A 230,686-nucleotide genomic window follows, 5' to 3' on the forward strand; every position below is an offset into this window, starting at 1 on the left:
AATTCGTGCATTAGGGAAAATTTCTAAAAACGGTCATGTATTAAAAGGATTTAAACCAGTTCTTTGGTGTACAAGTTGTCGTTCAGCTCTTGCTGAAGCAGAAGTAGAGTATAAAAATAAAGTATCCTCTTCTGTATATGTTAAATTTTTGGCAGAAAATGAAGAAAAGCTAATTAAAAAGTTTTCTTTAATAAGACATCATTCTGGTCGAGGTAATATTTCAATTGTTATATGGACGACTACTTTATGGACATTACCAGCAAATCGAGCAGTTTGTTTGTGTGCTGAGATAGAATATTCCCTTATTCAAATTGAAGCATATAAAACGCACCCAGCACAGCGTCTCATTATCGCTTCTGAGCTTTTAATAGAAGTAATGAAGCATTCTAATATCAAACATTTTTATACTCTTGGTATTGTTAAGGGAGAGAGTTTAAAATTTTTTAAGTTTAAGCATCCATTTTATAATTTTACTGTTCCTGTTGTATTTGGGAATCATGTCACAATTGATTCGGGTACAGGTATTGTCCATACAGCTCCAGGCCATGGTCAAGAAGACTTTATTGTTGCAAAAAATTATAATTTAGAAATTTCAAATCCAGTAGGTTCAGATGGTATTTACTTGCCTGATACTGAGTTATTGGCTGGTCATCATATTTTTAAATCAGATAATGTAATTCTCGATATACTAGAAAAACATAACGCACTATTGAGTTATTCTCCTCATAAGCATAGTTATCCACATTGTTGGCGTCATAATACACCAATTATTTTTCGGGCAACTAAGCAATGGTTTATTTCAATGGATAAAACTAGCTTGCGTGAAAAAATGCTCCAAGAAATTAAAAATGTTCATTGGTTACCTAAATGGGGAGAAAATCGTATTGCAGGAATGATTGAAGAGCGCCCGGAGTGGTGTATTTCTCGTCAACGTATTTGGGGAGTTCCAATTGCTTTTTTTATTCATAAAGAGACAGAAGAGCTCCATCCAAATACTTCTTATTTTATAGAACAAATTGCAAAATTAGTTGAAAAAAATGGTATTCAAGCGTGGTGGGATCTTGATACTTCAGATTTTTTAACTGTTAACGATGCAAAGAATTATGAAAAAACATTTGATACATTGGATGTTTGGTTTGATTCAGGGGTAACACATTATTCTATTATAGATATTCGTGAAGGATATGATAGAAAGAAAGCAGATCTTTATTTAGAAGGTTCTGATCAACATCGTGGTTGGTTCCAATCTTCTTTAATTTCATCACTCGCTATGAAAAATAAAGCTCCATATAAGGCTGTTTTAACTCATGGTTTTGTTGTAGATAACCATGGACGTAAAATGTCTAAATCTCTTGGCAACGTTGTTTCTCCTAAAGATATGATTAATAAGTTAGGTGCCGATATTCTTCGTTTATGGGTTGCGTCAACAGATTATACTGGTTTAGTAACTATTTCTAATGAAATTTTAAAGCAATCTTCCGATACCTATCGTCGTATTCGTAATACGGCCCGGTTTTTTTTAGCTAACTTAAATGGTTTTAATCCTGAAACAGATTTAATTTCTTCAGGTAATATGGTTGCACTTGATCGTTGGGCTGTTGCACGAGTATTTGCTTCACAAAAAGAGATTATTAAAGCTTATGATAAGTATGATATTCATAGGGTCACTCAATGTTTAATGCATTTTTGTTCTATTGAAATGGGTTCATTTTATTTAGATATCATTAAAGATCGTCAATATACTGCAAAAAGTGGAGGACATGCTCAAAGAAGTTGTCAAACTACACTGTATTATGCTGTAGAAGCACTCGTTCGTTGGATAGCACCAATCATGTCATTCACGGCTGATGAAATTTGGAATGAAATGCCTGGTGTACGTGATAAGTTTGTTTTTACTGGTGAATGGTATGAAAAGTTATTTGATCTTTCAGAAGAAGAAGAATTAAATCACGATTTTTGGGATGAAATTCAGATAGTTCGTTCAGAGGTAAATAAACTGTTAGAGGATGCTCGTAGAAAGAAAATTATTGGTAGTGCATTGCAAGCAGAAATTACCTTATATACTGATGATTCGTTAGCTAATAGGCTTAATAAACTTAAAAGTGAGTTACGTTTTGTTTTATTAACATCTAAAGCTAAAGTAAAAAATATTGCTGAAAAAACTGATACTGCTCAAGCAACAGAAGTTGCTAATTTATTTATTAAAGTAGTTAGAACAAAAGCTAAAAAATGTGATCGATGTTGGCATTATGTATCTGATGTTGGTAGCGTAAAAGGATATGAGAAAATATGTGTTCGCTGTATATCTAATATGCATGGTAAAGGAGAAATTCGTCGATTTGCCTGATTAAGACTTTATCATTAAAGGTGAAAGTTTTAATTAGAATATTTTTGGAGGAAAGGATGAATCAAGGAAGATTTAGACGAAAACAGTCTGGTATTTCCTGGTTATGTTTGTCAATTTTAGTATTTCTGGTTGATATTAGTATTAAATTTTTTATCATGGATAATATGGGATATGGTTGGGAAAATCGCGTTGAGATTTTCCCATTTTTTGATTTTCTTTATATTCATAATTATGGTGCTGCATTTGGTTTTTTAAGTGATCAAAATGGTTGGCAGCGTTGGTTATTTATTGGTAGTGCTTTAATAATAATAATCATATTAATTTATTGGGTAGTTTTTTTTAATCAAAGCAAATGGAATAATATTGCTTATTCATTAATTATTGGCGGTGCATTAGGTAATTTGTTAGATCGCTGTATTCATGGTTTTGTAGTGGATTACCTTTATTTTTATTTAGGAAATTACCATTGGCCAGCATTTAATTTTGCTGATTCATGCATTTTTATTGGTGTTATTATAATAATTTTATTAGATTCTTTTAAGAAAAGTTATTAGTTACCTTACTATTAAGTTAATTCTCTTTTAAGAAAGGAGAATCATTTAAATGAAAATTGTGTTAGCTAATCCGCGTGGATTTTGTGCTGGCGTTGAGCGCGCTGTTAATATAGTTAAATGTGCGTTGGAGATATATCAGGCCCCAGTTTATGTTCGTCATGAGATAGTTCACAATCGTTTTGTGGTAGATGATTTAAAACAGCGTGGTGCTATTTTTGTTGAAGAGTTGAACGAAGTACCTAATAACAGTATCGTCGTTTTCTCAGCTCATGGTGTTTCAAAGACAGTACGTAAGAAAGCAAAAGAACAATCGTTAACAGTATTTGATGCCACTTGTCCATTAGTAAAAAAGGTTCATATGGAAGTTGCTCGTGCAAGCCGTAAACATATGGAGATTGTATTAATTGGACACTCTGGTCATCCTGAAGTTCAGGGTACGATGGGTCACTATACTAGTCATATTGGTGGTATATATTTGATAGAAGTACTTTCAGATATAAAAAAGTTCTTAAAGAGTAAGATAAAAGATCCAAATAATCTTTGCTATGTTACTCAAACTACTTTATCTGTAAATGAAACGAAAGAGATTATTAATGAATTAAATCGTATTTTTCCAAATATTCAAGGCCCTAAAAAGGATGATATTTGTTATGCTACTCAGAATCGGCAAGATGCTGTACATAAGCTTGCTAGTTATACTGATTTAGTTATTGTTGTTGGTTCTAACAATTCTTCTAATTCTACTCGTCTTAAAGAAATTGCGGAAAATTTGGGTATACCTAGTTATTTAGTTGATTGTCCAGAAAATATTAAATTAGAATGGCTTAAAGGTAAACTTAAAGTTGGGGTTACAGCTGGAGCTTCTGCACCTCAGGAATTAGTAGACCAAATTGTTGAACGTATTAAAATCTCAGGAGAATTTGTTACTGAACAACTTTCAGGTTGTAAAGAAACTGTATTTTTTGAATTACCTAAAGAATTGGAACCTCGATAATTTAAATGATAGCAAATAGCCTGTCTTCTTTATCGTTGATATTTGTTTTGACATTCGTAAATTATGTGTTTACTTTTTATTTTTAAGTATAGCTATTGCATAAGGAATTATTATGATTGTTGAACTAAACAAATTGCGTAATCAAATAGATACCATTGATCAACAAGTTTTGAATTTGCTTTCAAAACGTTTTTTTTTGGTAAAAAAGATCTGTAGATTTAAGCATAAATACGGATTACCATTTTATTCACCAGATAGAGAAGCATTTATTCTTAAAGAACGTTCTGATGAAGCAATAAAACTAGGTCTTTCTCCTCAATTTATTCGAGATATTCTTTCTCAGATTATAAATGAGTCTATGCGTTGTATCTCACGTAAAGAGTGAATTATTTTTTTACATCTTCTAAAGATGATTAAATAGTTGATCTTTCTGAATCTTTCCATTACTGCTAAATTCGTTTTATTAACTAATGAATTGTTAGATGCTACTTATTATAAAAGTACAATCAAGAAGAATTGACTATGAGTCAACTTTTTGAAAGGTACTATCGATAAATTTTTCAAATTAGTTCCCAAAATTAATTGTAGATGGACTCTTTACGTTACCTAATAGTAATAATAGTAACCGATGACTACAATTCTCCTATTTTTAATAAAAACTGATGTTTATTTAAATATTACTGATAGGAAGTAGTATTTATTTTTTTATTGCTAAACTTTTAATTTGTACACCTTCAGGTGTACCGGTAATAATTATATCTGCACCTCGGTTAGCAAATAGTCCTACTGTTACAACACCTGTTATAGCATTAATTTGATTTTCTAGTGATTTTGCATCATTAATTTTGAGATTGTATACATCAACAATAACATTATTGTTATCAGTAATTGTTCCTGCTCGGTATACTGGATCTCCACCAAGTTTTAATAATTGGCGTGCGACGTAGGAACGAGCCATAGGAATGATTTCAACTGGAAGGGGGAAATTGCCAAGAATATTAACTAGCTTAGTTTTATCGACAATACAAACAAATGTTTCTGAAATAGCTGAGATAATTTTTTCTCGAGTTAATGCTGCTCCACCTCCCTTAATCATATCAAAGCTTGGGTTAATTTCATCTGCACTATCAATATAAGTATTTAACTTAATAACGTCATTACAATCAAATACTTTGATTCCTAAAGATTTTAACTTTTTAGTGGAGATATTAGAGCTCGATACAGCCCCTTTAATTTTATCCTTAACTGAAGCTAAAGCATCAATGAAGTAATTAACTGTAGAACCTGTGCCAATTCCGATTATGCTACCTTCTTCTACGTACTTTAATGCTGCTACAGCAGCTGATTTTTTCATTTCATCTTGTGTCATGCTCATTCTCCTAATTTCTAATGTGAACGGTAATCTACATAGTTCTAAAATTAGATGATGAATGAGTTTAGCATTGTGGCTAGATTAATCTAGGGCTTACATTGCCAGATTTGGCTTGGTGTCACTATTTTAGTTAAGGGCATATCCCAGGATTCTATTGAAAGTTTATTGCTATACTGAAAATCATAAGCAAGTCCAATTAATGTTGGTGAAACATCTTTTATTTTAGCAGCTTTAAATGTTCTGTCGTAATAACCGCCACCCATACCAATCCTATAACCCAATGCATTAAAGCTAACTAATGGAGTACAAATAAGATCTAATTGATTTATTGGTCTTATAATTTTTTTTTTAAGTTTTGGCTCTAGAATTCCATATCTATTTTTAGTCATTAATGTATCTTTTTCATAAGATAGAAAAAGCAGATGACCTTCAAGAAAAGGATGTATCACAGGTAAATAAGTTTGTTTCTTATTTTGCCAAAGCCATTTCACAAGTGGAGTCGTATCTATTTCACCATCAAACGAAATATATAAAGCGATATGCTGGCAATGAATTAATTCTGGTAAGGTTAAAAAACGAGCAAGCAGATTAAAGCTTGCTTGATATTGCTCATTTTTGCATAGTAGATTACGTTTAAAACGAATTTGTTTCCTTAGATTTTGACGTGAAGACATAGTCTAACTAACCTGAAACAGTTAACATTCTCATAAATGAGAATCATAACTATGAATTTTATTGCGCCAGGTTTACTTTACAAAGCGCATTTTCTAATGATTTTGCCAGTAATTTTATTCGTTCTTTAATTTTATTGTTTTCCTGTAATTCATAGCAAACATTCAAAGCTGCAAAAGTTAAAAGCTGTACCTCATTAGTCACTTTAGTACGTTTTATCATTTCTTTCAATCTATTGTCTAAATCTTTTGCAGCTTCAATAAGAGAATCTTCTTGCCCAGATGGACAGCTTACTCGGGTTAGTTTACCTAAAATTTCAACGTTTACTGCTTGATTACTCATATCGATAAGCTCTTTTTTTATGCTATTGTTAAATTAATCGGAACGCTAGCAATATAACTGTTGAATCAAAAACTATAAAAAAATCTCCAGTAACATTCAAGTTTTTCATTAAAATCAAGATAAAAATATAAAATATACAATGAAAGGTCAATAATACAAGCTAGTTAATTAATAGAAAAACGAGTTCTAGTCTCTTTAATCGAGGATAAGTAGTTAATCGTTTTTATACTTAAATTGACTAAATAAATTTAGAATTGTTAGTTTTATTTGTACATTATAATTTCTATAAATTAGTTAGCTTTAAAATTAATTTTTTAAAAAAATGCATTTTTATCACATATTTTTAAAGGATTCCTAAAGTTGTTAATAAATGAGTGTTCAGTCTATGAAAAAATTTGATGTAATAATTGCTGGCGGTGGAATAGTTGGAGTAACTTTCGCCTTATCGCTTAATGTATTAAGTAACGAAAAATTCTCTATCGCATTAATTGAGCCTTTTAAAAATACCCTAAATCGTTCTATTGCTTTGTCACATGGAACGGTAGAATTAATGAAAAAATTTAAGCTCTGGGAAGCTATTATTGATATTGCAACACCTATTAATCAGATCCAGATTTCAGAACGTTCAAATTTAGGTATAGTGAATATTTGTACCGAAAACTATTTTATTGACGCTATAGGGTATGTAGTTGAGTTGTCTCATGTATTGGACATTTATTATAATCGGTTAAAGAAAATGAATAATATCGAATTATTTTTTCAAAATCAGTAACTGGTGTTAAGCAAAAAATAGATAAAGTAAAAATTATTCTAACGGATTCTAAACAGCTAACAGCAAAGTTATTAGTTGCTGCTGATGGTTCTATTTCTGCTTGTTGTAAAAAAATTAGATTAGATTATCAAGAATATGATTTTAAACAAGCGGCAGTAGTTGCTAAGATTATTTCAAGTGAAAAAAATAATGGTATGGCATTCAAGCGTTTTACTAAATCTGGTTCCATTGCATTGCTACCAATAAGTAGCAATAATTTCTCTTTAGTTTGGTGTTTATCTCCAAATTTAGCAAGAGAAGTTATGTTTTATAATGAGGAGAAATTTTTAGATAGTTTACAAAAAGAATTTGGTTGGTATTTAGGTAAATTATTAAAAGCTAGCAATAAAGCTACTTATCCTTTGTATTTAAGGTATCAAAGAAAAAATATTTCTCATCGTTTTGCAATTATTGGGAATGCTGCTCAAACATTACATCCTATGGCAGCTCAAGGCTTTAATTTAGGTATGCGTGACGTTGCTAGTTTAGCCGAAGAAATTATATCATCACCTCATGATATAGGTGATTATGATAACTTGATACGTTTTAATAAACATAGAAATGCAGATAGACAAGCTACAATTAAATTAACTTCAAGTTTAGTCAAACTCTTTGCAAGTAATTCACTGTCAATAAAAATTGGTAGAAGTGTTGGTTTATTTGCTATAGAGAACATTTTCTTTTTGAAAATGTCTTTATTACATCGTATGTTAGGTTTTGTTAATCATTAACTTTTCTTTGGAGTAATTCACAAATGATTCAGAGTGTTGATATTATCATTGTAGGTGCTGGAATGGTGGGTTTAACACTTGCAGCTGCTTTAAAAAATTCAGAACTTAGAATTGCATTAATTGATAAAAAAGTGCCAGAAACTTTTTTAGATGCAACTCCTGATATTCGTGTATCTGCTCTTAACTGTTCTAGTATGACTATTCTTAAAAACTTAGGTGTTTGGTCTGATTTTTTGGAAAAACAAATATTCCCGTATTCCTCAATGGAAGTATGGGAAAAGGATAGTTTTGCACATATTGAATTTAATGCAAATCCATTAATTTATCCTAATCTTGGATATATAGTAGAAAATAGACTAACTAGGATTTCTTTGATTAAGACATTGAAAAAACAAAGAAATGTTTATTTTTTCATGTCGACTGGTTGTTTCTCAATAACTATTGGAGAACATGAAGTTTGGCTTACATTAGATAATGGAAATATTCTTACTGCAAAATTACTAGTAGGTGCTGATGGTGCTAATTCTTGGATCCGTAAGGAAATGGATATTCCCTTAACATATTGGGATTATGGGCACAACGCAATTGTAGCAAATGTTCAGACTCAAAACGATCATGAATCTATAGTTCGCCAAATATTTACCTCACAAGGAACTTTAGCATTTTTACCTATATCCAATGAATATATAAGTTCTATTGTTTGGTCAACAGACTCTGGTCGTGCAAAGCAATTAGTATATATATCTGATGATGAATTTAATAAATGCTTAACTGAAGAGTTTGATGCGTATTTAGGATTGTGCCAAGTAATTACTAAACGTGTTATCTATCCACTTAGAATGCGTTATGCCAGAGATTTTGTGGTTGAACGTGCAGTATTAATTGGTGATGCCGCCCATACTATCCATTCATTAGCAGGACAAGGTGTCAACTTAGGTTTATTAGATGCTGCTAGCTTAGCAGAAGAAATATTAGCTTTATCTAGGAAGGGAAAAGATTTTGGTAAAAGGAGAAATTTACGTCAGTATGAACGATGGAGAAAAACCGAGGCTGTGAAAATGATTGCTTTAATGCAGTCTTTTAGAGATTTATTTCAAGGTAGTAATCCTATTAAAAAATTAATCCGTGGTTTTGGGATGGAATTCACTAATCGATTTCCTTATATAAAAGATGAAATTATAAGGCAAGCTTTAGGAGTTAAAGGTAATTTGCCTAAATTGGCTACTAGTTTTTTAAAATAAAATAAAATTTCTTTAAGAACGTTAGTATAGGTTTCTCTTTCTTTGATTAAGTAAACTAAATATTTAAGAATTTATGTTTTACGTAGTTTCTTGTTTTTTATCAGGATAGTAAGGTAATGGTTGAATATACCAAAATTGATTAGGTTGTGATGTTAAACGAAACTTTGTATTGATACTAAGATCTTTTGGAGCTACCAATAATCCAATTCCATAAGAATTTTCAAACTGATAACTTTCTAATAGTTGTCCTGCTTTTCGCCAGTTTTTACCAATTGCACGATCCAGTAGAATACATTTTTCCGTTTCTATCGGTTTTTCTACTGTTCCTTTAAGTATATACATAGTTTTTTTATTATTTCCTCGATATTTTGATCTTGCGATGGTTTCCTGACCAGTATAACAACCTTTAGTAAAACTAATTCCATTTAGTAAATCTAAATTCACTGACTGTGGAATATAGGTGTTTTGTTGCCCTTTTTTGATAATTGGTAAACCAGATTCAATATCAAAACGTGTCCAAATAGTTCCGTCTGTTACTATAGCATCAGTATTAGTAAGTAATACTTTAGCTGATGCTTTATCGACTAGTAATAACCATCGTTTATCATCAATTTTTATTGCCGTTCCATTTTTTATACTTCTAACATTAGTATAATCATCTGAGATGCAATCAATAAAATTTGTGGCTTGATTGCCAATAATACCAAATAAAACTTCTTTACTTTGCTCTATGCGAACTTTAGAAAAAACAGCATATTTCTGCATTTCAGTTAATGTTTTTGGAATACTTGAAATATGCTGAAACATTGCATAGCCTTTTTTATGATGGAATAAACGGAATATACTCCATACTTTCCCTTTTGCATTACAATAGGCACCTAATGTTGATTCATTTTTTGTTAATTTTATTACATCACAAGTAAGTTGACCTTGTAAATATGATTCTTTCTCTCTTCCTGTTATAGTTATGCAACCCCAAGAGCTTAGGTAACTAATAATTAAACTTGGTAAGTTGGTTTCAGTTTTAAGAGATAGTGGAGTGAACGAATTATACCAGTCCATATATTTAACCTAATACTATTTTATTCATTAAAACTACTCATAAAAAACAATTGAATTTAGAATGATTTCTTGATAATAAACATGCTGTTTAAACCCTTTTAAGAGTAACATGATGAAAAATTTCTATACTAGAAGAGAAAAGTCTCGTATTGAGTGGGCGTGTCGTCGAGGAATGTTGGAACTTGACATTATTATTACATCTTTTTTTGAAAATTGTTTTGATGAACTTACTCAAAATGAAAAACGTAGCTTTGCTACATTATTAGAATATTCTGATCCAGATCTTTTCTCTTGGATTATAGGATACAGTCGTAGTAAAAACTTAGAGCATGCTTTATTAGTCGATAAAATCATTTCTTATAATTTAAATCAAGGATATTAATATTTTTTTCTTTTTGGTATCAAAATAGTTGGAGCAGTATTATTTTGTAGTTCTGGGTAATCAAGTGTATAATGTAATCCTCTGCTTTCTTTTCGCTTCATTGCACATTGCACCATAAGTTCTGAGACTTGAAGCAAATTACGAAGTTCTAGCAAATTATTTGATACTTTAAAATTGCTATAATATTCACATATCTCTTTTTGAAGTAATTCAATTCGACGAAGTGCTCGTGCTAGGCGTTTATTAGTTCGAACTATCCCCATATAATCCCACATTAGCAAACGAAGCTCTCTCCAATTATGTTGTATAACAATTTCTTCATCTGAACAAGTTACTTGACTATCATCCCATTCAGGTAATTTTTTAGGCAATTCTTTCTTTCTTAATTTTTTGATAATTTCTTGTGAAGCAGACCAGGCATATACAATACATTCCAGCAGTGAGTTAGAGGCTATTCGATTTGCACCATGTAGACCAGTATAGCTAACTTCTCCAATTGCGTATAACTGACTTAAATCAGTTTGTCCTTTTTGATTAACTATAATACCTCCGCAAGTGTAGTGTGCAGCCGGTACGATTGGTATGAGTTCTTTTGTCATATCAATGCAAAGATTCTGTAAACGAATATGAGTAGAAGGAAAATGTTTTTTAATGAAATCAATAGATTTATGGGTGATATCTAGATACATGCACTCTTCTCCCAAACGCTTCATCTCGAAATCAATAGCACGTGCTACAATATCTCTCGGTGCTAATTCAGCTCGTTTATCAAACTCAATCATAAAACGAGTACCATCAATCCTTTTTAAGTAAGCACCTTCCCCACGTAATGCTTCAGTTAATAGTAAATTTTTTGCCTTAGGGTGAAATAGGCAAGTAGGGTGAAATTGATTAAATTCTAAATTTGCTACGCGACATCCTGCACGCCATGCCATGGCTATCCCATCTCCAGAAGAAATATCAGGGTTTGAAGTATACTGATACACTTTAGATGCACCGCCAGTAGCTAGAACAATAAATTGTGCACGAATATTTTCTACATATTCATATCTTCTGTTCCAAATATAAGCACCGACTACCTTGTTATGTTCTCCGCCTATTTTATCTTCAGTAATCAGATCGATCGCATTGCAATATTCTAATATAGTAATGTTAGAATGATTATATGCATTATTTTGTAAGGAGTTTTGCATCACCATCCCTGTAGTATCAGCAGAATGGAGTATTCTTCGGTGACTATGACCTCCTTCTTGTGTAAGATGATAACGGGGTTTTTTTCCATTATTCTCTTCACGATCAAATAGAACTCCATTATCTATTAACCATTGCACACATGGTTTAGCATTATTGGCAATAAATTTTACAGTATCATCTTCGCAAAGGCCTGCTCCAGCAATTTTTGTATCCTGTATATGAGATTCAATACTATCTGATTCATCAAATACAGCAGCAATTCCGCCTTGTGCATAATAAGTAGCACCTTCGTTAAGTGAACTTTTACTGAGTATAATAACCTTACCATATGGGGCAACTTGTAAAGCTAGAGATAGACCCGCTGCTCCACTACCTATCACTAATACATCACATTGATGTTCACGGTTTATATTCATAAATTTATTAATAACCTGTATTATAATTAACTTAACCGATTGGAAATATTATGCAAGAATCAAACTATCATGATTCTGTTACAAAATTTTAAAATGTCAGTCCTTTTTAAAATTAGATATCAAACGGAGAAGTCATCTTGATAATAATATATATTCTTTAAACTAGATTTAATAGAATCGTTTCAAATTTGTATTAAATACTGATACTATCCAACGGAAAAATCAATATTGAATATTATGAGCTTAATATTCTTGTGATGCTTAGTTATGAAAAGTTTTTTTGCCTATTGGTATATAATCAAATTAATATATCAAATATAAATAAATTTATTTTATTCCTACTCAGAGTAAATGTTCCCTACATACTTAGAAAATAGGAGATTTTATTAAAATGGCAAAGGCACTCGCTACTGTAATTGAGGTTGAGCTTTTTGATGTAAATTATAATGCTAAGTTACGTTTTCAAAAAAAACCTAATTGTTTTAGTTGTTTGTCAGAAAAAAGTTGTGGGTTTAAAGTCCTTTCAGAAACTATAGGTAATAAATATTTCTATTGGACAGTAGTGACTTCAAAACCTGTTAAGGTAGGAGAAATAGTCGAAATAGCTTTTCCAGATAGAAGTTTATTTCAATTAGAGATTATTATTTATTTTCTGCCAATATTATTTCTTATCGTTGGTTCACTAACTGGGGAGTATTTATCTCCTTCCATATTGATAAAAGCTGAATACGCAAGCATATTATTCGCATTATTCTTCTTCATTTTAGGAATAGGTTTAGCAAAGTATTTTTCTTTTCTTAAAGAAAAAACATTTCAAAATCAAGTTATTTTGTTGAGAGTATTAGGAAAATTAATTATTTAAGTTGAAAATTTTGTGTGTTTTTTTAGAAATTTAGTAAAATCTTTATATAAATCCAGTCTAGTTATCTGAAATCTATGAAGCATATTCGTAATTTTTCTATTATCGCCCATATTGATCATGGTAAGTCAACTCTTTCAGATCGGTTCATTCAAATTTGTGGTGGATTAAGTGAACGTGAAATGGAAAACCAAGTTCTTGATTCAATGGATTTGGAGCGTGAACGTGGCATTACCATTAAAGCTCAAAGTGTAACATTAGATTATTGTGCAAAAGATGGTAAAACTTATCAATTGAATTTTATTGATACTCCAGGACATGTAGATTTTTCTTATGAAGTTTCACGTTCTTTATCAGCTTGTGAAGGTGCACTACTTGTTATTGATGCCAGTCAAGGTGTAGAAGCACAAACTATTGCTAATTGTTATGCAGCAGTTGAACTTGGTTTAGAAGTTATTCCAGTTTTAAATAAGATTGATTTACCAGTTTCAGAACCTAAACGTGTAGCTTTGGAGATAGAAAAAATTATTGGTATTGATGCGATGGAGGCAACATATTGTTCAGCCAAAACTGGTCTAGGTATATCAGAAGTTTTAGAAACTATTGTAAAAAAAGTTCCTTCACCTAAAGGTAAGTTAGGTGCTTTAACGCAGGCATTAATTATTGATTCTTGGTTTGATTCCTACTTGGGTATTATTTCCTTGGTAAGAGTTAAGAATGGTATTTTAAAGAAAAAAGATAAAATTAAAGTAATGAGTACTGGACAAGTTTGGAGTATTGAAAAGATTGGTATCTTTACACCTAAACGGATAGATACTGATGCACTAAAAACGGGGGAAGTAGGTTGGGTTGCTTGTGGAATCAAAGATATTTTAGGTGCTCCTGTTGGGGATACTTTAACACACGAGAAATTTTCTAGCGAAAAACCACTACCAGGTTTCAAAAAAATAAAACCTCAAGTTTATTCTGGCTTGTTCCCTGTGTTATCTAAAGATTATGAAAACTTCCGTGATGCTTTAGGAAAGTTAAGTTTAAATGATGGTTCTTTATTTTATGAACCAGAAAATTCAGTAGCGCTGGGTTTTGGGTTTCGTTGCGGTTTTCTTGGTATGTTACATATGGAAATTATTCAAGAACGTCTAAAACGTGAATATCATCTTGATATTATTACGACAATCCCAACTGTAGTTTACCAAGTTGAACAAAATGATGGTATGGTCTTATATATTGATAGTCCAACTAAATTTCCGGCAGTAAATGATATTAAATATATTTTTGAACCCATTGCCCGTTGCAATATTTTAGTCCCAGCTAATTATGTAGGTAATGTAATTACCTTGTGTGTGGATAAGCGTGGCAAGCAACTGGATATGGTTTATTATGGTAATCAAGTTTCCTTGATTTATGATATTCCAATGGCAGAAGTCGTATCAGATTTTTTTGATCGTTTAAAATCAACTTCACGTGGTTACGCATCTTTAGAGTATAATTTTGATCATTTTGAAAAATCTGATATGGTACGAGTTGATATTTTACTCAATAACAATAAAGTTGATGCGCTAGCTGTTATCATTCATAAAGAACATTCGCAATCTAGAGGACGTTTTTTAGTTGAAAAAATGAAAGAGTTGATTCCTCGTCAGATGTTTGATATTGCTATTCAAGCAGCTATTGGCAATCATATTATTGCTCGATCAACTATCAAGCAGTTACGAAAGAATGTGATTGCGAAATGTTATGGTGGTGATGTAAGTCGCAAAAAAAAGCTTCTAAAGAAGCAAAAGGAAGGTAAAAAACGTATGAAACAAATTGGGAATGTAGAACTTCCTCAAGAAGTCTTTTTGTCAATTCTCCATGTTGGTAAAAATTGAACTCTTTGTATGAGAAATTAATGTGAAAAAATTAGTTGATATAGACTAATTTTTATTAGATAAGGTTAGCGTAATGGCACATACATTTTCACTCATTTTAGTTTTTATAACTTTATTGACTGGAGCAATTTGGATATTAGATCGTTTTTTTTTGAATAGGCAACATTTTCAAAAACATTCACAAAATTCTAGTGTATTGATTAAGGCACCTGTTCGACCTTGGTGGATTGAAAACAGTATTTCTATTTTCCCTATTGTCGCATTTGTTCTTTTTTTTCGTTCTTTTTTGTATGAACCTTTCCAAATTCCATCAGGTTCTATGATGCCAACATTGTTAGTAGGAGATTTTATTCTTGTAGAAAAGTATTCTTATGGTTTAAAAGATCCAGTTTGGCGTACTCAATTGATTAACACAGGCAAACCAGAACGTGGGGACCTTGTTGTATTTAAATATCCTAGTCAACCAAATATAGATTATATTAAACGAGTAGTGGGTTTACCTGGTGATACTATTCGGTATAGTGCCAACAAAGAAATTTATATTAAAAAGAAAGATGAAGTTCATTTTACTCAGATAAAGTTATTTAATTTTTACAAAAGTTCATTTATTCAAAATGGAGTACATTTATTTCAATTTGATGAGAAGTTAGGTGACATTAACCATCAAATTTTAATAAATCCGTTACGTAGTGATTATGTTGAGATATATGCAACTAGTAATGGTATTAATACATGGGTAGTTCCTGACGATCAATATTTTGTTATGGGTGACAATCGTGATAACAGTTCAGATAGTCGTTATTGGGGATTCGTTCCAAAAGCAAATTTAGTGGGTAAAGCAGTAGCTATTTGGATTAGTTTTGAGTTTGGACGTAATACAGACAGTATTTTCCCTCAGTGGATTCCAACTAATATACGTTTCCAACGAATTGGTAGGATTAATTAATCTGACTAATTGGTTATTTGAAATAAATTGAGAAAGTATGAATCCTCCAGTTTCTAAATTAGAAAGAAGAATAGGATATAAATTTACTAGCGATAACTTAATTCATTTAGCATTAACTCATCGTAGTGCAAATATAAAGCACAATGAGCGTCTTGAGTTTTTGGGAGATTCAATTTTGAGTTTTGTTATTGCAGATAATCTTTATTATCGTTTCCCAACAGTGAGTGAAGGTGATATGAGTCGTATGCGTGCAACCTTAGTTCGTGGTAATACATTGGCTGAGTTAGGTCGTGAATTTAAGTTAGGGAATTACTTAAAATTAGGATTAGGTGAATTTAAAAATAGGGGGTTTCTAAGAGATTCAATTTTAGCTAATGTTGTAGAGGCAATTATTGGTGCTGTTTATTTGGATAGTGATATTGAAATGGTACGTCTCATTGTCCTAAGTTGGTATCGAACTCGTCTAGAAGTAATTAAGCCAGGTATATCACAAAAAGATCCTAAAACGCGGTTGCAAGAATCTCTTCAAAGTAAAAAGAAACCTTTACCAATTTATACAATAATTAAAATTAAAGGCGAAGCTCATAATCAACAATTTACAGTATCTTGTAATATCGAAGGGATTAAGAATTTTATAATTGGTAAAGGTACTAGTCGTCGCAAAGCTGAACAAGAAGCTGCTAAAATAGCGCTTGGATTGCCTGAAATGAGCATATAAAATTATTTGAGGTTTATGTTTCATTGAAAAATAAAAAATCTAGTGTAAATAATCTACAGTATTGCGGTTTTATTGCTATAATTGGTCGTCCAAATGTTGGTAAGTCAACTTTGATGAACAGTATACTAGGTCAAAAAATCTCTATTACTTCTTGCAAACCACAAACTACTCGTCATCGCATTATTGGTATTGATACTGAAGAAAATTATCAATCAATTTATCTTGATACTCCTGGATTCCAGATTAAAGAAAAGAGCGCTATTAACCGTGTAATGAATCATGTAGCAAATAATTCACTGCATCATGCAGATTTGCTAATTTTTTTAGTTGATGCATTGAAATGGACTAAAGATGATGAGCGTCTGTTAATTAAATTAAAAAACTGCAATATTCCAGTAATACTTTGTATAAATAAAGTTGATTGTTTAAAAGATAGAAGTAGGGTGATGCTGCAAATGCAAGAAGTATCAATTAAGATGAATTTTACTACAATTATTCCCATTTCAGCAAAGTATAGTAGAAACATTGATATATTAAAAAAATATGTCCGTAGATATCTACCAAAATCCATGCATCATTTCCCTAGTAAGGATATAATACATTGTTCTCAAAGTTTTATGGCATCTGAAATTTTACGAGAAAAATTGATGCGTTTTACAGGTGATGAATTACCCTATTCTTTAACTGTAAAGATTGAAGATTTTGATTATAACACTGTTACTAGTATTTTATTTATTAATGCCCTTATTTTAGTTGAACGTAATGCTCAGAAAAAAATAGTAATCGGTAAATATGGAAAAAAAATTAAGACCATTGGTTCTGCAGCGCGGATTGATATGCAAAAAGCATTTAGTTGTCAAGTGTATTTAAAAACTTGGGTAAAAGTACAACTTGGTTGGACTAATAATCAAAGTAGATTATCTGAATTAGGTTATTTAGATTATTTATAAATACCTTTAATGTAATTAAGTAAAAAAACAGATAACTTAAATATGTTCTTAATAATTTGAATTTATCGTACTGGATTAGATTAAAGGTGATTGTTTGGATGAATTTCAACGTTGTTTTATTATACATCGTCGCCTGCATGGTGAATCTAGTTTAATCTTAAATATTTTTAGTGAGTTATATGGATGTATGACTCTAATATCAAAAGGTGTTCGTGTTCGTAAGCGTTCTAATTTGAAAGGTATTTTACAACCTTTTACTCCTTTGTTACTTTGTTGGTCTGGTAATTTTGGTTCATTGAAAACTTTGATTCAGGCTGAGCCTATAAGTATTGGATTACCATTATCTGGTATTAATCTTTATTCAGCGATGTATATTAATGAGCTTATAGGTCGGTTATTGATGCAAGAGGTAGCAATGCCCGGTTTATTTTATAATTATCTATCTGTTTTAACTAAACTTGCACAGGAAGATAACCCAGAACCGGCGTTAAGATGCTTTGAATTAGAGTTGCTCTCTGCTATAGGTTATGGAGTAAATTTTCTTTACTGTGAGGAAACAGGTTTCCCAATTAATCCTAACATGTTATATCGCTATTCTAGTCAGAAAGGGTTCATTATATCAATAATAAAGGATGATGCAACTTTTTTAGGAAATGAACTTCTTTTAATGAACAAACGCCAATTTATAACTAAAGAACAGTTAAGAGTAGCAAAACGATTTACTCGGATAGCATTAAAACCTCATATTGGAAATAAACCATTAAAAAGTAGGGAACTGTTTTTTAGAAAAAATTTATCTCATAGGAGTGTTAAAGAATGAATTCTGTATACTTAGGAGTTAACATTGATCATATTGCTACTTTGCGTAATGTAAGAAGAGAAAAGTATCCTGATCCTGTTCATGCTGCAGGAGTTGCTGAGAAAGCAGGTGCTGATAGTATCACTATCCATTTACGCGAAGATCGTCGTCATATTCTAGAGAATGATCTCTATCTTTTACGTCAGACTTTACAAACTCGTATGAATTTAGAAATTGCAGTATCAGATGAAATGCTTAAAATTGCTTTAAATGCTAAACCTGAATCTGTATGTTTTGTTCCTGAAAAACGTGAAGAATTAACAACAGAGGGGGGATTAGATATCAAAAAAATTTCATCAAGATAAAAAAAGCGACAGAAATATTAACTTCTTCAGGAATTACAGTATCGTTATTTATTGATGCTGATCGTGAACAAATTAATGCAGCAAAAGAGTGTTCTGTTTCTTTTATTGAATTACATACAGGTCATTATGCTAATGCTCAAACAAAAAAAGAAAAAGAAGATGCATTAAAAAAAATTGCAATAGGAGCAAGTTATGCAAGTGAACTCAATATATCAGTCAATGCTGGTCATGGTCTAACCTATCATAATGTAAATCAAATTGCTGCTTTGCCAGAGATTTATGAACTAAACATCGGTCATGCAATTATAGCAAGGGCATTATTTGATGGTTTACAAAAAGCAGTTTCTGATATGAAAACGATTATAAGAGCATCTAGGGAATCACACTAAAGTATGGCAATTATAGGTTTAGGAGTTGATATTATAGAAATAAAAAGGATAGAAAAAGCGTTGGTTCGTTTTGGAATGTCATTTACGCATCGGATTTTAACAGATTTGGAAGTTGAAAGTTATAATAGATTAAGACGGAAAGAAAGGTTTCTAGCCAAACGTTTTGCAGTGAAAGAGGCAGCAGCGAAAGCATTGGGGGTAGGTGTTGCTCATGGAGTTTCTTTTCATGATTTTATTGTTAGTAATAATGATAGCGGACAGCCTATTTTAAAGCTAATAAATAAAGCTGAAGAGATAGCTTCATCTATCAATGTTGCTTTTAATCACATCTCTATCTCTGATGAATATCATTATGCTATGGCAACAGTTATCTTTGAATCATAAGTTTTGAAATATCTCTTAGAATTCCTCTTTTCTTTTCTTTTTACTTTTTCTTGAATAAAAGTTATTGTTATCCGGAATACTATGCATGATTTTATCATGTTAGCATATTTTTGTTCCTTTAAATTATTAGATATTTGATAAAATATTTAGGATTTCAATATGGTAGCGATAAGAAACACACACCTAAGTTCTGACAGACAGTTTGATTTAGAACAATGGATAGCTTGTCTCGGTCAAAATACAGAAACTAGCAAGTGTTTAAAAGAGGTTTATCGTCATTGTGAAAGAGTCATTTCTAATCATGAGAAAGGTGATTTACTATTATGGCGTGGTCGTGAAATGATTGAAATCTTGATTACTTTATCAATGGATAAAATGACGTTGATTTCTGCTCAATTATTTCCTATTTTTTCAAGTAATCAGCTTTATGCAAAAGTATTAGAAAAACATTATGATAAAGATATTATTAAAGTAATTTATGGTGTAAAACAAATGGCAATTGTTACGCAGCTTAATCTAAATTTGAAAGGTGATAGAATATCAGGTCAAATTGATAGTTTGCGTCGTATGTTATTAGCAATGGTTGAAGATTTTCGTTGTGTTTTAATTAAATTAGCTGAATGTATTGTTAATTTACTTGAAGTTAAAGAAGCTCCAGATTATATACGTAAAGCAGTTTCTAAGGAGTGTGCTCAGATTTATGCTCCATTAGCAAGTCGTTTGGGTATAGGTCAATTTAAATGGGAAATTGAAGATTATTCATTTCGTTATCAGCAACCAGATACTTATAAGTTAATTGCAAGACAGTTGTCAGAACGTCGTATTGTTCGAGAAGAATATATTAAAAAATTTATTGATAATCTTACAACGCAAATGAGTGTTTTTCGTATTAATGTTAAGGTTAGTGGTCGTCCTAAGCATATATATAGTATATGGAAAAAAATGCAAAAAAAAGGTTTAGATTTCAATGAACTGTTTGATGTTCGGGCTGTTCGAATTATAGCTGAAACATTAGAAGATTGTTATGCTGTATTAGGTATAATTCATACTAAATATAATTATTTGCCAAGCGAATTTGATGATTATATTGCTAATCCTAAAAGTAATGGTTATCAGTCAATCCATACTGTTATATTGGGTCCAGAAGAAAAAACTATAGAAATTCAGATACGTACCGAAAAGATGCATATAGATTCTGAGTTAGGTATTGCTGCTCATTGGAAATATAAGGAAGGTAACAATCAAGGTCTGAGTGAATGTGATAAGAAAATCATTTGGTTACGTAAATTACTCGATTGGCAAGAAGAAATGTTAAATTCTAGAGAATTATTTCATCAATTACGCAGTCAAATTTTTACTGATCGTGTCTATACTTTTACTCCAAAAGGGAATATTGTTGACTTACCAATAGGATCTACGCCTTTAGATTTTGCTTATCACATTCACTCAGAAATTGGTCATCGTTGTGTTGGAGTTAAAGTCAATGGTTGTATTGTACCATTTACTCATAAATTAATGATGGGAGATCAAGTTGAAATTATAACACAAAGAGAAGCTACTCCATCTCGTGATTGGTTAAATTTATCTAATGGGTTTATTTATTCAAATCGTGCACGTTCTAAAATTAATGCTTGGTTTCATAAAAAAAATCGTCAGAAAAATATTGAATCAGGTCGAGAATTTTTAGGAAATGAATTGATAAAAATTGGAAGCACTTTAAAGCAGGTAAATATTTCTGTTTTGAAGCGATTTCATTTGAATACTTTTGATGAATTATATCTTGGTGTTGGTACAGGGAAATTACGTATTAATCAAATTATTAATTATATTAATAATTTCTTAATACAAAGGAAAACTGTCACTGAAGAAAATAGACATATATTAAAAAAACTCAATAGATTTAAAAAGGATGATTTATCAGTAAATAAATTTAGTAATTCTGCTATTACTGTTGAAGGTGTTGATAATTTAATGATTCATCTTGCTCGTTGTTGTACTCCAATTCCTGGCGATAATATTAAAGGTTATATTACTCAAGGTCGAGGCATTTCAGTGCATCGTAATGATTGCGATCAGTTAGAAGAACTTAGATTACACGACCCAAAACGTATTATTAATACGATATGGGATAGCAATAGGTTAATTGGTACTTATATTTTAACAGTTCGTATTGAAGCCATCGAACGCATCGGATTACTTAGAGATATAATAAGTATTCTTGATAATGAAAAAGTAAAGGTCAGCAATATAAGGAGTAACTCTGATTATAATCGTCAAATTTTGGTCATAGATCTTGATCTAGAAGTTTCTGATGTTGAGATGTTGTTGCCAGTTTCAAGGTATCTTGAAAAAGTTAAGAATGTAATTTTAGTTAGACGATTATAACCTAGTATTTATTGGTAATAATATAGTTTATTTTGATGATTTTTACTTTAATTTTAATTTTGAGAAATATCTTAGAAAAGTTATACTTATTCATCTAGTGTTATTAGATAGTATTCTACAGTTAGTATGTTTACGTTGTAGTGATAAAAACCTTTTGTTACACTTTCTGCAAGGTTCCAAGTTTCTTTAGTTAAGGATAAAAACATTTCAATTAATGTTAGGTTCAGTATGGCTACAAATTATATTTTTGTCACCGGTGGTGTTGTTTCCTCTTTAGGTAAGGGTATCGCAGCAGCTTCTTTAGCTTCTATTTTAGAAGCCCGTGGTCTCAAAGTAACACTTATGAAACTTGATCCTTATATCAATGTTGATCCTGGTACTATGAGTCCAACTCAACACGGTGAGGTTTTTGTTACAGAAGATGGAGCTGAAACTGATCTTGATCTTGGTCACTATGAGCGGTTTATTCGTACTAAGATGACTAGGAGTAATAATTTTACAACAGGCCGTGTCTATGCTGATGTTTTACGTAAAGAACGTCGTGGTGATTACCTAGGTGCAACAGTTCAAGTAATTCCACATATAACTAATTCAATTAAGGATCGTGTAATTTTAGGTTCTAAAAAATATGATATTGCTATTGTTGAGATTGGAGGTACTGTTGGTGATATTGAATCTTTGCCGTTTATGGAAGCGATTCGACAATTAGCTGTTGAGTTAGGTCGAGGGTATACTATGTTTATGCATTTAACTTTAGTACCTTATCTAGCATCGGCAGGTGAAGTAAAAACTAAACCAACACAGCATTCTGTTAAGGAACTTTTATCGATAGGTATTCAACCAGATATTTTAATTTGCCGTTCAGATCGTATTCTTCCAGCAAACGAACGTAAAAAGATTGCACTTTTTTGTAATGTACCGGAAAAGGCAGTAATTTCGGTAAAAGATGTTGATTCAATTTATAAGATTCCTCAATTAATTAAAGCTCAGTATCTTGATGATTTAGTGTGTGATCACTTTAAAATCAATGCTCCTGAAGCAAATCTTTCTGAATGGGAGCAAGTAATTTATGAAGAAGCAAATCCAACAGGTGAAATAACTGTTGGATTAATTGGTAAGTACACTGAACTGCCAGATGCGTATAAATCTGTCAATGAAGCATTAAAACATGCAGGACTTAAAAATCGTCTGAGTATTAATATCCATTATATTGATTCTCAAGATGTAGAAAATAGAGGTATAGAAATTTTCAATGGTTTAGATTCTATTTTAGTTCCAGGTGGTTTTGGTGATCGTGGTATTGAAGGTAAAATTCGAGCCGCTCAGTACGCACGTGAGAATAATGTTCCCTATCTAGGAATTTGTTTAGGTATGCAAGTTGCCTTAATTGAATATGCACGTAATGTTGTAGGTATGCAAGGTGCTCATTCAACAGAGTTTGATAAAAAAACAAAGTATCCGGTAGTAGGACTAATAACAGAATGGATAAATGGTGAAGGGGAAATTGAAGAACGTACGGAAAATTCCTATCTTGGAGGTACTATGCGTCTTGGCCTACAGTTATGTTACTTAGAAAAAGGAACAAAAACGTATGAAGTATATGGCAATAGAAAGATTTATGAACGTCATCGTCATCGTTATGAGGTAAATAATAATTTTCGTTTACAAATTGAAAGCGCTGGTCTAAAAGTATCTGGTTTATCTGCAGATAAAAAACTAGTTGAAGTAATTGAAAATCCAGATCATCCATGGTTCATAGCCGCACAATTTCATCCTGAGTTTACTTCTACACCTCGTGATGGACACCCTTTATTTACTAGTTTTGTGAAAACCGCAAGGCAATTTCAGCGTGGTGATAGGTATTAAAATTAATTATATGTTTATTAATCTTATTTTTATAATAAATTAGAGAGAAAATTAATGTCTAAGATTGTTAAAATTCAAGGTCGTGAAATTATTGATTCACGTGGGAATCCTACTGTAGAGGCTGAAGTACATTTAGAAGGTGGTTTTGCAGGTATGGCCTCTGTTCCGTCTGGTGCATCTACTGGTTCTCGTGAAGCGCTTGAGTTACGTGATGGAGATAGTCGCTTCCTAGGGAAAGGTGTTCTTAAAGCTGTCTCATCTATTAATAAAGCAATTTCTGAAGTTTTACTTGGTAAAGATGCAACAGAACAGTCCTATATTGATGAACTTATGATTAAGCTAGATGGTACTGAAAATAAATCTCAGCTTGGTGCTAATGCTATTTTAGCTGTTTCTTTAGCTAATGCAAAGGCAGCAGCTGCCTTTAAAAACATGCCTTTGTATAAGCATATTGCTGATTTAAATGGGACTTCTGGTCAATTTTCTATGCCTTTGCCAATGATGAATATTATTAATGGAGGCGCACATGCTAATAATAATATTGATATTCAGGAATTTATGATTCAACCAGTGTCTGCTAGAAGTTTTAAAGAAGCCATATGTATTGGTTCAGAAGTTTTTCATAATTTAGCCAAAGTCCTCAGATTAGAAGGATTAAGTACTGCAGTTGGTGATGAAGGTGGTTTTTCTCCTAATTTAACCTCTAATATTGCTGCTTTAGATATTATTAAAGAGGCAGTAGAAACATCTGGTTATGTATTAGGTAAAGATATTACTTTAGCTATGGATTGTGCTGCATCTGAATTTTACGATAAAATATCTGATCATTATCATATGAAAGGAGAAAATAGAATCTTTTCTTCTAAAGAATTAAATCATTATTTAGAAGATTTAACTAAACAGTATCCTATAATATCTATTGAAGATGGTCTTGATGAATCAGATTGGGATGGCTTTAAGTACCAAACGAAACTATTAGGGAATAAAGTTCAGTTAGTAGGTGATGATTTATTTGTTACTAATACTAAAATTTTTTCTCAAGGTATAGAGAAAGGTATTGCTAATTCTATTTTGATAAAATGTAACCAAATTGGTTCTTTAACAGAAACTTTAGCTGCTATTAAGATGGCTAAAAATGCAGGTTATGCTGTTATAATATCTCATCGTTCTGGTGAAACTGAGGATGTAACTATCTCTGACCTATCAGTAGGAACAGCTTCAGGTCAGATTAAAACAGGTTCTGTTAGTCGTTCTGACCGAGTTGCTAAATATAATCAACTTATTCGTATAGAAGAAATGTTAGGTGAACGCGCTGTCTATAATGGTCTTAAAGAAGTTAAATGTCAGTTTTAATATATTTATTAATAGCATTAATTCGAAGTTTTTTAATCTTCATTTTAATTTCTTTCCCTTGCATATTATTTTGAATAATAGTGCTTATATTTACTGATAAAGCAGCTTGGTAAGCGGAAAGAAAAAACTCTCCTTGTGGATAAGAATGTGTTTTAATTTGTAACTCCATTCCTGCTGTTTGCTGGATAGCTTGGCAGCAGGTAATTAGCTGTTGTAAGCGTTTTGGTTTTCTCCAAACATTTGCTCTGTCAAGAATTTCGAGTATTTTAGATGCATATAATGTATTACCTTGGCATATATATTGGTATTCTTCACATACTAATACAGCTAATTCTTTAAATTTATTAGGTGCTTTTATTCGATTTAATATTTTTTTAATTATTTGTTTTCTAACATGGTTTTTAAAATTAATTTGATTATCTAGGTACTGGATTTGCGCGGCAAATCGGACAGATAATGATGTAGACAGTAATGCTATTTGTTTTGCAATAATAAGAGGAAAGATTTTGCTATTTTGTTTTTTTGAAAATTCAAATGCAGAATGTAGTTCTGGAATAATTTCTTTAAGGGCTCCGCATTGATATAGGACAGATAAAAATACATCAGGATTATTAGTTTTTAAAGATTTATGCCATTCTTGCCAAATTCTTTCTGGTGTTAATTGTTTTAATTCGCCTGAACTACTTATTTGAGTCATAATCTTAATAGTTTTAGGTTCTATTTTAAATCCTAAATATGCAAGTTTTGCAGCAAATCTAGCTACTCTTAGTACACGTAATGGATCTTCTGAAAATGCATCAGAGACATGACGAAGAATCCGGTTGTCTAAATCTTTTTGTCCATTGTATGGATCAATAATTGTTCCAATATTATTTTTAGCTATTGCATTAATAGTTAGATCTCGACGCATCAAATCTTCTTCCAATGTAACATCAGAAGAAAAATAACATTCAAATTCAGTATGTCCTATTCCAGTTTTTTTTCTCGTCTTGCTAAGGAGTATTCCTGTTTATTTTTAGAATGTAAAAAGACAGGAAAATTTTTCCCAACAGGAATAAAACCTTGAGATAGCATTTCTTTTGGTGAACTTCCTACCACTACCCAGTCCATATCATTTACATCAATATTTAGCAATTGATCTCGTACAGCGCCACCAACTAAGTATACTTGCATTTGTTTTTTCCATATTTACTAATAGGTTAGATTTTAAAAAAGATAACTAAAATATTAATTTAAAGAAACGACAGCATATAAATTAGACTATTTTTTAGTATCTTATTGGTATGTTTTTATTAATTTTTTAGTATTTTCAATAGCTGTTTTTAATCTCAATTTTTGATAGGCTTGTAATTGGATTTTTAGAGATTCTTTAACTATTCGTTTATTATGTGGATATTTATTTTGGATTTTCTGAGTACGATTAATTGCCGCTATCCAAGCTCTTCTTTTTAAGTAAAAATAAGCTATTGCTAAATGATGTTCTGCTAATCGATTTTCAAGTTCAAATATATATCTTTTAGCGTCTTTAGCATAAGAACTAGTTGGATAACGTTCTAGTAATTGTTTGAAATCAGTTATAGATATGTTTGTTAGTTCAGTGTCTCGATCGCTTCGATTAATACGGAAGAAATCATACAATTTGTTTTTGTCTTGTTTCATATGTGTTAAACCTTGCATATATAATACCCAATCCATTTTCTCATGAGCTGAATTCCATTGAGAAAAACGTTTGATGTTAGCAAGAGCAAATGTCAAATCATTATTTCTATAGTAAGCATAAATAAGATCTAATTGTATTTGTTTAGCATATGGAGATAAAGGATGAAGATAATGTAATTCTTCTAGTTTTTTAATAGAAACTGACCAGTTAGAAGAATTTAAAATATTTTCTCTTTCTAAGTAAGAGTCAGAAGATTCAATATTAGGAACTATTTCTTTATGCATTGAACAACCAAACAATAACAATAATGTAAATAAATATGATAAAACTTTCTTTTTCATATATAAGAATATATTTCCTTGCATTTAAATAATTGCAATTTCTATTATTAATTAATAGTAGTGCTGGATATAATAGTTCAGATTATCCCATAATAGTGGTTGTTGATCTCATAATTTTTAAAAAAGTTCAAATATGTTCAATCAGATTAAATTAATAGATATAGTAAAAAATAATCAGTCAGGACAAAGATTAGATCAAACTGCAACTGAATTATTTAGTGATTTTTCTCGTTCTCTTATAAAAAAATGGCTTTTAGATGGCAAAGTGTATGTTAATAATTTAATAATTACCAAACCTAGTACCAAGGTAAAAATGGGACAAACAATCAGAATTGAACTTGAGTTTCAGAATAAAAAGCAACACTTGGAAGCTCAAAATATTTTTCTTGATATTGTTTATGAAGATAATTATCTTTTAGTGATAAATAAACCGCGTGATTTTGTTGTTCATCCTGGTGCTGGAACGTATGATGGTACTTTGCTGAATGCATTGCTTTATCATTACCCAGGTATTGAAAAAATACCGAGAGCTGGTATTGTTCATCGTTTGGATAAAAATACTACAGGTTTAATGATTATCGCAAAAACATTACCATCATATACATATTTTGTTCAGGAATTTCAAAAAAGAAATATTATTCGTGAATATGAAGCCATTGTTATTGGTACAATTACTTTTTCTGGAAAAATTGATGAGCCTATTTCTCGTCATTCAACTAAACGTACTTTAATGGCTGTTTCTCCAATAGGTAAGTATGCAATTACTCATTATCAAGTAATTGAATGTTTTCGTGAATATACTCACCTTCACTTGCGTTTAGAAACAGGACGTACTCATCAGATTCGTGTTCATATGTCTTATTTACAACATCCTTTGTTAGGTGATTATTCTTATGGTGCTTACATGAAAATTCCAAAAGGAGCTTCAAAAACATTAGTTGAAATGATTCGTGCTTTTGATCGTCAGGCTTTACATGCTAGTACCCTTAAATTTAAGCATCCAATAACAGGAAAAATGATGAAGTTTCATTCCTCTTTACCCAGCGATATCCTTTCAATGATAAAAATTTTTCGTGAGGATATTAGATCTTATAATTTATAAACATATGTTCAGTTATATCATTCCTAATTGGGTAGTGCCTAAACATGTTAAAGCTATATCATCAACTCGAGTTGGTGGTTTTTCTTCCTTTCCATACAATGAATTAAACCTTTCCATTCATGTTGGAGATGATTTGGATTTAGTTCATAAAAATCGCCAGTATTTAACAAAACTGACTGCTATGCCATCATATCCTGTTTGGCTTAAACAGACTCATTCAAATTGCGTGGAAGAAGTATTTTATCCACCTATTGATATACTAAAAGCTGATGGAATTTTCACTCAATCTGATAATATTATTTGTGCTGTGATGACGGCTGATTGCCTTCCTATTTTGCTTACTGATATACGAGGTACTCAAATTGCTGCATTGCATGCTGGTTGGAGGGGTCTTGCTAATGGCATAATTGAGAATGCGTTAAATAAATTTGATGGAGAGGTTATTGCTTGGTTAGGCCCTACAATTAGTGATTCATTTTTTGAAGTCGGAGAAGAAGTCATACAGGCATTTGTTGATGCTGATATTAGTATGTTTCAATCTTTTCAATTGAAACAATCTGTTAATAAATATCTAGTTAACCTACCTTTACTAGCAAGCAAATTACTTCATAAAATAGGTGTAACAAAGGTAGTCAATAGTGGGTTATGTACTTTCAATAATGATTGTTTTTTTTCTTATCGGCGAGATGGTGTTACTGGACGTCAGGCCTCTTTTATTTGGATTGAAGATTAATACCCTAAATTATAAACGTAAAAAAGGTAATTTATTTTTTAATTAAATTGCTTTAAGAGAGTTGAGATGCATCTGGATAGGTTTACTGATAAATTACAATTAGCTATTTCTAATAGTTATGATTTAGCATTAAGTCATCTTCATAAATATATAGAACCCATACATTTAATGCGTGCATTACTGGATGATCGAAGTGCAAATTCTATTCGTGTTTTATTAACTATGCTAGATATTGATATTTTTCAAATGAATTCAAGATTAAATTTCTTTTTAGAAAATGTATCAAAGGCAAGTAGTATTGATAATGAACTGAAATTTTCTAGTTCTATAGGACGATTATTTAATTTATGTAATCTTATAGCAAAAAAACGTCAAGATTCTTATATATCACCTGAAGTATTTTTACTTGCAGCAATTGAAGATAACGGCGTTCTAGGTATTTTGTTAAAAAAATTTTATCTAACAGAAGAAAAACTATTAGATGTAATAGAGCAAATGCATAAAAGTAAGCAAATTAATATTAGCAATACTAAAGAATTAAAAGGAGTATTAAACAAGTTTACTATTGATTTAACAAAGCATGCAAAGGAAGGAAAGATTGACCCTGTAATTGGTAGAAATAATGAAATTCGTCGGACTATACAAATACTACAAAGAAGAAGTAAAAATAATCCAGTTATTATTGGAAAGCCTGGTGTAGGGAAAACTGCTATTGTTGAAGGGTTAGCACAACGTATTGTAAATAATGAAGTTCCAGAAGGATTGATAGGAAAACGTCTTCTTATTCTTGATATGGTAGCACTTATAACTGGTGCAAAATATAGAGCTGAATTTGAAGAACGTCTTAAATCAGTATTGAATGAAATTTTTCATCAAGAAGGTAATATAATACTTTTTATTGATGAGTTGCATACTATAGCAGGTGTAGGTAAATCTGAAGATGCAATAGATGCTGGAAATATATTAAAACTAGCTCTTTCTCGTAGTGAATTACATTGTGTAGGTGCGACAACTTTAGATAAATATTGTCAGTATATTGAAAAAGATCCTGCTATTGAGCGTCGTTTTCAAAAAATTTTAATCGATGAACCTACAGTAAACGATACTATTTCAATATTACGTGGTCTAAAAGAGCGTTATGAACTTTATCACCATGTCGAAATTACAGATCTTGCTATTGTAGCATCAGCTAGTTTATCACATCGTTATATTTCAGATCGGCAATTGCCAGATAAAGCTATCGACTTAATGGATGAAGCAGCATCAAGTATTCGTATGCAAATTGATTCTAAACCAAAATCTTTAGTTCAGCTTGAACGAAAAATTATTCAACTTAAAATTGAGCAAAAAGCATTAAATAGTAAAAATGATATGGTTAGTAAGAAGCGATTAGAGACTATTAAATTAGAATTAAAAGATAAAGAAAATGCTTTTTCTAAACTGGAAAAAATATGGAATTCGGAAAAAGCAATGTTATCAGATGCTCAATATATGAAGAGTGCATTAGAGCAAGCTCGAATAGATATGGAATGTGCAGCTCGAATTGCTGATTTAAATAGAATGTCAGAGTTACAGTATAGCCGTATTCCTAAGTTAGAAAGGCAATTAAAGCAAATTATTCAATCTGAAATAAAAGAATCAACACTGTTACGTAATAAAGTAACTGACCATGAAATTGCAGAAGTACTTTCTAAGCAAACAGGTATTCCGGTATGTCAAATACTTACAGAAGAAAAAGAAAAATTACTTTGTATGGAAAATTTCCTACATCAGAGGGTCATTGGTCAAAGCAAAGCTATAAAGGTGGTATCTGATGCTATTAGACGAAATAGATGTGGTTTATCTGATCCAAATAAACCAGTAGGAACATTTCTATTTTTAGGACAAACTGGGGTGGGGAAAACAAAACTTTGTAAAGTATTAGCATATTTTATGTTTAACAGTGAAGATTCTTTAATTCGTCTAGATATGTCAGAGTTTATGGAAAAACATTCTGTTGCTCGTTTAGTTGGTGCTCCTCCAGGTTATGTTGGTTATGAAAATGGTGGTTATTTAACAGAAGCTGTACGTAGAAAACCTTATTCTGTAATATTATTAGATGAGATAGAAAAGGCACACCCTGATATATTCAATATTTTATTGCAGGTGCTTGATGATGGGCGTTTAACAGACTCTCAGGGCCGTACTGTTAATTTTCGTAATACAGTTATAATTATGACATCCAATTTAGGATCAGAATGGATTCAAAGAAATACAGTTCTAGATTACCAAGAAATTAAAAATGAAATCATGGGTCTACTTAATAAACAATTCCGTCCAGAATTTTTAAATAGAATAGATGAAAATGTTGTATTTAATCCTCTTACTATAGATAATATAAAAAAAATTGCAAAGATTGAGTTAGAAAATTTGATTAATCGTATGGAAATAAATGGTTACGAACTTAATGTATCGAACGATGTTTTAGATTTAATTGCTCAAATTGGTTTTGACCCGCTATTTGGCGCAAGACAATTAAAGAGAGCGATACAACAAAAAATAGAAAACCAACTCGCCAGAGTAATTCTCTCTGATGAATTTTATAGAGATAAAAAATAAAATTACTAGTTAAAAAAAATGCAATTTCCGTTAGTTAAATGAAACTATTATTGAAAAATTTATCTTTTTAATGCATTTTAGTCAGTTCCGCTATTTCACGAGTTTGATTAATGATAAATTTTATGTTTCTCGCACCTGCACCAACTAAGTTTCCTGAATTCAGATATTCAATACCCCCAGCATAATCTGTTAAAATAGCACCAGCCTCTCTAGCAATTAGTATCCCTGCAGCTATATCCCAAGGTTTTAAAGCTAATTCAAAATAAGCATCAATCCGACTTGCTGCAAGGTAACAAAGATCTAAAGCTGCAGAACCAGTACAGCGTATTCCAGAAAAATTAGTCAGCATAGAAGTCATTATCTTTATGTAAGAATCAGAGTATTTTTTATTTTTAAATAGGAAGTTAGTCGCTACAATCATATTTTTTAGTTCCTTAACTTCTTTAATACGGATACGTGTATTGTTTAATCTCGCACCTGCCCCACGTTGAGCTGTAAATAATTCATTAAGCATTGGATCATATACACAGGCAACCTCGGCTTTATTATTTATACTAGCTGCAATTGATACTGCAAAATGTGGTAAGGATTTTATAAAATTTTTTGTTCCATCTAGTGGATCAATATACCATTGCACATTGCTGTGATTCCCCTTGATAAATCCCACTTCTTCTGAAAGAATGGAATGTGTAGGATATGCATTTTGAATAATATCAATGATTATAATTTCCGCTTCTTTATCTATATTTGTGACGAAGTCATTTGGTCCTTTTTGAGTTAATTTGAGTTTACCAAAATTTGAGAAGGACTTAGTGATATGGTTACCTGCCTTTCTTGCAGCACGAATCGCAATATTAAGCATTGGATGCATATAACTCTCCTCTCTATTATATTAGAGAATAATACTTTTGAAGCAAGTGTACTATGATTCTCAAAAAATGGAAGTATAGAATTCACAGAAAACTATACTTTTTCTGGCATCACTAGAAGAAATTAATAACATTGTTTGAGTATTCAATATTTGTTATCTTATTTTGGATTACACACTATAATACTTGACTATTTTAGTCAGGTATGTAAAAATCCTTCCCATGTAAAAGAAATCTAATATTTTGCTATGAAACTTACCTCTAGAGGAAGATATGCAACAACTGCTATGTTAGATCTAGCATTGTATTCAAGAGAAAGAGCGGTATCTCTTTCAGATATATCAGAACGCCAAGGTATTTCGCTTCCTTATTTAGGGCAGTTATTTTCAAAATTACGTAAGTCAGGGTTAGTTATTAGTATTCGTGGTCCAGGAGGTGGTTATAAACTTGGTGCAGATTCATTTGAAATTTCAATTGGTACTATAATTACTGCCGTAGATGGATCTGTTGATATAACGAAGTGTAATGGAAAAACAGATTGTCGAGCTGGTGCACCTTGTTTAACGCATGCATTATGGAAAGAGTTAGGTTCACGTATTAGTGAGCTTTTACATACTATTACACTAGGTGAACTTATGAATAATACTCAACTGCTTGAAATTTCAAATATTTTCAAGTAAAAGTTCTATTTAAATTAGCCATCTTCCATGATAATTTTTATTTTTTGGAGTAAAAAATGAAATTACCTATTTATTTTGATTATTCAGCTACATGTCCTGTTGATCCCCGTGTTGCTAAGAAAATGATTCAATATATGACAATGGATGGTAATTTTGGTAATCCTGCATCTCGTTCTCATCGATATGGTTGGCAGGCAGAAGAGGCAGTTGACTTAGCTCGTGAGCAAATTGCAAATCTGCTAAATGCGGATCCTCGTGAAGTTATATTTACATCAGGCGCAACAGAATCTGATAATCTTGCAATCAAAGGTGTTGCTCATTTTTACAATAAAAAGGGTAAGCATATTGTTACTTGTAAAACAGAGCATAAGGCTGTGCTTGATCCATGTCGTAAACTGGAACGAGAGGGATTTGAAGTAACTTATATTAAGCCTGAAGTTAATGGAATTATTGATCTTAATAAGCTGCAATCAGCTATACGGAAGGATACTATATTAGTTTCTATTATGCATGTAAACAATGAGATAGGCGTAATTCAAGATATTGCATCTATTGGTGATTTATGTCGTGAGCATAAAGCTATTTTTCATATTGATGCAGCACAGTCTGCGGGAAAGCTTCCTATTGATGTACAAAAGTTACATGCAGATCTAATTTCCCTATCTGCACATAAAATTTATGGTCCTAAAGGTATTGGAGCGCTTTATATCCGTCGAAAACCGCGTATTCGTTTAGAAGCACAAATGCATGGTGGTGGTCATGAACGTGGTTTTCGTTCTGGTACATTAGCTACTCATCAAGTAGTTGGAATGGGAGAGGCTTTCCGTATTGCCAAAGAAGATATGCAGAAAGATTTAATACATGCCAAGAAGTTACGTAACATTTTCTTAAATGGTATTGAAAATATGGAAGCAGTAACAATTAATGGTGATTTAAAGCAACGATTGCCTAATAACTTAAATATTAGTTTTGCTTTTGTTGAAGGTGAATCCTTATTGATGTCTTTGAAAGACCTTGCTGTATCATCAGGTAGCGCATGTACTTCAATTAGTTTAGAACCATCATACGTATTACGCGCGTTAGGTCTTAATGATGAGCTTGCACATAGTTCAGTTCGTTTTTCATTTGGTCGGTTTACAACGGAAAAGGAAGTTGAATATGCAGTACGTCAAATTTGTATTTCAGTGAAGAAGTTGCGTAATATGTCTCCTCTTTGGGATATGTATAAAGATGGTGTTGATTTAAACTCTTTTGAATGGGTTCATCATTAAATAATAATTTCAATATCATGACATGATAAGTAAATAAAAAGGATATTAGTTAGAGGTTAAGTCATTAGAGGTAAAGTTAAAGGTTATGGCATATAGCGAAAAAGTAATTGATCACTATGAAAATCCAAGAAATGTAGGCTCCTTTGATAAAGAAGATCCAAATGTAGGAAGTAGTATGGTTGGTGCTCCAGCATGTGGTGACGTTATGAAACTGCAAATTAAGGTAACATCTAAAGGTATTATTGAAGATGCTAGATTTAAAACGTATGGTTGTGGTAGTGCAATTGCCTCTAGTTCATTGATTACTGAATGGGTTAAAGGTAAAAGTATTGATGAAGCAATTTCTATTAAAAATATAGAAATTGCTGAAGAGTTAGAGCTTCCTCCTGTAAAGATTCATTGTTCTATTTTAGCTGAAGATGCAATTAAAGCAGCAATTGAAGATTATAAAAAAAACATTTTACTGCTTAAAAAGATAGCATTTAGCATTCTAACCTGATTTAGAGAGTTTTATATGGCAATCACGATGACAGAAATAGCAGCTAGAAGGATTAAAAGTTGCCTAAAAAATAGAGGTTCGGGTATTGGTTTACGGGTTGGTATAAAAGCCTCTGGTTGTTCTGGGATGACATATTTTCTAGAGGTTGCTGATACACTGAATAAAGATGATAAGGTCTTTGAATGTTGCATGGGAGTAAAACTAATTATTGATTCTAGAAGTTTGCTCCATCTTGATGGAACCAAACTCAATTATGTTAAAAATGGCTTGAATGAAGGTTTTGAATTTGATAATCCAAATGTAAAAAGTAAGTGTGGTTGTGGTGAAAGCTTTAATGTTTAATGTTTAATGTTTAATGTTGTTTTATTTTTTATTAAAAAACTTAGGTCTGAGAACTGTTTTTGATGAATTATTTTGAATTGTTTGGTTTGCCAGTGCAATTTGGATTGGATAAGGTTTCTCTTTCTATTAAATTTAGAAAACTCCAGAGATGTTTTCATCCAGATAATTTTATAATTGCTTCAGAAGAGAAGCGTTCAGCAGCATTTAAAAAAACTTTGCAACTTAATGATGCATATCGAGTTTTAAAGTCTCCTATCAGTCGCGCTGAATACTTGTTAGCTGAAAAGGGCATACAAATTTCTAGACAAAAACCATTTAAAGACACTGAATTTTTAGTGAAGCATATAGAATTACATGATGAATTAGATCAACTATCTTTTGGTACTAATCCAAAATCTGCTCTTGCAGATTTTGATGGTAAGATTAGTAATTTATATGAACATCATTTGGTATTACTAGAACAGGAATTTCAGGATAATATGTGGATAAAAGCAGAAAGACGAGTTAATCAACTTAAATTTCTTGATAAATTAAAAAACCGGATTGAGCAAATTGAAGATCAATTATTTAACTAGATTCTAGGATAAAGAAAATAGGACATATTCATATATGGCATTAGTTCAAATTTCAGAACCTGTTCAAAACCATTCTTTGAATAAAAATAAATCTTCTGCAGGAATAGATTTTGGTACTACAAATTCATTAGTAGCTATTGTTAAAAATGGAGAAGTAAGAACTTGCTTAGATAATGAAAATCGAAGTGTTCTTCCCTCTATTGTCCATTATACACATAAGGATGTATTAGTAGGTTATAATGCAAAAGAAAAAGGCCAATCTGATTCTAATAGTACTATTACTTCTATAAAGCGATTTATTGGGCGTACACTTGATGATATTCGCTTGCGATATTCATTTTTGCCTTATTCATTCAAAAAAGGAACTGGTGGTTTGCCAGTGTTTCAAACTAATCAAGGCGATAAAAGTTCTATACAAATTTCATCTGATATTTTAAAGGTCCTTAGTTATCGAGCTAAGAAAGCATTAGGTAGTGAACTTGACGGGGTGGTCATTACAGTACCAGCCTATTTTGATGATGCTCAACGTATGAGCACTAAAAATGCAGCAGCTGTTGCTGGTCTTAATGTTTTACGTCTGTTAAATGAACCAACTGCAGCAGCTATTGCTTATGGTTTAGAATCAACAAGTAAAGAAGGCATTATTGTAGTTTATGATTTAGGTGGTGGTACATTTGATATTTCAATTTTACGATTATCATCAGGTATTTTTGAAGTTTTATCAACTGGAGGAAACTCTGAGTTAGGTGGAGATGATTTTGATTATTTGATTGCAGAGCATCTTCTTAATAAAATTAATCTAGAGGGCGAATTATCTGCTGAACAGAGTCGTATATTGCTTGATGTTGCAACTAATGCAAAAATATCTTTATCTAATGTAACTTCAGTTGAAGTTTCAATTTTTGGTTGGACTGGAATCATCACTTGTGAAGACTTGAATAAGATTATAAAACCTTTAGTAAAGCAAACTTTACTAATATGTAATAGAGCTTTAAAAGATGCAGAAGTTGATGTACAGGAAATTATGGAAGTAATTATGGTAGGGGGTTCAACTCGTATTCCATTAGTACGTGAAATGGTTGCTAATTTTTTTAGTCGTACTCCATTAACTAGTATTAATCCTGATGAAGTTGTAGCAATTGGTGCCGCTATTCAGGCTGATCTTTTAGTTGGTAATAAACTAAATGTAAATGCAAAAAATATGCTTTTATTAGATGTCACCCCTTTATCTTTAGGAATTGAAACTGCAGGTGGTTTAGTTGAGAAAATTATTCCACGCAATACTACGATTCCAGTAGAAAGATCACAAGAGTTTACAACATTTAAGGATGCTCAAACAGCAATAACTATTCATGTCGTTCAAGGTGAACGTGAAATGGTTAGTAACTGTCGCTCATTAGCTAAATTTACTCTGAAAGTTCCACCTATGATTGCGGGCATTGCTCGTATTCAAGTAATTTACCAAGTTGATGCTGATGGTTTATTGTCTATTACTGCTGTTGAAAAAAGTACTGGAAAGAAAGTAGCCATTCAAGTGAAGCATTCCTTTGCTTTTAGTAATGATGAAATTCATGAAATATTGAGAAAATCTTTGCGTTATAATAAACAAGATATAAATGCTCGTGCCCTTGCAGAACAAAGAGTAAAGGCGGAGCGTATTATTGATAGTCTGATTAAAGCGATTCAAATCGATGGTGATAAAATGTTATCGGATTTTGAAAAGGATGAACTATTTAATGCAATTAATAAATTAACTAAACTTTCTAACGGTATTAGTGTTGATAAAATTAGAAATGGAATAAAAAAATTAGATGATGCTAGCACAGACTTTGCTACTCGTCGAATAAATAAGTCAATTAAAAAACTCTTGTCAGGAAAATCAATTAACGATATTTAAGAGATCAAATGTCAAAAATTATTATTTTACCAAATGAGAAATTTTGTCCAAGTGGAGTGGTATTAGAAGCAAAACCTAGTGAGTTACTTCTTGATGTAGCCTTGAGATATGGCATAGATATTGAGCATGCTTGTGAAAAATCATGCGCATGTACCACTTGTCATGTCATTATTCATGAAGGGTTTGATTCTTTAGAACCAAGTGATGAATTAGAAGACGATATGTTAGATAAAGCATGGGGACTTGATCCTCAATCACGTCTTTCTTGTCAAGCTAAAATCCTTGATGTAGATTTAGTGATAGAGATTCCTAAATATACATTAAATCATATATCTGAGAGATATTAGTAATCATTAGATTGATTATTTCAAAATTAGGTATCTTTATCCAAATTAAATGAGGTAATTTATAATGAAATGGACAGATTCACGTGATATTGCAATTGAGTTATATAACGCATTTCCTGATATTAATCCAAAAACGGTGCGGTTTACTGATTTGTATCGTTGGATTTTAGAGTTAGATGATTTTGATGATGATCCTAATCATTCAAATGAAAAGATTTTAGAAGCTATTATTTTATGTTGGATAGACGAATCAGAAAACTAAGGTGTATTTTTTATTTTGATTATTTCTCTTTTTAGGTTAAGTTTGAGTATCCTCCTTCTATTACTAGAAGTGTTTTTATCTTAATGAAGAAAAAAATTTTAAAGTAAATTTAATAAGGATGATTAAATGAGCCCTTTAGAAAGAACATTTTCTATTATTAAGCCTGATGCAGTAAAAAGGAATTTGATTGGTGAAATTTTTTTCCGAATTGAAAAAGCTGGTTTTCAAATTATTGCGGTTAAAATGCTTCATCTAACTGAAAAACAAGTAGATCATTTTTATTTTGAGCATAAGGATAAAGATTTTTTTCTTGAACTTAAACAATTCATGACTTCTGGTCCTGTTATTATTCAAGTTTTAGAGGGGGAAAATGCGGTTATTCGTTACCGTGAGTTGATAGGTACAATACCTCCTGAAACAGCAGTATGTGGGACAATTCGATCTGACTATGCTTTAGATATTTGTCATAATTCTATTCATGGTTCAGATACTTTGGAATCTGCTGCTCGTGAAATTAATTTTTTTTTCTCTTCCTCTGAAATTTATTCACGCCATCTTTGTGGGTATGAGGGTACATAATTATTAATATTGTAAATTTATTTGATTTTGATCGTTCAAGTTTGCGTAGTTTTTTTGTCGAAGAATTAAAAGAAAAAGCGTTTCGTGCTGAGCAAGTAATGAAGTGGATTTACCACTTTGGTGTGAATGATTTTGATAAAATGACTAATCTAAATAAAAAATTAATAAAGAAATTAAAGTTTAGATGTAAAATTCAAGCACCTTTGATTTGCAAAACAAAATATTCTATTGATGGCACTATAAAATGGCTTATGCGAGTTGGTGATCAAAATATTGAAACTGTGTATATTCCTGAAAATGCTCGTGCTACATTATGTGTTTCTTCTCAAGTAGGTTGTGCACTTAATTGTTCATTTTGTTCAACAGCACAGCAAGGTTTTAATAGGAATCTTAAAGTATCTGAAATAATTGGACAAGTTTGGCAGGCAGCACGTGAAATTGTTATGAAAAAACAGTTTTCTTATTATCCAATTAGTAATATAGTAATTATGGGAATGGGAGAGCCCTTACTCAATGTAAAAAATCTCCTACCAGCTTTGCGTTTAATGCTAGATGATTTTGCTTTTGGCTTATCAAAACGTCATGTTACTGTTTCAACTTCGGGTATTGTGTCAGGTATTAATAAAATGACCGGTAATATAGATGTAGCTCTGGCTCTTTCTTTACATGCGCCTAATGATACATTACGCAATAGCATCATGTCTATAAATCATCGTTGGGGGATCAAAGAGTTGCTCGAATCGGTCCGTCGTTATATTAGTTCTTCACACGCTAATCGTGGAAAAGTTACACTAGAATATGTGCTTTTGGATCATATTAATGACGAAGTAGACCATGCTTGTGAACTAGCTGAGTTGATGAAAGATACACCATGCAAGATTAATCTGATTCCTTTTAATTCATATCCAGGTTCTATTTATAATAGAACGAGTAGTTCTAGAATGTCTCGTTTTTTCAAAAAATTAATAGAATATAATTATACTGTTACAGTGCGAAAAATTCGTGGTGCTGATATTGATGCTGCATGTGGACAGTTAGTGGGAGGGTTTATTGATCGAACTAGTCGAGATAATAGTATAATAAACGCTAAATTAATTCCATAAATAAGTAAAACAGCTATTCTAGATTTGTATTATTTTTTAATAAAGTTTAAAAAACATCGATTAGTTATTTACTTTATTTCTACAAGTTCTTTTTAAATACAAGAATCTATATTAAAATGGTAGGTTGGATTTAAATAGTAGAATGCTCAGTTTCAAAATCAGTCAAAGAATAAATAAAAAAATGAGTACTGAACAACAGAAAGAAAAAATTGGAACTATATTAAAAGTTCACCGAAAAAAACTTGGTTTTTCTCAAAAAGATATTGCAGATCGACTAAAATTGCGTTTATTTGTTATCCAAAGCATTGAAGAAAATCAGTTTACATCTAGTCAAGCAGTAACGTTTATTCGTGGTTACTTACGTTCATATGCTAAGGTGATCGGTCTAGATGAATCAATTGTATCCTATGCTTTAAAAAATTATGGTGAAATTCAATATCAAGAATATAGAATGTTAAGTTTTTCAAAAAAAAAAACTAAACAAGACCGTCGTGATAGTTGGATTATGATGCTCACATGGGGAATATTTTCTATGATTATCGCTATTTCCTTTTTTTGGTGGTGGCAACAGAAAGAACAAAGCAGACTTGCTGTAACTCTTGGTGATAATACGAGAATATTTTCTTCAACCCAAGAAACAGGACAATTAGCTAATAATAGTCACTTTACTAATATTATGTTAAGCTCTAATGTACTTGATGAGCCTACTATTGAAAAAATGGTAGTGTCTAAAGCCACTAATAATGAAAATTTAGATGAATTTTCATCTATTAAAGAGTTAGATACTTCTTTAGAACTAGCTTTAGTTAAAGACGAATTATTCCCTATTTCTCTGGAATCTAGAGATAAAAAAATACTTACGATGTCATTTCAATCTGATTGTTGGATACAAGTTAAGGATTCCTCTGGAAGATTGCTATCTACAGGGATAAAAAAAGCAGGTCACAATTTAGAATTAATTAGTGTACTACCATTGAATATTATTTTGGGTGTCCCAGAAAGTGTATCCATGACATTTGCGGGTAAATCTATTGACCTATCTAGATACACCTCAGGTAAAGTAGCTAGATTCACTTTAGCTTAAAAAAGTAACATGCAATATACTGTTTCTATAAAACGTCGCCCTTCTACTCGTATTTATGTTGGTCATGTTCCCATTGGTGATGGTGCTCCCATATCAGTACAATCTATGACAAATACTAGAACGACAGATGTTAACGCAACTGTTACTCAGATTCATAATTTAGAGAAAGTTGGTGCGGATATTGTTCGTATTTCAATACCAACTATGGATGCTGCTGAAGCTTTTAAATTAATTAAGAAGCAAGTATCTATCCCATTAGTGGCAGATATTCATTTTGATTATCGTATTGCCCTTCAGGTAGCTAAATATGGTGTCGATTGTTTGCGTATAAATCCTGGTAATATTGGTAATAAAATGAGGGTTCGTTCTATTGTAGATTGTGCTCGCGATAAAAATATTCCAATTCGTATTGGTGTAAATAGTGGTTCAGTTGAAAAAGATATTCAATTGAAATATGGGGAATTAACACCATCTGCTTTAGTCGATTCAGCAATGAGACATATTGATATTCTTGATAGTTTAAACTTTTCACAATTTAAAGTCAGTGTAAAATCATCTAATATTTTTCTTGCTATTGATTCATACCGTCTTCTTTCAAGAAAAATAGATCAACCATTACATTTAGGTATTACTGAAGCTGGTGGTAGACGCGCTGGTACTGTTAAATCTTCTTTGGCTTTAGGTTTATTACTTATGCAGGGAATTGGTGATACCTTACGCATTTCATTAGCTGCAGATCCTGTTGAAGAAATTAAAGTTGGTTTTGATATACTAAAATCTTTACGAATTCGTTCCAGAGGCATTAATTTTATTGCTTGTCCAAGTTGTTCGCGTCAAGAGTTTGATGTAATTGGAACTGTTAATGCTTTGGAGAAGCGTCTTGAGGATATTATAACTTCAATGGATGTATCCATTATTGGTTGTGTTGTTAATGGGCCAGGTGAAGCTAAGCTTTCTCATTTAGGTCTAGCTGGACTCCATAAAAAAAGTACTCTTTATGAAGATGGGAATCGTCAAAAAGAGCGAATAAATAATGATAAGCTTATAAGTCAGCTAGAAAAAAAAATTCGGATTAAGGCATCAATGCTTGATAAAAAAAATCGTATTGATGTTACCGAAAATTAAATACTTATAATTAATAATAACTATATTACGGTAATTTTTTGTGATAAAAAAAATTCAAGCAATTCGCGGTATGAATGATTGTCTTCCAAGACAATCTTCTCTTTGGCAAAAGCTAGAGCATATTATTAGAAACGTAATTGGTGAATATGGTTATAGTGAGATACGTATTCCAATAGTTGAAATGACTGATTTATTTAGTCGTTCTATTGGTGAAGTCACCGATATTGTTGAAAAAGAAATGTATACTTTTAAGGATCATAATGGTGAAAGTTTAACATTACGTCCTGAAGGCACAGCTGGTTGTGTACGAGCTGGTATTGAAAATGGCTTATTATATAATCAAGAACAACGCTTATGGTATATGGGGCCTATGTTTCGTCATGAGCGTCCACAAAAAGGTCGTTATCGTCAGTTCCATCAATTTGGAGCTGAAGTATTTGGTTTAGAGGGGCCTAATATTGATGTAGAGCTAATCCTGATGCTTTCACGTCTTTGGTATGAATTAGGTATTGATAAATATATTCATTTAGAATTACACTCCCTAGGTTCTTTAGAGACTCGTATAAGATATCGTAGTGTTTTAATATCATATTTAGAAAAGCATATTGACTTGTTAGATCAGATATCAAGACAGAGAATGTATGTTAATCCGCTACGTGTTTTTGATACTAAAAATCCCAGTATTCAAAATATATTAGATAATGCACCTAATCTTTCTGAATACTTAGATGAAGATTCACATAAACATTTTATTAGTTTATGTGAATCTTTAGATTCACTTGGTATTAAGTATACTATTAATACTCGTTTAGTTCGTGGATTAGATTATTATAATCGTACTGTATTTGAATGGGTAACTGAAATTTTAGGAACACAGGGTACCGTTTGTGGAGGTGGACGTTACGACAGTTTAGTTGAACAGCTTGGTGGGAAAGCGACCCCTGCTATTGGTTTTGCTATTGGACTTGAACGTTTAGTTTTAATGCTAGAAAAACTTAAGTTAACTAAAGTTCATCGCACTGTTGATGTGTACATAGTAGCTTCTTCCAAGTATGCTACGCTTCCCTCTATAAAACTTGCTAATCAGCTTCGTGAAGAAATCCCTGGCTTACGTATAATGAATGATTTTAGTGGTACTAGCTTTAAGAAACAATTTAAACGTGCAGATAGGTTTGGTGCTGCTGTAGCTTTAGTTCTTGGCGCACGAGAGGTTTCTGATATGACAGTAGTGGTTAAGGACCTTTTGTCTGGTAATCAAAATATTTGCTTTCAAAGAGACTTATCTGTTCAGATAAAAAAGTTAGTTAATAAGAAGATAAATGTAGATATAAATTATTAATTATTTTATAAATAGTATAGGAACAATAGAACGTTGTTTGGTTTTGTTAAAGAAAAACCAATTATGACCGTTAAAAAAAAATGGTATAGTTATGCTTGGATTGTTTTTTTTATTGTCATAATAGGTTTAGCTATTTTATGCAGCTGGATTTATTACCAAGATATCATTTTTAGAAAACAGGAAATAGTTTCTCAAGAATATGTGAATCTCATTTCAGAGCTAAAAGTGCAGACTGAGAGTAATATAAATCAAATTGAGAACTTTATTGATTCAAATAAGCATTCTGAATATTCTATATTAACAGCATTACAATTGGCTAAAGTAGCGGTAGAAGCAGGTAATTTTGATGAAGCATTATCCCGGTTACAATGGGCTAAAACCAATACTAGAGATAAAACATTAAGCTCAATTATTTCTTATCGTATTGCTCGTATTCAACTTGAGCAAGCTGATTTTGACGCTGCTATTTTTGAATTATCTGCTATCAAAGTTCAGCTTTGGGAAAGCAGAGTTAAAGAACTTCACGGTGATATTTTGTTAAGAAAAGGCGATATAGAATCTGCACGTTCTATGTATGTCCAAGCTTTAAAGACAAGACAACAAGGGGACCAAATCTTAAAAATGAAATTAAATGATTTGGGTCATATAGGGTTAGATATACATGAACACTAAAAAGAGAATTGGTAGTATTTTTATTCTTATAGTATGTATGCATGTTTTTCTAAGTCTAGGTTGTGTTCAGGTAAAAGATCTAGCTACTTCTTCATTTTCTTACAAAAATAGCAAAAATGAGATTATACAACTGCAGGAATGGAAAACATCCGTTGGTGAAGGGGTTGGATATCATATCTCAAAATTAAGTCCAAAGTATGCTTATGGAAAAATTTATATAGCAAGCAGAAGTGGTTTAGTTAAAGCATTAGATCCAAAAAATGGACATACGCTATGGGAAACCAGTCTTGAGGAAAATAATATTTCAGCTCGTTTATCTGGTGGAATTTCAGCCGCGTACGGAAAATTATTTATTGGTAGTGAAAACGGTAAATTAATATCATTAGACGCTCAGACTGGTAAGCTAATATGGAATGTTAGGATTGGTAGTGAATTGCTTACTGCCCCCGTTACCAGCAATAATATGGTAATAGTTAATACTAATCAAGGTATGTTGCTTTCATTAGATCAACAAACAGGTCAACAAAATTGGATTATTAGTACTACAGTACCAAACATTAGTTTGCGTGGGGATAGTGTTCCTGTAATTGGTTTTGATACCGTTTTTTGGGGAACTACAGATGGTTTTTTAGCTGCAGCAAACCTAGAACAAGGAAAATTAATTTGGAAAAAAGCAATTAGAAAAACGACTAGTAAAAAGAATATGAAGGTTAATCATATTGTGGATATAGATGCATCACCATTGCTTTTAGGAAATACGATTTTTGTAATAGGTGTTAATACTCAGTTAGTTGCCATCGATTTGAATTCTGGCCAATTTATTTGGGAAAGCCCTTATTCTTCTGAAAAAGATATACAGAGCGATGGTAATCGTATATTCATTACAACTGATAATAATTGTCTTGTAGCCGTAGATATAAAGAATGGAAATGAAATTTGGAAAAATGAACAACTAAGAGATCGTGTTGTAACTGATCCAAAAATTATTAAGGAATATCTTGTCGTTGGGGATAATAAAGGTTATTTACATTGGATTGATCGAAGAACTGGTGAGTTTATTACTCAATATAGAGTTCATTATAGTGGTTTTTCAGTTGGACCAATTGAACTTCCTGAGGGATATTTATTAACTACACGTAATGGAGAAGTAAGGAAATTTAAGATTAATTAGATCATGTGTTATTATTTTAAATTTATATTCATATATAAATAGGTTAACTTTAGTTAGACTATTGTAATTTAAAACCTTGTTCTTTCTTTTTACTTAAGCATATTAAACTAGAAATTCATATTGACAAGAGGTTTTATGCTCCCTGTTTTTGCTATTATTGGTCGTCCTAATGTTGGTAAATCGACTTTGTTTAATCGATTAACTCATACTAGGGAGGCACTTGTTGCTAATTTCCCCGGTTTGACACGTGATCGTAAATACGGTCGTGCTAAATATGATAACCAATCATTCATAGTAGTTGATACTGGTGGTATTGATAATGCTAATGTTCAGAAAAGTTTAGAAAGCAAAATAGTCAAGCAGACATCAACTGCAATTAATGAGGCTGATGTCGTATTGTTTATATTGGATGCCCGTGTAGGTTTAACAATTAAAGATCAACTAATTTCTAAACATTTACATCGAATTAAAAAAACAACTATACTTGTAGTCAATAAAATTGAGGGTATTGATTCTGGTGTTGCAATATCAGAATTTTGGCAATTAGGTTTTAAGTGTATCTTTCCAATTTCTGCATTGAATGGTCATGGTATAAAAATTCTTATTGAGTATGGATTGAATTTATTTTCTAACGCATTGATTCATCAGGATCATATAACAAAGGAGAAATCTAGCTCCTTAATGGTACCCTCGATTAAGCTTGCCATTATTGGTCGTCCTAATGTTGGTAAATCGACTTTAATAAATCGTATTTTGGGCAAAGAACGTGTCATAGTAGATAATATAGCAGGAACTACACGTGATTCTATTTATATTCCAACAAAACGAAATGGACATAAGTATATATTAATTGATACAGCTGGTATACGACGTCGTAAAAATATTGATGAAATAGCCGAAAAATTTTCAGTAATTAAAACACTAGCATCGGTAAAAGATTCTAATGTTGTTTTGTTTATTATAGATGCTCATGAACATATCTCTGAGCAAGACTTAAGTATACTTGGTATGATATTAAATACTGGTTGCTCCATTGTAATTGTTGTTAACAAGTGGGATGCTTTATCTAAAGAAAAAAAAATATATCTGAGGAAAGAACTAGATCGTCGGTTACACTTTATTAATTTTGTTCGTATTCACTTTATTTCAGCTCTTCATGGTAATGGGATTAGATCTGTATTTAAATCTGTACAGGAATCTTATAAAGCTGCAACTATGCGTCTTGGTGCTTCAACATTAACGCGTATCTTAAAAATGGCAACTTCTGATCATCAACCACCAATAGTAGGTCTTCATCGAGTAAAATTGAAGTACGCACATCCTGGTGGCTATAATCCTCCAGTTGTAGTGATTCATGGCAATTTACTTAATGGGATCCCAGATTCTTACAAACGTTACTTGGTAAATTATTATCGTAAATCTTTAGGGATTATAGGAACACCTATTCATATTAAATTTCATAATAGTGATAATCCATTTAGTGTTAAATTAAAATAAAGTTAAAGAAATCTCCAGTTATTGCTTTTTATCTTGTTTCAAAAATAATATGGTTTAATTCACAGTAGACAGAATTTCTCCATCAAATAGTTTTGTTTTTAATTGATCTCCAGTTTTTATTTTGCAACTAGAGCGAAGTATAATTCCTTCTTTTGTTTGTGTAATTGAATAGCCACGTTTCAGAGTAGCTATGGGGCTGATAGCGTTTAATGCTTCTAGAATTAAAGAAAATTGATACTGATTATTAAGCAATTTTTTTTTAGTAATATCAATTAATTTTTGTTCATCATATATTAGTTGTTTTTCTAGTTTTTCTAAAAGATTTTTTGGGGAATATAATTTTAATTCTTGTTTGTTGCGCTGATTTTTTTGTTTACAGTTAGAAATGTAGTTTTTAATTAGATAATTTAAAGAACTTTCTAGAATATCTAGTCGTTGATATTCTTTATTAATTTGATAATTTGGATGTTTTTTTTCTAGACTATGATAATACTCAGTTATTTTTTTCTGTTGAAGAAATAGATGATGTTGGATAGTGCTAACTATTTTATAATATATATTCATTAAATTTTTTTCTTGGTTTTTTCTATCATGACTAACCATTTCTGCCGCTACTGAAGGTGTTGATGCACGGATATCGGATACTAAATCAGTGATGGTTACATCTGTTTCATGACCGATAGCACTAATTATTGGTATTTTGCTATTAGCAATAGTACGTGCAACTCTTTCCTGGTTAAAAGAGGACAAATCTTCTAAAGAACCACCACCTCGTGCAATGATAATTACATCACATTCATTACGGTTATTAGCTAGAAGAATTGCTTCTGATATTTTTAGTACCGCATGAGCACCTTGAACTACAGTAGGGTAGATTATTATTGATAGATTAGGGTCACGACGTTTTAGCACCTTGAGTATATCAAAAAGAGCGGCTCCAGTTTTTGAAGTAATTATTCCAACATTTTTAAGCTTTTTAGGTATTTTTTTCTTACAGAGACTTGAGAATAATCCTTCATTTTTTAATTTGATTTTTAATTCATAAAACTCTTGTTGAAGTCTTCCTTCACCTTTTATCTGCATATTTTGTATTATTAACTGATAATCTCCACGAGGTTCATAAACAGAGAGACGAGCCTTAACTATCACTGCTTCACCATTTTTAGGTTTGAAATTTACTCGCATATTATTGTTTTTAAACATTGCACACTTGATTTGAGCATGAGCGTCTTTTAGTGTAAAATACCAGTGGCCAGATATTGGCATGGATAGGTTGGATATTTCACCCACTAAGCAAAGGAAGCCAATTTTATTTTCAAGAAGCGTCTTAACTTCAGAGTTAAGACGAGATACAGTAAAAATATTCTGATTGGTTGAAAAAAGCATATTTTCATTTCTTTTATTTAGAATATAATTTTGAGATACCTAACATACTGTGACATTTAAATGCAAATAAAAAGTATAAAAATTTCTAGTACAGATTTTTCTTTGTGTATAATGTCGTACTAATTTAATTAGCTTTGTTGCAGTAGTTGATGATGATACGGATGCAATAAGTTAGTTAATTTTTGTTACGTGAATAATTTTGTTATGAGATATTTATAGATGCTACGAATTGCAAAAGAGGCCTTAACTTTTGACGATGTCTTACTCGTCCCAGCAGAATCAAGTATTCTTCCTAATGCTGCTGATCTCCGTACTCAGCTTACTAAGGATATTATGTTAAATATTCCAATGGTATCAGCATCTATGGATACCGTAACAGAAGCTCGTTTGGCAATTGCCCTTGCTCAAGAAGGTGGTATTGGTTTTATTCATAAAAACATGTCAATTGAAAAACAAGCAGAGCAGGTCCATTTAGTAAAAATTTTTGAAACAGGTGTAATATCTTCTCCTATTACTGTTCAACCAGACGCTACGATATCAGACGTTATATCATTAACAGAAAAACATGGTTTTGCTGGTTTCCCCGTAGTTACTGACAATAGTGAACTTGTCGGTATTATTACCGGTCGTGATATTCGTTTTGTTACAGATCTTTCTAAAAAAGTCGAAACTGTTATGACTAGAAAAGAATCTTTGGTAGCCGTTAAGGAAAGAACATCTCGCAAAGAAGTTGAAGAGGAAATGCATAAAGCTCGAGTAGAGAAAGTATTAGTAGTAAATGATAAGTTTCAATTAACGGGTATGATCACTGCAAAAGATTTTCATAAAGCAGAATCTAAACCTAATGCATGTAAAGATTCTAAAGGTCGATTACGTGTTGGTGCTGCTGTTAGTGCTACTATACATAATCAAGAACGAGTAGAGGCATTGATTAAAGCAGGTGTTGATGTATTGCTTATAGATTCTTCTCATGGGCATTCTTTAGGAGTTTTAAATTGTATTCGTGAGACTCGTTCTGCATATCCAGATCTTGATATTGTTGCTGGTAATGTTGCAACATCTTCTGGTGCTTTAGCATTGATTGAAGCAGGTGTTAGTGCAGTTAAAGTAGGTATTGGTCCTGGTTCTATTTGCACTACTCGGATTGTAACTGGTGTGGGTATTCCTCAAATTACTGCTATTTCTGATTCTGCATCAGTAGCAGAAAAACATGGTATTCCTGTTATAGCGGATGGGGGAATTCGTTTTTCTGGTGATATATGCAAAGCAATTGTAGCAGGAGCATCATGTGTTATGGTCGGTTCAATGTTTGCTGGTACTGATGAAGCTCCAGGTGAAATTATTTTATATCAAGGTCGCTCTTATAAAACATATCGTGGTATGGGTTCATTAGCTGCTATGTTCCAAGGTTCTTCAGATCGTTATTTTCAATCTAGTGATTCATCTGATAAACTGGTCCCTGAAGGAATTGAAGGTCGAATTTCATATAAAGGCTATCTAAAAGAAATAATTTACCAGCAAATGGGTGGTCTTCGTTCAAGCATGGGTTTAACAGGTTCCTCAACAATTGAAGATATGCGTACTAAGGTTCAGCTAGTTCGTATTTCAGGAGCAGGAATGACAGAATCACATGTGCATGATGTGCAGATTACAAAAGAAGCGCCTAATTATCGTTTGGGATAATTTAATCAGATTTAATTATTTAATAAGTCAAAAATAGAATATAATTCTCAATTAAGAATAATTAAATAGATATTGTAGTTATAGTGGATTTTAGCTCTATTTTTTCTTTTATTTTATAGTTAGTTTCATGAAATAGCTCCAGTGCAATCTGCAATTTAATCCTGATTTGTAATTTTAATAAGACTATCTAAAGATGAGTAAGAATATTTCTAATCAGTGCATTTTAATCTTAGATTTTGGCTCTCAGTATACACAATTAATAGCTCGGCGTGTTCGTGAGATAGGTGTTTATTGCAAATTGATGAATTGGAATGCAGACAAAGAAGATATTTACCAATTTAATCCTCGCGGTATTATTTTATCTGGTGGTCCTGAAAGCGTAACAAAAATTAATTCTCCACGTATTTCACAATATATATTTGATTCTGGTGTCCCAATATTTGGTATATGTTATGGCATGCAAGTGATGGCTGAACAGTTAGGAGGAAAGGTTATATCTTCTGATTATCGAGAGTTTGGTTATGCATCTGTTAAGATTACCAATAATTCTAATTTATTATTTCAAGGTCTTAAAGAGATTCAGGATGTTTGGATGAGTCATGGGGACCAAGTTATTAAAATTCCGGATAATTTTCTTAAAATTGCAGAAACTAATTCATGTTTTTATTCAGCAATAGCAGATGAAGAAAAAAAGTATTATGGTGTTCAATTTCATCCAGAGGTAACTCATACTAAAAATGGTGTTAAAATATTAGCAAATTTCGTATTGAACATATGTAATTGTAAGCGTTTATGGACTTCCAGTTTTATTATTGAAAATGCGATTACTTATATTAAAAACCTTGTAGGTAAAGATGAAGTTATTCTTGGTTTGTCAGGAGGTCTTGATTCTTCTGTAACAGCTATGCTTGTACAGAAAGCAATTGGCAATAAATTAACTTGTGTATTTATTGATAATGGTCTTCTTCGTTTAAATGAATCTATCGAGCTTATGGCAATGTTTAGTAGCCAATTCCATTTTAAAATTATTCATGTTAATGCAGAAGATCGTTTTCTTTCAGCGCTAAAAGGTATACATGATCCAGAAAAAAAGCGCATGATCATCGGCTCTATATTTATTGATGTTTTTAATGAAGAAGCTAAAAAACTTAAAAATGCTAATTGGTTAGCCCAAGGTACAATTTATCCAGATATTATTGAATCTGCTGCTTCCAAGATAGGAAAATCACATTCTATTAAGTCTCATCATAATGTAGCGGGTCTTCCTGATAGTATGGAAATGGGTCTTGTTGAGCCTTTAAGGGAATTATTTAAAGATGAAGTTCGTCAAATTGGTTTAGAACTAGGCCTTCCTAGTAATATGCTTTATCGTCATCCTTTTCCAGGTCCAGGGTTAGCGGTTCGTGTTCTTGGTGAGATTAAGAAAGAATATTGTGATTTATTGCGAAAAACAGACATTATTTTTATACAAGAATTGTATCGGGCTAAGTTATATGACAAGGTTTCTCAAGCATTCTGTGTATTTCTTCCTATACGTTCTGTTGGTGTAATGGGAGACACTCGTAAATATGATTGGGTTATTTCATTACGTGCTGTTGAAACGATTGATTTTATGACAGCACGTTGGGCACATTTACCATACGATTTTTTAAATAAGGTTTCTAATCGAATTATTAATGAAGTAGAAGGTATTTCACGTGTTGTCTACGATATTTCTGGAAAACCACCTGCAACCATTGAATGGGAATGAATTAAATCACTAAATTAGTTAACTTAAAATATCTAGTTTTAAAAATATATTGATCAAGGTGAAATATTTTATTCATGGACGTACATTAAAAATTGCGTTTGGTTTATTATATAGCAATGTTCAATTTAAAAGTAAAATTATCGTTTTTTATGTTTAAATATATCTATACTCCTATCTATTCTTACCTAAGAAATTACACTTACTTCCATTTTTTAGTAGTTATCAATCAATCACTCAAGATTGCTACAGCTTTATTTTTTACGCTTGTAAATAAAATTTGCTAGAGTAAAACATATAGAATGATTGGAGTTTTAATGTTTTTTTTAGATAAATTATAAATCTGTTAACTTATTACCTGATAATCAATTAATACAATAGGGAAATGTTTATGCAGTCATTAATCAATTATTTAGATGGAATTATCTGGAGCCCTGCTTTAGTTTATTTATGTTTAGGGGCTGGTTTATTTTATTCAATTATAACCAGATTTGTTCAGGTTCGTCATTTTATTGAAATGTGGAGATTATTATTTTTTGGAAAATCCTCTGATAAAGGTATTTCTTCTTTTCAAGCTATGTCTGTATCATTGTCTGGTCGTGTAGGGACTGGTAATATTGCAGGTGTTGCTTCAGCTATTGGTTTTGGTGGCCCTGGTGCAATGTTTTGGATGTGGATGGTTGCTTTATTTGGTGCAGCTACAGCATATATAGAATCTACGCTTGCTCAAATCTATAAAGAAGACGATGGTAAAGAGTTTCGTGGTGGTCCTGCTTATTACATTGAAAAAACAATAGGAATCAAAAGCTATTCTTGGATTTTTGCTCTTGTGAGTATTGTATCTTGTGGGATACTTCTTCCAGGTGTTCAATCTAATAGTATTGCTCATGCAGTAGAAGCTGCATTAGGTCCAGTTCTAATAATTGAAAGTTTTTTTGGTACATTTAGTTTTGTAAAATTTTCTACAGGGTTAATTATTTCTATTCTTCTTGCTAGCATCATTTTTGGTGGCGTAAAACGTATTGCAAATTTTACAAAAATTGCAGTGCCTTTTATGGCATTAGGCTATATGATTGTAGCTTTTATCGTTATAGCTTTAAATTTCTCAGAAATACCTCGTGTTTTTTATATGATTATAAATGATGCATTTAGTCCGATGGCAGGTATTGGAGCAGCTATTGGTTGGGGTGTTAAACGTGGTGTTTATTCTAATGAAGCAGGTCAAGGTACTGGTCCTCATGCTGCTGCAGCAGCAAATGTTGAACACCCTACTCAACAAGGTCTTGTGCAATCTTTTTCTATTTACATTGATACTTTATTAGTGTGTTCTGCAACTGGCTTTATGATTCTTATCACTAATGCTTATAATGTTTATGGAATAGATGGTAGACTTATAATACAAAATTTAGCAGATAATGTTAGTGCAAATGGACCTATTTTTACACAAATTGCTATTGAAAGAGCTCTGCCTGGAATAGATAGGTTATTTGTTTCATTAGCATTGTTCTTTTTTGCTTTTACTACTATACTTGCCTACTATTATATCGCAGAAACTAATATTGCCTACATTTATCGTACTATAAAAGTTAAAGGGTTAATGACTATATTGAAGATAGTGTTAATAACTGCTGTGTTCTACGGTACCTTAGAAGAAGCTGAATTGGCATGGACAATGGGTGATCTTGGTGTTGGTTTAATGGCCTGGTGCAACGTTGTAAGTATGCTGATTATTTTTTTCATTTCTAAACCAGCTATAAAGTCTCTTATAGATTATGAAGATCAAAAAAGAAAAGGCATAGTTAAGTATACTTTTAATCCAGTAAAATTAGGTATTAAAGGTGCAAGTTATTGGGAAGAAAAATTAAATAAAAAAAGTAGTTAAATAAGATAATTTAAATAGTATTATTCCAAACTTTAGCTAATTTAATATGATTATAATGCCTATGTATACCTCTTTTTCAATTTGTTTAAAAAACTTAATTCTAAATTTTCTTTTTTTAAGGTTTATTTTGAATATAACATTACCGCCTGTATGGGGCGGACAATATGAAATTAAAAATAGGTCGATGTAATTATCAAAACCTTGATGGTTGGTATTGTGATCAACCATCCGGTAGATCTGGCCTATGTTATTGGCATGATCCCTTAATTGATAAAAGTAATGACGATATAAAGGACGACATTGAAGAATGGGCTACTACTGGTAGGCCTTTAGATGGTTTTCAATTAGCTAGAACATATTTAGTAGATCTTAATTTGGTTAATAAAGGAAATCAATTTGGTTTTTCTTGTCGGAATGCAGATTTTTATCGTGCTGATTTAAGTCAAGCGCATTTTTTTCGATTAGATTTACGAGGTTCATCTTTAATGAAGTGTAAGTTAGTTTGCGCTAATTTACATTGTGCCAAATTAGATAATTGTAATTTATTAGGTGCCGATTTATCTCGTGCTCGTCTTGAAAATATTCATTGGGGGAAAGGGCTAAAACAAGAACGAGAGGTGTTAGTAAACCTAAACAAAAATGATGAAAACCTCATTTCACTTTATCAAGAAGCAGAAGAAGTATGTCGGAATATTAGAAAACAGTGTGATAAGCAAGGTTTATTTGAAACAGCTGGCTCCTTTTTTCAAAAGGAAATGCGTTTCAGGCGTTATCAAACACCATTGATTAGCGCACGCAGAGCCATCTCTAAGCTTGTTGATATTTTTTGTGGTTATGGTGAATCTCCAGCGAAAGTTATTTTATTTTCCTTGTTTTTAATAATGTCTTGTTCCGTTGCATATTTTATCTTAGGTACTGCTGCAATAGAAAATCTATCTCATTCTCATATTGAGAATAGCTGGGAGCGTTATGCATTTGAATTTCTAAACGCAATTTATTTTAGCGTTGTTACATTTACCACTTTAGGTTACGGAGACATATACCCAGTTGGTATTGCCAAGCTTGTGGCGACACTGGAAGCTTTTATTGGAAACTTTACTATGGCGCTTTTTGTAGTGGTTTTTGTAAAAAAATGACTAGGTAGCCTTAAAAAAAACATTCAAACAAATAAAAACGTATCATATTGATTTTTAACTTGAACTTGGTCTTGGTGGAGCTGGCGGGAGTCGAACCCGCGTCCAAAAACTATCCATAATCAGCACTACATGCTTAGTCAATTTTTTAGAATTCACCAATGCTTGCGAATCGACAGCGCATTGCACAAAAGGCTAACCTGATTTAATTTCACCCTTTATCTTTCAGGCAAAGATACTGAGCTAGCGCGTTTTAGTTTAAATCTCCCATGAATCCTCGTCTTAACGAGCCAAAGCTGAGTAGGGAGAGCAATAAACAGTTTATTAAGCTGCTAATGCGTAGTTTTCGTCGTTTGCGACTATTTTAATGTGGCTTTTAACGTGGCAAACCACCCCACGACATGCACCTCAAACTTCAAAATTTTTGTCGAATCCTGGAACAGCCCCAATACTCTCTCCTACTGAAATGGTACCGATAAAAATATAGTTTGTCTAGTTCTTCTAACAAGAATTTTTATTTTTATTAACGTAGTTTGCTTTTCATAATTCTTGCTTTTTCACGAGCCCAATCTTTTTCTTTAAAATCAAGACGTTTATCATGTCTTTTTTTCCCTTTTGCAACACCAATTTTAATTTTTATCCATGAACGAACCCAATATACTGATAGTGCTATTAGAGTCATGCTTTTTTTATTAATAGAACCAAATAGGCTATCTAACTCAATACGTTTCAGCAGTAATTTACGAATACGGTTTGGATTTTTAGTTATATGAGAGCATGCTTGATTCAAAGGAGATATAACCATTCCACTAATAAAAGCTTCATTTTTTCGTATAAAAACATAGCTTCCTACAATATTAGTTTTTCTATGACGAAGGGACTTAACTTCCCATCCATATAACGCTAAACCAGCTTCCATTTCTTCACTAATAGAATATTCATATTGAGCTTGTTTGTTAAAAGTAATTATATTGCTATGGGTTTTCCCTTTTTTTTTATCATAATCTTTCCATCATGTGATTTAATTTTTGTATAAGAAATTCTGTAGTTACCATTACAATCAATAAAAATAACATATGTTTCACATTTTTAAAAAAATATGAGGGATAGATATTATGAATCGAGTCAGTTATTCCGAATTAGTCTCATTTAGCGTAGAAGAAATGTTTGATTTAGTAAAAGATGTAGCTAGGTATCCAGAATTTTTACCTAGTTGCTCAGGTTCTTCTATAATTGAATCTTCTGATAGTCAAATGATTGCTTCTATTAATGTATCTAGATTAGGCATTACTAAAACTTTTATAACATCAAATACACTTATTGCTAGTTCTTCTATTATCATGAATTTAATTGATGGTCCTTTTAAAATTTTAAAAGGGGGATGGAATTTTGTTTTGCTCAATAAAACAGCCTGCCAGGTAAAGTTAGAATTAGAGTTTGAGTTTTCAAATAGATTGATTGAACTAGCATTTAATGCTTTTTTAATTGAATCTGCTAATAGTATAGTAAATGCTTTTACTAAACGAGCTAAACAGGTATATGGATGCTGTGAAAATTCAAGTTAATATAATTAATGTTGAGGTTGTATATGCGCTTCCTCATGAACAACAAGTATTTTATTTATCAGTTCATAAAAGCATGACTATAGAAAATATTATTAAGCAGTCTGGAATATTAAAATTATATCCAGAAATCAATTTTCTTAAAAATAAAATAGGAATATTTGGTCGAAATGTAACATTAGACTCAAAAGCACAAAATGAAGATCGTATTGAAATTTATCGGCCTTTGCTTGGTGACCCTAAAGAAATACGAATCAAGAGAATAAAACAGAATCGTAAATAAGGTGTTTCTAAGATTTAACCTATTAATAATATTTGAATTAAATATTATTAAAAAATAAATTAATTGCAAAGTCCCCAGAAAAATCAATAAGTTTTTCCGATGAATTAAAATTCAGAATTAGATTTTTTTGCACTGGATTATTGTGATTCTTAGCATAATAATAGATATAATACCAAGTATTAATGTGATTATTTTCAATTAACATTGGGGAACCCATAATATATCGAACTTGTTCTTTAGACATGCCAAATCTTAGTTTATCTACAGATTTTTGTTCAACATAATTGCCTTGCCTAATATCAATGCGGTAAACGAGCCTTTGAAGACTCGAACAACCCATTAATGAGATAACGGATATGAGTAGTAATAAGCAAGAAAAAATAATTTTTTAAATATCACTATTAAAATTCTTCTGAATAGTATTTTTTATATAAATCAACTTAATTAGTTTAAGAATTTAAATAAAATAAAGTGTTCCGATTATAACAGTAATACTAAATTATAAAAGTGACATATTCTCGATAACTATTTTTTTAACATGATTTGTTTAACCAACCTAATTTATTACGTAATACATGATAATAGTTATAACTTCTAGGATGAAGTAAATGTAGAAAATTGCTATTTTGGTAGATAAGTATTTCATCACCAGGTGATACTAACAAGGAGTTTTGTCCATCACAGATTATTTCTTGATTACCATAGTTATTAGAAGATACAATAAGTCTTATTATATGCTTGCTATTGATCACTAAAGGTCTACTTGATAGTGTATGTGGGGACATTGGTACTAAAGTTATAGCGTTTAAATCAGGAGATACAATTGGACCTCCACTTGATAGTGAGTAAGCAGTTGAACCTGTTGGTGTAGATATAATTAGACCATCCGATCGTTGAGAAAAAGCAAAAGTATCATCGATATAGACTTCGAATTCGATCATGTGAGCTACTTGACTTGAATGCAATACAGCTTCGTTTAGTGCTAAATTTTGGCTTTTTATCTGTTTATGATGATAAATTTCAGTTTCTAATAAAAACCGTTTTTCAACGAAGTATTTTCCGGCAAGCACATCTTTTAAAATCAATCGAAGATTTTCAGGGTCTATAGCTGTCAAAAATCCTAGATTGCCACGATTTATACCAATTACGAGAATATTAGACCTTGAGAGAACACGTGCTGCTCCAAGCATATTACCATCTCCGCCTACGACAATTGCTAGTTCAGCTTTCTTTCCAAGCTCTATAAGATTTAAAAATTTTTTTCTTGGTATATCGATATCATGCAGAGTTTCACTTAATCTATCATCAACAAAAACTTGGTAGCCTATTGAAGTTAACCAGGGATATAGTTCCTTATGGGTTTCTATTGCTTGTTGATTTTTTACTTTACCAATAATAGCAATCGTATTAAATATTTTTTTCATAAATTTTCCATATTCATTAGACTTGAATCAAAAATCTTTATCCCCATAATAAATGCAAGTCACCTGTTAGTGCGAATTTTTGTGTGATTTAAATTTAGCAGTTTAATACTGGCATATGTCAGATTCAGGAGATATCATGAACAAAGAAGAAAACAAGAGTAGTGAAAATACTGTACAATCAGAACAATTAAGTGAAAATACTGTACAATCAGAACAATTAAGTGAAAATACTGTACAATCAGAACAATTAAAAGTTCAAGATAAAAGTACTAAACAGGAAAAAGAACATTCACAAGATCAGGAGGCTGATCTTCTAAAAAACACTAATGTTAATGTTACATTAAATGAACAGTCTCAAATTAATGATTACAAGGTTAAAATTGCTCAATTAGAGATTCAATTACTTGCAAGTAAAGCCAAACAAGAAGAACAGAAAGGATTACTTCTACGTGCAAAAGCAGAAGTAGAAAATATGCGTCGTCGTACAGAAGTTGAGATTAATAAAGCCCATAAGTATGCTTTGAACAAATTTTCAGAAGAGTTATTGCCAGTTATTGATAATTTAGAACGTGCTATTCAATCAGGTGATATTAAAAATGAATTTATAAAACCAATTCTTGAAGGTGTGGAATTGACTTATAGAACATTTATAGAGGTTATTGCTAAATTTGGTTTAAAAGAGATTAACCCTGAAAAGGGTGAAGGGTTTAATCCAGAATTTCATCAAGCAATGTCAATTGAAGAAAACAGCAATCATACATCAAATGTGATTATGAATGTAATGCAAAAAGGTTATGAATTAAATGGTCGTGTGCTACGTCCTGCTATGGTTGTAGTGACAAAGTAGTTGATTTTTACCCGTGTTAAATATTGTTTTTATCAGATTTGATTACTTTCAAGGTGTTAGGAATCTAGTGAAACATTTCTAATTCTTAAAATTTAAAACTGTATGCATTTATTTAATATATAGTTTAAGTGAAAAGATAGATTAAATATTTATTGAAGTTAGTTTCTATTTTCTCAGTTAACATAATGATATTATAAAATGGTTTTTTTTAATATTCCCCCTTGAAAAGTCTCAATGCGCCCTTATCTATGGTCCATATGGAAGCAAACATGATTGTTATTGTTTGAAAATTAAGGGTTACCAGATTGCTTTTTTCCCTCGTACCTATGTATGGGAAAAGGATATGGGAAAAGGGTGAAGATAAAAATTTATTCGGAGATAGCCTGATGGGCAAAATCATTGGTATTGATTTGGGTACTACTAATTCTTGTGTTGCTGTTCTAGATGGTAACAAATCGCGCGTCATAGAAAATGCTGAGGGTGAGCGTACAACAGCATCGGTAATTGCATATACAGATGGCGAAACCTTAGTTGGCCAGCCAGCGAAGCGTCAAGCAGTTACAAATCCTACAAATACGCTTTTTGCAATTAAGCGTTTAATCGGTCGTCGTTTTGAAGATAAAGAGGTACAACGTGATATTGGCATTATGCCTTTTAATATCGTAAAGGCAGATAATGGAGATGCTTGGGTTGAAGCTCGAGGTAAAAAGATGGCTGCTCCTCAGGTATCTGCTGAGGTGCTAAAAAAAATGAAAAAAACTGCTGAAGATTTTTTGGGTGAAGAAATAGACGGTGCAGTTATCACAGTTCCTGCTTATTTTAATGATGCTCAACGTCAAGCAACTAAAGATGCTGGACGAATTGCAGGTCTTGAAGTTAAGCGCATTATCAATGAGCCAACAGCTGCAGCTTTAGCATATGGTTTAGATAAAAAAGCTGGCGATCGTACTATTGCTGTATATGATCTTGGTGGTGGTACGTTTGATATTTCTATTATAGAAATTGATGATGTTGAAGGTGAGCAAACTTTTGAAGTTCTAGCAACTAATGGTGATACTCATCTTGGTGGTGAAGATTTTGATAATCGTTTGATTAACTATTTAGTTAAAGAGTTTAAAAAAGAGCAAGGATTGGATCTTAAGAATGACCCTCTTGCTATGCAACGTGTAAAAGAATCAGCAGAGAAAGCGAAAATTGAATTGTCTTCTGCACAACAAACTGATGTTAATTTACCTTATATTACTGCCGATTCCACTGGTCCTAAGCATATGAATGTTAAGGTAACTCGAGCGAAGCTAGAGTCCTTAGTAGAGGACTTAGTTCAGCGATCTCTTGAGCCATTAACAGTTGCTTTATCAGATGCAAATCTTTCTGTAAGTGATATTAATGATATTATTCTTGTTGGGGGTCAAACTCGCATGCCGATGGTTCAGACTAAAGTAGCTGAATTTTTTGGTAAAGAAGCAAGAAGAGATGTAAATCCTGATGAAGCAGTAGCTATGGGAGCTGCAGTTCAAGGAGGGGTATTAGCTGGTGATGTAAAGGATGTGCTTTTATTAGATGTGACGCCTTTATCACTAGGTATTGAGACTATGGGAGGCATAATGACTAAGCTAGTTGAAAAAAACACGACTATCCCCACTAAGGCTAATCAAGTTTTTTCAACGGCAGAAGATAATCAAAGTGCAGTGACTATTCATGTTCTTCAAGGTGAACGTAAACAAGCAACTTATAATAAGTCGTTAGGTCAATTTAATTTAGAGGGCATTCAGCCAGCACCTCGTGGAATGCCACAGATTGAAGTAACTTTTGATTTAGATGCTGATGGTATTTTACACGTGTCTGCAAAAGATAAGCAAACTGGTAAGGAACAGAAAATTACTATTCAGGCATCAGGTGGTTTAGGTGAAGAAGAAATTAAGAAAATGGTCCAAGAAGCTGAAATTAATAAAGAAGCTGATAAAAAGTTTGAAGAATTAGCAACTGCACGTAACCATGCAGATCAAATTATTCATAGTACTCAAAAACAAATGGAAGAAGTTAGTGAAGCTCTTTCTTCTGATGAAAAAGAAAAAATTAATGCATCGATTAAAGAATTAGAAGATGCAAAAAAAACTAGTAATAAGGAAGCTATAAATGCTAAGGTTCAAGCCTTAATGATAGCTTCAAAAAAACTAATGGAAGTTTCTCAAAAACAAGCTAAGCAAACAAGCAAAAGTTCTAAAACTGATAGCGGAAAAAATTCTTCTTCTAAAGAAGATAATGTTGTAGATGCAGAGTTTGAAGAAGTAGAAGACGGAAAAAAGTAAACTATTAAAACATTTTTCCCCTCCGTGTATATATCAGATTTTTGTTTGATGCGGGCGTTTGAAATAACTCATTCGCCCGTATGCTCTTATTATATTCTATTTTACAAGGCGATTTTTTATTGGAGATAAATAATTAACGACATGCATAATGTCGTTATATTAGCGGGGAATTGGTGACAAATAGTATGTCAAAACGTGATTTTTATGAAGTATTAGGTATTACTCGTGATGCATCTGAACGTGATATTAAAAAAGCCTATAAACGATTAGCAATGAAATTTCATCCTGACCGTAACCAAGGGGATAAGTATGCTGCAGATAAATTTAAAGAAATTAAAGAGGCGTATGAAGTTTTGCTAGATCCGCAAAAAAAAATGTCGTATGACCAATATGGTCATTCTGCTTTTGATCAAGGAGGAATGGGTACCGGTTTTAATAGTAGCAATCAAGGTGATTTTGGTGATATTTTTGGTGATGTATTTGGTGATATTTTTGGTGGAGGACGTCGGACTGGACAAGCTCATTCTCAGCATCGTGGAGCTGACTTACGTTATAATATAGAGTTATCTTTAGAGGAAGCAGTTCGTGGGGTATCAAAAGAAATAGAGGTTCCAACACTAGTTCAGTGTGATTCATGTCGGGGTACTGGTGCTAAAAACGGTTCATCTCCAAAAAATTGTTCAACTTGTCATGGACATGGTCAAATTCAAATGCGTCAGGGATTCTTTGCTGTACAACAAACTTGTCCTACATGTCATGGTCAAGGTAAGATAATTCAAGATCCATGTAATATTTGTCACGGTCAAGGTAGAATACAAAAGAGTAAAATTCTCAATATTAAAATTCCTGTTGGTGTGGATACTGGTGACCGAGTACGTTTATCTGGAGAAGGTGAAGCTGGTGAGAGAGGAGCACAAGCAGGTGATTTGTATGTTCAAATTCATGTAAAAGAGCACCATATTTTTAAACGTGATGGTAATAACCTTTACTGTGAGGTTCCCGTCAGTTTTACTATGGCAGCATTAGGTGGCGAGGTAGAGGTGCCAACTCTTGATAGACGTGTAAATCTTAAAGTTTTGTCAGAGACCCAAACTGGGCGAATGTTTCGAATGCGAGCTAAAGGTGTAAAAAGTGTTCGTAGTGGCGCTGTTGGTGATTTAATTGTTAAACTAGTAGTTGAAACGCCAGTTAAATTAAGTGCTCGACAAAAATCATTATTGCGTGAGTTTGAAGAGTCTTGTGCTGGTAAAGCTAAGCATAAACCAAAATCTGAAGGGTTTTTTAATGGGGTAAAAAAGTTCTTTGATGATTTAACTAGTTAAAATTTACCGTAATATTATAATTACGGTAAGGATTAACACAATGTTGCTTTTATAGTTTCATTTTTTAGATGATACAATTTTGTGTCCCGTTATAATGCTATGGCTTTCTTTATTTTTTTTCTGCGTTGTTTAAAAAAGTTTTTTAACTGGATATGACATTCTTCTTTAAGAAGACCATATTCTACGTCAGTATAGTGGTATGCAGAATGGTCTTTAAATAAATTAAGCACTGTACCTGCAGCTCCAGTTTTTAGAGCTGGAGTTCCAAATACTACACGTCGTACTCGTCCTTGTAGTAAAGCTCCTACACACATTGGACAAGGTTCTAGTGTTACATATAAGGTAGTATTAATTAATCGATGATTTTTTAGTAATTTACCAGCTTTACGAAGTGTTTCTATTTCTGCATGCGCTGTAGGATCGTTTTTATTAATAGACTGATTCCATCCTTCTGCTATTACTCTTTGATTTTTTATCAGCAGTGCACCAACAGGAACTTCTCCTTTTTTTTCTGCAAAAGAAGCAAGTTTTATTGCTCGATACATGAAATATTTATCTTGCTGAGTGAATATAAAATTAGACAAAATATGTTTTCCTAATTAACGCAGTTAACATTAGTAAATAAAATAGTAAATTTTATTCTAAAATTAAGCATTTTAAAATTTATTACAATCTAAAAAAACAGTAATATAGATTTATATAAGTAGGAACAAACATGTTTTATCACTAAAAAAATAAGAGACCTAATTATATGAGAATTTTTCGTGGTTCCTCAGTATTTTCTAAGTTTCGTATTAGTAAAATTATGAAACTTTGTCATGTATCAAATGTACCAGTGAGTGATATCTATGCTGAATTTGTTCATTTCGTTAATTTAGTTTCAGATTTAAATAGTGATGAAATTGAAAAATTAAAGAAATTATTGAAGTATGGCTCTAATGTTCGTCAAGAATCACCCAATGGGTTCCTGATTCTTGTTACTCCTAGGCTAGGAACTATTTCATCTTGGTCATCTAAATCGACAGATATTGCTAAAAATTGTGGGTTGAGTAAGATCTTACGTTTAGAGCGAGGTATAGCTTATTATTTGAAAAGTTCCTCAAAGTTTACTAAGGTACAAATGTCAACATTAGTAGGAATTTTACATGATCCTATGATGGAATCTGTATTCCATAATTTTAAATCAGCTAGCGCATTATTTAAAATATTAAACCCATCACCTATCATAAGTGTAGACATATTTAGTAATGGTCGTTTTGAAATTGAAAAATTAAATTCTACCCTAGGTCTTGCTCTTTCTAATTTAGAAATAGATTATTTGCTAGAGGTTTTTATTAATAAGTTAAAACGAAATCCAACAGATATTGAATTAATGATGTTTGCTCAGGTTAACTCAGAACATTGTCGCCATAAGATTTTTAATTCTACTTGGATTATTGATGGTATAAGGCAAGAAAAAACACCTTTTCAAATGATTCAAAATACTTTTAAAATGACTCCTGATTATATATTGTCTGCTTACGAAGATAATTCTGCAGTGATGGAAGGTTCAGAAGTTGGACGTTTTTTTCCATATGTAAGAACTCACCATTATGGTTATAATCAAGAAAAAGTTCATATTCTAATGAAGGTTGAAACACATAATCATCCAACAGCTATTTCTCCTTGGCCAGGAGCTGCTACAGGTTCTGGAGGTGAAATTCGTGATGAAGGGGCAACAGGCATTGGTGCTCAACCAAAAGCTGGTTTAGTTGGTTTTACAACTTCAAATTTACGAATCCCTAATTTTCATCAACCATGGGAAAGTGATTTTGGCAAGCCTGGTTGTATTGTTTCTGCTCTTGATATCATGTTGGAAGCACCACTTGGTAGTGCAGCGTTTAATAATGAATTTGGTCGTCCTAGTTTGCTTGGTTATTTTCGCACCTATGAAGAAAAAGTAAATTCTCATGCTGGTGAAGAGATTCGTGGTTACCATAAACCAATAATAATTGTCGGTGGTATAGGTAATATTCGTGATGAGCATGTAATAAAGAAAGAAATTTCAATAGGGGCTAATATAATTCTTTTTGGGGGTCCCGCTATGAATATTGGACTTGGTGGTAGTTCATCCTCTTCTTTAGAATATGGTCAATTAACTGGAGAACTAGATTTTTCTTCTGTACAACGTGAAAATCCAGAAATGGAAAGACGTTGTCAGGAGGTCATTAATTCTTGCTGGCAATTAGGTGATATGAATCCAATTGAATCAATTCATGATATTGGTGCAGGTGGATTATCTACTGCATTACCAGAATTACTGGATAACAGTAAAAGAGGAGGTATTTTTCAATTACGCAATATACCAAATGATGAGCCAAGCATGAGTCCGCTTGAAATTTGGTGTAATGAATCTCAAGAGCGTTATGTAATAGCTGTTTCTCCTGATAAAATGCCTCTATTTGAGACTATTTGTAATCGAGAACGCACACCGTACGCGGTAATTGGTACCGCAACTGAAAAGCGCGTATTAGAATTAAAGGATTCATATTTTAATAATACTCCTATTAATATACCCATGGATGTTATTTTTTCTAAAATTCCAAAGAAACATTATTATGCAGAAGTGTTAAATGTAAAGAACACTACTATTAATTTGAAAGGAATTGAAATTAATGAAGCGTTAGATCGAGTTTTACGCCTTCCTGCTGTTGCAGAAAAGACTTTCCTAATTATGATTGCTGATCGTTCAGTTAGTGGACTTGTAGTACGTGATCAAATGGTAGGGCCTTGGCAAATTCCAGTGTCTAATTGTGCAGTAACTGCTGCTAGTTATGACTCTTATTATGGTGAAGCAGTATCTATAGGTGAGCGTACACCTAGTGCTTTATTAAATTTTGTCGCTTCAGCTCGTTTAGCAGTAGGAGAGTCAATTACTAATATTGCGGCTACAAATATTGGTGATATTAAACGGATTAAATTATCTGCTAATTGGATGTCCTCATCAGGACATCCTGGTGAAGATGTAGGTCTTTATAGAGCCGTTCAAGCAGTAGCGGAAGAACTTTGTCCATTCCTTGGTTTGACTATTCCAGTCGGTAAAGATTCAATGTCCATGAAAACAACATGGAAAGAGAATGGTAAATATAAAGAAATTACTTCTCCCTTTTCATTAATTATCACAGCGTTTGCACGTGTTGAAGATGTGCGTAAAACTATTACTCCTCAATTAAGGATAGACAAAGGTGATACTTCTCTTATTCTGGTTGATCTTGGTAATGGTAAAAATCGTTTAGGTGCAACAGCATTGACTCAGGTATATAAACAGTTAGGTGATCAAGCTGCTGATTTAGATAATCCAGCGTATTTAAATGGATTTTATCAAAGCATTCAAACTCTAATACAAAATAATAAGATTATTGCTTATCATGATAAGAGTGATGGAGGTTTATTAGTTACTTTAGCTGAAATGATATTCGCTGGTCATTGCGGTGTAAAAATAGATATTAAGCCATTGGGCAAATGTAACTTATCTGTATTATTTAATGAAGAACTAGGTGCTGTAATTCAAATTAAGAATACTGAGCTAGATAATGTTTTCGATGTTTTAGCAAGTAACGGATTAGCTCAGTGCTCTCATGTTATTGGTACTGTTGAAGATAAAGATACTTTTTTAATTACTTCTGGTGAGCATATAGTTCTTGATAGAACTCGAACTGAACTACGTTTAATTTGGGCAGAAACAACATATCAAATGCAATCTTTAAGAGATAATCCAGCTTGTGCAGACCAAGAGCATGATATTAAAAAGGATGTGTTAGATCCTGGTTTGAACGTAAAATTAAGTTTTGATATTAATGAAAATATTTCTGCTCCTTTTATGATTAATACTAGTACTAAACCTAAAGTAGCAATTTTGCGTGAGCAAGGTATTAATTCTCATATTGAAATGGCAGCTGCTTTTAATCGTGCAGGTTTTGATTCTGTTGATTTTCACATGAGTGATATTGAAATGAATCAAAAATTTCTTGTAGGTTACGATGGTTTAGCAGTTTGTGGAGGTTTTTCTTATGGTGATGTATTAGGTGCTGGTGGAGGGTGGGCAAAGTCAATTTTATTGAATGAGAAACTTAGTGCTCAATTCGAAGATTTTTTTAGACGTAATACTTTTTCTTTAGGTATCTGTAATGGTTGTCAAATGTTATCACATTTAAGTGACCTGATTCCAGGTTCTGAACATTGGCCTCGTTTTATACGAAATAAATCTGAATCTTTTGAAGCTAGATTTAGTTTAGTAGAAGTGCAAAAGTCACCTTCAATTTTTTTAAGTGGTATGGAAGAATCTCAAATCCCAATTGTAGTTTCACATGCTGAAGGTTGTGTGGAAGTTCGTGATGAAGCACATTTGTTGGCAATTGAAGATTCAGGTACTATATCATTGCGTTACGTAGATAATTATGGTCAACATACACAAAAATACCCTAGTAATCCTAATGGTTCTCCTAATGCTATAGCGGGGCTCACAACTAAAAATGGTTGTGTGACGATTATGATGCCTCATCCTGAACGAGTTTTCCGAACTATTTCGAATTCTTGGGCTCCAGAAGATTGGGGAGAAAATGGTGCTTGGATGCGTATGTTTCAAAATGCAAGAAAAAATCTTAACTAGTAACTAGTAAGTTATAGTCTTAAAAGGATAAGTTTAGTTTTTTTGTCTGTAAAGATTTGTGTTTTTATATGTTCAATAATAGTATCCATGCTTATTATTATTTTTTTACCTAATTTACGATTTTTATATTCAAACTTTCCTTCTTTTATTCCATCATCACTAATTAGAATAATATGTGGGATACCTATAAGTTCAATATCAGATAACATTATACCTATTCTGTCTAGACGATCATCAAATAATACATCAATGTTTATAGAAGTTAACGCAATATACAGTTTTTCAGCTTCTATTTTAACACGTGTAAATACACGCATGTTTATTGGAATAATTGCAACTTGAAAAGGCGCTATTGCTGCTGGCCAAATAATTCCGTATTTATCATTATTTTGCTCAATTATAGCTGAAACTACACGGCTACAACCAATACCGTAACATCCCATTTCTATAATATGTTTCTTACTATCAGAACCAAGAAGATAAGCATTCATTGATTTTGAATATTTATGACCAAGTTGAAAAATATGTCCTACTTCAATGCCACGTTTAATTATTACTTTCCCTTGACCACATGGACTAGGATCGTTTTCTACTACATTTCTAAGATCCCGTACTTTTGGGAGTTTTACATCACGATGCCAATTAATATAGAAATAGTATTTTCCATCGATATTAGCACCTGCATGGAAATTACTCATAGATGCAACAGAACGATCAACAATAAATGGCAATTTAAGATTAACTGGACCTGATGAAGTAGGGTGAGCACCAATTAATTGATAAATTTCTTTTTCAGTTGCCATTTGTAATGGAAAGGCAATTTCAGTTAACTTTTCTACTTTAGTTTTATTTAATTCATGAGTTGCTTTTATAAGTAGTCCAATAATTGAACTATCAACATGATTAGATGCCTTAACAAATATAATTTTAACAAAACTTTCAATTGAAAGTTTATGCTGTTTTGCTAATTCTTCGATTGTGTTAATATTTTCTATGTTCACTAATTCCATTTTTTTAGTTGCATTAGGCATTCTAAGAATAGGAGAAAAAGCTGAAGCTTTTTCAATATTTGATGTATAATTAGAATTAGATGAGAACGATATCAAATCTTCACCAATATCCGTTAAAGCATGGAATTCATGAGATTTATCACCACCGATAGAACCTGTATCTGCTTCGACTGAAAGAAAACGTAATCCTATACGGTTGAAAATTCTGCAGTATGTTTGATGTATCGTTTCATATGTTTTATTTAGACTTTTTTTATTTAGATGAAAAGAATACGCATCTTTCATAGTAAATTCTCGAGCACGAATAACACCAAAACGCGGGCGAATTTCATCACGAAATTTTGTTTGAATTTGATATAAGTTTAATGGAAGTTGTTTATAAGATTTTATATTGTTGCGAACTATATCTGTAATTATTTCTTCATGGGTAGGACCCAGTACGAATGATCGATTATGACGATCTGAAATTTTAAGTAACTCAGACCCAAATTCATTATATCTTCCTGTTTCTTTCCAGAGCACAGAAGGCTGCATGATTGGCATTAAAATCTCTATAGCTCCTATATGATTCATCTCTTCACGTACAATCTTTTCAACTTTTCTTAAAACGCGAAGGCCTGTAGGTAACCAAGTATATAGACCTGACGCTAGTTGACGAATCATACCTGAACGTAGCATTAATTTATGACTAATAGCTTCTGCTTCACTTGGAGTCTCTTTTAAAGTAGAGAGAAGGTATTTAGTGACACGCATTTATGCTCCTTTTTAGGTTATTGATTATGATATCATAAGTAAACTGATTTAGTTAAGTTTGTTTATCTTATTGAATTAAATGAATAATAAGTAAGGATAGCTTTTAAAAAACTTTCAATTGATGAAATTTGTCCTGATATAAAATATCTATATACTATTTAACTAAATAATCTCTAATTGCTTTTTCAATACCATCTGGATCCAGATCTAGTTCTTGATGTAGTTCTTCTTGTGTTCCTTGAGCAATAAACCTATCTGGCAAGCCTAGATTTAAAACTGGCTTGATAAGTTTTTCTTTCATCATATATTCGACTACCGCAGAACCAGCACCACCTGCAATTACATTATCTTCTATGGTGACAAGCATATCATGGTTTTCTATAAGGTGTACAATAAGTTTTTCATCAAGAGGTTTAATGAAACGCATATCAGCAACTGTAGTATTAAGTTTATCTGCTACTTTAAGAACATTTTTCAACAAAGTTCCAAAATTTAAAACAGCTATTTTATTTCCTTTACGAATAATACGACCTTTTCCAATTTCAAACGCGCTAAATTTTATTTGAATTTGAGTTCCCATGCCATAACCACGAGGGTATCGGACTGCACTTGGAGCATTATGTTTATAAGCAGTATATAGCATATGACGACATTCATTTTCATCGCTTGGTGCCATAATTGTCATATTTGGAATACAACGTATAAAACTTAAATCAAATGCGCCTTGATGTGTTTCTCCATCTGATCCAACCAATCCTGATCGATCTATGGCAAACATAATAGGAAGGTTCATAATTGCAACATCATGAATTAATTGATCATATCCACGTTGTAAAAAAGTAGAATAAATAGATACAATAGGTCTATCACCAGCAATTGCCATTCCAGTTGCAAGGGTAATTGCATGTTGTTCTGCAATAGCAACGTCAAAGTATCGTTGTGGAAATTCTTTTGAAAAACGCACCATTCCAGATCCTTCACACATAGCTGGAGTAATTGCCATTAATTTAGGATCTAATGTCGCCATATCACATAGAAAATCCCCAAAAATTTCTGAGAAAGTTTGTTTTTTACTAACATTTTCAGGCAAAGTAGTTTGGCTAAGATCAAATTTAGGTACGCCATGATAACTGATAGGATCTTTTTCAGCTGGTTTGTATCCTTTACCTTTTTTAGTTATAACATGCAGAAATTGAGGACCTTTTAGATCACGCATTTTTTTAATTGTTTTAACAAGTTCACTAATGTTATGACCATCTATAGGTCCAATATAGTTAAATCCTAATTCTTCGAATAAAGTCCCTGGTATGATCATACCTTTTATATGTTCTTCAGTTCGTCTAGCTAATTCTTTGATTGGTGGAATTCCAGATAATACTTTTTTCCCTCCCTCTTTAATAGAGGTATATAAATTTCCTGAAAGTAATTGTGTTAAATATTTATTTAATCCCCCAACATTTTTTGATATGGACATCTCATTATCATTTAGTATTATTAGCATATTTGGATGAACATCACCTGCGTGATTCATTGCTTCAAACGCAATTCCAGCTGTGATCGATCCATCACCAATTACGCTTACTACTTTTCGATCTTTTCCCTCTTTATCTAGAGTAATTGCCATGCCAAGTGCAGCACTAATTGAAGTTGAAGAATGTCCAACGGATAGTGTATCATATTCGCTTTCTTCCCTCCATGGAAAAGGGTGAAGTCCATTTTTTTTTCGAATAGTTGCCATTTGATGTCGACGGTTAGTTAAAATTTTATGAGGGTAAGCTTGGTGTCCTATGTCCCAAATAAGTCGATCAAATGGAGTTTCATATATATAATGTAATGCAACTGTTAGTTCTACTGTACCTAAACCAGACGCTAAATGACCACTAGATTGACTTACTGAATTCAATAGATATATACGCAATTCATCGCATAATTGCGGTAGCAGTTCCTTTTTTAGGCTACGTAATTCTCTGGGTGTATTTGCTAGAGATAATATTGGATATTTAGAAATATCGAGAGTCATATGTGTGAGCTTGTTCTGATTAATTAATTTTTTCGTTTAACAAGGTATTTTGCAAATTCTTCAAGTGGTTTTGTATTATATGGAATGGTTTGTAGAGCTTGGATTGCTTCATTTAATAGAGTTTTAGATTTATTAATAGCACCATTGAGACCAAGTAATGCAGGGTAGGTGCTTTTTTTTCGTTCCTGATCAGAACCTTGTGGTTTCCCTAAGATTTCTGTATTGCTAGTAATATCTAAAATATCATCTTGTATTTGAAAAGCAAGGCCAATTGCATCAGCATATTTATTAAGTTGAGGCATGATGCTAATGCCTTTATCTCCAGCAGATAAAGCACCTAATTGAATCGCGCATTTAATAAGTGCACCTGTTTTGTTTCGATGAATGTTTTCTAATTCCTTTAAAGATAACATTTGTTCTGCAGCTTCCAGATCGAGAAATTGTCCCATGCACATTCCATACGCTCCAGATGCTCGAGCAAGTATTTGAATCATTGTGATTCGATTAGATTCAGCTTTTTTTGAAAGTTTTCCTTCTGAAAGAATAGTGAAAGCTAAGGTATGCAAAGCATCACCAGTTAGTATTGCCATAGCTTCATTAAACCTAATATGACAAGTTGGTTGTCCACGGCGTAGTTTGTCATTATCCATTGAAGGAAGGTCATCATGAATTAAAGAATAAGCGTGTATACATTCTATTGCCGATGCTGGAGTATCTAACTGTTCCAAAGAGCAGTTTAAAACTTTACCAGTAATATAAACTAAGATTGGTCGAATGCATTTTCCACCCATTAATCCATAATTCATCGCATCAGTCAAAGTTTGATGTTTATGAGATATGTAGTTTTGCAACCATACATTAAGTTGAGAATGATTTCGTTTTTGATAAAATTTTAATGCCTTAATCATGATTAAGTTCACTATCTGAAGATTTTTCTAAGCAAACATCAAATTTACTTAATTTTAAATCATCATTTTTTAGTAAGATATTGATACGTTGTTCTGCATTAGCTAGTTTTTTTTGACTTGCACGTATTAAAGAAATTCCATTTTCAAATTTTTTTAAGGCTTCATCTAGGGTTAGATTACCATCTTCAAGTTGGCTTACTAAAATGTTGAGTTCTTCAATCATTTCTTCAAAAGACATGTTTTCTCGTATTGTATTTGTCATAATTCACATATATTTAATCTAAGTAGGTAAAAGTTACCTTAGGGATTTGTTTTGGTCAAATTTAACTTAAATAAATTTTCTTAGTTAATTTCACATTATGATATTACTATCTAAGATTGAATAGAATAATTATGAAGTTTAAAATAAGTTATAAAAATTGTCTTTTCTTAATATAGAAAAAAATCAGTTTAACTAAAGTTTTTATAAATAAATAAATTTTTAGTTAATTTTTATGTATATTTAAGTTTTTTTAGCAAGAGGTGTTTTGTGGATTTAGCGACGTTAATAGGGCTCGTTGGTTCTATTGCTTCCGTTGTAATCGCGATGATTCTTGGTGGCAGTATTATGATGTTTCTTGATGTTACGTCGATTTTAATTGTTATGGTTGGTTCAACTTTTGTTGTATTAATGAAATTTACTATAAGACAATTTTTAGCTGCAGCTAAAAAATTGCTGGTAAAAGCATTCATATTTAAGCTAGATGAACCAGAAGATTTAATTGTTAAAATAGTAGAAATGGCAAATGCAGCACGTAGAGGTGGTTTTCTAGCATTAGAAAGTATTGAAATCAAGGATAGTTTTATGAAAAAAGGCATCGATTTATTGGTTGATGGTTATGATTCTGATGTGGTTAAATTAACCTTAAAGAAGGACATTGCTTTAACTGATGAACGTCATGAGAAAGGTTCAGCTGTATTTCGTGCTTTTGGTGATGTTGCACCCGCTATGGGAATGATTGGTACTTTAGTTGGTTTAGTTGCCATGCTTTCAAATATGGATGATCCAAAGGCTATTGGTCCTGCTATGGCAATAGCTCTTTTAACTACCCTTTATGGCGCTATTTTATCTAATATGGTTTTTCTTCCAATTGCAGATAAACTTTCTCTTCGTCGCGAACAAGGAAGATTAAATCGTTGTTTAGTTATGGATGGTGTATTGGCTATTCAAGATGGTCACAATCCTCGTGTTATAGATAGTTATTTAAAAAATTATCTGAATGAAAGCAAGCGATTTTTTGATTTAGATAATGAATAGCAAACTAGATAACAATAAAAAATCTAACACTTCTGCCGGGTTACCGTTATGGATGGCTACATTTGCTGATTTGATGTCATTACTCATGTGTTTTTTTGTATTGCTATTATCTTTTTCTGAAATGGATGTTTTAAAATTCAAGCAAATATCGGGTTCAATGAAATTTGCTTTTGGGATACAAAAAGGAACAGATCTAGAGCTACTTCCAAAAGGAAGTAGTATTATTGCCCAGGATTTTTTACCTAGCCAAATGAATCCTACACCAATTGAGACAATTATGCAAGAAGCTATCAATATTAGTAATAAAGAGATTGATTCTAAAAATGATGGAATTAAATCTAAACTATCTATAGATAAATATAGACAGTCTGAAATTTTTTCTAAAAAAATTGAAAAAAGTCTAAAAATGGCATTACGCATGGAGCTTTCAAAAAGTATTATTGAGATTGAAAATTTAGGACAACAGATTGTCATTCGAATTCAAGAAAAAGGTGTTTTTCCTGAAGAATCTGCTTTTTTACAACCTCAATTTAAACCATTAATTCGTCGTATTGCTAATCTTGTGAAAGATATTCCTGGAATTGTACGTATTTCAGGTCACACAGATAATCAGCCTTTAGATTCTGAACTATATCGTTCAAATTGGGACCTATCTTCACAACGTGCAGTATCTGTTGCTCATGATATGGAGAAAGTACCAGGTTTTTCTCACCAGAGGATTAGAGTTGTAGGAATGGCAGATACTAATCCTTTAGGTCCTAACGATACTGAGTGGCAACGTGCAAGAAATAGGAGAGTTGAAATTGCTATTCTTCAAGGTGAACCTACCTATAGCGAAGAGATTTCATTGTTTCCTTAATAAGGTTCTTGTTAAAATAGTATAAAATATTGTAGTATCCTTAGTTTTATTTTCTGTATATAACCTTTTTATTTTAAAATGAAAGAATGAAGTTTATTGTTAAGATTCATCCAGAAATTTTTGTTAAGAGTTCTTCGGTTCGTAAGCGATTTGTAAAAATTTTAACTTGTAATATTCGTATTATTGTTCAGCGTCAGACAGAATATGTTAAGGTTTTCAATTGCCGAGATCATATAGAGGTAACGTTAAAAAGCAATTTTGATTTTGAAGAAGTACTTAATATTCTAAAAAATACACCAGGTATTCATCATATATTACAAGTTCAGCAATCATATTTTACTGATATGCATGATATTTCTACTCAAGTATTAAAGTTGCATCGTTCAAATATGGAGAATAAAACTTTTTCTGTTCGTGTTAAACGTCATGGGAAACATGAATTTACTTCAGTAGAATTAGAACGTTATATAGGTTGTTTTTTAAATGAATCAATTCAAAGTGCTTCTGTTAGGTTAGTTAAACCAGATTTAACGATAAGTATTGAAATTTTTAATAATAAATTAAATCAAATTATTACTCGTATTCGAGGTTTAGGTGGTTTTCCTTTAGGTACTCAAGAGGATGTACTTAGCCTTATTTCTGGTGGTTTTGATTCTGCTGTATCTAGCTACTTACATATTAAACGTGGTTCTAAAACACATTATTGTTTTTTTAACTTAGATGGTTCTATTCATGAAATTATGGTAAGAAAAATTTCTTATTTTCTTTGGAAAAAATATGGTTCATCAGCTAAAGTAAATTTTTTTTCAGTAAATTTTGTACCTGTAGTAACCGAAATTCTTAAAAAAATTGATAATAGTTATATGAGTGTTATTTTGAAGCGAATGTTTATTCGTGCTGGTGCTATCTTAGCAGAACGATATGGAATTCAAGCATTGATAACTGGTGAATCTCTTGGTCAAGTATCTAGCCAAACCTTAACAAATTTACGTTGTATTGATAGTGTGACTGATACTTTAATTCTTCGTCCACTTATCAATTGGGATAAAGAAGATATTATTAAGCTTGCAAGAGATATTGGTACTGAAGTTTTTTCTAAATCTGTTCCAGAGTTTTGCGGAGTTATTTCAAAAAAACCTACAGTTAAAGCTATAAAAAAGAAGGTAGAAATTGAAGAATCAAAATTTGATTTTTCGATTCTTGAACAAGTAACCTTGGATGTTCAGGTTACCAACATACGTAATATTATATCAAAAAACTTTCAAGTTTTTCCAAGAATCAATCAAGTTAAGGTAGCTGAAATAGATTCAATTATATTAGATATTCGCAGTCCTGATGATAAAAGCAAAAAGCCATTAGTAATGGATAATGTTGAAGTAAGGCATATGCCATTTTTTCGTTTAATAAATCAGTTTAAAAATTTAGATCAAGACAAGGTGTATTTACTTTATTGCGAACATGGTATAATGAGTTTATATCAAGCTATAAATTTACAGAATTGTGGCTTTAATAATGTAAAAATTTATCGTCCTTAATTTTATATTTTTTCAATCAAAAGATGCTAGATTATTTTCAATATAACTAATTATGTTGATTGTTTTTTATTACTTATCAAATACTCAGGGACGTTTTTTATGCTATCTAGTACTTTGGTAGATAGTATTTCTCCTTTTTTAGTCAATGGATTTCCTGTACGGACTAGAATTTTTGTTCCTACATTAGCTCTGTTTGCTGCTATCATATCTTCAACCTTATCACCCACCATAACTGAATTTTTCATATCAATATTTAGATAGTCACGAGCTTTTATAAGCATACCAGGTTTTGGTTTTCTACAATTACATTGTGTTAAATATTTTCCGAGACCCAATGTTGGATGATGTGGGCAATAATAAATTCCAGTAAACTCTACCTTATGTTTAAGGAAACTTCTATACATCCAAGTAGTTAGTGATAAAAAATCTTTTTTAGTAAAAAGTCCGCGGGCAATACCAGATTGGTTAGTAATTAACACAAGTATGTAGCCCATACATTGCAATTGTCTAGTTGCCTCAAATACATTATCAATAAAATCAAAATTGGATTTGTTATATACATATCCATAGTCTACGTTAAGGACACCATCACGATCTAAAAATACCGCTGGTTTAGACAAAGCTCCTCCTATGAAATTTTCAACTAAAAATTTTAAAATCCATGAGATTTATTTCAAGCATTTAAAAATTTTAATAAAAGTCAAAGTCAATCTTGTGCTTTTTGTTATAGTATGCATTACTATAACATGAAGTAGTGAAAATATTTCGATAGACATCACTACATTGATTGTAGACTAAAAAATGATGAACTAATCGGTCTGGATTTGTTTTTTTGTCGCAATCTATTGTATGTATACTGCCTATCTATAATAAATACTAATGCTTTTTTTTGATTTTAATTTAGCTTGTTTGATTCATAGAATTCGCTATGGTAGATAATTGCCATGATTAAAAAAATCATTACATTTCTAGTTTTCTACATTTTAGTTTTGACTGTTCATGCGAAAAAAAGTCTTGACGATTTTCAACGTATCACAGTGGTTACAGGACAGGTTCAAGTTAATGAGATTCCTCAGTCCCTTTCTTTATATGGTAAACTTAAATCTAATGAATCTGTTTTGATATCTTCTGAAATCACAGGTAAAGTCGATGAAATTGCAATTAAAGAAAATCAAGTAGTTAAGCAGGGGCAATTGCTCTTTCGGTTAGATGATTCAAAAATTCAGGAATCGATACGAGAGGCTAAAGTTCATTTTAAGAATCAAAATCGTATTCTTAAAGAGTTCAAGCAGCTCTTACAAAAAGGAGCAATAACTAAAACCAAAGTAGACTATCAGAAAGCTAATGTTGAAATAGCTAAATCTCGTTTAGCTGCCCATGAAGTTTCTTTAAAGCAGTTTCATATTATTGCTCCTTTTTCTGGAACTATAGGTTTGGTAGATTTAAATCGAGGTGAATTAGTTCGTGTCGGTGATAAATTATTTACTTTAGATAATCTTTCAATAATGCAACTTGATGTACAAGTCCCAGAAATTTATTTATCTATGATTAATGTTGGTATGGAAGTAATAGCAAATACTAACGCCTGGAAAAGCGAGCAGTTTGTTGGGAAAGTAACTGCCATCGATTCTCATATTGATAAAGATACATTGACTTTAACAGTTCGAATTCATTTTGAAAATAATTTTATGAAACTAAAACCTGGTATGTTAATGTCAGTTAATATGCTTTTCTCTCCAATAAAAGCATTGGTTATTCCTGTTGAAGCTATTGAATATTCAGGAACTAAACGTTTTGTTTATATAGTTGACAAAAATTCTAAGGCCATTCGTACAGAAGTGGTTTTAGGTTCTCATGTTGGTAATAATTCAATTTTGATTAAACAAGGTTTGCAAATTGGTCAAAAAATTATTGTTCAAGGTATTGTTAAAGTACGTGATGGAATGATCATTCATGAACTTAACTAAGACGTACTAGAGAAAAAGGAAGTTAATTAATGTGGTTATCCGATGTATCGATTAAACGACCTGTGATAGCCATTGTACTTAGCTTATTGCTTGTTTTATTTGGAATCGTTTCTTTCTTAAAACTTCCTGTGCGTGAGATGCCTGATATTAATACTTTATCAGTAACTATTAATACTCATTATAAAGGGGCGTCAGCAAGCATTATTGAGAATCAAATTACCTCTATAATAGAAAAGCATTTATCAAATATTAGCGGTATTGATGAAATCACTTCTTCAACTAGAAGAGGTTTTTCTCGTATTTTAATTAAGTTTCGCTCCGACTCTAATACGAATATTATTATAAATGATATTCGTGATCGTCTAGCTAGTGTTCGACCTTTATTGCCTGATAAAGCTAATGATCCAATTCTTATTAAAGATGAAGGATTAGCTGAAGCTTCTTTATACATTAATTTAAGTTCATCTATAATGGACAGGTTTTTATTGACTGATTATGTAAATAGGGTCTTAATAGATCGGTTTAATTTAATCTCTGGGGTAAGTTCTGTTCATGTTTTTGGTGGCCTTCAAAAAGTAATGTATGTAAAACTCATACCAGATCTAATGGCTGCTCGAGGAGTTAGAACAGTTGATGTTATAAATTCATTAAAAAATGAGAATATTGAACATTCGGCAGGTCAAATTAGCAATGATGCTATTACGATGTCAGTGCGTGTTGCGCGATCATATAATCATGTTAAAGATTTTAATTATTTAATTGTGAAATATGCTCATAATAATATTCCTATTTATTTGAAAGATGTAGCTGATGTATACATTGGTAATAAAAATGAAAATTCAAGCTTTAAAAGTGATGGTGCTGTTAACGTTAGCATGGCCATTATAACACAATCTGATGCTAATCCACTTGAAGTGTCTTATTTAATAAAGGACGAACTAAAAAAAATTCAGAAATTTTTACCGGATGGAACTCGTTTAGATATTGATTATGATGCAACACTGTTTATTAAACGTTCTATTGATGAAGTATATACTACATTATTTATTACTATCGCTTTAGTTATCTTTGTTTTATATATTTTTATAGGTCAGTTAGGTGTAACTTTTATTCCAGCATTGACAGTGCCTATATCTCTAATATCTTCGTTTATAGTTGCTAATTATTTTGGGTTTTCTATTAATCTTTTCACATTAATGGCACTTATTTTATCCATTGGTCTTGTTGTAGATGACGCTATTGTAGTGCTAGAAAATATTTTTCACCATCTTGAGCAGGGTAAATCAGCTTTAGTTGCTGCATATAGAGGCGTAAAAGAAGTTAGTTTCGCAGTTATTGCAACGACATTAATATTAGTTATGGTATTTTTACCAATCTCTTTTATGGATGGGATAGTAGGATTATTTTTTAAAGAATTTTCTGTTTTTTTAGCCATGTCAGTAATATTTTCTTCTTTTGTTGCACTGACTCTAACACCAGTATTAAGCAGTAAACTTTTAAAACCAGGTGTATACAGCGAAATTAATACATTGACTAGCTTTATAATGCACAAATTTTCCAAGTTAGAATTCTATTATCGTAATCTTTTAAAATACATTTTAAAGCGGAAATGGATAGGACCGTTTTCAATTATATCATGTATATGTGCTAGCTTTTTATTGAGTATTAAATTGCCATCAGAATTATTGCCAGTAGAGGATCGTGGTGTAATTTTAGCTTTTGTTAGGGGGAGTGATTCTAGTAGTTATCATCGGATATCTTCAAGTATGAATCTTATTGAAGATCGTCTAATGCCTATGCTTGATCAAGATTTTTTGAAGTCGTTTAGTATTCAATCTCCGGCATTTTCAGGGCTTCATGGTGATCAGACTGGTTTTATAATTATGATCCTGAAAGATTGGGATAAAAGGATTCTCACTGTTCATCAAGCATTAGATAAAGTTCGTCAGGCATTTATAGATATTCCTGATGTAAAAATTTCCTCTTTTATACCAAGTTTTTCAAGTGGTTTAACTAAGCCTATTCAGTTTATTCTATCAGGTTCTGACTATGTAGAGTTACAAGAATTAGCAAATATTTTAAAATATCAGGCTGAAATTTCTCCATTTATGGAAGGGGTAGACATTGATTATTCAGAGAAAACACCAGAATTAGTTATCACTGTTGATAAGAAAAGTGTATCGGCACTTGGGATTAATGTTTCTGATATTTTTCATGTATTAGAAGTTATGCTTAATGGTATCAGCGAGACAACTTTCATAGAACGAGGTGAAGAGTATGATGTATATCTTCGTGGAGATGACAGTAGTTTTAATAACGTTATGGATCTAAGCAAAATATATATTCCTACTGCTTCAGGTAAATTGGTAGTTTTAAATACTATAGCTAATATTGAAGAAATGACTTCTTCTAATCGCTTATCTCACTATAATAGGAAAAAATCAATTACTTTAACAGCTAATATTTCGAATGGTCATACTCTTGGACAAGCTCTAAATTTTTTAGAAAAAAAAGCTATTCAGATAATACCGAGTGATATTTCAATAAATTATTCTGGTGAATCTAAAGAATATAAAGAGAATAGATCAAATATCTTAATCATATTTATTTTATCTTTATTTGTTGCTTACTTAGTTCTCGCAGCTCAATTTGAAAGTTTCATTAATCCCCTAGTTATAATTTTTACTGTTCCTATAGGAGGATTTGGTGGTCTATTAGGTTTGTTTTTAACAAATCAAGGTCTAAATATTTATAGCCAGATTGGTATGATTATGCTCATTGGTATGGTAACTAAAAATGGGATTTTAATTGTTGAGTTTGCTAATCAACTTCGTGATTCTGGTTTATCCTTTGAAAAAGCTATTCTTAATGCCTCTGAAAGAAGATTACGCCCAATTTTAATGACTTCATTTACAACCATCATTGCTTCAATGCCATTAATTTTATCAACAGGACCTGGTCATGAAAGTCGCATTTCAGTAGGGACGGTTATTTTTTTTGGAATGGGGGTTTCAACTATAATAACCTTGTTTATTATCCCTGCTATGTATAATTTGATTTCAGCATCTACAAAATCACCAGGATATATTGCAATGCAATTAAATGAAGAATTAAAAAATGACAATTAATTTAATTTAAAGGTATTAAGTAGGTAAAATTTTTAGGTTTTTATGCAACTTATTAAGTTAGTTTACTTCGTGTTTATTCATCATTAATTTGGATATACTTAGATTTTTTCCTGAATATATGAGTGATATAATAAATCAATGATTAGTTTAAGAATTTTTAGTTATATGTCATTACAAATCAAGAAAGTTGTTATTGGAGGAATTTTAAAAATGTTTAATCCTGAGGTAAGTATCTCTGATTATGATACAGAGCTATTTTTAGCAATGAAAGGCGAAGAACGTAGACAGGAGGAACATATTGAACTAATTGCTTCAGAAAATTATACAAGTCAAAGGGTTATGGAAGCTCAAGGGTCTCAGTTAACGAATAAATATGCTGAAGGTTATCCAGGTAAACGTTATTATGGAGGTTGTAAGTACGTAGATCAAGTTGAGAGATTGGCAATTAAACGAGCATGTTCTTTATTTGGTACAGAATATGCGAATGTGCAACCACATTCAGGTTCTCAAGCAAATAATGCAGTTTATATGGCTTTATTAAATGTAGGAGATACTATTTTAAGTATGGGATTGGAATATGGTGGTCATCTTACTCATGGTTCTTCTGTAAATTTTTCTGGCAAGCTTTATAATGTTATCCATTATGGTATTGATAAAAAAGGGAAAATTAATTACAAAGAAATGGAACTTCTAGCAATACGGCATAAGCCAAAAATGATTATCGGTGGTTTTTCTGCTTACTCACAAATTTGTAATTGGTTACGTATGCGTGAAATAGCTAATAAAGTTGGTGCTTATTTTTTTGTAGATATGGCACATGTTGCAGGTCTTGTTGCAGCAGGTGTTTATCCAAGTCCTGTAAAATATGCAGATGTAGTAACGACAACAACCCATAAAACATTAGCAGGTCCTCGTGGGGGTCTTATTTTATCTAATGGGGGTAACGAGTTATATAAAAAGCTAAATGCTTCATTGTTTCCTGGTAGCCAAGGAGGTCCTTTGATGCATGTTATTGCAGCTAAGGCTGTTGCTTTTAAAGAAGCACTAGAACCTGAGTTTAAAGAATATCAATCTCGTGTTATTTTAAATTCTAAAGCAATGGTTAATATATTTTTATCTCGTGGATATAAAGTGGTTTCTGGTTCTAGTGAAAATCATTTATTTCTTATTGATTTAACAAATAAAGGAATTACAGGAAAAGAAGCTGATGAGGCGTTAGGTGCTGCAAATATTACAGTAAATAAAAATACGGTGCCAAATGATCCTAACAGTCCATTTGTTACCTCTGGAATTCGAATTGGTTCTGCCTCTGCAACACGTCGAGGTTTTACACAATCAGACATGAAAATAGTAGCTACTTGGATTTGTAATATCCTAGATAATATAGGAGATCGAACTATTATTAAAGCCACTAAAATACAAGTGTTAAAAATTTGTAAACGTTTACCAGTTTACATCTAGATTATTTTATAAATAGCATATACTTATATTTATGTAATTTCTTTTCCCTTTGCCTGAAGATCAGCATGATATGATGAACGTATGAAAGGTCCACATGCAGCATGAGTAAAACCTAATTTAATAGCAATTTCTTTTATCTCTTTAAATTCTTCTGGTGTAATATAACGTTTAACAGAAAGGTGATGTTGGCTAGGTGCTAAGTATTGACCTATAGTAAGCATGCTTACTTCATGATTACGAAGGTGTTTGAGAACTTCTATGATTTCTTTTTTAGTTTCACCCAATCCCATCATTAAACCTGATTTTGTTGGAATATTTGGATTTTGTTCATTGAATTTTTTTAATAGTTTCAGTGACCATTCATAGTTTGCACTTGGTCGGACTTGGCTATAAAGACGAGGAATTGTTTCTAAATTATGATTAAAAATATCTGGTAAGTTGATTTTCATTAAATTCAATGCAACTTCCATGCGTCCCCGAAAATCTGGAACTAGTATTTCGATTTTGATTCCTGGATTTAATAAACGAATTTCACGAGTACAATCTGAAAAATGCTGTGCACCACCATCGCGTAAATCATCTCGATCAACAGATGTAATTACAACATAGTTTAGTTTCATATTTTTAATTGTTTCTGCAAGTCTTTTAGGTTCATCAGGATCTGGAGGGAAAGGACGACCATGAGTAATATCACAAAAAGGACAACGACGAGTACAAACTATACCCAGTATCATAAAAGTAGCCGTGCCACGATTAAAACATTCTGATAAATTTGGGCATGAAGCTTCTTCACATACTGAGTGGAGTCCATTTTTTCGCATTGTTAACTTAATTTGTTGAATGCGCCTATTATCTAATGGTAACTTTATTTTCATCCATTTTGGTTTTTTAAGCTTTTCTTTTGTTTCTTTGATCTTTATAGGCTTTCTGAATGAAATCGAAGCAATTTTATCAGCTCTATTAATGTTTTTGTTGATTTGAATTCGTTTCTTCATACTTTATAAACTAAAATATCTGTTTGTATATGTACTTAGATTTATATCTTTTATATAGATTATATCTTTGTAATTAAATAATATAATAAATTCTTTTATGATTTCTTGTTCTATATGGTTCAATTGTTTAGGACCTCCCAATTGACTAATTTGCACCATTTCCATATCGTGATAACCACATGGATCAATATACAGGAAAGGAGAAAGATCCATATTGACATTCAGAGCTAACCCATGGAAAGAACATCCTTTACGAATACGCAGTCCTATAGAGCAAATTTTTTTGTTATTAACATATACACCTGGTGCATTAGGTTGAGATATTGAATCAATATTATATTTTTTTAATGTATTAATCACGAGTTTTTCGATACAAGTCACAAAATCTCGAACACTTATTTTTTTTCTATGTAGGTCAATTAAGAAGTATACAATCAACTGTCCAGGACCGTGATAAGTAATTTTACCACCTCGATCACTTTTAATTAAAGGAATGTTAATATTATTAAATACTTGCTTTGTTGTATCTGATTGACCTTGAGTGAAAACCGGATAATGTTCTAAGAGCCAAAGCTCATCTAGATCTTTATTTGTGCGTTTATCAGTAAATTCTCTCATAGCACCCCAGATTTTTTTATACTCACACAGTCCAAACTTTTTGATAATAACTTGATTTTCCAATAATGACCTTTTTGTTTTTAATTTATTTTATATTATGTAGATACAAAAATATTAGAACTATCATAGAGTATATTTTAAAGTTTTACAGTTTTCATAACACTATACGAACAATACTTATTTCAGAGAAATCTTTATAAAGATTTTCTATTTGTTCAATAGAAGCTGCTACGATTCTGATAGAAACTGCATAGTAATTACCTTTAGTACTTGGTTTGATAGTTGTAGTATAATTACCGGATACATAACACTTGATCACGTTTGAAATGAGATTTATTAATTCAGGTTTTGCATCACCTATCACTTTATATGTAAATAAACACGGGAACTTGAGTAGATCTTTTAATTTTGTATCTAAAAAATTACTATTAACCATGAGAAGCACAACACCCAGTCTTCTCAGTATTCTCACTTGCAGTTGCTTTCGCATTTTCTAAGAGAGAAAACAAGTCTTTGAATAACAAAACCACATAATCCCAGAGACGACTTAATAGTCCTGCTTGTTGAACTTCGTTTAAAGTAAGTAGTGGATATTCAGCAATCTTATTACCATTCAATTCGTAGTAAAGTATACCTACTTGTTCTCCTTTCATTATTGGTGCTTCAAGATCTTTTTCAAGTACAAAACTTGCTTTCAAATTTTTAGCTTCTCCTTTAGGTAAAGTTACGTAAGTATTTTTATCAACACCTAAAGAAACAGTGTTATCTTTACCCATCCAGATTCTTTCTTCAACAAAAACTTTTCCTGCTTGATGTGGTGAAATTGTTTCAAAAAATCGAAATCCATAGTTGAGTAACTTTTTACTTTCAGATTTTCGAATTTCATTGCTTTCAGTTCCCATCACAACAGCAATTAAACGCATTTTATCTTGAGTAGCTGATGTAACTAAGCTATAACCTGAATTATTTGTATGAGCAGTTTTGATGCCATCTATATTAAGACTTTTATCCCAAAGCAGACTATTTCGATTATATTGAGTAATTTCGTTATAAGTGAATTTTTTTTCTGAATAAATTTTATATACTTCAGGAAAATCTTGAATCAAAGCTGAAGAGAGTAATGCTATATCATAAGGTGTTGAATAAAGGTCAGAATTATCCAGTCCATGAGAGTTAGAAAAATGGGTATTAAGCATACCAAGGGAATCTGCCCAAGCGTTCATTAAATCTACAAAAGAATCTTCAGATCCTGAGATGTACTCAGCAATGGCAACACATGCATCATTACCAGATTGTATGATAATACCACGATTAAGATCTCTAACTTTAACTATATTCCCTACTTCTATAAACATTTTTGATGAATTAGGAAAATTTTTAGACCAGGCATTTTTGCTGATAATAACATCATCTTCTTTAGAAATGTTACCCTGTTCAAGTTCACGTCCTATAATATAACTAGTCATTATTTTAGTTAAACTTGCTGGAGGTAATTTAGTGTGCATTTGTTTTTCTGTAATTACTTTCCCTGAATGATGATCAACTAATATATAGCCTTTAGCTGCAATTGTTGGAGCATCAGGTACTATAATATGGGCAGTAACTAATGCTGAAAAAAGAAAAGTAGAAATGCTATAAACAGATTTTATTAAAGTGATTTTTTTCATAATTAACATGAGTATATTGGTTAGCTAGTAATTATTAAGTTTGCATTGTATTCTAACAGAAATAATATTTGAAACTAGTATTGGTTTTTACTTAGATTAACAATTATATTTTTTTATGAATGCTGAGTGATAACCAAGTACTTTTACTTGCTCTAAAGTTTTTTGAGTTAATATATAATTGTTAAACGGTCCTAAAAAAAATCGAAATGTTCTTTTATTGTGTGTGATAAAATTGTCTATTAATAATCTATTTTTCAATTTTTCAGATAAATTTTTTAAATATTGTTTATCTTGTGATGCAGCCAGTTGGATTACATAAGAGCATTTTGTTTTTTGTTGCATATCTTTAGGAGGTGCATCTATAGTTATTGCTTCAATAACTACATTAGCAACACCAGATTTTATCATATCTAATTTAGATGCAGATGCATAACTTAAATCAATAATGCGATTTTTCAGAAATGGTCCCCGATCATTAATTCGTACGATAGTTGATTTACCATTATCTAAATTGATAACTTTAACATAACTTGGAATTGGCAATGTTTTATGCGCTGCTGACATAGAGTACATATCGTATACTTCACCATTTGCAGTTAAGTGACCATGGAATTTTTCCCCATACCAAGAAGCTATTCCTCGTTCAGAAAAATCTTTAGTATTTTTTATAATTAAATAACTATTGCCATTTAAGGTATAATTTTTATTTCCAGCTATACTATATAATTCATATCTTGGGACTACGTCTTCAATATGGTGGAGTGATATAGGTTTTTTAGGAGCCAGATCATTATCAATACTATATCGGGATCTAGAGTGTAAACAGCCAGATAAAAGTAATATTTCTATTATAGTAATAAGTAAAAAAAAATATTTTTGTTTCATATTAATCTATTATATAATTTTTGAAAAAGCGTTTTTATGTGTAGAAATTGACATTAAAATGCCAAAACCAGACATTAACGTGACCATTGATGTACCACCATAACTAACTAGTGGTAAAGGAACACCCACTACAGGTAGAATTCCACTTACCATACCAATATTAACAAACACATAAAAGAAAAAACTTAGTATAATACTGCCGGTAATCATACGACCAAATGCAGTTTGTATATTGCTTGCTAGATAAAGTCCTCGACCAATAATAAATAGATAGATAAAAAAAAGACCTAAAATACCAACTAACCCCCATTCTTCAGCAATTACGGCAAAAATAAAATCTGTGTGGCGCTCTGGAAGAAAATCTAGTTGTGATTGTGTTCCTTGTAACCAACCTTTACCTAAAATACCACCAGAACCAATTGCAATTTTGCTTTGAATAATATGATAACCAGCACCAAGAGGATCATACTCTGGATTAAATAAAGTTCTTACTCTCGTTTTTTGATATTCTAGCATTAAGAAAAACCAAAGTATTGGTAAAAATGCAGCTATGCTCAATAATGTAGCTGCAATAATTTTCCAACTTATACCTGAGAGAAAAATAACAAACATTCCCGATGCAGCAATTAGCATAGAAGTACCCAAGTCTGGTTGTTTAGCAATTAGCATTGTAGGAACAAAAACTATTATTAATGAAATTAATAAAGTATAAAATGTTGGAGGAAAGGTTTTATTTCCTATAAATCGAGCAATCATAAGTGGTACAGCTAATTTTAAAAGTTCTGAAGGTTGAAAACGAACAAATCCAAGATTAAGCCAACGCTGTGCTCCTTTAGTTGCTTCACCTAAAAGAAGTACTCCAAATAATAAAACAATACCAACAACAAACATTAATGGAGCAATAGATTCATAAGTTTTTGGTGATATCTGTGCTAAAAACAGCATAATTCCTAGTGATAATAGAATTCTTATCAATTGACGAACCATTATAGCTAAGTTTTGTCCACTAGCACTATACATAACAATAAGACCAAAACTTATAAGTAATAGAATCCCAAGAAATAGTAGAAGATCAATATGTAATTTTTGAAAAACAGTCCTTTTTGGACCATGTAGTGTATTTAGTTGCATTATTATTAGTCTTTAAGATCTTTTTCTTTTCCTAAAATAGCACGATCAAATATTTTTCTAACAAATGGGCCGGCATGACTAGAACCACCTCCAGCATTTTCTAAGACTACAGTAACAATAAATTTAGGTTTTTTAAAAGGTGCAAAACCAGTAAATAAAGCATGATCACGTAAATGTTCTTCTAAATCTTCAGCTTTATATTCTTCATTTTCAGAAAGAGTAAATACTTGTGCAGTACCAGATTTTCCAGCACTTAAATATTTTGTATTTTTGAATGCCTTTCTAGCTGTTCCTTTTTTTCCGTGGTTTACAAGTTTCATCCCATCAGCTGCAATATTCCAATATTGTTTAGGTATACCTTTGATTGATGGATAGGTTTTGATTTTAGAAATTTTGGTTAAATTAGAATTATGGTCACTATCAATTATTGTCCGTAGTAAATGCGGAGCCATTACTTTGCCATGATTAACTAATATTGAAGTAGCCTTAGAAATTTGTATTGGAGTAGCAGTCCAGTAGCCTTGTCCAATTCCAACTGGAATAGTATCACCTTGATACCATGGGGCGTTGTAGCGATCCATTTTCCATGCTCGAGTTGGCATGTTCGCTTTACTTTCTTCATAAATATCGATGCCAGTATATTTTCCAAAACCAAACATCATCATCCATTTTGAAATTTTATCAATACCCATAGTATAAGCAATTTGATAAAAGAAAGTATCTACTGATTCTTCAATTGCCTTAGAAATATTTACTTCACCATGTCCAAAACGTAACCAATCTCTAAATGGTTTAGCATTAGAATTTGGAATGTTCCAGTACCCTGGATCATTTCTAGTTGTAGTTGGCGTAATAATCCCTTCCTCTAGTGCTGCAATTGATATGAATGGTTTTATTGTAGAAGCTGGTGGATATATGCTAAGAGTTGCACGATTTACCAATGGCCTATTTTTATTATCAATAAGAGAACTGTATATTTTATTGGATATACCATGTACGAATAAGTTTGGATTATAACTTGGACTTGAAACCATGGCAAGTATACTATTATCACTAGGATTTAGTACAATAGCAGCACCTTTCCTTCCATTAAATAATCTATATATGTATAGCTGAAGTTCAATATCTAGGTTTAGAATAATATTTTTACCTGGGATTGCTGGGACATGTTTTAAAATTCGAATAACATTTCCTTGACTATTAACTTCTACTTTTTGGTAACCTGAAGTTCCATGAAGAATTTCTTCATAATACCGTTCAATTCCAACTTTACCAATATTTCTTGTTGCTTGATAATTGGTATTTTTCCCTTCACGAATAAGTTTTTTCATATCTTCTTCATTAATTCTTGATATATAACCTATTATATGGGTTACTCCTTCTCCGTATGGGTAGTAACGTTTAAGACTAGCATTTACTGAAACTCCAGGGTATTTATGTTGATTAACAGAAAATTTAGCAACTTGTTCTGGTGTTAATTGAGTTAATAATGGTATTGATTTGAATCTTAGATTTTGATTTTGTCGCTGTTCTTTTTTAAATGCTTTAATATGTTCAGAAGTGATTTGAGGGAAAATTTGTTGTTGTTTTGCAATCGTATAATCTATATCTTTAACTTTTCCTGGTACAATTTCTAGTTGAAACACAGGACGATTTTCTGCAAGTAAATTACCATTTCTATCAAAAATTAACCCCCTATTAGGTGAAATAGGTACAATTTTAATTCTATTATCATTAGATCGGGTTTGATAATCTTGATATTGATTGATCTGAATATCATATAGGTTCAATAATAATAAACATGTTAATAGTAGAATAACAATAAAAGATACTATGGAAGATTTTTTAAAATATTGTAGTTCTATTTGATAGTCACGAATTGTCGTGCGTTTACGTAACATATGAATCTCGATGAAAATAACAGATATCAGTGGTTTACAATCTGCTTTCAGCAGATTTTTTTATTACTTGAACAATAATCAAGATATAGTAGATGTAGTCTAATTCCAATTATTTTTTATATGTATATTCACTTATATATGGACAGTTTTACACTAAGTTCCTGTAATATAGACCAAGGAGATACATAGTGTTGAACTGTAGTTTTAGTTGCCATTTCACATTGTATAAGCAATTTTATCTGCATTTTGAGAATACTAAAGGAAAGTCTTGACAGTGCAGAAATATAAACATGGTGTTTAGAACGCCATATTTTATGTTTATCAAAAACTTGCATTAAAGTTGAGTTGTTAAGCTCATATTTCATTTGTAATAATTTTAATAGCTCTTTTTGAATAATTCTAATAAGAACGATTGCTTCTATACCTTCATTTTTTAATTGTCGAAGAATGCGTTGAGCTCGATTCGGTTTTGCTAAAAGTAAGGCATCAATCCAATGAAAAGAAGAAAAATGGTTGCAATGACTAAGCGATTCTTTTAATCGAGTTTCGTTGATTTTACAGTCTGGGTAAATTAACATAAGCTTTTCTAAGCTTTGAGAAAGCGCAAATAGATTACCTTCATACCATTGAGCTAGCATTTTTATAGTTTGGTTATCTACTTTTAAACCGAGTACTTTGCATCTAGCTTGAATAAATTGAGGGAATTGATGAATATCAGGCGTAAAGCAATGTATAAAACAACATTTAGATGTAAGTGGATTCAAGCATTGCTGGTTTTCTTTCAGTTTAGACAGTATTTTTCTGTGTATAATTAATAGAATATCATTATTCATCATTTTAATTAAGGTATTTACTTCTCTATTAATTTCTTCTTTTTTTTCGCAAATTTCTAGTTCAATAATACGTTTATTTGATAAAAGACTAAATGATTGACAATAATTAAACACTTGATTCCAATCTAGTTGACGTTCGATCTTAAAATATTGAAATTCATTAAAACCAACTTTTTTTGCTTTTTGATGAATTGCTTTTCGAGATTCTTCAATCAATAATGGTTCATTACCAAGTAATAAATAGATAGAGTAAAGTTGTTTATTTAAGCATTGTTGTAATTTATTTGCTTCAACTCTCATTATAGGTTGGTAATCCCTTTTTTTTATTTGCATTAATATTAGCTTTTAAACTAGCTATTTGACGTATAATTTGAATTGCAGTTAATTGATATATTTCGTTTTTAATCATGTTTTTTTTTACTAAGTTAGCTAATGGTGTAAAAGAATTATCTAGATAGCTACGAGTTACTCTTGTAGACAAAGTTTTAGATGTTAATCCAGGAATTGTAATATTGTACTTGGTTAAAAAAGTTAGTTCCATCTCTGCAATATGCATATTTTGATATAGAGATAAGTTTTGATTATTTATTGTTCCACTAAGTATATGTAAACTAGGTATATTAGTTTCTTCTGGAACAATAAGAATTTTGTTTATACGTAATTGTTCTTTTAGTGCACGAGTAAATGTACTGTCTTGATTATAACTTATTAAAGATATTTTATTGAATGTTTCTGAAGATAGTTCATTATTACGGAAATGGAAACCACAAGCAGAAATTATATTTGTAGTTAAAACAATACAAATTATTTTTAATACAACGGAATACATCGTATGCTAACTTCTTTTATTAGAATTTAATTATGCTCTGTTTTGATAGTGATTTTTTACATTGTAATTGTATATGCTGATAAAGATCATATAGATAAGTATGTTAGTCTGTTACGATATTTATAAGTTTATTTGGAATATAAATTAGTTTATTGATACTCTTAGTATTAATAAACTTAACAATGTTTTTATGATTTAAAATTAACTGCTCTACTTGTTCTTTACTCGAATTAGCGGAGACGATTAGATTTGCACGTAATTTCCCATTTACTTGAGCTACGATAGTGATCGTATCATCTTCTATTAATGCTTTTTCATCAACTTTTGGCCATTTGGCTAAATCTATATCAGAGTTATCTAGTTTATTCCATAATTCATAAGAAATATGTGGAGTGATTGGATATAGCATAAGCACAATTGCTTTTAGACCTTCATCAAGAATAATACGATCTTGCATATTATCTTTAGGAGATCTACTTAGTTGGTTCGCTAGCTTCATAATTGCTGCAATAGCAGTATTAAATGTCTGTCTTCGTTCAATATCATCATTAACTTTAATAATAGTCCTATGTATAGCGCGGCGTGTTTTTTTTTGATTACTAGAGAGTTTAGCAACTTTTCCTATTTCAATAGGGCCTCTTTTTATATGTTCTCGTACTAATTTCCACATGCGATTAAGGAAGCGATTAGCTCCTTCAACACCAGATTCGCGCCACTCGAGTGTCATTTCAGCTGGAGAAGCAAACATTATAAATAAACGAACAGTATCAGCACCGTATTTATCTACCATTTGTTTTGGATCTACACCATTTTTTTTAGATTTTGACATTTTAATCATGCCTGAATGTTCAATTTTTCTGCCTTTTTTATCAATAATTTGTCTAATAACTCCTTTGTTATCACGTTTTATTGTAAGTTCAGAAGGTTTAACCCATTCCTTATTACCTTTATCATTTTTGTAAAAAAATGCATCAGATAAAACCATGCCTTGACATAACAGTCGTTTAAATGGCTCATCAGATGTTACGTAGCCATTATCACGTAGCAATTTATGAAAGAAACGAGCATACAGTAAATGCATACAGGAATGCTCTATCCCACCAATATATTGGTCTACTGGTAACCAATAGTTTGCTTTATCTGATTCAATAATATCATTGGCTTTTGGAGAACAATGACGGGCATAGTACCAAGATGATTCCATAAAAGTATCAAAAGTGTCAGTTTCACGTATTGCAGATTGACCTTTTAAAGTTGTTTTAGCCCAGTTAGAATCTTTATTATATGAAGTGTTTATATTTTTCATTATTACTTCTTCAGGAAGAATCACTGGTAGATCTTCAGTAGATACTGAATGAATTTTACCATCTTCTGTAGTTAACATCGGAATAGGAGCTCCCCAGTAACGTTGACGAGAAACATTCCAGTCACGCAATCGGAAGTATACAGTTTGTTTTCCTTTACCTTCTAGTTTAAGTTTTTCTAAAATTGCATTAGATGCTTCGAAGGAAGTAAGGCCATTGAATTCGCCTGAATTAAATAAGATGCCTTTTTTTGTGTACGGTCTCTTACGAGTATATGTTTTTTTTCCATTTTCTGGTCTAATTACTGGAGTGATCGCTAATCCATATTTAATCGCGAATTCATAATCACATTGATTATGAGCTGGTACTGCCATTATTGCACCTGTTCCATAGTTCATGAAAACAAAATTAGTTACATAAATAGGTATTTCACGACCATTTAATGGATGAATAGCTTTTAAGTTAGTGAACATTCCTTTTTTTTCCATTTTTGCTAATTTAGCTTCAGCTAATGTACTAGTATTAAACAGTTTTTTAATAAATGTAGATAAATTACAGTCAGTTTTTGATATTTTTTCAGCTAATGGATGTTCCGTAGAGATAGCGATATAGGTTACCCCCATGATAGTGTCAAGGCGTTTGGTAAATATTTTTAGTATCGTTTTTTTGTTTTTTATTGGAAAAAAAAGTTCGGTTCCTTCAGAACGACCAATCCAGTTACGTTGCATAGATCTTACCATTTCAGGCCAACCGTCAAGATATTCTAAACTATTGAGGATTTCTTCTGCATATGTGCTAATTTTGATAAACCATTGAGGGATTTTTTTTTGTTTAATAGGAGTATCACAACGCCAACATAGTCCTTGTTCTGCTTGTTCATTTGCTAGAACAGTCTGATCATTTGGACACCAGTTTACTAATGCAGTTTTTTTATAGACTAAATTTTGTTTATACAGCATAACAAAAAATTTTTGTTCCCATTGATAATACTCAGGTGTACATGTTGAAAATTCTCGATTCCAATCGTAACTAAATCCTAAACGTTTAAGTTGTTTTCTCATGTATTGAATATTTTTATAAGTCCATTTAGAAGGTGCTATATTATTTTTAATTGCCGAATTTTCTGCTGGTAAACCAAAAGCATCCCAACCAATTGGCTGCATTACATTTTTTCCTTGCAATCGTTGGAAACGAGATATTACATCACCAATAGTATAGTTGCGTACATGTCCCATATGAAGTTTACCGCTTGGGTAAGGAAACATTGATAGACAGTAAAATTTTTCTTTATTTAAATCTTCTTTAGCTACAAAGGTTTTATTATTTTCCCAGTGTTTTTGAACTTTTTCTTCAATATGATGTGGATTATATTGCTCTTGCATTTAGTAGAATCCGATCTGTTTGGAATTTATTAGTATGGAATAGGATAGAGTTTTTTACTCAGAACATCTAAAGTTAGGTAATATAGTAATACTATATTTTACTTTCAAAAGAAACAAGTCTATTAGATCTGAATATTACTTGAAATGAGCTATTTGCTTTAGATTAGGAGCATATTGTTTAAAGAAACTAACAAATAAACTTAGAAATACTAATATATATAAAGGCCAAGAACCTATAAACGTATAAGGTGTTTTTCCGTACGTTGAAGTTAATTCTGTTTTAAGCACTGCTGTTTTAAATTGAGCAATTTTTTTTATAATATTACCATTATGATCAGTTATTGCTGTGATTCCGTTATTGGTGGCGCGAATTAAGGGTTTTCCTAGTTCTTTAGCTCGCATTCGAGCAATATTCATATGTTGAAATGGCCCTATTGAGTCTCCAAACCAAGTATCATTTGAAAGGGTAAGAATAAAGTCTGTATCATTTGTGATATTTTTTCTTAGTCTTTCATTAAAAATAATTTCATAGCAAAGTGCTGGAGCCATATATGTGCCATTAATATTTATGTTCTTTTGAATAAAATTACCTTGGCTAAAAGAGGACATAGGTAAATTTAAAATTGCTCCAAATGGTTTTAAAATATTTCTAAATGGAATAAATTCACCGAAAGGAAGTAAGTGATATTTATTATAACGTTGATTTGAATTACGATCATATTTTTCTGGTTTTTCATTTCCAATTACCAATATGCTATTATAATGCTTAATCTTATCTTCACTTCGACTTAGTATACCAGTGATAATTGAACTATTATGAGTTTTTGCAGATAGATCTAGGTATTGAAGGAATAAAGGAATTTCATCTTCAAAAGCTGGAATTGCAGCTTCTGGCCAAATAATTATATCTGAATCCCAATTTTTTTGAGTTAAATCAGTGTATTGAATAATTGTTGGCCATCGTTGATTGGGCAACCATTTAGTAGTTTGATCTATATTGCCTTGAATGAGAGCAATTTTAGTTACGTTATTAGGATTTACTGTTACCCAATCTATGTTATTTAGAATACATCCAGTCATCATAGCTACAATTGGGATTAGTAAGGTTATCCAAACTTTTTGTATAATAGAAAATGCTATGGATGAAGAGCAAAGAATAACTATAAATGTTATAAATTCTACTCCTCCTAAAGGAGCAAAGTTAGCTAGTGGAGATTCAATTTGACTATATCCTAGCCACAGCCAAGGAAAACCAGTCATTATCCAACCCTGTAACCAATCAAAAATTAACCAAAGTGAAGGTATCGCTAAAAAAAAACGTATCTTATTATTTTTTGAAAAAAACTTATTTAATGTCCAAGAAAAGAAAGCAGAATAAGTAGAGAGATAAGCAATTAGTAATATTACTAAAAAAAGACTAGTAAATTTATTCATGTCACTAAAATTGTAAATGCTAGAATGTATCCAGCTTATGCTTGTTGAAAATTCTCCTATACCCCATGCATAACCAATTAATAGTGCTAATTTTTCAGAACATTTATTTAGAAGTAAAAATAGAAATAAAGGGCTAATAATAGCAAGAGGCCAATTTTTGTATGGAGAAAAAGATAAAGTTACTACCATTCCAACAAAAGCAGCTGAAATAGTTTTCACTAGCAAAGTAGTTAGGTTTGAGGTCATGTTTTATTTTATAATTTAAGGAGTTGTTTTAGATAATTTTATTGATGGTTCTTTTTCAGGAATAGTAACTTGTAGTTGTATCACACGTCTGTTATTGGCTGATGTAATTTTAAAGCTATAATTATCAATTATTATCACTTCTCCACGGGATGGTAAATGCCCTAATGCTGTCATTACTATACCACCTATTGTATCGACTTCATCATCACTGAAATGGGTGCTGAACATATTATTAAATTCATCAATAGTAGTTAATGCTTTTACAGAAAATGTTCGCTTGCTTAATTTTTTGATTTTTACTCCTTCTTCATTGTCAAATTCATCTTCAATTTCACCAACAATTTCTTCAAGGATGTCTTCAATTGTAACTAAACCTGAAACTCCACCAAATTCATCTACAACAATAGCCATATGATATCGTTCTTTACGAAATTCTTTAAGTAAGCGATCAACACGTTTGCTTTCTGGAACTACCACAGCAAGACGTATGACTTGCTCTATATTAAAATTAGGACTATTTGAACCTAAATATTTAAGTAAGTCTTTAGCTAATAGTATACCCTCAACATGATCTTTATCTTCACTAATTATTGGATATCTAGAATGTTGCGCATTAGTAATTAATGCTATTAGTGTATCTAAATCATTGTTTTTATCTATAGTAACCATTTGTGATCTCGGGATCATAATATCCCGTACTCGCATTTCTGAAATTTGAATAACACCTTCTAACATATCACGCGTGTCATGATCAATTATATTATTTTTTTCTGAATCACGAATTGTATCTACTAACTTTGAAAGATCTTCAGATTTACCTTGAAAAATACTTAGGATTTTAAAGAAAGATTCCCTATTCCAATTAGTAAATTTTAATTTCTTTTTTTCAGTGGAAAAGGATGAGTTATCTTCGTTCATTATTCTCTCTAAAGTTTAAATACTCTTATTTAAAGCATTATGTTTAATATAAATTTATTCCCTTACTTTGTATTATTAGAGGTACGGGTCTGCAAAGCCTATTTTTTTTATAATAGTTGTTTCTAGAAATTCCATTTTTTTAGCTTCATTATCCTTGATGTGATTATAACCTAATAAATGCAGGCTTCCATGTATAATCATATGAGCCCAGTGAGCCATTAAAGGTTTATTTTGTTGAATGGCTTCTTGTTCGACTACTTGTCTACAAATTACTACATCACCTAATAGGTTTGATTTTATATTGAGAGGAGCTACAAAAGGAAACGAGAGTACATTAGTTAATGTTTTTTTCCCTCTATATTGATAATTTAAATTTTGGATTTCTTTTGAGTCTACAATGCGAATGGTGATTTCGCTATAAGGTTCTATTATCAAAGCTGTTAACCATAGATAAATAGTGCGTTTAGAAGGAAGTCCATTATTGTTTTTAACAGCTAATTGTAGATCGAGTTTGATTGTCATTGCTTGTTTTCACTTTCATTTCAAGAAATTTATGCTGGTGTTCTAATTGTTTTAAATTATTTATCAATAAATAATTTATTGATTACAACCACTCATTAACCAAAACATCATTGGTTAATGAGTTTACCCTGAAGAGAATGTGATAATATATCTGTAATTTTCACATCAATAAATTGACCAATCAAATCTAAAGAACCTTTAAAGGTCACAACGCGATTATTTTCTGTTCGAGCACATAAATAGTCAGAAGATTTTTTAGATAAACCTTCCACTAGTACTCGTTGTTTAGTATTAAGCATACGATTAGAGTAGTTAATTGCTTGATTATTAATTGTTTTTTGTAGTTTATATAATCGATTTTTTTTAACTTGTTCAGGGATATCACACGGATAAGTCGACGCAGGTGTTCCAGGACGAGGTGAGAAAATAAAACTGAAACTCATATCAAAATTGATATCTTTTATAAGTTTCATCGTATCTTCGAAATCTTTATCTGATTCGCCAGGAAATCCAACAATAAAATCAGAGCTGATCTGTATATTTGGGCGAACTTCACGCAGTTTTCTAATAATAGATTTATATTCAATAACAGTGTGTGAGCGTTTCATCATAGTTAATATTTTATCACTACCACTTTGTACTGGTAAGTGTAAAAAACTGGCAATTTTAGGTGTGTCTTCATAAACAGCAATAATATCATCAGTGAATTCTATTGGATGGCTTGTAGTAAAACGAATACGTTCTATTCCTCGAATTGAAGCTACTAAACGTAAAAGTTCTGCAAATGAACAAATCTTACCGCTATGAGTTAATCCTCTATAGGCATTAACATTTTGTCCCAATAAATTTATTTCACGTACCCCTTGTTCTGATAATTGATTAATTTCAAAGATTATATTATCTATTGGACGACTCACTTCTTCACCACGAGTATATGGCACTATGCAATAACTGCAATATTTTGAACATCCTTCAATAATAGATACGAAGGCTGTGGCATTTTTTGTACGAGGAGCAGGTAAACTATCAAATTTCTCAATCTTGGGAAATGAAATATCTATGATAGGTATTTTATTATTCATAGATTCTTCAATCATTTTAGGAAGCCGATGTAATGTTTGTGGACCGAAAATGATATCAACGAATGGTGAACGTTTTCGAATATTCTCTCCTTCCTGCGTGGCAACACATCCACCAACACCTATAATTAGACCTTGTTTATTGTTTTTTAGCTTTTTCCAACGTCCAAGTTGGTGAAAAAGCTTTTCCTGTGCTTTTTCTCTGATAGAACAAGTGTTTAGTAGTAATACATCTGCTTCATCTGGTCTTTCAGTTAATTCATAATTGTTGCTGACATTAAGTAGATCAATAATTTTTGATGAATCGTATTCATTCATTTGACAGCCCCAGGTTTTAACTAGAAGTTTTTTGTTCATTTTATTCCCATTTTAATTTCAATTTATTATAAGCATAATATGTATAAAGTTATAAAAAATAAATTTTTTGATAACTCTAAATTGTTTCGTGTGATATGTTGATTGTTATGTTCTAAATAATTAAGTGGTATAATTAAAATTAAAACTTATTATAGCAAAAGTTCTGAATTGAAAATGACTCATTATGATATAATTGTAATTGGCAGTGGTATGATTGGTACTGCTGTTGCATTAGGTTTTGCCAAGCAAGGTCGCCAGGTTATGATAGTTGAACATTATCAATTAGATAAATTTATAGCTAATCAACCGATGGACCTTCGAGTTTCTGCTATTTCTCAGGCATCAGTACAATTATTAAAGCAAATTGGTGCTTGGGATACAATTATGGATATGAGAGTATGTCCTTATCGTCGATTAGAAACCTGGGAGTTTTCAGAGAATCGACTTTGCTTTGATAGTCAAATTATGGGTTTATCCCAGCTCGGTTATATTATAGAGAATCGAATAATTCAATTAGGTTTGTTAGAACAATTTTCTAAATATGAAAATTTAGTGATTTCTTGCCCTGACAAGCTTAAACACATAGAATTCAATAGCTCTAATAATAGAGTATTTTTAGAATCCGGAAAAAAACTTATAGCTAAATGGGTTATTGGTGCTGATGGTAGCCATTCTTTAGTTAGAAAATTAGCTAATATTAGAATTATTGCTTGGGATTATCGACAATATTGTCTTTGTATTAATGTAAAGACTGAATTATCTCAGCAAGATATTACTTGGCAGTATTTTACTTCTAGCGGTCCTCGCTCATTTTTGCCACTATGTGGGAACCATGCCTCATTGGTTTGGTATGATTCACCAAATCGTATTAAAGAACTGTTTTCTATGAATTCAAAGCAATTATGTCTTGAAATTATGGAACATTTCCCTAAAAATCTTGGAAAGATCCAAGTATTGGAAAAAGGGTTTTTCTCTTTATTAAGGTCCCATGCTCGGAAATACTTAAATAAAAGGTGTGTATTGGTTGGTGATGCAGCTCATACAATTCATCCTTTAGCTGGTCAAGGAGTTAATATGGGTTTCAAAGATGTTTCTTCTTTATTAAAAATAAGTGATAAAGTTAAAATAGATGAAGTTTTGTTTTCACAATATGAGGAGCAACGACGATTTGATAATTTACTAATGCAAAATGGTTTAGAATTACTTTATCAAGGGTTTGGCAATGATATTTTACCATTAAAAATTGCGAGAAATGCTATGATTAAGTTTATTGATAGTTCAAAAATTATTAAGAAACGGGCACTAAGGTATGCTTTAGGTCTATAAACGATATGAATTCATAGTCTTAAAAAGCTAGTAGAACATACGTAACTACAATCTAAAACAGTGCTCCACTAGCTTTTTAACGTGTTTCATGTTAATAAAATATTATTTACATATTACATGTAATATTGAAGTTTCACCGACAATTACAGGACCAGAAAATTTATGCAATTTTTTGATTTTATCCATATTAGAAATAACGACTGGAGTTAAAGTAGACTTAGCTTGTTTTTCTAGAAATGGCAAATCGAATTCAATAATTGTTTCCCCCGCTTTTACCAATTGTCCTTCTCGTGCTATACGTTTAAAGCCTTTACCTTTTAATTCAACTGTATCAATTCCAAAGTGAACAAATAGCTCAATACCATTGTTAGATTTAATAGAAAAAGCATGATTTGTCTCAAAGATTTTACCAATAATACCGTCAACTGGAGATGTCATTTCTTCATTAATAGGTTTAATAGCAATGCCGTCACCAACAACTTTTTCAGCAAAAACAACATCTGGTACATCTTCTATATTTACAAGATTGCCAGATAGAGGTGCAATTATTTCAGTAAAATTAACATGTTCACTACTATCTGATACCAGGTTTTTTATCTTGTTTAAAAAACTCATTATGTCATGTTCCTCCCAATGTTTATTTTTTCCCCTAGCATATTTCTTATGATTTAATATTAGTAGATTTATCTGAGTTTTTTAGATATAAATTGTTCCGTATAAGTTTTAATCTCATTAGATGTTGAGAAAGAAAGGATATCCTTTGCCATTGTCTTCATTTCTTTAAATTTTAAATTTCGGATAACATTTTTTACTCTTGGGATAGAAGTTGCACTCATTGAGAACTCATTCAATCCCATACCTAGTAATAGTGGTGTTGCTTGTTCATTTCCTGCCAGTTCACCACACATACCAGTCCATTTACCTTCAGAATGAGAAGCATCAATCACTTGTTTGATCATAGTTAGTACTGCTGGTGATAATGGATCGTATAAATGCGATACTGACTCATTTCCTCGATCAACCGCCAATGTATATTGAGTTAAATCATTTGTTCCAATAGAAAAAAAATCAACTTCCTTTGCTAGGTGCGATGAAATAGCTACAGCAGCTGGAGTTTCAATCATTATACCAATTTCAATTTTTCTATCAAATCTATACTTTTCACTGCAAAGCTCTACTTTATACTCTTCAATTGCTTTTTTAAGCTCACGAATTTCTTCAACAGAGATAATCATAGGAAACATAATTCGTAATTTCCCATATATGGAGGCGCGTAGAATGGCACGTAATTGATCACGTAAAATATTACGATGATTTAAACTAATTCGTATAGCACGTAGTCCTAGAAATGGATTCATTTCTTTTGGTAGATCCATGTACGCTAAATCTTTATCACCACCAATATCCATAGTTCGGATAACTACTGATTTTCCATTCATTAATTTTGCAACTTGCTTGTATGCTATATATTGCTCCTCTTCAGTTGGAAAAGAATTACGGTCCATAAATAAAAACTCAGTACGATATAAGCCAATACCTTCAGCTCCATTATCAACTATATTATCACATTCCTTAGGACTTCCTATATTGCCACATATTTTTATTCTATGATTATCTAAAGTTTTGGCTGGAAGAGTTTTTAATTTTGTTAATTTTTCTTGTTTTTCTATAAATATATTTTTGATTGTTTTTGCTTCATAAAGTTCACTTTCAGATGGGTTTATAATAATTTTATTATTTATAGCATCAAGTATTAGTATATCACCAGTCTTGACTTGTTCTGTAATATTATTAGTGCCAACAATAGCTGGTAGTTCTAGAGAACGAGCCATAATTGAAGTGTGTGAAGTAGAACCACCAATATCACAGATAAATCCTATGACGTAATTTAAATTGATTTGTGCTGTTTCAGAGGGAGTAAGATCATGTGCTACTAAAATAACCTCTTCTTTGATGTCACATAAAGATATAATATCGCTACCTTGAACATTTTTTATAAAACGTTTTTTTATATCGCGAATGTCTATCGCACGTTCCTGTAAATATGTATCTTTTAAAGATTCGAGTGTAGATGCTTGTTTTTCAAAAACGGTGTGAATAGCATTATCAGCATGCATTTTATCTTGTTCAATAAGTATCAGAATCTCTTGTTCTAATTCTTCATCTTCAAGAAGCATGATATGACCTTCAAAGATTGCTTCTTTTTCTCCACCAAATGTTTCAAGTGCTTTTTGCTTGATCGCTTTTAATTGTGATGAAGATTTATTACGTCCGTCAAAAAAGCGTTGAATTTCAACTTTAATTTGATCGTTTGAGATAGAGCGTGTATTAAGGGAAATATCATCTTCTTTGAGGAGTAATGCCTTACCGAAAGCAATACCTGGAGATGCTAGGATGCCTGAAATCATAGCGTTACCTTAAATTGGTTAATTGTATAGACGGTAGAGAATGTAAAATACTAACTACGAGGTATATACATTTTTTCTATTTTTATTTAGCATAGCTAAAATACCTTTATTAGAAATGAGTTTTATATACATTGAAAAAAAGTCTAGTGTAGCTTGTTTACTAGATTGGCTAAATGCTCTACAGCTTGCTGAGCTTGTGGTCCTTCTGCTGCAATAGTTAATTCAGTTCCTTTTACTAATCCAAGAGTTTGTAGTTTAAATAGGCTTTTAGCACTAGCACTTCTTCCATTAGAAGTTACAGTAATATTTGCATCAAATGATTTAGCTTCTTTAACAAATTGCGCAGCAGGACGAGTGTGAAAACCGTTTTCGGCAGTGATTTCTACTTGTTTCTCATACATTATTATATACCCCGATTGATTTTAAATTTAGCTCTCTTAAATAAGCTAGTTCCTTCTTACTTTAAATTTAGCTCTCTTAAATAAGCTAGTTCCTTCTTACTTGGCGGAAGAGTAGCATATTTTATAATTAAAACTACTATTTGTTTTAGGTTTCGAAAGTAGTAATATTTAGTACTATTGTAAGCCTATAATGATTTATCATGTTTATTTAAAATTGTAAAAAAATTAATGCCGATGCTACGTCACAGAAGGTAAAAAAACACTTAAACTTGTTAATTTCTTTTAGAAGTAATCTATTAACTATAGGTTTCTTTTACTTTGGTATTTCAAATTTTCATAAAGATAATAACCATTTTTTCAAGAAATTTCAGTTTTTAATCAAAAGTGAAGTTGATTATATAATATAGTTTTGTATAGTCATAACTCTTATGCATTGTTTATTACTATAAATAATTTGATAATCATTAAATCAGATATGAAAGATATGTATATACTTAGCATACTATTTAGCAATAAAAATTAGTTGTAATTAAATTTGCTTGATTGAGAAAATATTTAGAACTTTATTTAAAGATAGGTAGAGCAAGAGTCGATAGATTAGCGATATCTGATTTCCAATTTTGTAGCGTTGTAATTATAATTTTCTATTTCATATATTGTTTTTTACCTATACTATAAAAGTTAGAAATTGCTTTTGAATCAATTTCATAAAGCAAAAAACATATGGAAGAAGGAAATGCACGAATTGCGATTAGTACTTATTGTTGTTGGCGCACTAGCTATAATTGGTTTATTAGTGCATGGTTTTTCAACGAAAAAAGGGACTCGTATTAGATTTTATAATCGGTCAATCATCAATTTGAGTAATACAACTAAAAAGAAAGGGAAAGGAACAGTTTTATCACAAGTACATAATACTAATCATAAATCTAAAGTAAAAAAACCTAATGCTTCAAAATCGTTGGAGTTAAGTCCATCTGTAGAAACTATTCAAAATACTCCTTTTTCAGATATTCTTAATACTCCATCTGTTCAAGATACCTCAGAATCTGATGTTGAGGTAATTATTATAAATGTTCACTCTCTTGGTGATAAACCTTTCATTGGTAGAACACTATTTGCAAGCATAGAAAGGAATGGTCTCTTGTATGGTGATATGGATATTTTCCATCGTTATTCCGATTTATCTAAGAATAGTAAGTCATTGTTTAGTGTTGCTAACATGATAAAACCAGGAACATTTAAGAACGTTGACTTCAATACTTTTAAGACTCCTGGACTTTCTTTTTTTATGACTTTGCCTTGTTTTTGGGAAGCACATCAAAATTTTAAACTCATGCTAAAAACTGCTCAGCAAGTTGCTGATGACTTAGGGGGTAACGTATTAGATGATTCACGCAACTTAATGACTCCAGACCGTTTGCTAGCTTATAGAAAGCAAATTCAAGATTTCAAAATTACAATGCAAGCTAAATAGTAATTATTTCTAGTATTTATTTTTGTTTAGAGAAGTTATTTTAAACTTAGAGTAATTTATGTCTCAATCAATAAAATCTAAATTAATTCGATTAAAAAAAGCCTTACACCATCATTCCTTATGTTATCACTTAAAAGATTCTCCTGAAATTTCGGATGCTGAGTATGATTTTTTAATGCAAGAGCTTTTAAATATTGAAAAAAAAAATCCTAACTTAATCACTATAGATTCTCCTAGTCAAAGAGTTGGTTCTCCAGAATTAAATAAATTTAATAAAACAATACATGAAATAGAGATGTTATCTTTAGAAAATGTTTTTAATGAACAAGGACTTAATAGGTTCAATAATCGTTTTCGTGATAAATTTCTTAGTGTAGAAAATTATTGTTGTGAACCAAAAATAGATGGATTAGCAGTAAGTTTATTATATAAAGATGGGATCTTAATTCAAGGTTCAACAAGAGGGAACGGGAAAGTTGGTGAAAATATCACTGAAAATGTCCGAACTATTTCTGAAATTCCTTTAAGACTTAATGGCAATAATTGGCCCTATAGATTAGAAGTTCGTGGTGAAGTTTTTATGAAAAAATCAGGCTTTAAAAAGCTAAATGAAGATGCTGTTCAACAAGGTAAAAAGATTTTTATTAATGCACGTAATGCAGCATCAGGTAGTCTACGTCAGTTAGATTCTAGAATAACAGCTAATCGTCCACTTAGTTTTTATGTTTATGGTGTTGGAGTTATCGAAGGTAGAAGATTATCAAATAGTCACTATCAACGTTTTTTTCAACTTAAGGAATGGGGATTGCCTATCTGTTCTGAAGTACGTCTGATAAATTCTTTAGTTTCGGTAAAAGCTTACTATCAAGATATTTTATATCGTCGGAAAAATCTATCTTATGAAATTGATGGTATTGTTATTAAAATTGATAATATTAAGTTACAAGAGAAATTAGGGAATATTGCTCGTTCGCCACGTTGGGCAATTGCTTATAAATTTCCAGCACAGGAAAAGGTAACATTATTAATCGATATTGAATTTAAGGTTAGTCGAATTGGTACCATTACACCAATTGCTAAATTAGAGCCTGTATTTGTTGGTGGTGTGATGATAAAAAGTGCAACGCTGCATAATATTAATGAAATAATTCGATTGAAAATAAAAATAGGAGATACAGTGGTGATACGACGAGCAGGGGATGTTATCCCTCAGATTGTTTCTGTTGTATTTGAATGTCGTACAAACAAAGAGAAAGATATTGAATTTCCTGTATTTTGTCCAATTTGTGACTCAAAACTTGAACACTTAGAGGGTGGAGCTATTTGTTGTACTGCTGGATTAGCATGTTATGCTCAGCGTGAGGAATTGTTGAAACATTTTGTATCTAGAAAAGCAATGAATATTTATGGTCTTGGTGGTACCCTAATTGCAAAACTTGTTAATAAAGAAATAATTAAAAATCCAGCTGATTTATTTAAACTTTCAAAGGAAATAATTACTAGTTTAGATAACATGGGAGAAAAGTCTGCGATAAATATAATAACAGCGATAGAAAAATCAAAAAAGACCTCTTTAATCCGTTTCATATATGCATTAGGTATTAGAAAAGTAGGGGAAGGAACTGCTAGAATTTTAGTCAAAAATTTCTTTACTTTAGAAAAAATTCAAGTAGCATCGAATGAAATGTTGCTAAAGGTTCCTGGTATCGGTTCTGCAATTGCGAGTTCTATTGTAGTTTTTTTTGCACAAAACGAAAATCAACAGGTTATAAAAGAGTTAATTAAATTAGGTGTGACCTGGCCAGAAGTGGAATTGCAAACAGATAATAAGTTAAAATTAAAAAAAATAAACAAGCAACTTGTTGTAATTACTGGTTTTTTTTATAATTGCTCTCGTAAAAAAATAATATATGCTTTAGAAAAACATGGAATGCTTGTAAAACATACTATTTCTAAGAAAACTGATATATTATTTGTTGGTCAATCACCTAGTTCTAATAAATTGATCAAGGCTAGAAAATTAGGGATACAAATTAAAACTGAACAAGACCTTCTAAAAATTATCCAGTTTAATAACTTTTCAGATTAAAAATGCATATCTATTAATAATAAATAGTAGTTGTTATTTCTTTGTATTCAATATGAATTTTCTGTTACCATCTAATTCCAAGTTATGAAAAAATAATATTTAGAAAATCTTCAGTTCAGAGTTTTTCATTTATTGTTTTTTTGGATAAGTTTTTGGAGTTCACCTTTTTGAAACATTTCTAACATGATATCATAACCTCCGATTAATTTACCTTGAATCCATAATTGTGGGAAAGTAGGCCATTTTGCGTAAGAAGGAAGCAAAGAACGGATATCTGGATTTTGAAGAACGTTTACATGTGAAAATTTTCCTCCACATGCTATCAATATTTCAGATGCCTTAGAAGAAAAACCACATGCTGGAAATTCCGGAGAGCCTTTCATGTAGAGAAGTATTGAATTTGTTGAAATTTGTTGTTTGATTTTTTCGATAGTTTCCATTATTTTCTCTTGTTATTAATTAATTCCTTTAAACAGGTTCATATATAATTTAGTAATTGTTTTAATATAGAAAAAAATACATTATAATCAAAGAAATTCAAATACTAAACATACTATTTCGAAATATAATAACAAAGTACACTGGAGAATTAAACTATGGTATTTAAATTACCGGATCTTCCTTATGAAAAAAAATCTTTGGAACCATATATTTCATCTGAAACGTTAGATTTTCATCATGGAAAACATCATAATACTTATGTAACTAAACTCAACGCTCTTATTTCTGGTACTGAATTTGAGAATAAAACTTTGGAAGAAATAATACAAAATTCTTCTGGTAGTGTTTTTAATAATGCAGCTCAAATTTGGAATCATACATTTTATTGGCACTGTCTAGCACCAAAAGCAGGAGGACAACCGACAGGTTTTTTAGCGAATTCTATCGTTACTACTTTTGGTTCTTTTAAAAAATTTAAACAGGAATTTACTGAATCCGCTATTAATAATTTTGGCTCATCATGGACTTGGTTAGTGAGCAAAACAGATGGTTCTTTAAAGATTATTAATACGTCTAATGCCTTAACTCCATTAAAAGAAAAGGAGACTACTCCGATTTTAACTGTAGATTTGTGGGAGCATGCTTACTATATTGATTATAGAAATGTTCGTTTAGATTATATGAATGCTTTTTGGGCTTTAGTCAACTGGAATTTTGTCGAAAAAAAATTAATTGGTTAATATTTTATCAGGAATAATAGCTCTAGAGCTTTAATATACTACTATAAGATTCATATTTTAAATACAATACTAAATTTCAAGGACAGTTTAGATCTAAACTGTCCTTGAAATTATCGGGTATTTTTCTCATTTATCAGGTTTAGTAACTGGAGAATAAGATTGATTGCTAGCTGTATGGCCTCCTGCACCTTTAGATTGAGAAGGTATAGAAGAAAAACTATTGCTAATAGTTCTTTTAATTTCTTTCTGCTCTCTGAAAAAAATTTGATTTGTACTAGATGTGTTATTTAATTTTTTAGATTTAATTGTTCTTTTATATTGATTTTTATTAGTTTGATTAAAATATATTTTATAACACAACATTATTTTTCCCATAGCTATTTCTGGTGATGAGACTCCACCAAAATATAGGCATCTCTCTTTAGCAAATAAGTTTGTTTGATATTGTTTCTGTTTGTTTTTTTCTGTATTTTTTTTACTTAAGTTCTTACGATGTTCTTTTTCTGAAGTCATCTTTCTTTCTGCTTGAGATTTTATATGGTTGAGATTAGATTCTAGAGTCCTCCTTGGTTTCTTTTCTGTAAATACAGAGGTTTTATTACCATCATGATAATAATTATTGCGATGCTCCTGTTTAAATTTTCGATTTGTTTGTTTTTTTTCTTTATTAGATATTCCTTGTTTATCACGTGTTACTAATTGATGTTTTTTATCTTCCTGTTTATTACGATAACGTTGTTCTTTTGTTTTGCTTTTAGATTGATTTTTTTTAGTATTAGAAAATAATACATTGTTAAATAGTAAAAAAATCCGATATATTATATTCATTCCATTTTTTTTATTTTTAGATGATTCTTTTTCAGATTTTTTTATTGTTTTGATTGGTAAAATAAAATTTGATTGGATAGTGTTTTCAACATTGGGTTCCTGTATCTCAGCATGCTTGAATATGTCAAGTTTTTTCGGAACTAAGTATGATGGAAGATCACATGTTTCTCCATCACGTAAACGAATAACTTTAAAATTAGGGGTTTCCATATTTGAATTAGGTATTGCTATAATTTTAACTTTTTGATTTTTTTCGATATAATTTATTGAGGAGCGTTTTTCATTTAAAAGATAAGATGCTATAGGTATTGGAACAATAGTCAACACTTCTTCAGTATTTCTCTTCATAGCTTCTTCTTCAATTAATCTAAGAACAGATAGTGCTAAAGATTCATTATCACGAATAACTCCAGTACCTGTACAACGTGGGCAAACATGATGACTTGCCTCAGCTAATGAAGAGCTTAGACGTTGACGAGACATTTCTAGTAAACCAAAACGAGAAATTCTACCAACCTGAACACGAGCACGATCTAGGCGAACAGCATCACGTAAATGATATTCTATCGCACGTTGGTTGCGCAAAAGCATCATATCAATAAAATCAATTACAAGTAACCCCCCTAAATCACGTAAACGTAATTGCCTTGCAATTTCTCCTACAGCTTCTAAATTGGTATTTAATGCTGTTTCTTCAATATCGTTTCCTTTAGTTGAGCGAGCTGAATTAATATCAATAGCAGTCAGTGCTTCTGTTGTATCAATAATAATTGATCCCCCAGAAGGTAGTTGAACTTCATGTTGGAATGCTGATTCAATTTGACTTTCGATTTGATAGTAGCTAAATAAAGGAATTTCACCTTTATATTTTTTTATTCGATTAACAAAATCAGGTCGGACCAGTCGAATATATTCTAAAGCACGTTTATAGACAGTATTACTATCAATTAAAATTTCACTGATATCGTGACGTAAATAATCTCGAATAGCTCGAACTATTACATTACTTTCTTGGTGAACTAAAAATGGAGTAGGATTTGAACAAAAAGATTGTTTGATTGATCCCCAGTGATTTAGTAGAATATTTAGATCTAATTCAAGTTCTTCCACACTTTTCCCTACACCTGCAGTACGTACGATTAATCCCATTCCTTTTGGCAGGTTAAGCGTATTGAGGGCTGTTTTAAGTTGAGTACGTTCATTTCCTTCTATTCTTCTTGAAATTCCACCAGCACGGGGATTATTTGGCATTAAAACTAAATAACTGCCTGCTAGAGAAATAAATGTGGTTAAAGCAGCTCCTTTATTACCGCGTTCTTCTTTTTCTATCTGTACAATAATTTTTTGGTTTTCAGAAAGAATCTCTTTAATACTTGGCTTACCACGATAAATATAATCATCTGGAAAATATTCACGAGCAATCTCTTTTAGTGGAAGGAAGCCTTGTCTCTCTAAACCATAATCTACAAAAGCAGCTTCTAAGCTAGGTTCAACTCTGGTAATGCGTCCTTTATATATATTTGCTTTTTTAGATTCATAACCTGGACTTTCAATATCTAAATCAAATAGTCGTTGGCCATCAACCAGTGCAACGCGTAATTCTTCTTTTTGAGTTGCGTTGATTAACATTCTTTTCATTTAAAAATCTCATTATCTTTTTTATATTTAATGCTTTTACTCGTTTATTATCTTTACAATATTGGAATTCCTCTATTTAGAAGAGATGCCATAAATATGAAAAAATTTATACTTCAAACGACAGTGCTTGTTTTTCAAATTAGTTTAGGAAAAGTCAATATAAATATATTATGATGACTACGAATTAAGCAAGATGACTAAGTTTGATTATATTTTACGTTATTCTTGAGACCACAACACTAAATGTTTTATTATTTGGTATTTTTATAAACTATCAATTTTTAATCAGATTTAACCACCGATCATAGCAGTGTTTTAAAGCAATAGGAATCTACCCTATTATAAATAGAAACTAGCAGTACAATACAATGGTACACTTGAAAGGCAGGCCGATCCTATATTTTATTTCCTATTTTGTAAAGATAATTATACAAATAAAATCTACAGGTGAATACAGAAAATGAAAGTTCAATTTATTAAAATTGATAATAATAGAATTAGTCAACGTATAGATAATTTTTTGTGTAATTATTTTAAAAAAATTCCAAAAAGCACAATTTATAGAATTATTAGGAAAGGAGAAGTTCGTGTTAATAAAAAAAGAATTAAACCTAAATATAAATTACAGATAAATGATTTAATACGTATTCCTCCTATTAGGAGTGAAAAACAAAATTCGAAGTTTACAATTAGTAACTTAAATGAGATTAAAAAATTAAAATCTCATCTTCTTTTAGAAGATGATCACATTATGGTTCTTAATAAGCCTTCAGGAACAGCTGTTCATGGCGGTAGTGGACTGAGTTTTGGTATTATAGAATCACTAAGAGCATTATATCTTAATCTTTCTTTTTTAGAATTAGTTCATCGTATTGATAGAGATACTTCTGGTATTTTATTAATTGCTAAAAAACGTTCTGCTTTACGTAGTTTACAAGAACAATTTAGACAAAAAACCGTTAAGAAATTTTATTCTGCATTAATGATGGGGAAATGGGATACTAACTGCAAGATAGTAAATGCACCATTGTTAAAAAATAAAGGTAATGGAGTTGTTCATGTTGATATTCAAGGTAAACCATCCAAGACTCATTTTAAAATTATAGAGCAGTTTTCCAAAGCTACTTTAATACAAGCAACTCCAATCACTGGAAGAACTCATCAAATTCGTGTTCACAGCCAATATGTTGGACATCCAATTGCTTTCGACAGTAAGTATGGTTCACTATCTTTTAATTCTTACATAAATACAATTGGTTTGGATCGTTTGTTTCTTCATGCTTCTAGAATTCTTTTTATTCATCCAAAAACTAAACAGTGGTTAGAAATTAATGCACCGATGGAAGATAAGCTTAAAATAGTTTTGAGAAATTTAAGGAAATTAGATCAAAATAGTAGAATATCAATATTAGATAGGGTGTAGTAGTTTCTTGTTTCATTAAACAATCCTAATGATGTAGGAATCCTTTAGGTTTGATAATATTAAGTTAATTGAGAAATTGATAACTTTTATACTAATGATGGTTATTTGTCTAAATTGCTATTAAACTGATAAGCGAAATTATTAATACAATCTGGATATTTGATAATGCTAAATTTACTAACTTTTTATATCTATTTAGTAGATTATTAAATGAGGAGAAATATTAAAGGATGATGCAGTTATATTTATAGGATTTTAGATTACTAACTATGATTTTTATTTTTACTAAAAAACTAGAAATATACTAATGGAACGTAAAAAATGAAAGTAGGTTTAATAGGATGGCGTGGAATGGTTGGATCAGTATTGATGCAGCGCATGAAAGAAGAAGGAGATTTCCATTTTATTGAGCCTATACTTTATAGTACATCAAAAATTACTATCTCTCCTTCTAGTTTTTATAAACAGTTTGGCTCAGTAAAAGATGCATTTGATTTTGATAGCTTAAAAAAGCTAGATAGCATTGTTACTTGTCAAGGTAATGATTATACAGAGAAAGTATATAAAGTACTTCGTCAGTCCGGTTGGAAAGGATATTGGATTGATGCTGCATCTACTCTACGTATGGATAAAAATTCAATCATTGTCTTAGATCCAATTAATTTAATTCAAATTCAGCAAGGTATTTATTCTGGTATTAAGACATTTGTAGGTGCTAACTGCACAGTTAGTTTAATGTTAATGGCATTAGGTGGTTTATATGAAAAAAGGATGATTGACTGGATAAGTTGCATGACTTACCAAGCTGCATCTGGAGCAGGAGCTAAGAATATGAAAGAACTACTTTTACAAATGATTGCAGTGACTGATCAGATTACTTCAGAGGATATTAATCTAACGAGTTCAATTTTAGATGTTGATAAAAAAATTTTAGAGATTATTCGTTCATCTTCATTTCCTACTAAAGAATTTCATGTTCCGCTTGCTGTTTCATTGATTCCTTGGATTGGAATGAATTGTAACAATGGACAAAGTAAAGAAGAATGGAAGATAGCTAGAGAAACCAACAAAATTTTAGATTTACAAATGTCTCCTATAAAGATAGATGGTACTTGTGTTCGAATAGGTTCTATGCGTTGTCATGCTCAAGCTTTAACTATTAAATTGAAACAAAATGTTCCGTTAGATGAAATTGAGGAGATTATTTCAACCCATAATGATTGGGTTAAAGTAATTCCAAATGAGCCTGATATAACTGCTAAAGAACTTACTCCCGCTAAAATTTCAGGAACTATGTCAATTCCTGTAGGTCGGTTACGTAAGATGTCAATAGGTAAAAATTTTTTAAATGCATTTACTGTTGGAGATCAATTATTATGGGGTGCTGCTGAAGTATTGCGAAGAACATTAAGAATTATTTTATCTGAAAATAATTTTATTTAAACTAAACTTACTAATCAGAAATAATAAATCTAGGAATTAATATTCTGTAAGAGCTGCCCTTATTTCTATCATATCATAACCAAAGACATCTCCTCGATTGAATATAGTAAAGTGTTCTATGTAATCTGGATTATGTATAACTAAAGTTATTGTATTTTTAGATTTAAGTTATCTAGTAAGATGTGAAGAGAAGATTTCATTTATATAAATTAATTAAGATGAACTTTATTAAGTAATGATTCAAATAAATTCACTTTATCTCTTACTATATCAATACTTTGTTGCCAAAATTGTTTTTCAGATAGATCCATATTTAAATGTTTTTTAACTAAATTCTCTACTGTCATGTTTCCAGTGTCTTTTAAGAGATGGATATAATCTTGATTAAATCCATCTCTTTTTTCATTGAATTTTGAATATAGATTATTGCTAAATAAATATCCAAATAGATATGGATAATTATAAAAACTTATTTCAGAAATACTAAAATGTAATTTACTTGCCCAAAAATAAGGATCAGGTTCGCTCATTGAATCTCCATACCATTTTTTCCAATATTTGGTCATTAAAATGCACAGTTGTTGTGCAGTTAATTCTCTTTTTTTTCGTTGTTGGTAAAAAGCATCTTCAAATTCAAATCTCATTGGAATATTAATCATTAGTCCATAACAAGCAGAAAGTTCTTCCCATAACATTTCAAGTTTTATCTTATTACTTTGCGCATGCGTAAACAGGTAATCCCGAACAATGTTTTCAGAAAAAATAGAAGCTGTTTCTGCCAATGTCATTGGATAGTTGGTTTTACACAACGGCATATCACGCATAACCCAGCTATGAAAAGCATGTCCGAGTTCATGAGATAATGTGATTAAATCTGAGAGACTACCTCCCCAGGTCATAAAAATAAGTGGAGAACGGCTTGAAGCAAGTTGAGTAGAGTAAGCTCCTAAGCGTCTATTATCGCTTGGTTTTGCATCAATCCAGCCATTAATAATCATAGTCTCAACAAATTCTGCCATTTCTAAGCTAATTTCTCTAAAAGCGTTTTTGATTAGTTCAATAGCTTCATTAAAGGAGTAAACTTTTTTTTCATATTCATAATAGGCATTGATGCAAGATAATTCCATGGTTTCATAGTATCTAAACCATGAACTTTTGCCATTAATTTCCCAGCTTTTTGTCCAATTTTTCGATTGTTTTTTGTAATTAACATCATTGTATCTAGTGTTTTTCTAGAGATTAAATTTTCATGTAAGCTATGATCCAAATGGTGAATATTTCTTACTATTGAACGTTTTTTATATTCTACGTGCCTCCAACCAGCTAAGGCATTTAAAATTGAAGCTAAACTTTCTTTATGTGTTATCATCGTATCTTGTATTGCCAGCCAAGCGGATTTTTGTTTTTCAAAATCATTACTATAAAGAATACTTACAGCATTAGATAATCCCATTTTTTCTGTGTTACCATCATTAAATTTTAATGTTACTTGTATTGAAGCAGTTAAATTATCATATAACCTCCCCCAAGCATCTCTTCCATTTACTTGCATAGCTAGAAGAAGTTGTTCTTCAGATATTGGTAGTTGAATATCTGCTTGTTTTCGTAACCGATTAATTTGAAATGTTTGACCTGAAATATTATTATTTTGATGATTTAAAACTTCTTTTATAAATTTTTCATTTTCATTAATTAGAATATTTTTATATGGTTCAAAAGATTGTGATAATTTTGAGCTTAAAGTTGCAATATAATCCGATATAGCTTTAGCTTTTTCATGAGTAGAATCAACAGAAATATAACAGTTAGAGAATGTATCAATTGTTTCTACAATTTTTTTGCTGATTCTAAGTTTTGTATAGCATTTTGCATCGTAAATACAGTATTGCGCTTACCAACATGAAGTTGTAGCATTTTTATGTATTCTTCAATAAGTTCGATATCTTTAAAGATTTTTTCATCACTTAATCCATTATAGCTAATAGAAAGATCCCAAGTTGGTATTTTCATTATCGAATCCCTACTTCTGAATGATAGATGCTAAGTTAGCTGGATGATAATAAATTGATTTTATTATTTTATTTTTGAGAATAATTTGATTGTTTTTTATAAAATCTTCAGAACATTTAGCAATAATATAATTATCTTTAGGTATACCAATTAATTTTATGCCTTGTTTTTTATAAAATGCTTTAGTATCCAGGTATTCTTTTTTATTTCGACATGCTTTACTCATATTGCTTAGATGCACTTCATTCCAGCAAGGAAGAAATTGTATGCCAAGATTAATTGATACGCTCAACAATAAATCAATTAAATAATTGATTGTTAAGTTATCTTTTATTTTAGATTGACCCAGGTGAACTAAACGCCCAACTAAAACGTATACGATATCAATAATGGCATCTGCCTGTTCAATTTTATTTTCAGCTTGTGCAAGCTCTGTTAATTCCTCAATAGCAAGAGAATTATGCAATTTATCAGATTTTTCATCTAAGGTTAATGGTTTTGAAACTGGCAGATCAAAGGTTTTACGAAATTCAATTATATCAAGATAAAGATGATCAAAAATATTCTGGTTTAATTTAGACAATTCCATTTTTTGATTTAGCATATGTGTTTTATCAAGATTATTGTAAATATATAACGAATATAAAGATTTCTAACGTCTATGTCTATGCCCATTAATCATGATTAGAATTGTTTTTTTTATGATATTTATATCCATAGCAATCCAAGATTGAAAAGAAGATAGTGACAGTGCATAACTATGATCAAATCCAACTTTACGAATAACATCTTCAATACAGGTATCATATTCTTGATTTACTTGCGCTAGCCCTGTAATACCAGGTATTACTTGGTAGGTTCTATCAGAAAAAAAAGGGATAGCTTTATCAAGCTTTTTATAGAAACTTAGAGATTCTGGTCTTGGTCCAATTATAGACATTTCTCCTTTTATGACATTAATAAATTGTGGAATTTCATCAAGATGAGTTTTTCGTAAAAATTTACCAAAAGAGGTGATTCTAGGGTCATTTTTTGTTGTCCATAGTGGGTCATGATGTGCTTTAGAGTGTTGATACATAGTTCGAAACTTAATGATTTTAAAAAGTGTAATTTTTTCTTTTGTTAACTTTCCAACTCGCATTTCTCTATAAAATACAGGCCCAATTGAGTTTATTTTGATTATTAAAGAAATTGTCAAGATTATTGGTAATAGTAATACTAAAGCGAAACAAGACACATAAAGGTCAAAACTTCTTTTTAGATAACCTATTAACATACGAATTATTTTTTTTCTGCTCATTTGAGATTCCTTAACTATTTACTTTTGTCCATTTTTTAGATTCCAATCCAAGTAAATAGCGTATTCCACCGATAAAGTTTGCATAATGTCCGACTACGAAATAGACTAGTAGCAGGAAAAATTTATGTTGAAAAAAACCTGGAAATAGATAGCCTAGCAAAGCTAAAGCATATACTAAAATTTGTATGATTAAAATAATAATAAATAGTATATTTCCCATAAGGGCTATTGAATTAATTAAACAAACAATCATTAGGTAAGGAACAGCAAGTCTTAAAATTTTTCCTGAAAAAAAAGCAAAAGCAATCCCTTTATACTGAGGTTTAATAAAGCTAAAAAATTGAATAGCTTGTTGCATATTACCTGCAGAAATTCTTATTCGACGTTTAAAATCATTATTTATGTCTGTTTTTTCTAATTCAATTGCAGTAATTCTCAGTTCACGATTAGCACGATATCCTTTTTTTATAATTTCCATAGGCAAAACAAAATCATCATTGATAGTATTATCTTTAAAATTTTCAAATAAGTGAGTACGGAATAGATAAAATGCACCATGAGCACCAATAGTTAATCCCAAACTATTTTCATTATTTTTAATCTGATTTTGATACTGCCAATATGTTGTTTCACCTATATTATTTTGATTAACCAGATAATAGGTGCTATTAATAAATCCTATTTTTTTTCTTCAAAATTTTGTTCAGCAATTAGTAATGCATCAATTGAGATTAGTGATGAAGTATCACTAAATGCTGTAATATTACTTGAAATGGAATGCATTATTTTATTAAGTAATGAAGCTTTCCCATGATTTTTATTAAATTTTCTAATTTCAAAATTAGTATCATGGCAAATTGCTTCTCTTATTGTTTTTTCTGCGATATCTATGGTTTTATCTTGACAGCCATCGCATGCAATGATTACCTTAAGCTTATTTTTGGGATAATCTATAATTGCTAGATTACGTATTTTATCGGCGATCCAACGCATTTCATTGTGAACAGGAACAATTATTGTTATTGATGGACGAAATTTATCTTGTTCAATGCATCTATAACCTCTTGATATATTTATTTCCTTTGTTTGATTTATTGGGTTTTTGTATATAGCGAAAAATTTTAATATTAAAGGATAACCAATATGGTGATAAATAATTAAAGTAATACTTATAATCCAAATAGCTACTAAAATTGATTCCATTATTTAAGCTCTCCAAGCCAATGATTCATACTGCTTGACTATTGTTCTTATATTATTATTTTTTAAAATAAAGTTTCGTGGATTAATATTAATTGGATTATTTAGCATTTTTTTTAGAACTTTTGTTATTTCTAAAATATTATTAGCTTCGATAAGTTGCCCGTTATTAGGGCAAAGTGTTTCTTTTGATGATCCAACATTACTTATTGCACAAGGGATTCCACATGCTTGAGCTTCTAAAGGAGATAAAGGATATCCTTCTAAATATGATGGAAGACAAAATAAGTCTAAAGATTGATAAAAACAAGGCATATTATTGAGTAATCCTGTAAATGTTACTTGTTTGTTTAAGTTTAGTTTATGAACTAAATTATTTAAATTTTTGTATTGAGATCCTTGCCCAGCAATTACTAAGTGAATATTTTTGGGTAAAAGTGGGATAGCTCTGATTATCAGGTCATGTCCTTTAATTTTTTCGAGTCTTCCTGAGCTACCAATTAATATTTTATTTTCCGGGAAGCCCATTTTTTTTCTAGCTAAAATTTTACTAGCTGGTTGAAATTTTTTGCAATCAATTCCATTTTTAATAGTTATTATATTTGGATATGAAAATTTTTCTATCAAAGTTTTTTTTGCTTTATTGGAGTTTGTTACCAGGATTGGTTTGCAGATTTTCAATAGGTATTTCTGTATTTGCCTATGTTTATAGTTATCTAAGTGCCAAACATCATGTTCGGTGTGAATTTTTACACGAATATTTAATAAGTGAGCAGCAAGACCAGCATATAATAAAGGCCCTATATGATGGGTGTGAACAATATCTGGTTTTAAATAGAAAAATATTTTATTTAAGTCTATTAGTATACGGAAGCTGATCCCTAATGGTTTGTCAAGAAATATAATTTGGTTTGAAAATTTTTTAAGTCGAGGCCAATTTAAGATCGCTTGTCGTTTATTTCCTTCAAGACTTATAATAATCACTTCATATGAAGGTTGAGAAAAATCTAGTAAGTCAAGTGTTAAGTTTTCTAATCCGCCTAAAGATAAATGCTGTACAACATGGACAACCTTCCTTTTTGTTTTATATAACGTATCTTGCATATTAATATTTTCTACATTAAAAATATATTCTATTAACTATGGCATTAAACATGCCAATATATCAAATATAATTAAACTTGTAGTTAGATCCCTTTTTTTATATGTGTTCTTTTTTTAAGAAGTAGAATTGAATAACAATTCGAAAAATTATTAGGATAATTATAATTAATCAGATAATTTTAGGAATACTAGTAATAACTGGAACTCCAGTTAATAATTCTAATTGCTCTACTCTTCTAATTGATGTATCCAATAATTCTGTAATAGTTGCTAAACTAATGCCAAGGATAAAACCAGAAAGACCCCCTGCAAGTATAAATACAATAGGTGGAAAATTTGATGGTACACTGGGTGTAAATGGAAGATCGATAATTTTTACACGTTTATTTTGTTCAAACATACCAAGGGACTCCGTTAACTGAGCCATTTCATAACGTTCTATGAGTTCATTATAAAGTTGACGTTTTATTTTAACATCTCTAACTAAACGATCTAATTTTTTAGAATTTTTGGAAAAATTATTTGTTTTTTGTTCTAAGTCAAGAATTATTTTATCTAAACTTTTTATTTCTTCGGTTAGAGATTCAAATTTATTCCTTAAAATTTGTAATTTATTGCTATTTATGGGATCATGCAATTGTTCATTATCTATAAATTGGTTTGTTTTTAATAGCTTAAATCGTTTAGATTTTAGTCTTTCTAATTCCTGTTTTTTCATCTTAACTAAGCTATGATTATCCGTATATTTAGATCGTAATAAAGCAAGTTCACTATGTATTGCTATTATTTTTTCTTCTATTTTCTTAACAATAGGATTTGTGTTAGATAATTGATGTTCGAGAGTATTTAAATTTTTCTTAGTTCCAGAAAATTCCGACTGTTTTTCAGATAATCGCTGTTTAAGTTTACCTAATCTTATTAAAATTTCTGTTTGTCTTTCTGGTATTAAATTTATATTATTGTTTTTATATTTAGCTAATGCATTTTCAGCAATTTCAAGTTCTAGTTTTCTTTTATTTATATGAAATTTAAAAAAATTGCCAGAATCTTGGATTGATGAACGTTCTGGGGATAGTAGTTGTTCAATAAAATGATTACTTATTGATTGTAAAAGATCTTTCATCCCTTCAGGTTTATTAGATTCAAGTTCAATTTTTAAAAAATTTTCCCCTAATTTAGTAACAGTAAGACTTTTTGATATTTTTTTCGTAGCTTTTTCTATCTCATTGGGTGTCATTGTTTCATTTATTAATCCCAGTTCTAATGCAACAGAATGAATAATATGACGGCTTTTTAATAGTGTTCCTAGTGCATTTAAACGTTCTTGTAACATAGTGGAAACAGCAATATCTTGCAAAAATGGATTCATTTTTGCCGTTTCTTGAATAAGCATACTGGTATGAGAATGATAAGTTGTTGGTGCTAAATATGCTATAGCGTAGCCAACAAAAGGAAAAATAAAAACAGGTAGAAAAATTAAATAACGTCTTCTCCAAGCGGCATTGATAATAACAATTAGTTTAAATTTATTCATATTCTTTCTAAGATTGAATCAACAAAGATACTTCGTTCTTTCCAAGAATGATATTTAATTATATTATGCTGGTTTTTTTTAAAGGCTTTAAAAGAACTCGGGACATTTCTTCGCTGTTTTTAACAATATTAATTAAGTGTTTAAATGGGGTTAATGCAGGAAATGGAGTAGATATAATTGGATTCCCTACAACTAAATATTCCATTAATTTTAAAGGGTTACATGATAAAATTTGTGGATTAAGTTTAAAAGGTAATAAGCTAACATTCCAATGTTGACTATACTGAGGAAGTTGGTGGTGTTGTTTTTTACCTAAATAGTATACATTCTTGTAAGTTGGAAGTAGAGAAGGTTTTAATTGTTGTGGACCAATAAATACAAAATTCCAGTTTTGATTGTTTTTAGTAACCTTGTCAAGCATTTCATAATCTAACCAGTTTGATATACTGCCGTAAAAACCTGCTGTAGGGCGACCATTATTAGGCAAATCTATAGCTCTTGGAACTGGGGTGTTAAAAAGTTTAAATTCAACTCCATGTGGTAGTAGTTGTCTTTTAGAAATTGGGAACTTAAGTAAGATTTCTTTACTTGCAGAAAAGATAAGATTCGCTTTTTTAATCATTTTTTGTTCATGTTTTATTACTGAATTGTGATCAACACCGGCTAAAGAATTAAAATCATCTCCGCAATAATAGATTATTTTGGATTCACCTAAGTAACCACACAAATCTACTGCTGTTGGTAGAGAGCACCACAAAATAGGTTTATTTAACTGCAATTGTTTTAAAATAGGTTTAAGTTGATAAAGCATAAGATATTTTGCAATTTTTCTACCAAGAATAGAATGTGGTGCAGGAATAGTTTTTAAATTAACTACAGTAATATTTTTTAGTAATGAATCTGTTTGTTTTTTGCAAAAAATTTTACTACAGGAACGTTTTATATCTATTAAATTTAGTTTTGGTTGACGTAAACCTATAGAATTTATCCATAAAACTTTTCTGTTGTGAGAAAGGTTTTTAATTAAATATTGTGTACTAGAAGGAAGACCATTAAAATCTTCGCCAAAGACAATTAGATCTCGTTTCATTTAAAATACTCCAAGTTCAATAGCTTTCTCTATTTTTTTATTACTTTTTCTGAATTTTATAACATATAGAGAAGGATTATATTTTTTTTCAAAACATTACTTTGGTAACAATAAAATCATGTTACTCTTCTTTAAAGTTCGGCGCATTAAATAAAATTTGTAAGGTGTTGAGCATAATTATATAAATTAAATATAGTCTTTTATTCAAAATATGTGGAGTAGATAGTGCAATACAGCTTACATTTTTTAGCTATATAAATAATATTTTTATTCAATGAATTATATTATTTTTTATATGACTTTGATTGTGAGAACTATTTTGTATTAGATTTGAAATTGCTATAGTCAATCCTGAAAGAAGGTAAATTGGCCAATTAAATCCTTGTGTCAGAAAAGTAGAAGAAACTATAGTTCCAATAAAACCTGCATAAATAGCATTAGCAGTTACTAATAAAGTGGTCTCAACTGATTTTTGTTTTTTAGTTATATTAGTGAGAGTGGTTCTCGCAGTGTTAATAACAGAAAAAATAAACATTATGAATATACAAAAACCAAGCATACCAGTTTCAGCTAATACACCAAACCAAGTACTATGAACAGCGTGGTTTGAACCATCCCAGTATGAAGTATAAAAAAAATAGTTTGGAAGAAAATTATTAAGACCTACTCCAGTGAATGGATAATCTATAGCCATTTTATAAGCTGCTTCCCAGGCAAGTAGTCGACCTATTACTGATTTTCCTATTCCTGCTTCAAGAGTTCCTCCTGAAATTCTATTGTGTATTCCAGAAATAAAATAAAAGAAGGAGGTGCTTACGATTCCAAATAAAATTAGAAATAATTTAGAAGGTATAATTTTAATGGCATAAAATAGGAGTATTGATATAGAACCTAATAAGCCGCCTCTGCTTTGTGTTGACATAACTGCCAGTATTAATAGTATGCTTGAAATTGAAGCAATAATAGATACGAAAAATGTTTTTTTTTTAGTAATTAGTAAGCTAATAGAAAAAGCTAAAGGAAGCATCAATACTAAAGCAAGATCATTTGGATCACCTAGCATCGAACCTATATTACGTCCAATGGTAACTCTAGTATTTTCAACTAATCCAATTTCATTTATTGAATTATAAAGTGTAATTATTGCTATTAAAGTTCCAGAAAAAATTATGGATATTAAAATTTGTACAATATGCTTTTCCTTATTAATTAACCATATAACGGAAAAAGTCATGGCAATTATTTTCCAATATATATCTTTAAACATTTTCATTGCTAATTCTATATTGGAAGCTGTAAATATACCTATTGTGGTTAATCCCCAAAAAATTGCTAACCAAGTCAATGAAGAATGCCAGTATAATTTAATTTTTTTACTTATAAAAATATGCCAGAATAAAGAAAATAATGATGAAAATGATAGAAATAAAGGGATTTTTAGACTGTATAAAATAGGAATAGCTTCATGGATCCTAAAAAAAGAAAATATAATAAATAAAATTACTAACCAAAATGGTTGATTAAATATAAAAATTACTCCTAATGGGATTAAACTAATTGCAATAGGGATTATAGGATTAGGAAAAAAATACCATGTAGTTGTAATAATAAAGCAGAAAAAAAACATAGTACTAAATATAATTAATTTTAATGAGAAGCTATAGTTCATTGGTATTTTTTTTCTTAGAAATGTAAGGAGATGATATTCTAATGCCTGTAAAAAAAGCACTATAATACGCTACGAAAATACTAGCAGTAATTCCAATAATGAAAATTAGACTAAGTACAATGATTTTTTTGTAAAAAAAACTTAATAATAAGCATAGACCAGTTATTAACAGAATGATTATTAAAGGAAAGCTTTGATAAGGAAGGGGTAATATTTTTTGGCTAAAATAAAATATTAATAAAGCTCGTAATATTTGGCCAAACACCACAGATAAAAGAATTCCAACTATTCCGTACGATACTGTTGTATAACATAAGGCAAGCCCTATACTGCTAGAAATCAAATCAATTTTCAATATCCAGTGAGTTTTATTACTATTGAGAATGCCAATATTAATAAAATTAGTTATTTCCTTAGAAAATGCAATAATGACTGCTCCTATAATTAAATAACAAGCATTATGATAACTTTTCTCTAGTAAGAGTTGAATAAATATTTGGCTAGTGCAAGCTGTAAAAATAGATAGGATAGAAATATAAAGTATTCCAAATTGCGTTATTTTAACTGTATACAATTTACCCTTTTCCTCTAAGGACTGAAAACGTTTTGGTATCCACCACATTCCAAATGGTTGCACTAAGATACACATTGCAAGAGAAAATTTAGTTGCAATAGAGTATAATCCAAGATTTTCCATTGAAGTAGAATAGCCTATTATCCATTTTTCAGCTCCTGTTAATCCAAATGTAATTACTGTCGATATCATTAACGGAGTAGAGTACCTCAAAAGTATTTTTAATTCCTTAAAGCTATTCCACTGCCATTGAAATTGATTGATAAAGTGAAGTATAACTAATTGAATAAATGTAGATAAAACACCAACTACATAAAATAATGTGATATCTGGATATATCTTGAGAACAAGGATAATGCCAGTTATTTGTATTATGCAACATGATGTACTGACAATAAAAAATGTAGAAACTTTATCTTGTAATCGAAGCCATGAAGTGCTGATATTAAGTGCTGTTTCAAAACAGAGTACAAGACAAATAAATATAATTTCTATTCGATTAAATGCATAGCTTGCTTCTGGAATACTAAATAATAGAATTAAAATTAGCATAGCCATAATAGTTGATAAGGTAAGTGAATTAGAATAAATTTTATTAGTTTCTTTAAATCTCTCTTCTGGTTTTTTTTATACCCAACAAAACGATATAAATTTTCTTGCATAGCAAATCCAGATAATAAACAAAGAAAGGTTGATGTTGTTGCAATAAGCTCTAGTTTTCCTAATTGTGTAGGTGTGAAATAACTAGAAATAACTGGAAGCATTATGAGTGACATTCCTTTGGTTAATAATATACTTGCAGCATAAACAAACATATATTTAATAGGCTGGAATTGTTTATGTAGAAAGTGCATTTTATATTACTCTTTTGAATTGGAAGATGTTCTAGAGTCAAGGTAATTATTTGTATTTCTTTGATTATTTAAATAATTGATAATTGCTTTATAAGTGTATTCTGCTTGGTACAGATTAGCAATATTGAAGGCAGCTCGTCCTATAGATTGTATAGTATCTATATTACTACTGGCATATAAAATAGCGTTATTAAGCGAAGTTGCATTATTTTTTAAGTATTTAATACAATTAATATTGTGAGTTAAAATCAAATCCCAATAAGAGCCATCCTTAGGTATAATCACACACATCCCTGAGGCCATAGCCTCTAAAATAGATAGTCCAAATGGTTCTTCTTTGCTTGTTGAAATGAATATATTACTAGCTTGTCGAATAGAATCTAGATTTTTCGGTTGTTCGTACCAGTGAAAGTTTTTTATAGGTATCGGAGCTTTAGAAATAGGTAAATTTATATGTTTTGGACGGATAAAACAAATATTTGTAGTTAATAGTTTTGGGAAATTTAACATGTCAGCCGATTTTATAAGTAATTCTAAGCCTTTCCATTGTAATAATGATGCGCTCCAAAATAATACAGGCAAGCTATATTGGCACTGAGATGGCCAGCGATCTTTTGGAATGCCATTAATAAATTCTTGAAAATTCTTACTTTCTAATATCTGTTGGCATTTAAGTCTTTTTTTTTGTTTTTTTAGGTAATGATATATAGCTTTGGATAGGCTTGCTTTTGTTGAGGGCAAGTAAAATACTTGTTTCGCTCTAGTAAGGCAGTACCCGATTGAGTATGAAGTTGCTACTTTTCCATGAACTATTTGTATGATAGGGATTTTTATAAATAGTTGTATTAAATATATGGCTATGTCAACTCCTGGGCTAGAATTTCCAATTAGGTAATTAACACGTGATATGCGTAGTAATTTATAAAGAAGCACACAAGTAAAGAAAAACTGCTGGCACAAAAATGCGAAATAAGAGCTGCTTTGACTTAAATATAGAAAGTTTGGAAATTGATGTATGCATATTTTCTTGTTTTTTAAAAAAGGTGCATTTCTCCAAAATTTTTTATCTATAGTAACTATAGTGAATTTATTTTTGCTAGAGTTAGTTAGTGCTATTATGTTTTGTATTGCAATTTTAGACCCACCAGAAAATGGAATTGGGTCAAAGATTAAATAGTGACTAAAGTACATATTTTTTCATTAACTTAAACTTATTGAAAAAGAAAGTTTTTAATGGATAGAAAATCTTCCAAAAATAAATTTTTTTTGAATAGTTTTCTTCAATTGTTTGTTTATAAATAGTTTCAAACTGTTTCGTATTATAAGTAATGGAATGATTCTTTAATACGTATTTTTTTGCTTCTATTCCTATGTTTAGTGCTAATTTAGGATTTTCAATAATATATTGCATAGTTTTCATTAATGGTTGGATACCAGAGTTTTTATATAAAAACCCATTTTTTCTATGAGTAATAATTTCTGGAATTCCTCCTTCATTAGGAACAATTATTGGTACTGCAGCCAATGCAGCTTCAATAATTACTAAACCAAAAGCTTCTTTACGGGATCCAAGTACAAAAGCATTTGTATCCAGTAACCATTTCTGAGGATTTTTTTTATTACCAATAAAGTGTATATGATTTTGCAAATTTAAATGGTTTGTAAGTTCTCTTAATTTTTTATTTTGTGGTCCATCACCAATAACTATTAGGTGAATATATGGATATTTTAGTATTAATCGATCTATTGCAATGATAATTCTATCTATGCCTTTTCGATAAATTAGTGAACCTATGGTGGTAAAAATAAAACTATTTTTTGGTAGATAAAGGTTAGATTTTATATCAATTTTTATACTTTTACGTAAATGATTTATATCTATACCATTTGGTATTACAAATAAGCGATCTTTTGGGTATCCATCAGAAATTAGTTGGTTTGTAATAGCTTTACTTACTGCAATTATTTTAGGTGATAGATGAAGACCTAATGTAGTTCTTTCATATACTGAGTAATCACTATGAAGTTGTGTAATCATTGGAACATTCATTGATTTGGCAGGAAAAATCATCCATTGACAAGGAGCAGCACTATTAACATGAACTAGATCTATATTTTTATCAAAAATATATTTTTTAGCGAAATCAATTTGTTTTTTCCAAAGCAGAAAATTAAACCTGGGGCTTTTCCAACCAAAAAGAATTAAAAATTTGCTTAATTTACTACAGAATCCCAAGTTTTTAACTTTAATATGAAGAGTTTTATTATTTGTCCATAGAAATGGAGTATAATCATTTTTATTGATATGCTGAATTAAGTTTAATAGGCATTGCTCGCTACCTCTAATCCAATTTTCACCATAGTGAACAAATAAGATATGTTTGCTATTTTTCATTTATTTACTTTAAGTTTAATATTATTTTTTATTTCAATTCATTGCGAATGGAAGGCTAATTTGAAGATAAAGATATTCATTATATTATTTTTCAAATTTGATAGATTTGTAAAATTTTTGGAATAGTCTTTTTAGAAGAATAAAATTTATAAATGGTTTCTATAGCTTTTTGACGGATAATTAATTGTGCATTATCAGACATTATAAACCAGTTATTTAAGTGATGACTGAGTTCTTCGATATTTTTAGCAAGAAATCCGTTGTATTTAGATTGAATAAGTGCTGCCATATCTCCAACTTTCAATGAAAAGACCGGAATACCTCGAGCCATGGCTTCAAGTGCTACCATAGGCATTCCTTCATAACGTGAACATATTATAAGTACACTAATATTTTTCCATACATTATGCATATTTATTTGATAGCCATGGATTATAAGATTATTTGGTTTGCTAAGGAGAACTGTTTGTTTCATAGGACCAGTTCCATAACAGTGGAATATTTTTTCTGGAAATTGTTTTGCAAGGTTAACAAACCTATCTGGAGCTTTTTCATGACTTAATCGACCAACAAAAGCTATTTCAGTTCCTTTAGATTTTGTTATATTTTTAAGTGAAATGAAATTATTAATCACATATGAATGAGTAGTAGGTAGTTTTTGTTGAATAGATTTGCTAACAGCTAAACACACACTAGATAAGCAAGCAGTGTACCTATCACATAAATCATATAGCCGTATTTTTCCTGTCGCTCTTTCACCTGCATGGTAAGTAGAAATTTGTTTGATATATTGATATTTGAAAAAATACCTAATAGTTCTAATATATAAATTTGCTTTATAGCCATGAGTATGGATCAAATTAGGTAATATAGATTTAATAGCTATCTTAAGAGATACAAAATGATTTAATGCTGGAAATTTTTTATTTGCAAAAAAGTAAGGTATAGAGGCTATTTTCAGTTTTTGATCTAGTATGGTTGTTTTATTATAATGTGAAATAAACACGACTGTTACATTAATAGAGTGATCTTTTAATCCTTTAGCTAACTCTAATACATGACTTTCAATTCCACCATAAATTAAACTATCGATCAGAAGCCACACTTTATGTTTTTTTTTAGTGTTATATTGTATCTTGCTCATATTTTTTAGATTTCATTCCTGTTTTTTTCTGTAAACAGAAAAAGGGCTTAGTTCTAGAAGTATTTAATATGTTTCCATCATAATAATTAATAGCATTTTGAATGTTCTCTTTTTCTATTTTCCATATTAGTTTAATATTATGATGCGATTTAATCATAGATAAATATTTTTTGATTTGTTTCATTATTAATGAACTACAACATAACATATGACGTTTTGTAGCTGTCTTATGTTGCTAGGTCATGAGTAACTCATAAGTAATGAAGCAGATTTCTTGATCAATTACTGAAACTTTATTTTCGTTTTCTTTATCATATTTTTTAAGAAAACAATTAGCTAAGATTATTAGGTTATCTCCTATTTTCTCAAAGGAGAAATTTCTACTGGTACGAGGCGTTATGATAATAAAAATCCTCTCTAAATCTTCCTTCTTTAATAACTTCCCGTAAAGGAAACACGATTAGTAGTATATGTAATATGAACATTAACTTTAATTTCTTTTATTGCACCTAAAGGAGTAAAAGTTCCAATTTGTAAAACATGAAATAGTTCAAAGAATTCATTTTGTATGTATTTTCTATAAAAAATAGCAAGTGTCCTAGAACACTTCCACTAATAGTACTTTAGATTGCATGACCTCATCTTTACTTTACAATTAAATCTTTTGATAAAAAGATAAGTTTAAATCCTAGTTTTCTTCTGTCTATGGATAATTTAATAGATTGCTTTGCAACTATCTGAAGTTTATATAAAAAGGAGATTACTTTATTAGTATTTCGAATTAAAAAGTTTTTTAATTTTACTAGTTCACTTAGATAATCTTATTTTTTAAGATTTAAATTCAAGCATTTCTATACTTTTAGTCACAATAGTTCGATAAATTTTTTTAAGATGAGATTAATATCTTCTATCTTGCTATATAGCAATCAGCAAGTATAGTATTTATTATCAATTTATTTTTTAATAATTAATTTATTTGTTTTATAGCAATGCCTATTTTATCTGCTCAGCTAGTAGTATTATCAAAGGTAACATTGCTATTATCTTGAAGTAGATTAAGATAGAAATGTATTTTTAAGTAACCACGATTCAATTTTATCACGTAGAGTTTTTGAAATGAATGGTATTTTTCTGAATGTGCATATGAGTTCTTGATTCAAGGGAGTTTGTTCTTTTTTATTAAGTACAGTTCCAAGCAATGAAATTGTTTCAAGTTTAAGTAATGAAATAGCAGTTTCTATTTGGTTAATTGTAGTAATCCCTCCTCTTACTATCAATATTGTTTTCTCACAAGCACTTGCTACATTTTGAGCTGGAATATTATTTCGATTGATTTTTAATAATGGAGAGGTATCAATAATAATACGTTCAAAGTGATTTAGCCATTTTTCTATTAATCCTTTCATAACAGAAGGGTCTTTATATGCTAGTTGTTTTGATGAGTCATTTGGGATCGTTATCCCAGTAAATAAACGGTGATTGTAACTATCTTCAATCCAATGCTCTTTTATTGTTTTTCCTGAATGTAGACTTAATTTCCGAAATGCTGGATGGAACATATTAAGGTCAACTAATAAAGTTTTATATCCTGCCAGTAAATAACGTTCAGCTAATGCACTAGCAATAGAAGTTACACCATCTCCTGATTGGCAAGCGGTAATACACAAGGATTTACAGTTGCTAAGTTCTGTAGTTAAATATATTTGTTCTATTTCTGCATGAGTAGAAGGAATAGTCATTATAGTGACTTCAATAAAGCAATTGTTGTGCTAAGACGAATAATATCATTTAATCCAAGGCGTATTTTTTCTAAAAAACTATTTCTACGATCTGGAATATAAATTGTATCTCCAGCTCTTAAAGCAGGTAGTATGCTTATATTAGCGGTTTTAGTAAATTCAATAAAATTAAAAGTACGAGCTTGATTTTGACAACATGACATATTGATAATGGATATTTTTTCTAAATGTGCACGATTATTTGGACCACCTGCTTCTGCTAATAAGTCTAAGATTGTCATATTGTTTCTAAATACATAACGACCAGGTTTATGGATTTCTCCCAATACTCGTACTGTTGATTCTTTTGATCGTTCAATCCAGTTACGATTTTTCTCTGGTATATAGATTATATCTTCCATGGTTACTCTAGGAAGCAAGCTTTCATCTCCTGTTTCAAAGTAAAGTGATAGGTCTAGTTTGCTAACTTGTGCATATAATTTATCACGATGTGTAATTCGAATATTTTGAATATCAGCATCCTTATTAGGACCATCTGCGGCTGATAAAATATCAAGAAAATTCATTTCTTTAGTATAATGATACCGTCCTGGTGAATTTACTTGACCTAAAATATATATTGACTTGTTTGAGCTTTGTTGTATCCAGTGAGATTTATTATTTTTTGGATCTTGTGGTAAATTTCTAACTCTTACAATAGCTCCTGCAGTGATTTTTGGTAAACTTGATAAAGGAGCTCCATTTTTTATATGAGCATCTAGATTAAATAGATGTATATTTTTATCGATATTTGCAACTTCAATTTTTGTTGTATCTGCATTACGAGTTGGACCACCAACATGAGCTAACAGGTCAATTAGATTCATTTCATCTGACCATTCGATTCGACCTGGATTGATAACTTGGCCAATAACGTTGACAGCTCTATTAGATGAAACTTTTAACCAGGATTTTTCGTTTATATCTATTTTTTCAGGAACAAAGATAGAGTCTCCAGGAGCGATATTAGGAATAACTGAGTCTTTTAAACCTTCGGTGTAAGCTGTAAGATCAAATTTGATAACCTTTTGATTTTCTTTGATAATTCGAATTTGTCTTGTTTCAGCAAAACGAGTAGGCCCACCTGCATTAGCAAGAATATCTATAAAGGTTGCTCCATCTTTACTTTCGTAAGCACCTGGATTCGCCACTTCCCCCATAACATAGATAGTATTAAAACCTGACTTTATTTCATCTTCTTGTTTTGGTACAAAAACGGTTGAACCAGGGTTTAATTTTGGAAGCAAGTATGTATTTCCAGTATCTAGATAATTTTTCAAATTAAATAATTTTGGTGAATTATTACTAATAATACGAATTTTTTCAATTGTAGCATAACGCGTCACTCCACCAGATCTCATGAGTATATCTATAAGATCTATGTTTTCTTTATATGAAAATGAACCTGGTGAGTTTACTTCGCCAAATACTTTAATGGCACTTCGTTCATCTTTAATATCATCAAAATCTTCTTTTCCATGGTTAAAAATTGATTCAATATTACTTACAAGAGGAGAGGCAGGAACAAACAGTATATCTAGAGGTTGTAAAATAGGCAATTGAGATTCATTACCAGTATCTAAAAAAGCTTTATAGTTAAATTGTATTTTAGTGTTTGAACGCTTAATCAGCATACTATCTAGTTGAGCCCCTGGCCGTAATCCTCCAGCTTTATATATAGCCATTTGAATGTTTGTATTATCTGGAAAAACATATTCTCCTGGAGTTTTTACGTAACCTTGTATAAAAATAAGAATTTGTTGTTTTGCAATAAATATTTTGACATTAGAAATATCTCGAAAGGTTGTTTGTAATATTTTTATCACATTATCTTTTAATTGTGTTTCATTATAACCTGCAACATAAATTGAACCTACTTCAGGTAAATAAATTCGACCTCTTTTATCTACTTGAAAACTACGATTGAAAGTGATTTCTCCAGGTAGATCTACTTGGATCAAATCACCAATTTTTACTATTTTTTCTTGTGATGAAGCATGGACTAAATTAAGAAATAGCATCAACTTTAAAAACGTAGTAAGGAATATTTTATTTAAGTTCATAGTCGTCCTTTTTTAGCATACTAAAAGCATCTTTCCAATCTGGGATGATTTCTATACTTACACGACGATTTGCTAAATTAATTTCAGGTGAATTTCCTTTAAATAGAGGTACAGATTCTCCAAGTGAATGAGTAATAATTCGTTCTGGTTCAAGACCAAAGATGCACAAATAACGTTTTACTTGTGTAGCTCTCATCATAGATAGTTGTTCATTATATTTTTTATTACCAGTTGAATCTGAATGACCAGTTATAGATAAGTTAAGATAATTATGAATTAGCAATAAATTAGCAGCTTCAGCGAGTTTTCTCATATATTTTGGGTTAATTTCACTTGAATCATGGGCAAATTGATTATCAGAATTAAGAATATTGGAGATTTTTTTAATAACAGTTATTTTTTGATTAAATGTATCTTGCTGTAGTGGAGGCTGGCAGCTGGTTTTTGATATGACATAATTAAGACGAGATTCTAATTGGTTAAGGCGGTTATGCTGGATTAAAATCCCATTTGCTGCATCTATTAATAGGCTATCTTTTAATTCATGAGCAATTCTGTCTTGTGTGATAACTGCTTGAGTTACTATGGCAGGAAAGCACCATTTAGCTCCCTTTTGAATTAACATATCAAGATGCAATTTGTTCATTTCCCAATTTAATTGAAGTTCATTAGTTTCTTTTAAAAAATCATCAGATTCATATTTTAAGGATTTAAATAATATATTCTTCTCTGGTTTGTTATTTGCTAAATTGAAAAGGCTACTACATCCAGAGCAGAAAAAAATCCATATAATCATCGATATAGTTATTGAGTTGACATACATCTTAAAACAACCAAATGATTTACAACTTTTATAGTTGATTTAATTAGCTAACTAATAGAGATTGCTTGATTAATACGTAGTAATTTCATAAATTCTAACGGTTGTCCTGTTGCATTTTTAATATACATATTACGTTCACGTTCAATAAGGCGTTTATAAAGATAGACAAGTGCACCTATGCCAGATGAATCTAAAAATTTTACTTTACTGAAATCTACTTCAATTTCATTGTGTGTATCTTTAGTAAGAATATCATCAATACATGCTTGTGCTAAACGACTATTATTAGTATCTAAATTTCCAATAATTACTAATGTTAAAACTGTGTTGCTTTTTTCTACTTTATGAATGTTCATAATTGTTTTCTCTATTATAGTTGGAGTATTAGTACTAAGCAGAATTTATTGTCTTTTAATTTAAGTTTATTATTTATAATCTTTAGATTAACTTTTATTATTAGATTTTTAAGTAAGACTTAGTCCATTAAGTTTAATTATTTAGATATAAATTTCAATTTAATAGATTTATTATGATGTATCATGTGTAATTTTAAAGAAAGAAGAAATGCTGCTGATGAAACTCCTATAATAAACCCAATCCAAAATCCATGGACTCCCATAGGTTCCACAATAATATTCGTCATACTTAAGATATAACCTATTGGTAAGCCAAGTATCCAATATGAGATAAATGTACGATTAAATATGCTTTTCATATCCTTATATCCACGTAAAGCTCCTGCTGAGATAATTTGAATAGCATCTGTACATTGATAAAATGCGGCAAATAGCAATAATTCCATAGCAATGCTTGTCACTGTATTATTATTGCTATAAAGCAATACAATATTTTCTCTAAATATTATAGTTGATATTGCTGTTATCAGTGCTAAAAAAAATCCAATAGTAACAGCAACTTTTGAAGTAATTTTTGCACCTTTTAGATTTCTTTTTCCAAGCTGATGACCAACACGTATGCTAACTGCAACACCAATACTCATTGGCAACATAAATATTAATGATGAAAAATTAATTGCAATTTGATGAGCTGAAACTACATTAGGTCCTAATGGAGCTATAAATAAGGCAACTATTGCAAATAGAGTGACTTCGATAAATGTTGCAGCCCCAATTGGTATCCCTAATTTAAATAGCTTTATAATTGATTGTACTCTTGGTTTATAGAAATGAAAAAACAATTGGATATGCGCAATACGTTTAGATATTAAAATATAAATTAATAACATTATAAACATTAACCAGTAAACGATGGAAGTAGCTATACCACAACCTATACTTCCTAATTTAGGAAGACCAAACTTACCATATACCAACATCCAATTTATTGGGATATTTATTATTAATCCAATAATTCCAATAACCATAGCAGGTTTTGTTAGAGATAAACCATCAGTTAAGCTACGCAAAGTTTGAAATAATAAGCAGGCAGGTACAGAAAATATCATTGCGTATATATAACCACTAATTTTTATCGTTATTAATGGTTCAAGTTTTACGATATCTAAAATTGTTCTTATTTGCAAAAGAATCATAATAATCGGAATAGAACAAATAATAGCAAGGCTAATCCCTTGTTGTATTTCGAAAGGTATCTTAATTTGCTGATCAGAACCATTCAGTTGAGCTACTATTGGTACTAAAGCTGTTAATAAACCAGCACCAAATAAAATCAAAGGCAACCAAATACTAGATGCAATAGCAACAGCAGCCATGTCGATAGTACTTACGCCCCCCGCCATAATTGTATCAACAAAGTTCATACTAGTTTGCGAAATAGATGCAATTAATACAGGCACAGCCAGTTTAATTAAATTATACATTTCATTTTTATAGCTATGCATAGTGCTTCTTCCTAATTCGCAGGTATTAAAGTTTGATAAAATATAGAATATTACTTCTTATGAATCTTGATTAGAATAATAAAAAAATGTCATACTTAGTGCTATTGAAAACTTGCAGATTTTTTAAAATGTTTACTGGTATTGTACAAGGTATGGCAAAGTTAGTTTCGGTTGAGAAAAAAAAGAACTTTCGAACTCATACTATTGAATTATTAGGAATGATGAACGATGGTCTTATGGTAGGAAATTCTGTTGCCCATAACGGCTGTTGTTTAACAGTAACTCACATTGATGGTAATCTAGTTTCATTTGATATAATAGAAACAACCCTTAGGTTAACTAATCTTGGTGAGTTAACTGAGGGAATGTTGGTGAATATAGAAAGAGCTGTTAAATTTGGAGATGAAATTGGTGGCCATTGTATATCTGGACATATTTCACTTACAAGTAAAATTGATAAACTTATTGAAACTGAGAATAATCTTACTATTTGCTTTACAGTCCCATTATATTCAGTGCCATATGTCTTAGAGAAAGGCTATATTGCGTTAGATGGTTGTTCATTAACAATAGGGAAAATTGAAGGTCAATGTATTAGTGTTCATTTAATCCCTGAAACATTAAAACGTACTTTATTTGGCAAACGTAAGGTAGGTGATAGAATTAATGTTGAATTTGATTCTCAAACTCAAGCTATAGTTAATACGGTTAAGCAGTTGTTTATAGAAAAAAATAGTTTTTTTAAAACCGGATAATAATTTTATTTGCTTTCTTTATGTCTGTTTTTCGAGGTTAACAGTTTTTATCTAAATAGTTTCTTGGTTTATTTGCTTCTATTTAGAGTTTTTTTTCGTGTGTCCATAATTTCCCATTTTCCTTCAATATAGAAGCTACTCCAACCAGAAGGTTTTCCGTTTAATTCGGAACGAACATAGGTTTCTTTTGATTTACGGCTAAAACGAATTACTGTAGAAAGACCACTAGGATCTTCACTTGGAGCCAATGTTAAATACAAAAGCTTAGAGTGTAGGCGCTCTTTAAAGTTAATTAGTTCCTTAACTAATGGGGCTCTTGTTTCACGAGATTTTGGGAAATTACTTGCTGCCATGAACAAACCAGAAGCACCATCACGTAATATAAAATAAGCATTTGAATCTTTGCAAGGTAGTTCAGGGAAGTGTATTGGTTCTAATTTTGGCGGTGCTACTTCGCCATTTTTTAAAATTTTTCTAGTATTTTTACAATCACTGCTAGTGCAGTCCATATATTTCCCAAATCGACCGTTTTTGAGTAGCATATCAGCATTGCATTTATCGCATTTAATAAGAGGACCAGAATAACCTTGTCCTTTAAATTGTCCAATTTCAATAATATAGCCAGTACATGATGAATTGCTTCCACAAAGGTGTATTTTATGTTTATCGTCAATAAAGTATGCATCCATTGCCATTTTACAGTTTTGACAACGTTTTTTAGCTCGCAAAGCAGCAGTTTCTGATTCTTCTGATAAGATGTTGTTATTCCAATTTTCTTTGCTCAGATTAATTGTGGTTTTACAACGATCCTTTGGTAATAATTCATATCCAGAACAGCTTAAGAATACTCCAGTTGATGCTATTCTAACTACCATTGGTCGTGTGCATGTTGGACATGGTATATTAGTTTCTACTATATAGTTTGGTTTCATTCCACCATATTTGATATCTTTTCCTGCTCGTTGTAAATCATGAGTAAAATCATTAAAAAAGCCATCTAGAATAGTTTTCCAATTGGCATTACCTTCAGCGATCTGATCAAGCTGTTTTTCCATTCTAGCTGTGAAATTATAGTTCATTAAATCAACAAAGCTAGTATTTAGACGATCTGTAACAATCTCTCCCATTTTTTCTGAATAAAATCGGCGTTGTTCTAATTTCACATAACCACGTTCTTGAATAGTAGAAATAATTGCAGAATAGGTTGATGGTCGACCAATTCCTTTTTTTTCAAGTTCTTTAACAAGAGAGGCTTCGGTAAAACGAGTTGGTGGTTTTGTAAAACGTTGCTTGGTTTTTATATGATTAAATTTCAATTTATCTCCAATCTGAACTGTTGGAAGTAATTTTTCTTCATTTTGTTTTCCAAATGGGCGTTGAACACGTGTCCATCCATCAAATTTTAAGATTCGCCCCTTAGATTGTAATATATATTTTTCTGCTTTTACATAAATCTTTGTTAAATGATATTGAGCTTCTGTCATTTGGCATGAAATAAATTGATTCCAGATTAATGTATATAATTTACATGCATCTTGATCCATGTTTTTTAATTTCTGAGCTTGGACTGTAATATCTGAAGGACGAATAGCTTCATGGGCTTCTTGTGCACCTGGTTTATTATTATATATGTTAGATTTAATTGGTAAATATGATTTCCCGAATTCATTAACAATATATTTACGTGCCGATTCTATGCTTTCAACACTCAAATTGGTAGAGTCAGTACGCATATACGTGATGTAACCTGCTTCATAAAGTTTTTGAGATAAAATCATAGTCCTTTTGACACTGTATCCTAATATTGTGCTTGCTGCTTGTTGCAATGTCGAAGTAATATATGGAGCAGGTGCTTTTTTTAAAGTTGATTTATCTTCTCGGTTACAAACTTCGTATTCTGCATTTTTTAATATTTTAGTAATTAATTTAGTTTCAGCTTTGTTAGCTACTTTTAGAGTTAGATTATTTTTTTTTATAACTTGCAAGCAAAGACAATTATTATTTTTAGTTAATGTATTCACATAAATATCCCAAAATTCTTCTGGAATAAATGTTTTGATTTTTTGCTCTCGTTCGACTAAAATTTTGACTGCGACAGATTGAACTCTCCCTGCAGATAAACCTCTAGCAATCTTTTTCCATAATAAAGGTGAAACCATAAATCCAACAATACGATCCATAAATCGACGTGCTTGCTGTGCATTTACTCCATTCATATTTAAGTCAATAGGTTGTTTAAATGCTTGTTGAATGGAGTTTTTTGTAATTTCATTAAATACTACGCGTTTATAACGACCTTTATCCCCTCCGATAATTTCTTGAAGATGCCAAGCTATAGCTTCTCCTTCTCGATCTAAATCAGTTGCAAGGTAAATATTGTCGACATTTTTTGCTAATTCTTTTAATTCAGATACAATTTTTTCTTTACCTGGAAGGATTTGGTAATTTGCTGTCCATCCGTGAAATGGATTAATACCTATTTTTTTAATCAGAGTATTCTGTTTGTTTTCTTTTTTAATTCGTGTTTTTTCTTCAATAGTCATCCCTTTAGTAGAAAGGGTATCTGTTTTGTTTCCTGAATAACTTTTTCCTGTTTTTGGAAGATCACGAACATGACCAATACTAGATTTTACGATAAAATCTTTACCAAGATATTGGTTTATGGTTTTTGCTTTCGCAGGAGATTCGACTACGACGAGTGATTTACTCATAATTCAAATACCTTTAAGGAATAATATAAGATAAGTTTCTATCAATTAATAATAGTGTACTGTTATTTTTAAAATAAATATTTTTCTGAAAATCCTGTTCTTTAAACTTCTTTTATTAAAAAAGTGCTGTTTTTTAATATAAAAAAAAGGTGTTCATTACTGAGAAATTCTAACAGGTTAATTTAAGTAATTCATCGAAGTAATTAGGGAAAGTTTTTGATACACATGTGAAGTTTTTAATAGTTATAGGCATACTACCTAATGCGATTAAAGAAAAGCACATGGCAATTCGATGGTCATTATATGTATTTATAGCAATATGCCTAAACCATCTAGCTGGATTAATACTAATATAATCCTTTCCTTGTTTAACTGTAATCCCCAATTTTTTTAATTCTGTTGCCATAGCAAATAAACGATCACTTTCTTTCAATCGCCAGTTGTATACATTGCGTACAGTAGTTATACCTTCAGAAAATAATCCTGCTATCAAAATAGTCATAGCAGAATCTGGCATATGGTTATAATCCATGTCTATTCCGTTAAGTTGGCTAACATGAGAGATGATATGATTTTCCCCCCATTCAATTTTTGCCCCCATTTTTTCTAGTACATAAGCAAATTCAATGTCACCTTGAATACTCTTTTTAGAGATACCTTTAACTTTAACTTTTCCACCTTTAATTGCTCCAGCAGCAAGGAAATAGGATGCTGATGAAGCATCACTTTCTATTAAAAACTCACCAGGAGAAATATACGATTGGTATTTAGGAACTATAAATTCTTGGTAATTATTATTAATTATGTTAATACCAAAAATTTTCATGATATTTAATGTAATATTTATATAGGGTTTTGATACTAAATAATTTTCAACTTTTATAATAATCTTCTTTTCTATCAAAGGAGTTAACATTAAAATAGCACTTAAAAATTGGCTGGAAACAGAAGAATTAATAAAAATACAATTTCCTTTTAAAGTATTACCAGTAATTTTTATAGGTGGATACCCTTTATTTTTTAAATATTCAATTTTAGCCCCTATTTTATGCAAAGCTTGAACCAAGTGAAAGATGGGACGTTTATTCATGCTCTTATCACCAGTTAATATATATTCTCCTTGACTCAAACATAAAATTGCTGTCAATGGTCTCATTGCTGTTCCTGCATTACCAAGAAAAAGGTTTAACCTCCCTTTAGGTGTACTAAATACTTTACCTAATCCTTCTATTTCGCATTTTTTTTTATTTTTGGTTAAGTGATAGGAAACACCTAATTTAGATAAAGCATTTAGCATATAATAAGTATCATCACTATCTAGAAGATTAATTAAACGAGTATTACCTTTAGCTAAAGCAGCTAGCAATAATGCTCTATTGGATATACTTTTTGAACCAGGTAATTGAATTTCGCCATTGATTTTTTGAATAGGTTGTAAAATAAGGTTTTTCATTGAAGTAATCTTCAGTAGATATTATTAATATTAGTATATAAGCATTTGATTTTTTTAAAAAAGATATTTAAATAAGAAAAACTTCGCACTCCCATTCTCATAAAAATTCGTTTTTTATGAGAACTAATATCTAATTATAACCTTAGCCGTACTCATACTAGTTTAATACTGAGAGCTTAACTGTTTAGTTCTATATCTATATAAATTATTTATTTGATAATAAATAATAACTTAATGAGAAATAATAAATTTGTTTTTTATGAGAAAACTGGTAAATCAGTTCTAGCAAAGGTAAAATACCATTCAGAGTATATTTTAACGGAAAAATTGTGTCTGTAAAGGCACTTGTTTTTACCAAAATTAATTTAGAAGAGGATAAAATGGCTAAAGAAGATGTAATTGAGATGCAAGGCACTGTTCTTGATACTTTGCCAAATACAATGTTTCGCGTTGAATTAGAAAATGGTCATCTTGTTATTGCTCATATCTCAGGTAAAATGCGTAAAAATTATATTCGTATTCTTACTGGAGATAAAGTAACTGTTGAAATGACTCCTTATGACTTATCGAAAGGTCGCATTGTTTTCCGTTCTCGTTAATTGTTTATTTTATTGCTACTATAATTATTTAGTTTAACTTTTTATTTTTTAAAATTTAAAATTATTAGCGTATTATTATTATTTTCGACGCCAATTTGTTCCTGTTTTTGTATCCTCTAAAATAATGCCCATTTGCTCTAGTTTATTTCGTGCTATGTCTGCATTAACCCAATCTTTTAAAGCACGTAAATCATTACGATGTTTAATAAGAGTTTCAATCTCTGAAAGTTGATTTTTATTTATATTCTTTTTCTTTCCTTTTAAAAAAGTTTCTGGTTTTTGGTAAAGAATACCAATTATATTTGCAAGTTTAAGCATTAAATTTCCAAGAGCACTAGCCTTATAGATATTATTAGTTTTAAGTTGATTAATATGGTGAGCCATATCGAATAAAATAGAGTAAGCTATTGGCGTGTTAAAGTCATCATCCATCGCATTAATAAAACGAGTTGCATAATATTTTTCATCTTTAGTGCTGATTGGGATATCCATATTCAAATCTAGTAAAGAAGTATATAAGCGTTTTAAAGAAGAATTTGCCTGTTTTAGGCTTTCTTTAGTATAGTTAAGTTTCTTACGGTAATGTCCTGATGTTAAAAAATAACGTAAAGTTTCGGGATTATATTGTTGTAATAACTCACGGATTGTAAAGAAATTACCTAGAGATTTAGACATTTTTTCTTGATTAATCATCATCATGCCAGTATGCATCCAAGTATTTACATACTGAGTATCATTTGCGCAGCATGATTGTGCAATTTCATTTTCATGGTGAGGGAATTTAAGATCAGATCCGCCTCCATGGATATCAAAATGCTTACCTAGAATTGCAGAGTTCATCGCTGAACATTCAATATGCCAACCTGGACGTCCCATACCCCAAGGTGCATTCCAAGCAGGTTCTCCAGGTTTTGACATTTTCCATAATACAAAATCTAGTGGATTACGCTTCGTTTTTTGAGTATCAATAGTAATGTCTATCCGTAACTTTTTAAGATTTTGATTTGATAGTTTTCCATAATTAATAGTATGATGGCACTTACTAACATCAAACAAAACATCTCCATTATTACCTATATAACCGAAACCACGCTTTATTAATTTTCTGATAAAATTTATGATTTCCTTTATATATTGGGTTGCATGAGGTTCAATATCAGGTCTATTAATATTTAATTTATCAAAGTCATTGTGCATTTCAGAAATCAAGCGTTGAGTAAGAGATTTACATGATTCACCATTTTCAGAAGCACGATTAATGATCTTATCATCAATATCAGTAATATTCCTTACAAATGTCAGTTCATAACCTAGGTATCGTAGATAGCGAGAGACTATATCAAAAGATAAGAACGTACGAGCATGGCCAATATGACAAAGGTCATAAACAGTTACCCCACAGACATACATCCCAACTTTATTATCAGAAATCGGTTTAAATTTTTCTTTTTGTTTTGTTAGTGTGTTATATATTCTTAGCATGACATTTTTATTAGTGATTAAGGTTTTTTTTCATTAGAGGTGTTTTTTATCTACTATTTCTATCTGTATACTCTACAATTATTATTAGTTTTTTAAAACTTATTACTTATTTGAATAATTTTATTTGAAGGATCAGCTAGCTGGTATACGACTCTTATCATGACTATATTATTTATTTCAGATCTTCACTTAACACCTTTATTGCCTAAAATTACTAATTGTTTTATTAGGTTTATGCGTGAAGAAGCTTCTAAAGCTGATAGAGTATATGTATTGGGTGATCTATTTGATTTTTGGGTTGGCGACGATGATAATTCCAGCTTTGCTACACTAATTAAAGATGAGCTTAAAAAATTGACTAGTTCAGGTGTTCCATGTTTTTTTATTAGAGGTAATAGAGATTTCTTAATTGGTACACGTTTTGCCGAATATACAGGAATACGATTACTTTCAGATGAAGCAGTTATAGATTTATATGATCGTAAAGCAGTTATTTTACATGGTGATACTTTATGTACACGTGATGTAAAATATCTAAAATATCGACAAAAAGTTAGAAAACCCTGGTTGAAATGGTTATTTAATTGCATTCCTGTATATTTTAAGAGGATTATTATAAATAAAATTCAATCTAATGTTAGGGGAAAAAAGAAGTTTAAATCATTGGATATTATGGATGTGACAGCTAGTGAGGTTGAAAAAGTTTTTGATTTACATAATGTTGATTTAATGATTCATGGTCATACGCATATACCAAACATTCATCAATTAAATACAGACAAAGGTAATAAAATTAGAATTGTTCTTGGAGATTGGAATCATCATGGATCTATTTTGTTTTACTATAAAAATAGATATGAATTGCAAATTCGTCCTTTCGACTAAAATAAAATGCTTGTTTCATCTTAACGTAACGGTCAGTATCTATTAAGATATTTAAGGTTTGTTAGCAATTAATATTGTTCGTTTTGGAGCTGGATAGCCTTCAATTGTTTTACTAGAATCTTTAGTATCTAGATAGTTACATAATGAATTATGCATCATCCATTTGGTTTGACGCTGTTCATTAATGTTCGTAGTTTGTGTATTTACAATTCGTATGTTTTTAAATCCTGTTTTTCTAAGCCATATTTTCAATACAGATGCTGAAGGAATAAAATATATGTTGCGCATTTGAGCATAGCGATCTACTGGAAAAAGTACTGTATTTTGATCTCCTTCAATTACTAGCGTTTCGAGAACTAATTCACCTTTTGATCTAAGCTGATCTTTAAGTTGAATAAGATGATCAATAGGAGACCGACGATGATATAATACTCCCATGCTAAAAACCGTATCAAAAGCTTTAAGTTTTGGAAGTTGCTCAATACCTAAAGGTAATAGGTGAGTTCGTTGATCATTCCCAAGTAGTTTTCTAATTGCTTCAAATTGAATAAAACATAATCGAGAAGGATCAATTCCTATAGACAACTGAGTATCTTCACCTACTGTACGCCAGAGATGGTAACCATTGCCACAACCAACATCTAAGATTACACGATTTTTTAGGTTTGATATATGTGGGAGCAAACGATTCCATTTCCAATCACTATGCCATTCAGAATCAATATAAATATCATATATAGAATATGGACCTTTCCTCCATGGAGAAAGACTTTTTAATAATTGTTCTATTTGTTTAAGCCTTCCTGCATTTATCATGTGATTATTAGATATAGAAACTGAGTATTTTAAGTCAATATTATCCGGTATGGTATCCGGAATTTTATTTAAAATTTTAATCCAATGATTAAAATTTGAGTTCTTAGCATTTATCCAATATGTTAATTGTTTAGGTAAAGTATTTAACCAAGGTTGAAGAGAAGTAGTTTGAGAGATAACTTCATAAAAACTAGAAAAATTAATCATTTTTACATATTAAATGAATATAAATGAAAGTTATTTAATTGCAATCATAGCACCAAAATTAAAATATTGGAACCAAGTTTCATTGCTTGAAAAACCAATATCCTTAAATCGTATTTTATGGGTTTTTATTGAATCTGGATATATTACATTTTCAAGTGCGATGAGCTTTTGTTTTATTTCTAGTTCACTATATCCATTTTTGCGTTTAAAATCATGGTGAAGTTTGATTAAAAGTTTATTTAAAACGTCATTTTCAAAAATATACTTTTCAGATAAAATTAAAATTCCACCAGAACGAAGACCTGAGTAGATGTTTTCGAGTAAGCTTTGTCTATCTTTTGGATTAATAAATTGTAGTGTAAAATTTAGTACAACAACGGAAGCATTAGTAATTTTAACATTACGAATATCTGCTTTAATCACTTTAATTGGAATAGTTAATTGATGTTTGTTAAGATACGCTTTGCAACGTTGTACCATGGCATTTGAACTATCTACTGCGATAATCCGGCATCCTTTTTGATTAATTTGATTATGCATTGAAATCGTTGCGGCACCTAATGAACAACCTAGATCATATATTCTTGAATAGGGTTTAGCGAAGCGTTTTGCCAATATACCAATGGTTGAGATAATATTATTGTATCCTGGAATAGAACGTTGAATCATGTTTGGAAAGACTTGAGCTACTTGTTCATTAAAAGTAAAGTCAGTAACTCTATCAACTAATGTTGAAAAAAGAGTGTCTTTATTGTCATTCATATCCATTGCTGTCTGTCATATTTTGAAAGGTAATTTATATGGCAGATTATTTAATATTGTCATCTTAAATACAAAGAATATTTTCGATATTTTAAATATATTATAATTGATTAAGTCATGTATATTTATTTTAGACTAGCTTTAACCTTTCTTATTCAGTAGTGAGAATGTTCATAAAAATGTATGATATTTAAAGGATTATATTTTAGAGAGATTTTTAATGCGTACTCATTATTCTGGTGAACTTGATAAATCGATTGTTGGACAAACTATAAAACTTTGTGGCTGGGTTCATTCTCGTCGTGATTTAGGCGGACTAATTTTTATTGATATGCGAGATTGCTCTGGTGTTGTTCAAGTTGTTATTGAACCGTATACTGCTAAGATTTTTTCTATTGCTAATGAGTTGCGTAATGAATTTTGTATTGCTATCACAGGTATTGTTCGTGTTCGTCCTTTAATACAGATAAATGAGGATATGCCAACTGGAGAAATTGAGTTACTTGCTACAATGTTAAAAATAATTAATCGAAGTGAACCTTTGCCTATTGATTTTAAGCAAGACAACTCAGAGGAACAGCGTTTAAGATATCGTTATTTAGATTTACGCCGTCCTGAAATGTACAAACGTTTAAAACTGCGTTCTGAAGCATCAAGGTTTATGCGTAATTTTTTAGATGCCAAAGGTTTTTTAGAAATTGAAACACCAGTACTAACAAAAGCAACTCCAGAGGGTGCTCGTGATTATTTGGTACCAAGCCGTACTCGAAAAGGTAGTTTTTATGCTTTACCTCAATCTCCTCAATTATTTAAGCAGTTGCTTATGATATCTGGTTTTGATCGTTATTATCAAGTTGTTAAATGTTTTCGTGATGAAGATTTGCGTGCAGATCGTCAGCCAGAATTTACTCAAATTGATATTGAAACTTCATTTATGAAAGTAAAAGATGTTCAAGCAATTACTGAAAAAATGATTTGTAATATGTGGAAAAAATTACTAGGTATTGACTTAGGTAAATTTCCAGTGATGAAGTTTAGTGAAGTAATGCGTCGTTTTGGTTCTGATAAACCTGATTTACGTAATCCATTAGAGTTAATTGATATTGCAGATCTTGTAAAATGTATTACATTTGAAACTTTTTCAATTCCTGCTAATGATATAAATAGTCGTGTTACAGTTCTATGTTTGCCTGGTGGTGCTGTTTTGAGTCGTAAAAAAATAGACAATTACTCTAAATTTGTTCAAATGTATGGTGCTAAGGGTTTAGCATGGATGAAAATTGGTGATTTGCGTATTGGTATTAAAAATGCTATTCGTTCACCAGTCGCTAAATTTTTGAGTGATGCAATAATTAATAGTATATTAGATCGCACTCAAGCTAAATCTGGTGATATGATTATATTCTTAGCAGATAAGAAAAATATTGTTACAGAAGCGTTAGGTGCTCTTCGTATTAAATTAGGTAAGGACCTTAAATTAATAGATTATTCTATCTGGGCTCCATTGTGGGTTATAGATTTTCCGATGTTTTCAAAGGATAATGAAGGTAACTTTTATGCTATGCATCATCCTTTTACATCGCCTCTAGAAAATTTAAGCGTAACAGAACTAAAGACTGATCCTGTTTCTATAGTTTCTAGTGCTTATGATATGGTTTTGAACGGTTATGAGATAGGTGGTGGTTCTGCTCGAATTCATAATAGAGATATACAATCAGCAGTTTTTGAACTTTTAGGAATTAAAAAACATGAACAACAAGAAAAATTTGGTTTTTTACTGAATGCTTTGAGATTTGGTACTCCACCTCATGCTGGTATTGCATTTGGTTTAGATCGTTTGGTCATGCTACTTTGTGGTACTGAAAATATACGTGATGTTATTCCATTTCCTAAAACAACCTCAGCAGCTTGTTTGTTGACTAGTGCACCAAGTTTTATAAAATCATTAGTGCTTGAAGAATTGAATTTGTCTGTATCAAATAAAAAGAAAAACATCTAATATCAGCAAGTTAAAGGATTACTACATGTCAATTATTTTAGGTATTGATCCTGGTTTTCGTACTACTGGGTATGGACTTATTGATCAACAAGGTCCTAACCTTTTTTATTTAGACAGTGGATGTATTTTAAATAAAGGAAAAAAAATATCGGGAAGATTAAGAAAAATATATCTTGGAATTACCGAAATTATTTCTAAATTTCAACCTGATGTATTTGCGATTGAGCAAATTTTTATCGCTAAAAATGCAAGTTCAGCTCTTAAACTAGGTCAAGCTAGAGGAACAGCAATTGTTGCAGCCGAAAATTTAGAATTGCCTATATATGAATATGCTGCACGTTTAATTAAACAAGCAGTAGTAGGCACAGGTCGTGCTGAAAAAAATCAAGTTCAAACTATGGTTCAACATATACTTAAATTAACTAAAAAGCCAAATTCTGATGCTGCTGATGCTTTAGGTGTAGCTATTTGTCATGCACATACACATAAAACTATTAATTTATTATCTAATAACCTTCATATATCAAAGAAAAGAAAATATCTTTGATTTTTAATTTAGAGAGGTTTATTGTGATTGGACGTCTTCATGGAATCCTTCTTGAGAAACGACCGCCAGAGTTATTAATGGATGTGAATGGTGTTGGGTATGAAATGCAAATGCCAATCAGTTGTTTTGATAATCTCCCAAATGTTGGGAGAAAGGTGATTATTTATACTCACTTTATCATTCGAGGAGATGCTCAGTTGCTTTATGGATTTAATACTCTAAAAGAGCGGGCTTTATTTCGAGAAGTAATAAAAACTAATGGTATCGGACCAAAGTTAGGATTGAACATTCTTTATAAAATGTCAGCCAGTCAATTTATTTCTTGTGTTGCAAGAGAAGATATTTCAGCTCTATTAGAACTTCCTGGTGTAGGTAAAAAAACGGCAAAACGGTTAATCTTAGAAATGAAAGATCGCCTTAAAGATGGGAATTTTGAAGGACCAATTAATTCTATATTAAATGAATCTGCTTTAAATAAAAAATTAGCATTGTCTCAAGTTCATGCTCATGCTCAAGAAGAAGCAATTAGTGCTTTATTAGCTTTAGGTTATAAACCAATGAAGGCATCAAAAATTGTATCTCAGATTGCAAAACCAGATATGACAAGTGAATGTTTAGTTTATGCAGCTCTAAAATCAATGAGTTGAAGTATTTGCTTTACAGATAGATGTATTATACTCCAATTATTGATTAAGGATAGATATAATGATTGAATCAGAACGTTTAATAAGACTAGATAATTCTTTTTCTAAAAGAAAAGATATTGTTATGGACTCAATCCGTCCTAAAAAGTTATCAGATTATCATGGACAAAAACATGTCTGTTCTCAAATGAAACTTTTTATTAAAGCTGCAAAATTACGTGATGAAGCTCTTGATCACCTATTAATCTTTGGACCTCCTGGTTTAGGAAAAACAACTTTAGCCAATATCGTAGCTAATGAGATGGGAGTTAATACTCGTTCTACTTCTGGACCGATACTTGAAAAAGCAGGGGATTTAGCATCAATTTTAACTAATTTGGAAGAACATGATGTTTTGTTTATTGATGAAATACATCGTTTAAATCCTATCATTGAAGAAGTTTTATATCCGGCAATGGAGGACTATCAGTTAGATATTATGATAGGCGAAGGACCAGCCGCTCGGTCAATTAAAATTGATCTTCCAGCGTTTACTTTAGTTGGCGCTACTACTAGAGCAGGATCTTTAACATCACCTTTTCGTGATCGTTTTGGTATTACTCAACGTTTAGAGTATTATCACGTAGCGGATTTGAAGAATATTATACTATGTTCTGCAAATTATCTTGGTATTTCAATAGAACTTGAAGGTGCTTTAGAAATTGCTCGTCGTTCTAGAGGTACACCTCGTATAGCTAATCGTTTATTACGTCGTGTTCGGGATTATGCTGAAGTAAAAGGTAATGGTCATATTTCTTTAAACTTAGCTTCTCAAGCACTTGATATGCTTGATGTTGATACAGAAGGTTTTGATTATATGGATAGAAAGTTATTATTGACAATAATAACTAAGTTTTCTGGAGGGCCTGTTGGACTTGATAATATAGCAGTAGCTATTGCTGAAGAAAAAGATACTATAGAAGATGTTCTAGAACCATACTTAATTCAAGGAGGTTATATCCAACGTACACCAAGGGGGAGGGTTGCTACAGAAAAGGCCTATTTCCATCTTGGATTAAAAAAAACGATGTAAAAGTATCTTTGTTTTCTTTTATATAGATAAAATAGTTGATTTGTTTCAAATACAATGTTCGTTTTTATTGTCATTTCATGCAGAGCAAGATGCATCATTCATTATTAAAATTTTTTAAAACTTCTGTGGAATGTAGCATAAAAATTATTATTAGGCAGTTATTTGTTTTTATTTTTTGAAAGTATGCGATTAAGCAAATTCTAGCCATTGTTGGAGTGTTAATTACAGATGATAACTCATTTCTCAGTTATTGATTTATTTTTACAAGCAAGTTTTCTGGTAAAAATAGTGATATTTATATTGTTTTTTTATCAATTGTTTCTTGGACTCTCATTATCAAACGTAGCATGATTTTATTTAAAGCATTTAAACATGAAGATATTTTTGAAGATAAATTTGGATCTAGTTTAGCAGACCTTTTTAAGTTTTACCAGGATGTTAAAAAGTGTAAAGATAAAATTTCAGGTTCTGAGGAGATTTTTTATTTAGGTTTTAGAGAATTTATTCGACTGCGTAAATCAAATTCTAATTCTCCTGAATTTATAATGCAAAGTACGAAGCGTTCAATGCGTATTGTGCTTTCGAAAAGAATTAATGAATTATCAACAGATCTTGGATTTTTAGCTACTATAGCTTCTATAAGTCCCTATATTGGTCTATTTGGAACTGTATATGGTATTATGAACACTTTTATTTCTTTAGGTGGAGGAACAAATCATGCAAGTCTCACAATGATGGCTCCAGGTATTGCTGAAGCACTCGTTGCTACTGGAATCGGACTTTTTACTGCGATTCCAGCCATGATGGCTTACAATTATTTTAGCACTCAGGTGAGTAAACTTGAAAATAGTTATAGTATTTTTTTAGAAGAATTCTATAGCATTTTATATCGTTTAGTGATGTTAGCACAGGAACAGTAATGTATAGTCAGACTAGAAATTTAAAGATAATATCTGAGATTAATGTTGTTCCATACATTGATGTTATGTTAGTTCTTCTAATTATTTTTATGGTTTCATCATCTTCATTATTTTTTAAAGGGGTTGATGTAGATTTACCAAATATGGCCGCTGAATCTGCTTCTGCATTACTAAAGGAAAAAGATGTTAACTTTCTTGTTATAGAAATTAATCAAAAAGGTCAGTTAGGATTGAGTGTTAATAATAAAAAATTGCAACAAGATTTTTCAATTGAAAGCATAATTTTGAGAGTAAAAAAAGAATTACTAATTCAACCAAGTTCAATAGTAGTTATCGGTGGTGATGTTTTAACACCATACTCAAAAATTATTATTTTGCTGGAAGCCTTACGTTATGCTGGGATTAGCAAAGTTGGATTATTAACAGATATCAAGGAATAAAGTTCATTATTTCATGATATATCATAGAAAAAACAAAAATTCATTTAAAACCTATTGCTATATCAATTGGTCTTCATGTGTTTCTGTTTATATCTTTATCGAAAGAGATAGTTTTTGACATATCAACATCCAGATTAAACTTTAAAAAATCTGAAAATATGCTTGAAGCTATGATTATTGATCATGATTTTAAAACAAAATATCAATACAAATCTGAAGCAAAAAGACTAGCTGAACAACAAGAAGCAAAAAGACTAGCTGAACAACAAGAAGTAAAAAGGCTAGCTGAACAACATTAATTGCTGCTATTAAAATGAAGCGCATCAATTCTTCTCTGGATCGGAGGATGACTCATTAACAAACTAAGTACAGATTTCTTTCCACTGATAGCGAATGCTGCCATAGAACTCTCAAGTTTAGAGTTTGGATTTGTTCTTAAACGTTGCAATGCAGAAATCATGCTTTTTTTACCAACTAAACTTGCTGCACCAGAGTCAGCGCGAAATTCACGTTGACGACTATACCACATAACAATTATACTAGCTAAAAGACCGAATACTAAATCAAGAACTAAAGAAACAAAAAAGTAAACCATCATATTAGGTCCAGTTTCTTCTCCTTCCCCACTATTATTTGAAGCAACAATGTTGGCAATAAAACGAGAAAAGAAAATTACAAACGTATTAAGCACTCCCTGAATTAATGTCATAGTAACCATATCACCATTAGCTACATGACTGATTTCATGTGCTAATACCGCTTCAACTTCCTTTTTCGTCATATTATTCAACAGACCAGTTGATACAGCAATCAAAGCATCATCACGTTTAGCACCAGTAGCAAACGCGTTCATATCTTCAGCTTTGTAAATAGCTATTGTTGGTATACCGATTCCCATCTTTTTAGCTTGGCAAGTGACAGTTTCAGACAACCAATGCTCCATTTCATTACGAGGTTTCTTTATAACCGAAGCAGACACAGAACGAATAGCCATTGTCTTTGAAAGAAATAAAGAGATAAAAGAACCACCAAAACCAAATACTGTTGCCAAAACAAGCAAACCAATCATGCTAGAAGATTGAATCCCTGCCACTGAATATATAAAATTTAAAACAATACTAAGCACTAAAACAACAGCTACATTAGTTGCCAGAAATAACGCTATCCGTTTCATTACATCACTCCTCCAATAAAAACTTATATAGGGGAAAATTATCGATTTAAATAATCTTTATTACTAATAACTTCAAAATAATCGGGACTTTATCCTTCTAAAAGAAATTTTCAAATTTATCAGGCTGTATGATTATTTTATTCTTGCTTTCCAAATTTCACAAGGTTCGATCTTATTGCGTTGTAAACGATGCCTATCTCGTTCAGCATGTCGTTTAAGTTCATATGGTCCAAGCACAACACAATACCACAAACTGCTATCTTTTTTCTTATGAATATTACTTTGAATACCATGGAATGCTATATCAAGTTTACGAGCCTTTGCTTGTTTCAATGTTTTATATGCACCGCATTGCATAATATAAGAAACCTGAGAAAGTATTTGCTTCCTAGGTTCTACCTCAACTTTTCTCTTAGGTAAGGAATCAATATACTCCCATTGCTCTTTTGGTAACGGCGGAATTTCAGCAATTGGCTTAGATATGTTTCCAACAGTTTTCTTTACGTTTAATTTAGAATTAAACTGTAATCCATAATCTAATAAACTTACTAGATAAAATAACATAATAATTAATATAAAAGCAATAAAACTAATCCAACAAACTTTACGTGCAAAGAAAAATATTTTCTTATCAACCTTATTTCTACTTGGATACATCTCATATTTATCTTAATTTAATTGCAAAAAATTATTTATTAAAATAAAAAAATGAATATTTTTAGTCTATTCTAAAAAAACATACAACATTTTGAGCACTTTTATTACCTTACAATGGTACGTCCGAGTGAATTTGAATCACTGACCTCCGCTATGTCAAAGCGGTGCTCTAACCAACTGAGCTACGGACGCAAAAATAACGTAAGGAAAATAAAAACCAGAATTAGTTTAAAAAATCTATTCAATAGTATGAATAATAGCACGTGTATTTAATGAAAAATATCTTTATCATTAACTTGTTGCTCAGTTTTTATTATAATTCGAATTTTAATTACCTTAGTGTATGATTTTCTTAAATTAACTCTAAAAACACTAGACATTTTACATCGTTATGATTTATTAAATAAAAAACACTATACAAAATCAATTCTAATAAAAAAATCAAAATAAGCATTACTATCAAAAGAAAAATATCTTTAAAGGAGTAAACCATGCTCATTTTAACTCGTCGTATTGGTGAAAGTGTCATGATTGGTGATAAAATAATAATTACAGTTCTCGGTATTAAAGGAAACCAAATTCGAGTTGGGATAAATGCTCCTAAAGATGTCTCTGTGCACCGAAAAGAAATTTATACTCAGATTCAATTTAAAGACAATTAATTCTCATTTTTAAAAATTTTGAAAAAAACAATACAACATAACAAAATATTTGACATATTCTTAATAAATCGTAACATATATGATTATTCGAAAGCGGTGGGCTGGCCGAGTGGTTGAAGGCGCTCCCCTGCTAAGGGAGTATATGGTTGATAGCTGTATCTAGGGTTCGAATCCCTCGCTCACCGCCAAGTTTCGTTATGCTTAATTACATTATAAAAATAATCCGCGTCCTTAGCTCAGTTGGATAGAGTACCTGGCTACGAACCAGGCGGTCGGAGGTTCGAATCCTTCAGGACGCGCCATTTGCAGAAATAAAAATATAACATATACTTACTTTTCCCTATCCTAATAAAAGTTATCTAATCATTATCTAACAAATCTACTGTTTTTGGCTTTTTAAGTCTACTAGAGTTAATATTTTTCATTTTATTTTGACAAAAAAATCATTTATTGTAAGTCAAAATGCTAAATTTAACTAAAATATAAAAAAACTTAATGTATTTAATAAAGTATTAATTGACTTAGTCAATTATTATACTAGAATCAGTCTTAGCTAGAAATGCAGTTCTTTGTCTACATATACTTTCGTTGGATTTTGTTTGGTTTCCTCGCTGTATCCGTACGCAATAGCAATCTACTTTTCCATGCTATCCGCGCCAAATTTGGCTCAGCACATTTAATTTTTTGTTATAAGGATTCTTTCATGTCTAATGTAGTTACTGGTACAGTGAAGTGGTTCAACGAAACTAAGGGATTTGGTTTTATTCAACAAGAAAATGGGCCAGATGTATTTGCTCATTTCTCCGCAATTTCTGGTGATGGCTTTCGTACATTAGTTGAAGGTCAAAGAGTAGAATTTGTAGTGACCACTGGACAAAAAGGGCCTCAGGCTGAAAATATTAAAGTTATCTAATACTTTTCTTTGCTTATAAAAAAGACTAAGACGTTCTTAATTTGTATTCCTTCAAATGCTTAGATAGTTCGTCCTGGTCTTTTTTTCTCTTTTTTACTAATTATTGAACGTGGATCTTGGTGAATCATAATATCTGCTTCTGGAAATAGCTTTAGTAATTTAGCTTCGACTTTATCTGAAATATTATGAGCCTCTAAAAGAGGAATCTGATCTTGTAATTCTAAATGAAATTGAATAAATCGAACTGGGCCAGACATACGGGTCCTTAAGTCATGCACACCTAATACTCCTTTTGTAGATAAACAAGTACTGAGAATCTTTTCTATTTCATCATCAGGTAATTTATGGTCTAATAAATTATTAATAGCCCCTACAAGCATTTTAAATGCGCTATATAAAATACAAAAACCAATCCCAATAGCAAAAATAGAATCCGCTTCTTCAATTCCATAGTAACTGAAACCTAACGCTAGTATAACTGCTACATTCATGTACAAGTCAGCTTTGTAATGTAAAAAATCAGCAGCAATTGCTTGGCTGTTAGTTTTTTCTAAAACATATTTTTGAAAACTTACTAAAGCATAAGTAATTACAATAGCAACTAAACTAACATAAATACCGTATTCAGGAGAATGTAATTTATATGGATGAAAATAACGTTCAACACCATTTAAAATTAAAAAAAATGAAGAACCTGAAATAAACATTGCTTGAGCTAAAGCTGAAAGAGATTCTGCTTTTCCATGACCAAACGCATGTTCTTTATCAGCAGGTTGTAATGAATAACGTACTACTATAATATTAATAATAGATATAATTATATCAAATAAAGAATCAATTAATGAAGCCAATAAACTAACTGAACCTGTACTCCACCAGATAATCATCTTGATAATAAGAAGAAAAATGGAAACCATGCTTGATATACATAAACATATACTAACTAAATATGAATACTCTTTTTTCATATATAGTATAATCACCAATAATAAAATTAGAATTAATATTACAGTAAAATAATAGGAAATATAAATTGTTATGATTATTTATACTATGACAAATTTAACTGGATACAGATAAATTCTAAATAATGCTTTATTAATTAGAATTTATTATTATTGAAAATAAAATAAATAAAATTCTATAGCTTTAACCAGCTTAATTAATCCTTATTTGTTGAATTATGATAACATTTACAATAACTCGTCCTGATGATTGGCATGTCCATCTTCGTGATGGCAATGTTTTAGTTGACACTGTCCGAGATATTAGTCAGTACAATGGTAGAGCGCTTATTATGCCGAATACTGAACCTCCAATTATCACAACTGCTATGGCATCCTCCTATCGTACTCGAATATTAGATAGAAATTCAAATCCTCATTTTAAACCTTTAATGACACTATATCTTACAGATAATACCAGTGCTAAAGAAATCCAAACAGCAAAAGCATCTGGTATTATACTTGCTTCTAAACTGTACTTGTCTAGGACAACTACTAATGCTTATTTAGGAGTTACTGCTATTAAAAATATCTATAGTCCACTAGAGAAAATGGAAGAATTAGGTATACCACTGCTAATTCATGGTGAAATTATAGGGGATAATATTGATATTTTTGACCGTGAAAAAGCTTTTTTAAGTACTGTTATACCTCAAATTATAAATAATTTTTCAAATTTAAAAATTGTTTTAGAACATATAACCACTTCTGATTCAATTGATTTTGTTAAAAACGCTAATGATAATGTAGCTGCAACAATTACAGCACATCATCTGTTATATAATCGTAACCATATGCTTGCAGGTGGTATTAAGCCACATTTTTACTGTCTTCCTGTTCTTAAGCGTAATACGCATCAGCAAGCTCTTATTCAAGCAGCAACAAGTGGAAACAAAAAATTCTTTTTAGGAAGTGATTCTGCGCCGCATAGCAAAACTAAAAAAGAATCAGCTTGCGGATGTGCTGGATTATACACAGCACATGCAGCATTAGAACTTTATACAGAAGTTTTTGAAAAAGAAGGCAGACTAAAAAATCTTGAAGCTTTTGCAAGCCATAATGGTGCAGATTTCTATGGTATAAAACGCAATCCAGATACTATAAAATTAGTTAAAGAAACATGGTTTGTAAAAGAAACCTTTCCATTTGGTAAAGATGATGTTGTTGTACCAATTCGAAGTGGATCGAGTATTAGTTGGAAAGTAAAAGAATGTAAGTAAAAATAAATATTTTTTTATTTAAATTCAATTGATTAAAAAAATTGTTCTACCACCTTTAAAACTATCCAATTATAATAGTTATGTCAATGACATAACAGTTCGATTAACATTAAGGATCCCATATAAACAAAAAAAATACTAATCAGGATAATAATAAAACACTTCTGTATTTTTTTGTTTTATAACGAAGCAAAAAAAATAAAAACTATAAAAAGCAATATCGTAGTGATTCTTAACATATAAAGGACCTTATGTTAAACTTAAAAACTTACTTAATTAAATTGCCTGATGGATAGATTCATCCTTTTAGCAAAAGTGAAGTTTTAAAGTTTTACTGAATATCAAATGAAACTACCTATCTATCTAATTTTCAGACAAATAAAAAAACTCTCTTAAACACACAAATAATTAAAATAAAATAAGTTACTTGCTCAAACAGTTACTAAAACTATGGGCTAAAGACTTTAAGAAAACAAAATAACTACCTTTTTCTACATTAATATTACTACCTATAGGATCTAAAACACCTATATTTACATTAGTCCCTCTAGTAATTGAATAAACTACGTCTGGAACAAATTGTGGTTCTGAGAATACGCATACAGCTTTATTTTTGACTAAATCAGCATGAATTAATGACAACGTTCTTGCTCCAGGTTTTCTAGTTGGTTCTACAGTGAAATGTCCTAAATGATTAAGAGAATAATCTATTTCAAAGTAACTATAAGCATCATGAAATACATAATATCCCTTATCTTTTATAGAATTTAATTGATTCCCAATAATTTTTGATACCTTTTTAAACTGTTTGGAAAAACTTAAAAAATTAGCTTCATATTTAGCTTTATTTTTTGGGTCTATTTCTCGAAGTTTATCTGCAATAGCACGAGCCACTTGGATAGTAGGTTCTTTACCTAACCAAAAATGAGGATCATAAGATCCATGGTGATGTTCGTGTCCATGATGCTCTTCATATCCGTGGTGGTGATGTTCATGTCTATGATATTTTTTTAATTTAAGTTCAGGAATTTTACTTAACGTCAGTACATTCGTTTTATTTTCAAGAAGTTTCTCAAGAAATGGTTCTAAGTCACGTCCGTACCAAATCATCAAATCTGTATCTTGAATCCTTTTTATATCAGAAGGACGTAACGCATAACCATGCGGTGATGTTTTACCAGAAAGCAAAACATCTGGTTTAGCAACTCCATCAGTGAGTTCTAATACTATCATTTGAATAGGTTTAATAGTAGTTAATATGCTCTTTCCTAAAGCTAAACTAGGAATCATGGTAAATATAATTGAAAAAAGTAAAGTTCTCATAATTAAATTATAAAAGCAATTATATAGATTTAAACATAGCCCACATGCTACACTCAACATTTATTAAATTGCAAATGAGTTTTAATATACGTGTCTATTTTAGTGAAGTTAACAGGAATACAAGTTCGTCTAGGAGGAAATGATATCCTTGATGATATTACTCTTACCATAAAAAAAGGTGAAATAACTACTCTAATTGGGCCAAATGGTGCTGGTAAGTCGACACTTTTAAAAGTTTTATTAGGATTACAACCTCTTTATTCTGGAACTATTAAAAAATACAGGAAGTTTCATATTGGATATGTTCCTCAGAAAATAAATTTAAACTATTTATTACCACTAAGTGTCAAACGTTTCCTTAAACTATCAGGTAAAGTTAATAATCTAGAATTGAGAAAAACACTCAAATTAGTTGGTATAGAAAATCTCTCTGAAAATAGTATGCATCAACTCTCTGGAGGAGAGAATCAACGTATTCTTATTGCAAGAGCTTTATTGAAACGTCCTGATTTATTGGTTCTTGACGAACCAGCACAAGGTGTTGATGTGCAAGGTCAGAGAGAACTTTATAAATTGATAGACAAGATTCGTCAACTTTTTAGCTGCGCCGTTTTTATGGCTTCTCATGACTTACATCTTGTAATGGAAAAAACTGATAATGTGATCTGTTTGCAGCGTCGTATTTGCTGTGCTGGTTCACCAGAAAGTATCAAAAAACATCCTAAATATGCAGCACTATTTGGTCAATATCAGTTAGGTTTATCTTTGTATAAACATCATCATAATCACTCTGACTAGTATCAATTACAATGATTGAAATTTTATTACCTGCTTTTCTTGCTGGTTTGGGTATCGCCATTATCGCCGGACCATTGGGATCTTTTATCGTTTGGAAAAAGATGGCCTATTTTGGTGAAGCTTTAGCACATGCATCACTTATGGGAATTTCATTAGGATTCTTATTAAATATCAATATTTATTTTTCCTTAATAATATGTTCTCTATTATTATCTTTTATTCTAGTTTTACTACAAAAACAAAGATTAATTTCAACTGATACATTGCTTGGAATTCTTGCACACAGTTTCCTTTCACTAGGACTTGTCACCGTTAGTTTTTTAGATGATATAAGAGTAGATATAATGGATTATCTATTTGGTGATATCCTATCAGTATCACCAATGGATTTGTTAGCTATTTATACTATGGTATCATTAGCTAGCGTAGTCCTAATTTTATTCTGGAGATCATTGCTTTCAGTAACAATCAATGAGGATCTAGCTTCAGTCGAAGGACTAAATGTAGACATTATAAGAATTTTATTAATGCTCATCCTTGGTTTAGTTATTGCTGTAGGTATGAGATCTATTGGAGTATTAACTATTACTTCATTGCTTATCATTCCTCCTGCAATCGTTAGACCTTTTTCTAAGACTCCAGAACAAATGGCAATTTTTGCTTCTTTTGTCAGTATAATTTCAGTCCTTCTTGGTCTTGTTCTTTCTTGGTTTGTAGATACACCATCAGGTCCATCAATAGTGATAAGTGCTACGGCAATGTTTATATTAAGCCAAACTATAACATTTGTTAGATCCTCAACATAAACATAATCCGAATTATGTATCATTAATATACTGAGATTCAAGAAAATCTAAGTATTTTTGATCAATATCACCAGTAACATATATTCCACTAAAAACTGAGGTCTCAAATTCATCAATATCTGGATTTCCAATACCTACTGCATCTACTAAATCATTTAATCTTTGAAAAATTAGTTCGTTGGCACCTATTCTCTTGCAAATATCATTACTATTTCGTCTATAAGCAATCAAATCATTAGAATTAGGCATATTAATGCCATAAACATTAGGAAACCGAATCTCTGGAGCAGCAGATACCATAAAAACTTGTCTCGCTCCTGAATCATGTGCCATTTCAACAATCTGCTTTGATGTAGTTCCCCTAACAATTGAATCATCAACTAACAATACGTTCTTATCTTTAAACTCAGAACTAATTGCATTTAACTTACGGCGTACTGATTCTTTACGCTGCTTTTGACCATACATAATAAATGTACGACCTACATAACGATTTTTAACAAAGCCTTGTCGATATGGCTTATTAATTGCGTACGCTATTTGCAAAGCAATATCACATGAAGTTTCAGGAATAGGAATGACCACATCAATATCTAAATGAGAGTATTCTTCTTTAATACGTTGACCAAGCTTTTTCCCCATTTCAATCCGAGCACTGTATACTGAAATTTTATCTATAAATGAATCAGGTCTTGCAAAATAAACAAATTCAAAAATACAAGGAGTTAACCTCGGTTTATCAGCACACTGCTGAGTAAATATTTCACCTTGAAATGTTATATAGATAGCCTCACCAGGTGCTACATCTCTAACAAAATCAAAACCAACAGCATTTAATGCTACTGATTCTGAAGCAACCATATACTCACAAAAAGATCCGCTTTGCTTACGCATACCTAAACACAAAGGTCTAATACCATTAGGATCTCGAAATGCAATAAGTCCATGCTCGATGATCATCGCAACAACTGCATAACCACCTCGAATAATTTTATGTACATTAGAAATAGATTGGAAAACATCCTTCGATGTAACAATTCCTTGAACCTTATCAATCTCATGTGCAAGCACATTAAGCAAAACTTCTGAATCAGAATTGGTATTAACATGCCTTCGATTTTGTTCAAATAATTTTTTACGTACCTGATGAGCATTTGTCAAATTACCATTATGTGCAAGTGTAATACCAAAAGGAGAATTGACAAAGAATGGTTGAGCCTCTGATGCACTTGAGGTACCAGCTGTTGGATAACGAACATGACCGATGCCAAAATTGCCTGACTGGAGATGTTGCATATCTTCTGATTGAAAAACATCTCTTACCAAGCCATTATTTTTATGCAAACGAAAACAATTATTTTCTATGATACAAATTCCACTTGCATCTTGACCACGGTGCTGTAATACTATCAGGGCATCGTAAATCACTTGATTAACAGGTACGGTACCCACCACTCCAACAACACCACACATACTGCAACCCTCAATCATTTAGAAAGGTAAGCTATAAGCCCATTGAACTGATATCAATGAAGCTGAGTACCTAGATAACAAAGCTTTAAATTTCTTCTAAATATTCCGATAACGATTCGTTAATTAGATTAAACTTAGGTATCAATTTAGAAGTTTTCCACCATGTTGTTGTGCTAGCAGAGGTAAAGGTTCCTATAAAAAACAAACCAGCTGAAATTATTAGTACTCCACGAAAAGTACCAAATATCATACCAAAAACTCGGTCGGTGCCAGATAAACTTGTTTTCTGAATTAAATGACAAACTAAACGGCTAAAAATTGCCCCAACGAACAGTGTTGTAATAAAAAGCACTACTGCAGCTACACCGCTGCGTAAAAGATTAACCTCAATATTAGCAAAGTATACAGAAAACTCTATATAATACCTGACGGCAACGAAAAAACTGCCAAGCCAAACAATTAATGATAGTGCTTCCTTTAAAAAGCCACGAAATAAACTTATTAAAGAAGATAAACTAACTATACTTAAAATAATAATATCTAATCCATTCATAATTTCTTAAACTTGAAATCAAGTTAAGAAATATTCTAACAGAAAAAGCTTTAAAACAAACATATTCTTATGGATTTAATGGATTAAACTGAATTAAATGTCCTTTCGAACCAGTGATTTCTTCTAACTCAACTAACTGCCGCTCTAATTTTTTTTCGAAATATCAGGTCCAATTATGACTCTTGCAAATGAATTTTCTTTTTTATATGAGCTTGGTAACCACGTTGTTTTAAATCTTGAACAACATTATCTGCACTATTAAAGTTTTTTAATGCCATTAATTGAATAATCCAAGCACTATTTTCATACTTATTTTTATGAGGATTGGAATTTACAATTACTGATAAAGGGTTTTCTTGTGTTGGATTATTTGGAGAAATGAACTTTCCTTGAATTTCTGTTACTGGAGAATTAGGAAGCATTACCTGCTCTTTAATAGGTTCTAGAATTTTCAATTTCATTCTAACATCATCTTCATGCCAAGACCTAATAGGTATACTTTCAATTGGATCTTCATAACGAATTTTTTCTCCATCTAATAGATCAGGAAGGACAATCACGGTAATAGACACTAAAACTATCGTTCCTACTAATCGATTTTGAAATTTACTTCCCATTCTGACCTCCTTTACTATACCAATACCGCAAAATTTCACCTACAGTATAAAATGAACCGAGAACCAATATCATATCCTTAATCTTAACCGACCTAAATGCAGCTTTAAAAGCTTCTGTAGGATTAGAATATTTACCCTCAAAGTTAGGCAAATGTAGACATAATTCATCTACAAATGCGGCTCGTTCAGTGGTCAAAGAAGCAGGATACCATTTTTGTTTAGAAAATTTCAACATATCTAATGTCCCTTTAATATCTTTATCACGTAACATTGCAACAACTATATGAATTTGACAACTTGAATAAGATTTTTGAATCCACTTAGATAAGTATTCTGCGGCATGAGGATTATGTGCTACATCTAATAGAATAGTAGGATTAGAACTGAGAAGTTGCATTCTTCCTAGCAATTTCGCATTGTAAAGTGCGTTGAGAATATTTGATTTATTGAAATCTAACTCAGAAAGACTTAAAGCCATCAAACCAGTTGCCACATTTTGTAGTGGTAACTTTGGCATAGGTAGTCCATTAATGCTATATGCATCACTTGTCCAGTTCCAAGTTTGCTTTCTAGCAATAGTGTATCTGTAATGAACTCCTATTTGCTGAAAATTAGCTTTAATTTCATTAGCATAGTCGACAACCGTTAAAGGAGGATTTAATTGGCCGCAAATAGCTGGTTTTCCAGAACGAAAAATACCTGCTTTTTCAAAACCTATAGTATTTATGTTACTCCCTAACCAATCAGTATGTTCAATAGCTAAACTTGTGATAACAGATACATCATGTTCTACTATATTTGTAGCATCCAATCGACCACCAAGACCTACTTCAAGTAATACTATATCAAGATTTGCATTTTGAAATAAGTATAATGCTGAAAGCGTAGTGTATTCAAAAAAACTTAAACTAACACCATGACGTCTTTTTTCAATAAAATCAAATGATTCAATATATTTTTCATCGGGAAGATCTTGACCATTAATACGGACACGTTCATTATAACGAATTAAATGCGGTGAACTATATACACCAACAGAATAACCTGCATCAAGTAAGACAGCCTCCATAAATGCACAAGTAGATCCTTTACCATTTGTTCCAGAAACTGTAATAACTTTTTTAGCTGGTTTTACAATATTCAATTTTCTAGCTAAGAAACCAATACGTTCAAGCCCAAGGTCTATAGCAGTGCTGTGGATCTTAGCTAAATAATCTAGCCAAACTGAAAGAGAGGATGTGCCTTTTTTACTGGGGGAAATTTGATTCATTCAAGTTATAACTAACATATAAACACTATTAATTAAATGACTATCAGTGATACGTATTTATTCAGTCATTTTTGCAATTAAACCTGCAACTCGTTGACGCATTTCACGACGGTCAATAATCATATCAACAGTTCCATGCTCTAAAAGAAATTCACTACGCTGAAACCCCTCTGGTAAATCTTCACGAACGGTTTGTTCAATAACACGACGACCAGCAAAACCAATCAGTGCATTAGGCTCAGCAATATTAATGTCACCTAACATTGCTAAACTTGCAGATACACCACCCATTGTAGGATCTGTCATAATGGAAATAAAAGGTAAACCTTTTTTAGAAAGACGATGGAGTGCAGCAGAAGTTTTTGCCATTTGCATAAGAGATATTAAAGCCTCTTGCATACGAGCACCACCACTAGCAGAGAAACAAACCAATGAACAACGCATATTTATTGCAGTTTCAACGGCACGAACAAATCGAGCTCCAACAACAGAACCCATTGAACCACCCATAAAAGCAAACTCAAAGGCACAAGCAACTAAAGGAATACCTAATAACTCACCTTTCATAACAATCAATGCATCTTTTTCACCACTAAGCTTTTGAGCAGCTATAATGCGATCTTTGTAGCGTTTTGAATCTCTAAATTTTAACTTGTCTTCTGGTTCAAATTCATGGGCTAACTCTACGCAATTAGAGTCATCTAAGAAAGTATTTAAACGATGACGAGCTTTGATACGCATATGATGATTACACTTAGGACATACTTCTAAATTTCGTCTTAAATCTTCATAATATAATACCTGTTCACAAGATACACATTTAGTCCATACTCCTTCAGGAATAGAAGATTTACGAGAACGAACGAGATTACTTTTTTCTAAAATTTTTTCAAGCCAACTCATGAAAAACCTTAACCTTATCTTTTAGTCTAGCTCATCTGAGAAAAATAATGGACCAATTGGCATTTTAGGAAGAAAAAAACATGACGGATACTCCACACTAACAAGATAAAGTCCTTCAGCTTTTGCAGTAATACCAGATAATTTTCGTTGTTTTTGTTCTAATAACCACTTGATCCAATTGGGATTTTCTTTCCCAGTACCAACTGCAATCAAACTGCCTACAATATTTCTTACCATACGATATAAAAAAGCATTAGCCTTAATATCAATAACAACATAATAACCATGTCTCGTCACATTTGCGTGTATAACATTACGCCATGGGCTCCTTGATTGGCAATTACCCGCTCTAAAAGAATTAAAGTTATTTTCACCTAATAAGTATTGAGCAGCTTGATGCATTTTTTTTTCATCAAGTATATTATAATAATGAGAAATACCTAATGATAAGATTCCATGTCGAAGAATATTATTATAAATAATATAACGGTAACGTCGAGCAGTAGCTGTAAAACGTGCATGAAAATCACTAGGAACTTTCTTAGCCCAACAAACTGCTATATCACAAGGCATATTCATATTTGCTCCTATTGTCCATGCTGACATTTTTCTGCTTGCTACAGTGTCAAAATGAACTACTTGACCAGTAGCATGAACCCCAGAATCTGTACGTCCTGCACATTGTACTTTAACTGAATGATTAGCAATAATACTTAAAGATTTTTCAAGAATTTCTTGAATGCTTATCAAATTTTTTTGATACTGCCAGCCAAAATATCTAGTACCATCATATTCAATACCTAATGCAATTCTCATCATTTTACTAACTCTAAAAAACACAATCCCAATAGAATAACAAGATTATTTATTCAGACAAATCAACTATTACTTTGCTTTTGTAGAGAATCAATCAGCAGTTTAGCTTCTCTACGAATTTCGTCTGTTCCATCAACTATAACCTTTTCTAATAATTTTATTGCTCCATAAATATCATTCATTTCGATATACATTTTTGCTAAATTTAAATTATCTACTGCTTCTTCATCTACAGAAGAGTCTTTAAGAGCAATATCATCAATAATATTAGACAATTCATCGATATTTTCATTAAACTCTTTTCCTTCTTTTTCTTTGCTATCAACCTCAGCTATTAACTCATCAATAGTTTGATATTTATGTTGAGGATTAAAACTGCTTAATTGTTCTTGTTCATCCCAATTTTCTTTAGAAATAACCCCCTGTTTCAGTTGATTTTTATCATCCCAAACTATTTTTCATCATCAGGAATATCTTGCAATACATCATCTTGCTGATCTTCTAATATGCCGAATTCATTAAGTATAGAATTGGTGTTTGAATTATTAAGATTAATAGAATTAGATAATGTGTGTTTTCGTTCTTCTAATTCTAGCTTTGATTCTTCTTCTGGATTTATCTTTGGTTCTTCTTCTAATTCCAGCTTTGATTCTTCTTCTGGATTTATCTTTGGTTCTTCTTCTAATTCCAGCTTTGATTCTTCTTCTGGATTTATCTTTGGTTCTTCTTCTAATTCTAGCTTTGATTCTTCTTCTGGATTTATCTTTGGTTCTTCTTCTAATTCTAGCTTTGATTCTTCTTCTGGATTTATCTTTGGTTCTTCTTCTAATTCCAGCTTTGATTCTTCTTCATTTTTAAAATTGTTTTCTTCTTTAGATTTATTAGAAATTTTCCTTACCTCCAACTGTTCATCATTCATATTATCATCTATCGAACTATCTTTGCTTATATTCCCTATATATTGTTCTTCTGATATTTCCTTTTTCTTCTTCAAATTACGATTTATAAATGCAATTGTTATTAACCCAATGGATAATCCAGGAATAGTAGCCAAAGCTACTAAAAACCAAATATTAGGAAATAATTCATAGAGGGATAACTTTGATTTTCCCCCACTTTCAATAAAATTGTTATATTTTTCATGCAATAATGTTTCTAATTTTTCACTCAACTCGTGCTTTAGTAGATTTATTTCATCTTGAAGGTCGCTTACTATCAAACCCATCTGATGATTCTTTTCCTCTAAGGACAAAAAGCTACCTTGTAATTGAAAAAGATTAATTGGTATCTTTTCTTTAACCTCCCTTTTTTCTTCTTCCTCATAAGGAATATCTACTTTCTTTTCTTCAGCATTATTGAATACAATATCGCGAGGTATATCTTTTATAGTACTATTAATTTTAGGTGTGATTCTTAATGACTTAACATAATTTTTATGTATTTCTTTATGCAATGCGATAATTCTAGTTGCTTCTTGATTTGACACATCACGAATTTGTTCTAATGAAGGGATTCGAATAGTACTACCAAAGCGTAACTTATGAATATTTCTATTTTCAAACATATCAGGGTTTAGCTGGTAAAGAGCCAATACAGTTTGTTGAATAGTTACATTAGAAGAAGGACGAACTTTAGTTGCTATGCTCCATAAAGTATCTAATTCAGTCGTTGGACCATAAAATATAGATTGACTGAAACTGGCACTCGAATGAGAATAAGATTCTGCTTCATTATCAGGACCTGTAATATTGATGCTCTTCGAATGAACTGTGGAGATATAGATGATATCTATGAAAGCTAAGAGCAATAGAACATGCTTTAAAAGTTGACACATATGTAAGTCCAAAAACCATTTGCTTAATAAAAAAATGAAATGAGATTCTCGTATTAAAAATACAAGATTATGAAATTCACAAAAGAACTTACGAGTTTAGATTTAGAGTTTAAAAAAGTCGAAGAATTACTATTAGTTTCAACTATTTGAGTGGCATTCATTACTATTATATCTCCAAGGATAATTATAACCAGTTAAACCGTTATAAATGGATATATTCTAACATGCTAAAACTTACCACGATTATAAAAACTGAAAGCTCTAAAATAAACAGTTTTATATTAAAGATGATTATACTCACATATAAGACAATTTATTACGCATTAATGAAACTAACCAAAGACTCTTATGTATATTCATGGAATAAAGAAAAGGAATATTGCATTTGAGAAACATGATGAAGAAAAACCACTACTCATCATGCATTTAAATATAACTTATTTGTTTCGATTTTTTGAAAAACCTTAAACTATTTCTAAATTCTAAATATATCTTTTTTTAGAAAAAGATTGCCTTTATTTGCTTAAAAAAAACTAAATAAAAAATTCTTAACAAAAGTACTAAAACTAAATTTAAACTCTCATTCTGATATTAAATTTACTTAACTTGGAAGCCCAAATCAGCTAATGGTTGCAAATTACATCCAATACTACCGGTTATACTAACTGAACTATACTCCCGCCTATCTAAATATTTCTTACGCATCTCATCAAATGAAACTGTTCTACAAAACTCTCTACGGAATAATAGATCAGCTTGATGCATATTACAAACAAACTGAGTTAAATTATGCAATATTATTTCGTTCCAAGAAGTATTCAATCGAATCCTTGATACAGGAGAACCTGATAATAACTCATGAGATTCTACATGAAAATTTCTATCAAGAAACTTAGCAAATCTATTAAAAATCATGCTAGTACCTCGAGCACTTCCTTCTAGAGTATAACCAGCAATATGAGGAGTAGCAAATGCCAATAAAGACAATAATTGCTCATCAATATATGGTTCAAACTCAAAAACATCAAGCGCAGCAATAAAACCATCTTTTCTTAGTAGTCTTTTTTTTAAAGCAGAATTATCAATAATTGCTCCTCTTGCTGTATTAATCAATATTTGATCACTACGAAATTTACTAAGTATTACATCATTAATCAAATGATATGTTGGATATTTTCCACCTACAGTTATTGGTATATGCAGCGTGATTATATCAGAGCGTTCTAAAAGCTCTTCAAGCATAACTAATCTACGTTGATCACCTTGTTCTTGTTTTATTGGATCATTCATCAAAATCTTAACAGCAATGCTATCTAATGAATGAGCCAAATACGAACCAATTCGACCTGCACCAACAATACCTATTGTCTTATCAAAAATAGAAAAACCATACTGTTGCGATAAAAACATTAAAAGATTAAAAACATACTCTGCAACACCTACTTTATTACAACCAAATGCAGCAGTAAAAAATATTCCTTTCTCCTTAAGTAACTGTTGATCTACATGATCTACACCTGAAGTTGCAGTTCCAATAAACTTTAATTTATTGATTTTTTTTAGCAATACTTTATCAACTTTAGTAATAGAACGAATCATTAATGCATCAATATCCACCAGGTCCTCTGCAGTTAAGCTTCTTCCCGGTTTTAAAATCACTTCACCTAACTGACTAAATAATTGTCTAGCATAAGGCATTCCTTCATCAATGAGGATTTTCATAATATCTTTTTTACTTGATATTCTTTAATTAAAATCATATCACATAGGAAGTAATTGCAACAATATCGAAAAAATAACAAAATCTACAAGGTCAACTTATCATCGTAACTAATTAGATTAACGAATATTTTTTGTTTATAATTATTTCTTTGGTGAGTTATTAAGTTTAGTTTGCTATGCTTTATCTCTTAGTTTTCTTTCTTGTCAATTGTTGCTAGCATCAAACTAGAAGAGGATATATAAAAAACAAATTTATTTCAAAATATCTAATTTATCAGTTTTAACTATAAGGGAGAAAGTGCAATGAGAAATACACTTATACTCAAAACCTATCGAAAACATGTTGAGTCTCGTGCTAAACAAGGAATAGTACCTAAACCTTTAGATGCCAAACAAGTTGATGCACTCATTACACTATTAAAAAATCCCCCTCATGGTGAAGAGGAATTCATTCTTGATTTATTAGAAAATAGAGTTCCTCCAGGTGTAGATGAAGCTGCCTATGTTAAAGCTGCCTTTCTTTCAGCTATCATAAAAGGTGAAGTTAGTTCTCCAATTATAAGCAAATCAAAAGCAGCTAAGCTTCTAGGCACAATGCAAGGTGGTTATAATATTCAGCCATTAATTAGTTTGTTAGAACATAATACTCTAGCACCTATTGCTGCTAAAGAATTATCTCAAACGATACTTATATTTGATGCTTTCTATGACATAGAAGAAAAAGCAAAATCAGGAAACAAATTTGCACAGAAAATTTTACACTCTTGGGCTAATGCAGAATGGTTCCTATCCAAACCTAAATTACAAAAAAAAGTTACCCTCACTATATTTAAGGTATCAGGAGAAACAAATACTGATGATTTATCACCAGCTCAAGATGCTTGGTCGCGTCCTGATATACCTCTTCATGCATTATCTATGCTAAAAAATAGCCGTGAAGGAATTAAACCAGATCAAGAAGGTGTTATTGGTCCTATTAAACAAATTAACTTATTAAAAAAAAAAGGTTATCAACTAGTTTATGTAGGTGATGTTGTCGGTACTGGTTCATCACGTAAATCTGCAACTAACTCAATATTGTGGTTTATGGGAAATGATATTCCAAATATACCGAATAAGCGTTCAGGAGGTTATGTATTTGCTGGAAAAATAGCACCAATATTTTTTAATACAATGAAAGACTCTGGTGCATTGCCAATTGAACTTGATGTGAATAAACTAAACATGGGTGATATAATTGATATTTATCCATTTGAAGGTAAAATCTATGACCATATTAGTAATAGATTACTAACAAATTTTCATCTAAAAACAGATACACTCATTGATGAGGTACGTGCGGGAGGACGCATCCCATTAATTATTGGTCGTAGTTTAACTAATAAAGCACGTCAAGCCCTTAGAATGAAAGCTTCAGAAATATTTCATTATCCTGTCAAGTCAGAAAATATAAGAAAAGGTTATACCCTTGCTCAAAAAATAGTTGGAAAAGCATGTAATGTAGATGGTATTTATCCAGGTACTTACTGTGAACCTAAAATGACAACAGTAGGTTCTCAAGATACTACCGGCCCTATGACTCGTGATGAATTAAAAGATCTTGCTTGTCTCGGTTTTTCTTCAGACCTTGTTATGCAGTCTTTTTGTCATACTTCAGCTTATCCAAAACCAGTAGACTTAGAAACACATCATACATTACCAGATTTTATTATGAATCGTGCTGGTGTTTCTTTGCGCCCAGGAGATGGAGTGATTCATTCTTGGTTAAATCGAATGCTTTTACCTGATACTGTAGGTACAGGGGGTGATTCACATACTCGTTTTCCACTAGGAATTTCTTTTCCTGCCGGTTCAGGTTTGGTTGCATTTGCAGCTGCAACTGGTGTAATGCCACTTGATATGCCTGAATCTATTAGAGTACGTTTTCAAGGGGAAATGCAACCAGGAATTACATTACGTGATTTAGTACATTCTATTCCATACTATGCTATTAAAGAAGGACTTCTCACTGTAACAAAAACAGGAAAAATTAATCAATTTTCTGGACGTATATTGGAGATAGAAGGTCTGGAGCATTTATCTGTTGAACAAGCGTTTGAGCTTTCTGATGCTTCTGCTGAGCGTTCATGTGCAGGTTGTACAATTCAATTATCTCGAAAATCTGTTCAGGAGTATCTACATTCTAATATAGTAATGATAAAATGGATGATCTCAGAAAATTATGCTGATCGTCGTACCTTAGAACGTCGTGCTATTGCAATGCAAAAATGGTTGGATAAACCAAAACTGATGACTGCTGATAATAATGCTCAGTATGCATATACCATTGAAATCAATTTATCTGAGATTTATGAGCCTATTCTTTGTGTACCAAATGACCCTGACGATGCTCGACTGTTATCTGATGTTCAAGGCATAAAAATTAATGAAGTATTTATTGGTTCTTGCATGACTAATATTGGACATTTTCGTGCAGCAGGGAAATTACTAGAAAAATTTAATGCCCAGTTAAATACCCGCTTATGGGTTGCACCACCAACAAAGATGGATAGAGATCAATTAATAGAAGAGGGTTATTATGGAATTTTTGGCCACTCTGGTGCGAGAATAGAAACTCCAGGATGTTCATTATGTATGGGAAATCAAGCCCGTGTAGCTGATAATGCAACAGTGGTGTCTACTTCAACACGGAACTTTCCAAACCGTCTTGGAAAAGGTGCGAATGTATACTTAGCCTCTGCTGAACTTGCAGCCATTTCAGCAATTCTTGGATACATTCCAACTAAGAAAGAATATCAAAAATATATGAACCAAATTGATGCAACTGCATCTGATACTTATCGTTACTTAAATTTTCACAGAATGAGAACTTATAAAAACAAATCTGATAAAATTATTTTTCAAGAAAAAATCTAATTACTATGTTTAATTCAAATAATTTCCAAAAATTACCAGATATATGACTAAAAAGCACTATAAACAAAATAATCACCCTGTATTTACACTAAAAATCATTACGCATACAAATCATAATATTTCTCAAAAAGAAATTAACCGCAATGCATTAAAAGTATTACAACGCCTTCTAAATGCAGGTTTTGAAGTATATCTCGTTGGTGGTAGTGTACGAGATTTATTACTTAAAAAAAAACCAAAGGACTTTGATATTACTACTAATGCAACTCCTGAACAGGTCAAACATCTTTTTAAAAATTGTCGTTTAATTGGTCGACGTTTTCGTTTAGCTCATATTATATTTGGTCGAGAGATTATCGAAGTAGCTACTTTTCGAGGACATCATAAGAACTTAAAAAAAAATATATCTATGCAATCAAAAAAAGGAATATTATTGCGAGATAATGTCTATGGAAAAATCCATGAAGATGTAGAACGCCGTGATTTCACTATTAATGCTATGTATTATAATATCAAGGATTATAGCATTCATGATTATTTTGGTGGTATTTCAGATCTGAAAAATAAGGTAATTCGTTTAATTGGTAACCCTAAAATCCGTTATCGTGAAGATCCTGTTCGTATTTTGCGTGCTATTCGTTTTTCAGTAAAACTAAACTTTCATATTGAAAAAGATACTGCACAACCGATACAAGAGCTAAGTTATTTACTCAAAGAAGTTCCTGCAGCTCGTTTATATGAAGAATCATTAAAACTTCTTCAGTCTGGATATGGGTTAAAAACGTATCACTTAATGCGTCAATATAATTTATTTCAACAATTATTTCCAATAACATCTAGCTATTTTACTAAAGATTATTCTTCCTATACAGAAAAAATGCTTAGTTTAGTTCTCAACTCTACTGACCTTCGTATTGAAGCTGGGAAACGTATAAATCCTGCTTTTATGTTTGTTGCTATATTGTGGTATCCTCTTAATATTCTTGCTGATGAATTGGCAAAAAAAAATAAATTAGCTTATTATGATGCGATAATAGAAGCAGGTAATGTGATTTTACATGAACAAGCAAAAACCATCGCTATTCCTCGACGCCATACAGAAACAATTCGTGAAATCTGGCAATTACAACTTTGTCTACCTAGGCGGCGTGGTAACCAGGCGTTTCGTTTAATGGAATTAAACAAATTCCGGGCTAGCTTCGATTTTTTGGAAATGCGTGGTGTTATTGAGGGAAAAGAAATAGAAGAACTATCTAAGTGGTGGTTAATATTCCAAAATGCTGGTAGTAATATTCAGGAAAGTATGATTTCTCATTTTTGAGAATTATATTTCAAATTCTACACATCAGTGAATAACTTTTCAAAGGTTAAAGGAGAAACAATGTCTATTGCATATATTTCTATAGGTAGTAATCTTTCTAAACCAATAAATCAAGTAAATAATGCTATAGAAACATTAAAAAACCTACCAAAATCAAAATTTCTAAACGCATCTATGCTATATAATAGTAGTCCAATGGGGAGTAATAATCAACCAAATTACGTTAATGCTGCTATTGCTATAGATACTAAATTAACACCATTTGAACTATTAGATTGTACAAAAAAAATTGAACAACATTATGGACGTGTTCGTAAAAATATGGAACGTTGGCAACCAAGAACACTTGATTTAGATATCATTCTTTTTGGGAATGATGTAATTAATTCTAAACACTTAACCATTCCACATTATGGAATGAAAGAACGTGAATTTGTCCTTTATCCAATTATAGAAATAGCACCAAACCTACAACTCCCTGATGGAATTAAGCTAAAGAGTTTACTGAAAAACCTCGATTCAACACGACTCAAATATTTATCAATTATAAAAATATAATAATAAATCCTATTTAAAAAATTACTTTTTCTGACGACTTATCCTTATATTTTATACTGTTCAATTCTTAAAAAAATTAATAATACGGATACTAAAAATATGGAAGTGTATACAGATATCTACAAATTTCGCAAGGTTATCAAACAATTAAAATATCAAAATCGTAGCATCGCATTAGTGCCTACAATGGGGAATATACATCGAGCTCACTTTGAACTTATCCGAAATGGTCGCAAGCATGCAGATATAGTTATTGTTAGCATTTTTGTCAATCCTATGCAATTCGAACGAACAGATGATTTTAAGAATTACCCTCGTACATTAGAAGATGATTTAAAGAAACTTAATAGTGAAAAAGTTAATCTAGTATTTACCCCAACATTACATACTATTTATCCATCTGGAATAGATAAACACACCTTTGTAAAAGTACCTGGTATAAGTGATATATTGGAAGGTGCTTTACGTCCTGGTCATTTTCTTGGTGTTACTACCGTTGTAAACAAATTATTTAACATTGTTCAACCCGATATTGCTTGCTTTGGACAAAAAGACTTTCAACAATTAGCAATTATTCAAAAAATGACTACTGACCTTTCTATGGATATTAGAATTATTAGCATACCAACAGTGCGCGAAGCAAATGGTTTAGCAATAAGTTCACGCAATTGTTTACTTACTGAAACCCAAACTCAATGTGCACCAGTGTTAGCTAATACAATGCGCTGGATTGCTACTCTTATACGTAATGGTCGTAACGACTATCATTCTATAATTAAAAATGCGAACACTAAATTACAAGCAAATGGTTTGAAACCAACTGAAATTTTCATCTGTGATGCAACCACATTTCAAACAATAACAAAGCAGACTACTAAAGCTGTAATATTAATGTCTGCTTTTTTAGGGAGAATCCGATTAATTGACAATCAAATAGTTAATTTATTGAACTAGACTTTATAAAGTAACTATGATTCCTGAATCATATTGAAGAAATGCTTATTTGATTGGGCTTCAATACATTGTCCATTTATTTGTTTACTTTGATTGGACATTAAATATAAGTATAATGACATAATATTCTTTGGTTTTTTTAATAATTCAGGATCTTCTAAAGGAAATGCTTTTGCACGCATTTTAGTACGAATTCTACCAGGATTTATTGCATTTACGCGGATTGTAGTATTACTTAATTCATCTGCTAAAATTTGCATCATACCTTCTGTAGCAAATTTTGATATTGAATAGGAACCCCAAAAGGCACGTCCCTTACAACCTACACTTGAAGATGTAAAAATAATACTTGCATCGGTAGATTTATAAAGCAAAGGTAAAGCCGCTTGTGTCAGTAATAATTGAGATTTAACATTGATTTTCATAACCTCATCATAAATATTTTCGGTTATGTCTAAAAATGGCCCTAATTTTCCAAGCACACTTGCATTATTTAGAAGACCATCTAAACGACCAAATTTTTTCTTAGTTATTTTAATTATATCAAGATAATTCTGTTTAGATGCTTCTTTCATATCTAATGGAAACAGTATAATTCTGGTCTTGCCTAACAACTTTATTTCATTATAAGTTTTTTTTAATTTTGTAAGAGTGCGACCAAGCAAAATGACAGAAGCTCCATGTTTTGCAAAACTAAGAGCAGCCTGTTTACCAATTCCATCACCAGCACCAGTAACCAAAATTACTTTATCTTTAAGTGCATTTACAGATATAGAGTAATTCATTATTAACATTTAAATTATTTTTAGGTTTTACTTTAAGTTTACGTATTAAGGCGGTTACAATACGATTCAACTAGCCAAAATTGAGGATAAAACATTGGAATTTCTATTAAACTATAGCTTATTCTTAACTAAAATCATAACTATCGCTGTCATAATTTTTACTATTTTGCTTATAATTAAGGGAATGAATAACAAAAAAAATATAATGAAAGGGGAATTAGAAATTACTGACCTAACCGAACAATATAAACAAACTATCGAGCAACTAGAATCCCATCTTCATGATGAAATATTTATAAAAACTCGAAATAAAGTAAATAAGCAAAAAGAAAAAGAACAAGCTAAATTACTCAAGAAAAAAATAAAACAAAATACTAAAGAAAGGTGTTTTGATTTAAAACATGAAGCTCATTTATTTGTACTTGATTTTAATGGGAGTATTGATGCTAAGGAAGTTGATTCGTTACGAGAAGAAGTAACAGCTATTTTAGCTGTAGCACAAAAAGGTGACGAAGTATTACTGAAATTAGAAACTAATGGAGGAACTATACCAGGATACGGTTTAGCATCTTCTCAACTAAATCGAATTAAATCTTTTGGTCTACCTTTAACAATCTCAGTAGATAAAGTGGCAGCAAGCGGCGGTTATATGATGGCTTGCATTGCAGATAAAATTGTTTCAGCACCATTTTCTATTGTAGGTTCTATTGGTGTAATTGCTCAATTACCAAATTTTAATAAACTTCTCAAAAAGCATAATATTGAATTTGAAGAATTAACTGCTGGTGAATATAAACGTACACTAACAATGTTTGGGAAAAATAATGAAAAAGCACGTAAAAAACTTAAAGAAGAACTAGAAGAAATGCACGTTCTATTTAAAAAATTTATCCATAAGAATCGCCCTGAATTAGATTTAGAAAAAGTGGCTACTGGAGAACATTGGTTTGGAATACAAGCAAAAGAGTTAGGCTTAGTTGATGAAATACAAACATCTGATGATTTAGTAACTAATGCTTGCAAAAATAAAACTGTATTACTAATACAGTTTACGAAGAAAAAAAGGTTTACAGATAAGCTTGCTAATATAACAGGAAAACTAGTGAATAGTGTCTTAACTCAATTAATAAACCGAAAACAAAACCCTATGATATAATTAATTTAAGTTTAAGCACCTCATTTCATTCTTTTTCTTTGGATATGGATAGGTGCTTGTTTTTAGCAAAAAATTCAATTGAAGAAAAAATCAAGCCTAAACTCAAACCTAAAAGGTGCGCTTCAACAGCTATATGAGCACCAATAATCCGACTAATTAATTCAGAAGCACCATAAATATACTCTAAAATTCCTTTAATAACTGAAAAAGAAACTAAAAACAATCCCTCCAAACAATTCCTAAAAGTTTTTTTTAACGAAAAATATCCAAATAATCCGTGCAAAAGACCAGAAAGACCAAAATAGGTAGTCATACTAGTAAAAAAAATCAAACAAATGCCAATGGCTATGGACATTAGAAATACTAAAACAAATAATGAACTAACAAATAATGAACTAAATTCTTCTTTAAAGAGTCTATGGATTACCAATAAACCAAGCAGGTTCATCCCTAGATGAAAATAGTTGCTATGAATAAAATGTCCGGTTAAAATCCTCCACCATTGGCCAAAGAAAATATGAGAGCGATTCCAAATAAAAACAGAGTGTAATGACTCAAATTGCAATCCTAAACATAAAATACCAAAAAATAATAGAAAAAAAGAAGAACTTTTGTGCACAAAAATATTAAATGTAAACCATTAAAAAATGTTAAAAGACGTAGTTAGTGCTAGATTACTCATAATAGTATTCTTGCCAAATGTATATTCCATGTATTGACAACCAAATGAAATAGGAGTTTCTCTAACACGATACTCTACTCCAATACCATACATTAAATCACGAGACATAGAATCTCCTTGTTTCCAAGAATGAAGACCGCCCTTTGCAAACACTTGTACAGGGCCAAAATTTAGACTTGGTCTAAGCGCTACATACGTCGAATAGATTTTTTCTTTAACATTATTTATTAAGGTAACTTTACCATGTTGAATATAACCCCCTTCTACCCCAAAAAAAGGAAGAATTCCAGTACCAACATAGGCCTCATATATTGGACCTTTCTGAGAAAGATGAAGTGTGTTTGCATTGCGATCTTCAACAAAAGCTTGACCAACTCCAATTCCTCCATAAATCCAAGAATCTGCAAAAGCTGATGATGTAGATAGAACTGCCGATGTTAATGTTAATGCTAATATTTTTTTCATAAATACCTCGAATATCTACTTAAATTTTAAATATAAATCTATTGCTTTCCTAACTTTTTTCTCTGATACTGAGGAAGCTGTTCCTAGATGTTGCGCGAAATAACTGACACGTAATTCTTCGAGCATCCAGCGTACTTTTTTAAGGTTATCGGAAATATCTATACTACTCGATATACTGTTTAATGTTTTTTTATGTTCCTTAGTAAGTAGTTCTAGCTTACTCATGTAAAAATTGTCCTTTTCTGGATTAATTTTTAATTTTTCTATTCGGACTTTAATTGCTTGAACATAACGTAAAATATCAGGTAACTTACGCCAACCATGTTTTGTTAAAAAACCATTGAAGATTAAACCATCTAATTGATTTTTAATATCTAAAAAAGCGAGTGAATTAATAAAGTTAGAATCTTTTTTCAATGTTTCATTAATACTAAAAACACATCCAAGAATGCTTTCAGCTTGCTCAGCAATAAAAATAAATGTATCGCTTGACTTAATTCTAATGTAATTGATAATTGATTGGAAATCTAAAGCATTCCAAACTAAACCACCCTTTTCTTCAACCAGTTTATTAATTGTACAATTGATACAATCATCAACAATATAAAAAACCTCTCCATAAGATCTAAAGTATATACCTAATTTAAATTTATTCGGTAGATTCACGCTATGCTTTTTAAGTAAAGTAGATAAAGTTAGTAAAATCAAACGAAGTTGACCAGATTTCATTACTAAAGACTGTTTTTTTTGTGTTTCAAATAACCTAATTTCAACACTATCTTGGTTATCTACCAATGCAGGATAGGCTTTCACTATAAAATCTGAATGCTTTTTTTGAAAAACTGTTGGAAATGTATTAAAATTCCAAGTATAAAGTTTTTTTTTCTGAAAATTATTCATAAACACCTTAGATAAAAGGTTTTGAATTTCTCCTGTTAAATTTTCTTTTAAATTACAAAGATCTTTACTTACTTTTAATCTGATGTTTTTATCATCTAAAACGCAAAATTTTATTTTCAAATATTCTGGTATTTTTTTAAAATTCCAATCGTGATGTGATACCTGAATACCGATACATTTTAAATCTCTTTCTAAAGCTTCAAGTATTGTATGCTGCCCTGGTATTACTCGAACTAAAAAGTCATCGATATAGTTTGATATTGGAAAAAGATTTTGACGTAAATGCTTAGGTAGTGTTTTAATTAAGCTTGATATTAGCTCGCGCCTAAAACCTGGAATTTGCCAATCAAAACCTTCTGATTTGACTTGATTAAGAATAAATAGCGGTATATTTACCGTAATACCATCATCATCTTCACCCGGATTAAATTTATAACTTAATTTAAAACTTAAATCATTTTGATGCCAAACATTAGGATAATCAGAAGCAATAAAGTCGCTTCTATCATTTCTAAACAACATTTGCTTTTTAAACTGGAGTAACTCACTATTATTTTTAATTGTTTTTTTCCACCAATCACTAAAGTGACGACCAGAAACAACTTCTTTTGCTACTCGTTGATCATAAAATTTAAATAACTGTGCATCACTAAGTAAAATATCACGACGACGTAATTTATGTTCAAGCGCTTCTATTTCTTGTCGAAGTTTCAAATTTTGTTTTAAGAATGTATGCTCAGCTTTCCAATTACCATCTACAAGTGCATTACGTAAAAAAATCTCACGACTCAACGATAAATCTATAGCACTATAATCAACTGGATTTCTAGATAGAATTGTTAACCCATAAAGCACTACTTTCTCATAGGCCATAGCAACTTCGCCTTCTTTTGACCAATACGGTTCACTATAACTACGCCTAACTAGATGTTTTGCAATTTCTATAATCCATTTAGGCTGAATTTTAGCAACTATACGTCCCCAAAGTTTTGATGTTTCAAACAATTCAGCAGAGACAACCCATTTAGGTTGTCTCTTAAATATGGAAGATGCTGGAAAAATAGAAAATCTTATTTTTCTAACACCTTGATATTCATTTTTACTTCTATCCCTAATACCAATATATGATAAAAATCCAACCAAAATAGAACGATGTATATTAGAATAACTACTTACTTCATCATTTAGTTTGAAATTTAACTTAATCATAATCTGCTGAAGTTTTAAGTATATATTTTGCCACTCTTGAACAAGAGAATAATTAATAAAGTTTTGTTTACATTGCTGACGAAATTGAGTGTTAGTTAATAATTTTTTTTGCTTCTGAATGTACTTCCACAAATTTATAAAAACTAAAAAATCGGAATCCTTATGAAGGAATCGACTATGCTTAACTTCAGATAATTTTTTTTGATCTAAAGGATATTCACGGGGATCTTGAGTGGATAATGCAGAGACAATAATCATTACTTCTTTTAAACATGCATTCTTTGCAGCCTCTAACATTATACGAGCTAAACGCAGTTCGATTGGCAACTTGAGTAATTGATGACCGACTGAAGTAAGAAGTATTTCTACATTACTATTATTCCATTTATTAGAACTGTTTTTCGATTTAATTGCACCAAGCTCTTCAAGTAATTGAATACCATCTCGAATATTCCGCTTATCTGGAAGTTCAATAAATGGAAATTCTTGAATATTTCCAAGATCTAATGCGACCATGCGGAGAATAACCGATGCTAAACTACTACGTAAAATTTCAGGAGTATTAAACTTTGAACGTAACTTAAAATTTTCCTCAGAATACAAACGAATGCAAATTCCATTTTCAATACGCCCGCAACGACCTTTTCGCTGATTTGCACTAGACTGAGATATTAATTCAACATGTAGACGATGAATTTTTCTGCGATAACTATAGCGTCTTACCCGCGCTGTACCTGGATCAATTACGTACTTGATCCCTGGTACAGTTAAAGATGTTTCGGCAATATTAGTAGCTAATACAATGCGACGACATTGATATAATCGAAAAACATTACTTTGTTCATTTATAGATAAACGTGCATATAAAGATAAAATCTTAATGTTATCTAAATTACGCCGAGCAAGCGCATTAGCAGTATCATGAATTTCACGTTCACCACTTAGAAAAATAAGGATATCGCCTTTCTTTTGACTATTACAAATCTCCTCTACAATTTCACAAATTGATTCCAGTTGTTTATTTTCGACGTTATTATTAGTACAAAGTGGACGATACTCTATTTCTACAGGATAAGTTGAACCTGATACTTCAATAATTGGCGCATTACTAAAATACGCAGAAAATCGCTCTACATCAATAGTTGCTGAGGTGACAATTATTCTTAATTCAGAACGGGTTAGGATCAGTTTTTTTAAATAACCAAGAATAAAATCAATATTTAAACTTCGTTCATGTGCTTCATCAATGATCACAGCATCATATTGATTTAAAAACCGATCATGTTGAATTTCAGCTAAAAACATACCATCCGTCATTAATTTAACTAAAGTATATTGAGAAATTTTTTCGCTAAATCGAACTTTATAACCAACAGCTTCACCAAGTTTAGTTCCCATTTCTTCTGAAATTCGCTTTGCTACTGATTGAGCTGCTATACGACGTGGTTGAGTATGAGCAATTGAACCAAATTTCCCATAACCTAATTCTAGAAAGATTTTAGGCAATTGGGTCGTTTTACCAGAACCAGGTTCACCTGAGATAATAACCACCTGATTTGATTTAATTGCTTTTGCAATATCATTTTTTTTTTGACTAACTGGTAATATTGCTGGGTAATTTATCGTTAAATTTATTCCAGTTCTTCGTTCAGCTTTAATATTTGACAGAGAAATATCAAGAGCTATTTTATTTAATACTTTATTACGTAATGTCTTTTGTCTGATTTTGCTTGCATCACTAATACGGTTAATTAAATCAAGCCGATCACATAGCATACACTGAGACAATACATTGCGTAATAAACCTTTTGCATCTATATCTAGCACTTTCCCTACCATCTTCTTTAGAAATAAATAGATTTAAAATATAGTTATCAATAACAGAAATAATATGTTAAACACTGGAATTAACCTAACTCTAATTTAGTATGTTATTATTACACTCAATTACACTGGCTAAGCTCCCATTCAGAATAAAGTAATAAATATCTAAGTAAGATTTTCTAACTGAAACGTGGACCAAATCGGTGCATGATCAGATGGCTTATTAATACCCCTAATCTCATAATCAATTCCAGAATCAATACATTTTATCGCTAATGAAGAAGTAGCTAAAATTGCATCTATGCGTAATCCTCTATTTTCATCAAAACCATGAGAGCGATAATCAAACCAAGAATATTTGCCTGTCTCTTCAGGGTATAATTTACGAAATGTATCCTCGAATCCCCAATTTAAAACTGTTTTGAACCACTCTCGTTCTTCTGGTTGAAATGAACATTTACCAGTCTTTAACCAACGTTTACGATTTTTTTCACCAATACCAATATCAACATCCATATAACTGATATTAATATCTCCTAAAATAATCAAGGATTCTTCATTGTTATGATAAACATTCAAGTAGCTCATCAAATCTTCAAAAAACTTACGTTTATAAGAATATTTAATTATGTTTGCGATATTATCTCCCTGAGGGAAATAACCATTTAAAATGGTTATTTCCCTATTTTTAGAATTTTTAAAGGTTGCTATAATCATGCGTTTTTGATGTTCTTTACTATCAGTAGGAAATCCTTTCCGAACTGATATGGGTTGACTTTTAGATAAAGTAGCAACACCATAATGACCTTTTTGCCCATGAAAACAAACTGTATATCCCATGGATTCAATATCATTTTTAGGAAAGGCTTGATTATCTACTTTAATTTCCTGCAGTCCAATAATATCTGGTTGATGTTTATCAATAATCGCTTGCAGCTCATGAAATCTAGCTCTCAATCCATTGATATTAAAGCTGACAATTTTCATCATATTTAATCCCTTAATTAAAATTTTTAATATATAGATGCACAATAAATTTAATATGTCTGTATTATTTAAATTAGAAATATTTTTTACAACCAGTAGTAAAGTTAAATAAATATTCATTTTTTGGGTAAAATAAATCCAAAACAATTTGGAAATTTTTTAACATCAACATCATCTTAGTAGAATCTAAAACCAACTTAGATATACAATATAAGAAATTTTATCGAACTATTTAATGGGAAACAACATGTACATGAGCACTGATGAAGTTCGTAAAACCTTCCTTAAATTCTTTGAAAAAAAAGGACATAAAATTATAGATAGTTCCTCATTAGTTCCAGATAATGACTCAACTTTATTATTTACTAATGCAGGTATGAATCAATTTAAAAATTATTTCTTAGGTCTAGAAATATCTCCATATACAAGAGCAACGACAGCTCAACGTTGCGTACGTGCTGGAGGTAAACATAACGATCTAGAAAATGTAGGATTTACAGCTCGTCATCATACTTTTTTTGAAATGTTAGGAAATTTTAGCTTTGGAGACTATTTCAAGGAAGAAGCAATTTCTTATGCATGGGAATTTTTAACAAAAATTTTAAAACTTCCTAAAAATCGATTACTTGTTACTACCTACGCAATAGATCATGAAACATTTGACATATGGAATAAAAAAATAGGCATACCTGAAAATTGTATTATTCGAATTGGTGACAAAAAAACTAACACCCTATATGAATCAGATAATTTCTGGCAAATGGGAGATACTGGTCCTTGTGGTCCTTGCACTGAAATTTTTTACGATCATGGCCCAAATGTTTCAGGTGGTTTTCCTGGCACACCTGAACAGAATGGAGACCGTTTTGTTGAGATCTGGAATAATGTCTTTATGCAATTTAATCGTTGTAAAAATGGAACTATGCAATCACTACCTAAACCTTCTGTTGATACTGGTATGGGAATTGAACGCATTTCTGCTATTATGCAAGGAGTCCAATCGAATTACGAAATTGATATTTTTCAAACACTGATTAAATCTACTGCTAAGATATTAAAATGTAATGATTTATCTAATTATTCATTACGCGTTATTTCTGATCATATTCGTTCTGCTTCATTCCTAATTCTTGATGGAGTAATCCCATCAAATGAAGGACGCGGTTACCTTCTAAGAAGAATTATTCGTCGTGCAGCTTGTCATGGTAATAAATTAGGTGTAGCAACTCCATTTCTTTATAAGTTAGTGCTTACATTATCAAATGTAATGAGTGGAATGACTACTAATCTAAAAAAACAACGTATTATTGTTGAAAAAACACTACGATCGGAAGAAGAAAACTTTACTCATACCTTGGAACGTGGAATGAGTATTCTAAATAGAACATTAAATAATATTAATGGACATATACTGGAAGGAGAAACAGTATTTAAACTTTATGATACTTATGGGTTCCCGATTGATTTAACAGAAGATATTGCAAAAGAACGCCAAGTTAATATTGATAAAGAAGGTTTTGAAAAAGCAATGAAAGAACAACGAAAACGTGCTAGGAAAGCATCCATGTTTCAAACTCCTTATAACAACAATATTAAATCTTATGTCAAAACGACATTTTGCGGCTATGAAACAACATATAGTAATACCTCAATAGTTGCTATATTTTTAGGAGATAAAGAAATTGAGGTACTATCTACTAAAGATGAAGCAATTATTATTCTAGAAAAAACTCCATTTTATGCAGAGTCAGGCGGTCAATGCGGTGATTCAGGTATATTAGAAAGCACATCTGGCATGTTTGATGTAAAAGATACAAAAAAACAGGGAGATATTATTATACATCACGGAACTTTATGTAATGGTACATTGAATAAACATGATAAAGTAAAAACAAAAATAAATGTTCAACGAAGAAATACAATTGCTTTAAACCATTCAGCAACACATTTATTGCATGCTACGCTACGAATGGTATTGGGTAATAATGTTGTTCAAAAAGGCTCATTAATAAAACCAAACAATCTACGTTTTGATTTTTCTTACCCTAAAGCATTAACTTATTCTCAATTAAAAGAAATTGAACGAACAATAAACATACAAATACGTGCTAATCATCTAATTAAAACAAATATTATGGATATTGAAACCGCTAAACATAAGGGTGCCATAGCTTTATTTCATGAAAAATATAATAAAAAAGTCCGTGTACTATCTATGGGAAATTTTTCAATTGAATTATGTGGTGGAATTCATACAAAGAATACTGGTGATATTGGATTATTTAAAATTATTTCTGAAAGTGGTATTTCGTCAGGCATTCGTCGTATTGAAGCAGTAACAGGCGAAGAAGCCTTAAATACTACTGAACACCAATATATGGCACTTAAAAATAAAATTAGCAAAAGCATAAATAAAACAAAAAATCTTGAAAAAGAAATACAACGACTACAATCTAAAATAGCTGCAATGATAACTGATAATTTAATTAGAGAAGTAAAAGAAATTTTTGGTGTTAAGGTGCTAATTGCAACACTTGAAGATATAGATAGTACAAATTTAAAATATGTAGTTAATAATGTTAAAAATAAGATTGGAAGTAGTATTATTCTTCTAGCAAATATAACGAGTAAAAATATTATATTTATTTCCAGTGTTACAGAAGATATAACTTCGAAAATTACAGCTAATGAGCTAATTAATATAGTCGTCAAAAAAGTAGGAGGTAAAGGAGGAGGAAATTCTAATATGGCTCAGGGAGGAGGAGGAACTGATATACTAGCCTTACCAAAAGTTTTACGAACTATACAAATATGGTTAGAAACAAAACTATAGCCTTTAAAATATCTCTATATTGCATATAATAGGCCTAAAAATAAACAATTGTGATTTATAACTAAGTAGTTATAAAACTCTAAATTATGCTCATTTTAAACGTAATGATTTTATTCTTATTGTTATTAATTTATAAAATGAGTAAGCTCAAGTTAAAATAAAAAAAGTAATACGATTGATTTTTTAAAAACAACTTTAAATCTAAGAAATTATACTACGCATATTAAATATGAAATCTATGTATGTATTCACCAAAAATTTTAATTAACTCAATTATTACATTGTCTTAACTCACGAAACTAAACATTTTTTTTAAAAAACCAGATCTTGTTCACAAAAAACTGAATAACTATAAACTTCTATTTTATAGATTCAATAATAATATATATTACTGTAAAATCCATGTTTTAAAGTTTTAAAATCTAAAAATAATATTTATTAGATTTTTTTTAGGATAAAACCCTAACTTAAAATATTTTTTTTTTTAGTATAATTGGTAAAAAATTTATTTAATATTCTTTAAATAAGATAACATTATGATATTTAAAGATTTTTTTATTTTTATAATAAATTTATATTCTATTTGACAGGAGATAGGATCTTTTGCAATCTAGATCTGGATTTTGAAAACGGTAACGTTGTTCAAATTAGTGAAAGGGTTTAGTCGTTATCAAAAAAAACATATACAGGGAAGCATACATATAGGCATCCCAATTTATCAAGAAAAAAGGCAGTGGATTATTATGAAAAAGACTCTAGTAGCTTTAGGTGTTATAGCAGCAAGTTCTGCTCAAGCTGGTGTTGCATTGTACGATAATGATGGGATTAAAATTAACCTAAGTGGTGGGGTTGACGTCGTTTATTTAAAGGATCTTAAAAAAGGCTCTCACTTTGAGCAGAAAATCGATGACGCAGATTTTGGTATTGGTGCTAGCTATGCTATCAACGATGACCTTAAAGTTGCTGGTTACTTAGAATATGATGGAGATAAAAATAATCAAAAAGGTATGATGGGTGACGTGTACATTAAATTGGGTTCTGAGTCTTTAGGTTCTATAAAAGTCGGGCGCATTTGTGGTGTTATAGATGATGTAGGTATTGCTTCAGATTATCAATTAGGTGAAAAAGCCTTTCTATTAAGTGAAGAAGGGAATAAAGTTATATGTAATGATGAAATGATACGTTATGATCTAGATACTGATATGTTCTATACTAATCTTTCCTATTCGCAAGATAAAAATGAGAATATTTCTAGTTTAGGAAAGTCCGGAAGATATCTAGATGGTCGAGTTGGCGTACGTGTAGCTAACTTTGATGTTTCTGTTGCTTATGGAGATATCAAAGCGTCAGCTGTAACTTCTAAAGAGCGCCTCGTGGCTGTAGAAACTAAATTTGCTGGTATTCCAAATGCAAATGTATCAGCAGCTTATTATCGAATGCAAGGTGACCTTTCTTCTGCAGAGAAAGTAAAACGCGATAACTACTATCTAGCTGGAGATTACACACTAAATAGCTGGAAATTTGGTGCTGGTGTTAATAAATTCGTTACTAAAAACGCAGATGAAAAAAACTTTCGAGCTTGGCATGTGAATACTGGGTATAATTTTGCAAAAAATAGTACTGCTTACGTAGAAGTTGCCGGCAATAACAAGGATGATAATCAAACTGGTATTGCTGTAGGTGTTAAGACTAGTTTCTAAATTAGGTTATCATCTGTTATTAATTCTTCAGGAGAGATCTAACGGCCCTGAAAAGGGCTGCTAGATCTCTGCTTGCTGCATCAGATATCAACTTAAAGCATGAATGTAAATTAGTTTGATATCCTCAGAGTAAGTATATCTGATAGTTCAAGATCCTCCTCTATTTTAGTTTTACATTAGAACAGTAATTACATTAATGACATTGGAAACTTCTAATGCGTAATTTTGTTGGAATATCGTCGAAATTTAGTAACATTTTCTATGATATTAGGGGGACCTGTGCTGAAACATGCTAACAAAAATGGAACAAGAAGGACAAAAGATTCTTAAACTAAACATTGGAAATCCAGCTTCGTTTGGCTTTGATGCTCCAGATGAAATTCTTGTAGATGTAATTCGTAACTTGCCAATGTCACAAGGTTATTCTGATGCAAAAGGCATTTACTCTGCACGAAAAGCAATTGTTCAATACTACCAAAAAAGAGGCTTTCATACCCTTAATGTAGAAGATGTATATATCGGAAATGGAGCTTCTGAGTTAATTTTAATATCAATGCAAGCACTGATTAATAATGGAGATGAAATGCTTGTTCCTGCACCTGATTACCCATTATGGACCGCATCAATTTCATTATCTGGTGGAAAAGCTATTCACTATATTTATGATGAAGCAGCTAATTGGTATCCTGATCTTAATGATATAAAGAAAAAAATCACCCCAAAGACGCGTGGTATTGTACTAATCAATCCAAATAATCCACAAATAATCCAACAGGAGCTGTTTATGATGATTCCTTTCTGCTTGAATTTATTGAAATTGCAAGAAAAAACAAATTAATAATTTTCTCAGATGAGATTTATGATAAAATTCTGTATGATGACGTAACATACACTTCTATCTCAGCACTCACTGAAGATATATTAGTAGTAACATTTAATGGCTTATCAAAATCTTATCGTGTATGTGGTTTACGTGCTGGATGGATGTTTATAACTGGTCCAAAACATAAGGCTCAAGAATATGTTACTGGACTCGAAATTTTAACTTCTATGCGATTATGCGCTAACGTACCAATGCAACACGCCATTCAAACAGCTTTGGGTGGATATCAAAGCATTAATAAATGGTACTCGACTTCTTGATCCAAGAAAAAGTCTTACTAGTCCAAGGTACAGGATTTAACTGGCCAAGACCTGATCACTTTAGGATTGTTACTCTACCGTATATTAACGAACTTGAAAGTGCAATTCCCCGATTTGAAAAATTCATTTCTACTTACAGTCAATAAGCGTATAATTCACCTAATTTAGAATAATTCTTTTGCTACTTTAAGCAAATCGTTACGAACTGGACGCTTCATATTTTCAACTACATCAATAATATTATGATGAACAAGTTTCTCTTTCTGAATACCAACGCAACGACCACCATAACCTTCAATTAATAAATGAACAGCGTAATTTCCCATTCTAGAAGCTAATACGCGATCAAATGCTGAAGGCGAACCGCCACGTTGAATATGACCTAGAACTGTTACACGAGTTTCTCTACCAGTTGCCCATTCAATTTCTCTTGCTAGTTCGGTCACATCCATCATTAACTCAGTTAAAGCAATAATGGCATGTTTTTTACCTTTTGCAATACCATCTTGAATATGCTTAATAAGTTTTTCTTTATCTAAACCTGTTTCTGGCGTGATAATATACTCGCAACCACCAGCAATTGCCGACATAAGAGTTAAATCACCACAATGACGTCCCATAATCTCTACAAGAGAAATTCGCTGATGAGAAGAAGAAGTGTCTCGCAAACGATCAATAGCATCAATAACTGTATTTAGGGCAGTCAAATAACCAATACTATAATCGGTACCTGCAATATCATTATCAATTGTACCAGGTAAACCAACACATGGATAGCCCATGTCTGTTAATTTTTGAGCACCCATATAAGAACCATCACCACCTATAACAACAAGAGCATCAATATAGTATTTTTTTAAATTCCTGATGGCTTTCTTACGAACAAGAATATTTTTAAATTCTGGGAAACGTGCTGATCCTAAGAAAGTACCACCTTTATTAATTAAATCAGAGACACTTGAACGATCAAGTTTCTTAATACGATCTTCATAAAGTCCAAGATAACCATCAAAAATACCATATACCTCTAAATGTTCTCCTAATGCAGTACGAACAACACCACGAACTGCTGCATTCATACCAGGTGCATCACCACCACTTGTTAAAACACCAATCTTCTTAATCATGCTCTCCCTCAAATTTGGGAAATCTAATTTCAATTTCAAATACTAGAAACAAAAATTAATCCTTAGAGAAATTTTTTAAATCCAAAAAATATTAAATAGGACAATACTACTATTGATACTGTAAATTTTCTAGATATGAAAAATAGTACAGTTCCATATTCTATATGGTCGGACAGTGAAAAAAAAAGGCTGGGGAAAATTTTTATTTTATAAAGTAATTCTCCTAAAAAAATGTAAAGCAGCCTTTTTAATAAAAGCTAAGACACTAATATCAATTAGATATACATTGTCTTATAACCTTTTAATTTTATTTATATACTACACCTTATAAGTTAATCTACCTAAAATAAAACTTTTATATACTTAGAAGTATCCTTACAAACAATTAACAAGTAGGATAACATATATCTTAAAATAAGAATTTCATGAACACTATATATTCTAAGATAAGAATAGTAGTAGCTAACCATAAACAAAACGAGGTAGATTTAATGGCCTATCTTTGTTAACACCATTCTATGGTCAGACTTTAATGATATAGATTCTTTTGATGAACGGCTGCAAATCTGCCAATCAGTATTGGCAGATTTAAACCATAAATGATCAATACTAATCATGCTAAAATATGGCATAATCGGCCAAGCAAGCAAAAAATTCCAATTTGGCCAAGTTACAACTGGTTCTGTTTGAAATTTTGAGAATAGAGAATAAAAACGCGCACTATTTGATGAAAGATTAAAATCTCCTACTATCAGAATATCATCCAGTTGATATTGGTTAACTATATATTCCATAGTACTTAAAAGCATATTTCGACGAGACCATAGACTTTTTGTTCTAGGAGAAGGTAGATGAACAGAAAAAAACCTAATAATTTCTTCTGATGAAGAATGCCATAAACCATTAACAATATCCCAACCATCATGCGTATGAAAAAAAGACATATCCAACAATGGTGATTTGCTTAAAATCATCTGGCTGACAACAGGAATTCTAATTGATGCTTCTGTTCCATATTGAAAGGGATATATATCACTCAAAAGTATTAGTTCTTCCCTTTGTTTTAAGCCTACTTCTTGTAATACAACTAAATCTACTGGATTAGATATTAAATAATTAATGAAATCATTAATATCCTGATTTTTATAAAACATGTTAAATTGAATAATATTTACAGTTTTAGAACAATTTTCTACGGCTACACGACTCGTTGGTGGTGTAATAAAAATGAACATAAAAACAAATAAAACACAAATTAGTGAATGGAACCAATGTCTAAAGAATACAAAGAATAACATTAAAATCAGATAATAAAATAGATAAAATGCAGGAATAGATAATAAATTTTCTACCCACCAATACTCAATAGTAATAACACTAAAATAAAACCAAATAACTAAGGGCAAAAATATAATTTTCAATAATATTAATTGTAATAGAAACACCTAGCCCGCTCCAAATTAAATTTGCATTTACCGGTATTTTCTACGGAATAAAAGTAAATAGATTAATACTTCCATAATCTTGAATAGGGAATAATAAACTATTTAACTCCAAAATTATTAAAAACTACTTGAATACGATTATTAGAAGTAATATTTTCAAAATTAATAATTATTCCTTTTCAACTTTTCTTTTCCCAGAGTGTTTATAAATCCAGTATTAGTAACATTACCTACTTCATAGGTTACTCGAGTTATCATACGTATTTTTTTAAGCATGCTTCTGGTAATTCACTAATAAATCTAGATGCTTTTCTGTACTTATTTTGACCATATAATCGACGAACTCCAGCATGAATTATGTAAAGTTTTTCCATAGCACGAGTCATTCCTACATAACATAACCTACGTTCTTCTTCTAAACTTAATGAATTTTCTATAGATATCTGACTGGGGAAAAGACCTTCTTCTAATCCAACTATAAATACTAATGGAAACTCTAAACCTTTTGCACTATGTAAAGTCATTAACTGAACAGCATCTTCAAATTCACCTGTTTGATTTTCATCAGACCTAAGAGAGGAATAAGTTAAAAATGCTGTTAACAATTTCATTTCTTTAGATTTTTCATTTTTTTCAAACTGATATGTTGCAGAAATTAATTCTTCTAAGTTTTCAATACGAGACTTAATTTTTTTATCTTTTTCATTCTGATACATTGAAAGCAAACCAGAACATCGAATTACATAATCAGTTTGTTTATGTAGTGACATTCCTAATGTATTTGTCTTTAGAATAGTTATTAATTCAATAAATTGACCTAAAGATTTTTCTACTCTACTTGCTAGTATTTTTTCATCTAATAAAGCTATGCTTGCTTCCCACATTGGGATATGACGTTCTCGAGCAATAAGACGAATATTTTCTAATGTCTTATTACCAAGACCTCTCGTTGGCGTATTCACTATACGCTCAAAAGCAGAATCATCATTACTATTATTTATTAATCGCAAATAACCTAATGCATCTTTAATCTCTTGGCGCTCAAAAAATCTTATACCACCATACATATGATAAGGTACGTTAGCTTGAACTAAAGCTTCTTCAAGTGAACGAGATTGAATATTATTGCGATATAAAATGGCAACGGAATTTAATAAACCTCCTTGTTCTTTCCACTCTTGAATCTTTTTTACAACAAAATCTGCTTCATCTAGTTCATTATAAGCTGAATAAATCGAAATAAAATCTCCTTTTTCTTCATTAGTCCATAATTCTTTACCCATACGCTGAGTATTATTAGAAATTAAGACATTAGAAGCTTCTAAAATATTTTTAGTAGAACGATAATTCTGCTCTAAACGAATAGTACGAACACTAGGAAAATCAAAAGTAAATCTCTTAATGTTTTTTACTTTTGCCCCCCGCCAACCATAAATAGATTGATCATCATCACCAACAACCATTATATTACAATCAATTCCTACTATCATACGTAACCAAGCATATTGAATATTATTTGTATCTTGAAACTCATCAACTAAAACATACTTTAAAAGACTATGATAATATGCTCTTATTTTTTCATTATCTCTTAAAAGTTCATGTGAACGTAACAAAATTTCAGCAAAATCTACTAAATTTGAACGATCGCATAATTCTTGATAAGCCGAATAAATTTGCAAATTTATTTTAGTTACAGGGTTAAGATAAGGGTCAATATGCTGTGGTCGTAACCCTTTATCTTTCTTTTTATTTATCCAAGTCATTATCTGTTTTACTGGCCATTTTTTTTCATCAAGCTTTTTATTCTTAATTAAACGTCGCAATAATCGAATCTGATCTTCAGCATCAATAATTTGAAAATCTTTAGATAAATTAGCCTCTGCAAAATACACACGTAAAATTCGATGACAAATCCCGTGAAAAGTTCCATTCCATATATCAGAATAATCATCCATTAATAAACCTTCAATCCGACTACGCATTTCTATTGCTGCCTTATTGGTAAAAGTAACAGACATAATTGAAAATGGTGAAATTTTTTTGACGGATATCAACCAGGCAATTCTATAAGCTAATACACGAGTTTTTCCACTTCCTGCTCCAGCAAGTATTAGTGCATTTTCTAAAGGAGCTGTTACCACTTCACTTTGTTTATTATTTAAAGATTGGATTAAAATATTAAAACTCATCATAAAACTGGTCATATATAAATAAATATTTATTGTAGCTTAATACACTTATTCATATCAGATAAAGCACAAATAAAACTAAAATTAAAGGGAATTCTCTCCAAAAAAATAACAGATATTATCTGATGTTTTTTCAGAACTTATAATAATTAGTATAAGATACTGATTAAAGGTATATAATTAGTATTATTAATCAAAATCTTGTGGTTCTACATCTATAGACCAACGAACTTTATTAGCTATTGGTAATGAATTAATGGCAATTCTAGAAGATGCTAATATTTTTTGCATTAATGAACGAGTTTGCGTTCGTAAAAGCAATTGACAACGTGATTTACCAGCTCGCTTTGATAATGGCGCAGGCATAGGGCCAAGAAGTGTACACGTAGTATTAAATAATGAATGTTCTTTAAGAATAAGCTTTACTTCCAATAAGAAATTTTTTTACTAATTTAAGATTTTTCTCTTCTGCTCTAAATAATGTCAAAAATGTGTATGGTGGTAACATTGCTAATTTACGTTCCTGTAATGCAATATTTGCAAAATCAGGATAACCCTTATTTAATAGAACTTTTAGTAAAGGATGCTCTGGATGGCGTGTTTGAAGAATTACTTCTCCCATCTTATTAGCTCTTCCAGCTCTGCCTGAAACTTGAATAAACATCTGAGCTAAACGTTCAGATGCTCTAAAATCACTACTATATAATGCACTATCAATATCTAATAAAACTGCTAAAGTAACATTAGGAAAATGATGTCCCTTAGCTAACATTTGAGTGCCAATTAAAATTTGATATTCACCATAATAAATAGATTTAAGAACAAGATCTAAAGTGCTTTTTTTATGAATAGAATCCCGATCAATCCGAATGATTTTGTAGTTAGGAAATATTTTTTCTAGCTTTTTCTCTAACTGTTCAGTTCCTACTCCGACTGTTATGAGATTTACAGACCCACAATCTTGACACTTACAAAATAGAGAACGTTTTGAACCACAGTGATGACAGTGCATCTCATTACTAAACTGATGAAAAGTACAATAAGCATCGCAACGTTTACATTTAATAATCCACCCGCACTCATGACACATAATTATAGGAGCAAAACCTCGACGATTCAAAAATAAAAAAATTTGATTCCCATTATTTAAATGTTTACGAATTTTAGAAATCAATAGAGGAGAAAGCCCACTTTTTAAATATACTCCTCTAATATCAAATACTTTATTCTTAACAGCTACCGAGCTACCTGCTCTTTGAGTTAAGGTAAGATGATGATATTTTCCAATTGAAACATTATATAATGTTTCTAAAGCTGGAGTAGCAGAACCCAAAATTACTGGAATGTTTTCTTTACTAGCACGCATCACAGCAATATCACGAGCATGATAACAAGGATTTTCTTTCTGTTTGTAGGAAATATCATGCTCTTCATCAACTATAATAATTCCTAAATTATAAAATGGTGTTAACAATGCAGAACGAGTACCAATCACAATACCAGATATATTATCTCGTGCAGATAACCAAGAATTTAAACGCTTACTATCATTTATATCTGAATGGATTACTTCTACTGGAACATTAAATCGTTTTCTAAACCGATTAATTATTTGTGAAGTTAAAGCAATTTCTGGTACTAAAACTAAAGCTTGACGCCCTTTCTTTAATATGTATTTAACCAAATTCAAGTATACTTCAGTTTTTCCTGAACCAGTGACTCCCTCTAATAAATAACAAGCAAATTTGATTTGATTATTTATTACAGTTTCAACTGCTATTACTTGTTCTTTATTTAATTTTATTTTATCTTCGCCAGTTTCAATACACTTTGTCCAGGGAGAAATAACTGGTTTCTTAATTAAAGAATGAATCCAGCCTTTTTTTCTTAACCTGCTTAACACTGATATGCTAATACCAGAATCTATAAAAACTCGATGATTAAGATCACCAAGTGCTAGCATTTTTATAACCTTGGCTTGTATGACTGCACGACCGAAATCTTTCATCAATTGTTTTTTCCCTATATCTGTTAATTGCCATACAAGAATACTTAATTCAGCTGGTTTACCTTTTCTTAACGAAGTTGGTAATGCGTTATATAGGATTTTACCAAGAGAATACTGATAAAATTGACTACACCAATTGAGCAAAGAATACAAAGATTCTGACCATAATATATTACTATCTAAGACCTTATTAATTGATTTTAATTTATTATCAGCACATTTAGATTCATTAACTAACTCAATAACAATACCTAGTAATATTTTCTTTCTAAAAGGGACAAAAACTCGTCCACCTACAACAGGAAAAAGGCCATTAGGTATTAAATAATCAAACTTCTGATCTAAATAAATTGGCAGTACAACGCGGGCAATTGATAAAGACATGAAATTCACAAGTTTTAAAAAATGTAATTTAATGGATCTAATAATCATTAGAACTATTGATTATACAGTAGAAATTTATTATTATGTTAATTTAGTTTTATTATTCAGATCACCCTTACAAATAAAAAGGGAAATAATATAATCGCTATAATTGTTATCTATTTAATCAAGTGTAATATCCGACTGAAAATTTTAATCGGGTGGTGACACAAACTAATTTAAGGTTAATCTCATCATGAAATCAGGAATCCACCCAGAATATAAAATGATAAACGCTATTTGCTCCTGTGGTAATTCATTCAAGTTTTACTCAACTCTAAACAAAAACACTATATATCTAGATGTATGCGATCAGTGTCATCCATTCTATACGGGGACACAACGCGTTGTAGATACTGGTGGTCGAATTGATCGATTTAATAAGCGTTTTGGCACTTTATCTAGCTAAGATAAAATAAATACTTTTCTTTTTATTAGTAAGTAAATGAAACACTTTTTCATTACGTGGTAATTAAGATGCCTGATTTCATTTTATACAACTTGATGTCTTAACCTATAGTAAAAATTGCATCTAAAAAAGCTACTCTTTCATCTATGTTATTCAATTTCAAAAATAGAAATTTTTCTTTAATATTAAAAAATCAATAAAAGTTAACTAATTTAGGAATAGTATACATGACCTTTTCTCGTCAGCTACATAAGTTTGGTGGCAGCAGTCTTGCCAGTAAAGAGTGCTATCGACATGTTGTTCAAATTCTAAAAAAATATTCAAATAGTGAAGATCTAATTGTAGTTTCTGCTGCAGGTAATACGACTGACTATTTAATTAAATTTCTTAAAAATTCCTTTAAAGACAAAAAATTATCGAGTAAAACTTTACAAGTTCTATATCAATTTCAAACTGAACTTGTTAAAGAATTATTAAATGGGAAAATACGTATGCAACTGCTATCTAGACTTGACAATGAATTTAGCATACTCCAAGAACTAACTAGAACATTACATGAATCAAAAAAAGCTATGGTTCTTGGTTATGGTGAACTTTGGTCAGCACGACTTTTAACCTCCTTATTATGTCAAGAAAATTTACAATCAGTACTTCAAGACTCTAGAACCCTTTTACGTGCAAATTCTAGTGCACAACCAGAAATTGATAGCAAAAGCTCTTATCCATTAATCAAAAAAGCTTTGACGAAATATACTAATCAGAGATTAATTATTACTGGCTTTATGGCAAAAAATTTACACGGAAACACAGTCTTACTTGGTCGTAACGGATCAGATTATTCTGCAACAATCATCGGTTCCCTAGCAAAAGTATCAAAGGTTACTATTTGGAGTGATGTCATGGGAATTTACAGTGCAGATCCACGTATTGTTGATAATGCATATCTTTTACCATTACTTCGTTTAGATGAAGCTAGCGAACTGGCACGTTTGGCATCTCCAGTACTTCATAGTCGAACTCTTCAACCTGTTGCTAAAAGTAAAAAGATGGATTTAACTTTACGAAGTACAAAAAAACCAGAATCAGGTTTAACACGAATTGAACGGGTTCTTGAAGTTAGTTATAAAGCTAAAATTATCACATCACTCGAACAAGTATTACTTATCCATCTGACTTTTCATCAAAATAATAATTTTAACACCATTGTATCTAATGTTTTAAAAAATCTTAAACTGATTCAATTAGAACCACTTGCTTTTCAATTTAAAATAGAACAACAAACGATTTATTTAGCTTATACTGAAGAAATAGCTAATGAAGCGCTTGATTATTTGCAAAACATTTCTACTGGAGCTGAAATCAAACTTAAAACAGATTATTCTCTAATTGCAGCTATTGGTGCAGGAATCATTAAGAATACAAATCATTGTTACAAATTTTATCAACAGATAAAAAGTTCACCCGTTGAATTTATTTCAAAATCTCAATTAAGCCTAGTGGCAATATTATATAAAACCCCAGTATTTCCATTAGTTATAGATATCCACAACCACTTATTCCAAACGAAAAAAAAAGAGATACATCACTGTTTATAACATTAAATTTGATGAAATAGAATATGAATCAAACCTTTTGTTTCTTTTCTTTACTTAATTTTTCCACTACTTCTTTCATATTATCACTTAAATAATAAAACATATTTTCATTAATTTTATTAATACAATCAATAATAACAATTATTACGAAAAAAAAGTTCTCTTTTTTATATTTATTAAGATAATGCAGTTACTATTTTCTCTATTTTTATTAAATATGAAAAACAACTAGATAGAATGGACTAAATCTATACCTAATTAATCACACTTAAATCCAATTAATTTATTCAACGACATGTGTGGAATAGTACTTTTGTAGTGACCTAAAATGAACTTTAAAAATCTCTTTATCCTTCAGGTAAGTTAATATGTCAATCAGTTTAATAATAGAAATAATAGGACAATCAAAGTCTTTTTGAATTTCATCAATAGCTGAGTATTTATTATCTCCTTTCTCTTGGCGATCAAGTGCGATTAAAATACCAACCGTGCTTGAGTTATTTGCTTGAACAATCTCCATAGATTTACGAATCGCACTACCAGAAGTTACCACATCATCAAGCAATATAACTCGACCTTTAATTTTTCCACCTATTAAATTACCACCTTCTGCATAAGTTTTTTCTTCCTTTCGATTAAAGCAATAATTTGTATTGATACCATAAGAATCAGCTAATGAAATAGCTGTACTAGTTACAATTGGAATCCCTTTATAAGCAGCACCAAAAAGAATATCAAATTTAATACCAGAGTGGACTAAAGCATCGGCATAAAAACGCCCTAATCGTACAAGTGAATAACCCGTATTAAATAGACCAGAATTAAAAAAATAAGGGCTTTTTCTACCAGATTTTAAAAAAAAATTACCAAATCTTAAAACACCCATTTCTATGACAAGTTCAATAAATTCAAACTGATACTTTTTCATGAATTATCTCTCTATAAAATTTTATGATGATGATTATGCTTAAAAAAGTCTACAGTACTTATTTTAAAATCAAAAAAAACAGTTTCAATTTCTACCTACATACTTATTCAAGTATGCTCTAAATTATTGGCTTATTTAAAGCTTGAACAATATATTTTTCTAATGATTTGGGTGTTACAATAGGTGAAAATCGTTTAACAGGGATGCCTTTTTTATCAATTAAAAACTTAGTAAAATTCCACTTAATGTAATTGCCGAAAATACCAGGTAATTGCTTTTTTAAATAAATAAATACTGGATGGCTGTTTTTACCATTAACTTCAATTTTTTCACTAAAAACAAAATCAAGATCATATCTAATTAAACAACCATTTTGAATATCAGTTGTATTCCCTGGTTCTTGATTGCCAAATTGGTTACATGGACAAGCTAAAATTACTAAATCTTTCTTAAGATACTTTGCATGCAATTTTTGAAAACCTTTTAATTGTGGTGTTAGACTACACAAGCTAGCAGTATTTATGATTAATACAACTTTATTTCTAAAAGAATTAAAATTGAGTATATTACCCTGCAAAGTATTTATTGAAAGTTGATAAAAATCACTCACTATCACTCCTTATATTTAAATAAGACGTATATTGGTAATCACTAATGCTAAATTCTAACGGTATAAAAAATTCTTATATAAATTACTTTTTAGTAAAATAAATAATAAAAATATCAATTAAAATGATTAATATTTTTAATTACTGAATCAGTAATATAAATTAAGAATATCTTTTTTAAAATTCAAAACGCACTGATATAGTAGCCCTTGTCCTGTAATTAGCATTTTTTCTCATTTCTGCAGAAATAGAAAGTTCTTCTGTTGAATGAAACCTAGCCCCAACATGAAAAACAGACCCCTGTCGACTAACACGACCAATACGACCAATAGCTTCTATTTTTTCTGTTAACCAAAACCGACCACCAAAATTAATTTCTTTCTCAATTATTTTCTTACCAAAAGGATTTATTTTTAAAGGATAAGAAAGGTAGTGAATTAAAAATTGACCATAAATATCAGAAAATTTATTAATTGGTCCGTTAAATCCAACACCAATTGCTGTATCCCAATCACCTTGTAATTCACTATCAATACGAGCTACAAAATGTGAATTTTCAGTCAATAAAGTACTAAGCTCAAGACCTGCCATCTCAGGTTGAAATCCTGTTCGTATTTCAAAATAATTATAATTAAAAGTATTTGCCTGTATTACAAATGATAATAAGCTTAATCCTGATAATACAGCACGACTAACTATTGATATTTTTTTAACCTGGAACATTAAGTACTCCCTTGAGTATTTACTTTAAAATCAATCAATTAACTCGATTAAATTTTGAAAAAGAAATAATCAAGCCTTAAAATACTAAAAATTAGCGGAGTATTTTAACGTAATTTTAAAAATCTATAAAATAAAAAATATAACCTTCTATTTCTAATAAAACCAATGTAGAAATGATATTATGTATTAACAACAAACAGAATATTAAAAAGCTATAATATCCTTCACGTCTAATTTTACTGATACTTTTTGTCCTAAATCTAACATTTCTCGTGAGCTAGACACAGATGAAATATATTTCCCATTTGCTTCAATAATATAATAGCATTGCTCTCCCATGAATGTTTTCTCTAAAATTTTGATATTACTATTTTTATCAGAAGTAATCTTTACCTGTTGAGGACGAAATAATAATTCACATTCAGTTCCAAAACTAATATTACGATGAGCTTTTGCTTTAATTAAACCAAAATCTGTTTGATATTGAAATTTTGATAATCGTTTTGCAGGAAAGTAGTTAGTTCCACCTAAACAATCAGCAACAAATTTACTTAACGGATAACGATATAGATCTGATGCTAAACCATATTGTTCAATTACACCATAGTTCATTATGGCCATTTTATCTGAAAAAATAAAAGCTTCTTCTCGACTGTGAGTAACAAAAATAGCAGTGACACCTTGAGCTTTAAAAAGCTTACGTATATCTGTAATCAAATCATACTTTACTTGAGTGTCGATATTAGAGAAAGGTTCATCTAATAACAATAAATCAGGCTTATATGCGAGTGAGCGTGCAACTGCAACACGTTGTTGCTGACCGCCAGACAGTTGATGAGGAAAACGTTCCCCATAACCAGATAAATGAACCAATAACAACATTTCATCAACTCTATGCATTTTTGTTTTTTGATTCATATTACGTAGACCAAAAGCAATATTCTCAGAAACAGTCAAATGTGGAAATAATGCATAATCTTGAAATATCATGCCAATATTGCGTTTTTCTGGTGGTAATCTATTTATTCCATCATCAACAACCATACAATTTAATCGAATAACTCCAGAAGATAAAGGTAACAAACCTGCTATTGCTTTTAAAAGTGTTGTTTTTCCACAACCGCTAGCACCTAACAAACAAACAATTTCACCATGTTGAATATCTAAAGAAAGACATTTCAATACAATTTGTGAATTATATTTATAAGTTAGATTTTGAATAGATAATGCATAGCTCATTAGTACTTTTACTCCTAAGAGAATAATTGATAATCATAAGAGGAATTATTCCTACTAACACAAGTAATACTGCCGGTAGAGCTGCTAATTCTAAATGTTCATCTGAAGCATAATTAAATACATAAGTAGCTAAAGTTTCGAAATTAAAGGGACGTAATAATAATCCAGCATTTAATTCTTTCATTGATTCAATAAATACTAATAATACTGCAATAAGCGAACCTCTACGTACTAAAGGTAAATGAATACGACATAACATTTGATTTGAATTACAGCCCATAGTTCTAGAAGCCATATCTAAAGAAGGAGAGATTTTACTTAAACTACTTTCAATACTACCAATAGCAACTGCAGAAAATCTAACAACCATTGCAAAGATCAAGGTAAATATAGAACTTGAAAATATCAGACCAGGTTGCCACCAATTGAATTTTTCTAAAATAACATTAGCAACTCTATCCATTAATAAGACAGAAGCCATTACACCAATAGCTAATACAGTTGGAGGTATAGCATATCCCATTGATGATACTCGCATATATATCATGCTTCTATAATTTGGACTAATTCGATTACAAAAATTTATAATCAAAGAAATACATAAGCAAAAAAAAGCCGCTATTACTGATATTTTTATACTATTTAATACATATACTGAAAACTTTCCTGTCCAACTAGTTTCAAAATAATGATAAGCATAAATGCATAACTGTGATAAAGGTAAAAAAAATGCAATAGAAACTAGACCCCAACACCAGACTAATGCTAGCCATTTTTTCCAACCAATTAATCTATAATAAAAGTTTTCAGCATTATTAAACTGCATTTGAAATATTTTTTTCTTACGTCGACTATATTGTTCTATACTCATAATGATAAAAACAAAAAATAACATAATAATTGAAATTTTAGCAGCTGCAGCTAGGCTAGAATACCCTAACCAAGTATCATAAACAGCGGTAGTAAGCGTACTTACAGAAAAATAGCTGACAGTCCCAAAATCACCAATAGTTTCCATTGCAACTAAAGATAAACTAATGATTATTGAGGGACGAACTAGAGGAAGTGAAACATGAAAAAAACTCTCCAATGGGGAATATCCAAGTAGCTTTGCAGTTTGAAGAAATACTATACTTTGCTCCATAAATGCAGCACGGCAAAGAAGATAAACATAAGGATAAAAGACAAGTGCTAGCACAATGATAGCACCTGGTAAAGTACGAATATCTGGGAACCAATACTGACCTGCTTTCCATCCAGTTAAGCTGCGTAGCAAAATCTGTATTGGACCTGCAAAATCTAACCAATCAGTAAATATATATCCTACAATGTAACCTGGCATTACTAGTGGCAAAACTAATGCCCAACGAAGAAATCGTTCTGATGGAAGTTTACACATAGCCATTAACCAGGCAGTAGATAATCCAAAAATCATAGAAAGGAAAAGCACCCCTAGCACTAAAATCATGGTATTAAAAGTATAGGTAGGAAGTACAGTTGACATTAAATGGGAAAAGATTTTATCCGTATCCGTATCGCCAAAGGCAGTATAAAATATTGCTAATATAGGAAAAAGTAGCAATAAGGCTAAACATGCACTTCTGTTTTGCCAAAAGGTTTTGTTTTTCATTATCTTTCATTATATACAGAAAAGGGAGAAATCAATGTATTAGTATCTCCCTTTTCTATATATTACATTCTAATGCTAATTAGAGATCGAACTTAACTGAATCTAAAAGTTTAATAGCAGTTGAATGATGAGAAGCAATCTCATCTAGAGGAATATTATCTGCTTTTAAACGTCCCCAAGACTCAACTAATGGTGAACGTTTAATTCCTTTTTTAACTGGATATTCATGATTTAATTCAGCATACATTTTCTGAGCTTTATCATCAGATAAAAATTCCATAAGCTTCATCGCATTTGCTTTATTTGGTGCGTATTTAGCCATAGCCATACCGCTGACATTAACATGTGTACCTTTAGCATTTATTCTTGGAAAATTAATATAAACTGATTCAGCCCATGCCCTTTGATTATCATCATTAAGCATCTTACCTAAGTAATAACTATTACCTATAGAAAGATCACATAAACCTTCCTTTATAGCTTTAACTTGACTTCGATCACCGCCCTGAGGTTTTCTGGCTAAATTAACCTTTAATCCCTCTAGCCATTCTCTAGTTTGCTTTTCCCCTTTATGAGCAATCATTGAAGCAACCAAAGATAAATTATAAGGATGTTTACCTGAACGCGTACATATTTTACCTTTAAATTTTGGTTTAGTTAAATCTGAATAGGAAAAATTTTTATCTAGTTTCCCTATTCGATCACGTGATGAATAAACAGAACGAGCACGTAAGGTTAAAGCAAACCATTCTTTCTCCCCATCTTTATACTGAGAAGGAATATTTGAATCAATCACCTTATTTTTAACTCTCTGCACTACTCCTTTATTTTTTAACTCCATAAGACGACTAATATCTACAGTTAATATAACATCAGCAGGACTATATTTACCTTCCCTTTGTAAGGTTTCTACTAAACCTTTCTTAGCAAACTTTATATTAACCTTAATACCAGTATCTTCAGTAAATTCATTAAAAATCGGCTCGATCAAAAAAGGTTGACGATAAGAGTATACATTTACTTCTTTTTCAGTTGAAATTGCTACTGATGAAAAACAAAGATGAAATACCAAAACGAAAAAAAGAGCAGTTTCTTCATAAATTTTTCCCTTATAGTAATTTAAAATTATCGTTGAACTAACGAATTATATAAAGAATAAAAGAAGACACAACTCCAATTTTATTTTTCTTAGAGGTTGCACATTTCCAATTTTATTTTTCTTAGAGGTTGAACATTTTTTATTTTTCTTAGAGGTTGAACATTTTTTATTTTTCTTAGAGGTACCACATTTAAATATAAGCAAGTGCATCAGAAAACATTCTAATTATGCTTGCCTTTCTATGCGTACAAAGCATTTCTTTCGTTGATTTGATCATTTTCATTGGACCACACATATAAATATCAAACTTAGCAAGATCCTGAAAATCACTCAGTACAATATCGAGGACAGTACCTTTTTTAACAAAATTCTCATCATCTACAGATTCAGAAACAGGTATATAACGCATATTACTATACTTCGTTGTTAAATTAACTAGTTCCTCATGTACATAAAGCAAACTAATATTCCTTACTCCCCAATATAAATAGATTGATTGTTCCATTCCTGCATTAATACATTTCTTTAATATGCTAACTACATAAGATAAACCTGTACCACCAGCGATTAATAAAATCGGTCTGCAACTATCTTCACGCAGCCAAGCATCACCATAGGGAACATCTATTTGAATCGTACTATCTTGATATAATGCTTTCTGAAAAGATGAAATAATACAATTATTTTTATCTGCTTTCTCACTTTCTCCTATATGTAATTCAATTAAATTTTGTTTCGATGGACAGCTAGCAATTGAAAAAGCATAGCTCTTTGAATTAATATTCATTTTTAAATACTGTCCAGCTCTAAATACAACATTAAATTCCGGTTTTAAAAACACCTTATATACTTGAGTTGATACCCGATCAATATCAGTCACAGTACACTGCACAATCATAGTTCTCCCTTAAGCATTATTAGCAAAAGCCCTAGACATACTTAAAGCACATCCTCTTTGAGCACTAGTTTTTTTCATTCTACCTATTACCTCAATACTTGTCCCAAGTAAACCATCAGTAGTATGTTCTGAAATAATTCCAATATCATCAGTAATTAAAAAAGCTGGATAGCTTGTTGCCGAAGCATCCATAAAACTCAATATCCCTTTTTTACCATTTATAACTGGTTTAAGACTTTCAGGATCTAAAGCTCGAGCATATACCCAAGGTGGTACTCTTTTTCTTTGTTGCTGATCTTCAAAAAAACATGTATTCAGTTCAACTTGATTAAAAGTATCACGAATCTGACTTTGATTTGCAAGTTGGAATTTATCTATTAGTAATTGATTGAACATTAAACGATTAAGAGATTTATCATTATGATTCTTCCAACCACCTCCAGTAATGATATATAATTGGTCTGATCCATTAAAAATAATTTTATTTTTTTCCATATATTCACAAAGTAAAAATACAAAATAAGGTGGTCCGACTAAACAAATAGTCTTATTAGAAGATTGAATTTTATTTAAAGTTTTTAGTGTTAGTTCAAAATCTATTTTTTCATTCTGGACAGTAAAAGTTGTTGGATAAAGTAATTCAACTAGGCTCATTACATACTGAAACCAGATATTACTAACATGAAATCTATCCGGTCCAAGATTTACTAACTCCATTTCAGTTTCTAACCAATTCCCTACATATTTCATGCCATAGCTGACGGAACCCAATAAACGTTCAATACTAACACGATCACGAGGTACTAAACTTTTAATACCTTGAGTTCCACTGCTAGTAAACCAGTTTTCTATCTCACTTTTATCAGATGTCAATATCTTACGATGTTTAAATATTGAAGTAGGAAACACAGGAATGTCATTAATATTTGAAATGCTGTCATCAACACCTAATACCTGACAATAATTTCGATAAGCAATATTATGTATATAGTGATGATGAAATGTTTGTAAAATTAATTTTTTTTGAATCTCTTTTTGAGCTTTATAGGAAAAATCTAATGGAGAACTCATGAAGATCAAATTATCAATTTCTGAACTAACATTAATATTTTCTACTTTTACATGGATATGGGAAGTAATACTCATAAGTTTCTATCCTACTAAATCCAATAACAACTCTCTTAGCTTAAAGTAAGAACCAAGGCAGTGGCAAAGAAAGCCACCGCTCGTTTAATTTTTAAGAATTTCTCTGGTAACATGTTATGTGTGATGATATTTACCAATATTCTCATTAACTAAATCAATAACCGATTTTTGACGTACAATATCTTGGATGGATTCAAACGACATTAAACAATGGGATGCTCCAGACTTCTCCAATGCTAATTTGCCAGAAATCATACATTCCTCGAAATTACCAATTGCATTTTCATCGATAAGTTCATCTAGCTTAGCTTCATAATTTTCATCAGAATGCATTTCTTTAACGAAATCAGAAAGATATTCTCTGGCTTCTTCTTTAGCAAGATTACTATCAATATTTTCATTAACCATCAATGTTAATTGATGCTCAACATTAGAAATATCTACCCCGTGCTCGTTTGCTATAATTTTATAGTAATTTGCATATTTTGATTTAGTATCATTACTATCATTCCACTTAAAAATCAACGGTAATGCTTTCATCGCAGCCCATTTAACAACTTTCATATTGCTCGCTGTTACATATTGTTTAGGACCACCAGAAGTAAAAGCATGTGGATTAATTGATACTTTCGGAAAACTATAAAAATCATTATCAGGATGACAATATCCGGTAGTAAATGCCTCATTCACAATATCATAACAAGCACTAAATATCTGCTCTTGAGAATCCACCTGACGATTAAAAAATTCCATTTCGCTAATCTTTTCACAATCTGAAAAGCCAAAAATGAACCGTCCTTCACTCATTTGATCAAGCAAACAGGCTTCTTCTGCTGATCTAACAGGATGATGCGTAGTTAAAACATGATTTAGTGAACCAATTTTTATTTTTTTAGTAAACCCTAATAAAAACCCTGAAGCAGTTAATGGAGAACCTATAATACCATTAGGTGAAAAATGATTCTCATAAACAGAGATTTGTTTAAAATTAAGTTCATCAACATGAGTAGCAATCTCCATCATATTATCTAAAATTGACTCCGATGATTGACCTTTAGTAAGAAAATTTTGAAAAAACAATCCAAATTTCATACATAATTCCTTTTTATTCTAGTTTGCCATGCTTACTTTTCTTTCTTTTAGGTGGGGCATCACATCAGACTGGAATAACTTCATCGATGCAATAATATCTTTTTCGTAACCATTAGCTTCAAAACCGCAGCAAATATTACTAATACCGGTTGTATCAACATCAGATTGAATAATATCGATACACTCCTTTGGAGTTCCAACTGGGTTAATATCATAACTATAGTCAATACGACGACCAGTATCCTTATGTCCTTTCAGTACAAAGTCACGCCACTGGCCTTTATTAAAATCATAACCTTTAGTTTGGTCTGAATCATCAAAGATAGTAGTAGCATTTAAATAAGACTCATACCAGTGAGCTAAAAAATCACGACAAATATCTTTAGCTTTATTTGAATCATAATCAACGGAAGTTATATATGATAGACAATGGTCAATATTTGAAATATCATGACCATGTTCAAGAGCCACTTCGTTATAAAGCTCCAGTTGTGCTTTTTTCTCATTTTGATTAATAATCCAACTTAATATCATAGGCAAACCTCGTTCTGCTGCCCATTCAGTAGTTGAAGCAGACTCGGCTACCACGTATACTGGTGAACCTCGCTCAATGTAAGCACTGGGAGAAACAGTAACTTTTGGAAATTGAATGTGCTCGCTATCCGATGACACGTAACCTTTCTCCATTCCCTTTAACATAATGTCATACCAACAATTCATAAGCTCACGACTTTCATCCATATTAGTACCAAAAACACGAAAATCTTTATCATATAAACCTCTGCAAATGCCAAATTTAAAACGACCTTTTGACATTTGGTCAAGAAGATTTACATCCTCAAGTTGTCGTACTGGATGAGCAGTTGGTAAGACAACTGCAGCAGTGCCAACATTTAATGTTTTAGTTGCTCCAAGCAAATTAGCTGCTGCAACATATGGATTGCCAAGCAAACCAAATTCAGTAAAGTGATGCTCTAATAACCAAACTGTATCAAAACCACATGATTCTGATGCTCTACCTAAATTAACCATACGTTTAATTACTTCCTTTTGGTCAAGTTGAGGAGGTTGATAAGTAAGTAAAAAATTTCCATATTTCATATTCTATATTCCCTATAATTATTTAAAACAAGCTGTACCATAAATATTAGGTATATTTTTTTAGCTTAAAGTTATAGATATTTTAAACTAAGACGATAAGTTTCTGCATTCTTCCTTCTCCTCCTTTTTTTTATGAAATTTTAAATAACAAAAACTAAGACTGGCTTGCAATCTTAATTTTTAATCTACGTTCATTAACTGTACTAATAGTTATCTTCTCAAACTCAGGTTCATCAATAGAAGCAAAAAGATTCAACTTTCCTATATCTAAACCTATTGCAGCTTTAGTTATCGATGAATAGAATTTTCTTAATATAATCAGGTTCTTAGATAAATCATGAGGACTGCCTAATAAGGAGTAGACTTTATAACAACCAGATTTTATGTTAGATAACATTTCTAAAACTTCATTTTGTTCAATTAAGACATCATCACTAGCAATAAAAACAATAAATGGAGCACTAAAATCTTTCATTCTATCTATAGTAGAAGAAAGATCCGCCCAATGATGCTTGAGGCAATCGAGAAAAAAGTTTTTTGCTTCTAACTTATATCCTTTAAGCTCTAATGTACTTGGAAAATCTTCACTTGATGAACGTAGATAATCAAAACCTAATGCTTTTTTTAAAGTATTTCTTAGATTGACAACACCAACAGAAGTAATCAAAAAAGACAAACTGATTTTAGAAACTACTTGATAGGCAATTCTTGCTGATAAACTAATCGCAATTAAACCAATATTGTAAAAACCTCTATCATTCAACCAATGAATTACAGCTAATAAACTTTTTTCTCCAATTGTCATAGTAAATTTATCAATATTTCCACTACTTAAACCAACATGATTAAGGGAATCATAACGAATAACTAAAAAACCATTAGTTGATAAATATTCAGATAAACCTACTGAATGATCCATTCTTCTAGCAAATCCACTGGATATGAGAATTATATTATCTCTATTAGGCGATTTTTCTTTAGGAGGAGTTTCCCAAATACGAATTGTTTGGTTATTACCAATCTTCAGTATGTGATCAATTGTAGAATTAACAACCTCATTGTTCATGTAACAAACTCCTATTTATGGTACAAAAACGAGGAATTTATCCTCTTCTAAGAATTTGGTTTGTTCTATTTCTACAGCAACATCTTTTGTAGTAAAATCGAATGGTCTTTCCTGAGAAACAAACCTAACTAGTCTTTGTAAAGGACGCATTGTATCGTGGGCACCACCAACTCGAAATATGTTATTCATCCCTGATTCAACGATTCTTTCCACACCATAATAGGCTAATTTATCTCTATATTTAAAAGAAGATTTCCATGGGTATATAGATACTGTTTGAGTTGTATACTTATTGATATAATTACAAGCATCTTGAATATCTAAAACATGATGAATATATACGCAACGACCTAAAGGTTGACTTGTTAATACATCCATTGGAGATTCAACTATCATCCAATTTTTCTGCTCTCCAACCTGTACATCATACCCAGCAAATAAACACTCTCTTTCAGCTAAAGAAAAAGCAGCTTTACTTTCAAAATCTTGTTTACCTTTAGGTAAAATCTTAGAATATAGTTCAAGCTTAGAACGTAGTTCTTTTTTAAATTTGTAAAAATTTTCACCAATAAAATAAACATTTTGCGTTGAAAAACACGCTTGTTGATCGTAGAAACAAACATCATGAGCTACACCGCTTGCAGCAGCAGTTAAATTATCAGGATTGTCAATAATACTAAGGCTTTTTTTCGGTCCAAATTTAAGTATATCAATATGTGCAGGTGTATGTTTAACAGCCCATTTAATACTATTTTCTCCACCCCAAGCTATCACAACATCAGCTTCATCCATTATTTTACTAGCTAAAATAACATCTTCGCTATGAGACCAATAAATGATTGAAAGTGAACGAGTGATAGGATGTGTTGGGCTGACATCAATAAAACTCATGGCTAGTGCAGTTGGTGTGAATGGATCAGAAGAAGACATTTTAATAATACATTGGTTCTTAGTTAAAAGAGCACGTATAATAGATGTTATTCCAGATAGTGGAACATTCCCAGCTAGTAAATGAACAGACTTTCCCTTTGGAAAAGCTTTTATATAACATTCATCTTGAGGTATCCATTCATCAATAATATGACGCGATCCTAAATCATTAGTAATGATGTCATACAAAGCACTTTTCGAACATAAAATCATAGATATCCAATTGGCTTCTAATTTAGCCATTTGTTCTGAATAACCTAAAAAGGTTACTAAGTTCCTTATATAAGTTCTCCGTCTTGAATACTCCTCACTTTTCCAACGTTGACCTACTGTGTACAAAAAATTGATAATGGTATGAAGTTTTGACGTCGAATCATGATTATATTTTTTTATAATTTCAATAACTTCATTATTTATTAACGGCACTTGGATGCATTTATCATTGATGTACAACTCTCTTGTAGTTTTTTTATTAGAAGATTGATAAATACTTCCATTTAAGATAAAAGGAACTTTCTTTTCCATAATTTAACCAATATATAAAAACAATACGTTTAATTCTGGTTTAATTATTTTTTAAAGCAATATTGCTTCAATATTAATTTTATTAAATTGGATCTTATATACAGATTTTGCTGTTTTAAATATTATATTAGTCATTAATTTACTACTTATATCAATGACATATTAATAATATGTATATAAAATAGTTATTAATCCATAAATTTAATATATTATTTAAGCCTATTCTAACTTAACTTTCTTCGAAATTAAGAACTTGTTATATTTTCGACTATAAACTCAATTTAAATTGTATTAACATTAATACAATTTAAATAAAAATAACTTTAAAAGTTTAATTGCTTTTATTTACTGAAATTAAAATAATAACATATATGATAGAGTAATTAGTTCATATCATACTGACCTTTAATCTATTAAATTAATAATAGGAATTAATTTAGAATATAAATACTGATTATTTATATTCTAATACATCATATATTATGAAATATTATGTTAAATAACATGTCATATACTAGTATACATAGAGTAAAAATATTAGTACCATTATGAGCTACTTTTTCGAACAAATTAGAAATTTAACAGTTATGAATATTCTAACTTCGACTTTACATGTAAATCATGTGTGGTGCATATGGAAAATTCCTTGTTTGGTAAACACATTATTTCCATTCCTGAACTTGCCCGTTCTGAATTAGAACTTATTATTGATACTGCTGCCAAACTTAAGCTCAAAGCAAACCCTAATATATTGAAAAATAAGGTGATAGCAAGCTGTTTCTTTGAACCTTCAACTCGAACTCGATTATCATTTGAAACAGCAATACAACGATTGGGTGGAAAAGTCATTGGTTTTGATAATGATAGTAATACTTCATTAGCAAAAAAAGGCGAAACATTAGCTGATTCTATCCAAGTCATTTCATCATATGTTGATGCTTTTATAATACGACATCCTCAAGAAGGTGCAGCACGATTAGCTTCTGAGTTTTCTAGGAATGTTCCCATAATTAATGCTGGAGATGGTGCTAATCAGCATCCAACTCAAACTTTATTGGACTTGTTTTCTATTTACGAAACACAAAATAGGCTAGATGAGCTGAAAATTGCATTTGTTGGTGACTTAAAATATGGACGAACTGTGCATTCGCTTACTCAAGCACTATGTAAATTCAATAACACACATTTTTTCTTTGTTTCTCCAAAAATATTAGCAATGCCTGACTATATTTGTGATGAATTGAAAGAAATGGGTATTAATTATAGCACTCATACTAATATTGAAGAAGTAATACCAGAACTTGATGTACTATATATGACACGTGTGCAAAAAGAACGTTTTGATGAATCTGAATATGCCCAAATGAAATCAGGATTCATTTTAACAAGGGACTTGCTAAAAAATTCAAAGAATAATATGAAAGTCTTACATCCTCTACCTCGCGTGGACGAAATTAACATTAATGTTGATAAAACTCCATACGCATACTATTTTAAACAAGCAGAAAATGGGATGTATGCACGTGAAGCCTTATTAGTCTTGGTTCTTTGCCATCAAGGAAATATATATGCCCGTGGATAAACAACCTCAACTTCAAGTAGAAGCAATTCGCAATGGCAGTGTGATTGACCATATCCCTGCACGTATCGGTATAAAACTCCTCAAGCTATTCAAAATGTATGAGGTTAATGAACGAATTACTATTGGACTTAATCTACCATCATCTGCATTAATTCATAAAGATCTAATTAAAATAGAGAATGTGTTTTTAACTAAAGAACAAGCTAATCAATTAGTTCTTTATGCACCAAAAGCAACAGTAAACCAAATAGAAGAATATAAAGTAGTAAAAAAATTAACACTAACTCTACCTAAACATATCAACAATGTGTTTAAATGCCCCAATAGTAACTGCATTTCTCATGGAGAACCTATAGAAAGCAATTTTCATGTCAGACTAAAAAATGAACATGTTCAACTTAAATGTTACTATTGTGAAAAAGTGTTTTCCCGTGAAATCATGACAGATACTAATTAAAAGAAAAACTTCTTAGATTTTTAACATGATTTGTTTTTTACTATAAAGTGTATATATATGCGCCTAATCACTGCTACACTAGTTTTTTTCTCTCTATTAATTATTCCAAAAACAATATTATCATTAGAATTTTTTAATAAACAAAACAATAATTCAAATTTTAAAAATAAAATTCTCCCTTCTCAAAAAGCTTTTTTATTTAATTGGTATAAAAAAGATAATAGCATTTTTTTAATTTGGGAAATAAAAGAAGGTTACTATCTTTTTCAACCAACTATCATTATCAATAAAAAAAATATTTTTTCTGAATTAACTAAAAATCAAAATAATGAATACGAATCATTTAGCAAAAATCACACTTATACTAGACAACTGCTGATAGAAATTCCTTTGAAAAACTCTTATCAAGGACAGGTTTTAACTATCGAATATAAAGGATGTGCAAAATCAGGTTTTTGCTATCCCATAACCATTCATACAATATCTATTAATGAGTTTAATCATAATTACTATGACTTAGATAAAAACTTAAGTGTAAATGAAGTTGCTAAAGGTAATATAATAAAATCTTTAAGAGAAGAAAAATTTGAAAGCATTAATCATTATACTCAAATAAATTCTATTTTTAATTTTTTTAAGATAGCAATGTTATCTATTTCCCTTGGTATTACCTTAGCTTTTACTCCTTGTATGCTGCCTATGTATCCAATTATAAGTAGTATGATATTAGGTGAGGAAAGGAAACAAAGTAAAGCATTAATACTATCATTTATCTATGTCCAAGGGATGGCTATAACTTATTCTGTACTTGGCTTATTTATTTCATTTATTGGGCTACAAATTCAATCTATGATACAACATCCGTACATATTGATTTGTTTTTGCATTCTATTTAGTATTCTTGCAGTGTCAATGTTTGGTGTTTATAACTTATACATACCAAACAAGATGCAAATACAACTAAGCATATTTAATAATAAACAAAGAAATGCTAACTATTTTGGAATATTTTTTATGGGAGCCACTGCTGGTTTAATTGGTTCACCATGCACTACTGCTCCTGTTTCTGGAATATTGCTTTATGTAGCACAAAATGGAAATCTTATCATTGGTGGAAGTATATTGTATTTATTAGGAATAGGGATGGGAATTCCACTTATGCTTACGTCTATCTTTGGCAGCAAGGTACTTCCAAAAACAGGGTTTTGGACACATGCAATTAAAAAAATTTGTGGTTTTATTTTGCTTGCTCAAGCTATATTTCTTCTAGAGCGTATTCTATCAGAAAAGTATACTGCTATATTATGGATGTTTTTTATTCTAGGTATCTTAGTTTGGCTATGTTATATTGAAAAGCCTATATTTTATAACCGGAAACTAAATATACTTAAAGTGATTGTTTGTCTTGGATTACTCATACCAATACAAACTGTAATTAAATATCACTATAAAAATACCATAACAAATCAAATGGAAACAGAATTTATCCAAATTAATAATATTGAAGAACTTGAAGAACAATTATTACTTGCAAAAAAAACAGAAAAACCAACGATAGTAAGTTTTCATGCAAATTGGTGTATAACATGCAAAAAAATTAAAAAGGATACTTTCTCTCAATTTAATGTTAGGAGTAAATTAAAAAAATTTATTTTACTTCAAATAGATATTAGCAAAAACACATCACAAGATATCGAATTATTGAAATATATGAACATAATTGGATTACCAAGCATCGAGTTCTGGGATGCACAAGGTAACTATATTTTAAATGCGAGACTGACTGGATTTATACAAGCTAAACAATTTTTAAAGCATATCAATGATTATAATCTTATAAACCCAAACATGGTATAATAATATTATTCTGACTGTTATTAGTTAAAAACTATTTCTTTTTTGTAAAAAATGGATATTCATACCACCACGTTGAAATTTTCTATCATTGATTATATCTTGTTGTAAGATAATATTAGTGTTAATACCTTCTAAAATTATCTCAGAAAGTGCATTTTTCATACGTGCAATTGCAACACTGCGATTTTCACCAAAAGTAATAAGTTTACCAATCATAGAATCATAATTTGGTGGTACTGTATAACCTGCATAAACGTGCGATTCCCAACGTACTCCCATACCACCAGGTGCATGAAACCGTTCAATTTTTCCTGGTGAAGGGAAAAAACGAACAGAATCTTCTGCATTAATACGACATTCAAGAGAATGCCCAGAAAAATTTATATCCTTTTGTGATAAAGATAAGGACTTTCCTGAAGCAATACGTAATTGCTCTTTAATGAGATCAATACCTGTTATCATCTCAGTAACTGGATGTTCTACCTGAATACGAGTATTCATTTCAATAAAATAAAAATTTTCATTTTCATATAAAAATTCAAAAGTTCCCACTCCTCGATAACCGATTTTTATACATGCATTTATACAACATTTTCCAATTTTTTCACGAATTTCTTTAGTAATACCAGGTGCAGGAGCTTCTTCAATTACCTTTTGGTGACGACGCTGCATTGAACAATCACGTTCACCAAGGTGAATTGCCGAACCTTTTCCATCAGAAATAATTTGAATTTCTATATGGCGAGGATTTCCTAAGAATTTTTCCATATAGAGGCTATCATTACCAAATGCTAATTTAGCTTCTGAACGAGTTAATGCAATAGCCTGAATCAGCTCGCTTTCAGATTTTACTACACGCATACCTCTTCCTCCACCACCTCCAGATGCTTTAATAATCACTGGATAACCAATGCGTTTAGCATGTTCTTTATTCCTTCTAGTATCATCATTTAAAAATCCATTGGAACCAGGAATACAAGGTATCCCTGCTTTTTTCATTGCTGTAATGGCAGAAACCTTATCTCCCATCATACGAATGGTTTCAGCTTTAGGTCCAACAAAAATAAAACCACTACGCTCTACTTGCTCTGCAAAATTAGCATTTTCAGATAAAAAACCATATCCAGGATGAATAGCAATAGCACCTGTTACTTCTGCTGCAGAAATAATACTAGGAATATTTAAATAGCTATCAATACCATTTGCAGGTCCTATGCATACAGTTTCATCTGCAAGCAATACATGCTGTAAATCGCGATCAACTACTGAATGAACAGCTACAGTAGCAATACCTAATTCCTTACATGTACGAAGAATACGAAGAGCAATTTCACCTCTGTTGGCGATCAGTAATTTTTCTATCATAACAAATTCCTATTACTCAATCGTAACTAACGGTTGATTAAATTCGACAGGTTGACCGTCTTCAACAAGAATAGCAGTAACAATTCCAGATTTATCAGCTTCAATTTGATTCATCATTTTCATTGCTTCCACAATACATAATGTCTCACCAATATTGATCTCTTGACCTAATTTGATAAATGGTTCTGCATCTGGACTTGGAGAACCATAGAAAATACCTACCATTGGAGAAAGAACTTGATGAACGATTGGAGTTGAAACTGAAGTTGGAGTTGAAACTGAAGTTGGAGTTGAAACTGAAGTTGGATGTGATTTAGGTGTTCTATCACAGCTAATACGTACTGATTCTTCACCTTCTGTAATTTCTAATTTAGTAACAGAAGACTTTTCAACTAGTTCAATAAGCTTCTTAATTTTACGAATATCCATATATTTCTTTCTCTTATCTAATAATTAATCCACTCTAAAGAGCATGGAATGGTTAATTATTTTGATTTTTTAAATATGCAACGGCAGCAGATAAAGCTAATTCATAACCCATAGCTCCGAAACCACAAATTATCCCCTCAGCTTTATCAGACAAATAAGAAGAATGTCTAAAGGATTCACGAGAATACACATTAGATAGATGTACTTCAATAAACGGGATATGTACTCCAATTAAAGCATCACGCAAAGCTATACTAGTATGAGCAAAAGCTGCTGGGTTAATTATAATAAAATCTATTCTATCAATAGCACTATGAATAGTTTCTATTAATTTACACTCACAATTAGACTGAAAATGCTGTAATTGAATACCGATTTTTTTAACTTGATTAATTAAGATATCTATAATCTGCTCCAATGTTTTAAACCCATAAAAAGACGGCTCTCGAATACTCAAAATATTTAGATTTGGTCCATTAATTACTAAAATGCATGGTACTCTTCCTAATGACATTGTCTGCTATTCCTTTTAACTATTAAGCTTTAAATATTAAGATCATAATAATCAAAAATGTCTTTAAGAAAAGATCTAATCTAAATAGAAAAACTTTCCACAATAACATTATAGTAATTTATTATGATAATAAATTTATTTTAAAAATAACCTGAGACTAGCACTAACCAGATAGTATATAATGCACATAAATATTTCTATAAACCTTTGAATGCTTTACTAAACAGATAGATATCAAATACGGTAATAAAATTTAATTTTAGATGCTTTAACAATAGGTGAATAGCAAAAATGGACTCTCTAATATTCCAATAACTAATTATTTAATGAACTCAAGCAATATAAGATTTTTTTGACACATGCCAAAAAAAACAATGTGCTCTTTCAGCCTTGATGGAAAAAAAGCAACTAAGTATTCAAAACACAATGCTATTGAATACAAAAAAATTATACAGCAAATGAGAAAAAATAAAAGAAACTACCTTTACTTATAGTAAAAATTTATATTAATTCTCTTCAATAGCAGATAAATCGATTTTTACTAATGAAAAAGACCTTTATCTTTAGCACATAGCAAGTCTTCCAATAATATATAGGAATTTTCATTCCCTGGCACATTGAATAAAACCATAAGCACAATCCATTTCAAATCCTCTAATTCAAAATCACTAGCTTCTAATCCCATTACTCGGTCAATTACCATTTCTCGAGTTTCAGTAGTTAATACCTTAATTTGCTCAAGAAATAAAAGAAAACCACGGCTTTCTAAATTAATTCTTTGTATTTCTTTATCAGTATAAATACGAGCAGAGGTTTCAGAGCTAGTTAAGATAGCAGAATATGCATCGCTTTTCTGTAACGCTGCTAATTCCCCTAACCAATCTAAAACTTTGTCAATATCTTTTTCATGAAAACCAGCTTGAAGTAACTCACTTTCTAATGCTTCTTGATCTACTTTTAACTCTATATCGCTATAAATATAAGCTTCAAATAAATACATTAATATATCCATCATCATAACTGAGGACTCTCCCTTCAAAAAAAAGTTATCGTACACACTTAGCAACATACACTAAAAATTCAATCTTTTAAGAGACTGTCCTTATTAACGACTTCAACAAAACAAGTATACTTCTCCTTCTTATTGGAATACAACTGATATAGTTCTTCATTTCTTTTGAAGTATATGCCATTACTCTTACTTAAGAATGACAATTTTGATTTTATAAAAAATTGTTCATTATTTTGAATAATTTTTATAACTGAATATTTTGAATACAAAAAACCTATCAATTACCGACATATATTGATAGTATTTCAAGAAACTTTTTAAAATATGAAAAATTTTTGGCAAAAAAAATAAAACAGTTAAAGTGTATTATAATTTATGTTAAAAGTATTATCTTTCCCAGATATTCGACTTCGTACTGTGGCTAAACCTGTTATAGAAGTTACCTTTGAGATAAAAGAAATTATTGATAGCATGATTCAAACAATGTATCAGAAACACGGTTTTGGTCTTGCTGCAACACAAGTAGATTTTCATCAACGCATTATTGTTATAGATGTTTCAGAAACGCAGAATAAACCCTTAGTGCTCATCAACCCTAAAATAATTGAAAAGCGTGGTGAAATTAGCATTGAAGAAGGCTGTCTTTCAATCCCTAAAATAACTGCTTTAATATCTCGTTCATCTGAAGTTACTATAAAAGCTATGAATAGAAATGGTGAAAAGTTTACTTTTAAAGCTCATGATTTATTAGCAGTTTGTATTCAACATGAATTAGATCATTTAGAAGGTAGACTATTTATAGATTATCTATCTCCTCTAAAACGTAACCGTGTTCTTAACAAGCTAAGAAAAATTAAACGATACCAATCTAAATTTAGTTAATACTTAATTCTTTATCTACTGTTTTAATTCATGTAGAAGAAAAGAAGGAAATTTTATTTTGATTCAACCATTAAAAATTATCTTTGCAGGCACTCCAACTTTTGCTACTCACCACCTAATTAGTCTGTTATCTTCAGAAAATAAAATTATTGCAGTATATACAAAACCAGACCGTCCATCAGGACGTGGTCAAAAAATAACTATAAATCCAATTAAAAATATAGCTTTAAAACATAATATTCCTGTTTATCAACCGGAAGATTTTAAGTCAGAACAAAATAGAAAACAAATAATAAGCCTAAATGCTGACTTGATAGTAGTAGTAGCATATGGACTATTACTCCCAAAGGTAATATTAGATTCACCAAAATTTGGCTGTATTAATGTTCATAGTTCTATATTACCTCTATGGCGCGGTGCTGCACCAATACAACGTTCAATTTTATCAGGTGATAAAAAAACTGGCATAAGTATAATAAAAATAGATACTGGATTAGATACTGGCGACATACTAAGAACTGCTACTTTACCAATAAAACCAAATGATACAAGTGCCTCTATGCATGAAAAACTAGCTCGATTAGGCTCAAAAACTTTATTAGATTTTTTGAAAAATACTAATATAGATAATGTGTTCCCACAAAAACAAAATGACAAACTAGCATGCTATGCTCAGAAATTAAATAAACAAGAAGCTAAAATCAATTGGAATCATGATGCAGAGTATATTGAACGAAGCATTCGCGCTTTTAATCCCTGGCCAGTCAGTTATTTTAATAACAATCATTGTAGCATTAAGGTATGGAAAAGCAGCGCGGTAAAAAGACATACTAACAAACCAGCAGGAACAATCGTACAATCAGATAAAACAGGCATATATGTTGCTACAGGTAATGGAACTTTAGTCCTTGAGTTACTTCAAATTCCAAATAGAAAAATTATGAAAGTAGAAGATATTCTCAATTCTCGGGCAGATTGGTTTAAAATCAGCAAACAATTAAATTAAAAAACATCTTAGAAAGATGTCTATAATTAAAAAATTAAGGCATATATGCTATGAATGTTCGTGTTTTAGCTACAAGAATACTTTTTCAGGTATTAAATAAGGGCAACTCATTCACTCGTACTTTGAATGTAGCTAAAAATAATATTAAACCTAAAGATGAAGCTTTTTTAAAAGAACTTTGCTATGGTGTTTTTCGTTACTTGCTTCGCTTAGAATTAATTGCTAATTATTTAATTCATTACCCATTTAAAAAGACTGATAAACAAATCTTTTATTACCTTATCTTAGTTGGTATATATCAATTAAGTTTTATGCGTATTCCATGGCATGCAGCTGTGTATGAAACAGTTAAAAGTAGCAAAATCCTTGGTGCAAAAAATCTTAGCAGGTTAATTAATGCAATATTGCGCAACTACTTACGCAATAAAGATAAACTTGATGAGATGGCCATCACTGAGCATTCAGGAAAATACAATCACCCAAATTGGATTTTAGATAAACTTAAAAAAAACTATCCTAAAGAATGGCAATTCATTGTCGAAGCAAATAATAAAAAAGCACCTATGTGGTTACGTGTAAATAGACAATATCATACACGTAATGAATACTTAAATTTACTAGATGACTTAGGTATTCAGTATACTATTCATTCAATAGCTGATAATGCAATAAAATTAGCCTCAGCCTGTAAAGTAGATATACTCCCTGGTTTCAAAAAAGGATGGATATCTGTCCAAGATGCATCAGCACAGTTATCCGTTAATTATTTAAAACCTAAAGAAAATGAACTAATTTTAGATTGCTGTGCTGCACCTGGTGGTAAAACTACACATATTTTAGAATATACTAATACTGCTAAAGTAGTTGCACTTGATATTAATCCTACACGCTTAAATAATTTACATAACAATCTTGAACGACTAAAATTAAAAGCAAATGTAATTTGTGGTGATGCACGTTATCCAAAAAAATGGTGGAAAGGAGATAAATTCGATAAAATTTTGCTTGATGTTCCATGTTCATCAACTGGTGTAATCCGTCGACATCCAGATATAAAATGGCTACGTAATTCAAATGATATTGATACTTTATCGGAATTACAAAGCGAAATTATAGATGCGATGTGGCAGGAATTGAAGTCAGATGGAATTATGGTATATTCAACTTGCTCGGTTATTCCAGAAGAAAATAAATTACAAATAAAATCGTTTCTAGAACGTACTAAAAATGCAATATTAATAGGTTCTAAAACCGATCATCCAGGCTATCAAATTCTTCCAGGAGATGAAGATATGGACGGTTTTTATTATGCAGTAGTAAAAAAATAATGATATAAAACATTATTCATATATATATGCTAGGAACTGAGACCTTACTTGAGACAAGCAGAAGAAAACGGAAAAAATCTAAAAACTCATAGGTTACTCGATGAATTTCTCCATACTCGCTAGGTACCAGTATTTCTGTAATGCTTGCAATCAAAAATTGTTTTTACACCTATCACACAGAATTATTATCAGAAATATATCATATAATAATTTTTATTTCACTAACTAGAAGTACCAAAAAATGAATATGTATTTGCAAAAAAATCAAAAAAAACAAAGCAACAGAAATATTCTAAGTTTGACTGTACCTATTTTTCTACTAATGATGAATTTACCAATTCATGCAGTAACTAAAGTTAATTTATACTATACGGAAATTATAGCTAAAAAAAACCAAGAAAGTTTAGATGAACATCGCATTATCGGTATGAAAGAAGTTATTGTTCGTTCTTCTGGTGATAAAAAAGTACTGGATAATGAAATCATTCAAAATGCGATTAATAATAAGGCATCTCAATATTTAACACATATTAGTTATTCTAAAAAAAATAAACATCAAAGTATCCAAATGTATTTCAGTGGAGAACATATTCGTTCATTATTTAGACAAGCCAAGATACCATTTTGGCAAGAAAATCGTGAAAATTTATTACTTTGGCTAGTCGAAAAATCAGATCACACCTATAAAATTTCCTGGGAATCTTCTGAAACACTACTATCAACTTCAATTAAAAACAATGCCAAAAAACGAGGACTTCCATTAATTTTTCCTATAGGAGATTTTAAAGATATTAATAATATTACAGTTTCTGATTTATGGGGAGGAATTTTAAAACCACTAAGCGTTGCTAGCCAACGTTATCAAACAGATACAGTCTTGGTTGTTATAAATAATAATAAAAATAATCTTAATTGGATTTTATACGATCAAAAAGCATCATCTATATCAAATTCTAATACTAAAATACCAATAACTGGAAAAAATTCAGGTGCTTTTGCTTATAAAGAAATGATAGATCAATTGAGTAATTATTACGCAAACAAAAACTCATTAACTCTAACAAACAAGTTATCAGAAACAATAAAAATAAGATTTACTAAGATGAAAAATCCTTCAGATATTTTCCAAATTGAACAACAACTAAAAAACTTAAACTCAGTAGCATTTGTAGATATATTAGAAATTCAAGGAGCATCAGCAATTTTTAATATTCACCTATTGTCTTCAAAAGAAAATTTTGAAAAAGAACTATCAAATATAGAATTGATAACAAAATTCATCTAACTACTTACATGCCTTATATTAACCTAGACTTGTAGGTACAGGGAATTAGCCTATGCTTCTTACGGAATAGCTAACTAAATATATACTCTTCCTCATAATACCTACAGCAGAAGTTTAGACTATATTTTACTCAATTCCAGTATAGATGTTTATTCTATCAGACTAGCTAAAGATGCTTGCCTTAGTCATTACCCTATCCAGTTCTAATTAGATCTAATCCAATCTAGTTGTTGTAAGACAAATACCTCCTCCCTCTTTTTTATTTTTTGAAAAAATTCATGCGGTAATTTAGTGTTTAAATAAAAGCATAAGCATCAGAATACATATGCATACTACTAGCCTGCTTATTTTGAATAAACCGGTCACGAGCAATGGTTGCCATTTCAAATCTACCTCCTATATAGATATCGTACTTTTCTAACGATTTAAAATCATTTTCAATGCCTTGGAGAAAACTTTCTATCTTTCCTTGCCAATTATCTATATTTTTAATCACTGAAATTAAATGAATGTTCGTATTTTTATTTTGAATAGCCATTATTTCTTTTTTAGCATACATTTGACTCGATTTTTCTATACCCAAATAAAAAAAAATTTTATTACTCTTATTTGCCATAATACAATGTTCAAAAATTGAACGTATATAACTAAAACCATTCCTATCAGCAATGAGAAGTACTTTTCGTTGGCTTTTTTCTCTTATCCAAGCCTGCCCATATGGACCATCAATATTTATATAAGCATCTCCCCTAAAAGCTTGCTTTATTGCTTTAATAGTTGACAAAGTATACATGTTATTCCTAGATGATTTGATATGTAATTCTAAAAGATTTTTGTAACGTAAAGGGCTGCTAGCTATAGAAAATACACGTTTATCTTCTTGTCCTATTTCAATTATTAAATACTGTCCTGCTTTAAAAGATAACTCTAACTCTGGACACAGTAAAATTCTATATACATTTCCTTCTAGTAACTGAATAAGAGTTACCTTACATTTATTAGACATTTCTTACCTAAAAACTAAAATGTTTAAGTCTTAGTATTGCACTTAATTTCTTTTATAAGAAAAGAAATTAACAATCTAGCTTAGCCCATATTTTATCTATTCGATCTACTACAGCAGAATCTTTTCGAATTGGTAAACCCCATTTTCTTGAAGTTTCATCTGAAAATTTATTAGTTGCATTAAGACAAAATCGCGAACTAAATTTTTTAAAAAAAATAACATCACGTGCAGGATCTAAACGTGTTGTTATTGCCCAAATAACATCATTCATATTACGAATATCTATATCTTCATCACAAATAATTAAAAACTTAATATTAATATATTTTTCGAATAAAGAAAAAACACCTTCTGCTATTTCTAAAATTTGCTTTGAAGAATATTTCTGCACAGATACGATTACTATTTGACTATAATTCTCCTCCATTAATATATAATAATTAACAATATTAGAGAATTGTTTTTGTATGATATGCATATGCTTCTCAAAAAAACATAAGTCTCCTGATGAATATTTATTTGATTTTTTTTAGAATTTGAGGATAATTCACCTTTCCATTTAATAGTTACATCCCAACCCATCTTAGAACCAAGACCGATGATTGGAGAAGAAAAATCAAGGGAATCAATAGGAGTACGTTCAATTATCAATATATCATGAATGGGTTCCATTCTCTCACTTATAGCTTGAACAATAGAGTTCCAATTACGAATATTTACATCTTCATCAAAAACAACAATAAACTTTGTATACATAAACTGACGCAAATAAGACCAAATCCCCATCATTATACGTCTAGGATGACCAGGATACTGCTTCTTTATGGCTATTAAAGCCAGTCGATAAGAACAAGCCTCCACTGGAAGATAAAAATCTTTAATCTCTGGAAATTGTTTTTGTATAATTGGAATAAATAGTTCATTTAACGCAACACCTAATACTGAAGGTTCATCTGGAGGACGACAGGTATAAGTACTATGATAAATTGGATTTCTTTGCATCGTAATATGAGTTATAGTGAAGACATGATGCCTTTCTTGTTCATTATAATAACCTGTATGATCTCCATAAGGACCTTCATTAGCTAATTCATTTGGATTAATGTAACCTTCTAATACAATCTCTGAATTAGCCGGAACCTTTAATTCATTACTAATAGACTTAACTACTTCAGTTCGTCTTCCACGAAGTAATCCAGAAAAAGCATATTCAGATAAATTATCAGGTATAGGGATTACTGCACTTAATATAGTTGCTGGATCAGCACCAAATACAACCGATACTGGAAATACTCTATCCGGATGGGCTTCCATCCAATCTCGGAAATCTAGTGCACCACCACGATGAGGTAACCAACGCATAATTATTTTATTTTTACTTAATTTTTGTTGACGATAGATTCCAAGGTTCTGCCGTTTTTTATTAGGACCTTTAGTTACAGTTAATCCCCAGGTTAAAAGCGGAGCTACATCACCTTTCCAAGAATTCATAATTGGAATTTTATCTAAATCAACTTCACTCCCTTTTAGAACAACCTGTTGACATAATCCTATACGAAGACACTTTACAGGCATATAAAACACCCGTTTTAAAATGATAAATTTATCTACTATATCTTTAAACCCTTGTGGAGGCTCAGGCTCTTTCAAATAGGCTAATACATTTCCTATTTCACGCAATCCTTTTAAATTTTCTTTCTTCATAACCATAGCTATACGCTCTGACGTACCAAATAAATTTGTCAAAACTGGGATATTATAACCAATAGGGTTTTCAAAAAGTAAAGCTGGTCCTCCAACAGAACGTAATATACGATCACTGATTTCAGTAATTTCATAGCGAGGATCAATAGGAAAAGAAATTCGTTTTAACTGGTTTTTTATTTCTAAATAATCAATAAAATCACGTAAACTTCTAAAACTCATAACCATTAGTACCCTATTATGTAGAAGGAATAACACTCAAAAACAAATTAAGAATTAATCTAAATTTTACAAATAGTTATTTACCTTTCTAATTATTCTAGATATAGGAACATCGGTTTTTAAATCTATTATTGTTATCGTTATTTAACGACGCATTGCATCAAAAAAATCATAATTTGTTTTTGTCATAGCAAGCTTATCAATTAAAAATTCCATTGCATCTATTTCATCCATTGGATGAACAATTTTTCGTAGAATCCACATCTTCTGTAACTCATCATTTTTAGTTAATAATTCTTCTCGACGAGTACCTGAACGATTGAAATCTATTGCTGGAAATACACGTTTTTCTGAAATTCTACGATTTAAATGTAATTCCATATTACCAGTACCTTTAAATTCTTCATAAATGACTTCATCCATCTTAGAACCGGTGTCTACTAAAGCCGTAGCAATGATAGTTAAACTACCGCCTTCTTCAACATTTCGAGCGGCACCAAAAAAACGCTTAGGACGATGTAAAGCATTTGCATCAACACCACCAGTTAACACCTTACCAGATGAAGGAACAACAGTATTATATGCACGAGCTAAACGAGTAATAGAATCAAGCAAAATAACTACATTTTTCTTATGCTCAACAAGACGTTTTGCTTTTTCAATTACCATTTCTGCTACTTGTATATGACGAGATGCAGGTTCATCAAATGTAGATGCAACAACCTCACCTTTAACCAAACGTTGCATTTCAGTAACTTCTTCTGGTCGCTCATCAATAAGCATAACCATCAATTCACACTCTGGATGATTGTAAGCAATACTTTGTGCAATATTTTGCAAAAGCATCGTCTTTCCAGCTTTGGGAGGAGCAACAATCAAACCTCGCTGCCCTTTACCAATTGGAGAGGCAAGATCTAATATTCTAGCTGTTATATCCTCAGTTGCACCATTTCCACGTTCCATCATCATACGTTCATTAGCATGCAATGGTGTAAGATTTTCAAATAAAATTTTATTGCGCGCATTATCAGGTTTATCCTGATTAACAGTATTAACTTTTAATAATGCAAAATAACGTTCACCATCTTTAGGTGGACGAATTTTACCAGCAATAGAATCACCTGTACGAAGATTGAAACGACGGATTTGACTAGGTGATACATAGATATCGTCAGGTCCTGCTAGATAAGAACTATCAGCACTACGTAAAAAACCAAAACCATCTTGAAGGATTTCCAGTACTCCATCACCAAAAATATCCTCACCAATTTTTGCATGCGCTTTTAAAATGGAAAAGATGATATCCTGCTTCCTTAGACGAGCCAAATTTTCAAGGCCTAAGCTCTCACCAAGCTTCACAAGCTCAGAAACAGGCCTGTTCTTCAATTCTGTTAGATTCATTGTAGTGGATATTTTTTTAGTCAAAATGCATCTGTTTTTTTCTAGTTTAATTTAAGGATTATATTTAGTTTCGGGAATGAGAAAGAAATGAAAATTCTTAATAAACGAAGCGACAAACTAGCATTAATTAATCTTCTAGTCTAGACTTTGATTCAAATCTGATAAATTAAGCATACTAAATCACTTCAAATAAGCATCTAAAAACTCTCTTAGCTGAGCTTTAGAAAGCGCACCTACTTTTGTTGCTATCACTTCACCAGATTTAAATAAAAGTAACGAGGGCACCCCACGAATTCCAAATTTAGTTGGCACAACGGGGTTTTGGTCAATGTTTAGTTTACCAACAGTTAACTTATCTGCATACTCAATCGAAATTTCGTCAATAATTGGTGAAATGCTCTTGCAAGGAGAACACCACTCAGCCCAAAAATCTACAAGAACGACTCCAGAAGCACTAATGACATTCAATTCGAAACTGTCATCAGTCAACTGCAAGATTTTTTTACTCATCTTTTTTCTCCAATATACCAATAAAAACAAGCTTAAAATTTTTTGAAGGAAGTAGTCAGAACAAACACCTACTTAAATTCCGCGTTAAATTGAAAGACTCTTAAAATAGTCACTTCCTATACTTTAATAAATCTAAGTTCTTAACTTTAGAACCATTATAGTATTAACCTATAAATTTGCAATTTAGTTTTTATTAATGATTCTAAATAGTGGATAAAAACAACAAAAACTGGTTTAAAAACATATCTAGAAAATAAGATAAATTGATGATGCTTAGTAAACTATTATTTAAACCTTGAGAAATTTATATAAAATTATTAGAATGGAATGGTTAGGAAGTTAGAATAAGTCTAACTAAAACTCATTTTTGGAGCTTAATTAATGTCTCGAATATGTCAAATAACTGGCAAACGTCCATTAACAGGTAATAATCGCTCGCATGCACGCAATGCTACTAAGCGTCGTTTTTTACCAAATCTACGAACTCATCGTTTCTGGGTAGATAGTGAGAAACGATTTATAAAACTACGATTAAGCAGCAAAGGTATGCGGATTATTGACAAGAAAGGCATCGATACAGTTCTTGCTGATATTCGGAATAAGAATAAGCATATTATTTAATTTTAAAAGGAATACGAAAATGGCTAAGAGTGCTCGAGAAAAAATTCGTCTAATTTCTTCTTCTGGAAGTGGGCATTTTTATACAACTGATAAAAATAAACGCAATTTTTCAGAAAAATTCAAAATAAGGAAGTTTGATCCAGTAATTCGTAAACATGTCATATATGAAGAAGCTAAAATTAAGTAATTTTAAGATATTTACACTTATCTACTTCTTTAAAAAATGAAAAAGGTTTTATTTTAATTTGCCTACTTATAACTCTTCTCGTCGTTGGAATAATATTCTTATCCTCGGTGTCACTTTTTTTATTACTGTTCTAAGTCTCCCTAACATTGTTAAAACTTATCTAAATGAAAATAAAACCGTATCTCACGCTAAACTTCTAAATCCAAATTTAGAACTTAAATCATTACATTTTCAACATTGGTCTTTAGACAAAATTCACGGAAATTGGATAATAAACCAAAATAAAACAGGTCATGTTAAAGCTGAACAATTAGCTGAACGATGGCAATCAATAATTGGTACTAAAATTAATCAGCAAACCTATAATGCGATTATTTCTTCATTAGATAATCCTAAAATAATAAAAGCGTACTATTTTAATTCCAGAAATCCTCAAACAATTATATTTTACCAAAAAAAAAATTCTGCTTGCTAAAAAATTGGCAAGGGGAATGGATAGCTATCTCTGTTGATAAAGAATATCTATTCCCATTCCAATAATCTTTAGAGAAACACTAAACGAAAAAAGAATAAACCTATACTATCGACTAAGATGTTTATTTTTTTAAATTTTGAATCTAAAGCTATAGCAACAACTTTAGGAACAAAAGCATAAACTTCACCACCATGAATGGCAATTTCACGTACTACGGTTGAAGATATACAAGTATATTGTTTTGATGCTGATAAAAAAATACCTTCAATTTCCGGAATAAAGTAACGATATACATTTATCAGATTAGACTCGTACTCAAAATCTACCACTCCTCTTAAACCACGAAGTAATATATTAACTCTCTCTTGTTTAATAAAGTCTATTATAAATCCAGAAAAACCTTTTAAACTTAAATTTGTAAAAGATTTCGTGGCTTCTTGAATCAAGTGAACACGCTCATCTAAAGTAAACATAGTATTTTTACTTGGATTCGATGCGACAGCAATAATAACTTCATCAAACATATCTGACGCACGCTTAACTATATCTAAGTGACCTTTAGTTATTGGATCAAAAGTACCTGGATAAATAACTCGAGAGAGTTGATTTTTACTCATAACACTATATGCTAAACTTATTCAATCATTATCCATTGATAATTTTTATATTATATATACCTATCTAAAAGAATGAAAAAACTATTAGTGATACGCAACGATAAAATTGGCGATTTTATGTTAGCTTGGCCAAGCTTTGCTATGTTAAAAATGACACTACCTGATTGGAAAATCATAGCATTAGTCCCTAATTATACAATAGAACTTGCTGAGTTATGTCCTTGGATTGATAAAATTTTATTAGAACCAACGCAAAATAAAATATTAACAACACTTAACTTAATTAAAGAAGAAAAAATTGATTATTCAATTAACTTCTTTTCAAATATCTACAATGCTATGCTAGTTTGGAAATCTGGAATACCATATCGCTTAGCACCAGCAACTAAAATCTCACAAATTTTCTATAACAAACGCCTTAAACAAAGACGCTCCCAATCAATTAAGCCTGAATTTCAATACAATTTAGATTTAGCACATGCGTTTTTGCAAGATATTAACCAACCTATTGTTGAACCTAATGCTCCATATCTGACTTTTTCACATAATCAATTAAAAAGACAAAAAAATAAATTAGTCAACCAACTTAACATATCAAAAGATAAGCCTTGGATATTTTTACATATAGGAACTGGAGGTTCAGCAAATAATTTATCACTAGAACAATATGCTCAACTTATTGACGGATTATATCAAGGACGAGAAATCATATTAACAGCAGGTCCAAAAGAAGAAGAACAAGCGAAATACCTTAAAACACTAGTGTTGGATAACAGTAATATATCTATTCTATACAATAAATATAATGGATTAATAGATTTCTCAATGTCAATAGCATGTTCTGATTTATTTATTTCTGGTTCAACAGGACCATTGCATATCGCTGGTGCAATTGATATCCCAACAGTTGGTTTTTTTCCAAGCAAGCGCTCGTCAACACCACTTCGTTGGAAACCGATAAATACAAAAGGGAATCATATTGCCTTTTATCCTCCTTATAGAGAAAAAAACAAAAGTAATAATGAAGATATGAGTAACATTAATATATTTAAAGTGTTAGAAAAGCTTAAAGTTTGGATTTTTCAACATAATTTGAATGGTTTTTAGAGGTTTGAATCCAAAGTTCAGCATATTTCAAAAAAGTTGAATAAGCAGATAATAAAGAAAGTAAAAAACCATGTTTTCCATCTAAAAAACCAACCTTCACTATGTACATCCTAATAAAACAACTAATAGCATGAAACACACCTTCACTAAGACTACCTTTCTTACCTAATTGTTTACGTTGTTCTGCCCAAGCTTTAGAGTAAGAAGCTGATTTAAGCAGATAATGATTTATATTTTTATAAGTATAATGAATAATATCTCCTGGCAAGTTTTCTATATTCATATTAGAAAAAACTTCGACTTTTTCATGCACCAATGAATTATTATACTGGGTTAGTTTAGTTGGATATAATCGTAATATTCGTTCAGGATGCCAACCACAGTGACGAATAAATCGACCAAATACCCAGCTTAAACGAGAACATCGGTATAACGTATTGGATTTATTTGAAAACATGACTTTTAATATGCTTCTTTTTAATTCTAATGTTACTCGTTCATCAGCATCAAGCCAAAATATATAATCTGATTTAACATAAGATTGAGCTAATCGACGTTGTTCTCCAAAACCAAGCCATACTTTATTTACAAAAAACTTCTTAGTATATCTTCTAGCAATTTCTTCAGTATTATCTGTACTACCAGAATCTAAAACAACAATTTCATCAACCCATTTATAAACGGTTTCTAAACATTCCTTTAAATGTCGTTCTTCATTTTTTACAATTAAAGCCACAGCTAGCGTAAATTGCTTCTTAAACATAATTTTTTATCTCGCGTTATAGCATCAAAAACTAAAACTACACTCTCTAAAGTAATAGATTGCATAATAGATGAACCTTTAACCCGAGTACTCCAGGGCAAATCATCAACTAAAACACCACGTTGTTTCTCTATAAAATATTTATATACACTAATAACATTTTTAATACTATTATATGGCCCTGTTCGTTCTGGATTACTATGCCCATACAAACCTATAACAGGTGTTCCCTGAGTAGTTGCTATATGTAAAGGCCCGGAATCTGGAGCCAATAATAATTCAGATTTAGCTAATAAAGCAGTTAATTGTTTTAAACTGGTCTTACCAACGAGATTTAATGCAGTATATTTCATAATAAGACATATTTCATCAGCTAAATCTCGTTCTTTCCTTTTATTTGATCCACATATAACAACCTGATAACCTTTTTTAATTACATAATCTGCGAATTTAGCATAACGATTTGGTAACCAATTACGTTCCTCTTTACTAGATGAAGGACAAATGATAATGGTTGGAAGGTTTTTAATAATATTATCAGCATAATGATGATGCATACAATTTATTGGTAATTTCCAACTTGGTTTTGAAGGTGGGACGCCTAAATATTCTATAAAAGAAAAAAAACTATCTAGAACATGCTTTGATTTTGTATCAGGATTTTTTTTATTTGTAAAAAGCCATTGACACTCTTTTGCACGTTTAAAGTTAAAACCAATTTTATATTTTGCTTTAATTCCAATAGTTAAAATACTAGATCTGATTGCTATTTGCATATGAATTAGCGCATCAAAATAATATCCTTTTAATTGTCTCCATACATTCCACATACCTTTTAATCCTGAATTTTTATCAAATACAATCAACTCAACATTTTCTAATTTATCCAACAGATCAAATTCAATTTTTCCAAGGATCCATACCACTTTTGTTTTTGGCCAATACTGTTGCAAAGCTTGAATAACAGCAACAGTATGACAAACATCACCAATAGACGAAAGTCTTAAAAAACAGACAGATGAAGGAGCTTTAGTAAAAAGAGACATTTATAATTAAATTCTTGTTAATAATTAAGTGCATACTTTACTAAATGTAAAGTAAAATTGAATATACCTATAACTTTAATTGTATTATCAAGAAATTTCACTATGATCAAAAAAATACAACATAAAAAACAATTATTTGGTATGATGATATAATGATAAAAAATCCTTCTCACTCTTTATTTTCAAAAGAATATTGGGATTCTTATGAAAAAATCGTAGGAAGAACAATTGGACGAGGAACAACATGGTTTATAAAACTTTCTAAAACTCAAGCTGTACTTCGACACTATAACAGGGGAGGACTAGTAGGGAAATTAATCAAAGACTTATATTTTTTTTCTAGCTGGGAAAAAACTCGAGTTTATCAAGAACTACAATTATTAAAAAAACTTACTAATCTTGGATTAAATGTTCCACGTCCATTTGCTGCTAGAGTGATAAAAAGAGGCTTTTTCTTATATCAAGCTGATTTGCTTTGCGAACGAATAGTAGATGCTAAGAATCTTGGCCAAATTCTAAAACATAAACCAATAACAGAAAATGTATATCAAAATATTGGTGCTGAGATTGCTAAATTACACAATGAACAAGTTAATCATTCTGATCTAAATATTTACAATATTTTACTTGATGATAAAGGGGAAATATGGCTTATTGATTTTGATAAATGTAATATAAAATCTAAGAATAAAAATAATAACTGGAAAAAAAACAACTTGTCTCGACTCAAGCGTTCTTTTATAAAAGAAACGAATAAAAGCAATATATACTGGAGAAAAGAAGATTTTTTATCAATAATGAAAGGATATAATAATACTTATAATTGTAATAAATTCTTTTGAAGAAAGAGTTGACCATTATACTCTATAATCAGTACCTTACATTTTTGATCAATTTTAAATGACTATTATTTATGTACAACTGTTTTCCATCCATAAAAGCTTTTCCAAATTGCATCTTTAAACGTCCCTCAATAAACCAAGTTATCACGATAGGATAAATTTTGTTTTCTTGTGTTTTTACACGTTC

At 30.8% G+C, this 230,686-nt stretch carries 182 protein-coding genes, 3 tRNA genes, 1 other RNA gene and 22 pseudogenes (2 of these 208 only partly in view); 98 read left to right on the plus strand and 110 right to left on the minus strand.

Features of this window, described 5'->3' with window-relative positions; genetic code table 11:
* The 4 genes from ileS to O1U_RS03085 form a co-directional block, all read left to right on the plus strand.
* On the plus strand, positions 1–2,347 hold the 3' portion of the coding sequence (ileS, locus tag O1U_RS03070) for an isoleucine--tRNA ligase (RefSeq protein ID WP_040356549.1). It extends 494 nt beyond the left edge of the window; only the last 2,347 of its 2,841 coding nucleotides appear in the window; the start codon falls outside the window, past its left edge; it ends in the stop codon at positions 2,345–2,347.
* 56 nt (positions 2,348–2,403) lie between these two features.
* A complete protein-coding gene (gene lspA / locus O1U_RS03075; protein WP_016503937.1) occupies positions 2,404–2,901 on the plus strand; it encodes a signal peptidase II in 498 nt (165 codons plus the stop codon).
* A gap of 49 nt (positions 2,902–2,950) precedes the next feature.
* Complete coding sequence (gene ispH, locus O1U_RS03080; RefSeq protein WP_016503938.1) at positions 2,951–3,895, plus strand: 4-hydroxy-3-methylbut-2-enyl diphosphate reductase; 945 nt, start codon at positions 2,951–2,953, stop codon at positions 3,893–3,895.
* Positions 3,896–4,007: 112 nt separating this feature from the next.
* Positions 4,008–4,280 carry a chorismate mutase gene (locus O1U_RS03085; protein ID WP_016503939.1) on the plus strand — a complete coding sequence of 91 codons (273 nt, stop codon included), beginning with the start codon at positions 4,008–4,010 and terminating at the stop codon, positions 4,278–4,280.
* A 312-nt stretch (positions 4,281–4,592) separates the two neighbouring features.
* Here O1U_RS03085 and rpiA read toward each other — a convergent pair whose 3' ends face one another.
* From rpiA to zapA, 3 genes are all read right to left on the minus strand, one after another.
* Positions 4,593–5,264, minus strand: a complete 672-nt coding sequence (gene rpiA / locus O1U_RS03090) for a ribose-5-phosphate isomerase RpiA (protein WP_016503940.1) — start codon at positions 5,262–5,264, stop codon at positions 4,593–4,595.
* An 89-nt stretch (positions 5,265–5,353) separates the two neighbouring features.
* A complete protein-coding gene (locus O1U_RS03095; RefSeq protein ID WP_016503941.1) occupies positions 5,354–5,941 on the minus strand; it encodes a 5-formyltetrahydrofolate cyclo-ligase in 588 nt (195 codons plus the stop codon).
* Positions 5,942–5,999: 58 nt separating this feature from the next.
* Positions 6,000–6,281, minus strand: coding sequence for a cell division protein ZapA (zapA, locus tag O1U_RS03100; protein ID WP_016503942.1), 282 nt, complete (start codon positions 6,279–6,281; stop codon positions 6,000–6,002).
* A gap of 385 nt (positions 6,282–6,666) precedes the next feature.
* Here zapA and ubiH point away from each other — a divergent pair.
* A pseudogene (gene ubiH, locus O1U_RS03105) lies at positions 6,667–7,823 on the plus strand (2-octaprenyl-6-methoxyphenyl hydroxylase).
* Between the two features lie 23 nt (positions 7,824–7,846).
* On the plus strand, positions 7,847–9,064 hold the full coding sequence (locus O1U_RS03110; protein WP_016503944.1) for an FAD-dependent 2-octaprenylphenol hydroxylase: 1,218 nt from the start codon (positions 7,847–7,849) through the stop codon (positions 9,062–9,064).
* Between the two features lie 78 nt (positions 9,065–9,142).
* On the opposite strand, the gene ygfZ is transcribed toward O1U_RS03110, so the two are convergent.
* Positions 9,143–10,126 (minus strand): tRNA-modifying protein YgfZ, encoded by a 984-nt coding sequence (ygfZ, locus tag O1U_RS03115; RefSeq protein WP_016503945.1) that lies wholly within the window; start codon positions 10,124–10,126, stop codon positions 9,143–9,145.
* A gap of 112 nt (positions 10,127–10,238) precedes the next feature.
* Here ygfZ and O1U_RS03120 point away from each other — a divergent pair, with 112 nt between their 5' ends.
* Positions 10,239–10,508, plus strand: coding sequence for an FAD assembly factor SdhE (locus O1U_RS03120; protein ID WP_040356550.1), 270 nt, complete (start codon positions 10,239–10,241; stop codon positions 10,506–10,508).
* Here the strand turns inward: O1U_RS03120 and nadB are convergent.
* The gene (gene nadB / locus O1U_RS03125; RefSeq protein ID WP_016503947.1) at positions 10,505–12,118 is read right to left on the minus strand and encodes an L-aspartate oxidase; all 1,614 of its coding nucleotides are present in this window, start codon (positions 12,116–12,118) and stop codon (positions 10,505–10,507) included. The genes O1U_RS03120 and nadB overlap by 4 nt on opposite strands.
* A gap of 391 nt (positions 12,119–12,509) precedes the next feature.
* Between nadB and O1U_RS03130 the strand changes: the two genes are divergently transcribed.
* The 11 genes and pseudogenes from O1U_RS03130 (at position 12,510) to eno (ending at position 25,003) form a co-directional block, all read left to right on the plus strand.
* Positions 12,510–12,980 (plus strand): SoxR reducing system RseC family protein, encoded by a 471-nt coding sequence (locus tag O1U_RS03130; RefSeq protein WP_016503948.1) that lies wholly within the window; start codon positions 12,510–12,512, stop codon positions 12,978–12,980.
* Positions 12,981–13,054: 74 nt separating this feature from the next.
* Positions 13,055–14,848, plus strand: a complete 1,794-nt coding sequence (gene lepA, locus O1U_RS03135) for a translation elongation factor 4 (protein ID WP_016503949.1) — start codon at positions 13,055–13,057, stop codon at positions 14,846–14,848.
* A 73-nt stretch (positions 14,849–14,921) separates the two neighbouring features.
* Complete coding sequence (gene lepB, locus O1U_RS03140; RefSeq protein ID WP_016503950.1) at positions 14,922–15,794, plus strand: signal peptidase I; 873 nt, start codon at positions 14,922–14,924, stop codon at positions 15,792–15,794.
* A gap of 37 nt (positions 15,795–15,831) precedes the next feature.
* Positions 15,832–16,512, plus strand: a complete 681-nt coding sequence (gene rnc / locus O1U_RS03145) for a ribonuclease III (protein WP_016503951.1) — start codon at positions 15,832–15,834, stop codon at positions 16,510–16,512.
* Positions 16,509–17,462: a GTPase Era gene (gene era / locus O1U_RS03150; protein ID WP_034411851.1), complete on the plus strand. Its 954-nt coding sequence runs from the start codon at positions 16,509–16,511 to the stop codon at positions 17,460–17,462. Before rnc ends, era begins: the two co-directional genes overlap by 4 nt.
* A gap of 94 nt (positions 17,463–17,556) precedes the next feature.
* On the plus strand, positions 17,557–18,282 hold the full coding sequence (recO, locus tag O1U_RS03155) for a DNA repair protein RecO (RefSeq protein ID WP_016503953.1): 726 nt from the start codon (positions 17,557–17,559) through the stop codon (positions 18,280–18,282).
* Positions 18,279–19,015: pseudogene (gene pdxJ / locus O1U_RS03160) on the plus strand (pyridoxine 5'-phosphate synthase). The gene recO and the pseudogene pdxJ overlap by 4 nt, the downstream one beginning before the upstream one ends.
* A 3-nt stretch (positions 19,016–19,018) precedes the next feature.
* Positions 19,019–19,399, plus strand: coding sequence for a holo-ACP synthase (acpS, locus tag O1U_RS03165; RefSeq protein WP_016503955.1), 381 nt, complete (start codon positions 19,019–19,021; stop codon positions 19,397–19,399).
* Positions 19,400–19,558: 159 nt separating this feature from the next.
* Positions 19,559–21,784 carry a GTP diphosphokinase gene (gene relA, locus O1U_RS03170; protein WP_016503956.1) on the plus strand — a complete coding sequence of 742 codons (2,226 nt, stop codon included), beginning with the start codon at positions 19,559–19,561 and terminating at the stop codon, positions 21,782–21,784.
* 228 nt (positions 21,785–22,012) lie between these two features.
* Entirely contained in the window at positions 22,013–23,650 is a 1,638-nt protein-coding gene (gene pyrG, locus O1U_RS03175; protein ID WP_016503957.1) for a CTP synthase, read from the plus strand.
* A 54-nt stretch (positions 23,651–23,704) separates the two neighbouring features.
* Entirely contained in the window at positions 23,705–25,003 is a 1,299-nt protein-coding gene (eno, locus tag O1U_RS03180; protein WP_016503958.1) for a phosphopyruvate hydratase, read from the plus strand.
* Here the strand turns inward: eno and O1U_RS03185 are convergent.
* Both O1U_RS03185 and O1U_RS03190 read right to left on the minus strand, forming a co-directional pair.
* Positions 24,987–26,176, minus strand: a pseudogene (locus tag O1U_RS03185) (multifunctional CCA addition/repair protein). The gene eno and the pseudogene O1U_RS03185 overlap by 17 nt on opposite strands.
* 102 nt (positions 26,177–26,278) lie before the next feature.
* Positions 26,279–27,004 (minus strand): outer membrane protein assembly factor BamD, encoded by a 726-nt coding sequence (locus O1U_RS03190; protein ID WP_040356552.1) that lies wholly within the window; start codon positions 27,002–27,004, stop codon positions 26,279–26,281.
* A gap of 133 nt (positions 27,005–27,137) precedes the next feature.
* On the opposite strand from O1U_RS03190, the gene rluD reads away from it, so the two are divergent.
* From rluD to O1U_RS03205, 3 genes are all read left to right on the plus strand, one after another.
* Positions 27,138–28,106: a 23S rRNA pseudouridine(1911/1915/1917) synthase RluD gene (rluD, locus tag O1U_RS03195; RefSeq protein WP_016503961.1), complete on the plus strand. Its 969-nt coding sequence runs from the start codon at positions 27,138–27,140 to the stop codon at positions 28,104–28,106.
* A 4-nt stretch (positions 28,107–28,110) separates the two neighbouring features.
* Entirely contained in the window at positions 28,111–28,839 is a 729-nt protein-coding gene (pgeF, locus tag O1U_RS03200; protein ID WP_016503962.1) for a peptidoglycan editing factor PgeF, read from the plus strand.
* A gap of 66 nt (positions 28,840–28,905) precedes the next feature.
* Positions 28,906–31,437, plus strand: a complete 2,532-nt coding sequence (locus tag O1U_RS03205) for an AAA family ATPase (RefSeq protein WP_016503963.1) — start codon at positions 28,906–28,908, stop codon at positions 31,435–31,437.
* 67 nt (positions 31,438–31,504) lie between these two features.
* On the opposite strand, the gene suhB is transcribed toward O1U_RS03205, so the two are convergent.
* Positions 31,505–32,308 (minus strand): inositol-1-monophosphatase, encoded by an 804-nt coding sequence (gene suhB / locus O1U_RS03210; RefSeq protein ID WP_016503964.1) that lies wholly within the window; start codon positions 32,306–32,308, stop codon positions 31,505–31,507.
* Positions 32,309–32,554: 246 nt separating this feature from the next.
* Here suhB and O1U_RS03215 point away from each other — a divergent pair.
* From O1U_RS03215 to der, 16 genes and pseudogenes are all read left to right on the plus strand, one after another.
* Positions 32,555–32,974, plus strand: a pseudogene (locus tag O1U_RS03215) (Rrf2 family transcriptional regulator); the annotation flags it as partial.
* 68 nt (positions 32,975–33,042) lie between these two features.
* Positions 33,043–34,257 carry an IscS subfamily cysteine desulfurase gene (locus O1U_RS03220; RefSeq protein ID WP_016503966.1) on the plus strand — a complete coding sequence of 405 codons (1,215 nt, stop codon included), beginning with the start codon at positions 33,043–33,045 and terminating at the stop codon, positions 34,255–34,257.
* 85 nt (positions 34,258–34,342) lie between these two features.
* The gene (gene iscU / locus O1U_RS03225; RefSeq protein ID WP_016503967.1) at positions 34,343–34,756 is read left to right on the plus strand and encodes a Fe-S cluster assembly scaffold IscU; all 414 of its coding nucleotides are present in this window, start codon (positions 34,343–34,345) and stop codon (positions 34,754–34,756) included.
* 15 nt (positions 34,757–34,771) lie between these two features.
* On the plus strand, positions 34,772–35,098 hold the full coding sequence (gene iscA / locus O1U_RS03230) for an iron-sulfur cluster assembly protein IscA (protein ID WP_016503968.1): 327 nt from the start codon (positions 34,772–34,774) through the stop codon (positions 35,096–35,098).
* 62 nt (positions 35,099–35,160) lie between these two features.
* A complete protein-coding gene (gene hscB / locus O1U_RS03235; RefSeq protein WP_016503969.1) occupies positions 35,161–35,673 on the plus strand; it encodes a Fe-S protein assembly co-chaperone HscB in 513 nt (170 codons plus the stop codon).
* Between the two features lie 34 nt (positions 35,674–35,707).
* A complete protein-coding gene (hscA, locus tag O1U_RS03240; protein WP_016503970.1) occupies positions 35,708–37,570 on the plus strand; it encodes a Fe-S protein assembly chaperone HscA in 1,863 nt (620 codons plus the stop codon).
* 8 nt (positions 37,571–37,578) lie between these two features.
* Complete coding sequence (fdx, locus tag O1U_RS03245; RefSeq protein WP_016503971.1) at positions 37,579–37,917, plus strand: ISC system 2Fe-2S type ferredoxin; 339 nt, start codon at positions 37,579–37,581, stop codon at positions 37,915–37,917.
* 64 nt (positions 37,918–37,981) lie between these two features.
* A complete protein-coding gene (gene iscX / locus O1U_RS03250; protein WP_016503972.1) occupies positions 37,982–38,179 on the plus strand; it encodes a Fe-S cluster assembly protein IscX in 198 nt (65 codons plus the stop codon).
* Between the two features lie 126 nt (positions 38,180–38,305).
* Positions 38,306–38,758, plus strand: a complete 453-nt coding sequence (gene ndk / locus O1U_RS03255) for a nucleoside-diphosphate kinase (protein WP_016503973.1) — start codon at positions 38,306–38,308, stop codon at positions 38,756–38,758.
* Positions 38,755–39,861, plus strand: a complete 1,107-nt coding sequence (rlmN, locus tag O1U_RS03260; protein ID WP_034411834.1) for a dual-specificity RNA methyltransferase RlmN — start codon at positions 38,755–38,757, stop codon at positions 39,859–39,861. The genes ndk and rlmN overlap by 4 nt, the downstream gene beginning before the upstream one ends.
* Before the next feature lie 181 nt (positions 39,862–40,042).
* Positions 40,043–40,945 (plus strand): RodZ domain-containing protein, encoded by a 903-nt coding sequence (locus tag O1U_RS03265; RefSeq protein ID WP_016503975.1) that lies wholly within the window; start codon positions 40,043–40,045, stop codon positions 40,943–40,945.
* A gap of 9 nt (positions 40,946–40,954) precedes the next feature.
* Complete coding sequence (gene ispG, locus O1U_RS03270; protein ID WP_016503976.1) at positions 40,955–42,070, plus strand: flavodoxin-dependent (E)-4-hydroxy-3-methylbut-2-enyl-diphosphate synthase; 1,116 nt, start codon at positions 40,955–40,957, stop codon at positions 42,068–42,070.
* Between the two features lie 40 nt (positions 42,071–42,110).
* Positions 42,111–43,409, plus strand: a complete 1,299-nt coding sequence (gene hisS, locus O1U_RS03275) for a histidine--tRNA ligase (protein WP_034411832.1) — start codon at positions 42,111–42,113, stop codon at positions 43,407–43,409.
* Between the two features lie 33 nt (positions 43,410–43,442).
* Complete coding sequence (locus tag O1U_RS03280; RefSeq protein ID WP_016503978.1) at positions 43,443–44,081, plus strand: YfgM family protein; 639 nt, start codon at positions 43,443–43,445, stop codon at positions 44,079–44,081.
* Entirely contained in the window at positions 44,071–45,252 is a 1,182-nt protein-coding gene (gene bamB, locus O1U_RS03285; RefSeq protein ID WP_016503979.1) for an outer membrane protein assembly factor BamB, read from the plus strand. The genes O1U_RS03280 and bamB overlap by 11 nt, the downstream gene beginning before the upstream one ends.
* A gap of 135 nt (positions 45,253–45,387) precedes the next feature.
* Positions 45,388–46,740, plus strand: a pseudogene (gene der, locus O1U_RS03290) (ribosome biogenesis GTPase Der); the annotation flags it as partial.
* Positions 46,741–46,803: 63 nt separating this feature from the next.
* On the opposite strand, the gene xseA reads toward der, so the two are convergent.
* On the minus strand, positions 46,804–48,135 hold the full coding sequence (gene xseA / locus O1U_RS03295; protein WP_016503981.1) for an exodeoxyribonuclease VII large subunit: 1,332 nt from the start codon (positions 48,133–48,135) through the stop codon (positions 46,804–46,806).
* Between the two features lie 219 nt (positions 48,136–48,354).
* On the opposite strand from xseA, the gene guaB reads away from it, so the two are divergent.
* The 4 genes from guaB to O1U_RS03315 all read left to right on the plus strand — a co-directional run bounded on the left by guaB (position 48,355) and on the right by O1U_RS03315 (position 54,583).
* Positions 48,355–49,818 carry an IMP dehydrogenase gene (gene guaB, locus O1U_RS03300; protein ID WP_016503982.1) on the plus strand — a complete coding sequence of 488 codons (1,464 nt, stop codon included), beginning with the start codon at positions 48,355–48,357 and terminating at the stop codon, positions 49,816–49,818.
* Between the two features lie 193 nt (positions 49,819–50,011).
* Positions 50,012–51,568 carry a glutamine-hydrolyzing GMP synthase gene (guaA, locus tag O1U_RS03305; RefSeq protein WP_016503983.1) on the plus strand — a complete coding sequence of 519 codons (1,557 nt, stop codon included), beginning with the start codon at positions 50,012–50,014 and terminating at the stop codon, positions 51,566–51,568.
* Between the two features lie 388 nt (positions 51,569–51,956).
* A complete protein-coding gene (locus O1U_RS03310) occupies positions 51,957–53,447 on the plus strand; it encodes an alanine/glycine:cation symporter family protein (protein WP_016503984.1) in 1,491 nt (496 codons plus the stop codon).
* Positions 53,448–53,611: 164 nt separating this feature from the next.
* Positions 53,612–54,583 (plus strand): ion channel, encoded by a 972-nt coding sequence (locus tag O1U_RS03315; RefSeq protein ID WP_016503985.1) that lies wholly within the window; start codon positions 53,612–53,614, stop codon positions 54,581–54,583.
* Positions 54,584–54,655: 72 nt separating this feature from the next.
* Here O1U_RS03315 and ssrA read toward each other — a convergent pair.
* Both ssrA and smpB read right to left on the minus strand, forming a co-directional pair.
* Positions 54,656–55,027: a transfer-messenger RNA gene (gene ssrA / locus O1U_RS04775) on the minus strand.
* A gap of 76 nt (positions 55,028–55,103) precedes the next feature.
* Positions 55,104–55,577: pseudogene (smpB, locus tag O1U_RS03320) on the minus strand (SsrA-binding protein SmpB); the annotation flags it as partial.
* 118 nt (positions 55,578–55,695) lie between these two features.
* Here smpB and O1U_RS03325 point away from each other — a divergent pair.
* Complete coding sequence (locus tag O1U_RS03325; protein WP_016503987.1) at positions 55,696–56,145, plus strand: SRPBCC family protein; 450 nt, start codon at positions 55,696–55,698, stop codon at positions 56,143–56,145.
* On the plus strand, positions 56,120–56,425 hold the full coding sequence (locus O1U_RS03330; RefSeq protein WP_034411827.1) for an RnfH family protein: 306 nt from the start codon (positions 56,120–56,122) through the stop codon (positions 56,423–56,425). The genes O1U_RS03325 and O1U_RS03330 overlap by 26 nt, the downstream gene beginning before the upstream one ends.
* A gap of 37 nt (positions 56,426–56,462) precedes the next feature.
* Here O1U_RS03330 and O1U_RS03335 read toward each other — a convergent pair whose 3' ends face one another.
* Both O1U_RS03335 and nadK read right to left on the minus strand, forming a co-directional pair.
* Positions 56,463–56,765, minus strand: coding sequence for an outer membrane protein assembly factor BamE (locus tag O1U_RS03335; protein ID WP_051348145.1), 303 nt, complete (start codon positions 56,763–56,765; stop codon positions 56,463–56,465).
* A gap of 193 nt (positions 56,766–56,958) precedes the next feature.
* A complete protein-coding gene (nadK, locus tag O1U_RS03340) occupies positions 56,959–57,849 on the minus strand; it encodes an NAD(+) kinase (protein ID WP_016503989.1) in 891 nt (296 codons plus the stop codon).
* 136 nt (positions 57,850–57,985) lie between these two features.
* Here nadK and grpE point away from each other — a divergent pair, with 136 nt between their 5' ends.
* The 3 genes from grpE (at position 57,986) to dnaJ (ending at position 62,327) form a co-directional block, all read left to right on the plus strand.
* Positions 57,986–58,696 carry a nucleotide exchange factor GrpE gene (grpE, locus tag O1U_RS03345; protein WP_102031395.1) on the plus strand — a complete coding sequence of 237 codons (711 nt, stop codon included), beginning with the start codon at positions 57,986–57,988 and terminating at the stop codon, positions 58,694–58,696.
* Positions 58,697–59,082: 386 nt separating this feature from the next.
* Positions 59,083–61,005, plus strand: a complete 1,923-nt coding sequence (gene dnaK, locus O1U_RS03350) for a molecular chaperone DnaK (protein WP_016503991.1) — start codon at positions 59,083–59,085, stop codon at positions 61,003–61,005.
* A 185-nt stretch (positions 61,006–61,190) separates the two neighbouring features.
* Positions 61,191–62,327, plus strand: coding sequence for a molecular chaperone DnaJ (gene dnaJ, locus O1U_RS03355; protein ID WP_016503992.1), 1,137 nt, complete (start codon positions 61,191–61,193; stop codon positions 62,325–62,327).
* A gap of 89 nt (positions 62,328–62,416) precedes the next feature.
* Here the strand turns inward: dnaJ and tadA are convergent, their stop codons facing one another.
* Positions 62,417–62,911: a tRNA adenosine(34) deaminase TadA gene (gene tadA, locus O1U_RS03360; protein ID WP_040356558.1), complete on the minus strand. Its 495-nt coding sequence runs from the start codon at positions 62,909–62,911 to the stop codon at positions 62,417–62,419.
* Positions 62,912–63,078: 167 nt separating this feature from the next.
* Here tadA and purL point away from each other — a divergent pair, with 167 nt between their 5' ends.
* Positions 63,079–66,975, plus strand: a complete 3,897-nt coding sequence (gene purL, locus O1U_RS03365; RefSeq protein WP_016503994.1) for a phosphoribosylformylglycinamidine synthase — start codon at positions 63,079–63,081, stop codon at positions 66,973–66,975.
* Positions 66,976–66,986: 11 nt separating this feature from the next.
* Here purL and O1U_RS03370 read toward each other — a convergent pair whose 3' ends face one another.
* From O1U_RS03370 to O1U_RS03385, 4 genes are all read right to left on the minus strand, one after another.
* The gene (locus O1U_RS03370) at positions 66,987–68,738 is read right to left on the minus strand and encodes a proline--tRNA ligase (RefSeq protein WP_016503995.1); all 1,752 of its coding nucleotides are present in this window, start codon (positions 68,736–68,738) and stop codon (positions 66,987–66,989) included.
* 154 nt (positions 68,739–68,892) lie between these two features.
* Entirely contained in the window at positions 68,893–70,758 is a 1,866-nt protein-coding gene (gene dxs / locus O1U_RS03375) for a 1-deoxy-D-xylulose-5-phosphate synthase (protein WP_016503996.1), read from the minus strand.
* Positions 70,759–70,781: 23 nt separating this feature from the next.
* Entirely contained in the window at positions 70,782–71,666 is an 885-nt protein-coding gene (ispA, locus tag O1U_RS03380; protein WP_016503997.1) for a (2E,6E)-farnesyl diphosphate synthase, read from the minus strand.
* Complete coding sequence (locus tag O1U_RS03385) at positions 71,659–71,928, minus strand: exodeoxyribonuclease VII small subunit (protein WP_016503998.1); 270 nt, start codon at positions 71,926–71,928, stop codon at positions 71,659–71,661. Before O1U_RS03385 ends, ispA begins: the two co-directional genes overlap by 8 nt.
* A 267-nt stretch (positions 71,929–72,195) precedes the next feature.
* On the opposite strand from O1U_RS03385, the gene pomA reads away from it, so the two are divergent.
* The 3 genes from pomA (at position 72,196) to thiI (ending at position 75,357) form a co-directional block, all read left to right on the plus strand.
* Complete coding sequence (pomA, locus tag O1U_RS03390) at positions 72,196–72,963, plus strand: flagellar motor protein PomA (RefSeq protein WP_016503999.1); 768 nt, start codon at positions 72,196–72,198, stop codon at positions 72,961–72,963.
* Positions 72,956–73,822: a flagellar motor protein MotB gene (locus tag O1U_RS03395; RefSeq protein WP_016504000.1), complete on the plus strand. Its 867-nt coding sequence runs from the start codon at positions 72,956–72,958 to the stop codon at positions 73,820–73,822. The genes pomA and O1U_RS03395 overlap by 8 nt, the downstream gene beginning before the upstream one ends.
* 86 nt (positions 73,823–73,908) lie before the next feature.
* Positions 73,909–75,357, plus strand: a complete 1,449-nt coding sequence (gene thiI / locus O1U_RS03400; protein ID WP_016504001.1) for a tRNA uracil 4-sulfurtransferase ThiI — start codon at positions 73,909–73,911, stop codon at positions 75,355–75,357.
* Positions 75,358–75,407: 50 nt separating this feature from the next.
* On the opposite strand, the gene gmhB is transcribed toward thiI, so the two are convergent.
* Positions 75,408–75,977, minus strand: coding sequence for a D-glycero-beta-D-manno-heptose 1,7-bisphosphate 7-phosphatase (gene gmhB, locus O1U_RS03405; protein ID WP_016504002.1), 570 nt, complete (start codon positions 75,975–75,977; stop codon positions 75,408–75,410).
* 324 nt (positions 75,978–76,301) lie between these two features.
* Between gmhB and O1U_RS03410 the strand changes: the two genes are divergently transcribed.
* The 3 genes from O1U_RS03410 to glyA all read left to right on the plus strand — a co-directional run bounded on the left by O1U_RS03410 (position 76,302) and on the right by glyA (position 81,913).
* Positions 76,302–77,324, plus strand: coding sequence for an efflux RND transporter periplasmic adaptor subunit (locus tag O1U_RS03410; RefSeq protein WP_016504003.1), 1,023 nt, complete (start codon positions 76,302–76,304; stop codon positions 77,322–77,324).
* Between the two features lie 29 nt (positions 77,325–77,353).
* The gene (locus O1U_RS03415) at positions 77,354–80,452 is read left to right on the plus strand and encodes an efflux RND transporter permease subunit (RefSeq protein ID WP_016504004.1); all 3,099 of its coding nucleotides are present in this window, start codon (positions 77,354–77,356) and stop codon (positions 80,450–80,452) included.
* A 210-nt stretch (positions 80,453–80,662) separates the two neighbouring features.
* The gene (gene glyA / locus O1U_RS03420) at positions 80,663–81,913 is read left to right on the plus strand and encodes a serine hydroxymethyltransferase (protein WP_016504005.1); all 1,251 of its coding nucleotides are present in this window, start codon (positions 80,663–80,665) and stop codon (positions 81,911–81,913) included.
* A 29-nt stretch (positions 81,914–81,942) separates the two neighbouring features.
* Here the strand turns inward: glyA and lipA are convergent, their stop codons facing one another.
* From lipA to miaB, 14 genes and pseudogenes are all read right to left on the minus strand, one after another.
* Positions 81,943–82,908 (minus strand): lipoyl synthase, encoded by a 966-nt coding sequence (gene lipA / locus O1U_RS03425; protein WP_016504006.1) that lies wholly within the window; start codon positions 82,906–82,908, stop codon positions 81,943–81,945.
* A gap of 3 nt (positions 82,909–82,911) precedes the next feature.
* Positions 82,912–83,589 (minus strand): lipoyl(octanoyl) transferase LipB, encoded by a 678-nt coding sequence (lipB, locus tag O1U_RS03430; RefSeq protein ID WP_016504007.1) that lies wholly within the window; start codon positions 83,587–83,589, stop codon positions 82,912–82,914.
* Positions 83,590–83,680: 91 nt separating this feature from the next.
* Complete coding sequence (gene ybeD, locus O1U_RS03435; protein ID WP_016504008.1) at positions 83,681–83,962, minus strand: DUF493 family protein YbeD; 282 nt, start codon at positions 83,960–83,962, stop codon at positions 83,681–83,683.
* Positions 83,963–84,029: 67 nt separating this feature from the next.
* Positions 84,030–85,193, minus strand: a pseudogene (locus tag O1U_RS03440) (serine hydrolase); the annotation flags it as partial.
* Between the two features lie 96 nt (positions 85,194–85,289).
* Entirely contained in the window at positions 85,290–86,078 is a 789-nt protein-coding gene (locus O1U_RS03445) for a septal ring lytic transglycosylase RlpA family protein (protein ID WP_016504010.1), read from the minus strand.
* Between the two features lie 9 nt (positions 86,079–86,087).
* Positions 86,088–87,209, minus strand: a complete 1,122-nt coding sequence (gene rodA, locus O1U_RS03450; RefSeq protein WP_016504011.1) for a rod shape-determining protein RodA — start codon at positions 87,207–87,209, stop codon at positions 86,088–86,090.
* A gap of 5 nt (positions 87,210–87,214) precedes the next feature.
* Complete coding sequence (gene mrdA, locus O1U_RS03455) at positions 87,215–89,110, minus strand: penicillin-binding protein 2 (RefSeq protein ID WP_016504012.1); 1,896 nt, start codon at positions 89,108–89,110, stop codon at positions 87,215–87,217.
* 128 nt (positions 89,111–89,238) lie between these two features.
* Complete coding sequence (gene holA / locus O1U_RS03460; protein ID WP_241761347.1) at positions 89,239–90,276, minus strand: DNA polymerase III subunit delta; 1,038 nt, start codon at positions 90,274–90,276, stop codon at positions 89,239–89,241.
* The gene (locus tag O1U_RS03465; protein ID WP_016504014.1) at positions 90,233–90,772 is read right to left on the minus strand and encodes an LPS-assembly lipoprotein LptE; all 540 of its coding nucleotides are present in this window, start codon (positions 90,770–90,772) and stop codon (positions 90,233–90,235) included. Before O1U_RS03465 ends, holA begins: the two co-directional genes overlap by 44 nt.
* 103 nt (positions 90,773–90,875) lie before the next feature.
* Positions 90,876–93,458 carry a leucine--tRNA ligase gene (gene leuS, locus O1U_RS03470; RefSeq protein WP_016504015.1) on the minus strand — a complete coding sequence of 861 codons (2,583 nt, stop codon included), beginning with the start codon at positions 93,456–93,458 and terminating at the stop codon, positions 90,876–90,878.
* A gap of 135 nt (positions 93,459–93,593) precedes the next feature.
* Positions 93,594–95,138, minus strand: a complete 1,545-nt coding sequence (gene lnt, locus O1U_RS03475) for an apolipoprotein N-acyltransferase (protein WP_016504016.1) — start codon at positions 95,136–95,138, stop codon at positions 93,594–93,596.
* Positions 95,139–95,153: 15 nt separating this feature from the next.
* Positions 95,154–96,056 carry a CNNM family magnesium/cobalt transport protein CorC gene (gene corC, locus O1U_RS03480; RefSeq protein ID WP_016504017.1) on the minus strand — a complete coding sequence of 301 codons (903 nt, stop codon included), beginning with the start codon at positions 96,054–96,056 and terminating at the stop codon, positions 95,154–95,156.
* A 75-nt stretch (positions 96,057–96,131) separates the two neighbouring features.
* Complete coding sequence (gene ybeY, locus O1U_RS03485; RefSeq protein WP_016504018.1) at positions 96,132–96,578, minus strand: rRNA maturation RNase YbeY; 447 nt, start codon at positions 96,576–96,578, stop codon at positions 96,132–96,134.
* Positions 96,579–96,694: 116 nt separating this feature from the next.
* Positions 96,695–98,014: pseudogene (miaB, locus tag O1U_RS03490) on the minus strand (tRNA (N6-isopentenyl adenosine(37)-C2)-methylthiotransferase MiaB); the annotation flags it as partial.
* Positions 98,015–98,188: 174 nt separating this feature from the next.
* On the opposite strand from miaB, the gene O1U_RS03495 reads away from it, so the two are divergent.
* Positions 98,189–99,340 (plus strand): FAD-dependent monooxygenase, encoded by a 1,152-nt coding sequence (locus tag O1U_RS03495; RefSeq protein WP_016504020.1) that lies wholly within the window; start codon positions 98,189–98,191, stop codon positions 99,338–99,340.
* A gap of 102 nt (positions 99,341–99,442) precedes the next feature.
* Here O1U_RS03495 and crr read toward each other — a convergent pair whose 3' ends face one another.
* From crr to O1U_RS03510, 3 genes are all read right to left on the minus strand, one after another.
* Positions 99,443–99,955, minus strand: a complete 513-nt coding sequence (gene crr / locus O1U_RS03500; RefSeq protein WP_016504021.1) for a PTS glucose transporter subunit IIA — start codon at positions 99,953–99,955, stop codon at positions 99,443–99,445.
* A gap of 68 nt (positions 99,956–100,023) precedes the next feature.
* The gene (ptsI, locus tag O1U_RS03505) at positions 100,024–101,748 is read right to left on the minus strand and encodes a phosphoenolpyruvate-protein phosphotransferase PtsI (protein WP_016504022.1); all 1,725 of its coding nucleotides are present in this window, start codon (positions 101,746–101,748) and stop codon (positions 100,024–100,026) included.
* A 143-nt stretch (positions 101,749–101,891) separates the two neighbouring features.
* On the minus strand, positions 101,892–102,149 hold the full coding sequence (locus tag O1U_RS03510) for an HPr family phosphocarrier protein (RefSeq protein ID WP_016504023.1): 258 nt from the start codon (positions 102,147–102,149) through the stop codon (positions 101,892–101,894).
* A 736-nt stretch (positions 102,150–102,885) separates the two neighbouring features.
* Between O1U_RS03510 and zipA the strand changes: the two genes are divergently transcribed.
* Complete coding sequence (gene zipA / locus O1U_RS03515; protein ID WP_034411116.1) at positions 102,886–103,626, plus strand: cell division protein ZipA; 741 nt, start codon at positions 102,886–102,888, stop codon at positions 103,624–103,626.
* Positions 103,627–103,684: 58 nt separating this feature from the next.
* Positions 103,685–105,715, plus strand: coding sequence for an NAD-dependent DNA ligase LigA (ligA, locus tag O1U_RS03520; protein WP_016504025.1), 2,031 nt, complete (start codon positions 103,685–103,687; stop codon positions 105,713–105,715).
* Between the two features lie 125 nt (positions 105,716–105,840).
* Here the strand turns inward: ligA and grxD are convergent, their stop codons facing one another.
* Positions 105,841–106,155, minus strand: coding sequence for a Grx4 family monothiol glutaredoxin (gene grxD, locus O1U_RS03525; RefSeq protein ID WP_016504026.1), 315 nt, complete (start codon positions 106,153–106,155; stop codon positions 105,841–105,843).
* A 156-nt stretch (positions 106,156–106,311) separates the two neighbouring features.
* On the opposite strand from grxD, the gene O1U_RS03530 reads away from it, so the two are divergent.
* Positions 106,312–106,896, plus strand: a complete 585-nt coding sequence (locus O1U_RS03530) for a Fe-Mn family superoxide dismutase (protein ID WP_016504027.1) — start codon at positions 106,312–106,314, stop codon at positions 106,894–106,896.
* A gap of 126 nt (positions 106,897–107,022) precedes the next feature.
* On the opposite strand, the gene rne is transcribed toward O1U_RS03530, so the two are convergent.
* Entirely contained in the window at positions 107,023–109,362 is a 2,340-nt protein-coding gene (rne, locus tag O1U_RS03535; protein WP_016504028.1) for a ribonuclease E, read from the minus strand.
* 460 nt (positions 109,363–109,822) lie between these two features.
* On the opposite strand from rne, the gene rluC reads away from it, so the two are divergent.
* Entirely contained in the window at positions 109,823–110,785 is a 963-nt protein-coding gene (gene rluC, locus O1U_RS03540; RefSeq protein WP_016504029.1) for a 23S rRNA pseudouridine(955/2504/2580) synthase RluC, read from the plus strand.
* Positions 110,786–111,106: 321 nt separating this feature from the next.
* Positions 111,107–112,228, plus strand: coding sequence for an aspartate-semialdehyde dehydrogenase (gene asd / locus O1U_RS03545; RefSeq protein ID WP_016504030.1), 1,122 nt, complete (start codon positions 111,107–111,109; stop codon positions 112,226–112,228).
* Positions 112,229–112,437: 209 nt separating this feature from the next.
* Here the strand turns inward: asd and O1U_RS03550 are convergent.
* From O1U_RS03550 to O1U_RS03635, 19 genes and pseudogenes are all read right to left on the minus strand, one after another.
* Positions 112,438–114,238: pseudogene (locus O1U_RS03550) on the minus strand (M3 family oligoendopeptidase).
* A gap of 10 nt (positions 114,239–114,248) precedes the next feature.
* Entirely contained in the window at positions 114,249–114,827 is a 579-nt protein-coding gene (locus O1U_RS03555; RefSeq protein WP_016504032.1) for a nucleoside triphosphate pyrophosphohydrolase family protein, read from the minus strand.
* A 63-nt stretch (positions 114,828–114,890) separates the two neighbouring features.
* Positions 114,891–115,556 (minus strand): sugar transferase, encoded by a 666-nt coding sequence (locus O1U_RS03560; protein WP_420887249.1) that lies wholly within the window; start codon positions 115,554–115,556, stop codon positions 114,891–114,893.
* Positions 115,549–116,744 (minus strand): annotated as a pseudogene (locus O1U_RS03565) (glycosyltransferase family 2 protein). Before O1U_RS03565 ends, O1U_RS03560 begins: the two are co-directional and overlap by 8 nt.
* Entirely contained in the window at positions 116,745–117,842 is a 1,098-nt protein-coding gene (locus O1U_RS03570) for a glycosyltransferase (RefSeq protein ID WP_016504034.1), read from the minus strand.
* 169 nt (positions 117,843–118,011) lie between these two features.
* Positions 118,012–119,376 (minus strand): GumC family protein, encoded by a 1,365-nt coding sequence (locus O1U_RS03575; RefSeq protein WP_016504035.1) that lies wholly within the window; start codon positions 119,374–119,376, stop codon positions 118,012–118,014.
* A pseudogene (locus tag O1U_RS03580) lies at positions 119,373–120,466 on the minus strand (glycosyltransferase family protein). The gene O1U_RS03575 and the pseudogene O1U_RS03580 overlap by 4 nt, the downstream one beginning before the upstream one ends.
* Positions 120,467–120,737: 271 nt before the next feature.
* Positions 120,738–122,135 carry an O-antigen ligase family protein gene (locus O1U_RS03585; protein WP_016504037.1) on the minus strand — a complete coding sequence of 466 codons (1,398 nt, stop codon included), beginning with the start codon at positions 122,133–122,135 and terminating at the stop codon, positions 120,738–120,740.
* Positions 122,125–123,267 carry an oligosaccharide flippase family protein gene (locus tag O1U_RS03590; protein WP_051348147.1) on the minus strand — a complete coding sequence of 381 codons (1,143 nt, stop codon included), beginning with the start codon at positions 123,265–123,267 and terminating at the stop codon, positions 122,125–122,127. The genes O1U_RS03585 and O1U_RS03590 overlap by 11 nt, the downstream gene beginning before the upstream one ends.
* Positions 123,255–123,563 (minus strand): polysaccharide biosynthesis protein, encoded by a 309-nt coding sequence (locus tag O1U_RS04845; protein WP_051348148.1) that lies wholly within the window; start codon positions 123,561–123,563, stop codon positions 123,255–123,257. The genes O1U_RS03590 and O1U_RS04845 overlap by 13 nt, the downstream gene beginning before the upstream one ends.
* Positions 123,564–123,569: 6 nt before the next feature.
* Positions 123,570–124,754, minus strand: coding sequence for a glycosyltransferase (locus tag O1U_RS03595; RefSeq protein ID WP_016504038.1), 1,185 nt, complete (start codon positions 124,752–124,754; stop codon positions 123,570–123,572).
* Positions 124,744–125,958: a glycosyltransferase gene (locus tag O1U_RS03600; protein WP_016504039.1), complete on the minus strand. Its 1,215-nt coding sequence runs from the start codon at positions 125,956–125,958 to the stop codon at positions 124,744–124,746. The genes O1U_RS03595 and O1U_RS03600 overlap by 11 nt, the downstream gene beginning before the upstream one ends.
* A 91-nt stretch (positions 125,959–126,049) precedes the next feature.
* A complete protein-coding gene (locus tag O1U_RS03605) occupies positions 126,050–127,102 on the minus strand; it encodes a glycosyltransferase family 4 protein (RefSeq protein ID WP_016504040.1) in 1,053 nt (350 codons plus the stop codon).
* Positions 127,083–127,286, minus strand: a complete 204-nt coding sequence (locus O1U_RS03610) for a hypothetical protein (protein ID WP_040356562.1) — start codon at positions 127,284–127,286, stop codon at positions 127,083–127,085. The genes O1U_RS03605 and O1U_RS03610 overlap by 20 nt, the downstream gene beginning before the upstream one ends.
* Before the next feature lie 871 nt (positions 127,287–128,157).
* Positions 128,158–128,841: an AAA family ATPase gene (locus O1U_RS03615; RefSeq protein ID WP_016504041.1), complete on the minus strand. Its 684-nt coding sequence runs from the start codon at positions 128,839–128,841 to the stop codon at positions 128,158–128,160.
* Positions 128,841–130,943 carry an SLBB domain-containing protein gene (locus O1U_RS03620; protein ID WP_016504042.1) on the minus strand — a complete coding sequence of 701 codons (2,103 nt, stop codon included), beginning with the start codon at positions 130,941–130,943 and terminating at the stop codon, positions 128,841–128,843. The genes O1U_RS03615 and O1U_RS03620 overlap by 1 nt, the downstream gene beginning before the upstream one ends.
* Positions 130,930–131,766 (minus strand): OmpA family protein, encoded by an 837-nt coding sequence (locus O1U_RS03625; RefSeq protein ID WP_102031398.1) that lies wholly within the window; start codon positions 131,764–131,766, stop codon positions 130,930–130,932. Before O1U_RS03625 ends, O1U_RS03620 begins: the two co-directional genes overlap by 14 nt.
* Positions 131,767–131,813: 47 nt before the next feature.
* Positions 131,814–132,122: an STAS domain-containing protein gene (locus O1U_RS03630; protein WP_016504043.1), complete on the minus strand. Its 309-nt coding sequence runs from the start codon at positions 132,120–132,122 to the stop codon at positions 131,814–131,816.
* A gap of 137 nt (positions 132,123–132,259) precedes the next feature.
* Entirely contained in the window at positions 132,260–133,627 is a 1,368-nt protein-coding gene (locus O1U_RS03635; RefSeq protein ID WP_016504044.1) for an MATE family efflux transporter, read from the minus strand.
* 128 nt (positions 133,628–133,755) lie between these two features.
* On the opposite strand from O1U_RS03635, the gene O1U_RS03640 reads away from it, so the two are divergent.
* Positions 133,756–134,382, plus strand: coding sequence for a riboflavin synthase (locus O1U_RS03640; protein WP_016504045.1), 627 nt, complete (start codon positions 133,756–133,758; stop codon positions 134,380–134,382).
* Between the two features lie 68 nt (positions 134,383–134,450).
* Here the strand turns inward: O1U_RS03640 and topA are convergent, their stop codons facing one another.
* On the minus strand, positions 134,451–137,093 hold the full coding sequence (gene topA / locus O1U_RS03645; protein WP_016504046.1) for a type I DNA topoisomerase: 2,643 nt from the start codon (positions 137,091–137,093) through the stop codon (positions 134,451–134,453).
* Positions 137,094–137,262: 169 nt separating this feature from the next.
* Complete coding sequence (gene aroA / locus O1U_RS03650) at positions 137,263–138,546, minus strand: 3-phosphoshikimate 1-carboxyvinyltransferase (protein ID WP_016504047.1); 1,284 nt, start codon at positions 138,544–138,546, stop codon at positions 137,263–137,265.
* Between the two features lie 380 nt (positions 138,547–138,926).
* Here aroA and infA point away from each other — a divergent pair, with 380 nt between their 5' ends.
* On the plus strand, positions 138,927–139,145 hold the full coding sequence (gene infA, locus O1U_RS03655; RefSeq protein ID WP_016504048.1) for a translation initiation factor IF-1: 219 nt from the start codon (positions 138,927–138,929) through the stop codon (positions 139,143–139,145).
* Positions 139,146–139,223: 78 nt separating this feature from the next.
* Here infA and cysS read toward each other — a convergent pair whose 3' ends face one another.
* Positions 139,224–140,627, minus strand: a complete 1,404-nt coding sequence (cysS, locus tag O1U_RS03660; protein ID WP_016504049.1) for a cysteine--tRNA ligase — start codon at positions 140,625–140,627, stop codon at positions 139,224–139,226.
* Positions 140,628–140,786: 159 nt separating this feature from the next.
* Here cysS and lpxH point away from each other — a divergent pair, with 159 nt between their 5' ends.
* Complete coding sequence (gene lpxH / locus O1U_RS03665; protein ID WP_016504050.1) at positions 140,787–141,512, plus strand: UDP-2,3-diacylglucosamine diphosphatase; 726 nt, start codon at positions 140,787–140,789, stop codon at positions 141,510–141,512.
* Positions 141,513–141,563: 51 nt separating this feature from the next.
* On the opposite strand, the gene cmoB is transcribed toward lpxH, so the two are convergent.
* Positions 141,564–142,535, minus strand: coding sequence for a tRNA 5-methoxyuridine(34)/uridine 5-oxyacetic acid(34) synthase CmoB (cmoB, locus tag O1U_RS03670; protein ID WP_016504051.1), 972 nt, complete (start codon positions 142,533–142,535; stop codon positions 141,564–141,566).
* Positions 142,536–142,565: 30 nt separating this feature from the next.
* On the minus strand, positions 142,566–143,297 hold the full coding sequence (cmoA, locus tag O1U_RS03675; protein ID WP_102031401.1) for a carboxy-S-adenosyl-L-methionine synthase CmoA: 732 nt from the start codon (positions 143,295–143,297) through the stop codon (positions 142,566–142,568).
* 220 nt (positions 143,298–143,517) lie between these two features.
* Between cmoA and aspS the strand changes: the two genes are divergently transcribed.
* The 7 genes and pseudogenes from aspS to O1U_RS03710 all read left to right on the plus strand — a co-directional run bounded on the left by aspS (position 143,518) and on the right by O1U_RS03710 (position 149,218).
* Positions 143,518–145,296, plus strand: coding sequence for an aspartate--tRNA ligase (gene aspS, locus O1U_RS03680; RefSeq protein WP_016504053.1), 1,779 nt, complete (start codon positions 143,518–143,520; stop codon positions 145,294–145,296).
* 25 nt (positions 145,297–145,321) lie between these two features.
* The gene (ruvC, locus tag O1U_RS03685; protein WP_016504054.1) at positions 145,322–145,843 is read left to right on the plus strand and encodes a crossover junction endodeoxyribonuclease RuvC; all 522 of its coding nucleotides are present in this window, start codon (positions 145,322–145,324) and stop codon (positions 145,841–145,843) included.
* Positions 145,844–145,866: 23 nt separating this feature from the next.
* Positions 145,867–146,490 carry a Holliday junction branch migration protein RuvA gene (ruvA, locus tag O1U_RS03690; protein ID WP_016504055.1) on the plus strand — a complete coding sequence of 208 codons (624 nt, stop codon included), beginning with the start codon at positions 145,867–145,869 and terminating at the stop codon, positions 146,488–146,490.
* A gap of 58 nt (positions 146,491–146,548) precedes the next feature.
* Positions 146,549–147,559, plus strand: coding sequence for a Holliday junction branch migration DNA helicase RuvB (ruvB, locus tag O1U_RS03695; protein WP_016504056.1), 1,011 nt, complete (start codon positions 146,549–146,551; stop codon positions 147,557–147,559).
* A 228-nt stretch (positions 147,560–147,787) separates the two neighbouring features.
* Positions 147,788–148,479 (plus strand): annotated as a pseudogene (gene tolQ / locus O1U_RS03700) (protein TolQ).
* Positions 148,479–148,919, plus strand: a complete 441-nt coding sequence (locus O1U_RS03705) for a biopolymer transporter ExbD (protein ID WP_016504058.1) — start codon at positions 148,479–148,481, stop codon at positions 148,917–148,919. Before tolQ ends, O1U_RS03705 begins: the two are co-directional and overlap by 1 nt.
* A 77-nt stretch (positions 148,920–148,996) precedes the next feature.
* The gene (locus tag O1U_RS03710) at positions 148,997–149,218 is read left to right on the plus strand and encodes a hypothetical protein (RefSeq protein ID WP_040356563.1); all 222 of its coding nucleotides are present in this window, start codon (positions 148,997–148,999) and stop codon (positions 149,216–149,218) included.
* On the opposite strand, the gene htpX is transcribed toward O1U_RS03710, so the two are convergent.
* The 3 genes from htpX to O1U_RS03725 all read right to left on the minus strand — a co-directional run bounded on the left by htpX (position 149,215) and on the right by O1U_RS03725 (position 150,942).
* Positions 149,215–150,093, minus strand: coding sequence for a protease HtpX (gene htpX, locus O1U_RS03715; RefSeq protein WP_016504059.1), 879 nt, complete (start codon positions 150,091–150,093; stop codon positions 149,215–149,217). The two genes, O1U_RS03710 and htpX, sit on opposite strands and share 4 nt — an antisense overlap.
* A gap of 132 nt (positions 150,094–150,225) precedes the next feature.
* On the minus strand, positions 150,226–150,750 hold the full coding sequence (locus O1U_RS03720) for an SPOR domain-containing protein (protein WP_016504060.1): 525 nt from the start codon (positions 150,748–150,750) through the stop codon (positions 150,226–150,228).
* 115 nt (positions 150,751–150,865) lie between these two features.
* Positions 150,866–150,942: transfer RNA gene (locus O1U_RS03725), tRNA-Val, on the minus strand.
* Positions 150,943–151,241: 299 nt separating this feature from the next.
* On the opposite strand from O1U_RS03725, the gene csrA reads away from it, so the two are divergent.
* From csrA to O1U_RS03745, 4 genes are all read left to right on the plus strand, one after another.
* Positions 151,242–151,412: a carbon storage regulator CsrA gene (gene csrA, locus O1U_RS03730; RefSeq protein ID WP_016504061.1), complete on the plus strand. Its 171-nt coding sequence runs from the start codon at positions 151,242–151,244 to the stop codon at positions 151,410–151,412.
* 95 nt (positions 151,413–151,507) lie between these two features.
* Positions 151,508–151,600: transfer RNA gene (locus O1U_RS03735), tRNA-Ser, on the plus strand.
* Between the two features lie 37 nt (positions 151,601–151,637).
* Positions 151,638–151,714: transfer RNA gene (locus tag O1U_RS03740), tRNA-Arg, on the plus strand.
* Between the two features lie 401 nt (positions 151,715–152,115).
* Entirely contained in the window at positions 152,116–152,325 is a 210-nt protein-coding gene (locus tag O1U_RS03745; protein WP_016504062.1) for a cold-shock protein, read from the plus strand.
* A gap of 59 nt (positions 152,326–152,384) precedes the next feature.
* Here the strand turns inward: O1U_RS03745 and fieF are convergent, their stop codons facing one another.
* Positions 152,385–153,293: a CDF family cation-efflux transporter FieF gene (fieF, locus tag O1U_RS03750; protein ID WP_034411785.1), complete on the minus strand. Its 909-nt coding sequence runs from the start codon at positions 153,291–153,293 to the stop codon at positions 152,385–152,387.
* Positions 153,294–153,508: 215 nt separating this feature from the next.
* Between fieF and pyrC the strand changes: the two genes are divergently transcribed.
* Positions 153,509–154,549: a dihydroorotase gene (gene pyrC, locus O1U_RS03755; RefSeq protein ID WP_016504064.1), complete on the plus strand. Its 1,041-nt coding sequence runs from the start codon at positions 153,509–153,511 to the stop codon at positions 154,547–154,549.
* Positions 154,550–154,972: 423 nt separating this feature from the next.
* On the opposite strand, the gene znuA is transcribed toward pyrC, so the two are convergent.
* Complete coding sequence (gene znuA, locus O1U_RS03760) at positions 154,973–155,872, minus strand: zinc ABC transporter substrate-binding protein ZnuA (protein WP_040356616.1); 900 nt, start codon at positions 155,870–155,872, stop codon at positions 154,973–154,975.
* A 90-nt stretch (positions 155,873–155,962) separates the two neighbouring features.
* Between znuA and O1U_RS03765 the strand changes: the two genes are divergently transcribed.
* Complete coding sequence (locus O1U_RS03765) at positions 155,963–156,670, plus strand: ATP-binding cassette domain-containing protein (protein WP_016504066.1); 708 nt, start codon at positions 155,963–155,965, stop codon at positions 156,668–156,670.
* Positions 156,671–156,681: 11 nt separating this feature from the next.
* Positions 156,682–157,476, plus strand: coding sequence for a zinc ABC transporter permease subunit ZnuB (gene znuB, locus O1U_RS03770; RefSeq protein ID WP_040356565.1), 795 nt, complete (start codon positions 156,682–156,684; stop codon positions 157,474–157,476).
* Positions 157,477–157,488: 12 nt separating this feature from the next.
* Here the strand turns inward: znuB and purF are convergent, their stop codons facing one another.
* The 9 genes and pseudogenes from purF to O1U_RS03815 all read right to left on the minus strand — a co-directional run bounded on the left by purF (position 157,489) and on the right by O1U_RS03815 (position 166,664).
* On the minus strand, positions 157,489–158,949 hold the full coding sequence (gene purF / locus O1U_RS03775) for an amidophosphoribosyltransferase (RefSeq protein WP_016504068.1): 1,461 nt from the start codon (positions 158,947–158,949) through the stop codon (positions 157,489–157,491).
* Positions 158,950–159,034: 85 nt separating this feature from the next.
* The gene (locus O1U_RS03780) at positions 159,035–159,502 is read right to left on the minus strand and encodes a CvpA family protein (RefSeq protein WP_016504069.1); all 468 of its coding nucleotides are present in this window, start codon (positions 159,500–159,502) and stop codon (positions 159,035–159,037) included.
* A 67-nt stretch (positions 159,503–159,569) separates the two neighbouring features.
* Positions 159,570–160,119 (minus strand): annotated as a pseudogene (locus O1U_RS03785) (SPOR domain-containing protein).
* A complete protein-coding gene (gene folC, locus O1U_RS03790) occupies positions 160,109–161,389 on the minus strand; it encodes a bifunctional tetrahydrofolate synthase/dihydrofolate synthase (protein WP_016504071.1) in 1,281 nt (426 codons plus the stop codon). The pseudogene O1U_RS03785 and the gene folC overlap by 11 nt, the downstream one beginning before the upstream one ends.
* Before the next feature lie 63 nt (positions 161,390–161,452).
* Positions 161,453–162,292 (minus strand): annotated as a pseudogene (gene accD / locus O1U_RS03795) (acetyl-CoA carboxylase, carboxyltransferase subunit beta); the annotation flags it as partial.
* A gap of 21 nt (positions 162,293–162,313) precedes the next feature.
* On the minus strand, positions 162,314–163,108 hold the full coding sequence (gene truA / locus O1U_RS03800; RefSeq protein ID WP_040356618.1) for a tRNA pseudouridine(38-40) synthase TruA: 795 nt from the start codon (positions 163,106–163,108) through the stop codon (positions 162,314–162,316).
* Positions 163,109–163,170: 62 nt separating this feature from the next.
* Positions 163,171–163,383 (minus strand): FimV/HubP family polar landmark protein, encoded by a 213-nt coding sequence (locus tag O1U_RS03805; RefSeq protein ID WP_040356568.1) that lies wholly within the window; start codon positions 163,381–163,383, stop codon positions 163,171–163,173.
* Between the two features lie 176 nt (positions 163,384–163,559).
* Positions 163,560–164,942, minus strand: coding sequence for a FimV/HubP family polar landmark protein (locus tag O1U_RS03810; RefSeq protein ID WP_040356570.1), 1,383 nt, complete (start codon positions 164,940–164,942; stop codon positions 163,560–163,562).
* 597 nt (positions 164,943–165,539) lie between these two features.
* Positions 165,540–166,664, minus strand: a complete 1,125-nt coding sequence (locus O1U_RS03815; RefSeq protein WP_016504074.1) for a 4-phosphoerythronate dehydrogenase — start codon at positions 166,662–166,664, stop codon at positions 165,540–165,542.
* Positions 166,665–166,982: 318 nt separating this feature from the next.
* On the opposite strand from O1U_RS03815, the gene acnB reads away from it, so the two are divergent.
* The 4 genes and pseudogenes from acnB (at position 166,983) to panC (ending at position 172,413) form a co-directional block, all read left to right on the plus strand.
* Positions 166,983–169,580, plus strand: a complete 2,598-nt coding sequence (gene acnB / locus O1U_RS03820) for a bifunctional aconitate hydratase 2/2-methylisocitrate dehydratase (protein ID WP_034411656.1) — start codon at positions 166,983–166,985, stop codon at positions 169,578–169,580.
* 43 nt (positions 169,581–169,623) lie between these two features.
* Positions 169,624–170,886, plus strand: a pseudogene (gene pcnB, locus O1U_RS03825) (polynucleotide adenylyltransferase PcnB); the annotation flags it as partial.
* A gap of 75 nt (positions 170,887–170,961) precedes the next feature.
* Positions 170,962–171,459: a 2-amino-4-hydroxy-6-hydroxymethyldihydropteridine diphosphokinase gene (gene folK, locus O1U_RS03830; protein ID WP_016504077.1), complete on the plus strand. Its 498-nt coding sequence runs from the start codon at positions 170,962–170,964 to the stop codon at positions 171,457–171,459.
* Between the two features lie 99 nt (positions 171,460–171,558).
* Entirely contained in the window at positions 171,559–172,413 is an 855-nt protein-coding gene (panC, locus tag O1U_RS03835) for a pantoate--beta-alanine ligase (RefSeq protein ID WP_016504078.1), read from the plus strand.
* A 14-nt stretch (positions 172,414–172,427) separates the two neighbouring features.
* Here panC and O1U_RS03840 read toward each other — a convergent pair whose 3' ends face one another.
* The gene (locus O1U_RS03840) at positions 172,428–173,198 is read right to left on the minus strand and encodes a YciK family oxidoreductase (RefSeq protein WP_051348150.1); all 771 of its coding nucleotides are present in this window, start codon (positions 173,196–173,198) and stop codon (positions 172,428–172,430) included.
* Between the two features lie 94 nt (positions 173,199–173,292).
* Between O1U_RS03840 and sohB the strand changes: the two genes are divergently transcribed.
* Positions 173,293–174,354, plus strand: coding sequence for a protease SohB (gene sohB / locus O1U_RS03845; protein ID WP_016504080.1), 1,062 nt, complete (start codon positions 173,293–173,295; stop codon positions 174,352–174,354).
* Positions 174,355–174,379: 25 nt separating this feature from the next.
* Here the strand turns inward: sohB and rrtA are convergent, their stop codons facing one another.
* From rrtA to xthA, 4 genes are all read right to left on the minus strand, one after another.
* On the minus strand, positions 174,380–174,919 hold the full coding sequence (gene rrtA, locus O1U_RS03850; protein WP_241761348.1) for a rhombosortase: 540 nt from the start codon (positions 174,917–174,919) through the stop codon (positions 174,380–174,382).
* Between the two features lie 75 nt (positions 174,920–174,994).
* Positions 174,995–175,501 carry an outer membrane beta-barrel protein gene (locus O1U_RS03855; RefSeq protein ID WP_016504082.1) on the minus strand — a complete coding sequence of 169 codons (507 nt, stop codon included), beginning with the start codon at positions 175,499–175,501 and terminating at the stop codon, positions 174,995–174,997.
* Between the two features lie 15 nt (positions 175,502–175,516).
* Entirely contained in the window at positions 175,517–179,449 is a 3,933-nt protein-coding gene (gene hrpA / locus O1U_RS03860) for an ATP-dependent RNA helicase HrpA (protein WP_016504083.1), read from the minus strand.
* Positions 179,450–179,599: 150 nt separating this feature from the next.
* A complete protein-coding gene (gene xthA, locus O1U_RS03865) occupies positions 179,600–180,421 on the minus strand; it encodes an exodeoxyribonuclease III (RefSeq protein ID WP_016504084.1) in 822 nt (273 codons plus the stop codon).
* Positions 180,422–180,668: 247 nt separating this feature from the next.
* Between xthA and alaS the strand changes: the two genes are divergently transcribed.
* The 3 genes and pseudogenes from alaS (at position 180,669) to O1U_RS03880 (ending at position 186,243) form a co-directional block, all read left to right on the plus strand.
* On the plus strand, positions 180,669–183,254 hold the full coding sequence (gene alaS / locus O1U_RS03870; protein WP_034411654.1) for an alanine--tRNA ligase: 2,586 nt from the start codon (positions 180,669–180,671) through the stop codon (positions 183,252–183,254).
* 638 nt (positions 183,255–183,892) lie between these two features.
* Positions 183,893–184,954 (plus strand): porin, encoded by a 1,062-nt coding sequence (locus O1U_RS03875; RefSeq protein WP_141631651.1) that lies wholly within the window; start codon positions 183,893–183,895, stop codon positions 184,952–184,954.
* 215 nt (positions 184,955–185,169) lie between these two features.
* Positions 185,170–186,243 (plus strand): annotated as a pseudogene (locus O1U_RS03880) (pyridoxal phosphate-dependent aminotransferase).
* A gap of 18 nt (positions 186,244–186,261) precedes the next feature.
* Here O1U_RS03880 and pfkA read toward each other — a convergent pair.
* The 4 genes and pseudogenes from pfkA to priA form a co-directional block, all read right to left on the minus strand.
* Positions 186,262–187,224 (minus strand): 6-phosphofructokinase, encoded by a 963-nt coding sequence (gene pfkA, locus O1U_RS03885; protein WP_016504088.1) that lies wholly within the window; start codon positions 187,222–187,224, stop codon positions 186,262–186,264.
* Between the two features lie 488 nt (positions 187,225–187,712).
* Positions 187,713–188,459 carry an endonuclease/exonuclease/phosphatase family protein gene (locus tag O1U_RS03890; RefSeq protein WP_016504089.1) on the minus strand — a complete coding sequence of 249 codons (747 nt, stop codon included), beginning with the start codon at positions 188,457–188,459 and terminating at the stop codon, positions 187,713–187,715.
* Between the two features lie 308 nt (positions 188,460–188,767).
* Positions 188,768–190,864 (minus strand): annotated as a pseudogene (gene uvrD, locus O1U_RS03895) (DNA helicase II).
* Between the two features lie 186 nt (positions 190,865–191,050).
* Positions 191,051–193,253, minus strand: a pseudogene (gene priA / locus O1U_RS03900) (primosomal protein N').
* A 235-nt stretch (positions 193,254–193,488) separates the two neighbouring features.
* On the opposite strand from priA, the gene rpmE reads away from it, so the two are divergent.
* Complete coding sequence (gene rpmE / locus O1U_RS04850) at positions 193,489–193,701, plus strand: 50S ribosomal protein L31 (protein WP_081697384.1); 213 nt, start codon at positions 193,489–193,491, stop codon at positions 193,699–193,701.
* Between the two features lie 227 nt (positions 193,702–193,928).
* Positions 193,929–195,275 (plus strand): annotated as a pseudogene (locus tag O1U_RS03905) (aspartate kinase); the annotation flags it as partial.
* 304 nt (positions 195,276–195,579) lie between these two features.
* Here the strand turns inward: O1U_RS03905 and pyrE are convergent.
* From pyrE to luxC, 12 genes are all read right to left on the minus strand, one after another.
* Positions 195,580–196,224, minus strand: coding sequence for an orotate phosphoribosyltransferase (gene pyrE, locus O1U_RS03910; RefSeq protein WP_016504093.1), 645 nt, complete (start codon positions 196,222–196,224; stop codon positions 195,580–195,582).
* Between the two features lie 118 nt (positions 196,225–196,342).
* The gene (locus O1U_RS03915; RefSeq protein ID WP_016504094.1) at positions 196,343–196,834 is read right to left on the minus strand and encodes a glutathione peroxidase; all 492 of its coding nucleotides are present in this window, start codon (positions 196,832–196,834) and stop codon (positions 196,343–196,345) included.
* Positions 196,835–197,009: 175 nt separating this feature from the next.
* Entirely contained in the window at positions 197,010–197,555 is a 546-nt protein-coding gene (locus O1U_RS03920) for a hypothetical protein (protein ID WP_016504095.1), read from the minus strand.
* Positions 197,556–197,759: 204 nt separating this feature from the next.
* Positions 197,760–198,794, minus strand: a complete 1,035-nt coding sequence (locus O1U_RS03925; protein WP_016504096.1) for an ABC transporter ATP-binding protein — start codon at positions 198,792–198,794, stop codon at positions 197,760–197,762.
* Complete coding sequence (locus O1U_RS03930) at positions 198,757–200,424, minus strand: ABC transporter permease (RefSeq protein WP_051348153.1); 1,668 nt, start codon at positions 200,422–200,424, stop codon at positions 198,757–198,759. The genes O1U_RS03925 and O1U_RS03930 overlap by 38 nt, the downstream gene beginning before the upstream one ends.
* A 79-nt stretch (positions 200,425–200,503) precedes the next feature.
* Complete coding sequence (locus O1U_RS03935; protein ID WP_016504098.1) at positions 200,504–201,496, minus strand: Fe(3+) ABC transporter substrate-binding protein; 993 nt, start codon at positions 201,494–201,496, stop codon at positions 200,504–200,506.
* Positions 201,497–201,713: 217 nt separating this feature from the next.
* Positions 201,714–202,421 (minus strand): NAD(P)H-flavin reductase, encoded by a 708-nt coding sequence (fre, locus tag O1U_RS03940; RefSeq protein ID WP_034411540.1) that lies wholly within the window; start codon positions 202,419–202,421, stop codon positions 201,714–201,716.
* A 9-nt stretch (positions 202,422–202,430) separates the two neighbouring features.
* Positions 202,431–203,567, minus strand: coding sequence for a long-chain-fatty-acid--protein ligase LuxE (gene luxE / locus O1U_RS03945; RefSeq protein ID WP_016504100.1), 1,137 nt, complete (start codon positions 203,565–203,567; stop codon positions 202,431–202,433).
* 114 nt (positions 203,568–203,681) lie between these two features.
* Positions 203,682–204,659 carry a luciferase subunit beta gene (luxB, locus tag O1U_RS03950; RefSeq protein ID WP_016504101.1) on the minus strand — a complete coding sequence of 326 codons (978 nt, stop codon included), beginning with the start codon at positions 204,657–204,659 and terminating at the stop codon, positions 203,682–203,684.
* An 18-nt stretch (positions 204,660–204,677) separates the two neighbouring features.
* A complete protein-coding gene (gene luxA / locus O1U_RS03955; RefSeq protein ID WP_016504102.1) occupies positions 204,678–205,760 on the minus strand; it encodes a luciferase subunit alpha in 1,083 nt (360 codons plus the stop codon).
* A gap of 154 nt (positions 205,761–205,914) precedes the next feature.
* Entirely contained in the window at positions 205,915–206,826 is a 912-nt protein-coding gene (gene luxD, locus O1U_RS03960; protein WP_016504103.1) for a fatty acid reductase transferase subunit LuxD, read from the minus strand.
* 15 nt (positions 206,827–206,841) lie between these two features.
* Complete coding sequence (gene luxC, locus O1U_RS03965) at positions 206,842–208,281, minus strand: long-chain-fatty-acyl-CoA reductase LuxC (protein ID WP_016504104.1); 1,440 nt, start codon at positions 208,279–208,281, stop codon at positions 206,842–206,844.
* Positions 208,282–208,915: 634 nt separating this feature from the next.
* Between luxC and pyrB the strand changes: the two genes are divergently transcribed.
* Genes pyrB through dsbD form a run of 3 tightly spaced genes read left to right on the plus strand, consistent with a single transcriptional unit; the run spans position 208,916 to position 212,177 of the window.
* Positions 208,916–209,863 (plus strand): aspartate carbamoyltransferase, encoded by a 948-nt coding sequence (pyrB, locus tag O1U_RS03970; RefSeq protein ID WP_016504105.1) that lies wholly within the window; start codon positions 208,916–208,918, stop codon positions 209,861–209,863.
* Positions 209,856–210,320, plus strand: a complete 465-nt coding sequence (gene pyrI, locus O1U_RS03975) for an aspartate carbamoyltransferase regulatory subunit (protein WP_034411542.1) — start codon at positions 209,856–209,858, stop codon at positions 210,318–210,320. Before pyrB ends, pyrI begins: the two co-directional genes overlap by 8 nt.
* A gap of 57 nt (positions 210,321–210,377) precedes the next feature.
* Complete coding sequence (gene dsbD / locus O1U_RS03980) at positions 210,378–212,177, plus strand: protein-disulfide reductase DsbD (RefSeq protein WP_016504107.1); 1,800 nt, start codon at positions 210,378–210,380, stop codon at positions 212,175–212,177.
* 24 nt (positions 212,178–212,201) lie between these two features.
* Here the strand turns inward: dsbD and accC are convergent, their stop codons facing one another.
* The 5 genes and pseudogenes from accC to O1U_RS04000 form a co-directional block, all read right to left on the minus strand.
* Positions 212,202–213,542 (minus strand): acetyl-CoA carboxylase biotin carboxylase subunit, encoded by a 1,341-nt coding sequence (accC, locus tag O1U_RS03985; RefSeq protein WP_016504108.1) that lies wholly within the window; start codon positions 213,540–213,542, stop codon positions 212,202–212,204.
* Between the two features lie 12 nt (positions 213,543–213,554).
* Positions 213,555–213,911 (minus strand): annotated as a pseudogene (accB, locus tag O1U_RS03990) (acetyl-CoA carboxylase biotin carboxyl carrier protein); the annotation flags it as partial.
* A gap of 3 nt (positions 213,912–213,914) precedes the next feature.
* A pseudogene (locus tag O1U_RS05045) lies at positions 213,915–213,971 on the minus strand (DUF8684 domain-containing protein); the annotation flags it as partial.
* 52 nt (positions 213,972–214,023) lie between these two features.
* Positions 214,024–214,485, minus strand: coding sequence for a type II 3-dehydroquinate dehydratase (gene aroQ, locus O1U_RS03995; protein WP_016504110.1), 462 nt, complete (start codon positions 214,483–214,485; stop codon positions 214,024–214,026).
* A 541-nt stretch (positions 214,486–215,026) separates the two neighbouring features.
* Positions 215,027–215,503 carry a DUF494 family protein gene (locus tag O1U_RS04000; protein WP_016504111.1) on the minus strand — a complete coding sequence of 159 codons (477 nt, stop codon included), beginning with the start codon at positions 215,501–215,503 and terminating at the stop codon, positions 215,027–215,029.
* Between the two features lie 369 nt (positions 215,504–215,872).
* Here O1U_RS04000 and def point away from each other — a divergent pair, with 369 nt between their 5' ends.
* From def to O1U_RS04020, 4 genes are all read left to right on the plus strand, one after another.
* Complete coding sequence (def, locus tag O1U_RS04005; protein WP_016504112.1) at positions 215,873–216,379, plus strand: peptide deformylase; 507 nt, start codon at positions 215,873–215,875, stop codon at positions 216,377–216,379.
* 58 nt (positions 216,380–216,437) lie between these two features.
* Positions 216,438–217,385, plus strand: coding sequence for a methionyl-tRNA formyltransferase (gene fmt, locus O1U_RS04010; RefSeq protein ID WP_016504113.1), 948 nt, complete (start codon positions 216,438–216,440; stop codon positions 217,383–217,385).
* Positions 217,386–217,435: 50 nt separating this feature from the next.
* Positions 217,436–218,713 (plus strand): 16S rRNA (cytosine(967)-C(5))-methyltransferase RsmB, encoded by a 1,278-nt coding sequence (rsmB, locus tag O1U_RS04015; RefSeq protein WP_016504114.1) that lies wholly within the window; start codon positions 217,436–217,438, stop codon positions 218,711–218,713.
* A 241-nt stretch (positions 218,714–218,954) separates the two neighbouring features.
* Positions 218,955–219,998 carry a DUF2066 domain-containing protein gene (locus O1U_RS04020; protein ID WP_051348154.1) on the plus strand — a complete coding sequence of 348 codons (1,044 nt, stop codon included), beginning with the start codon at positions 218,955–218,957 and terminating at the stop codon, positions 219,996–219,998.
* 295 nt (positions 219,999–220,293) lie between these two features.
* On the opposite strand, the gene fre (O1U_RS04025) is transcribed toward O1U_RS04020, so the two are convergent.
* The 4 genes and pseudogenes from fre (O1U_RS04025) to trxA form a co-directional block, all read right to left on the minus strand.
* Entirely contained in the window at positions 220,294–221,004 is a 711-nt protein-coding gene (fre, locus tag O1U_RS04025; RefSeq protein WP_016504116.1) for an NAD(P)H-flavin reductase, read from the minus strand.
* 67 nt (positions 221,005–221,071) lie between these two features.
* Positions 221,072–222,930: pseudogene (locus O1U_RS04035) on the minus strand (UbiD family decarboxylase).
* A 144-nt stretch (positions 222,931–223,074) separates the two neighbouring features.
* Positions 223,075–224,331 carry a transcription termination factor Rho gene (gene rho, locus O1U_RS04040; protein ID WP_016504118.1) on the minus strand — a complete coding sequence of 419 codons (1,257 nt, stop codon included), beginning with the start codon at positions 224,329–224,331 and terminating at the stop codon, positions 223,075–223,077.
* A gap of 180 nt (positions 224,332–224,511) precedes the next feature.
* Entirely contained in the window at positions 224,512–224,841 is a 330-nt protein-coding gene (gene trxA, locus O1U_RS04045) for a thioredoxin TrxA (RefSeq protein WP_016504119.1), read from the minus strand.
* Positions 224,842–225,222: 381 nt separating this feature from the next.
* Here trxA and rpmB point away from each other — a divergent pair, with 381 nt between their 5' ends.
* From rpmB to O1U_RS04060, 3 genes are read left to right on the plus strand one after another with little or no spacing between them, the layout of a single operon-like run.
* Positions 225,223–225,462, plus strand: coding sequence for a 50S ribosomal protein L28 (gene rpmB / locus O1U_RS04050; RefSeq protein WP_016504120.1), 240 nt, complete (start codon positions 225,223–225,225; stop codon positions 225,460–225,462).
* A 19-nt stretch (positions 225,463–225,481) separates the two neighbouring features.
* Positions 225,482–225,649, plus strand: a complete 168-nt coding sequence (gene rpmG, locus O1U_RS04055) for a 50S ribosomal protein L33 (protein ID WP_016504121.1) — start codon at positions 225,482–225,484, stop codon at positions 225,647–225,649.
* A gap of 58 nt (positions 225,650–225,707) precedes the next feature.
* Entirely contained in the window at positions 225,708–226,124 is a 417-nt protein-coding gene (locus tag O1U_RS04060) for a hypothetical protein (protein WP_016504122.1), read from the plus strand.
* A gap of 68 nt (positions 226,125–226,192) precedes the next feature.
* On the opposite strand, the gene coaD is transcribed toward O1U_RS04060, so the two are convergent.
* Positions 226,193–226,741, minus strand: coding sequence for a pantetheine-phosphate adenylyltransferase (gene coaD / locus O1U_RS04065; RefSeq protein ID WP_016504123.1), 549 nt, complete (start codon positions 226,739–226,741; stop codon positions 226,193–226,195).
* 72 nt (positions 226,742–226,813) lie between these two features.
* Here coaD and O1U_RS04070 point away from each other — a divergent pair, with 72 nt between their 5' ends.
* Positions 226,814–227,848 carry a glycosyltransferase family 9 protein gene (locus O1U_RS04070; RefSeq protein WP_034411553.1) on the plus strand — a complete coding sequence of 345 codons (1,035 nt, stop codon included), beginning with the start codon at positions 226,814–226,816 and terminating at the stop codon, positions 227,846–227,848.
* On the opposite strand, the gene O1U_RS04075 is transcribed toward O1U_RS04070, so the two are convergent.
* Both O1U_RS04075 and O1U_RS04080 read right to left on the minus strand, forming a co-directional pair.
* Positions 227,808–228,611 carry a glycosyltransferase family 2 protein gene (locus O1U_RS04075; protein WP_016504125.1) on the minus strand — a complete coding sequence of 268 codons (804 nt, stop codon included), beginning with the start codon at positions 228,609–228,611 and terminating at the stop codon, positions 227,808–227,810. The two genes, O1U_RS04070 and O1U_RS04075, sit on opposite strands and share 41 nt — an antisense overlap.
* A complete protein-coding gene (locus O1U_RS04080) occupies positions 228,587–229,657 on the minus strand; it encodes a glycosyltransferase family 9 protein (protein ID WP_016504126.1) in 1,071 nt (356 codons plus the stop codon). Before O1U_RS04080 ends, O1U_RS04075 begins: the two co-directional genes overlap by 25 nt.
* Before the next feature lie 131 nt (positions 229,658–229,788).
* On the opposite strand from O1U_RS04080, the gene O1U_RS04085 reads away from it, so the two are divergent.
* Positions 229,789–230,499, plus strand: coding sequence for a 3-deoxy-D-manno-octulosonic acid kinase (locus O1U_RS04085; protein WP_040356578.1), 711 nt, complete (start codon positions 229,789–229,791; stop codon positions 230,497–230,499).
* 28 nt (positions 230,500–230,527) lie between these two features.
* Here O1U_RS04085 and purN read toward each other — a convergent pair whose 3' ends face one another.
* Positions 230,528–230,686 carry the 3' portion of a phosphoribosylglycinamide formyltransferase gene (gene purN, locus O1U_RS04090; RefSeq protein WP_034411556.1) on the minus strand. Its footprint extends 501 nt past the window's final position, so only the last 159 of its 660 coding nucleotides appear in the window; the start codon falls outside the window, past its right edge; its stop codon occupies positions 230,528–230,530.

It is taken from the genome of Candidatus Photodesmus katoptron Akat1 (genome assembly GCF_000478685.1).
Classification (GTDB): domain Bacteria; phylum Pseudomonadota; class Gammaproteobacteria; order Enterobacterales; family Vibrionaceae; genus Vibrio; species Vibrio anomalopis.

Bases quoted from the DNA above. Each gene is read 5' to 3' on its own strand.
- lspA (WP_016503937.1), top strand. From the start codon at position 2,404: ATGAATCAAGGAAGATTTAGACGAAAACAGTCTGGTATTTCCTGGTTA.
- ispH (WP_016503938.1), top strand. From the start codon at position 2,951: ATGAAAATTGTGTTAGCTAATCCGCGTGGATTTTGTGCTGGCGTTGAG.
- O1U_RS03085 (WP_016503939.1), top strand. From the start codon at position 4,008: ATGATTGTTGAACTAAACAAATTGCGTAATCAAATAGATACCATTGAT.
- rpiA (WP_016503940.1), bottom strand. From the start codon at position 5,264: ATGACACAAGATGAAATGAAAAAATCAGCTGCTGTAGCAGCATTAAAG.
- O1U_RS03095 (WP_016503941.1), bottom strand. From the start codon at position 5,941: ATGTCTTCACGTCAAAATCTAAGGAAACAAATTCGTTTTAAACGTAAT.
- zapA (WP_016503942.1), bottom strand. From the start codon at position 6,281: ATGAGTAATCAAGCAGTAAACGTTGAAATTTTAGGTAAACTAACCCGA.
- O1U_RS03110 (WP_016503944.1), top strand. From the start codon at position 7,847: ATGATTCAGAGTGTTGATATTATCATTGTAGGTGCTGGAATGGTGGGT.
- ygfZ (WP_016503945.1), bottom strand. From the start codon at position 10,126: ATGGACTGGTATAATTCGTTCACTCCACTATCTCTTAAAACTGAAACC.
- O1U_RS03120 (WP_040356550.1), top strand. From the start codon at position 10,239: ATGAAAAATTTCTATACTAGAAGAGAAAAGTCTCGTATTGAGTGGGCG.
- nadB (WP_016503947.1), bottom strand. From the start codon at position 12,118: ATGAATATAAACCGTGAACATCAATGTGATGTATTAGTGATAGGTAGT.
- O1U_RS03130 (WP_016503948.1), top strand. From the start codon at position 12,510: ATGGCAAAGGCACTCGCTACTGTAATTGAGGTTGAGCTTTTTGATGTA.
- lepA (WP_016503949.1), top strand. From the start codon at position 13,055: ATGAAGCATATTCGTAATTTTTCTATTATCGCCCATATTGATCATGGT.
- lepB (WP_016503950.1), top strand. From the start codon at position 14,922: ATGGCACATACATTTTCACTCATTTTAGTTTTTATAACTTTATTGACT.
- rnc (WP_016503951.1), top strand. From the start codon at position 15,832: ATGAATCCTCCAGTTTCTAAATTAGAAAGAAGAATAGGATATAAATTT.
- acpS (WP_016503955.1), top strand. From the start codon at position 19,019: ATGGCAATTATAGGTTTAGGAGTTGATATTATAGAAATAAAAAGGATA.
- relA (WP_016503956.1), top strand. From the start codon at position 19,559: ATGGTAGCGATAAGAAACACACACCTAAGTTCTGACAGACAGTTTGAT.
- pyrG (WP_016503957.1), top strand. From the start codon at position 22,013: ATGGCTACAAATTATATTTTTGTCACCGGTGGTGTTGTTTCCTCTTTA.
- eno (WP_016503958.1), top strand. From the start codon at position 23,705: ATGTCTAAGATTGTTAAAATTCAAGGTCGTGAAATTATTGATTCACGT.
- O1U_RS03190 (WP_040356552.1), bottom strand. From the start codon at position 27,004: ATGAAAAAGAAAGTTTTATCATATTTATTTACATTATTGTTATTGTTT.
- rluD (WP_016503961.1), top strand. From the start codon at position 27,138: ATGTTCAATCAGATTAAATTAATAGATATAGTAAAAAATAATCAGTCA.
- pgeF (WP_016503962.1), top strand. From the start codon at position 28,111: ATGTTCAGTTATATCATTCCTAATTGGGTAGTGCCTAAACATGTTAAA.
- O1U_RS03205 (WP_016503963.1), top strand. From the start codon at position 28,906: ATGCATCTGGATAGGTTTACTGATAAATTACAATTAGCTATTTCTAAT.
- suhB (WP_016503964.1), bottom strand. From the start codon at position 32,308: ATGCATCCAATGCTTAATATTGCGATTCGTGCTGCAAGAAAGGCAGGT.
- O1U_RS03220 (WP_016503966.1), top strand. From the start codon at position 33,043: ATGAAATTACCTATTTATTTTGATTATTCAGCTACATGTCCTGTTGAT.
- iscU (WP_016503967.1), top strand. From the start codon at position 34,343: ATGGCATATAGCGAAAAAGTAATTGATCACTATGAAAATCCAAGAAAT.
- iscA (WP_016503968.1), top strand. From the start codon at position 34,772: ATGGCAATCACGATGACAGAAATAGCAGCTAGAAGGATTAAAAGTTGC.
- hscB (WP_016503969.1), top strand. From the start codon at position 35,161: ATGAATTATTTTGAATTGTTTGGTTTGCCAGTGCAATTTGGATTGGAT.
- hscA (WP_016503970.1), top strand. From the start codon at position 35,708: ATGGCATTAGTTCAAATTTCAGAACCTGTTCAAAACCATTCTTTGAAT.
- fdx (WP_016503971.1), top strand. From the start codon at position 37,579: ATGTCAAAAATTATTATTTTACCAAATGAGAAATTTTGTCCAAGTGGA.
- iscX (WP_016503972.1), top strand. From the start codon at position 37,982: ATGAAATGGACAGATTCACGTGATATTGCAATTGAGTTATATAACGCA.
- ndk (WP_016503973.1), top strand. From the start codon at position 38,306: ATGAGCCCTTTAGAAAGAACATTTTCTATTATTAAGCCTGATGCAGTA.
- O1U_RS03265 (WP_016503975.1), top strand. From the start codon at position 40,043: ATGAGTACTGAACAACAGAAAGAAAAAATTGGAACTATATTAAAAGTT.
- ispG (WP_016503976.1), top strand. From the start codon at position 40,955: ATGCAATATACTGTTTCTATAAAACGTCGCCCTTCTACTCGTATTTAT.
- bamB (WP_016503979.1), top strand. From the start codon at position 44,071: ATGAACACTAAAAAGAGAATTGGTAGTATTTTTATTCTTATAGTATGT.
- xseA (WP_016503981.1), bottom strand. From the start codon at position 48,135: ATGCTTTTTTCAACCAATCAGAATATTTTTACTGTATCTCGTCTTAAC.
- guaB (WP_016503982.1), top strand. From the start codon at position 48,355: ATGCTACGAATTGCAAAAGAGGCCTTAACTTTTGACGATGTCTTACTC.
- guaA (WP_016503983.1), top strand. From the start codon at position 50,012: ATGAGTAAGAATATTTCTAATCAGTGCATTTTAATCTTAGATTTTGGC.
- O1U_RS03310 (WP_016503984.1), top strand. From the start codon at position 51,957: ATGCAGTCATTAATCAATTATTTAGATGGAATTATCTGGAGCCCTGCT.
- O1U_RS03315 (WP_016503985.1), top strand. From the start codon at position 53,612: ATGAAATTAAAAATAGGTCGATGTAATTATCAAAACCTTGATGGTTGG.
- O1U_RS03325 (WP_016503987.1), top strand. From the start codon at position 55,696: ATGAATCGAGTCAGTTATTCCGAATTAGTCTCATTTAGCGTAGAAGAA.
- O1U_RS03330 (WP_034411827.1), top strand. From the start codon at position 56,120: ATGGATGCTGTGAAAATTCAAGTTAATATAATTAATGTTGAGGTTGTA.
- O1U_RS03335 (WP_051348145.1), bottom strand. From the start codon at position 56,765: ATGGGTTGTTCGAGTCTTCAAAGGCTCGTTTACCGCATTGATATTAGG.
- nadK (WP_016503989.1), bottom strand. From the start codon at position 57,849: ATGAAAAAAATATTTAATACGATTGCTATTATTGGTAAAGTAAAAAAT.
- grpE (WP_102031395.1), top strand. From the start codon at position 57,986: ATGAACAAAGAAGAAAACAAGAGTAGTGAAAATACTGTACAATCAGAA.
- dnaK (WP_016503991.1), top strand. From the start codon at position 59,083: ATGGGCAAAATCATTGGTATTGATTTGGGTACTACTAATTCTTGTGTT.
- dnaJ (WP_016503992.1), top strand. From the start codon at position 61,191: ATGTCAAAACGTGATTTTTATGAAGTATTAGGTATTACTCGTGATGCA.
- purL (WP_016503994.1), top strand. From the start codon at position 63,079: ATGAGAATTTTTCGTGGTTCCTCAGTATTTTCTAAGTTTCGTATTAGT.
- O1U_RS03370 (WP_016503995.1), bottom strand. From the start codon at position 68,738: ATGCGTGTCACTAAATACCTTCTCTCTACTTTAAAAGAGACTCCAAGT.
- dxs (WP_016503996.1), bottom strand. From the start codon at position 70,758: ATGACTCTCGATATTTCTAAATATCCAATATTATCTCTAGCAAATACA.
- ispA (WP_016503997.1), bottom strand. From the start codon at position 71,666: ATGATTAAGGCATTAAAATTTTATCAAAAACGAAATCATTCTCAACTT.
- O1U_RS03385 (WP_016503998.1), bottom strand. From the start codon at position 71,928: ATGACAAATACAATACGAGAAAACATGTCTTTTGAAGAAATGATTGAA.
- O1U_RS03395 (WP_016504000.1), top strand. From the start codon at position 72,956: ATGAATAGCAAACTAGATAACAATAAAAAATCTAACACTTCTGCCGGG.
- thiI (WP_016504001.1), top strand. From the start codon at position 73,909: ATGAAGTTTATTGTTAAGATTCATCCAGAAATTTTTGTTAAGAGTTCT.
- O1U_RS03410 (WP_016504003.1), top strand. From the start codon at position 76,302: ATGATTAAAAAAATCATTACATTTCTAGTTTTCTACATTTTAGTTTTG.
- O1U_RS03415 (WP_016504004.1), top strand. From the start codon at position 77,354: ATGTGGTTATCCGATGTATCGATTAAACGACCTGTGATAGCCATTGTA.
- glyA (WP_016504005.1), top strand. From the start codon at position 80,663: ATGTTTAATCCTGAGGTAAGTATCTCTGATTATGATACAGAGCTATTT.
- lipA (WP_016504006.1), bottom strand. From the start codon at position 82,908: ATGAAGAAACGAATTCAAATCAACAAAAACATTAATAGAGCTGATAAA.
- ybeD (WP_016504008.1), bottom strand. From the start codon at position 83,962: ATGGTTAATAGTAATTTTTTAGATACAAAATTAAAAGATCTACTCAAG.
- O1U_RS03445 (WP_016504010.1), bottom strand. From the start codon at position 86,078: ATGAAACAAAAATATTTTTTTTTACTTATTACTATAATAGAAATATTA.
- rodA (WP_016504011.1), bottom strand. From the start codon at position 87,209: ATGCAACTAAATACACTACATGGTCCAAAAAGGACTGTTTTTCAAAAA.
- mrdA (WP_016504012.1), bottom strand. From the start codon at position 89,110: ATGTTACGTAAACGCACGACAATTCGTGACTATCAAATAGAACTACAA.
- holA (WP_241761347.1), bottom strand. From the start codon at position 90,276: ATGCAAATAAAAAAAAGGGATTACCAACCTATAATGAGAGTTGAAGCA.
- O1U_RS03465 (WP_016504014.1), bottom strand. From the start codon at position 90,772: ATGTATTCCGTTGTATTAAAAATAATTTGTATTGTTTTAACTACAAAT.
- leuS (WP_016504015.1), bottom strand. From the start codon at position 93,458: ATGCAAGAGCAATATAATCCACATCATATTGAAGAAAAAGTTCAAAAA.
- lnt (WP_016504016.1), bottom strand. From the start codon at position 95,138: ATGACCTCAAACCTAACTACTTTGCTAGTGAAAACTATTTCAGCTGCT.
- corC (WP_016504017.1), bottom strand. From the start codon at position 96,056: ATGAACGAAGATAACTCATCCTTTTCCACTGAAAAAAAGAAATTAAAA.
- ybeY (WP_016504018.1), bottom strand. From the start codon at position 96,578: ATGACAATCAAACTCGATCTACAATTAGCTGTTAAAAACAATAATGGA.
- O1U_RS03495 (WP_016504020.1), top strand. From the start codon at position 98,189: ATGACTCATTATGATATAATTGTAATTGGCAGTGGTATGATTGGTACT.
- crr (WP_016504021.1), bottom strand. From the start codon at position 99,955: ATGAGTTTTTTAAACAAGATAAAAAACCTGGTATCAGATAGTAGTGAA.
- ptsI (WP_016504022.1), bottom strand. From the start codon at position 101,748: ATGATTTCAGGCATCCTAGCATCTCCAGGTATTGCTTTCGGTAAGGCA.
- O1U_RS03510 (WP_016504023.1), bottom strand. From the start codon at position 102,149: ATGTATGAGAAACAAGTAGAAATCACTGCCGAAAACGGTTTTCACACT.
- zipA (WP_034411116.1), top strand. From the start codon at position 102,886: ATGCACGAATTGCGATTAGTACTTATTGTTGTTGGCGCACTAGCTATA.
- ligA (WP_016504025.1), top strand. From the start codon at position 103,685: ATGTCTCAATCAATAAAATCTAAATTAATTCGATTAAAAAAAGCCTTA.
- grxD (WP_016504026.1), bottom strand. From the start codon at position 106,155: ATGGAAACTATCGAAAAAATCAAACAACAAATTTCAACAAATTCAATA.
- O1U_RS03530 (WP_016504027.1), top strand. From the start codon at position 106,312: ATGGTATTTAAATTACCGGATCTTCCTTATGAAAAAAAATCTTTGGAA.
- rne (WP_016504028.1), bottom strand. From the start codon at position 109,362: ATGAAAAGAATGTTAATCAACGCAACTCAAAAAGAAGAATTACGCGTT.
- rluC (WP_016504029.1), top strand. From the start codon at position 109,823: ATGAAAGTTCAATTTATTAAAATTGATAATAATAGAATTAGTCAACGT.
- asd (WP_016504030.1), top strand. From the start codon at position 111,107: ATGAAAGTAGGTTTAATAGGATGGCGTGGAATGGTTGGATCAGTATTG.
- O1U_RS03555 (WP_016504032.1), bottom strand. From the start codon at position 114,827: ATGGAATTGTCTAAATTAAACCAGAATATTTTTGATCATCTTTATCTT.
- O1U_RS03570 (WP_016504034.1), bottom strand. From the start codon at position 117,842: ATGCAAGATACGTTATATAAAACAAAAAGGAAGGTTGTCCATGTTGTA.
- O1U_RS03575 (WP_016504035.1), bottom strand. From the start codon at position 119,376: ATGAATAAATTTAAACTAATTGTTATTATCAATGCCGCTTGGAGAAGA.
- O1U_RS03585 (WP_016504037.1), bottom strand. From the start codon at position 122,135: ATGAACTATAGCTTCTCATTAAAATTAATTATATTTAGTACTATGTTT.
- O1U_RS03590 (WP_051348147.1), bottom strand. From the start codon at position 123,267: ATGGCTATGCTAATTTTAATTCTATTATTTAGTATTCCAGAAGCAAGC.
- O1U_RS04845 (WP_051348148.1), bottom strand. From the start codon at position 123,563: ATGCACTTTCTACATAAACAATTCCAGCCTATTAAATATATGTTTGTT.
- O1U_RS03595 (WP_016504038.1), bottom strand. From the start codon at position 124,754: ATGTACTTTAGTCACTATTTAATCTTTGACCCAATTCCATTTTCTGGT.
- O1U_RS03600 (WP_016504039.1), bottom strand. From the start codon at position 125,958: ATGAAAAATAGCAAACATATCTTATTTGTTCACTATGGTGAAAATTGG.
- O1U_RS03605 (WP_016504040.1), bottom strand. From the start codon at position 127,102: ATGAGCAAGATACAATATAACACTAAAAAAAAACATAAAGTGTGGCTT.
- O1U_RS03610 (WP_040356562.1), bottom strand. From the start codon at position 127,286: ATGAAACAAATCAAAAAATATTTATCTATGATTAAATCGCATCATAAT.
- O1U_RS03615 (WP_016504041.1), bottom strand. From the start codon at position 128,841: ATGACTATTCCTTCTACTCATGCAGAAATAGAACAAATATATTTAACT.
- O1U_RS03620 (WP_016504042.1), bottom strand. From the start codon at position 130,943: ATGAACTTAAATAAAATATTCCTTACTACGTTTTTAAAGTTGATGCTA.
- O1U_RS03625 (WP_102031398.1), bottom strand. From the start codon at position 131,766: ATGTATGTCAACTCAATAACTATATCGATGATTATATGGATTTTTTTC.
- O1U_RS03630 (WP_016504043.1), bottom strand. From the start codon at position 132,122: ATGAACATTCATAAAGTAGAAAAAAGCAACACAGTTTTAACATTAGTA.
- O1U_RS03635 (WP_016504044.1), bottom strand. From the start codon at position 133,627: ATGCATAGCTATAAAAATGAAATGTATAATTTAATTAAACTGGCTGTG.
- O1U_RS03640 (WP_016504045.1), top strand. From the start codon at position 133,756: ATGTTTACTGGTATTGTACAAGGTATGGCAAAGTTAGTTTCGGTTGAG.
- topA (WP_016504046.1), bottom strand. From the start codon at position 137,093: ATGAGTAAATCACTCGTCGTAGTCGAATCTCCTGCGAAAGCAAAAACC.
- aroA (WP_016504047.1), bottom strand. From the start codon at position 138,546: ATGAAAAACCTTATTTTACAACCTATTCAAAAAATCAATGGCGAAATT.
- infA (WP_016504048.1), top strand. From the start codon at position 138,927: ATGGCTAAAGAAGATGTAATTGAGATGCAAGGCACTGTTCTTGATACT.
- cysS (WP_016504049.1), bottom strand. From the start codon at position 140,627: ATGCTAAGAATATATAACACACTAACAAAACAAAAAGAAAAATTTAAA.
- lpxH (WP_016504050.1), top strand. From the start codon at position 140,787: ATGACTATATTATTTATTTCAGATCTTCACTTAACACCTTTATTGCCT.
- cmoB (WP_016504051.1), bottom strand. From the start codon at position 142,535: ATGATTAATTTTTCTAGTTTTTATGAAGTTATCTCTCAAACTACTTCT.
- cmoA (WP_102031401.1), bottom strand. From the start codon at position 143,297: ATGAATGACAATAAAGACACTCTTTTTTCAACATTAGTTGATAGAGTT.
- aspS (WP_016504053.1), top strand. From the start codon at position 143,518: ATGCGTACTCATTATTCTGGTGAACTTGATAAATCGATTGTTGGACAA.
- ruvC (WP_016504054.1), top strand. From the start codon at position 145,322: ATGTCAATTATTTTAGGTATTGATCCTGGTTTTCGTACTACTGGGTAT.
- ruvB (WP_016504056.1), top strand. From the start codon at position 146,549: ATGATTGAATCAGAACGTTTAATAAGACTAGATAATTCTTTTTCTAAA.
- O1U_RS03705 (WP_016504058.1), top strand. From the start codon at position 148,479: ATGTATAGTCAGACTAGAAATTTAAAGATAATATCTGAGATTAATGTT.
- htpX (WP_016504059.1), bottom strand. From the start codon at position 150,093: ATGAAACGGATAGCGTTATTTCTGGCAACTAATGTAGCTGTTGTTTTA.
- O1U_RS03720 (WP_016504060.1), bottom strand. From the start codon at position 150,750: ATGTATCCAAGTAGAAATAAGGTTGATAAGAAAATATTTTTCTTTGCA.
- csrA (WP_016504061.1), top strand. From the start codon at position 151,242: ATGCTCATTTTAACTCGTCGTATTGGTGAAAGTGTCATGATTGGTGAT.
- O1U_RS03745 (WP_016504062.1), top strand. From the start codon at position 152,116: ATGTCTAATGTAGTTACTGGTACAGTGAAGTGGTTCAACGAAACTAAG.
- fieF (WP_034411785.1), bottom strand. From the start codon at position 153,293: ATGAAAAAAGAGTATTCATATTTAGTTAGTATATGTTTATGTATATCA.
- pyrC (WP_016504064.1), top strand. From the start codon at position 153,509: ATGATAACATTTACAATAACTCGTCCTGATGATTGGCATGTCCATCTT.
- znuA (WP_040356616.1), bottom strand. From the start codon at position 155,872: ATGAGAACTTTACTTTTTTCAATTATATTTACCATGATTCCTAGTTTA.
- znuB (WP_040356565.1), top strand. From the start codon at position 156,682: ATGATTGAAATTTTATTACCTGCTTTTCTTGCTGGTTTGGGTATCGCC.
- purF (WP_016504068.1), bottom strand. From the start codon at position 158,949: ATGTGTGGTGTTGTTGGAGTGGTGGGTACCGTACCTGTTAATCAAGTG.
- O1U_RS03780 (WP_016504069.1), bottom strand. From the start codon at position 159,502: ATGAATGGATTAGATATTATTATTTTAAGTATAGTTAGTTTATCTTCT.
- folC (WP_016504071.1), bottom strand. From the start codon at position 161,389: ATGAATCAAATTTCCCCCAGTAAAAAAGGCACATCCTCTCTTTCAGTT.
- truA (WP_040356618.1), bottom strand. From the start codon at position 163,108: ATGAGAATTGCATTAGGTATTGAATATGATGGTACTAGATATTTTGGC.
- O1U_RS03810 (WP_040356570.1), bottom strand. From the start codon at position 164,942: ATGTGTCAACTTTTAAAGCATGTTCTATTGCTCTTAGCTTTCATAGAT.
- O1U_RS03815 (WP_016504074.1), bottom strand. From the start codon at position 166,664: ATGAAAATCCTCATTGATGAAGGAATGCCTTATGCTAGACAATTATTT.
- folK (WP_016504077.1), top strand. From the start codon at position 170,962: ATGTCTATTGCATATATTTCTATAGGTAGTAATCTTTCTAAACCAATA.
- panC (WP_016504078.1), top strand. From the start codon at position 171,559: ATGGAAGTGTATACAGATATCTACAAATTTCGCAAGGTTATCAAACAA.
- O1U_RS03840 (WP_051348150.1), bottom strand. From the start codon at position 173,198: ATGAATTACTCTATATCTGTAAATGCACTTAAAGATAAAGTAATTTTG.
- O1U_RS03855 (WP_016504082.1), bottom strand. From the start codon at position 175,501: ATGAAAAAAATATTAGCATTAACATTAACATCGGCAGTTCTATCTACA.
- hrpA (WP_016504083.1), bottom strand. From the start codon at position 179,449: ATGGTAGGGAAAGTGCTAGATATAGATGCAAAAGGTTTATTACGCAAT.
- xthA (WP_016504084.1), bottom strand. From the start codon at position 180,421: ATGAAAATTGTCAGCTTTAATATCAATGGATTGAGAGCTAGATTTCAT.
- alaS (WP_034411654.1), top strand. From the start codon at position 180,669: ATGTACATGAGCACTGATGAAGTTCGTAAAACCTTCCTTAAATTCTTT.
- pfkA (WP_016504088.1), bottom strand. From the start codon at position 187,224: ATGATTAAGAAGATTGGTGTTTTAACAAGTGGTGGTGATGCACCTGGT.
- O1U_RS03890 (WP_016504089.1), bottom strand. From the start codon at position 188,459: ATGTTCATTTTTATTACACCACCAACGAGTCGTGTAGCCGTAGAAAAT.
- rpmE (WP_081697384.1), top strand. From the start codon at position 193,489: ATGAAATCAGGAATCCACCCAGAATATAAAATGATAAACGCTATTTGC.
- pyrE (WP_016504093.1), bottom strand. From the start codon at position 196,224: ATGAAAAAGTATCAGTTTGAATTTATTGAACTTGTCATAGAAATGGGT.
- O1U_RS03920 (WP_016504095.1), bottom strand. From the start codon at position 197,555: ATGTTCCAGGTTAAAAAAATATCAATAGTTAGTCGTGCTGTATTATCA.
- O1U_RS03925 (WP_016504096.1), bottom strand. From the start codon at position 198,794: ATGAGCTATGCATTATCTATTCAAAATCTAACTTATAAATATAATTCA.
- O1U_RS03930 (WP_051348153.1), bottom strand. From the start codon at position 200,424: ATGAAAAACAAAACCTTTTGGCAAAACAGAAGTGCATGTTTAGCCTTA.
- fre (WP_034411540.1), bottom strand. From the start codon at position 202,421: ATGATTGTGCAGTGTACTGTGACTGATATTGATCGGGTATCAACTCAA.
- luxE (WP_016504100.1), bottom strand. From the start codon at position 203,567: ATGAGTATTACTTCCCATATCCATGTAAAAGTAGAAAATATTAATGTT.
- luxB (WP_016504101.1), bottom strand. From the start codon at position 204,659: ATGAAATTTGGATTGTTTTTTCAAAATTTTCTTACTAAAGGTCAATCA.
- luxA (WP_016504102.1), bottom strand. From the start codon at position 205,760: ATGAAATATGGAAATTTTTTACTTACTTATCAACCTCCTCAACTTGAC.
- luxD (WP_016504103.1), bottom strand. From the start codon at position 206,826: ATGAACAATGAGGTTGTTAATTCTACAATTGATCACATACTGAAGATT.
- luxC (WP_016504104.1), bottom strand. From the start codon at position 208,281: ATGGAAAAGAAAGTTCCTTTTATCTTAAATGGAAGTATTTATCAATCT.
- pyrB (WP_016504105.1), top strand. From the start codon at position 208,916: ATGGAAAATTCCTTGTTTGGTAAACACATTATTTCCATTCCTGAACTT.
- dsbD (WP_016504107.1), top strand. From the start codon at position 210,378: ATGCGCCTAATCACTGCTACACTAGTTTTTTTCTCTCTATTAATTATT.
- accC (WP_016504108.1), bottom strand. From the start codon at position 213,542: ATGATAGAAAAATTACTGATCGCCAACAGAGGTGAAATTGCTCTTCGT.
- aroQ (WP_016504110.1), bottom strand. From the start codon at position 214,485: ATGTCATTAGGAAGAGTACCATGCATTTTAGTAATTAATGGACCAAAT.
- O1U_RS04000 (WP_016504111.1), bottom strand. From the start codon at position 215,503: ATGATGATGGATATATTAATGTATTTATTTGAAGCTTATATTTATAGC.
- def (WP_016504112.1), top strand. From the start codon at position 215,873: ATGTTAAAAGTATTATCTTTCCCAGATATTCGACTTCGTACTGTGGCT.
- rsmB (WP_016504114.1), top strand. From the start codon at position 217,436: ATGAATGTTCGTGTTTTAGCTACAAGAATACTTTTTCAGGTATTAAAT.
- O1U_RS04020 (WP_051348154.1), top strand. From the start codon at position 218,955: ATGAATATGTATTTGCAAAAAAATCAAAAAAAACAAAGCAACAGAAAT.
- fre (WP_016504116.1), bottom strand. From the start codon at position 221,004: ATGTCTAATAAATGTAAGGTAACTCTTATTCAGTTACTAGAAGGAAAT.
- rho (WP_016504118.1), bottom strand. From the start codon at position 224,331: ATGAATCTAACAGAATTGAAGAACAGGCCTGTTTCTGAGCTTGTGAAG.
- trxA (WP_016504119.1), bottom strand. From the start codon at position 224,841: ATGAGTAAAAAAATCTTGCAGTTGACTGATGACAGTTTCGAATTGAAT.
- rpmB (WP_016504120.1), top strand. From the start codon at position 225,223: ATGTCTCGAATATGTCAAATAACTGGCAAACGTCCATTAACAGGTAAT.
- rpmG (WP_016504121.1), top strand. From the start codon at position 225,482: ATGGCTAAGAGTGCTCGAGAAAAAATTCGTCTAATTTCTTCTTCTGGA.
- coaD (WP_016504123.1), bottom strand. From the start codon at position 226,741: ATGAGTAAAAATCAACTCTCTCGAGTTATTTATCCAGGTACTTTTGAT.
- O1U_RS04070 (WP_034411553.1), top strand. From the start codon at position 226,814: ATGAAAAAACTATTAGTGATACGCAACGATAAAATTGGCGATTTTATG.
- O1U_RS04075 (WP_016504125.1), bottom strand. From the start codon at position 228,611: ATGTTTAAGAAGCAATTTACGCTAGCTGTGGCTTTAATTGTAAAAAAT.
- O1U_RS04080 (WP_016504126.1), bottom strand. From the start codon at position 229,657: ATGTCTCTTTTTACTAAAGCTCCTTCATCTGTCTGTTTTTTAAGACTT.